The organism is Thauera carbonicopians, assembly GCF_025699485.1.
GTDB lineage: Bacteria > Pseudomonadota > Gammaproteobacteria > Burkholderiales > Rhodocyclaceae > Thauera.
Window position 1 is genome coordinate 1 of the sequence record NZ_JANUXN010000006.1, and the last position, 187448, is coordinate 187448.

At 66.4% G+C, this 187448-nt stretch carries 182 protein-coding genes; 102 read left to right on the top strand and 80 right to left on the bottom strand.

Annotated elements, in window-relative coordinates; translation table 11 throughout:
* Both NX068_RS09980 and NX068_RS09985 read right to left on the bottom strand, forming a co-directional pair.
* A partial coding sequence (locus NX068_RS09980) for a phage integrase N-terminal SAM-like domain-containing protein (RefSeq protein WP_263461126.1) occupies positions 1-183 on the bottom strand: 183 nt, incomplete at its 3' end.
* A gap of 734 nt (positions 184-917) precedes the next feature.
* Positions 918-3707 carry an AAA family ATPase gene (locus tag NX068_RS09985; RefSeq protein ID WP_263461127.1) on the bottom strand — a complete coding sequence of 930 codons (2790 nt, stop codon included), beginning with the start codon at positions 3705-3707 and terminating at the stop codon, positions 918-920.
* A gap of 221 nt (positions 3708-3928) precedes the next feature.
* On the opposite strand from NX068_RS09985, the gene NX068_RS09990 reads away from it, so the two are divergent.
* A complete protein-coding gene (locus tag NX068_RS09990) occupies positions 3929-4549 on the top strand; it encodes a hypothetical protein (RefSeq protein WP_263461128.1) in 621 nt (206 codons plus the stop codon).
* A gap of 20 nt (positions 4550-4569) precedes the next feature.
* Positions 4570-5271 carry a type 1 glutamine amidotransferase gene (locus NX068_RS09995; protein ID WP_263461129.1) on the top strand — a complete coding sequence of 234 codons (702 nt, stop codon included), beginning with the start codon at positions 4570-4572 and terminating at the stop codon, positions 5269-5271.
* Positions 5272-5311: 40 nt separating this feature from the next.
* Here the strand turns inward: NX068_RS09995 and NX068_RS10000 are convergent, their stop codons facing one another.
* From NX068_RS10000 to prfB, 3 genes are all read right to left on the bottom strand, one after another.
* Positions 5312-6013 (bottom strand): hypothetical protein, encoded by a 702-nt coding sequence (locus NX068_RS10000; RefSeq protein ID WP_263461130.1) that lies wholly within the window; start codon positions 6011-6013, stop codon positions 5312-5314.
* 11 nt (positions 6014-6024) lie between these two features.
* Positions 6025-7323 (bottom strand): hypothetical protein, encoded by a 1299-nt coding sequence (locus NX068_RS10005; RefSeq protein WP_263461131.1) that lies wholly within the window; start codon positions 7321-7323, stop codon positions 6025-6027.
* A 227-nt stretch (positions 7324-7550) separates the two neighbouring features.
* Positions 7551-8655 (bottom strand): peptide chain release factor 2 gene (prfB, locus tag NX068_RS10010; RefSeq protein WP_263461132.1). Its coding sequence is split into 2 segments (ribosomal slippage): positions 7551-8573 and positions 8575-8655, totalling 1104 coding nucleotides; the frame shifts between segments, so codons are not numbered across the junction.
* Positions 8656-8732: 77 nt separating this feature from the next.
* On the opposite strand from prfB, the gene NX068_RS10015 reads away from it, so the two are divergent.
* From NX068_RS10015 to NX068_RS10025, 3 genes are all read left to right on the top strand, one after another.
* On the top strand, positions 8733-10148 hold the full coding sequence (locus NX068_RS10015; RefSeq protein WP_263461133.1) for an aminotransferase-like domain-containing protein: 1416 nt from the start codon (positions 8733-8735) through the stop codon (positions 10146-10148).
* 91 nt (positions 10149-10239) lie between these two features.
* Entirely contained in the window at positions 10240-11646 is a 1407-nt protein-coding gene (gene ccoG, locus NX068_RS10020; RefSeq protein ID WP_263461134.1) for a cytochrome c oxidase accessory protein CcoG, read from the top strand.
* 111 nt (positions 11647-11757) lie between these two features.
* The gene (locus tag NX068_RS10025) at positions 11758-12666 is read left to right on the top strand and encodes a DMT family transporter (RefSeq protein ID WP_327084819.1); all 909 of its coding nucleotides are present in this window, start codon (positions 11758-11760) and stop codon (positions 12664-12666) included.
* 51 nt (positions 12667-12717) lie between these two features.
* Here the strand turns inward: NX068_RS10025 and NX068_RS10030 are convergent, their stop codons facing one another.
* From NX068_RS10030 to NX068_RS10045, 4 genes are all read right to left on the bottom strand, one after another.
* Positions 12718-13629 (bottom strand): LysR family transcriptional regulator, encoded by a 912-nt coding sequence (locus NX068_RS10030; protein ID WP_263461136.1) that lies wholly within the window; start codon positions 13627-13629, stop codon positions 12718-12720.
* 73 nt (positions 13630-13702) lie between these two features.
* Complete coding sequence (locus NX068_RS10035; protein WP_263461137.1) at positions 13703-14053, bottom strand: hypothetical protein; 351 nt, start codon at positions 14051-14053, stop codon at positions 13703-13705.
* 8 nt (positions 14054-14061) lie between these two features.
* Positions 14062-14835, bottom strand: coding sequence for an SDR family oxidoreductase (locus NX068_RS10040; RefSeq protein ID WP_263461138.1), 774 nt, complete (start codon positions 14833-14835; stop codon positions 14062-14064).
* Positions 14836-14877: 42 nt separating this feature from the next.
* Positions 14878-15123 carry a hypothetical protein gene (locus NX068_RS10045; protein ID WP_263461300.1) on the bottom strand — a complete coding sequence of 82 codons (246 nt, stop codon included), beginning with the start codon at positions 15121-15123 and terminating at the stop codon, positions 14878-14880.
* 13 nt (positions 15124-15136) lie between these two features.
* On the opposite strand from NX068_RS10045, the gene NX068_RS10050 reads away from it, so the two are divergent.
* From NX068_RS10050 to NX068_RS10090, 9 genes are all read left to right on the top strand, one after another.
* Positions 15137-15901 (top strand): DUF3348 family protein, encoded by a 765-nt coding sequence (locus NX068_RS10050; RefSeq protein WP_263461291.1) that lies wholly within the window; start codon positions 15137-15139, stop codon positions 15899-15901.
* Complete coding sequence (locus NX068_RS10055) at positions 15898-18144, top strand: DUF802 domain-containing protein (RefSeq protein ID WP_263461139.1); 2247 nt, start codon at positions 15898-15900, stop codon at positions 18142-18144. The genes NX068_RS10050 and NX068_RS10055 overlap by 4 nt, the downstream gene beginning before the upstream one ends.
* Before the next feature lie 2 nt (positions 18145-18146).
* Complete coding sequence (locus NX068_RS10060; RefSeq protein ID WP_263461140.1) at positions 18147-18800, top strand: OmpA family protein; 654 nt, start codon at positions 18147-18149, stop codon at positions 18798-18800.
* Positions 18793-19599, top strand: a complete 807-nt coding sequence (locus NX068_RS10065) for a DUF2894 domain-containing protein (protein WP_263461141.1) — start codon at positions 18793-18795, stop codon at positions 19597-19599. The genes NX068_RS10060 and NX068_RS10065 overlap by 8 nt, the downstream gene beginning before the upstream one ends.
* 275 nt (positions 19600-19874) lie before the next feature.
* A complete protein-coding gene (locus NX068_RS10070; protein ID WP_263461142.1) occupies positions 19875-20156 on the top strand; it encodes an energy transducer TonB in 282 nt (93 codons plus the stop codon).
* Between the two features lie 13 nt (positions 20157-20169).
* Positions 20170-20481: a hypothetical protein gene (locus NX068_RS10075; protein WP_263461143.1), complete on the top strand. Its 312-nt coding sequence runs from the start codon at positions 20170-20172 to the stop codon at positions 20479-20481.
* 65 nt (positions 20482-20546) lie between these two features.
* On the top strand, positions 20547-20813 hold the full coding sequence (locus NX068_RS10080) for a type II toxin-antitoxin system Phd/YefM family antitoxin (RefSeq protein ID WP_263461144.1): 267 nt from the start codon (positions 20547-20549) through the stop codon (positions 20811-20813).
* Complete coding sequence (locus NX068_RS10085) at positions 20810-21208, top strand: type II toxin-antitoxin system VapC family toxin (protein WP_263461145.1); 399 nt, start codon at positions 20810-20812, stop codon at positions 21206-21208. The genes NX068_RS10080 and NX068_RS10085 overlap by 4 nt, the downstream gene beginning before the upstream one ends.
* 23 nt (positions 21209-21231) lie before the next feature.
* Positions 21232-21666, top strand: coding sequence for an EamA family transporter (locus NX068_RS10090; RefSeq protein WP_268740129.1), 435 nt, complete (start codon positions 21232-21234; stop codon positions 21664-21666).
* A 21-nt stretch (positions 21667-21687) separates the two neighbouring features.
* Here the strand turns inward: NX068_RS10090 and NX068_RS10095 are convergent, their stop codons facing one another.
* The 4 genes from NX068_RS10095 to NX068_RS10110 all read right to left on the bottom strand — a co-directional run bounded on the left by NX068_RS10095 (position 21688) and on the right by NX068_RS10110 (position 25170).
* The gene (locus NX068_RS10095) at positions 21688-22113 is read right to left on the bottom strand and encodes a putative toxin-antitoxin system toxin component, PIN family (RefSeq protein ID WP_263461146.1); all 426 of its coding nucleotides are present in this window, start codon (positions 22111-22113) and stop codon (positions 21688-21690) included.
* Positions 22110-22334 carry an AbrB/MazE/SpoVT family DNA-binding domain-containing protein gene (locus NX068_RS10100; RefSeq protein ID WP_263461147.1) on the bottom strand — a complete coding sequence of 75 codons (225 nt, stop codon included), beginning with the start codon at positions 22332-22334 and terminating at the stop codon, positions 22110-22112. Before NX068_RS10100 ends, NX068_RS10095 begins: the two co-directional genes overlap by 4 nt.
* 62 nt (positions 22335-22396) lie before the next feature.
* Positions 22397-24097, bottom strand: coding sequence for a single-stranded-DNA-specific exonuclease RecJ (recJ, locus tag NX068_RS10105; RefSeq protein WP_263461148.1), 1701 nt, complete (start codon positions 24095-24097; stop codon positions 22397-22399).
* The gene (locus NX068_RS10110; protein ID WP_263461149.1) at positions 24094-25170 is read right to left on the bottom strand and encodes a hypothetical protein; all 1077 of its coding nucleotides are present in this window, start codon (positions 25168-25170) and stop codon (positions 24094-24096) included. The genes recJ and NX068_RS10110 overlap by 4 nt, the downstream gene beginning before the upstream one ends.
* 176 nt (positions 25171-25346) lie before the next feature.
* On the opposite strand from NX068_RS10110, the gene NX068_RS10115 reads away from it, so the two are divergent.
* From NX068_RS10115 to NX068_RS10125, 3 genes are all read left to right on the top strand, one after another.
* On the top strand, positions 25347-25829 hold the full coding sequence (locus tag NX068_RS10115) for an Xre family toxin-antitoxin system antitoxin (RefSeq protein ID WP_263461150.1): 483 nt from the start codon (positions 25347-25349) through the stop codon (positions 25827-25829).
* Positions 25829-26329 (top strand): RES family NAD+ phosphorylase, encoded by a 501-nt coding sequence (locus NX068_RS10120; RefSeq protein ID WP_263461151.1) that lies wholly within the window; start codon positions 25829-25831, stop codon positions 26327-26329. The genes NX068_RS10115 and NX068_RS10120 overlap by 1 nt, the downstream gene beginning before the upstream one ends.
* A 167-nt stretch (positions 26330-26496) precedes the next feature.
* Entirely contained in the window at positions 26497-28611 is a 2115-nt protein-coding gene (locus tag NX068_RS10125) for a YgiQ family radical SAM protein (protein WP_263461293.1), read from the top strand.
* 6 nt (positions 28612-28617) lie between these two features.
* Here the strand turns inward: NX068_RS10125 and NX068_RS10130 are convergent, their stop codons facing one another.
* On the bottom strand, positions 28618-29592 hold the full coding sequence (locus NX068_RS10130) for an SGNH/GDSL hydrolase family protein (protein WP_263461152.1): 975 nt from the start codon (positions 29590-29592) through the stop codon (positions 28618-28620).
* A gap of 268 nt (positions 29593-29860) precedes the next feature.
* On the opposite strand from NX068_RS10130, the gene NX068_RS10135 reads away from it, so the two are divergent.
* The 3 genes from NX068_RS10135 to NX068_RS10145 all read left to right on the top strand — a co-directional run bounded on the left by NX068_RS10135 (position 29861) and on the right by NX068_RS10145 (position 33966).
* Complete coding sequence (locus NX068_RS10135) at positions 29861-31117, top strand: lipoprotein-releasing ABC transporter permease subunit (protein ID WP_263461153.1); 1257 nt, start codon at positions 29861-29863, stop codon at positions 31115-31117.
* Positions 31110-31805: a lipoprotein-releasing ABC transporter ATP-binding protein LolD gene (gene lolD / locus NX068_RS10140; protein ID WP_263461154.1), complete on the top strand. Its 696-nt coding sequence runs from the start codon at positions 31110-31112 to the stop codon at positions 31803-31805. Before NX068_RS10135 ends, lolD begins: the two co-directional genes overlap by 8 nt.
* Before the next feature lie 136 nt (positions 31806-31941).
* Complete coding sequence (locus NX068_RS10145) at positions 31942-33966, top strand: methyl-accepting chemotaxis protein (protein ID WP_263461155.1); 2025 nt, start codon at positions 31942-31944, stop codon at positions 33964-33966.
* Between the two features lie 41 nt (positions 33967-34007).
* Here NX068_RS10145 and NX068_RS10150 read toward each other — a convergent pair whose 3' ends face one another.
* Positions 34008-34553, bottom strand: a complete 546-nt coding sequence (locus NX068_RS10150) for a DUF2062 domain-containing protein (protein ID WP_263461156.1) — start codon at positions 34551-34553, stop codon at positions 34008-34010.
* 135 nt (positions 34554-34688) lie between these two features.
* Here NX068_RS10150 and NX068_RS10155 point away from each other — a divergent pair, with 135 nt between their 5' ends.
* Positions 34689-37061 (top strand): DNA internalization-related competence protein ComEC/Rec2, encoded by a 2373-nt coding sequence (locus tag NX068_RS10155; RefSeq protein WP_263461157.1) that lies wholly within the window; start codon positions 34689-34691, stop codon positions 37059-37061.
* 230 nt (positions 37062-37291) lie between these two features.
* Complete coding sequence (locus NX068_RS10160) at positions 37292-38215, top strand: alpha/beta fold hydrolase (RefSeq protein WP_263461158.1); 924 nt, start codon at positions 37292-37294, stop codon at positions 38213-38215.
* A 43-nt stretch (positions 38216-38258) separates the two neighbouring features.
* Here the strand turns inward: NX068_RS10160 and rsgA are convergent, their stop codons facing one another.
* From rsgA to NX068_RS10175, 3 genes are read right to left on the bottom strand one after another with little or no spacing between them, the layout of a single operon-like run.
* Positions 38259-39221: a ribosome small subunit-dependent GTPase A gene (rsgA, locus tag NX068_RS10165; protein ID WP_263461159.1), complete on the bottom strand. Its 963-nt coding sequence runs from the start codon at positions 39219-39221 to the stop codon at positions 38259-38261.
* A complete protein-coding gene (locus NX068_RS10170; RefSeq protein WP_263461160.1) occupies positions 39218-39559 on the bottom strand; it encodes a c-type cytochrome in 342 nt (113 codons plus the stop codon). Before NX068_RS10170 ends, rsgA begins: the two co-directional genes overlap by 4 nt.
* 28 nt (positions 39560-39587) lie before the next feature.
* Positions 39588-40856, bottom strand: a complete 1269-nt coding sequence (locus tag NX068_RS10175) for a M48 family metallopeptidase (RefSeq protein ID WP_263461161.1) — start codon at positions 40854-40856, stop codon at positions 39588-39590.
* 112 nt (positions 40857-40968) lie between these two features.
* On the opposite strand from NX068_RS10175, the gene orn reads away from it, so the two are divergent.
* From orn to NX068_RS10195, 4 genes are all read left to right on the top strand, one after another.
* Entirely contained in the window at positions 40969-41517 is a 549-nt protein-coding gene (orn, locus tag NX068_RS10180) for an oligoribonuclease (protein WP_263461162.1), read from the top strand.
* Between the two features lie 62 nt (positions 41518-41579).
* Complete coding sequence (locus tag NX068_RS10185) at positions 41580-41723, top strand: hypothetical protein (protein WP_263461163.1); 144 nt, start codon at positions 41580-41582, stop codon at positions 41721-41723.
* Positions 41720-42241 carry an SRPBCC family protein gene (locus tag NX068_RS10190; protein ID WP_263461164.1) on the top strand — a complete coding sequence of 174 codons (522 nt, stop codon included), beginning with the start codon at positions 41720-41722 and terminating at the stop codon, positions 42239-42241. Before NX068_RS10185 ends, NX068_RS10190 begins: the two co-directional genes overlap by 4 nt.
* A gap of 84 nt (positions 42242-42325) precedes the next feature.
* Positions 42326-44467 (top strand): S9 family peptidase, encoded by a 2142-nt coding sequence (locus NX068_RS10195; protein ID WP_263461165.1) that lies wholly within the window; start codon positions 42326-42328, stop codon positions 44465-44467.
* Positions 44468-44473: 6 nt separating this feature from the next.
* On the opposite strand, the gene NX068_RS10200 is transcribed toward NX068_RS10195, so the two are convergent.
* The 4 genes from NX068_RS10200 to rpmE all read right to left on the bottom strand — a co-directional run bounded on the left by NX068_RS10200 (position 44474) and on the right by rpmE (position 50355).
* Positions 44474-45784, bottom strand: a complete 1311-nt coding sequence (locus NX068_RS10200; protein ID WP_263461166.1) for an MFS transporter — start codon at positions 45782-45784, stop codon at positions 44474-44476.
* A 28-nt stretch (positions 45785-45812) separates the two neighbouring features.
* Positions 45813-47897 (bottom strand): TonB-dependent siderophore receptor, encoded by a 2085-nt coding sequence (locus NX068_RS10205; protein WP_263461167.1) that lies wholly within the window; start codon positions 47895-47897, stop codon positions 45813-45815.
* A 409-nt stretch (positions 47898-48306) separates the two neighbouring features.
* Positions 48307-49962, bottom strand: coding sequence for an ArnT family glycosyltransferase (locus tag NX068_RS10210; RefSeq protein ID WP_263461168.1), 1656 nt, complete (start codon positions 49960-49962; stop codon positions 48307-48309).
* A 174-nt stretch (positions 49963-50136) separates the two neighbouring features.
* Complete coding sequence (rpmE, locus tag NX068_RS10215; RefSeq protein ID WP_263461169.1) at positions 50137-50355, bottom strand: 50S ribosomal protein L31; 219 nt, start codon at positions 50353-50355, stop codon at positions 50137-50139.
* Positions 50356-50537: 182 nt separating this feature from the next.
* On the opposite strand from rpmE, the gene NX068_RS10220 reads away from it, so the two are divergent.
* The 5 genes from NX068_RS10220 (at position 50538) to NX068_RS10240 (ending at position 53857) form a co-directional block, all read left to right on the top strand.
* Positions 50538-51530 (top strand): tRNA dihydrouridine synthase, encoded by a 993-nt coding sequence (locus NX068_RS10220; protein WP_263461170.1) that lies wholly within the window; start codon positions 50538-50540, stop codon positions 51528-51530.
* Entirely contained in the window at positions 51527-52207 is a 681-nt protein-coding gene (trmB, locus tag NX068_RS10225) for a tRNA (guanine(46)-N(7))-methyltransferase TrmB (RefSeq protein ID WP_263461171.1), read from the top strand. The genes NX068_RS10220 and trmB overlap by 4 nt, the downstream gene beginning before the upstream one ends.
* A 58-nt stretch (positions 52208-52265) precedes the next feature.
* Positions 52266-52997 carry a UPF0149 family protein gene (locus NX068_RS10230; protein ID WP_263461172.1) on the top strand — a complete coding sequence of 244 codons (732 nt, stop codon included), beginning with the start codon at positions 52266-52268 and terminating at the stop codon, positions 52995-52997.
* On the top strand, positions 52981-53322 hold the full coding sequence (locus NX068_RS10235) for a YkgJ family cysteine cluster protein (RefSeq protein ID WP_263461173.1): 342 nt from the start codon (positions 52981-52983) through the stop codon (positions 53320-53322). The genes NX068_RS10230 and NX068_RS10235 overlap by 17 nt, the downstream gene beginning before the upstream one ends.
* 145 nt (positions 53323-53467) lie before the next feature.
* The gene (locus NX068_RS10240; RefSeq protein ID WP_263461174.1) at positions 53468-53857 is read left to right on the top strand and encodes a YkgJ family cysteine cluster protein; all 390 of its coding nucleotides are present in this window, start codon (positions 53468-53470) and stop codon (positions 53855-53857) included.
* Here the strand turns inward: NX068_RS10240 and NX068_RS10245 are convergent, their stop codons facing one another.
* Positions 53858-54766: an ATP adenylyltransferase family protein gene (locus tag NX068_RS10245; protein ID WP_263461175.1), complete on the bottom strand. Its 909-nt coding sequence runs from the start codon at positions 54764-54766 to the stop codon at positions 53858-53860. It abuts the gene before it with no gap.
* 92 nt (positions 54767-54858) lie between these two features.
* On the opposite strand from NX068_RS10245, the gene NX068_RS10250 reads away from it, so the two are divergent.
* The gene (locus tag NX068_RS10250; protein ID WP_263461176.1) at positions 54859-55086 is read left to right on the top strand and encodes an RNA-binding S4 domain-containing protein; all 228 of its coding nucleotides are present in this window, start codon (positions 54859-54861) and stop codon (positions 55084-55086) included.
* A 29-nt stretch (positions 55087-55115) separates the two neighbouring features.
* Here NX068_RS10250 and NX068_RS10255 read toward each other — a convergent pair whose 3' ends face one another.
* From NX068_RS10255 to NX068_RS10265, 3 genes are read right to left on the bottom strand one after another with little or no spacing between them, the layout of a single operon-like run.
* Positions 55116-56861, bottom strand: coding sequence for a potassium channel family protein (locus NX068_RS10255; RefSeq protein WP_263461177.1), 1746 nt, complete (start codon positions 56859-56861; stop codon positions 55116-55118).
* Between the two features lie 9 nt (positions 56862-56870).
* The gene (locus NX068_RS10260) at positions 56871-57254 is read right to left on the bottom strand and encodes a DUF6394 family protein (RefSeq protein ID WP_263461178.1); all 384 of its coding nucleotides are present in this window, start codon (positions 57252-57254) and stop codon (positions 56871-56873) included.
* Complete coding sequence (locus NX068_RS10265; RefSeq protein ID WP_263461179.1) at positions 57251-57664, bottom strand: YchJ family protein; 414 nt, start codon at positions 57662-57664, stop codon at positions 57251-57253. The genes NX068_RS10260 and NX068_RS10265 overlap by 4 nt, the downstream gene beginning before the upstream one ends.
* A gap of 209 nt (positions 57665-57873) precedes the next feature.
* Here NX068_RS10265 and acnB point away from each other — a divergent pair, with 209 nt between their 5' ends.
* Positions 57874-60471 (top strand): bifunctional aconitate hydratase 2/2-methylisocitrate dehydratase, encoded by a 2598-nt coding sequence (acnB, locus tag NX068_RS10270; RefSeq protein ID WP_263461180.1) that lies wholly within the window; start codon positions 57874-57876, stop codon positions 60469-60471.
* A gap of 133 nt (positions 60472-60604) precedes the next feature.
* Here acnB and NX068_RS10275 read toward each other — a convergent pair whose 3' ends face one another.
* Together NX068_RS10275 and NX068_RS10280 are read right to left on the bottom strand one after the other, a co-directional pair.
* Positions 60605-61588, bottom strand: coding sequence for an MBL fold metallo-hydrolase (locus NX068_RS10275; protein WP_263461181.1), 984 nt, complete (start codon positions 61586-61588; stop codon positions 60605-60607).
* A 64-nt stretch (positions 61589-61652) separates the two neighbouring features.
* Complete coding sequence (locus NX068_RS10280) at positions 61653-62660, bottom strand: LLM class flavin-dependent oxidoreductase (RefSeq protein ID WP_263461182.1); 1008 nt, start codon at positions 62658-62660, stop codon at positions 61653-61655.
* Between the two features lie 46 nt (positions 62661-62706).
* On the opposite strand from NX068_RS10280, the gene NX068_RS10285 reads away from it, so the two are divergent.
* From NX068_RS10285 to NX068_RS10305, 5 genes are all read left to right on the top strand, one after another.
* Positions 62707-63609: an ATP-grasp domain-containing protein gene (locus NX068_RS10285; protein ID WP_263461183.1), complete on the top strand. Its 903-nt coding sequence runs from the start codon at positions 62707-62709 to the stop codon at positions 63607-63609.
* A 108-nt stretch (positions 63610-63717) separates the two neighbouring features.
* Complete coding sequence (locus NX068_RS10290) at positions 63718-64509, top strand: ABC transporter substrate-binding protein (protein WP_263461184.1); 792 nt, start codon at positions 63718-63720, stop codon at positions 64507-64509.
* Positions 64510-64637: 128 nt separating this feature from the next.
* A complete protein-coding gene (locus NX068_RS10295; RefSeq protein ID WP_263461185.1) occupies positions 64638-65324 on the top strand; it encodes an ABC transporter permease in 687 nt (228 codons plus the stop codon).
* Positions 65321-66046 carry an ABC transporter permease gene (locus NX068_RS10300; RefSeq protein ID WP_263461186.1) on the top strand — a complete coding sequence of 242 codons (726 nt, stop codon included), beginning with the start codon at positions 65321-65323 and terminating at the stop codon, positions 66044-66046. Before NX068_RS10295 ends, NX068_RS10300 begins: the two co-directional genes overlap by 4 nt.
* A gap of 24 nt (positions 66047-66070) precedes the next feature.
* Complete coding sequence (locus NX068_RS10305; RefSeq protein ID WP_263461187.1) at positions 66071-66835, top strand: ABC transporter ATP-binding protein; 765 nt, start codon at positions 66071-66073, stop codon at positions 66833-66835.
* Here NX068_RS10305 and NX068_RS10310 read toward each other — a convergent pair.
* The 3 genes from NX068_RS10310 to NX068_RS10320 form a co-directional block, all read right to left on the bottom strand.
* Positions 66828-67958: an MFS transporter gene (locus NX068_RS10310; RefSeq protein ID WP_263461294.1), complete on the bottom strand. Its 1131-nt coding sequence runs from the start codon at positions 67956-67958 to the stop codon at positions 66828-66830. The two genes, NX068_RS10305 and NX068_RS10310, sit on opposite strands and share 8 nt — an antisense overlap.
* A gap of 120 nt (positions 67959-68078) precedes the next feature.
* Complete coding sequence (locus NX068_RS10315; protein WP_263461188.1) at positions 68079-69068, bottom strand: HpcH/HpaI aldolase/citrate lyase family protein; 990 nt, start codon at positions 69066-69068, stop codon at positions 68079-68081.
* 96 nt (positions 69069-69164) lie between these two features.
* Entirely contained in the window at positions 69165-70154 is a 990-nt protein-coding gene (locus NX068_RS10320) for a malate dehydrogenase (protein WP_263461189.1), read from the bottom strand.
* Between the two features lie 233 nt (positions 70155-70387).
* Between NX068_RS10320 and NX068_RS10325 the strand changes: the two genes are divergently transcribed.
* From NX068_RS10325 to zapE, 11 genes are all read left to right on the top strand, one after another.
* On the top strand, positions 70388-71116 hold the full coding sequence (locus NX068_RS10325; protein ID WP_068636600.1) for a GntR family transcriptional regulator: 729 nt from the start codon (positions 70388-70390) through the stop codon (positions 71114-71116).
* A gap of 110 nt (positions 71117-71226) precedes the next feature.
* Positions 71227-71616 carry a succinate dehydrogenase, cytochrome b556 subunit gene (gene sdhC, locus NX068_RS10330; protein WP_263461190.1) on the top strand — a complete coding sequence of 130 codons (390 nt, stop codon included), beginning with the start codon at positions 71227-71229 and terminating at the stop codon, positions 71614-71616.
* Complete coding sequence (gene sdhD / locus NX068_RS10335; RefSeq protein ID WP_263461191.1) at positions 71610-71957, top strand: succinate dehydrogenase, hydrophobic membrane anchor protein; 348 nt, start codon at positions 71610-71612, stop codon at positions 71955-71957. The genes sdhC and sdhD overlap by 7 nt, the downstream gene beginning before the upstream one ends.
* Positions 71958-71959: 2 nt before the next feature.
* Positions 71960-73753 carry a succinate dehydrogenase flavoprotein subunit gene (sdhA, locus tag NX068_RS10340; protein WP_263461192.1) on the top strand — a complete coding sequence of 598 codons (1794 nt, stop codon included), beginning with the start codon at positions 71960-71962 and terminating at the stop codon, positions 73751-73753.
* Between the two features lie 19 nt (positions 73754-73772).
* The gene (locus tag NX068_RS10345) at positions 73773-74483 is read left to right on the top strand and encodes a succinate dehydrogenase iron-sulfur subunit (protein ID WP_263461193.1); all 711 of its coding nucleotides are present in this window, start codon (positions 73773-73775) and stop codon (positions 74481-74483) included.
* A gap of 15 nt (positions 74484-74498) precedes the next feature.
* Entirely contained in the window at positions 74499-74735 is a 237-nt protein-coding gene (locus tag NX068_RS10350) for an FAD assembly factor SdhE (protein WP_263461194.1), read from the top strand.
* A gap of 60 nt (positions 74736-74795) precedes the next feature.
* The gene (gene gltA / locus NX068_RS10355; protein WP_263461195.1) at positions 74796-76091 is read left to right on the top strand and encodes a citrate synthase; all 1296 of its coding nucleotides are present in this window, start codon (positions 74796-74798) and stop codon (positions 76089-76091) included.
* 162 nt (positions 76092-76253) lie between these two features.
* Positions 76254-79103, top strand: a complete 2850-nt coding sequence (locus NX068_RS10360) for a 2-oxoglutarate dehydrogenase E1 component (RefSeq protein ID WP_263461196.1) — start codon at positions 76254-76256, stop codon at positions 79101-79103.
* A 38-nt stretch (positions 79104-79141) separates the two neighbouring features.
* Positions 79142-80335, top strand: coding sequence for a 2-oxoglutarate dehydrogenase complex dihydrolipoyllysine-residue succinyltransferase (gene odhB, locus NX068_RS10365; protein WP_263461197.1), 1194 nt, complete (start codon positions 79142-79144; stop codon positions 80333-80335).
* 83 nt (positions 80336-80418) lie between these two features.
* Positions 80419-81843, top strand: coding sequence for a dihydrolipoyl dehydrogenase (gene lpdA / locus NX068_RS10370; RefSeq protein WP_263461198.1), 1425 nt, complete (start codon positions 80419-80421; stop codon positions 81841-81843).
* A gap of 84 nt (positions 81844-81927) precedes the next feature.
* Positions 81928-83040 (top strand): cell division protein ZapE, encoded by a 1113-nt coding sequence (zapE, locus tag NX068_RS10375; RefSeq protein WP_263461199.1) that lies wholly within the window; start codon positions 81928-81930, stop codon positions 83038-83040.
* A 194-nt stretch (positions 83041-83234) separates the two neighbouring features.
* Here the strand turns inward: zapE and NX068_RS10380 are convergent, their stop codons facing one another.
* The 13 genes from NX068_RS10380 to NX068_RS10440 form a co-directional block, all read right to left on the bottom strand.
* The gene (locus NX068_RS10380; protein ID WP_263461200.1) at positions 83235-85190 is read right to left on the bottom strand and encodes a PhoX family protein; all 1956 of its coding nucleotides are present in this window, start codon (positions 85188-85190) and stop codon (positions 83235-83237) included.
* Positions 85191-85296: 106 nt separating this feature from the next.
* Entirely contained in the window at positions 85297-86055 is a 759-nt protein-coding gene (gene gspN, locus NX068_RS10385) for a type II secretion system protein N (protein WP_263461201.1), read from the bottom strand.
* A complete protein-coding gene (locus tag NX068_RS10390) occupies positions 86055-86537 on the bottom strand; it encodes a type II secretion system protein GspM (RefSeq protein ID WP_263461202.1) in 483 nt (160 codons plus the stop codon). The genes gspN and NX068_RS10390 overlap by 1 nt, the downstream gene beginning before the upstream one ends.
* 159 nt (positions 86538-86696) lie before the next feature.
* Positions 86697-88034, bottom strand: a complete 1338-nt coding sequence (gene gspL / locus NX068_RS10395) for a type II secretion system protein GspL (protein ID WP_263461203.1) — start codon at positions 88032-88034, stop codon at positions 86697-86699.
* A complete protein-coding gene (gene gspK, locus NX068_RS10400; protein ID WP_263461204.1) occupies positions 88031-88963 on the bottom strand; it encodes a type II secretion system minor pseudopilin GspK in 933 nt (310 codons plus the stop codon). The genes gspL and gspK overlap by 4 nt, the downstream gene beginning before the upstream one ends.
* A complete protein-coding gene (locus tag NX068_RS10405) occupies positions 88950-89525 on the bottom strand; it encodes a type II secretion system protein GspJ (RefSeq protein WP_263461205.1) in 576 nt (191 codons plus the stop codon). Before NX068_RS10405 ends, gspK begins: the two co-directional genes overlap by 14 nt.
* Positions 89522-89899 (bottom strand): type II secretion system minor pseudopilin GspI, encoded by a 378-nt coding sequence (gene gspI, locus NX068_RS10410; protein ID WP_263461206.1) that lies wholly within the window; start codon positions 89897-89899, stop codon positions 89522-89524. The genes NX068_RS10405 and gspI overlap by 4 nt, the downstream gene beginning before the upstream one ends.
* Entirely contained in the window at positions 89896-90381 is a 486-nt protein-coding gene (locus NX068_RS10415; protein WP_263461207.1) for a pilus assembly FimT family protein, read from the bottom strand. Before NX068_RS10415 ends, gspI begins: the two co-directional genes overlap by 4 nt.
* 18 nt (positions 90382-90399) lie before the next feature.
* Complete coding sequence (gene gspG / locus NX068_RS10420; protein ID WP_263461208.1) at positions 90400-90888, bottom strand: type II secretion system major pseudopilin GspG; 489 nt, start codon at positions 90886-90888, stop codon at positions 90400-90402.
* A gap of 2 nt (positions 90889-90890) precedes the next feature.
* Positions 90891-92093, bottom strand: a complete 1203-nt coding sequence (gene gspF / locus NX068_RS10425) for a type II secretion system inner membrane protein GspF (RefSeq protein WP_263461209.1) — start codon at positions 92091-92093, stop codon at positions 90891-90893.
* Between the two features lie 13 nt (positions 92094-92106).
* Positions 92107-93561: a type II secretion system ATPase GspE gene (gene gspE, locus NX068_RS10430; RefSeq protein WP_263461210.1), complete on the bottom strand. Its 1455-nt coding sequence runs from the start codon at positions 93559-93561 to the stop codon at positions 92107-92109.
* Positions 93558-95660, bottom strand: coding sequence for a type II secretion system secretin GspD (gene gspD, locus NX068_RS10435; RefSeq protein WP_442806727.1), 2103 nt, complete (start codon positions 95658-95660; stop codon positions 93558-93560). The genes gspE and gspD overlap by 4 nt, the downstream gene beginning before the upstream one ends.
* 164 nt (positions 95661-95824) lie before the next feature.
* Positions 95825-96322 carry a type II secretion system protein N gene (locus tag NX068_RS10440; protein ID WP_263461212.1) on the bottom strand — a complete coding sequence of 166 codons (498 nt, stop codon included), beginning with the start codon at positions 96320-96322 and terminating at the stop codon, positions 95825-95827.
* A 202-nt stretch (positions 96323-96524) separates the two neighbouring features.
* On the opposite strand from NX068_RS10440, the gene yoaA reads away from it, so the two are divergent.
* The 5 genes from yoaA (at position 96525) to moaE (ending at position 101064) form a co-directional block, all read left to right on the top strand.
* The gene (gene yoaA, locus NX068_RS10445) at positions 96525-98486 is read left to right on the top strand and encodes a DNA repair helicase YoaA (RefSeq protein ID WP_263461213.1); all 1962 of its coding nucleotides are present in this window, start codon (positions 96525-96527) and stop codon (positions 98484-98486) included.
* Positions 98487-98615: 129 nt separating this feature from the next.
* Positions 98616-99125, top strand: a complete 510-nt coding sequence (mobB, locus tag NX068_RS10450; protein ID WP_263461295.1) for a molybdopterin-guanine dinucleotide biosynthesis protein B — start codon at positions 98616-98618, stop codon at positions 99123-99125.
* Positions 99122-100327: a molybdopterin molybdotransferase MoeA gene (locus tag NX068_RS10455; RefSeq protein ID WP_263461214.1), complete on the top strand. Its 1206-nt coding sequence runs from the start codon at positions 99122-99124 to the stop codon at positions 100325-100327. The genes mobB and NX068_RS10455 overlap by 4 nt, the downstream gene beginning before the upstream one ends.
* An 11-nt stretch (positions 100328-100338) precedes the next feature.
* Positions 100339-100587: a molybdopterin converting factor subunit 1 gene (moaD, locus tag NX068_RS10460; protein WP_263461215.1), complete on the top strand. Its 249-nt coding sequence runs from the start codon at positions 100339-100341 to the stop codon at positions 100585-100587.
* A 3-nt stretch (positions 100588-100590) separates the two neighbouring features.
* Complete coding sequence (moaE, locus tag NX068_RS10465; protein ID WP_263461216.1) at positions 100591-101064, top strand: molybdopterin synthase catalytic subunit MoaE; 474 nt, start codon at positions 100591-100593, stop codon at positions 101062-101064.
* A 102-nt stretch (positions 101065-101166) separates the two neighbouring features.
* On the opposite strand, the gene NX068_RS10470 is transcribed toward moaE, so the two are convergent.
* From NX068_RS10470 to NX068_RS10485, 4 genes are all read right to left on the bottom strand, one after another.
* A complete protein-coding gene (locus NX068_RS10470) occupies positions 101167-101670 on the bottom strand; it encodes a phasin family protein (RefSeq protein WP_263461217.1) in 504 nt (167 codons plus the stop codon).
* 251 nt (positions 101671-101921) lie between these two features.
* The gene (locus NX068_RS10475) at positions 101922-102458 is read right to left on the bottom strand and encodes a TPM domain-containing protein (RefSeq protein ID WP_263461218.1); all 537 of its coding nucleotides are present in this window, start codon (positions 102456-102458) and stop codon (positions 101922-101924) included.
* On the bottom strand, positions 102459-103394 hold the full coding sequence (locus NX068_RS10480) for a TPM domain-containing protein (RefSeq protein ID WP_263461219.1): 936 nt from the start codon (positions 103392-103394) through the stop codon (positions 102459-102461). It abuts the gene before it with no gap.
* 63 nt (positions 103395-103457) lie between these two features.
* Entirely contained in the window at positions 103458-104081 is a 624-nt protein-coding gene (locus tag NX068_RS10485) for a LemA family protein (protein ID WP_263461220.1), read from the bottom strand.
* Positions 104082-104309: 228 nt separating this feature from the next.
* Between NX068_RS10485 and NX068_RS10490 the strand changes: the two genes are divergently transcribed.
* Positions 104310-104633 carry a DUF2249 domain-containing protein gene (locus NX068_RS10490; protein WP_263461221.1) on the top strand — a complete coding sequence of 108 codons (324 nt, stop codon included), beginning with the start codon at positions 104310-104312 and terminating at the stop codon, positions 104631-104633.
* A 25-nt stretch (positions 104634-104658) separates the two neighbouring features.
* Here the strand turns inward: NX068_RS10490 and NX068_RS10495 are convergent, their stop codons facing one another.
* Together NX068_RS10495 and ppk2 are read right to left on the bottom strand one after the other, a co-directional pair.
* Complete coding sequence (locus tag NX068_RS10495; protein WP_263461296.1) at positions 104659-105240, bottom strand: glutathione peroxidase; 582 nt, start codon at positions 105238-105240, stop codon at positions 104659-104661.
* 146 nt (positions 105241-105386) lie between these two features.
* A complete protein-coding gene (ppk2, locus tag NX068_RS10500) occupies positions 105387-106631 on the bottom strand; it encodes a polyphosphate kinase 2 (RefSeq protein WP_442806724.1) in 1245 nt (414 codons plus the stop codon).
* A gap of 155 nt (positions 106632-106786) precedes the next feature.
* Here ppk2 and NX068_RS10505 point away from each other — a divergent pair, with 155 nt between their 5' ends.
* Positions 106787-107731: an alpha/beta hydrolase gene (locus tag NX068_RS10505; protein ID WP_263461222.1), complete on the top strand. Its 945-nt coding sequence runs from the start codon at positions 106787-106789 to the stop codon at positions 107729-107731.
* Positions 107732-107788: 57 nt separating this feature from the next.
* On the opposite strand, the gene NX068_RS10510 is transcribed toward NX068_RS10505, so the two are convergent.
* Complete coding sequence (locus tag NX068_RS10510) at positions 107789-108649, bottom strand: HDOD domain-containing protein (protein ID WP_263461223.1); 861 nt, start codon at positions 108647-108649, stop codon at positions 107789-107791.
* Positions 108650-108870: 221 nt separating this feature from the next.
* On the opposite strand from NX068_RS10510, the gene NX068_RS10515 reads away from it, so the two are divergent.
* On the top strand, positions 108871-110703 hold the full coding sequence (locus NX068_RS10515) for an SLC13 family permease (RefSeq protein WP_263461224.1): 1833 nt from the start codon (positions 108871-108873) through the stop codon (positions 110701-110703).
* An 11-nt stretch (positions 110704-110714) separates the two neighbouring features.
* Here the strand turns inward: NX068_RS10515 and NX068_RS10520 are convergent, their stop codons facing one another.
* Positions 110715-111518 carry a DODA-type extradiol aromatic ring-opening family dioxygenase gene (locus tag NX068_RS10520; protein WP_263461225.1) on the bottom strand — a complete coding sequence of 268 codons (804 nt, stop codon included), beginning with the start codon at positions 111516-111518 and terminating at the stop codon, positions 110715-110717.
* Positions 111519-111710: 192 nt separating this feature from the next.
* Here NX068_RS10520 and tadA point away from each other — a divergent pair, with 192 nt between their 5' ends.
* From tadA to NX068_RS10540, 4 genes are read left to right on the top strand one after another with little or no spacing between them, the layout of a single operon-like run.
* A complete protein-coding gene (gene tadA / locus NX068_RS10525) occupies positions 111711-112175 on the top strand; it encodes a tRNA adenosine(34) deaminase TadA (protein WP_263461226.1) in 465 nt (154 codons plus the stop codon).
* Positions 112176-112655, top strand: coding sequence for a L,D-transpeptidase (locus tag NX068_RS10530; protein WP_263461227.1), 480 nt, complete (start codon positions 112176-112178; stop codon positions 112653-112655).
* Positions 112652-113128 carry a GNAT family N-acetyltransferase gene (locus tag NX068_RS10535; RefSeq protein ID WP_263461228.1) on the top strand — a complete coding sequence of 159 codons (477 nt, stop codon included), beginning with the start codon at positions 112652-112654 and terminating at the stop codon, positions 113126-113128. Before NX068_RS10530 ends, NX068_RS10535 begins: the two co-directional genes overlap by 4 nt.
* Complete coding sequence (locus tag NX068_RS10540) at positions 113125-113898, top strand: spermine/spermidine synthase domain-containing protein (RefSeq protein ID WP_263461229.1); 774 nt, start codon at positions 113125-113127, stop codon at positions 113896-113898. The genes NX068_RS10535 and NX068_RS10540 overlap by 4 nt, the downstream gene beginning before the upstream one ends.
* 258 nt (positions 113899-114156) lie before the next feature.
* Here the strand turns inward: NX068_RS10540 and NX068_RS10545 are convergent, their stop codons facing one another.
* Entirely contained in the window at positions 114157-114303 is a 147-nt protein-coding gene (locus tag NX068_RS10545) for a hypothetical protein (RefSeq protein ID WP_263461230.1), read from the bottom strand.
* 328 nt (positions 114304-114631) lie between these two features.
* On the opposite strand from NX068_RS10545, the gene NX068_RS10550 reads away from it, so the two are divergent.
* Positions 114632-115843 carry an NAD(P)/FAD-dependent oxidoreductase gene (locus NX068_RS10550; protein ID WP_263461231.1) on the top strand — a complete coding sequence of 404 codons (1212 nt, stop codon included), beginning with the start codon at positions 114632-114634 and terminating at the stop codon, positions 115841-115843.
* 234 nt (positions 115844-116077) lie between these two features.
* On the opposite strand, the gene NX068_RS10555 is transcribed toward NX068_RS10550, so the two are convergent.
* The 5 genes from NX068_RS10555 to ygfZ form a co-directional block, all read right to left on the bottom strand.
* The gene (locus NX068_RS10555; RefSeq protein ID WP_263461232.1) at positions 116078-116635 is read right to left on the bottom strand and encodes an RrF2 family transcriptional regulator; all 558 of its coding nucleotides are present in this window, start codon (positions 116633-116635) and stop codon (positions 116078-116080) included.
* A gap of 2 nt (positions 116636-116637) precedes the next feature.
* Positions 116638-116913: a hypothetical protein gene (locus NX068_RS21260; RefSeq protein WP_442806725.1), complete on the bottom strand. Its 276-nt coding sequence runs from the start codon at positions 116911-116913 to the stop codon at positions 116638-116640.
* Positions 116914-116976: 63 nt separating this feature from the next.
* The gene (locus NX068_RS10565; RefSeq protein ID WP_263461233.1) at positions 116977-117753 is read right to left on the bottom strand and encodes an NRDE family protein; all 777 of its coding nucleotides are present in this window, start codon (positions 117751-117753) and stop codon (positions 116977-116979) included.
* 4 nt (positions 117754-117757) lie between these two features.
* Positions 117758-118105 (bottom strand): DUF4936 family protein, encoded by a 348-nt coding sequence (locus NX068_RS10570; protein WP_263461234.1) that lies wholly within the window; start codon positions 118103-118105, stop codon positions 117758-117760.
* A gap of 35 nt (positions 118106-118140) precedes the next feature.
* Complete coding sequence (gene ygfZ, locus NX068_RS10575; RefSeq protein WP_263461235.1) at positions 118141-119190, bottom strand: CAF17-like 4Fe-4S cluster assembly/insertion protein YgfZ; 1050 nt, start codon at positions 119188-119190, stop codon at positions 118141-118143.
* Between the two features lie 146 nt (positions 119191-119336).
* Between ygfZ and mltG the strand changes: the two genes are divergently transcribed.
* Genes mltG through NX068_RS10610 form a run of 7 tightly spaced genes read left to right on the top strand, consistent with a single transcriptional unit; the run spans position 119337 to position 124305 of the window.
* Complete coding sequence (mltG, locus tag NX068_RS10580; RefSeq protein WP_263461236.1) at positions 119337-120353, top strand: endolytic transglycosylase MltG; 1017 nt, start codon at positions 119337-119339, stop codon at positions 120351-120353.
* The gene (tmk, locus tag NX068_RS10585) at positions 120350-121003 is read left to right on the top strand and encodes a dTMP kinase (protein WP_263461237.1); all 654 of its coding nucleotides are present in this window, start codon (positions 120350-120352) and stop codon (positions 121001-121003) included. The genes mltG and tmk overlap by 4 nt, the downstream gene beginning before the upstream one ends.
* The gene (holB, locus tag NX068_RS10590) at positions 121000-122076 is read left to right on the top strand and encodes a DNA polymerase III subunit delta' (RefSeq protein ID WP_263461238.1); all 1077 of its coding nucleotides are present in this window, start codon (positions 121000-121002) and stop codon (positions 122074-122076) included. Before tmk ends, holB begins: the two co-directional genes overlap by 4 nt.
* Positions 122073-122438, top strand: a complete 366-nt coding sequence (locus tag NX068_RS10595) for a PilZ domain-containing protein (protein WP_263461239.1) — start codon at positions 122073-122075, stop codon at positions 122436-122438. Before holB ends, NX068_RS10595 begins: the two co-directional genes overlap by 4 nt.
* Before the next feature lie 37 nt (positions 122439-122475).
* A complete protein-coding gene (locus NX068_RS10600; protein WP_263461240.1) occupies positions 122476-123252 on the top strand; it encodes a TatD family hydrolase in 777 nt (258 codons plus the stop codon).
* Entirely contained in the window at positions 123233-123955 is a 723-nt protein-coding gene (locus NX068_RS10605) for an ankyrin repeat domain-containing protein (RefSeq protein ID WP_263461241.1), read from the top strand. Before NX068_RS10600 ends, NX068_RS10605 begins: the two co-directional genes overlap by 20 nt.
* 11 nt (positions 123956-123966) lie before the next feature.
* A complete protein-coding gene (locus tag NX068_RS10610; protein ID WP_068636552.1) occupies positions 123967-124305 on the top strand; it encodes a zinc ribbon domain-containing protein YjdM in 339 nt (112 codons plus the stop codon).
* A gap of 23 nt (positions 124306-124328) precedes the next feature.
* On the opposite strand, the gene NX068_RS10615 is transcribed toward NX068_RS10610, so the two are convergent.
* The 4 genes from NX068_RS10615 to murJ form a co-directional block, all read right to left on the bottom strand.
* Positions 124329-124886 carry a mechanosensitive ion channel family protein gene (locus NX068_RS10615; RefSeq protein ID WP_263461242.1) on the bottom strand — a complete coding sequence of 186 codons (558 nt, stop codon included), beginning with the start codon at positions 124884-124886 and terminating at the stop codon, positions 124329-124331.
* A 108-nt stretch (positions 124887-124994) separates the two neighbouring features.
* Complete coding sequence (locus NX068_RS10620) at positions 124995-125813, bottom strand: DUF429 domain-containing protein (protein WP_263461243.1); 819 nt, start codon at positions 125811-125813, stop codon at positions 124995-124997.
* Positions 125814-125838: 25 nt separating this feature from the next.
* Positions 125839-126759, bottom strand: a complete 921-nt coding sequence (locus NX068_RS10625; RefSeq protein WP_263461244.1) for a histone deacetylase family protein — start codon at positions 126757-126759, stop codon at positions 125839-125841.
* Between the two features lie 32 nt (positions 126760-126791).
* Complete coding sequence (gene murJ, locus NX068_RS10630) at positions 126792-128330, bottom strand: murein biosynthesis integral membrane protein MurJ (RefSeq protein ID WP_263461245.1); 1539 nt, start codon at positions 128328-128330, stop codon at positions 126792-126794.
* Between the two features lie 171 nt (positions 128331-128501).
* Between murJ and rpsT the strand changes: the two genes are divergently transcribed.
* Positions 128502-128768, top strand: a complete 267-nt coding sequence (gene rpsT, locus NX068_RS10635) for a 30S ribosomal protein S20 (RefSeq protein WP_068636544.1) — start codon at positions 128502-128504, stop codon at positions 128766-128768.
* Between the two features lie 88 nt (positions 128769-128856).
* Here the strand turns inward: rpsT and NX068_RS10640 are convergent, their stop codons facing one another.
* On the bottom strand, positions 128857-129147 hold the full coding sequence (locus tag NX068_RS10640; RefSeq protein ID WP_263461246.1) for a DUF3579 domain-containing protein: 291 nt from the start codon (positions 129145-129147) through the stop codon (positions 128857-128859).
* Between the two features lie 232 nt (positions 129148-129379).
* Here NX068_RS10640 and NX068_RS10645 point away from each other — a divergent pair, with 232 nt between their 5' ends.
* The 17 genes from NX068_RS10645 to NX068_RS10725 all read left to right on the top strand — a co-directional run bounded on the left by NX068_RS10645 (position 129380) and on the right by NX068_RS10725 (position 145427).
* Positions 129380-130555, top strand: a complete 1176-nt coding sequence (locus tag NX068_RS10645) for an aspartate aminotransferase family protein (RefSeq protein WP_263461247.1) — start codon at positions 129380-129382, stop codon at positions 130553-130555.
* Positions 130556-130564: 9 nt separating this feature from the next.
* Positions 130565-131491, top strand: a complete 927-nt coding sequence (argF, locus tag NX068_RS10650; protein ID WP_263461248.1) for an ornithine carbamoyltransferase — start codon at positions 130565-130567, stop codon at positions 131489-131491.
* Positions 131492-131560: 69 nt separating this feature from the next.
* Positions 131561-132793, top strand: coding sequence for an argininosuccinate synthase (locus NX068_RS10655; protein ID WP_263461249.1), 1233 nt, complete (start codon positions 131561-131563; stop codon positions 132791-132793).
* A 35-nt stretch (positions 132794-132828) separates the two neighbouring features.
* Positions 132829-133059, top strand: a complete 231-nt coding sequence (locus NX068_RS10660) for a DUF2788 domain-containing protein (protein ID WP_068636541.1) — start codon at positions 132829-132831, stop codon at positions 133057-133059.
* Positions 133060-133072: 13 nt separating this feature from the next.
* The gene (ppnP, locus tag NX068_RS10665) at positions 133073-133396 is read left to right on the top strand and encodes a pyrimidine/purine nucleoside phosphorylase (RefSeq protein WP_263461250.1); all 324 of its coding nucleotides are present in this window, start codon (positions 133073-133075) and stop codon (positions 133394-133396) included.
* A 31-nt stretch (positions 133397-133427) separates the two neighbouring features.
* Positions 133428-133913 carry a YajQ family cyclic di-GMP-binding protein gene (locus NX068_RS10670; RefSeq protein WP_263461251.1) on the top strand — a complete coding sequence of 162 codons (486 nt, stop codon included), beginning with the start codon at positions 133428-133430 and terminating at the stop codon, positions 133911-133913.
* A 122-nt stretch (positions 133914-134035) separates the two neighbouring features.
* A complete protein-coding gene (locus NX068_RS10675; protein ID WP_263461252.1) occupies positions 134036-134242 on the top strand; it encodes a putative motility protein in 207 nt (68 codons plus the stop codon).
* 239 nt (positions 134243-134481) lie between these two features.
* On the top strand, positions 134482-134934 hold the full coding sequence (locus tag NX068_RS10680; protein ID WP_263461253.1) for a type IV pilin protein: 453 nt from the start codon (positions 134482-134484) through the stop codon (positions 134932-134934).
* Complete coding sequence (locus NX068_RS10685) at positions 134928-135488, top strand: GspH/FimT family pseudopilin (RefSeq protein WP_263461254.1); 561 nt, start codon at positions 134928-134930, stop codon at positions 135486-135488. The genes NX068_RS10680 and NX068_RS10685 overlap by 7 nt, the downstream gene beginning before the upstream one ends.
* Positions 135489-135499: 11 nt before the next feature.
* On the top strand, positions 135500-135946 hold the full coding sequence (locus NX068_RS10690) for a type IV pilus modification PilV family protein (RefSeq protein WP_263461255.1): 447 nt from the start codon (positions 135500-135502) through the stop codon (positions 135944-135946).
* Positions 135943-137046 (top strand): PilW family protein, encoded by a 1104-nt coding sequence (locus NX068_RS10695; RefSeq protein WP_263461256.1) that lies wholly within the window; start codon positions 135943-135945, stop codon positions 137044-137046. Before NX068_RS10690 ends, NX068_RS10695 begins: the two co-directional genes overlap by 4 nt.
* The gene (locus NX068_RS10700; RefSeq protein ID WP_263461257.1) at positions 137046-137654 is read left to right on the top strand and encodes a pilus assembly PilX family protein; all 609 of its coding nucleotides are present in this window, start codon (positions 137046-137048) and stop codon (positions 137652-137654) included. Before NX068_RS10695 ends, NX068_RS10700 begins: the two co-directional genes overlap by 1 nt.
* Before the next feature lie 9 nt (positions 137655-137663).
* Positions 137664-141884 carry a pilus assembly protein gene (locus tag NX068_RS10705; protein WP_263461258.1) on the top strand — a complete coding sequence of 1407 codons (4221 nt, stop codon included), beginning with the start codon at positions 137664-137666 and terminating at the stop codon, positions 141882-141884.
* Positions 141881-142546 carry a TIGR02281 family clan AA aspartic protease gene (locus NX068_RS10710; RefSeq protein ID WP_263461259.1) on the top strand — a complete coding sequence of 222 codons (666 nt, stop codon included), beginning with the start codon at positions 141881-141883 and terminating at the stop codon, positions 142544-142546. The genes NX068_RS10705 and NX068_RS10710 overlap by 4 nt, the downstream gene beginning before the upstream one ends.
* Before the next feature lie 127 nt (positions 142547-142673).
* Positions 142674-143195 carry a CoA pyrophosphatase gene (locus NX068_RS10715; RefSeq protein ID WP_263461298.1) on the top strand — a complete coding sequence of 174 codons (522 nt, stop codon included), beginning with the start codon at positions 142674-142676 and terminating at the stop codon, positions 143193-143195.
* Positions 143196-143290: 95 nt separating this feature from the next.
* Entirely contained in the window at positions 143291-144217 is a 927-nt protein-coding gene (locus NX068_RS10720; RefSeq protein WP_263461260.1) for a CobD/CbiB family protein, read from the top strand.
* Between the two features lie 28 nt (positions 144218-144245).
* Complete coding sequence (locus NX068_RS10725; protein ID WP_263461261.1) at positions 144246-145427, top strand: acetyl-CoA C-acyltransferase family protein; 1182 nt, start codon at positions 144246-144248, stop codon at positions 145425-145427.
* Between the two features lie 170 nt (positions 145428-145597).
* Here the strand turns inward: NX068_RS10725 and msrB are convergent, their stop codons facing one another.
* The 3 genes from msrB to ppsR form a co-directional block, all read right to left on the bottom strand.
* Positions 145598-146008: a peptide-methionine (R)-S-oxide reductase MsrB gene (gene msrB / locus NX068_RS10730; RefSeq protein ID WP_263461262.1), complete on the bottom strand. Its 411-nt coding sequence runs from the start codon at positions 146006-146008 to the stop codon at positions 145598-145600.
* Between the two features lie 50 nt (positions 146009-146058).
* On the bottom strand, positions 146059-147228 hold the full coding sequence (locus NX068_RS10735; protein WP_263461263.1) for a DUF2863 family protein: 1170 nt from the start codon (positions 147226-147228) through the stop codon (positions 146059-146061).
* 109 nt (positions 147229-147337) lie between these two features.
* Positions 147338-148171, bottom strand: a complete 834-nt coding sequence (gene ppsR, locus NX068_RS10740) for a posphoenolpyruvate synthetase regulatory kinase/phosphorylase PpsR (protein WP_263461264.1) — start codon at positions 148169-148171, stop codon at positions 147338-147340.
* Between the two features lie 128 nt (positions 148172-148299).
* Here ppsR and ppsA point away from each other — a divergent pair, with 128 nt between their 5' ends.
* From ppsA to NX068_RS10765, 5 genes are all read left to right on the top strand, one after another.
* Positions 148300-150666, top strand: coding sequence for a phosphoenolpyruvate synthase (gene ppsA / locus NX068_RS10745; RefSeq protein ID WP_263461265.1), 2367 nt, complete (start codon positions 148300-148302; stop codon positions 150664-150666).
* A 224-nt stretch (positions 150667-150890) separates the two neighbouring features.
* Positions 150891-151733, top strand: a complete 843-nt coding sequence (locus NX068_RS10750) for an amino acid ABC transporter substrate-binding protein (RefSeq protein ID WP_263461266.1) — start codon at positions 150891-150893, stop codon at positions 151731-151733.
* Between the two features lie 126 nt (positions 151734-151859).
* A complete protein-coding gene (locus NX068_RS10755; RefSeq protein ID WP_263461267.1) occupies positions 151860-152615 on the top strand; it encodes an amino acid ABC transporter permease in 756 nt (251 codons plus the stop codon).
* 2 nt (positions 152616-152617) lie between these two features.
* Positions 152618-153289, top strand: coding sequence for an amino acid ABC transporter permease (locus NX068_RS10760; protein WP_263461268.1), 672 nt, complete (start codon positions 152618-152620; stop codon positions 153287-153289).
* 32 nt (positions 153290-153321) lie between these two features.
* Positions 153322-154059 (top strand): amino acid ABC transporter ATP-binding protein, encoded by a 738-nt coding sequence (locus NX068_RS10765; RefSeq protein ID WP_263461269.1) that lies wholly within the window; start codon positions 153322-153324, stop codon positions 154057-154059.
* A 62-nt stretch (positions 154060-154121) separates the two neighbouring features.
* Here the strand turns inward: NX068_RS10765 and NX068_RS10770 are convergent, their stop codons facing one another.
* The 5 genes from NX068_RS10770 to NX068_RS10790 form a co-directional block, all read right to left on the bottom strand.
* Complete coding sequence (locus NX068_RS10770) at positions 154122-154280, bottom strand: hypothetical protein (protein ID WP_263461270.1); 159 nt, start codon at positions 154278-154280, stop codon at positions 154122-154124.
* A gap of 43 nt (positions 154281-154323) precedes the next feature.
* Positions 154324-155280, bottom strand: coding sequence for an SDR family NAD(P)-dependent oxidoreductase (locus NX068_RS10775; RefSeq protein ID WP_263461271.1), 957 nt, complete (start codon positions 155278-155280; stop codon positions 154324-154326).
* 21 nt (positions 155281-155301) lie between these two features.
* A complete protein-coding gene (locus NX068_RS10780; protein WP_263461272.1) occupies positions 155302-155688 on the bottom strand; it encodes a VOC family protein in 387 nt (128 codons plus the stop codon).
* A gap of 74 nt (positions 155689-155762) precedes the next feature.
* The gene (locus NX068_RS10785; RefSeq protein WP_263461273.1) at positions 155763-156632 is read right to left on the bottom strand and encodes an oxidoreductase; all 870 of its coding nucleotides are present in this window, start codon (positions 156630-156632) and stop codon (positions 155763-155765) included.
* A gap of 29 nt (positions 156633-156661) precedes the next feature.
* Entirely contained in the window at positions 156662-157528 is an 867-nt protein-coding gene (locus NX068_RS10790; RefSeq protein WP_263461274.1) for an oxidoreductase, read from the bottom strand.
* A gap of 227 nt (positions 157529-157755) precedes the next feature.
* Here NX068_RS10790 and NX068_RS10795 point away from each other — a divergent pair, with 227 nt between their 5' ends.
* Positions 157756-157947, top strand: coding sequence for a hypothetical protein (locus NX068_RS10795; protein WP_263461275.1), 192 nt, complete (start codon positions 157756-157758; stop codon positions 157945-157947).
* 212 nt (positions 157948-158159) lie between these two features.
* Here NX068_RS10795 and NX068_RS10800 read toward each other — a convergent pair whose 3' ends face one another.
* From NX068_RS10800 to NX068_RS10810, 3 genes are all read right to left on the bottom strand, one after another.
* The gene (locus tag NX068_RS10800; protein WP_263461276.1) at positions 158160-159296 is read right to left on the bottom strand and encodes an MBL fold metallo-hydrolase; all 1137 of its coding nucleotides are present in this window, start codon (positions 159294-159296) and stop codon (positions 158160-158162) included.
* 77 nt (positions 159297-159373) lie between these two features.
* A complete protein-coding gene (locus tag NX068_RS10805) occupies positions 159374-160312 on the bottom strand; it encodes an alpha/beta hydrolase (RefSeq protein WP_263461277.1) in 939 nt (312 codons plus the stop codon).
* A gap of 25 nt (positions 160313-160337) precedes the next feature.
* Positions 160338-161252: an alpha/beta hydrolase gene (locus NX068_RS10810; protein WP_263461278.1), complete on the bottom strand. Its 915-nt coding sequence runs from the start codon at positions 161250-161252 to the stop codon at positions 160338-160340.
* 135 nt (positions 161253-161387) lie between these two features.
* Between NX068_RS10810 and NX068_RS10815 the strand changes: the two genes are divergently transcribed.
* Positions 161388-162350: an AraC family transcriptional regulator gene (locus tag NX068_RS10815; protein ID WP_263461279.1), complete on the top strand. Its 963-nt coding sequence runs from the start codon at positions 161388-161390 to the stop codon at positions 162348-162350.
* Positions 162351-162422: 72 nt separating this feature from the next.
* Here the strand turns inward: NX068_RS10815 and NX068_RS10820 are convergent, their stop codons facing one another.
* A complete protein-coding gene (locus NX068_RS10820; protein WP_263461280.1) occupies positions 162423-163955 on the bottom strand; it encodes a fumarate hydratase in 1533 nt (510 codons plus the stop codon).
* A 275-nt stretch (positions 163956-164230) separates the two neighbouring features.
* Between NX068_RS10820 and acs the strand changes: the two genes are divergently transcribed.
* The 7 genes from acs (at position 164231) to clpB (ending at position 176697) form a co-directional block, all read left to right on the top strand.
* Positions 164231-166195 carry an acetate--CoA ligase gene (acs, locus tag NX068_RS10825; protein WP_263461281.1) on the top strand — a complete coding sequence of 655 codons (1965 nt, stop codon included), beginning with the start codon at positions 164231-164233 and terminating at the stop codon, positions 166193-166195.
* A gap of 193 nt (positions 166196-166388) precedes the next feature.
* Complete coding sequence (locus NX068_RS10830; RefSeq protein WP_418648912.1) at positions 166389-166586, top strand: hypothetical protein; 198 nt, start codon at positions 166389-166391, stop codon at positions 166584-166586.
* A 10-nt stretch (positions 166587-166596) separates the two neighbouring features.
* Positions 166597-169338, top strand: a complete 2742-nt coding sequence (locus NX068_RS10835; RefSeq protein WP_263461282.1) for a sensor histidine kinase — start codon at positions 166597-166599, stop codon at positions 169336-169338.
* A gap of 31 nt (positions 169339-169369) precedes the next feature.
* The gene (locus NX068_RS10840; protein WP_068635476.1) at positions 169370-169738 is read left to right on the top strand and encodes a response regulator transcription factor; all 369 of its coding nucleotides are present in this window, start codon (positions 169370-169372) and stop codon (positions 169736-169738) included.
* A 6-nt stretch (positions 169739-169744) separates the two neighbouring features.
* Positions 169745-171940 (top strand): 3'-5' exonuclease, encoded by a 2196-nt coding sequence (locus NX068_RS10845; protein WP_263461299.1) that lies wholly within the window; start codon positions 169745-169747, stop codon positions 171938-171940.
* Between the two features lie 40 nt (positions 171941-171980).
* A complete protein-coding gene (locus tag NX068_RS10850; protein WP_263461283.1) occupies positions 171981-174026 on the top strand; it encodes a sodium:solute symporter family protein in 2046 nt (681 codons plus the stop codon).
* Positions 174027-174105: 79 nt separating this feature from the next.
* Positions 174106-176697, top strand: a complete 2592-nt coding sequence (gene clpB / locus NX068_RS10855) for an ATP-dependent chaperone ClpB (protein WP_263461284.1) — start codon at positions 174106-174108, stop codon at positions 176695-176697.
* Positions 176698-176752: 55 nt separating this feature from the next.
* Here clpB and NX068_RS10860 read toward each other — a convergent pair whose 3' ends face one another.
* On the bottom strand, positions 176753-180046 hold the full coding sequence (locus NX068_RS10860) for an EAL domain-containing protein (protein WP_263461285.1): 3294 nt from the start codon (positions 180044-180046) through the stop codon (positions 176753-176755).
* Positions 180047-180195: 149 nt separating this feature from the next.
* Here NX068_RS10860 and NX068_RS10865 point away from each other — a divergent pair, with 149 nt between their 5' ends.
* Positions 180196-182091 carry a SurA N-terminal domain-containing protein gene (locus tag NX068_RS10865; protein ID WP_263461286.1) on the top strand — a complete coding sequence of 632 codons (1896 nt, stop codon included), beginning with the start codon at positions 180196-180198 and terminating at the stop codon, positions 182089-182091.
* A gap of 156 nt (positions 182092-182247) precedes the next feature.
* Here the strand turns inward: NX068_RS10865 and NX068_RS10870 are convergent, their stop codons facing one another.
* The 4 genes from NX068_RS10870 to NX068_RS10885 form a co-directional block, all read right to left on the bottom strand.
* A complete protein-coding gene (locus NX068_RS10870) occupies positions 182248-184425 on the bottom strand; it encodes an ATP-binding protein (RefSeq protein ID WP_263461287.1) in 2178 nt (725 codons plus the stop codon).
* Positions 184422-185531, bottom strand: coding sequence for a TIR domain-containing protein (locus NX068_RS10875; protein WP_263461288.1), 1110 nt, complete (start codon positions 185529-185531; stop codon positions 184422-184424). The genes NX068_RS10870 and NX068_RS10875 overlap by 4 nt, the downstream gene beginning before the upstream one ends.
* A gap of 157 nt (positions 185532-185688) precedes the next feature.
* Positions 185689-186483 carry an enoyl-ACP reductase FabI gene (locus NX068_RS10880; protein WP_263461289.1) on the bottom strand — a complete coding sequence of 265 codons (795 nt, stop codon included), beginning with the start codon at positions 186481-186483 and terminating at the stop codon, positions 185689-185691.
* A 139-nt stretch (positions 186484-186622) separates the two neighbouring features.
* A complete protein-coding gene (locus NX068_RS10885; protein WP_263461290.1) occupies positions 186623-187369 on the bottom strand; it encodes a hypothetical protein in 747 nt (248 codons plus the stop codon).
* Positions 187370-187448 lie beyond the last annotated feature (79 nt).

Genomic DNA, 187448 nt, shown 5'->3' on the forward strand with positions numbered 1-187448 from the left:
GAGCTTCTTGTCGACAATCAGATGGAGCAGATAGGCCTGCAACTCGGCCATGCTCAGTTGATCGGGCCGGCGGCGGTAGTACTTGGCCAGCGAGCGCACGCAGAGCAGGTAGGCTTCACGGGTGCGCTCGGCGAATCCGCGCAGCACCATCGCGTCATCCATTCGTTGGCGAAGTGGCGACATGACGTTCTCCTCGTGACCGGGAACATTCCCGATAGCGAGGATGGCACTGCATGCCGGCGACTTCCCGGCGCCACGCCCGATCAGCGCCGCTGCCCAACCCAAATGGGCAACGCGGTGGAAGCTTGTGCCACCACCGCGTCAGCGGTTTAGTTCAACAGTGTAGTAGACGGAACGGGCTGGTGGAGGAGTAGACGGAATCCACATATTGCCCGCCCCAAATTATTTGTTTAGCATTTACGCCTACAACTTCCAACTGCATCGGCGATGACGTTAGTCCAGGCCCATGACCTTGTCAAACCACTCCGACACGGTAGCCCGCTTCTGGCATAAGTACCGGTTTTCACTCGCCGAATCCGGTGTGAAACCGGCGGCGCTGCAGTGGTACGCCCGCCACGCCGCGGCCTACGTCAAGGCCGCTGACGGCCAGCGGTTTGCCACTCACTCGGCAGCCACAGTGGAGCCCTGTCTGGGAGAGTTGGACTGAGTAGACAGAATGCTGGCGTGGCAGTTTGGACAGGCGGTGGATGCGGTGCGGCCTGGTGGACAAGGCCAGCGACGGCAAGCTGCTGTTTCCATACCAGGATGTGAAAGTGCAGTTCGAGTTGCATGCGAAGGCAGCGTGATGCTGCGCAATTCGCCGACCTGTCGTGACGTCAAAAGTGCTGGACTCCCACTTTTGCGGGAGTGACGAACGAAAACCGACTTGTTCAGAGCTTCTCTGGATGGCGGCGCATCTACACCGCCCGTTGCAACACTCCGATCGCCGGCGCCCAATCATCCCCCGGCTGCTTCTTGCGCGTCACCAGCGTCAGTTGCGCTGGCGCAAACACATTGGCGTTGTGCGTCACCGGCGTGGTGATCAGATATTGCGCCCGTGTGGCCCGCAGGAAGGTACCGACGCGGTCGATGTTGGCGATGTCGAGGTGGGCGAAAGGTTCGTCGATGAAAACGAAGCCGCCGGGGCGGGCTTCGTCCATCAGCAGGCCGATCAGCAGGATCAGCGATTTCATCACCTGCTGGCCGCCGGAGGCTTCGCCGTCGTTGAGGCCGACGGCTCCCTTGCGGTCGAAGTCGAAGCGCACTTCCAGGCCGGCCTGGGCCAGCGACAGGTCGTCGTTGTCAAGGTGTGGGGTGGGGCAGTCGACGCTGACGTTGGCGAGTTCGCCGAGTGCTTTCAGGTTCTTGGCGTACTGGCGCACGGTGGCGCGCAGCTTGGCGATGTAGGCGGCGCGGGCGTTGTCGGTGTGGCGGCGGGCGGTGGCGCAGTAGCCCTGGCGGTCGAGGTAGTCGCGTTCGCGCAGGGCGACGTCGGCGGCGAGGCGGTCGCGGACGACGAGCACGGCGGAGTCGGTGATCCAGTCGCCTTCGTCGAGGCGGCGGCGCAGGCGCTCGAGCTCGGCGCGGGCGCCGCGGGCGTCGCCGTAGCGCTCGGCGAGCAGGGCGAGTTCGCCGCTGTCGAGCCAGTGCGGCGGCATGCCGCGCCGGCGGCGGCGCAGGCTGAGGATGCGTTCGGCCTGGGCGTGGCGGCGCGGGCCGTGGTCGCGGGCGATGTCGGCCAGGCGCTGGTCGATGGCCTTGAGCGCACTTTGACGGTGGGAAAGCTCGATCTGAATGCCGTTGAGCTTTTCGTTCAGGGCGTCGAGCGTGCCGCGCATGTCGGCGCGTTCGGTGATCGCGGCGGTCAGTGTCTTGCGCGCCTGCGGCAGTTCGGTTTCGGCGGCGGCGTAGATTTCGGCCTTGGCGGCGAGCAGTTGCGCCGATTGCAGGCCGAGCATGCACTGGCGCAGCGCGGTGACGCGCTCGGTGGTTTCGTCCAGCTTGGGGCGCAGGGCGTGCAGTTGCTTGTCGAGCGCGGTGATTTCGTCCTGCAGCGCGGCAAGGCGCGACTGGCGGGCGAGTTCGCCGAAGTGGAATTCCTGCGGCCGGCCGAGGTGGCGGGCGCCGCGGCGTTCGCGGTGGTAGCCGTCGCGGGTGATCCATTCCTGTTCGCGCGGCAGGTCGCGGGCGGCGTCGGCGTCTTCGACGCGGCGGATGCGGTTGAGCAGGTCGCTGAGCCAGCGCGGCACCGGGGCGTCGAATTCGACCACTTCGGCCAGGCTCATCGACCGCGGCGGCGGTGCGGTTTCGCGCTCGGGGACGATGAAGTGGCGGAAGCGTTCGCGCTCGCCCAGCGCCCAGGCGGCGTGGCGGTCGGCTTCGCGTTCGAGCAGGATCAGGTGGCGGTAGGGCCGCAGGATGGCTTCGAGCGCGGCTTGCCAGGCCGGGTCGGTGACTTCGACCACTTCGGCCAGGCTGCGGTGGGCGATGCCTTCGGCGCTGAGGCGGACGCGGAAGCGGGAGACTTCGGCGTCGCCCGGCGGGCCGCCGCGGTTGCGCTCGTGGCGCAGGGTTTCGGTCTTTTCCTCGAAGGCGGCGACGAGTTCGCGTTCCCTGGTGCGCAGGCGGGTGCGGGCAGCGTCGGCTTCTTCGTGTTCCTTTTCCAGTGCGACTGCGTCGGCACCGTGTTCGCTGGCAAGCTGGGCGCGCAGGGTGTCGCGCTCGGCGAGCAGCTTTTCCAGGTCGCGCACGCGGTCGTGGGCGGCGAGGTAGGCTTGTTCGGTGCTCGTGTCGCTGTCCTTCAGTCGGGCGCGTTCGGCCTTGCCGGTCTCCTGTTCGGCCAGCACGGTTTCGAGCCGCAGGCGGGCGTCGCGCTGTTCGGCGAGCTTGTCGCTGCGTTCGAGATTGACGCGGCGCAGGGCTTCGTGCTCGGTGGCGATGTCGCGTGCGAGTTCGGCCACTTCCAGGCGCGGCACGATCTCGGCCTGCAGGGCCTGGGCTTCGTCGGCGAGCTGCTTCCATTCGAGGAAGCGGTTGGCTTCGGCCTTCTTTTCCTCGGCCTGGGTCTTCAGGCGGTCGAGGTCGATGCCGAGTTCGTCGAGCTCGCGTTCGGCGGATTTCTGCTCCTCGCGCGCGGCCTGGTAGTTGTCCAGCACTTCCTTGTCACCGAAGACGTCGAAGACGAGTTCCAGCAGCGCCTTGGGCGAGTATTCGCACAGCTTGTCGGTGTCGCCCTGTTCCAGCGCTAGCACCTTGGTGATCGCCGGCGTCAGGCCGCCCCAGGCGAGGCGGTGCTGGTAGTCGCGCAGGCCGATCCAGTCGTTGCTGGCTTCCAGCGCCTCGATGTCCTGGTTGCCGTCGATGATGGTGTAGTCGCGGATCCAGTCGCCGCCGGCCTTGCGGATGCGGCAGGCGAGGGTGACTTCGTCCGACAGGCAGGGGAAGAAGGGGCGCTTGCCGCTGCTGCCCGGCAGGTTGGCGACGATGGCGCGGATCCAGGCAAAGCTGCGATCGGCGCGGCGCACGTAGCGGCGGAAGTCGCGCTTGCCCGAGCAGCGCAGCGCGAACAGCGTGCGCAGGGCGTCGAGCAGCGTGGTCTTGCCCGAGCCGTTGGGGCCGACGATGGTGATGATCTGGGCGTCCAGCGGCAGCGAGAAGCGGCGCCAGAAGTCCCAGTGGACGAGTTCCAGGGTCTTGATGTGAAACATGTTGGATGTTCGGCCGAAAGGGTTTGCGGCCCGGCAGGGGATGGCGCGGGCAGGATGCGAGGCGGGGAGTGTAGCGGTGGCCTTGGGTGGCGGCAAATGCAGCGGCCATGCCGGAAGCTGCACTGAGATGGTGCGGGGCGCGAAATGAGCTGCATCAATGCCGTGCATGGCCGGCTCCGCAACACTGGGTGCCCGTGTATCGCTCCACAGAGGCAGATCCGATGAGCTTTCCCGAATTCTTCCAGCGCGTGCCGCGCATCCGTGTACATGACCCCCTGGCCGATTTCCTCGGTGCCGCCGAAGGTGGCGTGCTCGATTACGGCTACGAGGATGCCGTGAAACTGGCCGGGCATTCCTGCCCGACGGTGGCGTCGGCCTATGTGTTGGCCTGCCGTTCGATGAGCCTGCTTTACCCGGATGGCTTGTCCGAACGCGGCGGCGTCCGTGTCGATTTCGCCGAGCCGCTGGAGCAGGGCGTGACCGGCGTCATCGCCAGTGTGCTGACCTTGATCACCGGTGCCACGCAGCAGGGCGGTTTCAAGGGCATCGCCGGCCGTTTCGTACGCCGCGGGCTGCAGCGTTTCGAGGCCGACGCGCCGCTCGGTTTGCGGCTGACGCGCATCGATAGCGGTGCCTTCGTCGATGCCGCGTCGGATCTTTCGCAGGTGCCGGCCGAGGCCGAGACGTCGGCGCTGATGGGGAAGTGCCTGCATGGCGAGGCGACTGACGACGAGCGCCGCCGCTTCGGCCGGTTGTGGCAGCAACGGGTGGAACGCATTTTGCTGGACTGCTGGGATGACGACGCGGTGTTCCAGTTCCGCGTTTCCCCGACACCCGGATAAGAAGAGCGGACTTCCGACCCATGTACGCACACATCCTGCAGCACGTCGCTTTCGAGGGGCCGGGCAGCATCGGCCCCTGGTTGGAAAACGCCGGCTACGACATCGGCACTACCCATTTCTTCGAGCAGAGTGTGCTGCTGCCCGAACCCGAGTCGGTCGATCTGCTGATGGTGATGGGTGGGCCGATGAGCGTCAACGACGAGGCCGAGCTGCCGTGGCTGGTGGCGGAAAAGCGTTTCATTGCCGAAGTCATCCGTCTCGGCAGGCCGGTGCTGGGTGTGTGCCTGGGGGCTCAACTGATCGCTTGCGCGCTGGGTGGACAGGTGTTTGCCAACCGCGAGCGTGAGATCGGCTGGTTTCCGGTCGAGGCGGTGGTGCAGGACGACTTGATGCCGTTCCGCTTCCCGTCGGCAGTCGAGGTCTTCCACTGGCACGGCGAGACCTTCAGCCTGCCGGCCGGGGCTGCCCATCTCGCACGCAGCACGGCTTGCGACAATCAGGCTTTCCAGTTCGGCAAGGCAGTGATCGGGCTGCAGTTCCACCTGGAGACCACGCCCGAGTCGGCGCGGCAGATCGTCGAGCATTGCCGGGATGAGCTGCAGCCTGCAGCCTGGGTGCAATCCGAAGCCGGGATCCTGGCTGCGGATGAAAGCAAATACGCCGCGATCAACGGCCTGATGGCCGAGCTGCTTGCCTACCTGCATGCGGCCGGTGGCCGCTGAAGCGGAACAGGGAGAATAGGTTTGATCAGCCGTCCAGGTTTCAGCCGGCAGTGACGGCTTCGTCGTCGGCGGCTGTCTCGTCATCGTCGGCCGCCTCCGCGCCCGGCAGGTGGTGGCCGGTCGCGGCCAGCACTTCGCCCAGCGTGCCGTGGATGATGCGGTCGGCCATCACGCGGTAGTCGAGCGCGACGTCGAGCAGCGGCCCTTCGCCGATGATGCCGGCGCGGCGCTCGATGAAGCCCAGGCGGTTCAGCTTGCCGAGCGCGATCGCCATGCGCGTCTTGCCGCCGAGGCGGGGGCCGAAGTCGGCCAGCAGCGAGCTTTCGGCCAGGCTGCCGGAAACGGCCTCGCCGTGGGCGACCGGTTTGTCGCCGCCGAACATGTCGGCCTGGCCGTCGTCGACGAGTTCGCGCCGCGTGACCTGGCGCTCGCGCTTGGGCAGCACGATCAGCGACCAGATCACCACCAGCAGTGCGATCTCGTCGCGCGTCAGGCCCAGGTTGCTGGCGGCGTATTCGCGGCCGGCGCCGAACACCGGTTCGGCCATGTCGGCCTGCAGCGCGACGCCGACATGGGCGGCGTAGGGGTTGTCGAGCAGTTGCAGGCCGACGTCGGCCAGGCGGCGGTCGAGTTCGAGACGAAAGCTCTCATCGACCAGTGCTCGCCGCACCATGCGGTCACTGCGCGGCAGCCAGCGCTGGGCGAGCAGGCGGGCGGTGAGCGTCTTCAGTTCGTGTTCCATGGGCGCACCGTTCAGGAGTGGGCGAGTGGGGCTGCCGGGGCAGGGGCGTGCGGCAGGCGCGGGCTGACTTCGCCGCTGTTGATGGCGGCGATCTCGTCTTCGCCGACTGCGACCAGTTCGTCGCCGAAATGGACGTCCAGCGGCAGACGCATGAAGGCACCGACCGGCCCGTCGACCGGGCTGGCGTGTTCACCGTCGGCCAGCAGCGCGAGCAGCGACAGGCGGTAGCTGGCCGGCGCGAAGCCGCCGCCGGCGACGACCTGGTGCAGCGGCTGCGCGCCGGGCAGGGCGTCGAGGCGATGGGTGAAGTGCTCCAGCATCGCCAGGTCTTCGGTCTCGGGCGCGGCGTCGACCGGCGCGGCATCGGGCGGTGGCAGCGTGGCGTCTGCCGTGTTCTGCGCAGCCTCGCCGCCGAGCGCGCTTTCGGCGCGGTCCAGCAGTTCGTGTCCGCCAGCCAGCAGCGGCAGTTCGGGCACTGCAGCAATGCAGCCGCTGGCGAGCCCGGCCAGCGTGCTGCTGTCCAGCCGGCGCAGCCAGGCGGCGACGTCGGACGAGGAGATGCCGGAGCCGCCCAGCGTCACGCGCTGGGCTTCGATCTTGTTCAGCGCGCGCTGGAAGGATGCGTCCACGCGGGCGAGCCGCGACTGCGCCAGGCCGATGCGCTGGGCGACGCGGGCGAGTTCGAAATCGGCATCCGGCTCGGCTAGCAGCTTGTTGAGGATGTCGGTGCCGCGCTCCAGCCAGCGGCCGTTGGCCGACAGCCGGCGGCGGGCGTCGAGGATGCGGAACTCGGAGCCGGAGGCGATCGCTTCCTCGAAGTGCCAGGTGAGATCGGTGAGCTTGGACAGCAGGTGGCCGAGCGATTCGGCGGTGACGCCGCCGACAGCCTGCAGGCCGGCCAGTTGCGCGGTGAGAAAGCCCAGCTCGGCGTCTTCCTCGTCGCCGAAGCGCAGCAGCATGGCCAGTGCCGCCACCGCGTTGCGGCCGATGTCCGACAGCGCGTACTGGCCGTCCTCGCCGATGCTCAGCAGGGCGTTGTCGCGCAGGCGCTTCAGCACCGTCTCGAGCTTCACTGGGTCGAGATAGGCGAAGCGCGCGCGCAGCGCCTCGGGCGACCAGCGCGGCACTTCGGCTTCCTGGCCGATCTCGCGCAGCACCAGCAGGCGCATCAGCACTTCGGCTTCGGTGCCGCGGAACAGCGTGATGAAGGCGTCGAGCAGTGGCCGCGCCGAGGCCAGCGCCGCCAGTTCGGGCACTTCGCCGGCGTCGACGCCGGGAGCGAGGAAGTCGGATAGGAAGGGATCGGTCATTGTGGAGGTGTCAGACCGGGGCAGTGAGGGCAGACGAGAGGAGGGCGGCTGTTCGTGGAGCTGGCGAAGATTGTCCGGGCCCGCAGGATCGTGGGATGGGTCGGGTCGCGCAGGTAGAGCACGGCGAAACCCATCGATCGGAGTCGTGGGGCCGTCGCCGAAGTGATGGGTTTCGCCTTCGGCGCTACTCATCCTTCAGCCTGTCCGAGCCCGCGGCCGGTGAATGATCAGACGCCCTGCTTCAGGCTCGCCGCGATGAAGTCCGCGAGGTCGCCGTCCAGCACCGCCTGGGTGTTGCCCACTTCGTAGTTGGTGCGCAGATCCTTGATGCGCGACTGGTCGAGCACGTAGCTGCGGATCTGGTGGCCCCAGCCGATGTCGCTCTTGCTGTCTTCCAGCTTCTGCTGCTCGGACTGGCGCTTGCGCAGTTCGAGCTCGTACAGGCGCGCCTTCAGCATCGACATCGCCTCGGCCTTGTTCTTGTGCTGCGAGCGGTCGTTCTGGCACTGCACGACGATGCCGCTCGGCTCGTGCGTGATGCGCACTGCGGAGTCGGTCTTGTTGATGTGCTGGCCGCCGGCACCGGAGGCGCGGTAGGTGTCGATGCGCAGGTCGGCCGGGTTGATCTCGATCTCGATCGAATCGTCGACCTCCGGATACACGAACACCGAGGTGAAGCTGGTGTGGCGGCGCGCGTTGGAGTCGAACGGCGACTTGCGCACCAGGCGGTGGATGCCGGTCTCGGTGCGCAGGTAGCCGTAAGCGTATTCGCCGCTGACCTTGATCGTGCAGTTCTTGATGCCGGCGACTTCGCCTTCGGTCTCTTCCATCAGCTCGACGCTGAAGCCGTTCTTCTCGGCATAGCGCAGGTACATGCGCTCGAGCATGCCCGCCCAGTCCTGCGCCTCGGTGCCGCCGGCGCCGGCCTGGATTTCGATGAAGCAGTTGTTCGGGTCCATCGGGTTGCTGAACATGCGGCGGAATTCGAGCTTCTCGATTTCCGCTGCCAGCCCGCCGAGATCGGCTTCGACCGCCTCGAAGGTGTCGTCGTCGTCCTCGGCTTCGGCGAGCTCGTACAGATCCTTCAGGTCGCGCGACTGGGCGTCGATGTGCTGCAGCGTCAGCACCACGTCTTCGAGCGTGCGCTTTTCCTTGCCGAGTTCCTGCGCCCGTTCGGCGTTGTTCCAGACGGCCGGGTCTTCCAGCGCGCGATTGACTTCTTCGAGCTTCGATGCTTTCACATCGTAGTCAAAGATACCTCCGTAGTTCGCGACCCCGGGCGGCGAGGTCGGCGAGTTTCTCGGCGATGGCGTTCTGGCGTTCGGCTTCCATGCAAGGCTCCGGCGGAATCTGGAAAACCGCGCATTATACCGGCAGCCGGCGCGGCCGCGGCCTGCTAGCATCCGGGCATGACGCTTTATCAGGACATCGCGGACAGGACGGCGGCGCTGATCGCCGATGGCGTGCTGCGCGCTGGCGAGCGGCTGCCCTCGGTCCGGCAGGCCTGCCGGCGCCATGAGGTCAGTCCGGTCACGGTGATGCAGGCCTACCATCTGCTCGAAAGCAGGGGGCTGATCGAGGCGCGGCCGAAGTCCGGCTACTTCGTGCGTGCCCGGCTCGGCCGCAGCCTGCCCGAACCCGGCATGACGCAGCCGGCCGGCGGGGCGACGGCGCTGCAGGTCAGCGACTTCATCTTCCAGATCCTGGACAGCGTGCGCGACCCCGCGATCGTGCCGCTGGGATCCAGCTTTCCAGGCGCGGACCTGTATCCGCTGGACAAGCTGGGCCGCTTCCTTGCCGGCGCGGGGCGCAAGCTGGCGCCGCTGTCGACGGTGACCGACCTGCCGCCGGGCAACGAGGAACTGCGGCGGCAGATCGCCTTGCGCTATCTGGCCCAGGGGGCTGTGGTGTCGCCGCAGGAAATCATCGCCACTTCCGGCGCGCTGGAAGGCATCAACCTGTGCCTGCAGGCGCTGACCCGGCCGGGGGATCTGATCGCGGTGGAGTCGCCCACCTTCTATGCCGGGCTGCAGGCCAGCGAGCGGCTGGGGCTCAAGGTGGTGGAAATCCCGAGCCATCCGCGCGAAGGTGTGAGCCTGGACGCGCTGGCCGATGCGCTGCGCCGCCATCCGGTCAAGGCCTGCCTGTTCATGCTCAATTTCTCCAATCCCACCGGCAGCCGGGTATCGGACGGGAACAAGCGCGCGCTGGTCGAGCTGCTGCGCCGGCACCAGGTGCCGCTGATCGAGGACGACGTCTACGCCGAGCTGCATTTCGGCCGTGATGCGCCGGCTGCGACCAAGGCGATGGATGCGGACGGCCTGGTGCTGCACGTGTCCTCGTTCTCGAAGTGCCTCGCGCCCGGCTACCGGGTGGGCTGGGTGGCGGCCGGGCGCTACGCCAGGGAAGTGCAGCGGCAGAAGTTCTCCACCAGCCTGGCGACGGCGGTGCCGCTGCAGATCGCCTTGGCGGGCTACATGAAGCGCGGCGGTTTCGATGCGCACCTGCGCAACTTGCGCCGCCATCTGGCGGAGCAGGAGGCGGTGCTGGTGGCGGGCATCGAGCGGCACTTTCCGCCCGGGATCCGGCTGGCGCGCCCCGACGGCGGCTATTTCCTGTGGCTGGAATTGCCGCCGCAGGTCGACACCCTGCGTCTGCACCAGCAGGCGCTGGCCTGCGGCATCAGCATCGCCCCCGGGCCGATCTTTTCGGCGACGCGCGCGTTCCGCAACTACCTGCGGCTGAACTTCGGCCATCCGGCGGGCGCCCGGCAGGATCAGGCCTTGCGTACGCTCGGTACGCTGATCGGGCAACAGCTCGCCTGATCTGTTCCTATCGGAAATCGTATCGTCTGAATCTGTTCCGGTTGCCGGCCGGATGATGTACTGCGCTCATCGCAAGAACCGGAGTCCACCGATGAGCAAGGCCGTCAGCAAGGTGCGCGAAGCCAGACTTGAGCTTTACCGCAGCAAGGGCACGATCCATGCCAAGGCCGTCGAAGGGCGCTTCAACACCGCGCGCTGGGTCGTGGTGTGGCTGACCCAGATCATCTTCTATGGCGGCTGTTGGCTGCGCTGGGATACGGGCGAAGGGGTCAGGCAGGCGATCCTGTTCGACATCGTGCATGAAAAGCTCTATCTCTTCGGCCTGGTGCTGTGGCCGCAGGACGCGCTGCTGCTGGCCTTCATGCTGATCCTGGCGGCGACCGCGCTGTTTTTCGTCACCGCCCTGGCCGGGCGGCTGTTCTGCGGCTTCGCCTGTCCGCAGACGGTGTATACCTCGATCTTCGTCTGGATCGAGGCCAGGATCGAAGGCGACCACCTGGCGCGCCTGAAGCTGGACCGGAGCCCGATGTCGGCGCGCAAGCTGGCAATCAAGGCGCTCAAGCACGGCATCTGGGCGCTGGTGGCAAGCTGGACCGCGATCACCTTCGTCGGCTATTTCACGCCGATCCGCGAACTGCTGCCGTCGGTTGCGGCGCTGCAGACCGGTCCATGGGAAAGCTTCTGGCTGATCTTCTACGCGTCCTTCACCTATGTGCAGGCCGGGCTGGCGCGCGAGGCGGTGTGCCAGCACATGTGCCCGTATTCCCGCTTCCAGGGCGTGATGATCGATGGCGCGACGGCCAGTGTCGGCTACGATCATCGCCGCGGCGAGCCGCGCGGGGCGCTGCGGCACGCGGGCAGTACAGGCGACTGCATCGACTGCGGCATCTGCGTGCAGGTCTGCCCGACCGGCATCGACATCCGCGACGGCCTGCAATACCAGTGCATCAACTGCGGCCTGTGCGTCGATGGCTGCAACCAGGTGATGGACAAGCTCGGCGCGCCGCGCGGGCTGATCCGCTTCGCGTCGGAGCGCGAACTCGCCGGCGCGCCGACGCGGGGCGGCGAGGGGAGGGGGCGATGGGTGCCGGGGCCGCGGGTGCTCGTCTACGCCGGCTTGCTGCTGCTGTTCTCGGTGCTCAGCGTATCGACGCTGAGCCAGCGTTCGACGTTGCGGGTCGACGTGATCCGCGACCGCGGCCTGCTGTCGCGGGAAACCGCCGAAGGCCGTATCGAAAACGACTACACGCTGAAGCTGATCAACATGGAAGAGGCCGTGCGCACCTTCAGGGTCGAGGTCGTCGGCCTGCCGGGCCTGAAGATCGAAGGCGACAGCGAATTCACCATCGGGCCGGGCAGCATCCACACCGTGCCGCTCGTCGTGTCGTCTCCCGCCGAAGCGGCGCCCGCGGGGGCGAGGCCGATCGAATTCCATACCGCAGCGGTGCATGATGCCGGCACGGCGAGCCGGGAGAAGAGCCGCTTCATCCTGCCTTGAGTGCCGCCTTCGGTGCATCGGGGCGATGCGTGTCACACTGCCGGGCCGCTGCGCAGGGGCGGCCCAATAAAAAAACATGGAAATGAGGTTCAATTGAGCGGCAATCACCACATGGGGCTTTCCGATACGGCCAAGGGCTTGCTGGCCGCGCTGGTCGTGGTCATCTGCTGGTCCGGCTTCAACATCGTGTCGCGCTTCGGCAGCACCGCGACCTTCACCCCCTTCGATCTTGCGGCACTGCGCTACGGCGTGTCCGGGGTGCTGGCGCTGCCGTTCTTCGTCCGTCTGGTGCCGCCGCGCGAGTGGCCGCGCTACATGGCACTGGCGCTGTTCGGCGGCCTGGGCTACGGGATTCTGGTCTATTCGGGTTTCGCCTTCGCGCCGAGCGCGCACGCCGGCGTGTTCGTCAATGGCGGCATTCCGTTCTGGACCGTGGCCATCGTTGCCGTCGCGGCAGGCTTCCACATTGCGCGCCAGACCGTGCTGGCGCTGGTCCTGTCGACCGCCGGGCTGGTGCTGATCGGCTTCCAGAGCCTGTTCTCGCCGGCGGCTGCCGACGAGTGGGTCGGCGACCTGCTCTTTCTTGCTGCCGCGCTGTGCTGGGCCATTTTCGGGCTGCTGATGCGCCGCTGGCAGATCCGGCCGCAGCTCGGCATTCTCGGCATCGCGACTTTCTCGATGCTGTCCTATATGCCGGTGTATTTCCTCTGGCTGCCGGGCAACATCGCCCAGGCGGGCTGGGGCGAGATCGGCCTGCAGGCGGTCTATCAGGGCCTCATCGCCGCGATGCTGGCGGCCGGCATGTACAGTTACGCCAACCAGAAGATCGGCGCCTGCCAGGCTTCGATGATGCTGGCGCTGGTTCCGGCCTTCTCGGCGATCGGCGGCTTCCTGATCCTCGGCGAGGCGCTGGGCGTCACGACGATGGTCGGGATTCTCGTGGTGTCGCTGGGTGCGCTGATGGGGGCCTTGCCGCCCGGCGCCCTGAACAGGCTGCGTTTCTTCCGGTCGGGGGGCTGATTCGGGCGGAGCCTGCGCTGTGGCGCGATTGCGCCATGCGCGGCCTTGGCTTCACGAGCCGTCTTTATCCAGGTGCGGCGCCAGCAGGCTTTCCAACCAGTCGATGAACAGGCGCAGCCTGGGCGAGCGCTGGTGCCTGTGCGGATACAGCACGGCCACCTCCATCGGCGGCGCGGGCCAGTGCGGCAGTACTTCGACCAAGGCCCGCTTTTCCAGCAGTTCCTCCACGTCGAAGCGCGGCACCTGTATCAGTCCCAATCCTGCACGGCAGCACGCGATGTAGGTCTCGACGTTGTTTACCAGCACCGGGTGGTGCATGGCGACGGCATGCAGGCGACCGTTCTCGTCCAGGTAGTCCCACGTGGCCGCCTGTCCGGGGTTCGATGCATAACCGATGGCCTGGTGACGGTCCAGACTGTCCGGATGCTCGGGATGACCGTGCTGTCGCAGGTAATCGGGGCTGGCGCAGTTGACCATGCGCACACGTCCGAGAGGCCGTGCCGCCAGGCTGCTGCCCTGCACGCTGCCGACGCGCACGACGCAGTCCACGCCGTCCTGCGCCAGGTTGATGTTGCGGTCGCTGGCGCCCAGCGTAAGCACGAATCGAGGGTGCTGTGCCAGCAGCGCTGGCAATGCGGGTGCCAATAGCCGGCGCGCAATGCGGCTGGGCACGTCGACATGCAAGCCGCCAACGACCTGCCGTCGCCCGGAACTGAACAGTTGCTCGATCTCTTCCGCGTCGGCCAGCAAGGGCGTCAGGCGCTCCAGCAGGCGCTGGCCGTCGAGCGTCAGGCTGACCCGCCGCGTGGTTCGGTGCAGCAGGCATGTTTCCAGCGTACGTTCGAGACGCTGCACGGCCGCCGATACGCTGGAGCGTGGAATGCCCAGCGCATTGGCGGCCCGGATGAAGCTGCGCGCCTCGACCACCTGGATGAAGATTCGGTACTGCTCCAGACGATCCATGATCACACCGCCCGGCCTCGTCGGGCGGTGAGGGCGTTTTGCATGGCTGCCATCCCGGACGCGGCGGCCATGCTCATCCCTTCTTCAGCAGCACGAGAACCCAGAACGTGATCACGGGTACGCCGAAAAGCACGAGATGGATCGGCAATTCCTCCGCCAGGGTATAACCATGTGACAGGCCGGTGCGCAGGTTCAGCAAGGTGACCACCAGCCAGGCGATGGTGAACAGCAGGGCAGCAATCTTGCGTTGTGCCGATGGTGCGAGCCACAGCGTGATGGCGGTGGCTGCAAGGCCGAGCAGGATGATGATGACTGTGCGCATGGCTTTTCCCTTGCTTGAGGAGCGTGCAGCGATGTGCTGATTGCCGGTGACATGATACGCACCGCCGCACCCGGCCGCCGCCGATGAAGACGAAACGGCCATTGCCTCCGTTACTTGGTGGTGTAGCCGCCGTTTATCAGAATGGTCTGGCCGGTGATCCACCAGCCATCGGTCACCAGGTGGCGGATGAAGGGCACGACGTCCTCGATATGGGTCAGCCCGGTTGGACTGAAGGGTGACAGCGCCGCAGCAGTCTTGTGGTAGGCAACCGCGTCCGGGCCTTCGGCGGGATAGAAGAAGGGCGTGTCCATCGGGCCGGGGCCGACGGCGGTGACGGAAATGCCTCGTGCGCCGAACTCCTTGGCCGCCGCGCGGGTGTAATGCTCCACCGGCGCCTTGCCGCCCGCATAGGCGGCATAGAAGGGGGTGAATGCGCCCAGCAGTGAAGTCACCAGCGTCACCAGCTTACCGTTGTCGGCCAGCTGTCGGCCCGCTTCGCGGATGAACAGGAAGGCGCTTTTGTTGTTGACGGCGTTCAGATCGTCGAACTCCTCTTCGCTGATCTCGACGATGGGCTTCTTCAGCACCTTGCCCACGGTATTGACGGCCACGTCGATCTGGCCGAACTGCGCGCGGACATCGGCAAACAGTTTCTCGACGTTCGCCCCCTGGGTCAGGTCGCCCTGAAAAGCCGCGGCTTGCGCACCCAGTGCCTTGACGGCGGCCACGGTGGCGTCGGCTTCCGCCTTGCTGGATCCGCTGTTGTAATGCACGGCCACGGCCTTTGCGCCTTTCTCGGCGCAATCGCGCGCGATCAAACCCCCCAGGTTCTTGCCGCCGCCCGCGATCAGAACGACCTTGCCTTTCAGTGAATGGTCTGCCATTGGAAAGCCTCCTGTTTCGACACGCTTGTGAGGGATTGGAGTCTAGGCAGGCAGCGTCGCTGGATAAAGTGCTTGAATCTGGATGGACTGGTCAGTTTTGGCGACCAAACGCGGGTTCCGCTGCCCATCGGCCGCCACGTTCATCGTTCGCTGCAAGGCTTCGAGTAGCGCGATCGCCCTGATGCGCGCGCGCCATCGCCCCGCTTTTTTGGTGTAGCCTTCGGCCTTTTTCGCCCATCGGGCATCGGGTCGGGGGATGGCGCAGGGGCTGCCGAACACGCGTTTCAACAGTGCCGCGCTGGTGCGGGCCTTGGCAGAGCTGGCCGTGGCGGATGCCGTGGAGCCCCGGCAGTCCTTTGCCGAGCGCCTGGGTGCATGGCTGGGCTTCAAGGATGCGCTGGCGCTGTATCCGGCACTGAATTCGAGCACGGCGGCCGCCACGGCAGCACTTGCCGCGGCATCTCCGGCAGCGAACGCGGCAGCCTTGCGTGCGGAGCTGGCGCGCATGCGGAGCGGCCTGGCGGAGGGCATCGCCGCCGCCGATGCGGCGGAGCGGGGAGGCGGCGATCCGGCTGCGGCCTGGCCGGAAGCGCTGGCCGAAGCTGCCGCCCAGGCGTTTGCCGACCCTGCCAAACCGGATTTCTCGCCGCTCCACCGTCACTACCTGGCCCGGCAGCGCAGTCTGGCGGGCGGCATCGCGCCCTTGCGTGCGCGGGCGCGTGCGGAACTGGCCCGGCAGTCCGCCGCGCTGAAGCAGCTAGCCACGCTGGATGCGGTGATGGAACAGGCGCTGGCCGTGCGCGAAGCCAGCCTGCTTGCCCAGGTGCCGGTGCTGCTGGGCAAGCGCTTCGCCCGCCTGTTCGAGGCACATGGCGCGCAGCCGGCCGTGGAGCTGGCCGGAGCAGGGCAGGACGACGGCCCTGGCCGATGGATGTCGCCGGACGGCTGGCCGGTGCGCTTTTGCGCGGAGATGCAGCACGTGCTGTTGGCCGAACTGGACCTGCGGCTGATGCCGGTGGCGGGGCTGGTGGCGGCGCTGGATACGGAATCGACGGAACGGGAATGAACAGAAGCATGAGCGTGGCGGCCTTCCTGCTGGGCTTGGCCGTGGTGGTGTGGGTGGGCGCGGGTTATGTCGGACGCAGTCCGCTGGCCCTGGGAATGACGGTGCTGATCGGCCTGGTGTACCTGGCCGGTACGCTGGAACTGCTGCGCTTCGAGCGCGCAACGGCGGCGCTGCGGCAGGCGCTGGGCGCGATTCCGGCCACGCTTGCAATGGGAGGAGAAGGCGTCGGAGCGACGGAGAGCGGCGCAGCAGCGGCCGGATTCGAGCGCTGGCTGGGCGGCCTGCCGGTTTCGCTGCGCAACGCGGTGCGCCTGCGCGTCGAAGGCGAACGCATCGGCCTGCCCGGCCCGGCGTTGACGCCCTATCTGGTGGGCATGCTGGTGCTGCTGGGCATGCTCGGTACTTTCCTCGGCATGGTGATGACGTTGGACGGCGCGGTGATCGCGCTCGAGACCACCACCGACCTGCAGACCATCCGCTCGTCGCTGGCGGCGCCGGTGAAGGGGCTGGGCGTCGCCTTCGGCACTTCGGTGGCGGGGGTGGCGGCGTCGGCCATGCTGGGCCTGATGTCGGCGCTGTGCCGGCGCGAACGCCTGCGGGCCTCGCAACTGCTGGATGGCCGCATCGCCGGTGAACTGCGCGGTGCTTCGCTGGCGCAGCTGCGGCAGGAGGCCTTCGTCGCCATGAAGGAGCAGGCGCGGCTGCTGCCGACGCTGGTCGATACCCTGCGGACGATGATGGCGCAGATGGAGCGTCAGGGCGCCGAACTTCACGAGCGTCTCGCCACCGGGCAGCAGCGTTTCCACGACGAGGCGCGCGGCGCCTATGCGGCGCTGGCGGCATCGGTGGATGCCTCGTTGAAGGACAGCCTGACCGAAAGCGCCCGCCTGGCCGGACAGACCATCCAGCCGGTGGTGGCCGAGACCATGGCCGGCATCGCGCGCGAGACGGCTGCGCTGCAGCAGCAGGTCGCCGATGGCGTGCAGGCGCAGCTCGACGGCGTGTCGCAGCGGCTGGAGGCGGCCACGACCAGCGTGGCCGATACCTGGACTACCGCGCTTGCCCGCCATGAGGCCGGCAGCGAGGCGCTGGGGCGCAAGCTGGACGCATCGCTCGCCGGCTGGAACGAGGATTTCGAGCGTCGCGCGGCAAGCCTGCTGGCTTCGGTCGGCGACGCGCAGGCCGGCCTGCGCGGCGATTTCGCCGCGACCGCGGAAGGCATCGCGCGCCAGACCACCGAACTGCACACGCAGGTGGCCGGCGCGCTGGAAGCCCGTTTCGAAGGCCTGGCAGCACGTTTCGAAGCCAGTGCCGGCCAGGTGGCCGAAGCCTGGACCGATGCGCTGGCGAGCCATGCGCAGGGCAGCAGGACCGCGACGGATGAGCTTCAGCTTGCCCTGCGTGCCTTCGCCGACACTTTCGCGCAGCGTTCCGCCGCCCTGGTCGAGCAGGTGGAGACTCGGCTGTCCGCGCTGCAGGCCGACCTGGCCGCGCAGGACGCCGCCCGGCAGGCGGCGCAGGCACAGGCGCTGGAGGCAATGGCAAGCTCGCTGCGCGAGGCCTGGGGGCAGGCGGGCGAACAGGCCGGCCGCCGGCAGGAGGAAGTCCTCGCCCGCCTGGACGAAACCGCACGCAGCCTGGCCAGCGCCACCCACGAACAGGCCGCCCGCACCATCGAGCAGGTCGGCGGCCTGCTGCAGACCGCAGCCGAAGCGCCCCGCGCCGCGGCCGAAGTGATCGGCGAGCTGCGCCACGAGCTGTCGGCCAGCATCGCGCGCGACAACGCTTCGCTGGCCGAGCGCAGCCGCATCATGGAAACGCTGGGCGGTTTGCTGGATGCGATCAACCATGCATCGACCGAACAGCGGCAGGCGATCGATGCGCTGGTCGCCTCGTCGGCGTCGGCGCTGGAGCGTGCCAGCCTTGGCTTCACCGAGCGCATCGAAGCCGAATCCACGCGGCTCACCGACACCGCCGGCCAGCTTGCCGGCGGCGCGGTCGAGGTGGCGAGCCTGGCCGAGGCCTTCGGGCTGGCGGTGCAGCTGTTCAGCGAATCGAACGACAAGCTGATGGCGAGCCTGCAGCGCATCGAAGGCGCGCTGGAAAAATCGATGGCACGCAGCGATGAGCAACTCGCCTACTACGTGGCGCAGGCGCGCGAGATCATCGACCTCAGCCTGATGTCGCAGCAGCGCATGGTCGAGGGCCTGCAGCCTGGCCGCACCGCCGCCGGCGAGGTGTGAGCATGGAAGAGATCCACGGCGGCATCGAGGACTCCGCACCGGCCTGGGGCGTGTTCGGCGACCTGATGTCGGGGCTGCTGGGCGCTTTCGTGCTGATCCTGGTCGGCGTACTGGGTGTGCAGCTCGAGCTCGCCTCCACGCTGGAAGCCGAAGTGGAAAAGCGCCAGATCGAGGAACAGCGGCGTGAGGCGCTGGAACAGGCGCTGGCGGTACCGCTGGCCGCAGGGCGGGTGACGCTGGAAGGCGGGCGCATCGGCATCAGCGGCAGCGTGCTGTTCGCCCACAACTCGGCCGAACTGCAACCGGAAGGCCACCAACTGCTGCAAAGCCTGGCGGCGCCCTTGACGGCTTATCTCGGCACGCACGACGAAATGCTGATGGTCAGCGGCTTCACCGACGATCGGCCGGTGCTCGACAGCAACCGCCGCTTCGCCGACAACTGGGATCTGTCGGCGCAGCGCGCGCTGACGGTGACGCGGGTACTGATCGAGGCAGGCGTGCCGTCCGCATCGGTGTTCGCCGCGGCATTCGGCTCGGAGCAGCCGGTGGCGCCGAACGACGATGCCGAAGGCCGTTCGCGCAACCGGCGGGTGGAGATCGCGCCGGTGCCGAGATCGTCGCAGAAGCTGGCCGAAAAGGCGGCCGCGAATGGCTGAGCCTCCGTCCTCAGGAACTGCCTTGCCGGGCGCTGGTGGCGACGGATGGGCTGCCGAAGGGGAACCGTTTTCGCTATTTCGGGCTGAATCGCGGCTCGATGCCGCACCGGAAGACGACGACACGGCCGCGCTCATCGATGCCTTGCGCAGCCGTGGTGCGGCGAGTTTCGACCCGGTGGGTTTCCGTGTCATCGAGGCGATGTGGCGGCGGGGCGAAAACCTGCAAGGCGCGGCGCGTGCGGCGGTGGCACGCAAGCTGGCGCGCCGCTTGGCCGCGCTCCGCGAGCGCTTCGAGCATGCAGGTGCCGAGGTCGGGGCAAGCACCGAGAACAAGGCGGTGGCGCCGGGCCGCTCTGAGCCGCAGCAGTCCGCGCCGCGCCGGTATGCACCCCGCCCCAGCCCACTCGCCGAACTGCTTGCCCATGCCGCCCGCCAGAACACCGCCGCACCGCTTGCAGCGGCCACGCCCGGCGCATCCGGCGGCGAGCTGAAGTCGCTGCACTACTTCGGCAGCATCTGGTCGCGGCTCAGCCTGGAGCAGCAGTTGTCACAGGCGCTGGCGCAGGCGCCGGAAAATGCCGGGCCGCTCAATTCGCATTTCCTCGTGCTGCAGGCACTGATCCGCATGCGCGACATTGCGCCTCAATACCTGGAAAACTTCATGTCCTACGCGGATGCGCTGCTGTGGCTGGATCTGCTCGACACGGGGAAAGGGGCAGGGCAGAAGGCCGGTTCGCAGAAGGCAGCCACGCGAAAGCCGGCAACACGGAAAGCGGGGCAGAAGAAGACGCGTAGCTGACGGCGCGGGATGCGGGAGGCCGGCTGGCCCCGCGTGGTGCCGTTTTTGCATATGGTATATTCCTGCGGGTCTGACGCAGGGGGCGATTGCAATGAAAGATCAGCCCTGTCGTTGGACCATGGTGCATGTGCCATACGGCATGCCGGGCCATTCAAGCAATCCCGATATGAGGTTTTCAGGTGTCGTACCGGCTATGGGCAGCTCCAATATTTTTCGCACTCCTGGTGACAGCTTGTGCTTCGAGCCCGGATTTCACCGACAGTACGCGAGGCTATGTGTCCTTGCCCGATGGAACGAAGCTGAAAATCGTCAAGCTGGTTGGGGCTGAATACCCGGCCGCGCTTCGGCGCGCAGGTATCCAGGGCGAGGTCAGGGTGCGGTTTTTCATCAATCCGGACGGAACGACGTCGAACATAACGGTCCAGCAGTCGCCTCATCCATGGTTGGATGAGTTTGCGATCAAGGCAGTATCCCAATGGCAGTTCGAACCTTATGACGTAATGACCCGGCCTGTGGGTTTCCTGACGGCGCCGATCACGTTTTCAGTGAACAAATGAACAGGGGGCTTCGATGCGTTTCGTTTTGGGCCTGGCCTTTCTGAGCTTTGCGCCGCAGCTTGCGGCGCAGTCCTATCCGCGGGAAGAGATCGAGTTTCACCTGGGCAGCGAACTGCTGTCGTGGTGCCGCTCGGAAGCAGAAGCCCATTTCGCCGGCAAGGGCGTTGCGACCTGGCAGTGGAGCGGTCGTCACTACGAAAAGGGAAATGTCCTGGTCGTAGAAGGAAGCATCCGTGCCGGTGACAAGGATGTTGCCGTGAACTGCCGCGTGGCAAAAGGTGCGCGGGAGCGCCATGCGACTGTCGAGGTTTACGACAAACGATAAGCCAGTGGACTAAGCGCGTGCATGAACTAGACTAAGCCTTAGTTCATTCAGTCGGCAAGATCGTCATGCAAGTTGTGAACGTCCATGAGGCAAAGACCCACTTGTCGCGTCTGCTCGAACTTGTCGAGGGAGGCGAAGAGGTGATCATTGCGCGCGCCGGCCAGCCGGTGGCGACACTCGCTGCATATCGGCCCCCGAAGCGCCGGATTGCTCCGCCGGGGAGCCTGAGCGGCCGGGACTGGAAGATGGGGGATGATTTCGATGCACCCGTCGATGAGCTTTTTGCCGCATTCCAGAACGAAAGTGCAGGCCCTGGCGGAGAAGCTCGGTGAGGCTGCTGCTCGACACGCACTTCGCCTTCTGGTGGCAGACCGGTGACGATCGCGTCACGGACGAGGTCCAGCAATTCGTCGACGCTGCGGACGAAGTCAGGGTGAGTCAGGTGTCGTTGTGGGAGCTGACCGTCAAGGCAGGGCTGGGCAAGGTTCATGTCGACCTGTCCGTGTTTGCCGCTCAGGTCGAAAAGATGGGCTTTTCCTGGCTGCCGATCGGGAACGCCCACCTCCTCAAGCTGGCTGAATTGCCGGCCTTCGATGATCATCGCGAGCCTTTCGACCGCCTGCTCGTTGCTCAGTCGATCGTCGAGCCGCTGACCCTGCTCACCACGGACGGAAAACTGGCCCGGTATGGAAGTACCGTCCGGCACATCGAGCGGCCCCGGCCTTGATCATGCGAACGGTGTCCTGACCCATGTCCATTGCCTCGAACTGGTTCTTCTGGGCGGTGCTGTCGGCCTGCTTCGCCGCGCTCACGGCGATATTCGCCAAGGTGGGCGTTGCCGGCGTGGATTCCGATCTGGCGACGCTGGTGCGGACGGTGTTGATCCTCTTCGTGCTGGCCCCCTTCGTCTGGCTCGCCGGCAAGTGGAGCAACCCGCTGGAGCTGCCACTGAAAACCCTGCTGTTCCTGGCCTTGTCCGCACTCGCCACTGGCGCGTCCTGGGTCTGCTACTTTCGTGCGCTGCAACTGGGCGAGGCATCCAAGGTGGCGCCGGTCGACAAGTTCAGCCTTGTGCTGGTGGCGATCTTTGCCTTCCTGTTTCTCGGCGAGCGTCTCTCGTCCCGCGAGTGGTTCGGTATCGGCCTAGTGGCTTCGGGGGTGCTGGTGCTTGCCTTCAGGCGTTGAAACCATCGGGCGGGTATGCCCTCAATGCCGTTTCAACCAGTCGGCGAATTCGGCCACAGTAACGATGGGGATGTGAAACTGCGCTTTCACGGCGTGGATGTCCGCATCGCCGCTGACCAATGCGTCGGCTTTGGCCGTGACGGCCAGTATCAGGAAGATGATGTCGTCGGGATCCCGGATGTCCGGCAGACCTTCAGGTGTGTGTTCGATTTTGACCGTTTCGACATACGGAAGAAATTCAGCCAGCAGTATTTCCCGTGCATCGCGGTCCAGCTTGAATTTGGGGTAGTGCAATACTCTCAGGAGTTCACTGATGGTGTCGTGGCTGGCAAGCGCAATGAAACGCCTGGCCTGCCAGGCTTCACGCAGCCAGGCAAAGTTGCCGCGAGAGAAGATCAGGGCCGAGATCAGGCAGTTGGTGTCGAGAACGACGCGCGGGAGATTCACGCGTGCTTTCTCGCCCAGGCGACAGCGTCGTCCACGTCATCCTGCGTGATGCCCAATTCTTCCAACTTTGCCCGCACCGCGTCAGCCTGCTGAAGGCGAACCGGTGCCAGGACGATTTTTCCATCCTGAACGGTGACGTCGTAGTAATCGGCTTCGCCTACCGTCTGGACAATGGCCTTGGGCAGAGTGATCTGGTTCTTGCTCGTTCGTTTGGCCAGCATGCTAGCCTCCGAAAGTAATGAAGTAAGGAAACCTATTCTAACTCCGATCCTGCTCCCCGTTGTCAGGCCGCCTCGAAGTGCTCCAGCATCAACTGCACGCTCGACACGCCGTTGTATTCGTTGATGCCCAGCCGGTAGGCGGCATGGATCTGGCCAGCGGCACCGTCGGCGTGGTTGAAGCGGATGGCCTCGAAGCGGGTGGCGCCGCGCGACAGTTCGAGCTTGAGGTGCTTGTCTTTCAGCACGCGCTGGCGTTCGACGCGGAAGACGTCGTCGAAGAGCGGCGGCGGAAAGCCCTGGCCCCAGATTTCGTTTTCGAGCATGCGCACCGCGTCGAGGGCGAAATAGCCCGGTTCCAGGCTGCCGTCGGTATCGATGCGGTGTTCGAGCTGGGCGGGGTCCAGCAGTTCGCCGACGACTTCCTCGAAGGCTTCGTCGAAGCGGCGCAGGTCGGCTTCGCGGATGGTGAGGCCGGCGGCCATGGCGTGGCCGCCGAAGCGCGCGATCAGGTCGGGGTGGCGCTTGGTGACGAGGTCGAGCGCGTCGCGCAGGTGCAGGCCGGGGATCGAGCGGCCTGAGCCTTTCAGTTCGCCGTCGCTGCTGCGGGCGAAGGCGATGGTCGGGCGGTGCAGTCTTTCCTTGATGCGGCTGGCGACGAGGCCGATCACGCCCTGGTGCCAGTCGGGCTCGAACAGCGCGATGGTGGCGCGGCTGCCGGCGCTGATCTCGCCGTTGCCGGCGAGGCGGGCGAGCGCTTCTTCCTGCATGCCGGCTTCGATGCTGCGGCGCTCGCGGTTGAGCCGGTCGAGCTCCTGGGCGATGTGCATGGCGCGGCCGGCGTCGTCGGTGATCAGGCATTCGATGCCCAGGCTCATGTCCGACAGCCGGCCGGCAGCGTTCAGGCGCGGGCCGATCATGAAGCCGAGGTCGGTGGTGCTGGCGCGCGCCGGGTCGCGGCCGGCGAGCGAGAACAGCGCGCGGATGCCGGGCTGCAGGCGGCCGGCACGCATGCGGGCGAGGCCCTGGGCGACCAGGATGCGGTTGTTGCGGTCGAGCTTGACGACGTCGGCGACGGTGCCGAGGGCGACGAGGTCGAGCAGGTCGGCGAGGTTGGGTTCCTTGCTGCCGGCGAAGGCGCCGCGTTCGCGCAGTTCGGCGCGCAGCGCGAGCATGGTGTAGAACATGACGCCGACGCCGGCCAGCGCCTTGCTTGGGAAGTCGCAGCCGGGCTGGTTGGGATTGACGATGACGTCGGCGTCGGGCAGTTCGTCGCCCGGCAGGTGGTGGTCGGTGACGAGCGTCGCCATGCCGTGCGCACGCGCGGCGGCGATGCCTTCGACGCTGGCGATGCCGTTGTCGACGGTGATCAGCACGTCCGGTTCGAGCCGGGCGGCGATCTCGACCATTGCCGGGGTCAGGCCGTAGCCGAGGGTGACGCGGTCCGGCACCAGGTAATGTACGTCGGCGCCGAAGGCGCGCAGCGCGCGCATGCCGATGGCACAGGCGGTGGCGCCGTCGCAGTCGTAGTCGGCGACGATGACCATGCGCGCGCCGGCCTCGATGGCGTCGGCCAGCAGTTGCGCGGCTTCGCCGGTGCCGGTGAGGGCTTCGGGCGGCAGCAGGTGCTTGAGGCTGGTGTCGAGCTCGTCGGCGCGGCTGATGCCGCGGGCGGCGTAGAGGCGGGCGAGCAGCGGGTGCAGGCCGGCGTCGGCGAGGCGGTCGAGGGCTTGCGGCGAAACGGGGCGGGACTGGATGCGGGTCATCGGTCGGTGTCGGGATGCGTGGGCGGCGGCGCCGTGGGCAACTCGGCGGGCGCCGGTGCGATGGACTTCAGCAGGGCGTCGAAGGCATGGGGTTTGCGCCAGAACTTCCAGCGGTCGGTGCTGCGCACTTCGACTTCCAGCGTGCCGCGGTCGCTCGGCGCGCTGATGCGCAAGGTTTTCAGCTGCCCATTCTGCACGGCAGCGGCCAGCGGCGCGAACCAGCCGCGCTCGATGGCCTGCAAGCCGTTGCGCCAGGCGTCGAGATCGAGCTGCTGGGCAGGCTTGCGCAGCGCATCGAGCACGACCAGGGTGCCCTGGCGCAGGGCACCGGCGGGGTCGGGCGCGCTTGCCGGCACGCCGGCGGCGCGGGCGAAACCGAGGCTGAGCGGATCGGTGGCCTGTACGGCCTTGGCGGGGGCAACCAGGGCGGTTTCGATTTCACCCGCGCCCCACAGCCACAGGCTGTTGACCGCACGCAAGCCCGCGTTTTCGCGCGCGCGGCTGGCGGCATGGTTGTGCAGCACGATCTGGGCTTCGTTCATCGTGCGTTGCCACAGCCGGGCGTCTTCGCCTTCGGGCAGGAAATGCTTGACCGGCCGGCCGATGACGTCGTCCAGCGGATAGAGTGTGGCGCGGGTGGGCTTTGCCAGCCGCAGATACCAGCGTGTCGGCGTGCAGGCTTCGAAGCGGCCCAGATCCGCGAATACATCGTTGAGCGCGGCGACCAGCTCGCGCGCTTCGTCCATCGCGAGCTCGCCGTCGGCGAAGGCGTACAGCAGCAGGTGCTCGCGGGCGAAGGAGAGATTGACCGGATCGGCGCACAGCCAGTGGCTGCCGGGTGGCGGTGCTGCGGCATCCGTCTCGCCCAGGCGGCGCAGCATGCCGAGTGGCAGTCCCTCACCTTCGAGGCCGAACAGGCGGGCGAGCTGGCGGTCGTAGGGTTCGAATTCGCGGACGTGTCGCCGCCCGCGGCCGAGCAGCGTGGCCAGGCCGTCCAGTGCAAGCCCGGCAGCCGGGCCGAGCAGCGTGGCAGCGGGCCACAGCAGGCCGGGAATCAGGAGATGGATCTGCATCGGGAGCGAGCGGATGAAAGCGGCGCGAGTCTAGCATGCGGCTGCCGGCATACGTCGGCCCGGGCCCTGGAAGGCGGGGGGCGATGGCCGGCCGGCAGCGGGTATCGCTTGACAATCCAGGCTTGTCGGTGTTCACTTGATTCACGATAGGCAATCAAATGATTCAAGAGGACATCATGAGCAAATTGAAGGCAGTCCACGCCGCACGCGAGCCCGGTGCAGCCTATGCGTTTGCTCGCGGACATTCGGCTGCGGGCGCCAGCATCGAGCACTATCTGCATGCCAAGTCCGCGCTCGAGCGCGACCACATGGTGCGCGAAGGCTTCGAGGTCGGTTCGCTGGACAGCTTCGCCAACCGCTTCGGCCGCAGCGGGCGCAGTCTTGCGCAACTGCTCGGCGTGGCGCCTGCGACCTACGACCGCCGCGTACGCGAGGGCAAGCCGCTGTCGCAGGATGATTCCGACCGGGTTGCGCGGCTGATAGACGTCGAGCGCGCGGCCGCGCGGGTGTTCGGCGATGAAGAGGCCGCCCGGGAATGGCTTGCGGCGCCGGTGCCGGTTCTCGGCGGCGCGGTGCCGATCGAACTGCTCGCCACCACGCCCGGCCACCAGGCGGTCATCAACGCCCTGCGCCGCATCATGGCCGGGACCGCGGCCTGATGGCCATCCTGTGGCGGCTGGCACAGGACTGGATCGATTTCGACACCGGCATGGTGCTGTGCGCGGCGGAGGATTTCGGCTGCGCCGGCAATGGAGTGGCGACGGTGGGCGGACGCTGGAACAGCGTCGGCACGCCGGTGATCTATCTGGCCGACAGCCTGGCGCTGGCGCAACTCGAAAAGCGCGTCCATACGCCATATCAGCCGCCGCGCGGCATGATCGCAGTGGAGGTGAGCCTGCCTGCCGCCTCGCTGGCGGCGGCGCACGCCGTCGAGCCGCCGGAAGGCTGGGACGAGGCCAATGTGGATTGGTCGGTCGGCAGTACCGAAAGCCAGGCCTTGGGTGATGAGTGGGTAAAAGGGGGCGCGACGCTGCTGATGCGGGTACCGTCGGTAGTGGTGCCGGTGGGCTGGAACTACCTGCTGAATCCGGCTCACCCCAGCATGCGCAAGGTCCGTACCCGGCGCATCGCTCACAGGCCCGACCCCCGACTCTGGTAACACAAGCGGACAAGCAGGCTCGGGCAGGCGCCGATACAATGGCGCCCATCATGAATCAAAAGCCAGTTTACGAAGCCGGATCAACGGTTTCCTGTCCCCCGCCCAGTCCGGTTTCCTGTCTCTTCGACGGCGCCGTCCCCGGTTATCGTGCCGCCCCTTTCCTGCCGATGTCGCGCAAGGAGATGGACGCGCTCGGCTGGGATGCCTGCGACGTCATCCTCGTCACCGGCGACGCCTACATCGACCATCCCAGCTTCGGCATGGCGCTGGTCGGCCGCCTGCTCGAAGCGCACGGCTTTCGTGTCGGTATCATCAGCCAGCCGGACTGGCAGTCGGCCGAGCCTTTCCGCGCGCTGGGCAAGCCGAAGCTGTACTTCGGCATCACCGCCGGCAACATGGATTCGCTGGTCAACCGCTACACCTCCGACCGCAAGATCCGCTCCGAAGACGCCTACACGCCCAACGCCGAAGCCGGCAGGCGGCCCGATCGCGCAGTGACGGTGTATGCCCAGCGCGCCCGCGAGGCCTTCCCTGACGCCAACATCGTCATCGGCAGCATCGAGGCCAGCCTGCGCCGTATCGCGCATTACGACTACTGGTCGGACAAGGTGCGGCGTTCGGTGCTGCCCGACTCCAAGGCCGACATCCTGCTGTTCGGCAACGCCGAGCGTGCGCTGGTGGCGCTGACCCGGCGCTTGGCCGCAGGCGAGCCGATCGAGGCGATCCGCGATCTGCGCGGCACCGCCTTCATGGTCAAGCCGGGCTGGCGGCCGTCGGCGGCCTGGCACGAGACGGATTCGCTGGCGCTCGACCGGCCGGGCCGCATCGACGCCCACCCCGATCCATACGCAATGGAGCCAACTGCAGCCGCACCCAAGCCCGCTGCCGATGGCGCCCAGCCGGTGCGTATCGTGCCGGCGGCCGAGCGTGTCGCCGCCCGCCGCGCCGACCGCGCGCATACCGTGATCCGCCTGCCGTCCTTCGAGCAGGTCAAGGACGACGCGGTGATGTACGCCCACGCTTCGCGCGTGTTCCACCTCGAATCGAACCCCGGCAACGCCCGGGCGATGGTGCAGTGCCACGGCGAAGGCCCGGGTGCGCGCGACGTCTGGATCAACCCGCCGCCGCAGCCGCTGAGCACGCCCGAGATGGACTTCGTCTATGACCGGCCCTATGCCCGCGCCCCGCACCCGGCCTACGGCGGTGCGCGCATCCCGGCCTGGGACATGATCAAGTTCTCGATCAACATCATGCGCGGCTGTTTCGGCGGCTGTACCTTCTGCTCGATCACCGAGCACGAAGGCCGCATCATCCAGAGCCGCTCGCACGAATCGATCCTGCGCGAGATCGAGGACATCCGCGACCATTCGCCCGACTTCAAGGGCCACATCACCGACCTCGGCGGCCCCACCGCCAACATGTACCGCATGGCCTGCAAGAGCAAGGCGATCGAGGAAAACTGCCGCCGCCTGTCCTGTGTCTATCCGGGCATCTGCGAGAACCTGAACACCGATCACTCCTCGCTGGTCGAGCTGTACCGCAAGGCGAGGGCGCTGCCCGGCGTCAAGCGCATCACCATCGGCTCCGGGCTGCGCTACGACCTCGCCGTGCGCTCGCCCGAATACGTCAAGGAACTGGTCACCCACCACGTCAGCGGCCTGCTCAAGATCGCCCCCGAGCACACCGAGGAGAACACCCTCTCCAAGATGATGAAGCCGGGCATCGGCGCCTACGAGGAGTTCCGCCGCATGTTCGAGAAGTTCTCGGCGCAGGCGGGCAAGAAGCAGCATCTGGTGCCCTACTTCATTGCCGCCCACCCCGGCACCACCGACGAGGACATGCTGAACCTGGCGCTGTGGCTGAAGAAGCACAACTTCCGCCTCGACCAGGTACAGACCTTCATGCCCACGCCGATGGCGCTGGCGACGACGATGTACCACTCGCGCAAGAACCCGCTGAAGAAGGTGTCGGCCGACTCCGAAACGGTTGAAACCGCGCGCGCGGGCAAGATCCGCAAGCTGCACAAGGCCTTCCTGCGCTGGCACGACCCCGAGAACTGGCCGATCCTGCGCGAGGGCCTGATGCGGATGGGGCGCGCCGACCTGATCGGCAACGGGCCGAACTGCCTGGTACCGCGCCAGCAGCCCGTACAGCCGGTGGCGAAAGGTGGGCGGCCGCCTGTCGCAGGGCGTCCGCCGGGCGATGGCCGGATGCCCGGCGCGCTCATCGGGCGCAGGAACGGCAAGCCGGCGGCAAAGCGCGCGCCGCGGTCCGGCCGCTGATCCCGGCTAGGGACGGCGGCGCAGCAGCAGCGCGCCGGCAAGCGCCGCCAGCAGCAGCGTGCCCGTCGACGGCTCGGGGACGGCGAGGGCGGCGAGGAAACGGTCTGCGAGCAGGCGGTGGCCGGCGGTGGTGGGGTGGACGGCGTCGAAGAACAGAGCACCGTCGCAGCCCGCGGGTGACGTTGCGCAAGGCGTGACGACATCGGTGAAGCCGAAGCGGGCGGCGTCGGAGATCACTTCGTCGAGGAAAGCGGCGGTATCGAAGAACATCAAGCGCAGTCCGTCGGGAATGCCGGGGACGAGGCCGCTGCGGGCGAGATCGAGGGTGCCGGCGAGGGCGTCATTGAAGCCACGCGAGAGAGCATCGAGCGCAGCCTGCTGCTGCGGATCCAGGCTGAGTCCGAACGGGGTCCGTGACAGATTGGGCATGTTCGGCACGAGGATGTCCGTCGCTCCGGCGCCGGCGAGCAGCCCGACCGAGGTGATCAGATTCGAGACGGCGGTGCCGGCCGCGGCAAGAAGGTCGGTGCCCTGGCTGAGGGCGAGAAAGAAGTCGTTGGGCGCGGCCCACAGCATGAACAGCGAGCTTGCCGGATCGAAGGCCGGTGCGCTGCCGACGAAACCTGCAACCTGAGCCAGGGCTCCGCTCTGACCGAGTGCCGGTGGCAGCGCTGCGGGAGACGAAATCTCGTAGTTGTAGTTCTGCGTTCCGGTGGTGGCACCGCCGACGGCGAAGTTGGTGCCGCCGGCCACCGAGGGCCGTAGATCGATGCCGAGGCGGCCGGCGAGGTATTCGGCGGCGGTTGGGCCGTTGGAGAACTGTTCCGCGTAGGGCGGAGAGGCGGGCCAGATGCCGCCGCTGAGGGCGTAGGCGTTGCCGTTGTCGGACAGGCTGTCGCCGAACACGTACATCGAGGTGTAGACGGCGTGGGTCAGAGGTGCGAACAGCAGCGTTGCGGCGAGCAGCAGGATGCGGATCATGGTCGTTTTCCTCGGCATGGTGATCGGGATGCGATGGTCGGCGCTGTGCATCGTCCGGCCGGGTCTGAGGCAGGGGTACGGGCAGGACAGCTTCAGCGTAGAAGCATGTGGTGCGCCACGCCATCGTGATTTTCCCGTGTCCAGGGCGGAATGGCGTCGAGGCATGTGCCCGGCCTGCTTACAGTCGGACATCGATCGGGCTGGTCACGATCGCCCCTGCGCGGGCACAATGCCGGGCTTGCCGGACAGACCTGCCGAACCTTTTCCAATGCTCTACGAATTTCTCGTCGGATTGCGCTACACGCGCTCGCGCAAGCGGGCGCAGGGCCGCAACCGCTTCATTTCCTTCATTTCGCTGGTGTCGATGTTTGGCATTGCGCTCGGCGTCGCGGCGCTGATCGTGGTGCTGTCGGTGATGAACGGCTTCCAGGAGGAATTGCGCTCGCGCATCCTCGGCGTGGCTTCGCACGTCCAGGTGCAGAGCTTCGACGGCGGCCTGTACGACTGGCAGCGGGTGGCCGACGAGGCCATGCGCCACCCCGCGGTGAAGGCCGCCGCGCCCTACGTGCAGGAGCAGGGCATGCTGTCCTTCGACGAAGGCGTGCGCGGCACCGTCGTGCGCGGCGTCGTCCCGAGCGAAGAGGACAAGGTGGCGGACTTCGGCCAGTACATGAAGGCGGGCAGCTTCGATGCGCTGCAGCCCGGGCGCTTCGGCATCGTGCTCGGCCGCGACCTGGCCCAGGCGCTGCGCGTGCAGCTCGGCGACAAGATCACCCTGATCGCACCGCAAGGCTTGGTGACGCCGGCCGCGGTGCTGCCGCGGGTGAAGCAGTTCGAACTGGTCGGTGTGTTCGAGGCCGGCATGTACGAATACGACTCCGGCCTGGCGCTGGTGCATGTGGCCGACGCGCAGGCGCTGTACCGGCTGGGCGATGCGGTGAGCGGCGTGCGGCTGAAGCTCGACGATCTGTTCGCCGCGCCTCGCGTGGCCCGCGAGCTGGCGATGCAGATTTCCGTGCCCGGCCTGATGATCCATGACTGGACGCGCAGCCACGCGAACTTCTTCCGCGCCGTGGCGCTGGAGAAGACCATGATGACGCTGATCCTGTTCCTGATCGTCGCGGTGGCGGCCTTCAACATCGTGTCGACGCTGGTGATGGCGGTACAGGAAAAATACGCCGACATCGCCATCCTGCGCACGCTGGGCGCCAGCCCGGCCTCGATCATGGGTATCTTCGTGCTGCAGGGCTCGATCATCGGCCTGGTCGGGCTGCTGGCCGGTGTGGCGGGCGGGCTGGCGATCGCCGGCAACCTCGATGTCGTCATTCCGGCGCTGGAGACGCTGACTGGGGCGACGCTGTGGAACAAGGAAATCTACTACATCAAGGAACTGCCCTCGAAAGTGCTGCCGGCAGACGTGATCAGCATCGTCTCGGTGTCCTTCGTGCTGACCCTGCTGGCAGCGCTGTATCCGAGCTGGCGGGCGTCGCGGGTGAATCCGGCGGAGGCGCTGCGCTATGAATGAGACGGTGATGAAACCGGACGAGCCGGTATTGGCCTGCGACGGCCTGGCCAAGCATTTCCGCGAGGGCGTGGATGCGGTGGCGGTGCTCGACGGTGTGAGCCTGTCGGTGGGGCGCGGCGAGCGCGTGGCGATCGTCGGTGCCTCCGGCTCGGGCAAGAGCACGCTGCTGCATCTGCTGGGCGGCCTGGACGTGCCGAGCGCCGGTTCGGTGCGGCTGATGGGGCGCGACTTCTCCACCCTGTCCGAGCGCGAGCGCGGACGGCTGCGCAATGCGGCGCTGGGCTTCGTCTATCAGTTCCATCACCTGCTGCCGGAATTCTCCGCGCTGGAGAACGTCGCCATGCCGCTCTACATCCGCCGTGTCGGCAAGGCCGAGGCGGACGAACAGGCGGCCGCGATGCTGCGCGAAGTCGGACTCGGGCACCGGCTCGACCATGCGCCGGGCGAACTCTCCGGCGGAGAGCGCCAGCGCGCCGCGATCGCGCGCGCGCTGGTGTCGCAGCCCGCCTGCGTGCTGGCCGACGAGCCCACCGGCAACCTCGACCGGCGCACCGCCGAAGCGGTGTTCGAACTGATGCTGTCGCTCAACGAGCGTCTGGCGACCAGCTTCGTCATCGTGACCCATGACGAGACGCTGGCCGCCCGCGCACAACGCAGCCTGCGGCTCGACGACGGCCGGCTGAACTGAGACTTGCGTCACACTCATGGGCTGATTGGTGGAGGGTAGCGCAGCGGATTGACCGGGGTCATAAAGTTGCCCAGATTGGGGCCGATAGTATGGGGACTCGATCAATGGAGCCTGCGTCATCGCGGGTCGAACAAAAATGAAAACCCTCTTCGTCCCGGCCATCCGCCTGCTCGACCGCATGAACTATCCCTTCAAGTTCATGCTGATCATGTTCGTCTGCTTCGCCACCGCGCTGGCCCTGCTGGCCCAGGTCTACATCAGCCTGCGTCAGAACATGGACGTGGCCGAACGCGAGATTGCCGGCCTCACCCTGTTCGACGCCGGCTTCGACGTGGTTCTGCTGACCCAGCAGCATCGGGGGCTGAGCGCGGGTGTGCTGGGCGGCAGCACCGAAATGGTGCCCCAGCGGGAGGCGAAGGCGGGTGAACTGCAGGCCGCGCTGAGCAAGCTCGATGCCGCGATCGGGGCCGACCCGCTGTGGCGGCCGCTGCAGGCACCCTGGGCGCCGATCCGCAGCGAACTGGACCGCCTGGCACGGTCGGCGACCCAGCTCGGCGGGCCGGAAAGCTTCCGTGCCCATACCGAGGTGATCGCCCGGCTGCTGCACTGGCTCGGCGACGTCGGCGATGCGTCGGGCCTGGCGCTCGACCCCGATGCCGCGAGCGCGAACCTGATCACGCCGCTGCTGACCTCGCTGCCCGAACTGAGCGAACGCCTGGGCCAGCTTCGTGCTCGCGGTACCAACATCGTTGCCCGCCACGAGCTGACGCGCAGCGACGAGCATGGGGTGATCGCGCTGCTGGCGGAAATCGGCCGCAGCGAGGCCGATCTGCTCGAACGTCTGGGGCGAGCAGGCAAGGCGAATGCCGGGCTCGCGGGCGGGCTCGAACGCATGCGCAGCGAGATCACGACTGCAGTGAGTGGCGTGCGTACGGCGGTGATGCGCGACATCGTCGATCAGCAATTCACGCTTTCTGCCCCTGCCTATTTCGCCCTCGTCACCGAAGCGATCAACGTCGCGGTGCGCAATTTCAACGAAGTGCTGCGCCCTCAGACCGGCAAGCTGCTGCACGAACGGCTCGACCGCCTGGCGGGGCAATTGCAGCTGCAGATCGTGCTGTCGGTGGTGGCGATGCTGGTCGCGGGTTATCTCTTCATCGGCGTCTATCTCGCCATCCTGCGCTCGGTGCGCGAATTGTCGACCGGTGCCCAGCGCTTTGCCGCCGGCGACTACCGCGAACGCGTCGAGTTCTCGGCGCGGGATGAGCTGGCTGAAGTCGCTCAGCAGTTCAACAAGATGGCGGACGAAGTCGCCGTGCTGATCCGCGAGATCCAGCAGGGCGCTTCCCAGCTCGGCTCCTCGGCCAGCGAGCTCTCCGGATCGGCCCGGCGCGTCTCCGATGGATCGGAAGCCCAGAGCGAATCGGCGTCCGGTGTGGCTGTGGCGGTCGAGGAAATGACCGTCAGCGTGCAGGAGATTTCCCGCCACGCGGCGACTGCACAGGAAATGGCCGAAACCTCGGGGCGTCTGTCCGAAGAGGGCGGTGCGGTGATGCGCCGTTCGGTCGAGGAAATGGAGCGCATTGCCGACGCGGTCGACCGCTCGGGCGAGGCGATCAGCGAGCTGGGCGAGAAGTCCCGCCAGATCACCACGATCGTCGATTCGATCCGCGACATCGCCGACCAGACCAACCTGCTGGCGCTCAACGCGGCGATCGAAGCGGCGCGGGCCGGCGAAACCGGGCGCGGCTTCGCCGTGGTGGCCGACGAAGTACGCAAGCTCGCCGAACGCACTTCGCTCGCGACGCAGGAAATCGCCGGCATGGTGCAGGCCATCCAGCAGGGCACCGAGCGTGCGGTCGAGACCATGCAGCAGGGCGTGCAGCGCGTGCGCGACGGCGTGGCGCTGAGCAACCAGGCGGGCGAATCGATCGCGCAGATCCACGGCGGTGCGCAACAGGTGCTGGGGGCCGTACGCGAGATCACGGTGGCGCTCAACGAACAGAGCCTGGCGAGCAACGAGATCGCGCAGAACGTCGAGCGCATCGCGGCGATGGCGGGCGACAACAGCGTCGCCGCGCACCAGACCACGTCGACTGCCGAGGTGCTGGAGAACCTGGCCGTGACCCTGCGCCAGCAGGTGGGACGCTTCCAGGTCTGAGTGCAGGCCGAAGGGCACGCTGGCGGCTCCCGCCGTGCCCTTCAGCGCTTCCGGTTCCTTTCCTTGCGCCTGTGCCACTGGCGGATCAGCCAGATCCGCCAGCCCCAGCGGACTGCCAGATAGCCGCTGATCGACAGCGTGGCGGCGAGCAGCACCAGGCCGAGCGCCAGCGGCTTGCCGAGCCCGGCCATCCAGTCGATCAGGGCGGGAATCCAGGCCGAGAAGTGCATGCCCTCGAGTTCGGGCGGGGGAACGAAGTCCGTGCCGTTCAAGCCCATCACTAGGCTGCCGAAACCGTAGGCGAGCACGTACAGCGGCACGATCGTCAGAGGATTGGTGTAGAGCGTGGTCAGCAGCGCCAGCGGCAGATTGACCCGAAAGGCCACGCACATGATGGCCGCGCCGAGCATCTGCAGCGGGCCGGGAATCAAGCCGCAGAAAAGACCCACTGCCACGGCGCCGGCCGCGGAGTGGCGGTTGAGGTGCCACAGCCGCGGATGCAGCAGCGTGGACGAGAACGGCCTCAGCCAGCGGTTCTGGCGAATGCTTTCGTGGTCCGGCAGGAGGCTCTTGAGTCGTTTGCGCATGGTCGGTTCGAGGCGCGAAAGTTTAGCAGCGGAGCGCGGATGCCGCGCGGCACGCCGGGCGTCATTCGGTAAGCAGATGCGAGGTGCCGGGCCGTATTTGCCATTGTCATGAAAGCGATGGCAATATCGGGCGCCATGAGAGTGCTTGCCCTGTCCTTCGCTGCGGGTGTCGTGCTGCTGCAAGGGCAGGCGCAACTGCCCGATGCCACGATGGTCGGCCTGGCCGGGGCGGGCTTCATGCTGCTGTGGGCACTCGGCAATCATCGCACCGGCGGCCCGGCGGGCGAAGCGGGCAGAGTGCATGCGCTGCGGCGTCGCGGGCGCGGGCTGGTGGCGATCGGGCTCGCCTTCGTGCTGGGGTTCGGCTGGGCGGCGCTGCGTGCCGAGTGGCGGCTGGCGGACGAATTGCGCGGCGATCTCGAAGGCGTCGATATCGAACTGACGGGATACGTCGCCGATCTGCCGCAAGCACTGGATGAAGGCGTGCGCTTCCGCTTCGAGCCGGATGCGGCGGTCGAAGGCGTGCCCGGCAAGCTGCTGCTGTCGTGGTACAGGCCGCGCGGCAGCATCGAGGCGCCACCGGCGGTGAAGCCGGGAGAACGCTGGCGCTTCACCGTGCGGCTCAAGCGTCCCCACGGCTTTCACAATCCTGGTGACTACGAAGCCTGGCTGCTGGAGCGCGAACTGCGCGCGACCGGTTACGTGCGCAGTGGTGCCCGGCGCCTGGAGGCAGCAGACATCAGGCCGATGGATGCGGTGCACCGGCTGCGCGATGCCGTGCGCGAGCGATTCACCGCCGTGCTCGGCGATGCGCCCTATGGCGGCATCCTGGTGGCGCTGGTGATCGGCGACCAGCGCAGCATTCCCTCGGTGCAATGGGACAGCTTCCGCCGTACCGGCGTGGCACACCTGGTCGCCATCTCCGGCATGCACATAACATTGATCGCGACGGTCGCCGGCATGGTGTTTGGCGGCGTGTGGCGCAGGCTGCCGTGGCTGGTGCTGCGCTGCCCGGTGCGCAGGGTGCAGGCGCTGGCGGCGGTGCTGGCCGGCACCGCTTATGCCTTGCTGGCGGGAATGGGCATTCCGGTGCAGCGTGCGCTGATCATGCTGTTCGTGGTCGCCATTGCAGTGTACCGCGGCCGTTCCATCCTGCCTTCGCGGGTGCTGGCGCTGGCCTTGTTCGCGGTGCTGATCGCCGATCCCTGGGCCTGCCTGTCGGCGGGCTTCTGGCTGTCCTTCGGCGCGGTGGCGGCGATCGGCTTCGTGCTGGGCGGGCGGCCGCACGGCGCGATCGGCTGGCGTGCCGCGGTGCGTGTCCAGCTCGGCATCAGCCTCGCGCTGCTGCCCCTGCTGGTGCTGCTGTTCCAGTCGCTGCCGCTGCTGTCGCCGGTGGCGAATGCGCTGGCGATTCCGCTGGTGAACTTCATCGTCACGCCGCTCGCGCTGCTGGCGGCGCTGTTGCCGCTGGATTTCCTGCTGCACTGGGGCCACATGGCGACGGCGCTGTTGATGGTCTGGGTCGAATGGCTGGCGGCGTTCGAGCCCGGCTACTGGCGCCAGCCCGCGCCGCCGATGTGGCTCGGGATGCTGGCGATGCTTGCGGTGGCCGGGGCGATGCTGCCGCGCGGCACGCCGGGCAGGCTGGCGGCGCTGGCGGTCCTCGCCGCCTTGCTCGCCTGGCCGCCGCCACGTCCCGAGGCCGGCGGCTTCGTCGTGCGGGTGCTGGACGTGGGGCAGGGGCTGGCGGTGCATGTGCAGACCGCGAGCCATGATCTGCTGTTCGATACCGGTCCGCCTTATGGCGCGCATGCCGATGCCGGCAGCCGGGTCGTGCTGCCTTATCTGCAGGCCCTCGGCGTGAGAAGTCTCGACGGCGTGGTGCTGTCGCACGACGACAGCGACCACGTCGGCGGCGCGCGCAGGATCGCCGGGGCGCTGCATGTGGAGCGCTGGTGGTCGTCCGGGGAGGCAGCGGCGATTGCCGGTGATGCGGCAATGGTCACCCCATGTGTGTCGGGGATGCGCTGGAACTGGGACGGTGTGGAGTTCGCTTTCCTGCACCCGGACGGCGAGGCACCGCGGCCTGCCGGCAGGCGGCACGACAACGACCGTTCCTGCGTGCTGCGCGTGGCCAATCCGGCGGGCGTGCTGCTGTTGCTGGGCGATGTCGAATCTGCGGGCGAGCAGGCGATGCTGGCGCGCCACGGCGAGGCTGCGCTGGCGGCCGACGTGGTGGTCAGCGGGCATCACGGCAGCCGCTCGTCCTCGTCCGCCGCGCTGGTGGATGCCACGCTGCCGCAGGCGGTGATCCATTCGGTGGGGCATCGCAACACGTTCGGCCATCCGCACCCACAGGTATGGGCGCGCTGGGCGGCGGTCGGCGCGCGCAACTGGCGCACCGACAGCCAGGGGGCGGTGGAGGCGGTGTTCGCGGCCGACGCCGATGCGGGAGTGAGCCTGACGGCACAGCGTCTGCGCGAGCCGCGCTACTGGCACGGCCGGTGAGGTGTGGTCGGCGAGGGCGACCGGCGGGGGCGACCGGCCAGGGCAGCGGGCGAGGGCGGCCGGCCAGGATGGTGGATGAGTCCCTCTCCCGCAAGGGGTGAGAGGAGCATGCTGCAAGCGGAGGCAGCGACTCGTTCATGCGACTGCTCCATGCCGTCGTGCCGGAGAAAACGCATGACCGGGGCACGATGCTAGACTGCCCCCCGAAGCGACTATCCGAGGAGCCCATCATGTCCCTGTTCTCCGAACTCAGCCGCGCATTCGAACCGCCGACCCCGCCGCGCCGCCCGAAACATGGCGTGCGCGAGCGCCGCGTGCAGTGCATCGGCCCGCACGGGCTGCATCGCATGGCGTATACCGAATGGGGCGACACCGACAATCCGCGCGTGCTGGTCTGCGTCCATGGGCTGACGCGCAACGGGCGCGACTTCGACGATCTGGCGCAGGCGCTGGCGGACGATTTCCGCGTCGTCTGCCCCGACGTGGTCGGCCGCGGGCGCAGCGACTGGCTGGGGGTCAAGGAGGACTACGGCTTCCCGCTCTACGTGTCGGACATGATCGCGCTGATCGCACGCCTGAACGTCGAACAGGTCGATTGGGTCGGCACTTCGATGGGCGGCATCATCGGCATGCTGATCGCCAGCATGCCGCACTCGCCGATCCGGCGGCTGGTGCTGAACGACGTCGGCCCGGTGATCACCGCGGTGTCGCTGCAGCGCATCGGCCCTTATGTCGGCACGGCACCGCGCTTCGCGACGATGGAAGAGGCGGATGCCTACCTCCGGAAGGTCAACGCACCTTTCGGGCCGCTGACCGACGAGCAGTGGCGCCATCTGACCAATTACTCGGTGCGTCCGGTCGGCGGACCGGACGGCGGCTTCGTCATGATCTACGATCCGGCGATCGGCGAAGTCTTCCGCGCCACGCCGGCGACCGAGGACATCGACATGTGGCCGGTGTACGAGCGCATCGGCTGCCCGACGCTGGCCCTGCGTGGCGCCGAGTCCGACCTGCTGGAACGATCGACGCTGGAAGCGATGACGCAGCGTGGACCAAGCGCGAAAATCGTCGAGTTCGAAGGCGTGGGCCATGCGCCGATGCTGATGGACCCGGAACAGATCCGCGTCGTCGGCGGCTTCCTGAAATCGAGCTGACGGCGGCTTTGGGGCGCGCTCCGCCGCGCCCCAAAGCCGTGTCTCACCAGCCGGGGTTCAGGCGCTTCGCTTCGGCGATCTCGGCGCGGATCGTGCGATAGTGCTCGAAGCGGCGCGGCGCGATGCGGCCGTCGGCCAGCGCTGCGAGCAGGGTGCAACCCGGTTCGGCTTCGTGCCGGCAGTCGCGGAAGCGGCATTGGCCCAGCAGCGGCCGGAACTCGATGAAGCTCTCGGCCAGTTCGTCGGCACTCACGTGAGCGAGGCCGAACACCTGCAGGCCGGGGCTGTCGATGAGCCAGCCTGCGCCTTCTGCCGATTTTGCTTCGTCGATGGGCGGCTCGCTCAGGGGGTACAGACGGGCGAAAGTGGTGGTGTGCTTGCCCGAATCCAGCGCCTCGGATATTTCGCGGGTGGCAGCCTGGGCGTCCGGGATCAGTGCATTGGTCAGCGTCGATTTGCCCATGCCGGACTGGCCGACGAGGATGGACCGCAGGCCCGCCAGGCGCTCGCGCAAGCCGGCCGCGCCCTGCAGGGCGGAAATTTCGATCACTTCGTAGCCGAGGGCGCGGAAGGGCGCGAGCTGGGTGCGCGCCGCATCCAGCCTGTCGCCCAGGTCGGCCTTGTTGAGGACGATGATCGGCGTGATGTCCTGGCTTTCCGCGGCGACGATGCAGCGCGACACCAGCAGATCGGAAAAACCCGGCTCGGTGGCGACGACGATCAGGATGTGGCTGAGGTTGGCGGCGATCAGCTTCTCGCGGAAGGCGTCGGAACGCCACAGCAGGTTGCGGCGCGGAACCAGCGAATCGATGACGCCCTGGCCGTCGCCGCCCGGCGCAACGCGGACGCGGTCGCCGCAGGCGAAGCTGCTCTTCTTGCCGCGGGTGTAGCACTGCAGCCGGCCCTCGGCGGTGGCGACTTCGTAGTGCCGGCCGAAGGCGGCGACGATGAGGCCGTCGACCGTGCTGTCGCCGCCTTTCTTGCGCTGCTGTTTTCCGTGGCTCACTGAAACTTGTAGTAGTGCTGGTTGAGGTAGGCGGCGAGGTGCTGCTCGTCCTCGGGGAAGAGGTCGAGATTGAGCATCGTCGTACAGGTGGTGATCTGCTGGGCCAGCGCGCTGGCGGTGGTGACGCGGCGCTCGAAGCGGGTGTAGATTTCGGTGCCGTCCTCGCCGCCGAATTGCCTGGCGTGGCATTCGACGCAGTGTTTCGCGTGCATTGCCTTGCCTTCGGCGGGGTCGCCGTCGGGGAAGGGGTCTGCGTTTGCGGACAGCGCCGCGGCAGCCAGCAGGCCTGCCGCGGCAGCTCTCAGCGGGGCGGTGCGAAGCAGTGGTCGGGTATTCATTTTTTCGTCTCCTCCGGTCGGGGCTGGGCTACAGGGACTGCAGGCGGGCGATGCGCATCGCTGCGGGCGGATGCGAGTCGAAGAAGCGCGAATACAGCGGATCGGGCGTCAGCGTTGAGGCGTTGTCGCGATAGAGCTTCACCAGCGCGCTGACGAGGTCCGCAGCCTGCGTCTGCTGTGCGGCGTAGGCGTCGGCCTCGAACTCGTGCACCCGCGACCAGTGGCTCATCAGCGGCCCGAGCGGAAAGGTGAACACCGGCAGCGCCAGGAAGAACAGGGCCAGTGCGGTGGCACTGTCGGTCGATTGGGCGCCGAGGCCGGTGAAGAACCAGGGCTGCCCGGCCAGCCAGCCGAGCAGGGCGAGCAGGGCGAGGCTGGCGGGGGCGATGAGGGCGAAGCGCTTGACGATGTGGCGGTGGCGGAAATGCCCCAGTTCGTGTGCCAGCACCGCCTCGACTTCATCGGCGTTCAGCTTGTCGAGCAGGGTGTCGAAGAACACGATCCGCTTCGAGGCGCCGAAGCCGGTGAAATAGGCATTGCCGTGGGCCGAGCGGCGCGAGCCGTCCATGACGAACAAGCCCTGCGACTTGAAGCCGCAGCGCGCCAGCAGGCCCTCGACCCGTGCCTTCAGGGCCTCGTCGGCCAGCGGCGTGAAGCGGTTGAACAGCGGTGCGATGAAGGTCGGCCACACCAGCATCACGAGCAGGTTGAAGCCCATCCAGAAAACCCACACCCACAGCCACCACAGGCTGCCCATCGCCGACGCCAGCCACAGCAGCACCGCCAGCAGCGGCAGGCCGATGACTGCGGCCAGCACCGCCTCGCGCGCGGAATCAGCGGCGAACAGCGCCGGCGTCATGCGGTTGAAGCCGAAGCGCTTCTCGATGACGAAGGTGCGCAGCAGCACGAAGGGCAGGTCCACCAGCCAGCCCAGCACGCCCAGCGTGGCGAGCAGGGCGACGCCGTGGGCGATGCCGCCGGGTACGAACATGGCCGACCAGGCATCGTGGATCGCCTGCAGGCCGCCGCCCAGCGTCAGCAGCAGCACGAAGGCCGCGCCGACGGCGATCTCGGCCATCTTCAAGCGCGTGCGTGCGGCGGTGTAGTCGGCCGCGCGCTGGTGCGAGCTCAGCGGAATGGATTCGGCGAAGGCCGGCGGCACGCTGTCGCGGTGGGCCTGCACGTGGTGGATCTGGCGCCGCATCAGGCCCGTCCGGACGGCCAGGCTCAGCAGCAGCAAGGCGACGAAGAGGACGGCAAGGCCGTTGGCGAAGGAGGAAAGGGAATCGGCTTGCATGGGGCGGTCGTCGGTGTGTACGGAGGGCGAGGCGGCGGGGCGCAGGCCCGTTCTATGACACAATCGCGCCCTCTAATGTTTCGCATGAACACGACAGGAAGGCGCACGGATTATGGCACAGGACCCGAATACGCTGATATGGCTGGACATGGAGATGACCGGCCTCGAACCGGACCGCGATCGCATCATCGAGATCGCCATCGTCCTGACCAACGAAAAGCTCGAAACCATCGCCGAAGCGCCGGTGATCGCCGTGCATCAGCCCGATTCGGTGCTCGACGCGATGGACGACTGGAACAAGAACACCCACGGCAAGTCCGGCCTGATCGAGCGCGTGCGCGCCTCGACGGTGTCGGAAGCCGAGGCCGAAGCCCGGATGCTGGCTTTCCTGAAGGAGTGGGTGCCGGCGCGGACTTCGCCGATGTGCGGCAACTCGGTATGCCAGGACCGCCGCTTCCTCGCGCGCTGGATGCCGCAGTTCGAAGCCTGGTTCCATTACCGCAACCTCGACGTGTCGACGCTGAAGGAACTGGCCAAGCGCTGGCGGCCGGAAGTGTACGCCGGCGTCAAGAAGGCGGGCGCGCATACCGCGCTGGCCGACATCCAGGAATCGATCGCCGAGCTGCGTCACTACCGCGACACCTTCCTGCGCTTGGAATGAGGGTGCGGGGCGGCTGCCGCATGTGGAGCTCGTTCGGCCGGCAAAGGATCGAGCCGCGCAGCATGAAACAGCCCGCCTCCAGCGAATTTCTTGATTTTCCCGCCGCCGTCTTGACCCTGCCGTTCACCGCCGATCACCATGCCTGCGCTCGGCACGCGCCGCAGCGAACAACAAATAACAGCCCCGCTCAAGGAGACAAGGCATGAAACTGATTCACGGGCTCGCCCCCGTCATTCTGGGCGTATCGGCCGCCTCGGTTGCCGCCGATGCGCCGACCCTGCAGGTCGAGGAAGAGGTCGTCATCGCCGCACCGGCGGACAAGGTCTGGGACAAGGTCAGGAACTTCAACGACCTGGGCGCCTGGCATCCGGCAGCGCAAAGCACGGAAATCGTCGAAGGCAGCAACAACGTTGCCGGCGCGGTGAGGCTGATCACCTTGCCGGACGGCGGCACGATCAAGGAGAAGCTGCTTTCCTACGACGACGCCGGCAAGACCTTCAAGTACGTGATCCTGGAAGGCGTGCTGCCGGTCAGCAGCTACGAGTCCGTCGTTTCGGTGAAGGCGGACGGCGCGAACCAGACCAGGGTGGTCTGGCGCGGCGACTTCAAGCGCAAGGACACCAGCGCCAGGCCTGCTGCGGGGGCGACGGACGAAGATGCGACGACGACGATGACGGCTGTTTATCGTGGCGGCCTCGACAATCTGAAGAAGATCTCCGAGTAAGTTTTCCGGCAGACCGGCCAGTCGCGGGTCCGGCCGGTCTGCTGACGTCGGCAGCCTGCCGTATCTCTGGCCGCGCACTGTGGGATGATCGCGGTCTCGTTCTTCGACGGCTTCTTCATTTTGGTCACATCCACTGCCTCGCCGGCTTTGCCCGAATCTCCCTGGCCGGACCTTCCGCCGCCGCTTGCGCCGCGCGAGCAGCGGGAAATCCTGCAACTGGGGCGCAGTCGCATCGACGCCTATGCGTGGATGAAATTCATTCCGCAGTCGGGATCGCGCAGCCTGGACCTGCTGCCCTCACCATTGCGCGAGCACCTGAAAGCGGAAATGGACTACGCGCAGGGCATTCTGCGTCCGCTGGAGCCCGAGGCCGAGCGCTTCCATCGGCGCATGGTGGAGCGGGCGCCCGAGATCAACGAGCCCTTGCCCGCTTCGTCCACAGGCTGGCGCTACGACTTCAAGCTGCCGGCCGGCTGCTCGCACCGCATCTTCTGCCGCATGGGGCCGGACGGGGAAGAGCAGCTTCTGTTCGACGAGGCCGACCGCGCCAGCGGCCACGCCTACTATCGTGCCACCGGCCACCAGCACAGCCCGGACGACCGCTGGTTCGTCTGGGCGGAAGACGTGGTCGGCGCGGATCGCCACCGCATCTGCGTGCTCGACATGGTGTCGGGCATCATCCGCACCGTGGTGGAGGCCGATGCCTTCGGCTACGGCGGTTTCACCTTCTCGCCGTCGTCCCGCCACCTGTTCTGGATCTGGCGCGATGCGCACAGCCGGCCGACGCGCCTGTATCGCTCGCCGGTCGAGGGCGGCGAGGCGGTGCTGGTGCATGAAGAGCACGACCCGGCGATCTTCATGCAGGTGGCCCGCACCGCGGCGGATAGCTTCGTCGCCCTGACGCTCGGTGGTCCGGACGTCAGCGAGGTCCGTCTGATCGCTGCCGGTGCCGAAACCGAACCGCCGCGAATCCTGCGGCCTCGCCAGCGCGGCATCCGCTACGAGGTGAATGAGTGGGGCGATGCGCTGCTGATGCTGACGGATGCCGACGGCGCCATCGACCGCAAGCTGCTGTGCCTCGACCCGGTGAGCTTTGCCGTGCGGCGCGAGCTGGTGCCGCACCGGCCCGGCGTCCCGATCATTGCCGTGCTGCCCTTTGCCGATGCGCTCGTGCGGCTCGAGCGTGTCGAGGGTCTGCAGCGGCTGGTGCTGACCTACCCCGACGGCAAGGAGACGACGGTCGGCTTCGACGAGCCGGCCTATTGCCTCGAACTCACGCCCGCCCAGAGCTATGCAGCGCGGCAGGTGCGCATCGTCCATCAGACGCCGGCCAGTCCGCCGCGCTGGATCGACGTCGATTTCGCCAGCGGGGCGCGTTGCGTCGTCGGACAGGAGCGCCTGAAGGGTTTCGATCCTGCTGCGTACCGGGTCGAACGCCTGCACGCGCGGGCAGCGGATGGAGAATGCATCCACATCACCGTGCTGTCCCGCCGCGATGCGGCCGCCGAGACGCCGCTGCCCTTGCTGCTGACGGGTTATGGCGCCTACGGCATTGCCAGCGAAGCCCGCTTTTCCCTGCCTGCGACCGTGCTGGTGGACGCCGGCTTCCGCTATGCCATCGCCCATGTCCGCGGCGGATCGGAAAAAGGCGCGCGCTGGTATCGCGACGGCTGCCGCATGAACAAGCGCAACTCGATGACGGATTTCATCGCCTGCGCGCAGCACCTGCAGGGCATCGGCCATGCCGCGCCGGGCAAAATCGTGGCCCATGGCGTATCGGCGGGCGGGCTGCTGGTGTGCGGCGCGATGAACATCGATCCGCAATCGTGGGCCGGCGTGATTGCGCAGGTGCCTTTCGTCGACATGCTCAACACCATGAGCGACGCCGATCACCCGCTGGTGCCGCTGCTGCGCCCGGATTGGGGCGATCCGCTCGCCGACCCCGAGGCCTACGACTACATCGCTTCGATATCGCCCTACGAGAACGTGAAGCGGGCGGCCTATCCACCGCTTTTATGCACCGCCGGTCTGAAGGACGACCGCGTTCCTTATTGGGAGCCGGCAAAGCTGGTGGCGAACATCCGCCATCTGTCCACTGGCGGCAATCCGGCCGTGCTGCAGCTGGACCCCGACAGCGGCCACCAGCAGAGCGATGACCTCGACCGCGAATTTGCCCAGGCAGCGCTGTTCTGGGCCTTCGCGCAGCACTGCGTGGCCGTGGCCTGATTCGGTTCAGGCCGGCTGGCCGGCCGCTGCCATTGCCTGTTCACTGCGCGCCTGCATGAAGGAACGCATGGCGCAGAATGCCGACACCGCAAGTGCCGGAATTGCCGTGGCGCTGATCGCGTCCAGCATGTGGCCGTCGAACACTTGGTCTGACAGCGTGCCGGCCAGCAGCGGGCCGGCGGCGCTGAACACCGACACCACGAAGCTCCAGATTGCGAAGCTGCGCGCCCGAAGCGGGGCAGGGATCAGGTCCTGCAGCATGGTCGGCACCAGCGCATTGGCCGTGCAGGTGAGGAACAGGAAGATCCCGACAATGAAGAAGGCATGGTCGAGCGTCCGCGCCGAGGCCAGCAGCAGGATCGCCGGCACCGCCAGCATCACCGACACGCCCATGATCAGCGGGCGCACCGCGCGGCCAAAACGCCGCGCCATCATGCGGTCGAGCAAACCGGCGACGGGCAGGCAGCCGATGGTCGTCATCAGCACGATGACGCCCATCGCGTTGCCGATATCGGCGGGCGCCGCCTCGAACCGGCGTTCGAGCGCCAGCGCGATCAACTGGTTGAGCGCCTGCACGGCAACCAGCAGGCAGCCCGCGACGCCGGCGAACAGCGCAACCGCCCGCCAGCGCTGCCGCAGGAAAAGCCGCAGCGATGCGGCCGCGGCGAGATCGGCGGGCGCGGTGCGGCGTGGCGGATCGGCGGTCAGCAGCCCGAGCAGCAGCAAGGGAGCGCCGGCAAAGGACAGCAGCAGGAAACCCTTGCGCCAGGCTTCGATGCCCAGCGGAATCAGTGCATCGGCGGTGGCCAGAATGGCGCCGCCGAAATAGAAGCCGCCGCTGGCGCCGAGCGCCATCAAGGCCGCGAAGCTGAGGTTGGCCAGCACGCGGTGCCGCTCCGGTGCCAGGTCCGGAATCATCGAATAGACCAGGGGCACCATCGCGAACTCGGTGATGCCCGCCGCCGAGCGGCCGATGAAGAACAGCGGGAAACTGGGCGCGAGTGCGCTCAATACCATCATCGCGGTCGAAGCCAGGATCAGGCACAGCAGCACGCGCTTGCGCGAAAAACGATCGGCGAAGCGCGCCAGCGGAATCGCCAGCGCACTGCCGACCAGCACGCCTGCGAGCCCCTGCAAGGCGCCCAGCATGGCGTCGCTGATGCCGAAGCTCTTCTGAATGGCAGAGAGCGATATGGCCTGAAGGCCCATATCGCTCATCTGCACGCCGGCGGTGATGCCCAGGAAGGCGACTGTGAACAAGGCCTGGGGCGTCCACGCCGAAGGGGCGTGGACGCCGTGCTCATACGTTTTGTTCATCGGGTCGCCATTCGGCGCTGCGGAAGGATCAGTTCCACTGGTACTGCAACTGCACATCCACCGTCCGTTCGTTGCCGTAGTAGCAGTAGAAGTCGCAGCCGCTGACGTACTTCTTGTCGGTCAGGTTGCGGGCGTTGAGCTGCACCGCCCAGGCACGGTCGATCTGGTAGCGCGCCATGAAGTCGAGCAGGGTATAGCTGTCGATGCGCTCGCCCGGGTAGTAGCGCTCATCCTCGGTCGAGCCGTTGTAACGCGCGCCCGCCGCCAGCGTCAGACCCTGGCTGTTGGGCAGTTCGAGGCGATGGCTGAGCCATAGGCTGGCCTGGTGCTTGGGCAGCAGCGGCGTGCGGATGGTCTGGGTGTCGGTGACGTCCTGGCGCGAATGGTTGTGGGTGTAGGACAGCTTGAGCGCGGTATTGGGCGTCAGGTTGAAATCGCCTTCCAGTTCCACGCCCTTGTTGGTGCGCTTGCCGGTCTGCGTCTGGATGTTGGACGCATCCGAGACCAGCGCATTCTTTTCCTCGACGTCGAAGTAGGCCAGCGTGATGGTGCCGTCCAGCCAGCTCGGCTGCAGCTTGATACCCACTTCCGTCTGCTGGCCCTCATAAGGCCGGTAGGCCTTGCCGTAGCCGTCCACGCCGGCAACCGGCTTGAACGACTCGGAGTAGCTGATGTAAGGCGAGATGCCGTTGTCACCGATGTACATGGCACCGACGTTCACGCTGTTCTTGCTCTCGTCGTAACTGGAGTCGGCGCCGTTGACGAGGCCGTCGTTCTTGACGCGGTCGTGGCGGAGGCCGGCATTGAAGTTCCAGTTCGCCCCCAGCCGGAGCTGGGCGGAGGCATAGACGCCGACTTGCTTCGAATCGATGTCGTATGGCGTACCGGTCACCGCGAAGGGCTGGCCGTAAACCGGTGCGAACATGTCCAGGTTCGGCACGTAGCCGAAGCCGTTGTTCCGGCCGGAAGTGTCGGACTTCAGATAGTCGATGCCGACGGTGGGCAGGATCTCCACGCTGTCGCTCAGGCGCAGGCGGCCGCTGACGCGGTTGTCGATGTAGTGCGACTTGGTCCTGCCGTCGGTGAAGGAGTAGCCGCGCCACAGTTGGCGGTCTCCGTCCGAGTTCCAGGCGAAGACGTTGAGCTGATCGAGATCCAGGTGGGAGAACTTGTAGTTCTGCGTGAAGGTCCAGTCGTTGGCGAACTTGTGGCTGAACAGCCAGCCGGCGCTGATCTGGGTGCGCTCGAGCTTGTCGGCATCGGGCTCGCCGACGTGGGTACGCCGGTCGATGCGGCCGTAAGGCGTCTTGATGATGGTGCCGTAGGCCGGCAGGAAGCCGTTGGTCGGGTTGCCATCCTCGCGCTGGATGCTGCCCAGCAGCGTCAGCGTGGTACGGTCGCTGAAGTCGATGCTCAGGCTCGGGGCGAGGTAATGGCTCTTCATGTCGGTGCCGCGCTGCATGCCGTCTTCGTTGCGGGTCTGCGCGACGATGCGGTAATAGACCGAGCCGTCTTCGTTGGCCAGGCCGTTGTAATCGGCGCTGATGCCGCGGCGATCGCGCGTGCCGACTTCCGCGTTCAGTTGCAGCGATTCCTTCTTGTGCGGACGCTTGGTGATGAGGTTGACCACGCCACCCGCCTCGGAGGCGCCGAACACCAGGGAATTGGGCCCCTTCAGCACTTCGACCGACTCGACGCCGAAGATCTCCGGTTTCCAGACGAAGAAGCCGTTCGGCGTCGTCGGTGTGCCGTCCAGCATCGTGGAGGCGTCGAAGCCGCGGATCTTGAACCATTCCACCTTGTTGTCGCCGCCGAAAGGCTCGCTGAGGATGCCGGCCTGGTACTGCAGTGCCTGGTCGAGCTTGCGCGCGCCTTGCGCTTCGATGGCCTGCCGGTCGATCACCGCGCTGGAGTTCGGTGCGTAGAAATCCAGGCTTTGCAGCTCGTCGACCGAGCCGACCACGGTCACGGCCTGCAGCGTCTGCGCCGAATCACCGGCCGTTGCCTGGGCTGCCGCATCGAGCCCTTGCGCATGGATCGGCCCTGCCAGCCCCATGCCCCCCGTCGTTGCCAGAACCGCCCACATGATGGGTGTGTACGTCAGTTTCCTCATGATTTGTCTGCCTACAGTCGATCGAGAAGAGGGTAGGGGAAAGGCTGGCGCGTCCAGTCCTTGGGTTTGTTGCGACGCTGTTCCGCCCAGCCTGCGGATTTTATATGTAATCGAGAATTATTTACAAAATCATCAAAAAAATTGCAATGTGGACAAGAGGCAGCATCAGCCGGCGCAGCTTGAAGCCGATGAAGCACGGCTTCGGGTGCGCAGGCTGATTTGCTTTACAGAGAGAGCTGGTCGAGATCTGGAAGCCGAAAGGACACGCCGGCTTCGAGGAGGCTGATGCCGATCGAAGCCGAAGCGCGTCATTCACTCCAGCGGACAAGGCCGGCAGCAGCGGTTTTGGAATCCGGCATCCGGTGGCGCAAGCCTCGAGGCGGCAGAGGGTAGGTTCACGCTTTCCCGCTCAGGGCAGCTCCCGCCTCAACAGCACGAAATGCTCCGCCCGCCGCCCCGCGCCGCGCTGGAACTCCCACACGGCCTGCCACTCCGGTGCGAGCGGCGTCTGCTGCGGAGCATCGTCCATCACCAGCAGCAGCGGGCAGGGCGTGCTGTCGTCGATGATGCGTTCGGGGCGCAGGCCGGCGAAATAGTCGAGCGAGGTTTTCACGTGCGCCGGCAGACCGGTGGTGGCGATGCAGGCGTCGGGGCTGGTCTCGCGTTCGCCGGTGACGGCGATGTCGAGCGAGCGCACCATTTCGCGGTAGCTGCGGCTGTTGTCGAACCAGGGCATCAGCAGCACGACCGCCAGGCACCACAGCATGGTCAGGCCGATGGCCCAGTTGGCGGGGGCGCGCGAGCTGGAGCGTGGCAGCTTCCACAGCAGGGCGATCCAGATCAGGCTGATCACCGCGCCGAGCACGGCCTGGAAGACCGGGTCGGGCAGCACGAAGTCGGGGGCGTTGCGGGCGACGTGGCGGGCGAGGCCGGGCGGCCAGCCGGCGGACTGGGCGGACCAGGCGAGCCACACCAGGATGCCGAACACCGCCAGGCTCATCAGCGAGAACCAGTCGAAGGCATTGGCGGCGCCGCGCCGCAGGCTGGGCACGCCGCCGGCGGCGAGCAGGGCCATGGCGGGCAGGATGGGCAGTGCCGCGGCCTGGGAGAGGTCGCCGGCAGCGGCGAAGACCGCGATCGTCAGCAGGGCGCTGAGGCCCGGCAGCAGCCAGCGCAGGTCGCCCAGCGTGCGCCGGCCGCGCCACAGGCTCCACAGCGCGATGGGCCACAATGGCCAGGTGAACCAGCCGAACAGTTCGAGCCCGCGCATGATCTCGCCCGATGCCAGCGGATCACTGCCGAGGCGCGCCCATTCCGTGTGCAGCCACAGGTTCAGCAGTTCGGGCTGGTGGAGATGGACGGCCAGCGGCCACAGCGCCGATAGCGTGAGGGCGAGGCACAGCCCCAGCAGCAGGGCGCCGCTGGCGCGCGGGTTGCGGCAGTCGCTGCTGAACAGCATGATCAGCGGGAACAGCGGCGCGGTCAGCAGCAGCCCGCTGAGGCCGGTGGAGAGGAAGGCCAGGGCGCTGCCGAGGCCGGCGAGCAGGGCGCCGTCGAGGGGGGAGTGCGGCACGCGCGACAGGCCGCGCAGCGTCAGCGCGACCGTCGCCACGAGGGCGAGCAGGGGCTGGGTTTCGTGAGCGTGGAGGACGAGGCCGAGCGCGCCCAGCATCAGCAGCGCGCCGGGGGTGCGCGCCGGCCGGCCGTACAGCGCTTCCGCGCTGCGGGCGGAGAAATACACGCCCAGCGCGACGAAGAGTGCGCTCGCCAGGCGGGCGCCTTCGTGCAGCGCCAGAAAACCGCTGCTGGCCCAGGCCAGCAGGGCGCCGGTCCAGTAATACAGCGGCGGATAGTCGGGCAGGGCTTCGCCGGCCAGCATCGGGAACAGCCAACCCTCGCCCTGCAGCATGCTCAGGATCGGCCCGAAATGACGGGCGTCGTCGCCGCGCCAGGGATCGTGCCCGGCCAGGCCGACGAGCAGGTAGAGGCCGACCAGCAGCGTGATGCCGAGCGTGCCGTAGATACGGCGCTGCAACAGGGAGGGCGTTTCGGGTTCTCGAATCATGCGCGCATTGTGGGGCGGAGCGCTCCGGCAGGCAAAGGCGGCGGCTCGAAGCCGGGTTGGGCTTCGAGCTGAACAATGGTTTCGACGATAAAAAAGGCAGCCGCGGCTGCCTTTTTTGCGAAGTGCCGCGAGTCCGACTGAGCGGGGGGCACGAATCCGGCTGTGCAGCCGCGATCAGCTGGCGCGCTGGACGCTGCCGTACTTCTGGCGGAAGCGCTCGACGCGGCCGGCAGTGTCGACGATCTTCTGTTTGCCGGTGTAGAACGGGTGGCAGGCGGAGCAGACTTCGACGTGGTACTGGGGCTTGCCGACGGTGGAGCGGGTGGTGAAGGTGTTGCCGCAGGAGCAGGTCACGTTCACGTCGTCGTATTTCGGATGGATGTCCGCTTTCATGGTGTCTTCCTGATGCGCGCGGGCGGCGGTTGTGACCGCCCTGAGTGGTAAAGAGGCGGAATTATCCGCGACTGGGCAATGGCTGGCAAGTGGAAATCGGCTTGCGGCCGCGTCTGGATTAGAATTCCGCTCCCCGCGCGGCTTGCCGCGCCGCCGATGAACTTGTTTCGGGAAGTACCGGTTTGCGCCTGCTGCTTGCTCCGATGGAAGGCCTGCTCGATGACGTGCTGCGTGCCGCGCTGACCGCGTCGGGCGGCTACGACCACGTGGTGACCGAGTTCGCGCGCGTTTCCGGCACGCTGCTGCCCGAGCGCTTCTTCCGCCGCATTGCGCCGGAGCTGCGGCAGGGCAGCCATACCGCGGGCGGAACGCCGGTGCATGTGCAGTTGCTCGGCTCCGACCCGGCCTGCATGCACGACAACGCCGCGCGGCTGGCCGGCCTGGCACCGGCGGGCGTGGATCTCAACTTCGGCTGCCCGGCGCCGACGGTGAATCGCCATCGCGGCGGTGCGGCGCTGCTGAACGAGCCCGAGCTGCTGAACCGTATCGCCGTCGCCGTGCGCGCCGCCGTGCCGGCATCGATTCCGCTCAGCGCCAAGATGCGGCTGGGCATCGACGACGCGGGGCGGGCGATCGAATGCGCGCAGGCACTGAGCGAAGGCGGCGCCGGCACGCTGGTCGTGCATGCGCGCACCAAGGCCGACGGCTATCGCCCGCCGGCGCACTGGGAGTGGGTCGCCCGCATCGACGATGCCGTGGCGGTGCCGGTGGTGGCCAATGGCGAAGTCTGGAGCGCGGCCGACTGGCGGCGCTGCCGGGCGGTGTCCGGCGTCGACGACGTGATGCTGGGCCGCGGCGCGGTGGCGGATCCTTTCCTGGCCGCGCGCATCCGTGCCGGCAGGCTGGAACAGCCCGATGCCGAGGAGCGGGCGCAGGAATGGGCGGCGCTGCTGCCGCTGCTCGGCGCCTTCCGCGAGCGCGTCAGGCACAAGGTCGAGGCGAAGCACGCACCCGGGCGCATCAAGCAGTGGCTTCACCTGCTGGCGCGCAACTATCCGCAGGCGCAGCAGCTGTTCGCCGCCATCCGCAGCCTGCGCACGCTGGCCGAAGTCGACGGCGTGCTGCTGCGCCACGGCGTGCCGGCGCCGGCCATCAATCCATCCAGCATCGCATGAGCTACGCCAACTCCCGCATCCCGCAAAGCGCCCAGCACGGCATCCACGAGCGCCTCGACGCGCTGGTGCGCAAGCATCTCGCCGAGCCTTTCCGCAAGCCGATCACGCCTTACAACCGCGAGGCCTTCGAGCTCAGCCTCGGCGGCTGGGACGGCAAGGCGCCGCTGATCCTGGATGCGGGCTGCGGCGTCGGCCACAGCAGCATCCAGATTGCGCGCGCCCATCCCGGACACTGGGTGATCGGCGTCGACCAGTCGCAGGACCGGCTTGAGCGCAGGAAGCCTTATCCGGATGCGCTGATGCCGCGCAACCTGGTGTTCGTCCGCGCCGACCTGGTCGATTACTGGCGCTTGCTCGACGAGGCGGGTCTGCGGCTGGCGCGGCATTACATCCTGTATCCGAATCCCTGGCCCAAGATCGGGCATCTGGCCCGGCGCTGGCATGCGCACCCGGTGTTTCCCTTCATCCCGCGTCTCGGCGGCGTGCTGGAATGCCGCAGCAACTGGGATGTCTATATTCAGGAGATGGCGGCGGCGCTGTCGATCGCGCTCGGGCGGGAAATACGGTGGGAAAGCTTCCCCGCCGAAGTGCCGATCAGCCCTTTCGAGCGCAAGTACCGCGATTCCGGCCAGACGCTGTACCGGCTCGAAGTCGATCTGCGCGGCGAGCCCTGCTGATTCGCTTGCCGTCCGGCGCGGCTTCGGCCACCCTTGCAGCCATTTCCGGAGAATTGCCATGACCGAGCCCCACAACCCCTATCTGATGAGCGACGAGGATTTCGAGGCACTCGAAGAAGTGCTGACCTCCGACATCGTCCCCGAGGACTGCATGGACCTCGAGATGCTCGACGGCTTCCTCGCCGGCGTGCTGATCTCGCCGCGGCCGATTCCGGTGGAGCGCTGGCTGCCGGATGTCTGGTCCGCACATGGCGAGGAGGCGAGCTTCAGCGGCGGCCGCGGGCTGCAGCGGGCGATCCGCCTGGTGAAGGCCTATTACAACGAGATGGTGAGCACGCTCGGCCTCGACGACGATGACGAGATCTGCTGGGAGCCTTTCTGCTTCGCCATCGCCGAAGGCGACACGCTGAAAGTCGGCGAGGAATGGCTGGAAGGCTTCGCCCAAGGCCTGGATCTGTGGCCGCAGGGCTGGGAAGAAGGCCTGGACGAAGAGACCGTCACCGCCGTGCGGGACACGCTGGACGAAGTGCTGGCGCCGTGGGCGGAGGATTCCGCTGCCGAAGCCGGCGAGGAAACGCGCCTGGAATGGCTGGGGGCGATGGGCGAGGCGGTCAACGACATCTATGCGCATTGGCGGGATGCCGGCATTCCGGCGCCGGCACTGCTCGAAGCGGATGCGCCGCGCGAGCCTGCCGCCACCGGCCCCGGCCGCAACGACCCTTGCCCCTGCGGCAGCGGCAAGAAGTTCAAGAAGTGCTGCGGCGCGCTCGACGATGGCGGGGCAGCCTGACGACCACTGCACGCGTTGCGGCGCGTGCTGTGCCGCCTTCCGCGTCGATTTCCATCATTCCGAACTCGAAAGCGCCACGCCGGGTGGCGTTCCCGACGGCCTGACGGTGCCGGTCACGACCACGCTGGTGCGCATGCGCGGCACCGATGCCGCGCCGCCGCGCTGCGTGGCGCTGGCCGGCGAGATCGGCACGGCGGTGCGCTGTACGCTGTATGCCAGCCGGCCTTCACCGTGCCGGGACTTCGCGCCCTATGCGGCGCTGGGCATCGGCGAGGATGCCTGCGATCGTGCCCGTGCGCGCCATGGGCTGCTGCCGCTGGGCTGATTAAATTTCTGCAAATATTTTCGGCAAATAACTGATAAAAAAGAAGTTTCGGGTGATTTCCGGGCGCTTTCCGCAGCGTTAGAATGCGCGCCTGCCGGGAAACCGGCAGCCCCATGACCGCATCTCCACCGCCGAAAGCCCGAACATGGAAGAGCCGAACCCCTGCATCACCTGTGGCATCTGCTGTACCCATTTCCGCATTTCGTTCTATTGGGCGGAAGCCGATGATGCGCCGGGCGGCTTCGTGCCGGCGGGGATGACCGAAAGGCTGAACCACAGCATGCGCTGCATGAAGGGCAGCAACCAGGTGCCGCGGCGCTGCTCGGCCCTGTCGGGCACGGTGGGCGAGCAGGTCGCCTGTACGATCTACGAGAACCGGCCCACGCCTTGCCGCGAATTCCCGGTGTATTTCGACGACGGCCGGCCGAACCCGAAGTGCGACGAGCTGCGCGCAACGATCGGTTTGCCACCGCTGCCGCATGCACCGATGCCCAACGCGCCTTCGCCCCACACGCCCTTGCCGAACGCGGCCTGATCAGCGCGGAAAGCCCACCGCGGCCAGCACCGCGAGCGGACCTTCGGCGCGCAAGCGCTCGATCTGCGCGGGCGAGCGGACGAACAGCGAGCCGGCATAGCCGAGCGAGTTGATGGAGATGTCCTGCCACTTCTCCAGCCGGCGCGGCACCACCAGCAGCCAGTCGCGGCTCACGAGCAGGTTGTAGGGCGGCATCGGGTCGGCCACCGGCGGCAGGGAGACGGCCTGGCAGGCGGTGGCGAAGGCGTCCTGCAAGGTCCGGCCGGCCGCCGCCGGATCGCACCAGTCGATGCCGGCTAGACAAACGAAGGCGTGCTGCCAGGGCAGGGCGGCGTTGCGCTGGGCGATGCCGGGTGCGTCGATGCGCAGCGGTCGGCTGAAGGCGGCAAAGCCGTCGTCGGCGCGCAGGGCTGAGTCCGGCACCCATTGCAGATGCTTGTGCGCCTGGCTGGCGCCGGCGATGCGGCCGCCGTTGTAGAAGCCGAGCCCGCCCTGCGGGCCGAGAATCGTCGCCAGGGCGCGGAAATCGGCTGTGCTCAGCGGCGCCGTCTGGGCCTCGAAGGCACGGGTCACGATCAGCAGGTGATGGTCGATGACCGGAAACTTGTTCAGCACGACGATGTGTCCGTCACCGAGATGGGTGACGGTCAGCGCCGGCTCGGGCGGCAGGAAGGGGTTGAAGTCGGCGCGGCGCGCGCTGATGCTGGCGACGCGGGCCTGGTCCTTGAGCGCGAGCGAGGACACCCAGCGGACCGAGAAGCTCAATTCGCCTTCGCTGATCAGCGTGCTTTCGGTCCTGATCGGCTGCAGCGCGCCGGTCGCGAGCGCGTTGCGGATGGTCTGCCCGGACAGGTCGAGCAAGGCGTCGCTGCGGCAGTCGAGCGGTGCGGTGGCGTGAAAACTGGTCATGGGACGGCGGTACAGGCGACAATGCCGCATTCTGACATGAGCGGACGCAGGCCCGGGCGGGCCGGCGCTGTTCGGCCTTAGTGGAATTTTTCATGAGCATTTCCTTTGCCGTGCGCGGCGAGCACATCCAGCTCGATCAATTGCTGAAAGCCACCGCGCTGGTGGGCTCGGGCGGCGTTGCCCATGCGGTGGTCGAGGCCGGTGAAGTGAAGGTCGACGGCAAGGTGGAGAGCCGCAAGCGGGCCAAGCTGCGTCCCGGCCAGCGGGTGCAGTTCGGCGGCGAGGAAATCGTCCTGGTCGCCGGCGAGGACGTCAGCTGAACGGCGTCTGAATGGCGCCGGTGCAGGCTTCAGGGGAGCTGCGGTTTGGTCCGCTTCGCGCCCCGCCGTGACAGCTTGCGCCAGATCCAGCCGCCCGGCAGGTCTTCGCCGCTCAGCAGCCAGGCGAGCGTGTGCTCGTAGGCGATGTTGAGCGCAAAGGCATCGCGGGCGCGGCGCCTGCCGGCCAGCAGCAGCTCGTCTCCAGGCCTGAGCGCGGTGTCGGGTGGCGGCATCAGCAGATGGTCGTCGTCGTCGCGTTCGAGATAGAGCACTTCGCAGTCCAGCCGGGCGCCGGGTTCGGTCGCAGAGCGCAGCACCTGATCGAGTGTGATGGTTTCGCCGCGCATCAGGCGCTGCTGCAGGGCAGGGGCACGGCTCAGGTTGACGCGTTCGCTCCAGACTTCCGGCACTTTCCAGCCGAAGCGCCCGGTCAGGCGTTCTAGCTGTTCGGCACACCAGCCGTCGCCGTGGCCCTGGATGTCGCGCAGGAAAGGTTCGAGCAGCGGCGTGGCGAGAATGGCGAGGCATTCGTGGGCGATGATCTCGCTCGGCACCACGGTGATGTCCGATTCGAAGGTGTCGAACAGCACCTGGTTCTCCTGGAGGTTCTGGCGCAGGATCACGAACAGTTCGGGGTTCAGTTGCCGCGCGTTGACCGCGATCGCCAGGTTGTCGATATCCGAACTGGTGGCGACGACGATGCCGGTGGCCTGCTGCACGCCGGCTTCGAGCAGGGTTTCGGCGCCGGTGCCGTCGCCCTGTATCCAGCGATGCGCGCCATCCGGCGGTTCGCTGCGGTCGATGACCGTGACCGGCAGCGATTCGGCGTCCATCGCATCGACCATCCAGTGGCCGAAGCGGCCGTGCCCGCAGACGATCCAGGCGCCGCGCGGTGGGCTGCGATGGCGGTCGACGGTGGTGCCGGGCAGGCCGGTCAGCCAGGCCAGCAGTTGCGAGGTGGCCGGCGCGTGCAGTGCGGTGGACAGTGTTTCGGAAAAGCGCTCGAAGGGGTTGATGATGTGCCGCGTGCCGAAGGAGGCCATGTTGGCCGAGGTCGAGCGGTGTTCTGCGCGGCACAGCGCGGGCAGTTTCGGCGCCATCAGCCGGCTCGCGATGGCGATGGCGAGGTTGGAGGCGTCGTCGTTGGTCAGCGCGATGACGCCGGCGCAGTGCGGATGGGTGAGACCCGCGTCGCGCAGCACTTCGGGGTTGGAGGCGTCGGCGCAGAGCGCAGGCACGTCGGCCGAAAAGCTGCGCAGGCCGATTTCGCCGACCCGGGTCTCGTCGATTTCGACCACGACCGCGCGCAGCCTCATGCGGTCGAGCGCCTTGCAGATCAGGCGGCCGGTCTCGCCGTAGCCGCAGACGATGTAGAAGGGCTCGCGCAGGCGGCGCACTGCGCGCACGAAGCGCTGGGCGGCGATCGCCTGCTGCAGGCTGCGGTCCGACAGCACCGCGAACAGCGTGCCGAGCGTGTAGGCCCAGCCGATCACCGACATGTAGATGCAGGCCATCACCCACAGCCGCTGCTGCTCGGAGAAGCTGTGCGGGACTTCGCCGAAACCGATGGTGGTCGCGGTGTAGCTCATGAAGTACAGCGCGTGGAAGAAGCTCAGGTAGGTGGCCTGGCCGTCTTCGCCGACGCCAGGCATCAGCGTGAGGCCGAGCACCGACACCGCCATGATGACGATCAGCAGGATCAGCGGCGCACGCAGCCGCCGCAGGATCAGGAAGAAGATGCCGTGGTGCCGCGCCAGCGGCTGCACGTCTTTCATCGCACCGGATCAGCGCCGCTGCATGATCGTTTCGGCGATCAGGATCACCACCGAAACGAGGTTGGCGAGCAGCGCGCCGCCCGACAGCGACACCACGTTGGCGGTGGCTGCCGCGGTGAGGCCGGCGCCGGACACATGCACGGCATAGCCCCACACCATCGCCGCGGCGATCAACTGCAGGTCGGCCACCAGGCTGGTGGCGAGATGCACGGCGCCGATCTGGGTGCGGTCGCCGAACTTGAGCACCGTCGCGATCAGGCTCACCACCAGCGCGGCGAAGAGTTCATAGACGTCGTGATGCGCGGGGTTGTCGACTTCGCCGACGAAGAAGCCGAAGTTGAGCGTCGCGGCGAGCAGGATGAAGAAGCCGAAGATGACTTTCTCGAGGTTCATTGCCGTGCTTCTCCTTCGGCAGTGCCGCCGTCGATGTCGCCATCGACGTAGTACCAGAGGCCGTCTTCGCGGACGAAGCGGCTGTTTTCGTGCAGGCGCCGGGCGCGGCCACCGACGCGGTAGCGGGCGAGGAACTCGACCTGCGCGTTGTTGCCGTCGGGCTGGCTGCGGGACAGGATCTTCAGGCCGATCCATTTGGGGGGCGGATCTTCATCGAGGTCGAGCGTGACCGGGCGGGTGCTGCCGTGCCAGGTGCGCAGCAGATAGGCGGCATCGCGCCGGGTGAAGGCGGTGTAGCGCGAACGCATCAGGGCTTCGGCGCTGGTGGCGGCGCTTTCGCCGGCGAGCAGCGGGCCGCAGCAGCGTGCGAAAGGCTGGCCCGATTCACAGGGGCAGGGCGTCGTTTTCATCGGCTCGGGATGCTATACCTCATTCAAGGCCGCCATTCTGCTCCAAGGTGCCGGCAGGGAGTAGAATTGCGGCGCCTTTCATGCGGATACGATGTCTTTCTGTTGCGGTGCACCGCCAGTCTTATAAAAGACATATAATCCGTCCCGATCCGCGCGGGTGATCCTCGCGCGGGGCCCCGATCACCGCCACGAAAAGTGAGGAACTCACCGTGCTTGAAGCCTACCGTGCCCATGTCGCCGAACGCGCCGCTCTCGGTATCCCCCCGCTGCCGCTGAACAAGCAGCAGGTCACCGAACTGGTCGCCCTGCTCAAGAATCCCCCCGCCGGCGAGGAAGACTTCCTCGTCGAGCTGCTGACCTATCGTGTGCCGGCCGGCGTGGATGACGCCGCCAAGGTCAAGGCCGAGTTCCTGGCCAAGGTCGCCAAGGGCGAAGAGGCCTGTGGCCTGGTGTCGCGCGCCAAGGCCACGGAACTGCTCGGCACCATGCTGGGCGGCTTCAACATCAAGCCGATGATTGACCTGCTGGGCGACGCCGAAGTCGGCGCGGTCGCGGCCGAGGGCCTGAAGAAGACCCTGCTGATGTTCGACTACTTCCACGACGTCAAGGAACTGGCCGAGCAGGGCAACGCCAACGCCAAGGCCGTGATGCAGTCCTGGGCCGACGCCGAGTGGTTCACCAGCCGCCCGGAAGTCCCCGCCTCGCAGAAGCTGACGGTGTTCAAGGTCACCGGCGAAACCAACACCGACGACCTGTCGCCGGCACCGGACGCCTGGTCGCGCCCCGACATCCCGCTGCACGCGCTGGCGATGCTGAAGAACCCGCGCCCGGGCATCGAGCCGGAAGAAGCCGGCGTGCGCGGCCCGGTCAAGTTCCTCGAAGAGCTGAAGGCCAAGGGCAACCTGGTCGCCTACGTCGGCGACGTGGTCGGCACCGGCTCCTCGCGCAAATCCGCCACCAACTCGGTGCTGTGGTTCACCGGCGAGGACATCCCCTTTGTGCCGAACAAGCGCTTCGGCGGCGTCTGCCTCGGCTCCAAGATCGCGCCGATCTTCTTCAACACCATGGAAGACGCCGGTGCGCTGCCGATCGAGATCGACGCCGGCCAGATGGACATGGGCGACGAGATCGAGCTGAAGGTCGACCAGGCCAGCGGCAAGGTCACCGCGCTGAAGAACGGTGCCGTGATCGCCGAATCGCAGCTCAAGACCCTGGTGATCCTCGACGAAGTGCGCGCCGGCGGCCGCATTCCGCTGATCATCGGCCGCGGCCTGACCACCAAGGCGCGTGAAGCGCTGGGCCTGCCGCCGTCGACGCTGTTCCGCCTGCCGCAGGCGCCCGCCGACAGCGGCAAGGGCTTCTCGCTGGCGCAGAAGATGGTCGGCCGCGCCTGCGGCCTGCCGGAAGGCCAGGGCATCCGCCCGGGCACCTACTGCGAACCCAAGATGACCACCGTCGGCTCGCAGGACACCACCGGCCCGATGACCCGCGACGAACTGAAGGATCTCGCCTGCCTCGGCTTCTCCGCCGACCTGGTGATGCAGTCCTTCTGCCACACCGCCGCCTATCCGAAGCTGGTCGACGTCAAGATGCACCGCGAACTGCCGAGCTTCATCAGCACCCGCGGCGGCGTCAGCCTGCGTCCGGGCGACGGCGTGATCCACTCCTGGCTCAACCGCCTGCTGCTGCCCGACACCGTCGGTACCGGCGGCGACTCGCACACCCGCTTCCCGATCGGCATCTCCTTCCCGGCCGGCTCCGGCCTGGTGGCTTTCGCGGCCGCCACCGGCGTGATGCCGCTGGACATGCCCGAATCGGTGCTGGTGCGCTTCAAGGGCACGCTGCAGCCGGGCGTCACGCTGCGCGACTTGGTCAATGCGATTCCGCTGTACGCGATCCGCCAGGGCCTGCTGACGGTCGAGAAGAAGGGCAAGAAGAACATCTTCTCCGGCCGCATCCTCGAAATCGAAGGTCTGCCCGACCTGAAGGTGGAACAGGCTTTTGAGCTCACCGACGCCTCGGCCGAGCGTTCGGCCGCCGGCTGCACGGTGCATCTGAACAAGGCGCCGATCGTCGAGTACATGAACTCGAACATCACGCTGATGAAGTGGATGATCGCCAACGGCTACGAAGATGCCCGCACCCTGAAGCGCCGCATCAAGGCGATGGAAGACTGGATCGCCAACGGCGAACTGCTGGCGGGCGATGCCGATGCCGAGTACGCCGCGGTCATCGATATCGACCTGGCCGACATCAAGGAGCCGATCGTCGCCTGCCCGAACGACCCGGACGACGTCAAGTTCCTGTCCGAAGTCGCCGGCGACAAGATCGACGAAGTCTTCATCGGTTCGTGCATGACCAACATCGGCCACTTCCGCGCCGCCGGCAAGGTGCTGGACGGCAAGACCGACATCCCGACCCGCCTGTGGATCGCGCCGCCGACCAAGATGGACGCGATGATCCTCAACGAGGAAGGCTATTACGGCGTGCTCGGCAAGTCCGGCGCCCGCATGGAGATGCCGGGCTGCTCGCTGTGCATGGGCAACCAGGCGCAGATCCGCAAGGGCAGCACCGCGATGTCGACCTCGACGCGCAACTTCCCCAACCGCCTCGGTATCGACACCCGCGTCTATCTGGGGTCGGCCGAACTGGCTGCGGTGTGCGCGCTGATGGGCAAGATCCCGACCGTGCAGGAGTACACGGCGCAGGTCGAGATCGTCAATCAGAAGGCCGGCGACATCTACCGCTACATGAACTTCGACCAGATCGAAGAATTCCGCGCGGTGGCGGATACCGTCGAGGTGTAAGCAAGATGGGAAGGGCGGATCGTTGAATCATCGGTCTGCTCGCTCATATAGAAACGGCCCTGCCAGCGATGGCAGGGCCGTTTGTTTTCAGGGAGGCGAGTTGGCTGCTGCGTCTGCCCAGTTCCTTGCTCGTTTATTGGGGTGTGGCGTTGAACTCCAGCGGCACCCACTCATAAGCCTCCCCCTCGGCGCGCACATGGCCGATGCCGGGGAAGGGCAGGTGCATGCCGCCGACCAGCAGCTTTTCCTTCGCCGAGCGGGCGAAGATCTGCTTGCGTGTCGCCACTGCCGCTTCGCTGTCCACGTCGAATTCGATCGAGACTTCGGGCTGGGCGAACTGCACCGCGTGGTTATGCACGATGTCGCCCCAGATCAGCAGCTTGCGTTCGCCGCTGCCGACCAGGTAGCCGCTATGGCCCGGCGTATGGCCGGAGGCGGCGACGCTGGCGATGTCGGGCACGATGTCCCGGTCGGTGCTGAAAGTCTTCCACTGGCCGGCGGCGCGGTAGGGTGAGGAGGCATCGCGGGCCATCTTGAAGAAGGGCTGGACCTCCTGCGCTGCCTTGGCAGCGACTTCGTCGTTGAGCCAGAAGTCGTTGTCGGCCTGGGCCGACCAGATCTCGGCGTTGGCGAACACCGCCTTGCCGTCGGCGTCGATGAGGCCGTTCATGTGGTCGCCGTGCAGATGGGTCAGCAGCACGACATCGACCTGGGCGGGATCGTAGCCGGCGGCGCGCAGATTGCTGGCGACGTGGCCGAGCGAGGGGCCGAACAGGTGGGCGGCACCGGCATCGACCAGCACCAGCTTGTCGCCGGTGTTGATCAGGTAGGCGTTGACGGCGGTCTGCACTTTCGGCACCTGCAGGAAGTGGCGGGCGAGCAGGCGGTCACGGTCTTCGTCGCGCAGGTTCTTCAGCAGCCCGGTGTCGATCTCGATGGCACCGTCGTACAGCGCGGTGACTTCGATGTCGCCGAGCATCATCCGGTAGTAGCCGGGCACCTGGGTCTGGAGCTGCGGCGCGGCTGCGGTGGCGAAGCCGGCGCCGGCGGCGATCAGCACTGCGGCGGCGCAGTGCAGCAGCGGGCGCATCAGGCGGGATGGGGCGTTCTTCTGCATGGGATTCCTCGGTCGGGGTTCGAGCGCCGAGTATCCCATGAGCGTGCAAGCGCGCGGCGCCCGTTCAGGCGCTGGCCGGTTCCCAGGCCTCGGCGAGGATCTCGAAGGAGCGGCAGCGGGCGGCGTGATCGAAGATCTGCGCGGTGACGATCAACTCGTCGGCGCCGGTTTCGGCAATCAGTCGTTCCAGGCCGCGGCGCACGGTGTCGGCATTGCCGACGGCCGAGCAGGTGGTGGCCTCGTCGACGTATTGCCGTTCTGCCGGCGTCCAGCCCTGTTCCTCATCCAGCGCCGGTGGCTGCAGCAGGCCGCGATCGCCGCGGGCGATGCCGGCGAAGCGGTTGCGCAGCGAACTGAACAGCAGCCGGGCTTCGTCGTCGCTGTCGGCGGCGATGGCGTTGGCGCCGACCATGACATAGGGGCGTTCGAGTGCCGCCGAGGGCCGGAAGCGGCTGCGGTACAGGTCCACCGCGCGCAGCAGGAAGCGCGGCGCGAAGTGCGAGGCGAAGGCGAAGGGCAGGCCGAGGTGGGCGGCCAGTTCGGCGCTGAAGAGGCTGGAGCCGAGCAGCCAGATCGGTACCTCCAGGCCGGCGCCGGGTACGGCCTGCACTTTCTGGCCGGGCTGGGCCGGCTTGAAGTAGCCCTGCAGTTCCAGCACGTCCTGCGGGAAAGTCTCGTCGCTGTTGCCCAGGTTGCGGCGCAGTGCGCGTGCCGTCGTCTGGTCGGTGCCGGGCGCACGGCCGAGGCCGAGGTCGATCCGGCCCGGGAACAGGGATTCCAGGGTGCCGAACTGTTCGGCGATCACCAGCGGGGCGTGGTTCGGCAGCATGATGCCGCCGGCACCGACCCGGATGCGCCGGGTGTGCGCGGCGACGTGGCCGATGACCACCGCGGTGGCGGCGCTGGCGATGCCTGCCATGTTGTGGTGCTCGGCGAGCCAGTAGCGGTTGTAGCCGCTGCGGTCGGCGAGCTGGGCGAGTTCGCGCGTGTTGCGCAGTGCGTCGGCGGTGGTGCTGCCGGACGTCACGGGGGCGAGGTCGAGGACCGAGAGCGGGATGGGGGAGCGGGACATGGGGCTGCTGCTAGAATCGCGGCCTTTCATTACGCCACAGCCGCCGATGACTGCCAAGCCGATCGACGTCGTGATCCTGACCGAGGATCGTTACGTGCACCCCGACCCCGACGATTGGTACCAGGCACAGATTGCGCGCGAGGACGGCCTGGTGGCTGAAGCGCTGCAAGCGCAGGGCCTCAGCGTGGCGCGGCGTTCCTGGACCGATCCGGCGATGGACTGGCGCGTATGCGGCAGCCTGCTGTTCCGCACGACCTGGGATTATTTCGACCGCTTCGCCGAGTTCTCGCGCTGGCTGGACGCGGTGTCGGCGCAGACGCGCCTGTTCAACGACGCCGGCCTGATCCGCTGGAACGTCGACAAGCACTATCTGGCCGACCTGGCGGCGCGCGGCGTGGCGATCGCGCCGACGTGCTTCGTCGAGCGCGGCGAGGCGACCACGCTGGCGTCGATCATGGCGGCGCAGGGCTGGGACGAGATCGTCTTCAAGCCGGCGGTGTCGGGCGCGGCGCGGCTGACCTACCGTGTGGATCGGGCTTCGCTGGCCGGGCACGAACCGGTCTTCACCCGCTGTGTGGCGCAGGAGGCGATGCTGGTGCAGCGCTTCGAGCCGGCCATCCTCGCCGACGGCGAGCTGTCGCTGATCGTGATCGGTGGCCGCTGCACCCATGCCATCCGCAAGACCGCACGGGCGGGGGATTTCCGCGTGCAGGACGATCATGGCGGCACCGTGCATGCGCACCTGCCTTCCGCAGCCGAGCGCGCCTTTGCTGAAACCGCGGTCGCCGCCTGCCCGTCCCTGCCGCTGTATGCGCGGGTGGATTTCGTGCGCGATGGCGGCGGCTTCCGGCTGATGGAGCTCGAGATGATCGAACCCGAGCTGTTCTTCCGCTTCGATCCGCCGGCGGCAGAGGTACTGGCCGCGGCGCTGGCCGAAAAGCTGCGTTGAATCAAGGCGCTTTTTGCATCGCAGCATCATGATGCCCGGCGAAATCCGCATGCGACGGACAGCGCTGCGGTTAGAATTGCAACATTTATCAGATTCCGGGGACTCGTGATGATCCGACGCACGCTGCTGTTCGCTGCTCTGGCCTTGTCCATGCAGGGCGCAATGGCCAAGGACTGGGACAGCATCCGTTTTGCGACCGAGGGTGCTTATCCTCCGTTCAACACCGTGGACACCAGCGGTGCGGTGCAGGGTCTGGATGTGGATATCTCCAATGCGCTGTGCGAGGAGATGAAGGCGAGGTGTACCTGGGTGAAGCAGGAGTGGGACGGCATGATCCCGGCCCTGCTGAGCCGCAAGTTCGACGCCATCTCGGCCTCGATGTCGATCACCGAGGAGCGCAAGAAGCGCGTCGACTTCACCGACAAGTACTACGCCACGCCGCTCGCGCTGGTGGCGAAGAAGGGCAGCAGCCTGCTGCCCGAGCTGGACGTGCTGAAGGGCAAGCGCATCGGCGTGCAGCGCGGCACCGTGGCCGACACCTTCGCCACCCGTTTCTGGGCCGGGCAGGGCGTCAACGTGGTGCGCTACGCGCGCCAGGAAGAGGCTTATCTCGACCTTTCCTCCGGCCGCATCGATGCGGCCTGGGCGGACGCGCTGGTGGCCGACGGCGGCTTCCTGAAGCAGCCGGCGGGGGCCGACTACACCTTCGTCGGTGGTCTCTACCACGGCCGTACCGCCGAGGAAAAAGGCGTGATCGGCGAGGGCGTCGGCATCGCGATCCGCAAGCAGGACGCCGAGCTCAAGCACAAGCTCAACGCGGCGCTGGCGGCGATCCGTGCCAACGGCAAGTACGACGAGATCCGCAAGAAGTACTTCGACTACGACATCTACGGTGAGTGATTGCGGCGCGCGGGCGGGCGGCAAGGCCTGCGCGATCGTTCGTGTCCTGCGTCGGCGGCCCTGTGGTCGCCGACCCGTTTCTGAGCGCTGCGGTCGTCCCTGCCGGGGCTGAGCGCACGGCCTTTCCGATGCTTCACGGTTATCTACCTTCCCTTCTCGATGGTGCCTGGGTGACGCTGCGCGTGGCAGTGTTCTCGCTGCTGCTCGCGCTCGTGCTCGGCCTGCTCGGGGCCTCGTCGCGGCTGTCGCCCAATCGCCTGCTGCGCCTGCCGGCGACCGCCTACACCACCATCGTGCGCGGCATACCCGACCTGGTGATGATGCTGCTGATCTTCTACGGCGGGCAGGTGGGCATCAATCTGCTGACCGATGCGCTCGGGATGGACTACATCGACGTGAATCCCTTCGTCGCCGGTGTGCTGACGCTGGGCTTCATCTTCGGCGCCTATTTCACCGAGACCTTCCGCGGCGCCTTCATGGCGGTGCCGGCCGGCCAGCTCGAGGCCGGGCGCGCCTACGGCATGAGCAACTGGCAGGTCTTCAGCCGCATCCTGTTCCCGCAGATGCTGCGCCATGCGCTGCCGGGCCTGGGCAACAACTGGCAGGTGATGCAGAAGAGCACCGCGCTGGTGTCGATCATCGGCCTGTCGGACATCACCTGGCTGGCCGACCAGGCCGGCCGCAGCACGCGCGAGCCCTTCCTGTTCTATGCGGTGGTGTGCGTGTTTTATCTGGTGCTGACGGCGGTGTCGGGCCTGGTCTTCAACTGGCTCGAGCGGCGCTACTCGGTGGGTGTGCGGAGGGCGCAGACATGATCGAGTGGAGCCTGTTCGCCGAGAGCTGGCCATCGTATGCGTCCGGCCTGTGGCTGACGCTGCAACTGACCGTGCTGTCGCTGATCGCCGGCCTGCTGCTGGCGATTCCGCTTGCCGTGCTGCGTGTGTCCTCCAATCGCTGGCTGTCGGGGCCGGTGTGGGCCTACAGCTACTTCTTTCGCGGCACGCCGATGCTGGTGCAGTTGCTGCTGATGTACTACGGCCTCGGCCAGTTCGAGTGGGTTCAGGCGCAGTGGGATGCGGGCAGCCGCTTCTGGCTGCTGTTCCGCGACCCTTACGGCTGTGCGTTGATCACCTTCGCCCTCAACACCGGCGCCTACACCACCGAGATCATCGCCGGCGCGCTGCGGGCGATGCCGCATGGCGAGATCGAGGCCGCGCGCGCCTGCGGCATGAGCCGGTTCACGATGCTGCGGCGCATCCAGCTGCCCGGAGCGCTGCGGCGTGCGCTGCCGGCCTACAGCAACGAGATCATCTTCATGCTGCACGGTACGGCGATCGCCTCCACCGTGACCCTGGTGGATCTGACCGGCGCCGCGCGCAATGCCTATTCGCAGTTCTTCGCGCCCTTCGAGGCCTTCATCTTCGCCGGCCTGATCTATCTCGCCGTCACCTTCGCCCTCGTCGGCCTGTTCCGCATCGCCGAGCGGCGCTGGCTCGCCCACCTGCAGCCGCGCAAGCCGCTGGGCAAGGGCGCCTGAGCCCGTTTCAAGGATCCGTTTCTCATGACCCAGCTTACCGTCGAAGACCTGCACAAGCGCTACGGCGATCACGAGGTGCTGAAGGGCGTGTCGCTGTCGGCCGAGGCCGGCGACGTGATCACCATCATCGGCTCGTCAGGTTCGGGCAAGAGCACCTTCCTGCGCTGCATCAACTTCCTCGAGCAGCCCGATGCGGGGCGCATCAGCGTGGCCGGCGAGGAGATCCGCCTGGTGCCGGGCAGGGACGGGCATCTGAAGGTGGCGGACGCGAAACAGCTGCAGCGTCTGCGCACCCGGCTGGCGATGGTGTTCCAGCACTTCAACCTGTGGGCGCACATGACCGTGCTGGAGAACGTCGTCGAAGCGCCGGTGCATGTGCTCGGCGTGCCCAGGAAGCAGGCGCTCGAGCGCGCGATGGCCTATCTCGACAAGGTCGGCATCAGCCGCTTCAAGGACAGCTACCCGGCCCACCTGTCGGGCGGCCAGCAGCAGCGCGTGGCGATCGCGCGGGCGCTGGCGATGGAGCCGGCGGTGCTGCTGTTCGACGAGCCGACCTCGGCGCTCGACCCGGAGCTGGTCGGCGAGGTGCTGAAGGTCATGCGCGGGCTGGCGGAAGAGGGACGCACCATGGTGGTGGTGACCCACGAGATGGGCTTCGCGCGCGAGGTCTCCAGCCAGGTGATGTTCCTGCACCAGGGCCTGGCGGAAGAAAGCGGGCCGCCTGCACAGCTTTTCGGCCAGCCGAAGAGCGAGCGCCTGCGCCAGTTCCTGTCCGGCAACCTCAAGTAGGCAGGCGGCGCAGCCGGAGCGCGACCGCGCCGGTCCCGAGCACGCAGATCCCCAGCAGCGCGGCGAGGCCGGGCCAGTGTCCGGCCGTCCACGCGGTGCCGGCGAGGCTGCCGATGACGCTGGCGCCGAGGTAGTAGCTCGACAGGTAAAGCGCCGAGGCCAGCGCGCGCCGCTCGCCCGCGCGCCGTCCCACCCAGCCGCTGGCGAGCGCATGGGCGGCGAAGAAGCCGAAGGTGAATACGCCGACGCCGGCAATGATCATCCACAGCGGCTGGCCGAGCGTCAGCGCCAGTCCGGCGCCCATTACCGCGACCATGCGCCACATCGCCTTCTGCCGGCCGTGGCGCTCGGCCAGGCGCCCGCTCAGGGCCGAGGCCCCGGTGCCGACGAGGTAGAGCAGGAAAACCGCGCCGATCGCGCTCTGGCCGAGCAGGTAGGGCGGCTCCAGCAGGCGGAAGCCGAGGAAGTTGTACAGGCCGACGAAGGCGCCCATGGCGAGGAAGGCGACCAGGAACAGCCATGGCAGGCCGGGGTCGCGGTAGATGGCGAGGATGTCGCGCAGGATGCGCGCCGGTCTGGCGGAGCGCGGCTGGAAGTGGCGCGAATCCGGCAGCCGGCGCCAGAACACCAGCGCCGACAGCAGGCCGAAGACGCCGATCACGGCGAGCGCCGTGCGCCAGGAGCCGAGGTCGGCCAGCAATGCCGAGACGAAGCGTCCGCTCATGCCGCCCAGTGCATTGCCGGCGATGTACAGCCCCATTGCGCGCGCCTGGGCACTGGCGGCGACTTCCTCGCCGATGTAGGCCATCGCCGCCGCCGGCAGCCCGGCGATCACCGCGCCGAGCAGCGCGCGCAGCACCAGCAGCGAGAGGAAATCGGGCGCGAAGGCGCTTGCCAGCGCGAGCATCGCGGCGATCGCCAGCGCCCATTTCATGAGCTGCTGCCGCCCGAGCCGGTCGGCCAGCACGCTGCCCGGAATCAGCATCAGCGCGAGTCCGGCGGTGGTGGTCGATACCGTCAGGCTGGCGCTGGCGGCACTGACGCCGAATTCGCCGGCGAGCAGGGGCAGCAGCGACTGGGTGCTGTACACCAGCGCGAAGGTGGCGAAGCCGCCGACGAACATCGCCAGGTTGGCGCGGCGGTAGGCGGGCGTGCCCGCCTCGAGATGCGTGGAGCCGGCAGTGCCCGGACCCATGTTCGGCGGCTTCATGGAGCGGATCGGAACACGCTTGTTGCAGCGGACTCAGGCCGCGAAGAAACGATGCCGCGCCTCGCCGGGCAGCTCCATGCCGGTATTGCGCGCACGCTGCAGCAGTTCCCAGTAGTAGCGATAGGAGGCGCGGTCGTGCAGCCGGCCGCCATGCTGGATCGGTCCCCAGTCGGCATCCTGGGCGGCGATCAGGATCTGCGCGGCTTCCTCGACTTCGGAGAAGTCCGGCTGCATCGCGGCGACGATCGGCAGAATCTGGTTGGGATGGATGCTCCACATGCGCAGGTAGCCGAACTCGCGGCGGGCACGTTCGGCGTCGTGGCGGATGACGGCGACGTCCTGCAGCTCGGTGGTGACGTTGTGCGAAGGCACGACGCCGTTGGCGAGCGCGGCGGCGGAGATTTCGGTCTTGGCGCGGCTGACCAGCGGGTGTTCGAACTGGCCCGGGCTCTTCATCGCACTGCCGGGAATGGCGCCGTGGTGGCCGGAGACGAAATCCATCAGGCCGAAATCGAGCGATTCGACGCCGTCGAGCGCGGCGATCTCCCAGGCTTCGCGCAGCGCGCCGTGGGTCTCGATCAGCACATGCACCGGCAGCGCGCGCGTGTTGCCGCAGTCGGCCTCGATGTGGCGCAGCTCCGCGATCTGGGTCGCGGCATCGGCGGCCGAGCGGACCTTGGGCAGGGTGATGAAGGCCAGCCGCCGGCCGGCGCCGCGCACCAGGATGTCGAGATCCTGCATCCAGTGCGGATGGGTGATGTCGTGGATGCGCGCGCCGACGCGGCCGAAGTGGTTCTCGGCGCCGTTCACCACGCCCACCACCATCCGGGCGTGCTCGGCTTCGGCGCCTGCGCGGGCGCCGTCCTCGCAGTCGCAGGTGATGTCGAACACCGGGCCGAGCTCCTGCTGCAGCTTCAGTGCCTTGAGCATCAGCTTCTCGGCGCCGGCGTAATGGTCGACCGCGGGCAGGGCGGGAAAAGGCTTTTCGCCGGCGAACAGGACATCGGCAGGGTGCAGGCGCATGCGGGTTCTCCTCGAAGGCGGCACGGGAAACAAAAAGGGCCACGGATTCTACCCCGCGGCCCGGTGCAGACGCGGCCCGCAGGCCGCGTTGCGGTCTTACTTCAGCATGTCGGCAACGGCGGCACGCTCTTCTTCGAGTTCCTTCAGCGTGGCGTTGATCTTGCCCTGCGAGTACTCGTCGATTTCCAGGCCCTTGATGACCTTGAACTGGCCGTCCTTGCATTCGCACGGAACACCGAACACGATGCCTTCGGGGATGCCGTAGGCGCCGTCGGACGGCACGCCCATGGTGACCCAGTCGTCCGAGCCCAGCACCCAGTCGCGCACGTGGTCGATGGCGGCATTGGCGGCCGAGGCGGCCGAGGACAGGCCACGGGCTTCGATGATGGCGGCACCACGCTTGCCGACGGTGGGCAGGAAGACGTCGTTGTTCCAGGCGTGGTCGTTGATCAGCGCCTTGACGCTGTCGCCGTTCGATTCGCAGAAGCGGTAGTCGGCGTACATCGACGGCGAGTGGTTGCCCCACACGACCATCTTCTTCAGCGACGACACCGGACGGCCCGACTTGGCTGCCAGCTGCGACAGCGCGCGGTTGTGGTCCAGGCGCAGCATGCCGTGGTAGTTGTTCGGGTTGGTGCGGCCGACCTTGATCGCGGCGGCGCGGGCGATGTAGGCGTTGGTGTTGCAGGGGTTGCCGACGACCAGCACGCGCACGTCTTCCTTGGCGTTCTCGGCGATGGCCTTGCCCTGCACGGTGAAGATCGCGCCGTTGGCGGTCAGCAGGTCGGCACGTTCCATGCCGGGGCCGCGCGGACGGGCGCCGACCAGCAGGCAGACGTCGGCGTCCTTGAAGGCGACATTGGGGTCGTCGGTGGCGATCATGCCGGCCAGCAGCGGGAAGGCGCAGTCTTCCAGCTCCATCATCACACCCTTCACGGCCTTCTGGGCCTGGGGCAGGTCGAGCAATTGCAGGATCACGGGCTGGTCCTTGCCCAGCATTTCACCGCTGGCGATGCGGAACAGCAGGCTGTAGCCGATCTGGCCGGCGGCGCCGGTTACTGCAACGCGCATGGGGGCTTTGCTCATGTGAATACTCCCTCTATAAAGAAGACGGTCTGTGATGGCGGTATCGAGAATTCGCGCCTCTGCCGCACGGTGCGATGGATTCCGGCACATCATGCCGGACATTCGCGCCGCATGCATCAGGGGCGCGGAGATACTAAGAAGAAATGTCGAAGCTGTCAAATCATGACTTATATCTTATATAAGATATAAGACGAGGCATAGACGACTTGTTTTTTTTGTGCTCAAATGCGCGCATGTCACGGGAAGCTCCTACTTTCAGCCCGCTCTACCGCCAGATCAAGACCCTGATTCTTCAGGCTCTCGAATCCGGCGAGTGGCGGCCTGGCCAGGCGATTCCGAGCGAGCAGGAACTGGCGGCGCGCTTCAGCGTGTCGCAGGGTACCGTTCGCAAGGCGATCGATGAAATGGCTGCCGAGAACCTGCTCGTCCGCAAGCAGGGGAAGGGCACTTACGTCGCTTCGCACAATGATCCGAGGGCGTTGTTCCGTTTTCTGCGCCTGGTGCCGATGGATGGCGACCTGTCGCAGCCGCAGAGCGTACCGCTGGACTGCTGGCGCGCCAAGGCCGGCCAGGAAGCTTCGCGCATGCTGGGCATCGAGCCCGGGGCGCCGATCATCATCGTCCGCCGCCTGCTGAAGTTCTCGACCAAGCCGGTGGTGATCGACGAAATCTATCTGCCCGGGGAGATCTTCCAGGGGCTGACTTCGGAAGTGCTGCAGGACTGGAACGGTTCCCTGTACAGCCTGTTCGAGACCCGTTTCGGCCTGCGCATGATCCGCGCGCAGGAGCGCATCCGCGCCGTTGCCGCCGACCGCAATGCCAGCGAGGCGCTGAAGGTCGCCGAAGGCACGCCGCTGCTGTCGGTCGAGCGGGTCACCTACACCTACGGCGACAAGCCGGTCGAATGGCGGCGCGGCCTCTATTCGACGGCCGAGCACTTTTATCTGAATGAGTTGAATTGACGTAATGACGCACCGGGTGAGGGCGCTATAATTACTGATTACGTATAACGGTGTACGTATTTTCGAAGTCGACGGCGGATCTTTCGTCGTACATGTAGAGGGGAGTCTTCATGTCAGAAGTGACTGTACGCAAACCAAGGCCCAAGCACTTGGCCGTGAATCAGATCCGGCTGCCGCTGCCGGGTATCGTCTCGATCCTTCACCGGGTCAGCGGCGCGGGCCTGTTCCTGCTGCTGCCTTTCCTGCTGTATCTGCTCGATCGCAGCCTCGGTTCGCCCGAGACCTTCGATACCTTCAGCGCGGTGGTGGGGCATCCGCTGGCCAAGCTGCTGCTGCTGGGCCTGCTGTGGGCCTACATGCACCACTTCTGTGCCGGCATCCGTTTCCTGCTGCTCGACCTGCACAAGGGAACGGAACTTCAGGCCGCGCGCAATTCGTCGCGCATCGTTCTGATCGTGAGCATCGCGCTCACCGTGATCATCGGGGTGAAACTATGGTGAAGCGTCAACCTGTCGGTGCGCACTACGGCCTGAAGGACTGGATTGCGCAGCGTGCCACTGCGGTCTTCATGGCCATCTACACGATCATCTTCGCGGTCTGTACGCTGACTCTGTCCGAGTTCAGCTATGAGGCCTGGAGCGGCCTGTTCTCCAGCGGCCCCTTCCGCTTCCTGAGCTTCCTGTTCTTCCTGTCGCTGTTCTATCACGCCTGGATCGGCGTGCGCGACATCTGGATGGACTACGTCAAGCCGGACGGCCTGCGCCTGTCGCTGCATCTTGTCACTCTCTTCTTGCTCGTCGGCTATGCCGGCTGGGCGGCCCAGATCCTTTGGAGGCTGTAAGCGTGAACGTCGCCAAGCGTACCTTTGATGCAGTCATCGTCGGCGCGGGTGGTGCAGGCCTGCGCGCTGCCCTGCAACTCTCCGAAGCCGGCCTGAAGACGGCCGTCCTGACCAAGGTCTTCCCGACGCGTTCGCACACGGTTGCAGCGCAGGGCGGTGTGGCCGCCTCGCTGGGCAACACCACCGAGGACAACTGGCACTGGCACATGTACGACACCGTGAAGGGCTCGGACTGGCTGGGCGACCAGGATGCCATCGAGTTCATGGTCAAGAAGGCCAACGAGGTCGTCGTCGAACTCGAACACTACGGCATGCCCTTCGACCGTACCGACAACGGCAAGATCTACCAGCGCCCGTTCGGCGGCCACTCGATGAACTACGGCCAGGCGCCGGTGATGCGCTCCTGTGCAGCCGCCGACCGTACCGGCCACGCCATGCTGCACGCGCTGTACCAGCGCAACGTGCGCGCCAACACCCAGTTCTTCGTCGAGTGGAACGCGCTCGACCTGATCCGCAACAGCGAAGGCGACGTGCTCGGCGTCACCGCGATCGAAATGGAAACCGGCGAGGTCTCCATCTTCCACGCCAAGGCGACGATCTTCGCCACCGGCGGCGCGGGCCGCATCTACTACAGCTCCACCAACGCCTTCATCAACACCGGTGACGGCCTGGGCATGGCGGCGCGTGCCGGCATCCCGCTGGAGGACATGGAGTTCTGGCAATTCCACCCCACCGGCGTGGCCGGCGCGGGCGTGCTGATCACCGAGGGCGTGCGTGGCGAGGGCGGCATCCTGCGCAACAGTAGCGGCGAGCGCTTCATGGAGCGCTATGCGCCCAACCTGAAGGATCTGGCCTCGCGCGACGTGGTCTCGCGCTCGATGGTGACCGAGATCAACGAAGGCCGCGGCTGCGGTCCTGACAAGGACCACGTGCTGCTCGACATCACCCACCTGGCGCCCGAGAACATCATGAAGCGCCTGCCGGGCATTCGCGAGATCTCGATCCAGTTCGCCGGAATCGACCCGATCAAGGCGCCGATCCCGGTCGTGCCGACCTGCCACTACCAGATGGGCGGCATCCCGACCAACTACAAGGGCCAGGTCATCGTGCCGAAGGACGGCAACCCGAACACCCCGGTGGTCGGGTTCTACGCCGCCGGCGAGTGCGCCTGCGCCTCGGTGCACGGCGCCAACCGCCTGGGCACGAACTCGCTGCTCGACCTGCTGGTGTTCGGCAAGTCGGCCGGCGAGAGCGTGGTCGAGGACTTCCAGTCCGGCAACCTGTCGCTGAAGCCGCTGCCGGCCGATGCCGCCGACCTGTCGCTGGCGCGCATCGCCCGCCTGGAAAACCAGAAGAACGGTACCGACGTGCATGAAGTGCGTCTGGCCATGCAGCGCACGATGCAGAAGCACGCCGGCGTGTTCCGCTTCAACGAACTGCTGACCGAAGGCGTCGCCCGCATCCTCGAAGTGGCCGAGCAGTCGTTGCATACCGAGATCGGCGACAAGTCGAAGGTGTGGAACACCGCCCGCACCGAGGCGCTGGAACTGGACAACCTGATCGAAGTCGCCAAGGCGACCATGATCTCGGCCGAGGCGCGCAAGGAATCGCGCGGCGCCCACGTCCGCGACGACGCGCCGGATACGGCAGAGAATCCCAACGGCCGCGACGACAAGAACTGGCTCAAGCACACGCTGTGGTACCGCGACGGCAACCGCCTCGACTACAAGCCGGTGAACCTGAAGCCGCTGTCCGACGACGTGGAACCCATCGCGCTCGCCAAGCGCACCTACTGAGCGCGGGAGAACAAACAACATGAGCAAGCGTACCGTTCATTTCAAGATCTATCGCTACGATCCGGACAAGGACGAGAAGCCCTACATGCAGGACATCTCGGTCGAGCTGGAAGCTTCCGACAAGAAGCTGCTCGACGCCATCGTCCGCCTCAAGACCAAGGACGACACCCTGTCGTTCCGCCGTTCCTGCCGCGAAGGCGTGTGCGGCTCGGACGCGATGAACATCAACGGCAAGAACGGCCTGGCCTGCCTGACCGACGTCGACAGCCTGCCGCAGCCGATCACGCTGCGTCCGCTGCCCGGCCTGCCGGTCATCCGCGACCTGATCGTCGACATGACGCAGTTCTTCAAGCAGTACCACTCGATCAAGCCCTACCTGGTCAACAACGACCCGCCGCCCGAGCGCGAGCGCCTGCAGTCGCCGGACGACCGCGAGGAGCTCAACGGTTTGTACGAGTGCATCCTGTGCGCCTGCTGCTCGACCTCGTGCCCGTCGTTCTGGTGGAACCCGGACAAGTTCGTCGGCCCGGCCGGCCTGCTGGCCGCCTACCGCTTCCTGGCCGACACCCGCGACCAGGACACCAATGCGCGTCTCGACAACCTCGAAGACCCGTACCGCCTGTTCCGCTGCCACTCCATCATGAACTGTGTCGACGTCTGTCCGAAGGGTCTGAATCCGACCCGCGCGATCGGCAAGATCAAGGATATGATGGTCCGCCGTGCGGTCTGAGGACGAGGTCGGCACATGAGCATCAACAGGGGGCGTGTCCGCTGGCAGTGTCGTCGGGCCTTGCTCGAACTCGATCTCGTGTTCGAGCGCTTCCTGGAGCGGCACTTCGATCGTCTCAGCGACGATCAGATAGCGGATCTGGACGACCTGCTGCGTTGCGAGGACCACGACCTGTGGGGCATGGTCAATGGCAGCAAGGCATGTGAGACGGACCGCTGGAAGGAGATGATCGGCCTGCTGCGTCAGCCCTGACGCAGCAGATATGATCACGATACGACAAGCAGTTAAACCGGCTAGTAGAAGGGACGATCTATGAGCACTGAACGCACTGCAACGCTGACCGTCGATGGCAAGACCGTCGAATTTCCGGTGATGACCGGCACGCATGGCAACGATGTCATCGACATCCGCACCCTGGGCGCCAAAACCGGTCTGTTCACCTACGATTCTGGCTTCCTGTCGACTGCGAGTTGCAAGTCGAACATCACCTTCATCGATGGTGACAAGGGCGAACTGCTGTATCGCGGCTATCCGATCGAGCAACTGGCCGACAACTGCAACTTCCTCGAGGTCGCCTACCTGCTGAAGAACGGCGAACTGCCGAATGCCACGCAGAAGTCCGATTTCGAGAACACGATCAAGCGGCACACCATGCTGCACGATCAGATGACCAAGTTCTACTCGGGCTTCCGCCGCGACGCGCACCCGATGGCGGTCATGGTCGGCGTCGTCGGCGCGCTGTCGGCCTTCTACCACGAGGCGCTGGACTTCTCCGACGCCGAGCACCGCAGCATCTCGATCAACCGCCTGATCGCCAAGCTGCCGACGATCGTCGCGATGGCCTACAAGTACAACAAGGGCGAGCCCTTCATGTACCCGCGCAACGACCTCGACTACACCGCCAACTTCATGCACATGATGTTCGGCACGCCGTGCGAGAAGTACGAGCCGAACCCGGTGCTGGTGCGTGCGCTCGACGTCATCTTCACGCTGCATGCCGACCACGAGCAGAACGCCTCCACCTCCACGGTGCGTCTGGCCGGCTCTTCCGGTGCCAATCCCTTCGCCTGCATCTCGGCCGGCATCGCCTGCCTGTGGGGTCCGGCGCATGGCGGCGCCAACGAAGCTTGCCTGAACATGCTGGAAGAAATCGGCGACGTCTCGCGCGTCGGCGAATACATCGAGCGTGCCAAGGACAAGAACGACAGCTTCAAGCTGATGGGCTTCGGCCACCGCGTCTACAAGAACTTCGACCCGCGCGCCAAGCTGATGGGCAAGGTCTGCGCCGAGGTGCTGGCTGAGCTGGGCCTGGAGAACGACCGCCTGTTCAAGCTCGCCAAGGAGCTTGAGAAGATCGCGCTGGAAGACGAGTACTTCGTCGAGAAGAAGCTCTACCCGAACGTCGACTTCTACTCGGGCATCGTGCAGAAGGCGCTGGGCATCCCGACCTCCATGTTCACCTGCATCTTCGCCCTGGCGCGGACGGTGGGCTGGATCACCCAGTGGGAAGAAATGATCACCGATCCGGAATACAAGATCGGCCGCCCGCGCCAGCTCTATACCGGCACGGCGCGACGCAACGTTCCGGCGATCGAACAGCGTCCGTAAGAGACGATGGAGAGGGGAGGGAGACATCGCCGAACCTGACGACCAGCGGGGTGAACGCGTGCGCGCGTTCATCCCGTTTTTCCATCGGAGTTCGCTCGACGGTTTCTCCGATCACCGCATTACCTGCAAGCAGCGCAACAGACAATACAGGTGGCTTTCATCATGATGAAGCAACTCGAACAGACCTCGCATTTGTTCGGCTCGAACGCGCCGTTCATCGAAGAGCAATACGAGAATTACCTCGCCGATCCGAGCTCCGTTTCGGACGAATGGCGCAACTATTTCGACCAGCTGCAGAGCCAGCCCAGCGTCGTCGCGCGTGACGTCGCGCACGGCCCGGTGATCGCCGCTTTCGAGCAGATGGCCAAGCGCGGCCCGGTCCGCACCGTGGTCGCCGGCGACGGCGAGGACAAGCAGCAGGTTTCGGTACTGCAGCTGATCAACGCCTATCGCTTCCTGGGCAACCGCTGGGCCAATCTCGATCCGCTCAAGCGCACCGAGCGCCCGCAGATCCCCGAACTCGAACCGTCCTACTACGGCTTCACCGAAGCCGACCTGTCGAAGAGCTTCAACGTCGGCTCCTTCCACGGCTTCTCGACCGAACGCGCCAGCCTGCGCGAGATCCTCGAAGCGCTGCGCCAGACCTACTGCAGCTCGATCGGCTCGGAGTACATGTACATCTCTGACATCACGCAGAAGCGTTGGATCCAGAGCCGGCTGGAAAGCGTGCGCGGCACGCCGAAGTTCTCCGTCGAGGTGAAGAAGCGCATCCTGGAACGCACCACGGCCGCGGAAACGCTCGAGCGCTACCTGCACACCCGCTACGTCGGCCAGAAGCGCTTCTCGCTCGAAGGCGGCGAGAGCGCCATCGTCGCGATGGACGAGATCGTCCGCGTCGGCGGTAGCCTGGGCGTGGCCGAAACCGTGATCGGCATGGCCCACCGCGGCCGCCTCAACGTGCTGGTCAACACCCTGGGCAAGTCGCCGTCGATGCTGTTCTCGGAATTCGAGGGCAAGGCCGCCGCCGACCTGACCGCGGGCGACGTGAAGTACCACATGGGCTTCTCCAGCGACGTCATGACGCCGGGCGGCCCGATGCACCTGACGCTGGCCTTCAACCCGTCCCACTTGGAAATCATCAACCCGGTGGTCGCCGGTTCGGTCTATGCGCGCCAGATCCGCCGCGGCGATGCCGACAAGGGCCAGGTGCTGCCGGTGCTGATCCACGGCGACGCCGCCGTCGCCGGCCAGGGCGTCAACCAGGAAATGCTGAACTTCTCCCAGACCCGCGGCTACGGCACGGGCGGGACGGTTCACCTGGTCATCAACAACCAGATCGGCTTCACCACCTCCGATCCGCGCGACTACCGCTCCTCGCTGTACTGCACCGACATCTTCAAGATGGTCGAGGCGCCGATCTTCCACGTCAATGGCGACGATCCCGAAGCGGTGGCCTTCGTCACCGCGCTGGCAGTCGAATTCCGCCAGGAGTTCAAGAAGGACGTGGTCGTCGACATCGTCTGCTTCCGCAAGCTCGGCCACAACGAGCAGGACGAGCCGATGGTCACCCAGCCGCTGATGTACCGCAACATCCAGAAGCACGCGGGCACGCGCAAGCTCTACGCCGACCGCCTGGTGGCCGAAGGCAGCATCGGCGCCGACGACCCGGAGAAGATGATCGCCGAATACCGCGAGCATCTCGACCGCGGCGAGCTGCTGTACAACCCGGTGCTGTCGGGCCACAACCGCCAGTTCTCGGTGGACTGGACGCCCTTCCTGAAGCAGCCCTATACCGACGCGGCCGAGACCGCCATTCCGGTGCAGGAAATCAAGCGTCTCGGCGAGCGCCTGAGCACCGTACCCGAAGGTTTCGCGCTGCATTCGCGGGTCAAGAAGATCATCGACGACCGCGCCGCGATGGCGCGCGGCGAACTGCCGCTCGACTGGGGCATGGGCGAGAACCTGGCCTATGCCAGCCTGCTCGCGCAGGGCTATGGCGTGCGCGTCTCGGGTGAGGACGTCAATCGCGGCACCTTCTTCCACCGCCATGCCGCGCTGCACGACCAGCGCCGCGAGCGCTGGGACGAAGGCACCTGGAAGCCGCTGGATCACATCCAGGATGGGCAGGCCCGCTTCCAGTGCTACGACTCGGTGCTGTCCGAGGAAGCGCTGCTGGCGTTTGAATACGGCTACTCCACCACCGAACCCAACGAGCTCGTCGTCTGGGAAGCCCAGTTCGGCGACTTCGTCAACGGTGCCCAGGTCGTCATCGACCAGTTCATCAGCTCGGGCGAAGCCAAATGGGGCCGCCTGTCGGGCCTGGTGATGATGCTGCCGCACGGCTACGAAGGGCAGGGGCCGGAGCACTCGTCGGCCCGTCCCGAGCGCTTCATCAGCCTCGCCGCCGAGAACAACTGGCAGATCGCGGTGCCGACGACGCCGGCCCAGGTCTTCCACCTGCTGCGCCGCCAGATGGTCCGCCGCCTGCGCAAGCCGCTGATCATCATCACGCCGAAGTCGCTGCTGCGCCACAAGGAAGCGATCTCGTCGATCGACGAACTGGCCAACGGCCACTTCCAGACGGTGATTCCGGAGGTCGAGAACCTCGACCCGAAGAAGGTCAAGCGCGTGGTGCTGTGCCAGGGCAAGATCTATTACGAGCTGCTGGCCCACCGCCGCGACAACAACATCACCGATACCGCGCTGGTGCGTGTCGAACAGCTCTATCCCTTCCCGGCCGAAGCTTTCGCCAAGGCGATCGAGCAGTTCCCGAACGCCAAGGAAGTCGTCTGGTGCCAGGAAGAGCCGCGCAACCAGGGTGCCTGGTACTGGCTCGCTTCGCGCCAGCATCTGGTCAACGTGCTCGGCAAGCGCAAGCTGCTGCTGGTCAGCCGGCCGGCCTCGGCGTCGCCGGCGGTGGGCTACTACGCCAAGCACAACGAGCAGCAGAAGGCCGTCATCGAGAACGCCTTCGGCCCGATCCGCGACACCACGCCGCAGTCGCCGAACTGATGTCCCAGAACCGATAGAAAGAACAGGGAGAGAACTCCATGCTGATCGAAGTGAAAGTACCGCAGCTTTCCGAATCCGTTTCCGAAGCCACCCTCGTGTCCTGGCACAAGAAGGCGGGTGACGCCGTCTCGCGCGACGAGAACCTGATCGACATTGAGACCGACAAGGTCGTGCTCGAGACGCCGGCGCCGGCCGACGGCGTGCTGGTCGAAATCATCAAGAACGACGGCGACACCGTGACCTCGGGCGAGCTGATCGCCCGCATCGACACCGAGGCCAAGGCCGCCGCCGGTGCGGCGCCCGCCGCCGAGCCGGTGCCGGCGGTGACCGCGCCGCCGGCTGCCGCCGCCTCGTCGGCCGCCGGTGCCGCGAGCCCGGCCGCGCGCAAGATCCTCGACGAGAAGGGCATCGCCGCCGCCGACGTTGCCGGTAGCGGCCGTGGTGGCCGCGTCACCAAGGGCGACGCCGCTGCCGCCCAGCCGAAGGCGGCCGCCGCCGCGCCGGCGCCCGCGGTGCTCACCGCTGTCGGCGACCGTCCGGAAGAGCGCGTGCCGATGACCCGCCTGCGCGCCCGCATCGCCGAGCGCCTGATCCAGTCGAAGAACGAAAACGCCATCCTGACCACGTTCAACGAAGTGAACATGGCGCCGGTGATGGCGCTGCGCAAGCAGTACGGCGACAAGTTCGAGAAGGCGCACGGCGTGCGTCTGGGCTTCATGGGCTTCTTCGTCAAGGCTGCCGTGGCCGCGCTGAAGAAGTACCCGATCCTGAACGCCTCGGTCGATGGCAACGACATCGTCTACCACGGCTACATCGACATCGGCATCGCGGTCGGCTCGCCGCGCGGCCTGGTGGTGCCGATCCTGCGCAACGCCGAATCGATGTCGATCGCCGACATCGAGCTGAAGATCGCCGAGTTCGGCCAGAAGGCCAAGGACGGCAAGCTGTCGCTGGAAGATCTGTCCGGCGGCACCTTCTCGATCTCCAACGGCGGCGTGTTCGGCTCGATGATGTCGACCCCGATCATCAACCCGCCGCAGTCGGCGATCCTCGGTATCCATGCCACCAAGGACCGCCCGGTGGCCGAGAACGGCCAGGTCGTGATTCGTCCGATCAACTACCTGGCGATGTCCTACGACCACCGCATCATCGACGGCCGTGAAGCCGTGCTGGGCCTGGTGACGATGAAGGAGGCGCTGGAAGATCCGGCCCGCCTGATCCTCGACGTCTAAACTACACGAACAGGGGCGCGTTCCACCGCAGGGTTCCGGCTCGTGCGGCGGGGCAGCGCCCCGTTTTTCTGCAGGAGAGATGAATGTCCCAAGAATTCGACGTCCTCGTCATCGGCGGCGGCCCCGGCGGCTATGTCGCGGCCATCCGTGCAGCCCAGCTCGGTTTCAAGACCGCATGCTGCGAATCCAATCCCTATGCCGACCCCAAGGGTGAGCCCCGCCTCGGCGGCACCTGCCTGAACGTCGGCTGCATTCCGTCCAAGGCGCTGCTGCACACCTCGCACCTGTTCGAGGAAGCCGGCCACGGCTTCGAGAGCCAGGGCATCAGCGTCGGCACGCCCAAGATCGACGTCGCCAAGATGATCGCGCGCAAGAGCGGCATCGTCGACCAGCTCACCGGCGGCATCAAGGGTCTGTTCAAGAAGAACAAGGTCACGCTGCTGAACGGCCACGGCGCCTTCGCCGGCAAGGGCGACGCCGGCTGGCACGTCAAGGTCGGCGAGGAGCTGATCGTCGCCAAGCAGGTCATCGTCGCCACCGGTTCGGCGCCGCGCCACCTGCCGGGCATCCCGGTCGACAACAAGATCGTCTGCGACAACGTCGGCGCGCTCGACATCGACGCCGTGCCGAAGAAGCTCGCGGTGATCGGCGCCGGCGTGATCGGCCTCGAGATGGGTTCGGTGTGGCGCCGCGTGGGTGCGGACGTCACCGTGCTCGAAGCCATGCCCGACTTCCTCGCCGCCGCCGACCAGGACGTCGCCAAGGAAGCGCTGAAGGTCTTCACCAAGCAAGGCCTCAAGATCAAGCTCGGCGTGCAGATCGGCGAAGTCAAGGTCGGCAAGAAGGGCGTCACGATCAACTACAAGGACAAGGATGGCGCCGACCAGAAGCTCGAAGCCGAGCGCCTGATCGTGTCGGTCGGCCGCGTGCCGAACACCGACGGCCTGAACCCGGAAGCCGTCGGCCTGAAGATCACCGAGCGTGGCATGATCGAAGTCGACGACCATTGCCGCACCAACCTGCCCGGCGTGTGGGCGGTGGGCGACGTGGTGCGCGGCCCGATGCTGGCGCACAAGGCGATGGAAGAGGCGGTGATGGTCGCCGAGCTGATGGCGGGCCAGGCCGGCCACTGCAATTTCGACACCGTGCCGTGGGTCATCTACACCAGCCCCGAGATCGCCTGGGTCGGCAAGACCGAGCAGCAGCTCAAGGCCGCGGGTGTCGCCTACAAGGTCGGCAAGATTCCCTTCCTCGCCAATGGCCGCGCGCTCGGCATGGGTGACCCGACCGGCTTCGTCAAGATGCTGGCCGACGCCAACACCGACCGCATCCTCGGCGTGCACATCATCGGCGCCAATGCCTCGGAGCTGATCTCCGAAGCCGTGGTGGCGATGGAGTTTGCCGGCTGCAGCGAAGACCTGGCGCGCATCTGCCACGCCCACCCGACGCTGTCGGAAGTGGTGCATGAAGCGGCGCTGGCCTGCGACAAGCGCCCGCTGCACTTCTGATCGACCTGCAGCACCAGGAGGGGTGAGACGCGGGGGTTGCCTCGCACTCACCCCTTTTCCCGTCAAGCTCCTCCGCTTTCACCCATGCCCCATCGCACCCTCAACGTCCCCGAGCGCGGGATGATCGACGCCTACGAGGCCCAGCTCGCGGCGCGCGGCTTCAAGTCCGACCCCGCCCAGCGCGGCGCGGTGCAGCGCCTGCAAGCGCTCTACACCGAACTGGTGGGCTTCAAGGCGGCTCGCCGCGGCACGCTGCGCAAGCTGTTCGCGCGGCCGAAGATGCCGCGCAGCGTGTATTTCTGGGGCGGCGTGGGGCGCGGCAAGAGCTTCCTGATGGACTGCTTCTTCGACTGCGTGCCCTACCAGCGCAAGCGCCGCGTGCATTTCCACGCCTTCATGCAGGAAGTGCAGAACGACCTGAAGCGCTTCAACAACGAAGCCGATCCGCTGCAGAAGGTCGCCGACCGCATCGCGGCGCAGACCCGGCTGCTGTGCTTCGACGAATTCCACGTCTCCGACATCGCCGACGCGATGATCCTCGGCCGCCTGCTGGAAGCACTGTTCGCGCGCGGCGTCATCTTCGTGATGACCACCAACTACCCGCCCGACGGCCTGTATCCGAACGGCCTGATGCGGGTCAATTTCCTGCCGACGATCGAGTTCATCAAGAAGAACTTCGACGTCATCGAAGTCGATGACGGCACCGACTACCGCTTGCGCACGCTGGAGACGCTGGAGATCTTCCTGGTGCCGCACGATGCCACTGCCGAGCGCAAGCTCGAAGAGGACTTCGTCCGCCTCGCCGGCGGCACCGGCGAAACCGGCGAAGTCGAGATCCTCGAGCGCAAGCTGAAGGTGGTGCGCAAGGCCCCAGGGGTGATCTGGTTCGACTTCGATGCCCTGTGCCGCGGCGCGCGCTCGCAGAACGACTACCTCGAGATCGCGCGCGAGTACCACACGCTGCTGCTGTCCCGGGTGCCGAAGATGTCGCCGTCGGACGCCTCCGAGGCTCGGCGCCTGACCTGGCTGATCGACGTGCTCTACGACCACCGCGTCAAGCTCATCGTCAGCGCCGAGGCGCCGGCCTACGAGCTGTATACCGAAGGCCAGAACGCGCACGAGTTCGTGCGCACCGTCAGCCGCTTGATCGAGATGCGCACGCGCGACTACCTGGCCGAGGCGCATCGGGTCGAGTAGGACTGGCTTGCCCTCGAAGCGTCCAAGGGCCATGCTCGACCTCGCGGAGCACTTCCCCTCGGGGCTTTGAAGATGTCATCGATACAGAAACGCCCGGTACCGCATGGTCCGGGCGTTTTCGTGACGAGGTGCCGATCCTGCGACCGGATCGCCGGCCGCTGGAGCATCGGCAGCCGGGCCGGCCCTCTTCGGCCTCAGCTGCCGATCACACCGCCGTCATCCTTGGTGATGATGATGGTCGCCGAGCGCGGCACCGAGCTGCCGCCGTCCGGCCAGTGGCTGTCGCCGTCCTCGCCGGGGTGCTGGATGTTGATGAACATCGTCTTGCCGTCCGGGGTGAAGGTCTGGCCGGTCACCTCGCACTCCTTCGGGCCGACGAAGAAGCGGCGGATTTCCTTGCTGACCGGATCGGCGCACAGCATCTGGTTGTTGCCCTGGCCTTCGTATTCGCCGGCGTTGCTGTAGTTGCCGTCGGTCTGGATCCACAGCCGGCCGTCCGGGTCGAAGCCGAGGCCGTCGGGGCTGTTGAAGGTGTTGTCGGCGGTGACGTTGTCCGAGCCGGACTTCAGTTCGTTGCGGTCGGTGTATTTCACCGGATTGCCGGCGAGCACGAAGATGTCCCATTCGAAAGTGGTCGCCTTCGGATCGTTGCCGGCCTCGCGCCAGCGCACGATCTGGCCGTAGCGGTTCTGCGCGCGCGGGTTGGCTTCGTCGGTGACGCTGCGGCCCGAGTTGTTCGTCAGCGTGACATAGACTTCGCCGCTGTCCGGATGCACCGCGACCCATTCGGGGCGGTCCATCTTGGTCGCGCCGACCGCATCGCCGGCGAGGCGGGCATGAATCAGCACCTCGGCCTGGTTGGCGAAACCGGCCAGTTCCGGCGTGGTGCCGTGGTCGAGCAGCACCCATTCGCCATCGCCCATGAAGTCGCCGCTGACCGCGCCATCCTTGAATTTGGCGACGTAGAGCTTGCCCGAGTCGAGCAGGTTGGCGTTGTTGCGCTGGTCGCCGGCCACGTACTTGCCGTCGGAGACGAACTTGTAGATGTAGTCGTTCGCCTGGTCGTCGCCCATGTAGACCACCACGGTGCCGTCCGCGGCGATGCGGTAGGCGGCATTCTCGTGCTTGATGCGGCCCAGCGCGGTGCGCTTCTTCGGCGTCGATTCGGCATCGAAGGGGTCGATCTCGACGATCCAGCCGAAGCGGTTGGATTCGTTCGGCTCCTTCTTGTAGTCGAAGCGGTCGTGGAACAGTTCCCAGCCGTAGGCGGTGGCGCCGGAGGACAGGCCGTAGCGCTTCTGCGCGGCGCTGCGGCCGTCACCGGCGATGGTGGTGCCGAAGTAGGTGTTGAAGTTCTCCTCGCAGGCGAGGTAAGTGCCCCACGGCGTCCAGCCGTTGCCGCAGTTGTTGAAAGTGCCCAGCGCGAGGGTGCCGGTGGGGTCGGCGCTGGTCTGCAGCAGCGCATCGCCGGCCGCCGGGCCGGTCAGGCGCATCGGCGTGGCGGCGGTGATGCGGCGGTTGTAGCGCGAGCCGAGCTTGATCTCCCACTTGCCCGCGGCGTTTTTTGCGATGTGGATCACCGACACGCCGTGCGCGTTGATCGCCTTGTTGGCCTGGTCGAGCGTGGTGATCGTGGTGTCCTGGGTGCCGAACAGCCAGGTGTAGGTCGCGGCACCGCTGGTGGTGACGTATTCGTGGTTCATCACCAGCAGGCCTTCGTCGCTGTTGCCTTCGGTCAGCGGGAAGAAGTGCATGCCGTCGTGGTTGTCGCCGACCTGGCGGGCCTGGGCGGCGGCATCGTCGCGGCCGTTCTGCCACGCCGGGTCGCCGGCGAACAGCGGCGTGCCCCAGGGCGCGAACACGGTGGCGGTGTAGCCGGCGGCGATGCGCACGTCGTCGCCGGTGAAGATCGGGATCGCCTGGAAGCCGAGCAGCGAAGCCGGTTCCTGCGGGGTTTCGGCGACGTCGTCATCGTCGTCGTCATCGCTGTTACAGGCCGACAGCGAGCCGGCCAGGAAAACGGCGGCCGACAGCCCCAGCCCGCTTTTCAGGAAGCCGCGGCGGCTGACGGCGCGTTCGACGACGGCCTGGAAGTGCTCGTTGTCGGAAGTGTTGCTCGGCAGGTCTTCGAGCATTTCAAGCTTGTTCATTGGCTTCATTTCTCCAGGTTGGGATCCAGCGAGCGAGGATTCTCGTCATGCCGCGTTACGACACGGTGAAGCTTTCCTTACCGCTGTGTGCTGCGGGTGCGGCAACTCACCAGGAGAAGCGCAGTGCACCGTCCGCTGCCGGGCGCGCGAGGTCGGCAGTCAGCGCGCCGATCTGGCGCAGCAGCTCGCGCTCGCCAGCCAGGGTGATCTCGCCCTTGCTGCGTCCGTCCGGTTTCACGTCGACCTTGCCGGCGGCCGTCAGCCGGTTGCGTTCGTCGCCGGCGAGGGCGAGCCTCAGGCCACCGGCGCCGGCATCGGCGTCGAGTGTGTAGCTTCCCAAGCGCGCATCCGGCAGCACGTCCAGCGACAAGGCGGCCACCGTGAGCTGCAGCCGGCCATCGCAGGCGAGCGCCCAGTTGCAGCGTTCCAGCCTGCCGTTGGCATGCAGTTCGCCGTTCCAGCCGAGGCGGGCGGCCGGATGGGGCAGGGTCCGTAGCAGTGGCGCCAGCGGCAGGCCGGTGCCGGGCAGCTCGAGGTCGAAACCGCGTGGCGAGACGAGCAGCCTGGCGGGAGGCTGCTCGTCGACGGCAAGCGCAAGCGCGATGCGGCCTCGCCATAGCTCGCCGAAGTCGAAGCGCCAGGCGATCTCGGCCCAGGGGCGGAAATTGCCCGCCTCGCGCTCGACCAGCAGCCCGCTGCCGCGCCACAGCGTGCCCTGGCCGGCGCTCAGCCGGATACGGCCTTCGCTCACGCGCTCCAGGCCGCGATCCAGCAGCGAGGCCGGTGCGCAGGCGATGGCGAAGCCCAGCACCAGGCCCGTCAGACACAGTGCGCGCAAGGCCGGGGAAGTCGCCAGGGTCCGCATCAGCGCGTCATGCCGTCGCGGTCGAGCACGGCGGTGTAGCGGCCGCCCGCAGCGCCGTCGAACTGCATTTCCGCGACCCGCAGGCCGTATTCGGCGTGGATTTCTCCCAGCCAGGGCAGCAGGAGGGGGAGAGCAGCGTGGCCGGCGATGTGGAAAGCCTGGCCGCCGCCGGCTTCGATGTCGACTTCGAGGCCGTGCGACGCGGCGCTGGCGCCCAGCAGCGCGGCATCGGCCACGGCGAGCGTGCGCGGCGCCTGGCGCAGCCGGGCGAGTTCGGCTGCGTCGCGCTCCATGCGCACGAGGCTTTCGGCGAGCAGCGGAAGCTGGCGATCCAGGCGTGCCCGCTCGGCAAGCAGGCTTTCTGTACCGAGCAGCAGGACCACGGCCAGCACGACGGCGAGGGCGGTGCGCAGGGTGCGCCGTTCGCGTGGAGACAGGCGCTGCACGATCATGCGGCAGCGTTCGGCGGGAGCGAAAGTCATCAGGGTTTTCATGTGGGCTCAGGCGATATCGGGATCGGGTGGAATGTTGCCGGAGCGGCGATCACGGGCTGGACGGCAAGGAACTGCATCGATGCAGTGGGCCGGGAGCGGCGCCGAGTGATGGACACCGGGGAGGGGCGGGCCGGAAAAGACATGGAATCAAGGGGTCGGAGACAGCCTCAGCCGCCGGCCGTCGCCTTCCGCTGCCACCGTGAAGCCGCGCCGGACGAGGCGGGTGCCGAGTGCCGGGTTCGACGGGGAAGCGGTGCTGGGCGTGGCCGGCAGGTCGACGCTCAGGCCTCGATCGCGGTAGCTGAAGGCGGTGGGCAGGGTGCCGCTTGCGTCGACGACGGCGCCGAGCATGGACAGCATGTCGTCTTCGGCCAGTTCGCCCTGCATGCGGCGCGCATCGCGCAAGGCGCGCTGAAGCTGGCGCGCCGGAGCGACGGCGGGCATGCCGGGCAGGGCGCCGGCAAACACCCGTGCCTGGCGCTGCTCCAGCCGGGCGAGCTCGGTCCGGTCGGCGAACAGGCTGGCAATCGTGGCGATGCCGGCCAGTGCCAAGGCGCCAGCGGCGGTGAGGGCAGGCCAGCGCAGCCGGGCCCACAAGCCGGCGCCGGGGCCGGCCTTGGGTGCGAAGCCGCCGTGCAGCAGCGTATGCGCCCGTGCGCTGCGTGCCCATACCGCAGCGAAATCGATGGACTGCATGCCGACGCCGGTGCGTCGGGCAAGGGTGTCGCAACAGGCCGGCGGCAGCGGCGGCACGAAAGCGAGCTCGATACGCTGCGGCATGCGGCTGCCCGGGTCGGCAAGGGCGAGGGCCAGCAAATCGGCGATCGCCGCCGTCCGCCCGTCGCCGCTGCCGCCGTTCTTTTCATCCTCGCTGCTTCCAGGCTCTCCATCCTCGTCAGCGGAGTCAAGGCCGGGAGGCGGCAGATCGATGGCGATCGCGTCGCCGCCGCCGGTGCGCAGCGCCATGCTGCAGCCGTCGCCGCTTGCCAGTTGCCAGCATTCGGCGCTGGCCGCGAGGCAGTCGAAAATGCTCACCGCGCGCAACAAGGGGCGTTCGAGGGCGTCGAACTGGGCGCAGATCCGGCGCAGGCGGGCGGCATCGACCACCAGCAGCTCGAGCCGCCGTGCGGCCGGATTGCTGCTGTCGTTCGTCGCATCGTCTGTATTTTCGCTGTTCGCGGTGCCGCTGCCGGAGGATTCGGCGATGACGGTGACGTGCTCGTGGTCGACGTCGCGCGCAAGCCGGGCTTCGAGCGCGTAGGCGATCAGCGCCGGGCGGTCCTTGCGCTTGCCCGGCGGCACGGTGATGCTCAGCAGCCGGGTCTGGGCGCCGTCGAGGATGGCGACGTGTTCGTCCGCCGGCGGCCAGTGCCGGGGGGCGCTGCGGCCGTGCTGGCTGCCGCCGTCGCGCGTGCTAAGGCGCCACTCGCATTCGGGTATGCGCGGCCAGTGTTCGGGGATCAGCAGCGTGAGGCGGGATTTCATTCGTAGCGGTACCAGAGAAGAGTCGGCCAGTTCCGTTCGCGGTCGAGCAGCGCATGCAGGCGGGTAATGGCCTGACCGTAGGCGGCATGGATGTCGACGCGGAAGTAGCGGCTGCGCACGTCGAGCACCTCCCGGCCGGGCGCTATGGCGCCTTCGCCGAGACGGGCGTGGAAATCGCCGGGATTGCGGTACCAGATGCGTTCGCGCTCGGCGGCGAGCAGGCGGGCCTGGTCGAGAGGCAGCCCTTCGACGACTGCTGCGAGCACTTCCGGCGTGGCGGTGTTGGCGTTGATCGGCGCGCCGGCAGGCAGTGCGGCGAGGTGCGGCGCCAGCGTGGCGAGAATGTCGGCATCGAAGCCCGGCAGGCGCAGCAGCTCGTCGACCGAAGTCAGTAGCGAGCCGTAGCGGGCTGCCGGGCTGCCATTTGCCGATGTGCCTGTTTCGGTTGACGAAGGCGGTGTGCGCAGATGGACATCGAGCGCATGCACCAGCCGTGTTGCGGTCCCCGCATCGCCGAGTACGAAGGCGAACAGCCGTTCGCAATGTGTCCGTGCAGTGCCGTGCAGGCGCCGCGAGGGGTGCAGCGCATTGAGGTCGAAGCGCCCCGACAGCTCGCTGATGTGGCCGCCGATGATGCCTGCGGCGGGGTCGCCGTCGATCGGCGTCGGCGGAATCCGGATCGCCCAGGCTTCGCCCGGATGGTCGCTGCTGCTGTTGCGTCCGTCCTGCGCCAGCACGCTGCGCGCCCAGTCCACTGCGCCGAGGGCGAGCTGGCGCGACTGGGCCTGCTCGTGGCGGCCGGCGTGGATGTCGTAGGCGTGGCCGAAATCGGCGAGCGCAGCCGCCGCCAGCATCGCCGCCAGGCTGGTTGCCAGCAGCGCGAGGATGATGGCGGCGCCACGCTGGCGCGAGCGTTCAGCGCAGCGCATAGGTCCGCTGCAGCGTGCCGGCATCGGGCAGATCCAGTTCCAGCGTGACCGCGGCGGGCAGCAGCGGCGCGGCGGCCTCGTCCTGCAGCGGCCAGTTGTCGTACCAGCGGCCTTCGTGCAGGAAGCGCCAGCGCACGGCATCGACTTCGTCCAGCAGCGTCAGACGCTCAGGCGCGGCGGTGGGGTTACTGCCGTCCCACAGCCACCATTCGAGCCTGCGCCCGATCAGCAGGAAGCGGGCGCGAGCGGGCAGGCCGTCCTGTCCTGCCGGCATGGTGAAATCCAGCACGCCGGTCATGCCGGAGGTGCTGCCTGAGGTGCCGTCGGTGTCCAGCCGCAGGGCACCGGCTGCCGGCACGATCTGCTGCAGTTCGTTGCCGATGCGGTGCGCAGCGCTGGAAATCGCGCGCCAGCGTTCGAATTCGGCGCCGACGTGCTGGCGCGCATCGGCAAGCTGGCTGGTGGCCTTCCAGGTCAGCATGCCCAGCACCGCGAACACGGCCAGCGCGACCATCACTTCGATCAGGGTCAGGCCGCGTTGTGCGGCGGTCGTGGTCTTCATCGCGGCGGCCTCACGGCGAAGCCGGTCATGTTCGCCAGCGGCCTGCCATCGGCCGCGTGAACCTCGACTTTCACGCGTTGGAACAGCGGATTCGGCGTGCCGCTGACCGTTTCGGTCCAGCGGTAGCGCTGCCCGCCCATCGGGCTCTCGCCGCGGCGCTGGCCGACGGACGGCCAGGCCTGGCCGGCGCGCAGTTCGGCGAGGCGGTTTTCCGCCACCCAGGACGCCAGCGTGTGTTCGCGCAGGCTGGCGGCAGCCGCGACGGTGCCGCCCATTGCGCGTGTCGCAGCGGTCAGCGCGAGCGCGACGATGGCGAGCGCGACCAGGGTTTCGAGCAGCGTGAAGCCGGCGGCGGGATGTCTCGTCGCTTTCATGCCGGCGGCCGTGCGGTGCCGTGCCGCACGCGGCCGGTGATGTCGCAGTCGAGTATGTGCAGCGTGTTGCCGTGACGCAGTTGCAGGCGGTAGCTTGGCGGCCGGCTGCCGAAGACGATGCGGTGGTGCAGCGGCGAGGCGAGGGCGCGCTGGCCGCCGATGTACAGGCCTGCCCAGTCGAGGCCTTCGGGCAACTGCCTCGGCGCCAGCAGCGTATCGGTCTCCAGCGCGCGCCATTCGCCGTGGCGGTCGAGCTCGGCGAAGCGGTAGCCGTCGGCAGCGAATTCGAGCGCCAGCCGATGGCCGCGGATCTCGGCGCGCGCGGCGGCGGTTTCCAGCGCGCGGCGCAGGTGCTCGACGGCCGCCTGCGGATCGTGCGCGCGCACGCTGTCGACCATCAGGCCGATGCCGCTGGCCGCGATGCCGAGCACCAGCAGCGTCACCATCAGTTCGACCAGCGTGAAGCCGTGCTGCCTGGACATGGTTCGGGGCTGGCGTGCTCAGGGCTGCCAGGAGCCGATGTCGGCATCGAAGCCTTCGCCGCCGCTGCGGCCGTCCGCGCCCAGGCTCATGACGTCGACTTCGCCGTTGATGCCGGGGTTGAGGTACTGGTAGGGGTTGCCCCAGGGGTCGGCCGGCAGGCGTTCGACGTAGGGTTTCCAGTTGTCGGGCAACGGCGCGATGGTCGGCCGCAGGACCAGCGCGTTCAGCCCTTGTTCGGTGCTCGGGTAGCGGCGGTTGTCGAGCTTGTAGAGCTTCAGCGCCTGCATCAGCGAGGCGATGTCCTGGCGGGCGGCGACGACGCGCGCTTCGTCCGGCCGGCTCATGACCCGCGGCACCACCAGCGCGGCGAGCACGCCGAGGATGACGATCACGATCATGACTTCGATCAGCGTAAAGCCGCGCAGCAAGTGCGGACGACGGAAACTCAGGGCCGAAGGACGATGTGGGGCCGAATCGACGACGAGATTTGGGGTGGCGGTGGACATGTTTACCTCATCAAGGTGTTAATTTCGATGATCGGCTGCATCACCGCGAGCACGATCAGCAGCACGACCGCGCCCATCAGCAGCAGCAGCGCGGGTTCGATCAGGCTGGTCAGCGTCGCGGTGCGGGCTTCGAGTTCCTGCTGCTGCAGGCGGGCGGCCTTGTCGAGCAGCGGCGCGATCTGGCCGGTGGCTTCGCCGTTGGCGATCATGTGCAGCAGCAGCGGCGGGAAGGCGCGGGTCGCGGCCAGCGCGCGCGACAGGCCGACGCCTTCGCGCACCCTGCCGGCGGCGCTGGCGATCGCCTGGCGCAGCGGGATGCGCTGCACCACGCGGCCGCCGGCTTCGAGCGCGGCCAGCAGCGGCACGCCGCTGCCGACGAGGATGGACAGGGTGCTGGCGAAGCGGGCGGCGTCGAGCGTGCGCAGGTGGCGGCCGATCAGCGGCAGGCGCAGCAGCAGGCGGTCGACGCGCAGGCGGAAGGCCGGCTTGCGCAGCGCGGCGGCGAAGGCCAGGCCGAGGCCGCCCACGGCGGCGGCGAGCAGCGCGCCGTAATGCTGGATGAAGGCGGACAGCGCGATCATGATCCGCGTCAGCGGCGGCAGGCTCTGGCGGCTCTGCTCGAACACGCCGACCACCTGCGGCACCACCCAGACCATCAGCGCGATGACGATCGCCAGCGCGACGATGGCGACCAGCACCGGGTAGATCAGCGCCTGCAGCGTCCTGCGCCGCAGCGCCTCGCTTTGTTCGAGATGGTCGGCCAGCTGCATCATCACCCGCGGCAACTCGCCGGAGCGCTCGCCGGCGGCGACCGAGGCGCGGTACAGCGGCGGAAAGGCCTTGGGGAAGCGTTCGAGCGCGGCGCTGAGGCTGTGGCCGGCGACGATCTCGCTGCGCACGCCGGCCAGGATCCGCCGTGCCGCTTCCTGCTCGGCCTGCTCGATCAGCGCCGCCAGCGCATGTTCGGCGGTGAGACCGGATGCCAGCAGCGTGGCCCATTGGCGCGACAGCAGCGTCAGTTCGGCGGCCGGCAGGCGGGCGCCCCTGGCGCTGCTGCTCGTGCCGCTGCCGACCGGGTCGGCTTGCAGCGGCGCGAGGCCGCGTTCGCGCAGCGCGGCGCGCGCGGCGCGCGGGCTCTCGGCCTCGATCACGCCGCGCTGCTCGCGGCCTGAGCCGTCGAGGGCGCGGTACTGGAATGCGGCCATGCCTGAGGTCCTCTCAGTCGCGCATCACGCGCTGCAGTTCGTCGAGCGAGGTCGTGCCGGCGTGCACGTGGCGCATGCCGTCGTCCACCAGCGAGCGAGCGCCGGCAGCGCGGGCGGCGCGGCGCAGTTCGGCTTCCTGGCGGCCGTCGTGGATCAGCGCCTCGAGTTGACCGTCGACCCGCATCAGTTCGTAGATGCCGATGCGGCCGCGGTAGCCGCCGTTGCCGCAGTGGCTGCAGCCTTGTGCGCGCCAGTGTGTTGGTGTGCCACCGGCCTCGGTGGCGGCGAGCGTGTCCGGCGTCCTGCACGCCGGGCACAGCTTGCGCACCAAGCGCTGGGCCAGCACGCCGCGCAGCGTGGAGGCGAGCAGGAAAGGCTCGACGCCCATGTCGATCAGGCGTGTCACTGCCGACGGGGCGTCGTTGGTGTGCAGCGTCGCCAGCACCAGGTGGCCGGTCAGGCTGGCCTGCACCGCGATGCGCGCGGTCTCCAGGTCGCGGATCTCGCCGATCATGATCACGTCCGGGTCCTGGCGCAGGATGGCGCGCAGCGCGCGGGCGAAATCGAGTTCGATGCGCGGGTTGACCTGGATCTGGCCGACGCCCGGCAGGTCGAATTCGACCGGATCCTCGACGGTGACGATGTTCAGGCGGCTGGCGTCGAGCGTGCGCAGCGCGGCGTACAGCGTGGTGCTCTTGCCCGAGCCGGTGGGGCCGGTGACCAGCAGGATGCCGTGCGGCTGGGCGAGCAGGTCCTGGAAGGCAGCTTCGGTGTCGCCATCCATGCCGAGGGCGTCGAGGCCGAGTTGGCCGGTCGACTTGTCCAGCAGGCGCAGCACCAGGCGTTCGCCGTGGGTGGTCGGCAGCGTCGATACCCGGACGTCGATCTGCCTGCCGGCCAGGCGCAGGCCGATGCGGCCGTCCTGCGGCAGGCGTTTTTCGGCGATGTCGAGATTGGCCATGATCTTGATGCGCGAGGCCATCGCCGCATGCAGGCCGCGGTGCGGGTGGGCGATGTCCTGCAGCACGCCGTCGCGGCGCAGCCGCACCACCGAAGCCTGCTCGTAGGGTTCGATGTGCACGTCCGAGGCGCGGTCGCGCACCGCCTGCGCCAGCAGCGCGTTGATCATGCGGATGATGGGGGCGTCATCCTGGCTGTCGAGCAGGTCTTCGACCGCCGGCATCTCGGTCATCAATTGCTCGAGATCGACTTCTTGGCCGACGTCGGCGACGACTTCGGCGGCGTTGCGTTCGCCGTTGCCGTAGGCCTCGGCAAGCTGGGCGTCGAACTGGGCGCGGGCGAGGGTGTGGAACTTCAGCGGCAGCGCCAGCACGCGCCGCGCTTCGGCCAGTGCGCCGAGGCCGGCATCCTCGCGCAGCGCGACTTCGGCATGGTCGGCATGCAGGGCGCGGACCAGGATGCCGTGGCTGCGGGCGAAGCCGTAAGGCAGCGGGGCGGCGCTGCTCATCGTCGCTCGTCCGCGCTGACGCTGCCGGTCGGCGCGGGGCGGATCAGCAGTTCGGCCACCGGAGTGATCCGTGCCTCGACGATCGGCGGCAGTTCGGGCGGCGCCGGCTCGCCGCGCATCAGATCGTCGGCCGAAGCGCTCGCGCGCTGCTGGCCGATCACGTAGTCGTAGCGCGACTGGCTCAGCGCGGCATAACTGTCGCGGTCGCGCAGGATCACCGGGCGCAGGAACACCACCAGGTTCGTCTTGCTGCGCTTGCGCGTGTTGTAGCGGAACAGGCTGCCGGCGACGGGCAGGTCGCCGAGCACCGGCACCTTTTCCTCGCCGCCGGAATAGCTGTCCTCGACCAGGCCGCCGAGGGCGATGATCGAACCGTCATCGACCAGTACCATCGATTCGATCGAGCGCTTGGTGGTGACCGGGCCGTTGGCGGCTTCGGCGCTGCCGAGCAGGGCCGAGGCTTCCTGGTAGATCTGCAGCCGGATCGAGCCGCCTTCGGAGATTTGCGGCCGCACCTGCAAGGTGAGGCCGACGTCGCGGCGCTCGATGGTCTGGAAGGGGTTGGCCGGCGTCGTGCCGCCGCCGGTGTTGGTGTATTGGCCGGTGACGAAGGGCAGGTTGCGGCCGACGACGATCTTGGCTTCCTCGTTGTCCAGCGTGACGATGTTCGGCGTGGACAGGATGTTAGCGCTGACCTCGTTCTCGAGGAAGCGTGCCAGCACGCCGAGGCTGAACACTTCGCCGATGCCGGGGATGTTGACCCGGCCGCCGCCGATGGCGATGTTGAGGCCGTTGCCGGGCAGGCTGGGTGTGCCGCCACTGGCGCTGCTGCCGATCAGCTGCAGCAGGTTGTTGCCGCCGCTGCCGAAGGCGGTGCCGCCGATGATGCCGACGGCGTTGCTGCCACTGCCGGACGAGCCGGCGCCGATCCATTGCAGGCCGAATTCGGCGGCGCGTTCGGTCGAGATCTCGGCGATCAGGGCTTCGATATAGACCTGGGCGCGGCGGCGGTCGAGCTGGTCGATGACCTGGCGCAGGTTGCGGTAGATCGCGTCCGGTGCATTGATGATCAGCGCGTTGTTGATCGGATCGGCCTGCACCGCGCCGGAACTTTCGCCCTGGAGCGGGGTGCTGCGCTGGCCGGCGGCCGTGACCATGCTTGCGCCGGTGGTGAGGCCGCCATCCGCTTCGGTGGATGTGCTGCGCGTCAGTGGCGTGGTGCCGCTTGCGCCGTCCGTGCCGCTGCGCGCCTCGCCGGCGAGCGCGGCGTTCAGGGTCGCGGCGACCTGGCGGGCGTCGGCATTGCGCAGATAGACGACGTGGATGTTGGCGCCGGCACCGGGGCGGTCGAGCGAGGCGATCAACTGGCGGATCGAACTGAGGCGGCTGGGGTTGTCCACCCGCACCAGCAGCGCGTTGCTGCGCGGCTCGGCCATGATGCGCGGTGCGTCGGGCCCGCCTTGCTGGCCGCCGCCAGCCTGTTCGCCCAGCAGCCGGGTCAGGATGGGGGCGAGATCGATCGCCACGGCATGCTGCAGCTCGAACACCGCGACGTCGCTCTGGCTGATGTCGATGGAGGAGATCACCGCGGCGATCTGCTCGATGTTCGATGCGTAGTCGGTGACGACCAGGGTGTTGTTCGAGGCAAAGGCGGTGACGGTGTTGTTGGGCGACACCAGCGGCCGCACGACACCGACCATTTGCGCGGCGGATTCGAACTTGAGCGGGAAGACCTGGGTCACCAGGCGGTCGCCGCGGGCGCCCTGGCTGCCGCGGCGGGCGGCGGACACCGGCGCGGCGTGCTGCTTGGCATCGGCTTCGGGCACGATCTTGATCACGCCTTCGCCTTCCACTGCGGTGAAGCCCTGCAGGCGCAGCGCCGACAGCAGGATCGGATAGCTGAGTTCGCGCGCGATCGGGGTGTTGGTGACGATGTTGAGCTTGCCCTTGACGCGCGGATCGATCAGGAAATTGCGTCCCGTCAGGCGCCCGACCGCATGGATGACGTCGTCGATGTCGGCGTTCTGGAAATTGAGCGAGACCGGTTCGCCTCCGGCCTGCGGCAAGGCCGAGGCGGCATACAGCGACAGTACGCACAGACAGCATGCCCGGAGCCAGCGCCCAATCGTCGAGCCAAAGATACGTGGTCGTAGGATGGGAAGAGCGAAGCGAATCCCATCGATCGGCGTTGAGAGGGGCTTCGGAGGACAGGAAAGCATTGTTGTTGGGGGAGAAGTTTTCAAGGCTTGTAGGTCTTCGGAAGTCATCGACCGGATGGGGGCTCATCGGCAGCATCTGTGCCACGCGCTTCGGCAAGGGCCAGCTCGACAGCCCGGCCATCGCGTTCGAGCACGACGCGATCCGGGCGGATGCCGATCAGCGCCCAGCCATCCGCCATGTTTTCGCCGGCAAGTACCGTGCGGCGCTGGCCGTCGGCCATTTGAAACAGGGCGAAGCCGCGCTCGCTGCCGAAGCCGGTCGCCAGGCCGACCAGCGTGAATGGCGGTGCGGCGGCCTGTGTTGCAGCGGCCACGGATGCGGATGGCGCGCCGTCGGCATGGCGCATGATCTTCGCCGCCACCGAGCGTGGGTCGGCGTCGTGATGGGGCAGGGCGATGAGCGGCGGTGTGCCCTGCCAGGCCCAGAATGCGCCGGCCGCGAGCCAGGCGACCAGACTCAGCGCCAGCAGCCAGGCCAGCGCGGGCAGCCAGGCCGATTCCACCACTGCAGTCCATCCGCGGTGGTTGCCAAGCCACTGCATGCCGTCTCCCGAGTCATTGTTGCAAGCACGTTTCTGTCACATTTCCAGACGGCTGGATCGTACAGAGCGGATATGAAGGAAATGTGATGATGCCCAGGAGGCATCGGCGCAGGCGTTATGTTGCTGTCTGGATGTACAGCATGTTGTGCGCGACCGGACGCCAGGCCTGTCATACAATTCCCTCTTTTTCCTCGCGACACTCATGACCGACATCGCCGCGGTGTTTGCCGAATCGGGGCCGCTCGCGGCTGCGATTCCCGGTTTCCGCGCCCGCCCGCAACAGATCGAGATGGCGCAGCAGATCGCCGAGGCGATCCGTGCCCATCGTGTGCTGGTGGCGGAAGCCGGCACCGGCACCGGCAAGACTTTCGCCTATCTCGCGCCGGCGCTGCTGGCGGGCGGCAAGGTCATCGTCTCCACCGGCACCAAGACGCTGCAGGACCAGTTGTTCAACCGTGACCTGCCGACCGTGCGGGCGGCGCTGAAGGTGCCGGTGTCGATCGCGCTGCTGAAGGGCAGGGCGAACTACGTCTGCCACTACCATCTGGACCGCAATGCCCGCGACGGCCGCTTCCTGACCCCGCAGGACGCCGCCGACCTGCGCGCCATCGCGCGTTTCGCCCAGATCACGCAGAGCGGCGACAAGGCCGAATGTACCGACGTGCGCGAGGATTCGATGGCCTGGCTGGCGGCGACTTCGACCCGCGACAACTGCCTGGGCCAGGACTGTCCGAACAAGGAAGAGTGCTTCGTCATGCAGGCGCGGCGCAATGCGATGGAAGCGGACGTCGTCGTCGTCAACCATCACCTGTTCTTCGCCGACGTGATGCTGCGCGACGAAGGCATGGGCGAGCTGCTGCCGGCCTGCAATGCGGTGATCTTCGACGAGGCCCACCAGTTGCCCGAAACCGCCAGCCTGTTCTTCGGCGAGAGCGTATCGACCGCCCAGGTGCTGGAGCTGGCGCGCGACACCCGCTCCGAGACGGTGGCCGCGGCGCGCGACTGCGTGGCGATGATCGACCAGACCCGCAACCTGGAAAAGGCTGCGCGCGACCTGCGGCTGGTGTTCGGCAACGACAGCGCGCGTCTGTCCGCGATCCAGGCCGCAGAGCGCGAGGGCTTCGACGCCCAGGTCGAGGCGCTGGAGAAGGCCCTCGGCGAATTCCATGCCGTGCTCGAGACCCAGGCCGAACGTTCCGAAGGCCTGGCCAACTGCCTGCGCCGCAGCGAGGAAATGATGGAGCGCCTCGCCCGCTGGCGGAACCCGGAAGACAAGGAGCTGATCCGCTGGGTCGAGGTCTTCAGCCAGTCGCTGGCGCTCAACGGCACGCCGCTGCACGTGTCGGACGTGTTCAAGCGCCAGCTCGAAGGCCATCCGCGCGCGTGGATCTTCACCTCGGCCACTCTGGCGGTCGGCAAGGCGGATTTCGGCCACTACTGCCGCGAACTCGGCCTGGCCTGGATGGACCCGCCGCCGATGACGTCGGTGTGGGGCAGCCCCTTCGACTACGGCGAGCAGGCGCTGCTGTACGCGCCGGCCGGCATGCCCGATCCGAATTCGCCCGACTATACCGAGCGCGTCGCCCGTGTCGCCCTGCCGCTGATCCGTGCCGCGCAAGGGCGAGCCTTCGTGCTGTGCACCTCGTTGCGTGCGATGCGCCGCATCCACGAACTGATCGTCGACGGCCTGCAGCAGAGCGGCGACGACCTGCCGGTGCTGCTGCAGGGCGAAGGTTCGCGCACCGAGCTGCTGGAGCGCTTCCGCCGCCTCGGCAATGCGGTGCTGGTCGCCAGCCAGAGCTTCTGGGAAGGCGTCGACGTGCCGGGCGACGCGCTGTCGCTGGTGGTCATCGACAAGCTGCCCTTCGCCTCGCCGGACGATCCGGTGCTGGCCGCGCGCGTCGAGCACATGCAGAAGCAGGGCCTCAGCCCTTTCATCCACCACCAGTTGCCGCGCACCGTCATCAACATGAAGCAGGGCGCCGGCCGCCTGATCCGCAGTGAGCGCGACCGCGGCGTGCTGTGCGTGTGCGATCCGCGCATGATCGACAAGTCCTACGGCAAGGTCGTCTGGCGCAGCCTGCCGCCGATGCGCCGCACCCGCGTCGAGGACGAGGCGGTGGCTTTCCTGCACACGCTGCCGCCGCCGAAAGCGGGGGATTGAGCCCGCCGCCGTTGCCGGCTTCGCCTTTCCGATTTGCCACGCGGCAAATGGTCGGGCAGGGCAAGGGGAGGGCCTTTGTTTGGTATCCTTCCCCTTTGCCAAACCCGTCAGGCGGGCTTTTTGTCCTCGATGAAAGTATTCGGCTTTGCCGGCTGGTCCGGCTCGGGAAAGACTACGCTGGTCGAACGCTTGATCCCGGAGTTCACCGCGCGCGGCTTGCGCGTGTCGGTGATCAAGCATGCCCATCACGGCTTCGATCTCGACAAGCCCGGCAAGGATTCGTGGCGCCACCGCGAAGCCGGCGCGACCCAGGTGCTGATGCTGTCCAACGACCGCTGGGTGTTGATGCACGAGCTGCGCGGCGCGCCGGAACCGACGCTGGACGAGCAGCTCCGCCTGCTGGCGCCCTGCGATCTGGTGCTGATCGAGGGCTACAAGGCCGCAGCGGTGCCCAAGCTGGAAATCCATCGCCCGGCGCACGGCAAGCCGCCGCTGTGGCCGGAGAACCCGCACGTGGTGGCGGTGGCCAGCGACGTGCCGGCCGCGGAAATCGGCATCGACTGCCCGCTGCCGCTGCTTCCGCTCAATGAGCCGGCCGTCATTGCCGGTTTCATCCTTGATCATCTGGATTTGCAATGAACGGCAACATCCTCTCCTTCGAAGAAGCACAGGAAAAACTGCTTGGCTTCGTCCGCCCGGTACGCGAGGTCGAGACCGTCGACACCATGATCGCCTGCGGCCGGGTACTGGCGGCGACGCTGCATTCGACCATCGACCAGCCGCCGATGGACAACTCCGCAATGGATGGCTACGCAGTGCGCGCTGCCGACGTGCCTGCAGCGGGTAGCCGCCTGCCGGTGAGCCAGCGCATTCCGGCAGGCAGCGTCGGCCATGCGCTGCAGCCCGGTACCGCTGCACGCATCTTCACCGGCGCGCCCTTGCCCGAAGGCGCCGATGCGGTGGTGATGCAGGAGCTGTGTCAACACGAAGGCGAAGATGTCGTCATCAACACCGTGCCGGCCGTCGGCGAATTCGTGCGCCGCCGGGGCCACGACGTCGCCGTCGGCGCCGAAGTGCTGCCGGCGGGCTTGCGCCTGACGCCCCAGGCGCTGGCGCTGGCCGCATCGGTCGGCGCGGCGCAACTGCCGGTGTATCGGCGCCTGAAAGTCGCGCTGTTCTCCACCGGCAGCGAACTGGTGATGCCGGGCGAGCCGCTGCCGCCGGGCGCGATCTACAACTCGAACCGTTTCATGCTGCGCAATCTGCTCACCGGCCTGGGCTGCGAGGTCGAGGATTTCGGCATCATCCCGGACAGCCTCGACGCCACCCGCGCAGTGCTGCGGCGGGCTGCCGAGGGCCACGACCTGATCCTGAGCAGCGGCGGCGTGTCGGTGGGCGAGGAGGATCACGTCAAGCCTGCGGTCGAAGCCGAAGGCAGCCTGGACCTGTGGAAGATCGCGATGAAGCCGGGCAAGCCGCTGGCGTTTGGCCGGGTGCATGGCGCCGCCTTCATCGGCTTGCCGGGCAACCCGGTGTCGAGCTTCGTCACCTTCCTGATGATGGTTCGCCCTTTCCTGCTGGCCAGCCAGGGCGCAGGCGAAGTGTTGCCGCAGTCGCTGATGCTGCGAGCCGATTTCGACTGGCCGAAACCCGACCGGCGGCGCGAGTTCCTGCGCGCGCGCATGAATGCGCAGGGCGGGGTGGAGCTGTTCCGGAACCAGGACTCGTCGGCGCTCAACTCGACGGTATGGGCCAACGGCCTGGTGGATATTCCGGCCGGTACGGTCGTGGCCAGAGGGGAAGCCGTCCGCTTCCTGCCCTATGCCGATCTGCTGCATTGAGGATCAAAACGATGAAAGTGCTGTATTTCGCCAGCCTGCGTGAAGCCGTGGGCCGTACGGACGAAGAGCTCGAGTTGCCGGCAGGTGTGACAACGGTGGGCGATCTGCGCGTCCACCTTGCCGCTCGCGGCGAGGGCTGGCAGGCGCTGGCCGAAGGGCGCAACGTGCGCGCGGCGCTCAACCAGCGCATGGTGGGGGCCGATGCGCTGGTGGCGGCGGGCGACGAAGTCGCGTTCTTCCCGCCGGTGACGGGAGGCTGAATCGTGCTCGCCAGCATCAGCGTACAGGAAGCGGATTTCGATCCGGGCACCGAACTCGCGGCCTTGAGCGCCGGTCGCCGGGATGTCGGCGCGCTGGCGAATTTCGTCGGCCTGGTGCGGGATGCCAATGACGGCAGCGGCGTCTCGGCGATGACGCTCGAGCACTATCCGGGCATGACCGAGAAGGCGCTGGGCGAGATCGTCGAGCAGGCCGGGCAGCGCTGGACGCTGCTGGGCGTGCGTGTCATCCACCGCGTCGGCCGGCTGGAGCCGGGCGATCGCATCGTCTTCGTCGGCGTCGCCAGCGCTCACCGCGGCGACGCCTTCGCCGCCTGCGAATTCATCATGGACTATCTGAAGACTCGTGCGCCGTTCTGGAAACGCGAGGAAACGCCGGCAGGCGCGCGCTGGGTCGAGGCGCGCGACAGCGACGATTCAGCGGCGGCGCGCTGGAGCGAGGCGGGCAAGCAGGGCTGATCCCCGGAAACGGGGGCCGGGCGAGAAGGAGATCGGTAAACGAGAAACGGCGCCTCGTCGGCGCCGTTTTCGTCGTTGCAGGCGTTTGCCTGTCGAGCGATGTTACTTGCGGCCCTTGGGCTGCTGCGTGAAAGCCTGGAAGGCTTCGGTCGAGGCACGCGTCATCTGCTCGAAAGCAGCGCGGGTGGTGTCCATCGCGGTCTGCATGGCGCCCAGGGCGTTCTGGTCGGAGATCGGCATGCCCTTGAACATCTTCTGCATGGCTTCGAACATGTCCTGGCTGCCGCTGGTCAGTTGCTCGCCGACCAGCTTGCCGAAGGCGGCCTGGGTGGTGGCGGTGATCTCGGCGATTTCGCGCGCACAAGCCAGCATCTTCTCGGTGGTGTTCTGCGCGTACTGGGTACGCAGATCCATCAGTGCCTTCGGATCCTTGGCAGAGGACTGAGCCTTGGCATTTTCCACGCCTTCCTCGAACAGGGTCTTGGCGGTGGTGACCTGGATTTCCATGATGCGCTGCGAGTTCTCGATGGAGAGCTGAGCAAGGCGCATCGCGGCCTCGAGATTCTTCTTTTGGAGCTCGTTGAATTGATCTTGCTTGCTGGCCATAAATTTTCTCCACTCGCGATATGGTTGTCTGAGGTTTCGCGAGGCGTCTCGTCGCCCTCCCGGAGCAATCAGAGTCCGGACCGTGCTGCTGTCCAGCTTCCCCCGCCTCGATGAGGACAATAGCACAGGCGATGCCTCGAAACCTCGCAATTCTTGAGCTGGAAATGCAAAACTCCTGAAAATGTTGCACTGCAACAACAGAGGCAAAACGATGCCCGGCGCGGAACCGGGCAGCGAAGCGGGGCGGAGGTTCAGCGCAGAACCGGGTGATCGGGCAGCGAGTTCTCCCTGGCGGCACGATCGTCGCCTGCCGCGGGAAAGTGTTGCGCGAGCCGGGTGTGGACGCCTTCCAATGCGCGGCTGAGCCCTTCTTCCAGGCGCCCGGCGCGCAGGCTTGCGCTGCATTCCTGGACGACGGCCTGCCAGTCGGCGTTCGGGACATGGCGCGCAAGTCCGCGGTCGGCAAGGATCTCGAGGTGGTGTTCGGCAAGCGACAGGTAGATCAGCACGCCGTTGTTGTGCTCGGTGTCCCAGACTCGCTGCTTGCCGAACGTGGTCAGCGCGCGGTCGCGCAGCACTTCGCCGATCGGTTCGCCGTGCCGGATCGTCCGCCACAGGTAGCGCAGCGGCAGGCTGGCTTCGATGCATAGGCAGATCTGTCCGGTATGTGCGGCTTCGCTTTCGGTGATGCGGGCCTCGAGGCGAGTCAGCGCATCGCTGCCGATGGCGCGCTGGGCGTCGTCGGCGTCCAGCCACAGGTGGCGGAGAAGTCGTGCGAGCCTGTTCATTCACCACCTCCCCGAAGCGCCGCCGCCGCCGAAGCTGCCGCCGCCGCCCGAGCCGAAGCCGCCGCCGAAACCGCCGCCACGGCCACGGCCGCCCCCCCAGATGATCGGCCCGCCGCCGCGGTGGAAGCCGCCACGGCCGCCGCCACCCCGACCACCACCGCCGATGCCGAGCATGATCACGAACACCAGCGCCGCAATGCCGCCGAGGATGCCTATTGCCAGGCTGCCGGTCAGCAGTTTGATGACGAAGCCGGTCACGCCGCCGGTCGCCACCGCGCCGAGCTTGCGGCCGAACATGCCGGTCAGGAACGAGCCTGCCACCGGCACGGCGATGAACAGCAGGGCGGCGAGATCTTCCAGTGCCGGCGCATCGTTGCCGGGCCCGGCGGGAGCGGGGAGGGGCAGGTCTTCGCCGCGAATCCGCGCCATCAGCCCGTCGAGGCCGGCATCGATGCCGCCGGCGAAATCGCCCTGGCGGAAGGCGGGGGTGATCAGCCGGTCGATGATCTGATGGGCGGCGAGATCCGGCACCGCGCCTTCGAGCGCGCGCGCGACTTCGATCCGCACGCGGCGGTCGTTCCTGGCCACCACCAGCAGGATGCCGTCGCCGATTTCGCGGCGCCCGATCTTCCAGTTGTCGGCGACGCGCCAGGCGTAGGCGGCGATGTCCTCCGGCGCCGTGGTGGGCACGAGCAGGACGACGATCTGGCTGCCGCGCTCGGCCTCGAAGCGGGCGAGCTTCTGTTCCAGCGCCTGTTGCTGCGTGCTGTCGAGCGTTCCGCTGCGGTCGATGACACGGGCGGTGAGTTCCGGCACCGGCTGCAGTTGCTGCGCCTGAACGGCGCCAGGCCAGGCCAGGATCAGCGGAACAAGAAGAAGCAGGTGGACAAGAAACCGCCAGCCGGGCGTGGCGGGCCGCGCTGCCGGGAGGCGCATGGGCGGGCCGGGCTGCCGGGCGCCTGTCGTCATTGTTGCCTCGTCATGGTCGCCATCCGGCCGTCACTTGCTGCCCTGGCTGGAGCTGCCGAAGTCGACCGTCGGCGGGCTGGAGATCTCGGCTTCGTTGGCGACGCTGAAGCTGGCCTTGGGCGAGTAGCTGAAGATCATCGCCGTCAGGTTGGTCGGGAAGCTGCGCGCCAGCACGTTGTACTGCTGCACTGCGTCGATGTACTTGTTGCGCGCGACGGTGACGCGATTTTCCGTGCCTTCGAGCTGCACGCGCAAGTCCTGGAAGCCCTGGTTGGCCTTCAGGTTGGGGTAGTTCTCCGATACCGCGAGCAAGCGCGACAGGGCGCTGCCGAGCTGGCCCTGGGCCTGCTGGAAGCGCTCCATTGCCTGCGGGTCGTTCATCATCTCGGGCGTGACCTGGATCGCGGTGGCGCGCGAACGCGCCTCGATGACGCGGCTCAGGGTCTCCTGCTCGAAGTTGGCTTCGCCCTTGACCGTCTCGACCAGGTTGGGAATCAGGTCGGCGCGGCGCTGGTACTGGTTCAGGACTTCGGCCCAGGCCGACTTGGTCTGTTCGTCCAGGCGCTGGAAATCGTTGTAGCCGCAGCCGCCCAGGGCGAGGCTGGCACTGAGGATCAGGATGGCGGGAGCGCGGCGGGTGAATCGAGCGAGCATGGCAGGATCTCCTGGGACGGGGTGGTCCGCTTCGGGTTTGTTTGATTTGTCCGATGAAACTTTAGCAGGTCTGCCGCGAGGGAGTTGCGGTGGCCATGGCGCATGCAGGCCGATTTCTTGTTCTGCCTCAAGGTTTCCGGCCGGAGCTGTCCCTTAGCATTCGCGTCACTGCGTGACCGGCCGCAAGCGAAGCCAAAGTCCGGAATCCGAATCGAGGGAATCTCTGCCATGTTCGACAATGCCGTCCATCCTTTCGACGCCCGTGGCGTCGCCAAACGCTTTCGCCATGCCGCCATCTTCGGTGCTCTCGAGTCGCTGGAGGACGGTGAGACGATGCGCTTCGTGAACGATCACGACCCGCTGCCGCTGCTCAACCAGATCCAGCAGCGCTACGGCAACCAGGTGGCGATCGACTATGTCGCCCGCGAACCGGGCAACATCGTGATCGATTTCCGCATCCAGCTCGGCGCCGGCGCCGAAGCCGCGCCGGCCGCTGTGGCGGGCGCGGGAAGCTGCGGCGGCGGCAACGGCTGCGGATGCTCCGGCGGCTGAAACGGTGGGGCGGTCGGGAAGGTGCTCAGAGCACCTTCTCGATCGCCTTGCGCAGCTCGGGCGCGTCGGGTGTGACGCGGCTGGGGAAGGCCGCGACGACCTTGCCGTTGCGGTCGATGAGGTATTTGTGGAAGTTCCAGCGTGGAGCTTCGGACTGGCGCGCGATTTCGCGGAACAGCGGGTGGGCGTTCGGCCCGCGGACGTGGATCGGCGCGAACATGTCGAAGCTGACGCCGAAATTCACGAAGCAGACTTCCGCCGCCTCGGCTTCGTCCTTGGCTTCCTGCTTGAAGTCGTCGGACGAAAAGCCGGCAAGCTTCAGGCCCTTGTCCTTGTACTGCTGGTGGAGCGCCTCCAGCCCCTCGAACTGGCCGGTGAAGCCGCAATGGCTCGCGGTATTCACGACCAGCACCGGCTGACCGCCGAAGCGTTGCGCCAGGTCTACCGTCTCTTCGGAATGCAGGCGGCGAAGCTGGTGGTCGAACAAGGGCGCCTGCGAGGGTGTCTGCTGAACGGCGGCGGGCGCCTGTGCAAGGGCGGGGGCATGCGCTGCGAGTGCGGCGACGGCCAGCGATGCGAGGACTGAGGCTCTGCGGCGAGCGGGCATCATTGCTTCTCCTGAGGAATGTGCGGTCGACAGCGGCTTGTCGTCGAGGTTCGCCACCGGGTTCGGCAGGGGCGGAACCCGGCGGAGACGCAAATCCGGCCGGCGATTGCCGCGAATCCACTTCGCCGCCCGCCTGCGCGGACGATTCAGAGCAGCGGCACGCCTTCCTTCTCGCCGCGCTCGTACACCACGTTGGCGCGGCCGACCAGCAGCGGGTCGAGCGGCTTGATGAGGCTGATGTCCTTGTTGGCGTAAGGCATCTTGTGCAGCACGTAGCGCAGTGCGTTGAGGCGCGCGCGCTTCTTGCAGTCGGATTTCACCACCGTCCACGGCGCATCGGCGGTGTCGGTGTAGAAGAACATCGCTTCCTTGGCCTTGGTGTAGTCGTCCCACTTGTCGAGCGAGGCGAGGTCGATCGGCGACAGTTTCCACTGCTTCAGCGGATGGTTTTCACGCTCCCTGAAGCGGCGGCGCTGCTCCTCGCGGCTGACCGAGAACCAGAACTTGATCAGGTGGATGCCGCTGCGCACGAGATTGCGCTCGAACTCCGGCACCTGGCGCATGAATTCGTTGTACTCGTCGGCCGAACAGAAGCCCATCACGCGCTCGACGCCTGCGCGGTTGTACCACGAGCGGTCGAACAGCACGATTTCGCCCGCCGTGGGCAGGTGCTGGATGTAGCGCTGGAAGTACCACTGGCCCTGTTCGGATTCGCTCGGTTTTTCCAGTGCGACGACACGCGCACCGCGAGGATTCAGGTGTTCCATGAAGCGCTTGATGGTGCCGCCCTTGCCGGCGGCGTCGCGGCCCTCGAACAAGATCACGACGCGCTGGCCGGTTTCCTTGACCCAGGCCTGCAGCTTCAGCAACTCCACCTGCAGGCGGTACTTCTGCTTCTCGTAGGCCTTGCGCGACATCAGGTTGCGGTAGGGATAGCCGCCGCTGCGCCAGTCCTCGGCAAGTTCGTCGTCGGGGTGCAGATCGTCATTGCCGAGCTTCGCGTCGGCCTTCATCAGCGCGCGGCGCAGCATATGGACATCGTCGGGCGAGGCGCCGGCGAGGATCGCTTCGAGTGCCTCCGCGGCCTTGGCGGGAGCGGCGCCGGTTTCACGCTGTAGGATGTCGGTGAGCGCGACCAGCTTGGAGTCCTGCGCGCCGGCCGTGGCCTGGTCGACTTCGAAGTTCTCGATGCCTTCCGGACTCAGATCCGGGGCGATGTCTCCACTGCGGGTGCTGCGTTTCGCCCGGGAACTGGATGCCGCCCTGGGCTGCGGAGCGGATTTCGACTGCGGCTTCGATTTCATCCTGGGTTCGGCTGCGGGCAGAGACTGGCCGCCGTCCGAACCGGAGTCGCGGGCAGGGAGGGCTGCGTTGTTGTGGTCTTTCGTCATGCGGCGATCTCCATTGAATAACGATTCATTTTACGCCTCGTCCAGGCAATGCGTGGCGTGCGGTAATGCGCGCATGCGCCGCTGAACGGCGCGAGCGGCTAGAATTGCGGCCCCGAATCCGCTGACGGCGCATGTACGGCGCCATGTAGAACATCATGCCCCTGAGCCCCGAGGCCCGTTCCCTGCTCGACATGGCCTATCGTGTCGGTGCGCCGAAATTCCACGAGCTGTCGCCGGCCCAGGCCAGGCATTCCTTCCAGAAGCTGCAGTTCGCTTTCCGGCCGGAAGCGCCGGCGGTGGCGTCGACCACCGAAGTGCCGATGGCGCGCGCCGACGGCAGCGCCTTGCTGTCGCGGCTGTATCGTCCGCTGTCCAGTGCGCCGCAGGACGTGCTGCCGCTGCTGATCTATTTCCACGGCGGCGGCTGGTGTGTCGGCGACGTCGCGAGTTATGACGTGCTGTGCCGCCAGCTTGCGAATGCGTCGGGCTGCGCGGTGCTGTCGGTGGAATACCGGCTGGCGCCCGAGCATCCCTTTCCGGCCGCGCTCGACGATGCCGCGCTGGCTTTCGACTGGGCGGTGCAGCAGGCCGATCTGCTGGGCATCGATGCCGGGCGCATCGCCCTGGGGGGCGACAGCGCGGGCGGCAACCTCTCGATCGTCACCGCGCTGTCATTGCGCGGCGCCGGGATCGGACCGCGCTTCCTGCTGCTGATCTACCCGTCCACCGAAATCCTCAGCGAGCGGCCTTCGCGGCAGCGCTACGGCGAAGGCTACTTTCTCGATTTCGGCACCCTGCAGTGGTTCTTCGAGCGCTATCTGCCTGATGGGAATACCGAGGATTGGCGTGCGTCGCCGATGCGCGCCGCCTCACTCGCCGGCCTGCCGCCGGCGATGCTGATCTCGGCGGAGTTCGATCCGCTGGTCGATGACTGCGCCGCTTTCGCCCATCGCCTGCGCGAGGAAGGCTGCGAGGTGGACTACCTGCAGGTGGACGGCATGGTCCATGGCTTCATCACGCTGGGAAAACTCTTTCCGCATGCGAACGACGCGGTCCGGGCCGCGGCCGGCGCAGTCGCCGCTGCACTGCGGGCCGGGTGAGGGCGTCCACCGGCGCGGAGGGCGGCGCCAGCCGGGCCCGGTGGTGCCGGTCTGGCGTCAGCCGCTGACCGCGGCGAGCATTTCCTTGCGCGTCGCGTTTGCCGCTTCCATCATCGAATCGAGTTCACGCCGGCCGTCGTCGCCCAGGCTGGCGTCGAGCAGTTCCGGCCGGTGCCGGATGCCGAGCAGGTCGGCGAAGGGATCGGGTGTCTTCGCCGCCAGCGTGGAGAGGAAAACGACGTCGTCCAGCGTGCGTGGCGGCCACTCGATCGCACCCTCGGCATTCAGGTCGACCGCCTGGACGATGTCATCGGGGAGCTCGAAGGTTTCGAGCACTGCGCGCTTGATCGGCTCGTCCCACAGCATGACGAATTCGGCGAAGCGTGCGGTGTCGTTTTCGAGCGCGGGGTAGTCCGACGCCTTGGCGAGCAGGTAGAACTGGCCGATATTGACCATCAGCCCGGCCAGCAGCGCGGTGTCGGCGTTGCCCTGCGACTGGTGGCGCGAGAAGGCGTAGGCCCACGAGGCGACGTCGATCGAATGCACCCACAGGCCCGACGCGATCAGGCGCATCCGCGGCGAGCGATGGTCGCGCGCCAACTGGTCGGCGGCGACCGCGTAGGCAAGGCAGCGCAGCGTAGACAGGCCGATGCGCGCGATTGCGCTGGCGACGCTGGTGATTTCCTTCTGATAGGGGTTCAGCAGCAGGGAGTTGGCCATGCGCAGGACTTTCGCGCTGAGCAGGGGTTCGGCACGCACCAGCTCGGCGATGCTGTCGAGCGAGGAGTTCGGATCGTCGGCGATCTTCTTGATGCGCAGGGAAAGGTCGAACACCGTGGGAAAGCTGAGGTTGCCAGCCTTCAATTCGTGGTCCATGTCGGCGGCAAAGGCCCTGATCTGTCGTTCGAACGCTTCCATCGCGTGAATACCTGTTTCTGTTTGATGTGTGATAGCGGGTCCGAGGTCTCGCCCGATGTTCCTGGAGGCTTTGCGGCGGGCATGAACCTGTGTCGGGTCCGATTCTAGCCTGCATGGTGGGTTGGTGCGCGGCCCGTCGTGGTTCTCGCTTATGCTTCACGCCCGCGGAAGAGGGCTGCCACGCCGTACCGTCCGCCGTTTCTGCCATTCGATCGATGACCATGAATCCTGAAATGCTGTGGGTGTTCGGGCTGCTCGCCCTGTGTGTCGGCTGCTTCGTCGTCAACCGGCCGCGCATGGACGTGGTGGCGGTCTGCGCCATGCTCGCCCTGGTGTTGAGTGGAACCCTGAGCGTGGGCGAGGCGCTGGCCGGCTTCAGCGAGCCGAGCGTGATCCTCATCGCGGCCTTCTTCGTCATCGGCGAGGGCCTGGTCCGCACCGGCGTGGCCTTCCGCGTCGGCGACTGGCTGGTCGAGCGCGCCGGCAGCAACGAGACCCGCCTGCTGGTGTTGCTGATGCTGGCGGTGGCGCTGCTCGGCTCGGTGATGAGTTCGACCGGGGTGGTGGCGATCTTCATCCCGGTCACGCTGAGCATCGCTGCGCGCATCGGCGCCGAGCCGCGGCGGCTGATGATGCCGCTGGCCTTCGCCGCGCTGATGAGCGGCATGCTGACGCTGGTCGGCACGCCACCCAACCTGGTGGTGAATGCGGAACTGAACCGCATCGGCGAGGCGGGCTTCGGCTTCTTCGACTTCACGCCGATGGGCCTCGCGGTGCTCGGTTTGGGCGTGGTCTACATGCTCCTGGTCCGCAACTGGCTGGCCGGCCCGGCATCGCCGCAGGCCCAGGTGCGGAGCCGCCGCCGTCGCTTGCGCGAACTGGCGGAGGACTATCGGTTGATCGACCGCGCCCGCCGCATGATGGTGACGAACGGTTCGCCGATGATCGGCCGCACGCTCGGGGAATTGCAACTGCGCTCGCGCTACGGCGCCAACATCATCGCCATCGAGCGCAGCCGCCAGTTCGGCCGCGTGATGCTGACCACCGCTGCCAATCGCGAGATCCTACCGGGCGACATCATCCTGGTCGATTGCGGCCGTGGCGAGGAAGGGACCGCACGCTTCATCGACAACATGAAACTGCTGCAGCGTGCCTTCCGCGATGACTACTTCACCGAGCTGTCGCGCGAACTGGGGCTCGCCGAAGTGCTGATTCCGCCCGGTTCGAGCCTGACCGGCAAGTCCATTCTCGAATTGCGCATGCGCACCCAGCGCGGCGTGAACGTCATGGGCCTGCGGCGCAACGGCCAATCGCTGGCCGACAATCTGCTCGACGAAAAACTGAAGATGGGCGACACCCTGCTGATCGCCGGTACCTGGAAATCGATCCGTCTGCTGCATACCCAGGCGCACGACTTCCTCGTGTTGACGCTGCCGGCGGAGATCGACGAGGCCGCACCCGCGGCGCGCAAGGCGCCCCATGCGCTGCTCTGCCTGGCGATCACGGTGGCCCTGATGATCAGCGGCATGGTACCCAACGTCATCGCCGCGCTGATCGGCTGCGTGCTGATGGGCGCGCTGCGCTGCATCGACATGGACAGCGCCTACCGCAGCATCCACTGGCAGAGCCTGATCCTGATCGTCGGCATGCTGCCCTTCGCCACCGCGCTGCAGAAGACCGGCGGCATCGACCTGCTGGTCGGCGGCATGCTGTCGCTGACCGGCGAGGGCTCGCCGCGGATGGTGATGGCGGCGCTGTTCGGCCTGACCGCGGTGGTCGGGCTGTTCGTGTCGAACACGGCAACGGCAGTGCTGATGGCGCCGATCGGCATCGGCCTGGCCGCCCAGCTCGGCGTGTCGCCTTATCCGTTCGCGATGACGGTCGCGCTGGCGGCTTCGGCGGCCTTCATGACCCCGGTATCCTCGCCGGTGAATACGCTCGTGCTGGGGCCGGGCAATTACCGCTTCGGCGACTTCCTGCGCGTCGGCGTGCCGTTCACGGTGCTGGTGATGCTGGTCGTCATCGGCCTGCTGCCGCTGCTGTTCCCCTTCTAACGCGGTGTCGATCAGGCTGGATCGTCGAACACGTAAGCGTCCATTGCCAGTGTCCCGTAGCGCACGTCGTCAGCGGCGATGCGCCGGGCCTGCCAGGCTTCGCCTGCCGCGCCCAGCGCGAACAGCAGTGGCAGCAGGTGCTCGTCCGTGGGATGGGCATGTTCGGCGTGCGGGGCGCGGCTGCGATAGTCCAGCAACGCGCCGGTATCGCCGGCTGCCAGCGTGGCGGCGATCCAGCCAGCGAAGGCCCGCACGTAGTCGTGCACAGGGCCGGGTTCGCGGCGCAATTCGTAGAGATTGTGCGTCAGGCTCCCTGAACCGATGATCAGCACCCCCTGCTCGCGCAGCGGTGCCAGCGCGCGGCCGAGTTGCAGATGGTGTGCGGGCCCGAATCGGGGGTGCAGCGAAAGCTGGACGACCGGTATGTCGGCATCCGGGTACATGTGCATCAGCGGAACCCAGGCGCCGTGGTCCAATCCGCGCTGCGGATCGGCCTGGGCGGCGATGCCGGCGCCGCCGAGTGCCTCCAGCACGCGTTGCGCCCAGGTGGGCGAGCCCGGCGCGGGATAGCGCAGTTCGTACAAGGGCTTCGGAAAGCCGCCGAAGTCGTGGATGGTCTCCGGGTGCTCGGCCGAAGTCACCGAGAGCCGCGCATCCATCCAATGGGGCGAGGCAATGACGATGGCTTCGGGGCGTGGCAGCTTCTCGGCCAGCGAACGCAGTTCGCTTCCGGCAATGCCGGGTTCGATGGCGAACATTGGCGAGCCGTGCGAGACGAAGAGGCTGGGAAGCCTGGGTGTGGACGATCTGGACATATGGTGTTCCTGTGCAGTGCGAATGGCAGGAGGACTGCCTCGATGGCACCGATCAGCTTAAGCGGAGCGCGCTGCGGGATAAACAGCTTGGCAGATGCTTAACTGTTCCATTCTTGTAATCAATCAATGGGCAGGCACGTCGTGCCCGGGCCCGTCCGCTAGAATCCGTGGCATCGGAAAATGGACACGCAGATGAACGACGAAGACTACATGCGCGCGGCGATGGAAGAAGCCCGCCGGGCCGGCGCCTGCGATGAAGTGCCGGTCGGCGCGATCGTGGTGCTGGACGGCGAGATCGTCGGCCGCGGCTTCAACCAGCCGATCGGCCGTCACGACCCCACCGCCCACGCCGAGATCATGGCCTTGCGCGACGCCGCCGCGCGGCTGGGCAACTACCGCCTGCCGGGCTGCGAGCTGTTCGTGACCCTGGAGCCCTGCGCGATGTGCTCGGGCGCGATCATGCACGCCCGCATCGCGCGCGTGGTGTTCGGCGCGCGCGACCCCAAGACCGGCGTTGCCGGCAGCGTGCTCGACCTGTTCGCCGAGACGCGCCTCAATCACCATGCCACGATCGAAGGCGGCGTGCTCGGCGAGGATTGCGGGCGCATGCTGTCGGACTTCTTCGCCGCCCGCCGCAACAAGACCATGGTGGCCTGAATGCAGATCCGCGTCGACATCGGCCGCCAATGCCTGGAACTGTTCGGCGGCGACGGCGCCTGCCTTCGCCGCTATCCGGTATCGACCGCGCGCAACGGAGCCGGCGAGGAGAACGGCAGCCTGCGCACGCCGCGCGGCCGCCACCGCATCCGCGCCCGCATCGGCGCCGGCGCGCCCTGTGGCGCGGTGTTCCGCGGCCGCCGGCCGACCGGCGAATGCTGGACACTTGAATTCGCCGCCGCGCACCCGGGACGCGACTGGGTGCTGAGCCGCATCCTGTGGCTGTGCGGCGAGGAGCCGGGGCGCAACCGTCTCGGCAGCGTCGATTCGATGCGGCGCTACATCTACATCCACGGCACCGGCGACGACCAGCCGATGGGCGTGCCGCTGTCGCATGGCTGCGTGCGCATGCGCAACCGCGACGTCATCGAATTGTTCGATTTGGTGCAGGCCGGAACGCCGGTGGAGATCTGCGAATGAAGCACGTGGACGACAAGGGCAGGGCCGGCGAAGTCCGTATCGACATCGTCGATTGGCCGGCCGCGCAGGCGCGGGTGATGCCGCTGCGCATGCGGGTGTTCGTCGTCGAGCAGGGCGTACCGGCCGACATCGAGCTCGACGAGTTCGACCCGCAGAGCCGCCATGCCGTCGCCACCGATGCTGGCGGCAGCGTGATCGCCACCGGCCGCTTGCTGCCGGACGGCCACATCGGCCGCATGGCGGTGGATGCCGCCTGGCGCGGACGCGGCGTCGGCGGGGCGGTGCTCGAAGCGCTGGTGATAGAAGCCGGCGCGCGCGGCATGGCGCAGGTGCTGCTCAATGCCCAGCTACAGGCGCTGGATTTCTATCGCCGGCATGATTTCGAGGAATACGGCGAAGTCTTCGTCGAAGCCGGCATCCCGCACCGGGCGATGCGGCGGATGCTCGCAGAGCGGCGGGACAGCACGGGATGAGCGGTCAGCAGCACGACAGCCCCTGCGTGTCCGACTTCGGCGACCTGCGCTCGCTGCAGTTCGACGGCCTGACGGTGCAGAGCATGATGTCGATCACCTGGCCGCATCTGCTGGCGCTGGACTACACGCGGGCGATGATGGGCTTCCTGCTGTTCAGGCCGCAGCCGCGCCACATCCTGATGATCGGCCTCGGCGGCGGTTCGCTGGCCAAGTACTGCCTGCATGCGATGCCGGAAGTCCGCTTCACCGCGGTGGAAATCAATCCCGAGGTGATCGCGCTGCGCGAGCGTTTCGGCATCCCGCCGGATGACGAGCGCTTCCGCGTGATCTGCGCCGACGGCGCCGAGCATGTGCGCGACTGCGGTGACGGCGACGACGCACCCGACGTGCTGCTGATCGATGGCTTCAATGCCGCCGGGCTGCCCGAAGGGCTGGGCAGCCCGGCCTTTTATGCCGACTGCCGCCGGGCCTTGGCGCCCGGCGGCGTGCTGGCCATCAACCACTGGGCGGGAGATCCCCGCTACCCGATCTACGCCTCGAGGCTGCGCGAGGCCTTCGACGGCCGCGTGCTGTCGATTCCGGCGGAAGAGGGCGACAACCGCATCAGTTTCGCGGCCGCCGATACCGCCTTCCCGCCGTCGCGCGGCCAGATCCTGGCACGCAGCACGGCGCTGGACGGGATGCACAGCTTCGACATCGGCAACATCGCCCAGCGCGTGCTGGCGCGGCTCGATCGGATGCCGATGCATCGGTCCGGCAGTACGGGATAGGGACACGCTGAACAAGTGATGCTTCACCGGACGTTGGAACGTTCTGAAGCTTGAGCAGGTAAACCCGCTTCGGTTTGTTCGACTTGCAGTTTCCAACGACTGGCAAACCTCCCATGGCTTCCATGGGAACGGTTTACCTGTGCAAAGCGTGTCTCCAGTCGATCCCGGGATGCACGTGTCTCCGCCCCTGGCCGCCGCAGCCACCTTCCGGCAGAGACCGACCACGTCGCGGAGGCCGGAGCTGAATCCCTGTCCAGCTCACGGCGGCGTGACGTGCGCAGTGCCGCCGATCAGCGCCACCCTGCCGTTCGCGAAGCACCCGGCCACGCGGGAGCCGTGCGTGTAGGGGCGGATGCGCACGATCTCGAGGCGGTCCACGGCGCCACCGATATGCCGGCGTTTCAACTGGCGGATGTTCGATCAGCGCGATGTCGTGCTGCTTCCCGGCGAAGGCCATCCTGATCCAGCGCCTGCCGCGCGCGGTCTCGTGCATGCCGAGGACACCGGCATGGCAGAGCGCCGCGGCTTACGGATCGATCGCGAACAAGGCCAGATGGATAGCCGAATCTGGGTCGGTAGAAATGCTCAATTGGCCCTTGTGTCGCTTAACTAAGACTAATATAGTCGTAGTTATAGGCATGAGGCTGCTCGTGCCGCTTAGTTGGCCGGAGCGCTTCATCCCAGGTGCCGGTCCGGTCGGGTGACACCAAAATTTGATCCAGGAGCATGACGCATGTCGAAACGCATTCTTGTCATTGGAGCCGGTTTTTCCGGCATGTGGAGCGCGCTGTCCGCTTCCCGCCTGCTTGATCAGGTCGGGCGCGACGATGTAGAGGTTGCACTCATTGCGCCGAAGCCGGAACTGCACGTCCGGCCTCGCCTCTACGAGCAGAACCCGGCGGGCATGAAGGCTCCGCTGGAGAACATTTTCAAGACCGCCGGCATCAGGTTCATCCCGGGCCTGGTGGAAAAAATCGATACGCAAAAGCAGGAAGTGGGCGTCGCTGGGCTGGGCGAAGACGCTTCGTGCCAAACCATCGCTTACGATCGCCTGGTCATCGCTGCCGGCAGCCGCCTGAATTGCCCCCCCATCCCCGGCTTGGGCGAACATGCCTTTAACGTTGACCAGATCGCCGACGCTGCAAAACTGGAAGCACATATCCACGGTCTGGCGAGCCGGCCCAAGAGCGCCGGGCGCAATACTGTGGTCGTTGTGGGTGCAGGCTTCACCGGCATCGAGACGGCAGCGGAAATGCCGGCCCGTCTGCGCGAAACCTTGGGCGCCGATGCAGACGTGAAGGTGATCATGGTCGAACGCAGTGCCGACGTGGGGCCGGACCTGGGACCTAGCCCGCGGCCGGTGATCATACAGGCACTGACCGACCTGGGCGTGGTCTGGAAGCTCGGTTCCGGCGTGGCCTCTGTCGATGCGAAGGGTGTGGCGCTCGAAAACGGCGAACGCATCGAAGCGGGTACGGTCATCTGGACCGGAGGGGCCCGTGCCAGCGGGCTCACGGCGCAAATCCCGGCCGAGCGCGATTCCTTTGGCCGGCTGTACGTGGATCGCAACCTGAAGGTCAAGGGCCTCGACACGGTGCTTGCAACGGGCGATTGCGCTTATGCGGCGACCGATCATGAAGGAAATTACGCGATGATGTCCTGCCAGCATGCAATGAACCTCGGCCGTTCGGCTGGCCATAACGCGGCAGCGGACCTGCTTGGTGAAAGCCTGATCCCGTATAGCCAGCCGAAGTACGTGACCTGCTTGGACCTGGGGCCTTGGGGAGCCGTCTATACGGAAGGCTGGGATCGCCAGGTGAAGATGGCCGGCGCTGAGGCCAAGGCGCTTAAGACGAAGATCAATACTGAATGGATCTACCCCCCGAGCGGAGATCGCGCGGAGCTCTTCGCCTTGGCTGACCCTCGCCGTATCGTCGTAGCTTGATTAAGCCGCCCTGAAAAAGCGGGGTGGCCTTTCTTGGTCGCCCCGCTTTTTCTGCGATGCGCTCGGCACGGGTGCGATCTTGGAGGTGTGAGTTTTCCCATGAGCTGGCCACGGCGAATGCAGCGAAGCGCAACTGCGGGCCGATGGACAAGAACCGGATCTGAGCAGGGCGAGCGGGCAGCCGGGTGGTATGGGAGGGGAGCGGTGAGATTACCTGGCTGCCCCTATCCCGATTCAAGCGCTTTTGCGCGCCCGTCCTCGCGCTGGTTCCGGCCTCTCGCGGCGCCGATTCATCGCGCGATCCGACAGCCATTCGACAACATGCATTTCGTACGCGGCGGGGGCCTTGTCGGCAACGCGCTGAGCCAGATCGTCCAGGGTGTGTCGTTTAAGTTCGTCGCGCATCGCCTTTTCCGCTGCCTGCATGACCGCATGAACGGAACAGGTACCTCGTGTTGCCCAAGCTGGCACACTGTCGTCGAATATCGCGCAACGGCTACGAATTTCACGGCACTCGAACAAGGGCTTGTCACCGTCGATAGCGACAACTACGTCATGCACGGTAATGCGATTGGCGGGCCGTGCAAGTCTGAAACCGCCTTTGATCCCCTCCGTGGCTACAACGAGTTCGGCCTTGGCCAGCTTGGTGAACAACTTGGCCAGGAACTCGCTCGGAATGCCTTGAAGTTCGGCCAGATCCCGAACACTGGCTTCCGCTACGGCGCCATCAGAACGGATCAGGAACAGCAGGCAGTGCAAGCCGTATTCAACCCCTGTGCTGATGTGAGACATTCTCAACTAAGACAGTAAACATCGTAGTTGAAAGCGTATCCAACTTTGACCTGGGCCGCAAGAAAGGCGTCTTGATTTTTGGTGAAGCGGGCATGCGCCAAAACTGAAATTATAGAATTCGCAATTTGGCGTGCTTTTTTGCGCAAACTCAATAGCGGGGTCTCAATTAAACCAATCCGGGAAATCCCCCGGTTCGCTGGGTCGTCGAGCGTAACTTGGGATGGCTGTACAGCTTTCGGTGATTGCGCATCCGCTTCGAGCGGCTCGCCATGATTCATGAAGCCCTTCTCGAGATCGCCTGCTGCATCATTTGCTGGCGGCACCTGCGCAAGGCGTAGAAGTCATTCTGTTAGTACTTCTAGCGCAGTGAAACGATGGATTACTTCGCCATACAGCTCGCCGTGCGCGTCCCAGCTCCATTCGCGCAGGCGGGTGCCGCCCTGGCGGTCGACCATCAGCAGGCTCGAACAGCGCGTGCCGTAGCCCGGTGCGCGGATGAAGGCGGATGACAGCCAGCGCTCCCACTCCAGGCTGATGCCGGTCTCCGGCAGATGGGGGTCGGGGGCCGGCGTGCTGTCGCGCAGCAGGGCCAGCGCGGCCTCGTCGTCCGGCAGCCGCGGCAGCAGCGCGGTCAGGCCTTCGCGCGCCTTCAGCAGCTTCGGCCAGGGCGTGTCGAGCAGATGGTTCGACAGGCCGTAGATGCCGGGTGCCAGCATCCTGACCGCACCGGTGGCGCTTTCCAGCACGCCGAGGCTGCGGCCGTCGCCGACCAGCAGGTTGAAGGCGGCGTAGGCCGTGCTCTCGCCGGCGAGGCGTTTCAGCGTGGTCTCGGCATCGTCGGTCGATTCGAGTGCGTTGCGGACCAGCGCGCCGCGCGACGGCGCCCCTTCGATGTGGCGGCTGGGGTCGCGGTAATTGGTCAGTGCGGCGAAGCGGCCGCTGCGGCTCAGGCCCATCCAGCTGCCGCCGGCTTCCAGGTCGCGGCCGGCGAGCAAGTCGGGCGCGTCGGGCCACCAGTGCGCGGGAGCGGCCGGGCGGGCGAGGTATTCGTCGCGGTTGGCGGCGACGACCAGCGGATAGTCGGGGTGGCTCTGCCAGGCGAAGACGATCAGGCACATGGGTTCAGCGCTCGCGAATGGATTCGGTGAAGCACTCGGCGTGGCGGGTGCCGCCGTCCGCCAGCAGCCCGGTCAGCCGGTGCTCCAGTACGGCGGCGTCCAGCGCCTGCATGAAGGCGGCGCGGTCGCTGACGCCTTCGTAGATTTCCATCCAGGTCAGCGGGTCGTCGGTGCGCCGCATCAGCCGGCCCTCGATGCCGCTGCGCCGTGCCAGCCCGGCCTGCATCGCGCGGACCTGCGCGGCCGCAGCGGAAGTGTCCGCATCGGGCCGCAAGCGGTAATACAGGTAGAGGTGCACGACCTCGGGCACCGCCTCGGCGGCGGCGCGCGGCGCAGCGTCGGGCGTGCTCATCGCTTCGGCATGGAGAGGAGTGGTTCGAGCAAGGCTCAGCCCAGCGAGTAGGGCAGGTCGTGCAGCGCCAGGCTCGATCCATCGACGCTGCCGAGGTGGAGTTCGCCCGCTTCGGCGCTGCTGGTCTGCAGCACCGCGAGCGCCTCGAAGCCGCCGTCGGCCGTCGGCGCGGCATTGACGATCTTGCCGGCGGACTGCTCGCCGAAGGCCGGTGCGTAGACGTCGGTGCCGGCCGCCGGCAGCGGCGTGCCGGACGGACCGGCGACGCGATACATGCGCTTCTTCAGCTTGCCGAGGTATTGCGTGCGGGCGACGATCTCCTGGCCGGGGTAACAGCCTTTCTTGAAGTTCACGCCGCCGATCAGATCGTAGTTCAGCATCTGGGCAACGAACTCTTCCTGCGTCGGCTGGCTGATGAGCGGGATGCCGGCACGGATCATTGCCAACTGCCAGGCGCCGGTGCCGGCCTTGACCGCGCCGGCCGCCTGCAGCGCGTCGAACAGCGCCGGTGCGGCATCGGCTGCCACTGCGACGATGAAGTTGCGCTCGTCCAGGCGGATGCAGCGTGGGCCGCTGGTGCCGCCGGTCTCGTCGCCGCCGGTCTGCTTCATCGCCGCGTCCGGTACCGCGAGGCCGGCGCCGGCGAGCACCGCGCCGGCGTCGTTGCCGCCGACCCCGAGCAGCACCAGTGTTTCGCTGGCATCGGACAGCTTCACCTTGCTGCGCAGCACGTACATCGAGAACTTCTTCAGGAAGGCCGGCAGGACGTCGGCCGACAGCACCATCGAATGGCCGTCACTCTCCGGCCAGATCAGGAAGCTGGCGATCATGCGGCCCTTGGGCGAGTTGAAGCTGTTCCAGGCCGCGCTGTCGGCCGCCATCTTCTGCACCTCGTTGGAGACCAGGTTGTGGATGAAGGCGGCGGAATCCGGGCCGACCGAGCGCACCGTGCCGAGATGCAGCAGCGGCACGACGATGGTGGATTCGGCCACGGCGCGGGCTTCGGCGGCGGGGTCGGCGAAATGAAGATGGTGGTCTGCCAGCTCGGCGCCCTGCTGGGCAAGAAAATCGGTCCAGGCGGTCATGTTCTTGGTTGTGTGGTCCAGCGGATTGGGGTGGGGAAACGGTGGTGCCGGGGCGCCGCCGGGCGGGCCGGCGGCGCGATGCAGTATTATAGGCGCCCGCCAAACGGTGGTCGCCCCTGCGCCCGCCATGGTCTTGTCGATCGACGATGATACGTTTCCTGCTTCGTTCCGTATTGCTGCTCGTGCTGCTGGCCGCCCTCGCGGCGGGCATCGGCACATGGTTCGCCCATCGCCCGCTGGCGCTGAAGAGCGAAGTGGTGGATTTCACCGTGCAGCGCGGCCTGGGCATGCGCCAGGCCGCCAAGGTCATCGCCGAGGCAGGCGTGGACGTCGACCCGGCGTGGCTGAGCTGGCTCGCCCGCATCGGCGGCCGTGCCAATTCCATCAAGGCGGGCAGCTATGAGGTCCATGCCGGCATCACGCCCTGGCAACTGGTGCTGAAGCTGTCGGACGGTGACGTGTCGCAGGCGGACGTGCTGCTGGTGGAGGGCTGGACTTTCAGCCAGGTGCGCAAGGTGCTGGAAAGCCACCCCGAGCTGGAGCCGGATACCGCGGGCCTCAGCGACGCGGAAATCCTCGCCCGCATCGGTGCCGCCGAATCGCATCCGGAAGGCCTGTTCTTTCCGGACACCTATCTGTTCGACAAGCGTTCGGACGCGTCAGGCGTGCTGCGCCGCGCCTATCATGCGATGCAGCAGCGGCTCGACCAGGCCTGGGCTGCGCGCGATCCGGCGCTGCCGCTGAAGACACCCTACGAGGCCTTGATCCTCGCTTCCATCGTCGAGAAGGAAACCGGCCGCGCCGAGGATCGCGGCCTGGTCGCCTCGGTCTTCGCCAACCGTCTGCGCATCGGCATGCCGCTGCAGACCGACCCGACGGTGATCTACGGTCTCGGCGCCGATTTCGACGGCCGGCTGCGGCGCAAGCATCTCGAAACCGACCATCCCTGGAACACCTATACGCGTGGCGGGCTGCCGCCGACGCCGATCGCGATGCCGGGCCCCGACGCGCTGCTGGCGGCAGTGAACCCGCAGCAGAGCGAATTCCTCTATTTCGTCTCGCGGGGCGACGGCAGCAGCCAGTTCTCGCGCACGCTGGCCGAGCACAACCAGGCGGTGAACCGCTTCATCCGCAACGCCGGCAGACCCGGGAGCAAGCCTTGAACGAGAAGCCCTTCAACCCTGGCGAACAGCCGCCGCGCGGGCGCTTCATCACCTTCGAAGGCATCGACGGCGCGGGCAAGAGCAGCCAGATCGCCGCCACCGTCGAACTGCTGCGCGCGCGCGGCATCGAGGTCGACCAGACGCGCGAGCCCGGCGGCACGCCGCTCGGCGAACGTCTGCGCGAGCTGCTGCTGCACGAGCCGATGCATCTGGAAACCGAGGCCATGCTGATGTTCGCCGCGCGCCGCGAGCATCTCGCCGCCCGCATCGAGCCGGCGCTGGCGGCCGGGCGCTGGGTGGTGTGCGACCGCTTCTCGGATGCCAGCTTCGCCTACCAGGTCGGCGGCCGCGGGCTGGCGCGCGACAAGTTCGATGCGCTCGAAGCCTGGGTCCATCCCCGGCTGCAGCCCGACCTGACGCTGCTGTTCGACCTGCCGCCGGAAACCGCTGCCGCCCGCGTCGCGTCGACCGGTGTCGATCCCGACCGCTTCGAGCGTGAGCAGCGCGACTTCTTCGAACGCGTGCGCGAGGCCTATCTCGAACGCGCACGCCAGGCGCCGCAGCGCATCCGCGTGGTCGATGCCGACCGCGCGCCCGAGCTGATCCGTGCCGACATCGAGCGCATCGTGCGCGAGAGCCTGCCGACATGATCCACCCCTGGATGCAGCCGGCGTGGACGCGCCTCGTCGAGCTCGACGGGCGCCTGCCGCACGCGCTGCTGTTCGTCGGCCCGCCCGGCCTCGGCAAGCGCGAACTGGCCGAGGCGCTGGCGGCGCGGCTGCTGTGCGACAGCCCCGCTGCCGACGGCCACGCCTGCGACCGCTGCGAGCCCTGCCAGTGGCGGCTGGCGGGCAACCACCCCGACCTGCATCGCGTGGTACCTGCGGCGGATGCTGCGGCAGCCGGTGCTGCGGCGGCCGACGGCGCCGAAGGCGAGGGTGGGGAAGCGGCGCCGGCCAAGGAAGGCAAGGCCAAGTCCGAGCAGATCCTCATCGAGCAGATCCGCGAGCTGCAGTCGGCGCTGAGCGTCACCGGCCACCATAGCGCGCGGCGGGTGGTAGTGCTCGACCCGGCCGAGGCGATGAACGTGTTCACCGCCAACGCCTTGCTGAAATTGCTGGAAGAGCCGCCCGCAGGCTGCGTGTTCCTGCTGGTGTCGTCGGCGCCGCGCCGCCTGTTGCCGACGATCCGCAGCCGCTGCCAGCAGTGGCCGTTCTCGCGCCCGGACGATGCGGCGCTGGCGCAGTGGAAGGCAGGTGCGGCGCCTTCGATGCAGGCTTTGCTGGCGATCGGCGGCGGCATGCCGCTGGCGGCCGAGCGTATGGCCCAGCGTGGTGCCGATGCCTTGCTCGATCGCTTCGTGCGCGACATCTCCAATCTGCAGGCAGCGGATGCGCTGCGTATCGCCGGCCAGTGGGAAGCCTGGCTGAAGTCGAAGGAAGCACTGGCGGCCGGCTTCGGCTTGCCCGAACTCACCGACTGGATGCAGCGCTGGGTCAGCGACCTGGCGGCCTTGCGGCTGGGCGGCCGAGTCCGCTTCTTTCCGGCCCAGGAAGGCTTGCTGTCGGCGCTCGCCAGCCGCGCCAGCGTGGCCGCGGTGAGCGGCTGCTACAATGAGATTGCGCAGATCCGCAAGGTGTCGCGCCACCCCCTGAGCCTGCGCCTGGTTCTCGAAGACATGTTGCTGCGCTATGCGCGCAGCTTCCCCGGAGCAAGAGGATGAGCAGCCACGCCAAACCGCAGACGGCGCGCCCCAGCGTGCTGTCGCTGAACATCAACTCGAAATCCGCGCTGTATGCGGCCTACATGCCTTTCCTGAACAACGGCGGCCTGTTCGTGCCCACGCCGAAGAGCTACAACCTCGGCGACGAAGTCTTCATGCTGCTGCAACTGATGGACGACCCGACGCGCCACCCGGTGGCAGGGCGGGTGGCCTGGCTGACGCCGCAGGGCGCACAGGGCGGCAAGACGCAGGGCGTCGGCGTGCAGTTTTCCGACGACGATGCCAGCAAGGTGCTGCGCGGCCGCATCGAGCAGATCCTCGCCGGCCACCTCAGCTCCAGCCGGCCGACGCACACGATCTGAGCGTTGCCGACCTGATCCATTCTTTCCGGTTTTCCCGATGTTCGTCGATTCCCACTGCCATCTCGATTTTCCCGACTTGATCGCCCGCGAGGACGAAGTGCTCGCCAACATGGCGGCCAACGACGTCGGCACCGCACTGTGCATCAGCGTCAAGCTCGAGGATTTTCCGCAGGTGCGCGGGCTGGCCGAGCGGCACCCGCAGCTGTGGGCTTCGGTGGGCGTGCATCCCGACAATGCCGACTGCGACGAACCCGACGTCGACCGCCTGGTCGCGCTGGCCGACCACCCCAAGGTGGTCGCCATCGGCGAGACCGGCCTGGACTACTACTGGCAGAAGGACGCGCCCGAATGGCAGCGCGAACGTTTCCGCACCCACATCCGCGCCGCGCGCGAAACCGGCAAGCCGCTCGTCATCCACACCCGCAGTGCGGCAGAAGATACGCTGCGGCTGATGCGCGAGGAAAAGGCCGGTGAAGCCGGCGGCGTCATGCACTGCTTCACCGAAAGCCAGGACGTGGCCGACGCCGCGCTCGAGCTGGGCTTCTACATCTCCTTCTCCGGCATCGTCACCTTCCGCAATGCCAAGGAGCTGAAGGAGGTCGCCCGCCGCGTGCCGCTCGACCGCCTGCTGATCGAGACCGACGCCCCCTATCTGGCGCCGGTGCCGCATCGTGGCAGGACCAACGAACCCGCCTGGGTCGTGCATGTCGCCGAGGAGATCGCCCGCCTGCGCGACGAACCGCTGGCCCGCATCGAACAGGCCTGTACCGACAACTTCTTCCGACTCTTCCATCATGCACAAAGACCTGCCTGAAACCTCCCTGCGCCAGAATCGCAAGCATCCGCTCCGCCGCCTGCTCGCCGCGGCCGCCATTGCCACCCTCAGCCTAAGCGTACATGCGGCCGGCACCTTCGACGATGCGCGCAACGCCGCCGTGCTGGGCGATGCGAAAGGCCTGACCAGGCTGATCGACGGCGGCATCGATCCGAACAGCGTCGATGCCAGCGGCAACTCCCTGCTGATCCTCGCTGCGCGCGAAGGCCAGGCTGCTACGGTCGAAGCCTTGCTGCAGCGCGGCGTGTCGATCGACCAGCAAAGTCCCAGCGGCGATTCGGCGCTGATGCTGGCGGTGCTGGGCGGCTACGACGACGTCGTCCGCGTGCTGCTGAAGGCCGGTGCCAAAGTGAATCACGACGGCTGGGCGCCGCTGCACTACGCCGCCTTCGAAGGCCGCGAATCCATGCTCGATGCGCTGTTCGCCGCCGGCGCGGACGTCAATGCCCGGGCACCGAACCTCGCCACACCGCTGATGCTCGCCGCCCGCAACGGCCATATCAAGGTGGTGCGCCGCCTGCTCGCAGTGCCGGAGACCGACCTGAATGCGCTGAACGACGCCGGCCTGTCCGCCGACGCGTGGGCGCTGCAGAACCGCAACACCGACATCGCCAGGCTGATCGAGGCCGAGCGCAAGCGCCGGGGCCTGCCGGCGCCGTCGATGCGGATCACGATCGAATAAAGGAAGGAAGCATGAGCAGTCTGCCCAAGTGCCCCGAATGCAGCTCCGAATACACCTACGAGGACGGCATCAACTACGTCTGCCCCGAATGCGCGCACGAGTGGCCGCAAGCCGCCGAGGAAGCGGGTGAAGCCGAAAAGGTGTTCAAGGACGCCAACGGCAACGTGCTGCAGGACGGCGACAGCGTCACCGTGATCAAGGACCTGAAGGTGAAGGGTTCGTCGCTGGTGGTGAAGGTCGGCACCAAGGTCAAGAACATCCGCCTGATCGACGGTGACCACGACATCGACTGCAAGATCGACGGCATCGGCGCGATGAAGCTGAAGTCGGAGTTCGTGCGCAAGGCCTGATCACGTCCGCCGGACAGCCTGGCTCAAAGCGGCGGCAGGCTGCGCCAGCGGCGGATCGCGCGCTGGAAGAACAGGCTGTTGGGGACGTGCAGCATGGTGTCGCTGCCGTCGGGCAGGCGTTCGTGCAGCGTGGTGAAGATCAGGTTGATGTCGGTCACCTGGCCCTTCAGGCCGGGTTTTTCGCCGTTCTCGATCACCTCGATGTGGTCGTGGAGGCGGAAGGGCCGGGTGGTGAAGATCAGCAGCGTGCAGAAGATGTTGGACAGCACGCTCCAGGCGGCGAAGAAGGCCACGGCCGCGACTGCGGCAAAGCCGGTGAAGGCGGTCCACAGCACCGTGCCGGACACGCCGAAGCGGTCCAGGATCGTCAGTAGCGCGCCGGCATAGATGATGAAGGCGATGCTGCGGCGAACGATGAGAGTCAGCTCGGGCGGCAGGTTGTAGCGCTCGCCCAGGCGGCGGACGATGCGCCGGACCAGCATGTTCAGCACCCAGGCGGCGAGCAGGACCAGCATGAGCTGCAGGCCGAGCGTGATGAATTCGAGCCAGGGGTGGAGCCATTCGGGAAGCAGGGGTTTCATCGAGAGCCGTTTGGTGAAAGGAAGAAGCTGGTTGGCAAGTTTAGCCCGGCCGGCCTTCGGGCGCAGGTGCTGAGGCCGATGTGCACCGGGTCGTTCGCGGATGCGGGATCAGACGCCGGCAATCCAGCCTTCCAGCGGATCGATCTGTGCCGGCAGGCCGTAATCGGGCGTGCTGGCCCGTGCGCAGGCTGCTGCCTGCATCAGTGCAAGCGCGGCATCGAGGCGGTCGCCGCTGGCATCGTCGATCAGGCTGCCGGCCTGCGATGGGGAAAGCTGAAGTTGCAGGCCGCCCGCCAGGTGGCCTCTGCCAAGAGCGGCGACGATGCACTTGCGGGCATTGCGGCGTTCGGGCGTCTGCTTGCGTTTTTCGTCGCTCTTGTAGGAGTCGCCGGTGATGCTGCGCGCGAGCAGGCCGGGATAGGCTTCCACGGCGATCCGTTGCGGGTCGCCGGCGTGCAGGCCGGGCAGCGTGGCGCCGGCGGCGAGCAGGCGTGGGGCGCCTTCGAGGAACATCAGCCCGACCGGCGGATTCACCAGCTTCAGCGGGCTGTGCGAGCGTGCCGGCAGGTCGGTGGCGCGGTGGGCGTAGCGTCGGCCAATAGGGCGCGATTCACGGTAGGCGTCGAGTGCGGCGCGGAAGCCGGCCTTGCCGAGGGCGGTACAGTGGCGGACGAGCTCGGGCCAGCTTTGCGGCCAGCCGAGATCGACGACCGCTTCGCGCGGCAGGCCGAAGGGGAAATCGAAGGCGCCGAGCCAGGGACCGGGGCGGGCGAGTAGGGCTTCGAAAGCGGGCCAGTCGTCGAAGGCTTCCAGGCCGGTCAGTTCGACCCTCGGTTCGGTCACCTCGCCCGCGAGGTGGCCGAAAGCGGCAGTGATCGGCTTGGCCCGGCGTGGCGCAGAGGTGAAATCGACGCCGATCAGCAGCATCCCGCTTGCCTGCGGAGGCTGCCGTTCAGCGGCCATCGCGCAGCAGGCGGGCGGCGGTGGTCACGGTGTTGAAGTGGATGCTGACGGTGTCGTCGATCGGCTCGGCGTAGCCGCCGGCCATCGCGACCGCCACCGGCACGCCGGCATCGCGGCAGGCGCCGAGCACGCGTTCGTCGCGCATCCGCAGGCCGTCGAGGCTCAGGGCCAGGCGGCCGAGGCGGTCGCCGGCATAGGGGTCGGCGCCGGCGAGGTAGATCACGAGTTCGGGGCGGGCGCGGGCGAAGGTCGTTGCCAGTGCCTGGTCCAGTACCGCCAGGTAGGTGGCGTCGCCGGTGTCGTCGGGCAGTTCGACGTCGAGGTCGCTGGTCTGCTTGCGGAAGGGGAAATTCTTCGCGCCGTGCAGGCTGCAGGTGAAGACTTCCGGCTCGCCGGCGAGGATGGCGGCGGTGCCGTCGCCCTGATGCACGTCGCAGTCGATGATCGCCACGCGCCGCACCCGGCCTTCGGCGCGCATCGCCAGCGCGGCGATCGCGGCGTCGTTGAAAACGCAGAAGCCGGAGCCGAAGTCGCGGTGGGCGTGGTGCGTGCCGCCCGCCAGGTTGGCGGCGCAGGCGCTGCCGCTATCGCCCGCTAGGGCGCTGCGGCAGGCGGCGAGCGTGGCGCCGGCCGAGCGGCGAGAACGCTCGACCATCGCCGCCGTCCACGGAAAGCCGATGCGGCGGACTTCTGCCGCATCCAGCGTGCCGGCGACGACGCGCGCCAGATAGCCGGCGTCGTGCGCACGCAGGATTTCCTCGTCGCTGGCGGCGGCGGGCACGACGAAATCGGCCTCGTCGAACTCGTCGCAGGCCAGCAGGCGGGCGCGCAGGCGCGAATACTTCTCCATCGGAAAGCGGTGGCCTTCCGGCAGCGGCAGCACGAAGTGGTCGGCGTAGTAGAGCTTCATGGCATGCCTCGTCGTTCGCTGTTGCGCATTTCTCAGGCGGCGCCGCGGCGGCGGAAGTCGCGCAGGCGGAAGCCGAGTACGAACAGCGTGGCGAAATAGGCCGCGGCGCCGGCAAGCACCACGGCTGCCAGGCGCAGGCCGCGTTCCAGCCCGCCGATCTCGACCCACAGCGTTTCCGCGCCCATGCCGAACCACAGCACCGCGCCCATCACCGCCAGCGCGGCCAGCAGCTTCAGCGCGAACAGGCCCCAGCCGGCTTGCGGTACATAGACGCCGCGCTTGCGCAGGCCGTGGTAGAGCAGGCCGGCGTTGAGGCAGGACGCCAGCCCGATCGACAGCGCTAGCCCGGCATGGCGCAGCGGCACGATGAAGGCGAGGTTCATCAGCTGGGTGGCGATCAGCGTGACGATGGCGATCTTGACCGGCGTGCGGATGTCCTGGCGGGCGTAGAAGCCGGGCGCCAGCACTTTCACCAGGATCAGGCCGGTGAGGCCGACGCTGTAGGCCACCAGCGCGCTGCGCGTCTGCATCACGTCGCCGGCGCCGAACGCGCCATAGTTGAACAGCGTCGCCACCAGCGGCACCGCCAGCAGCGCCAGGCCCAGGGCGGCGGGCAGGGTCAGCATCAGGGTCAGGCGCAGCCCCCAGTCGAGCAGCGACGAGAACTCGCCCGCCTTCTCGTCGGCGTGCAGCTTGGACAGGCTGGGCAGCAGGATCGTCCCCAGCGCCACGCCCAGCAGGCCGGCGGGGAACTCCATCAGGCGGTCGGCGTAGTACAGCCAGGACACGCTGCCGCTTTCGAGGAAGGAGGCGAAGATGGTGTTGATCAGCAGCGAGATCTGGCTGACCGAGACGCCGAGGATGGCCGGCGCCATCAGCTTCAGGACGCGGCGCACGCCGGGGTCCGACAGGTCGAGGTCGAAGCGCGGCAGCATGCCGATCTTGCGCAGCGGCCGGATCTGCAGCGCGAGCTGCAGCAGGCCGCCGATGAATACCGCCCAGGCCAGCGCCAGCACCGGCGGGTCGAAATAGGGCACGGCGAACAGCGCCATGCCGATGAAGGCGAGGTTCAGCAGCACCGGCGTGAAGGCCGGAATCGCGAAACGGCTCCAGGTGTTGAGCACGCCGCCGGCCAGCGCCACCAGCGACATGAAGAAGATGTAGGGGAAGGTGATGCGGGTGAGTTCGACCGTCAATTCGAACTTGCCGGGGTCGCCCGAGAAGCCGGGCGCCGAGATATAGATGATCAAGGGTGCGGCCAGCGCGCCCAGGGCGGCGACGAGGGCGACCACGAGGCCGAGTATGGTGGCGACCCGGCTGACCAGGGTATGCGTGGCCTCCGGGCCTTGCCGGTTCTTGTATTCGGCCAGGATGGGCACGAAAGCCTGCGAGAATGCGCCTTCGGCGAACATGCGCCGCAACAGGTTGGGCAGGCGGAAGGCGACGAAGAATGCGTCGGTGGCCATGCCGGCACCGAAGGCGCGGGCGATGACGAGGTCGCGCACGAAGCCGAGGATGCGGGACAGCAGCGTCATGCCGCTGATGGTGGCGAGGGCGCGAAGCAGATTCATTTATGGCGGGAAAACGGATTCATGGCGGGGCGAGGCCCGCATGATAGCCGGGTGCCCTGGCAACTGTAAGCCGGAACAGTGGTGCCGGCTTGTCGACCATGCTTGCGTTGCGTTTGATTGGCGGATAGAATCGCGGGCTTTCCAGAACCATTCATCAACGGAATCAAATTTATGGCCAACTCGGCACAAGCTCGCAAGCGCGCCCGCCAGGCAGTCAAGTCTCGCGCCCACAACGCCAGCCTTCGTTCCCGCCTGCGTACCGCGATCAAGGCCGTGCGCAAGGCCATCGTGGGTGGCGACAAGTCGGCGGCTCAGTCGGTCTTTCGCACCTCGATGAGCACCATCGACAGCATCGCCGACAAGAAGATCATCCACAAGAACAAGGCCGCTCGCCACAAGAGCCGCCTGTCCGCCGCCATCAAGTCGATGGCCGCCTGACCGGTGCATGATCTTTGCTGCGGCCAAGGCCGCAGCAGGCAAAAGGCGACCCGCGGGTCGCCTTTTTGTTTTCAGTGCGGCACAGCCTTCAAAGCGGCGTGTCGCCGACCCAGTCGATCTGCAGGTCGTTGTCCTTGGCGAAATTGATCATGAAGTTGTACGCCATCGGTTCGACGTCGTAGAGGCCGGCATCGACCAGTACGGTCTTGTCGCCCTTCAGCGTGCAGCCGGGGCGGACATAGGGCGAGTAGGTCATGCGGTTGTCGGCGCCGAAGGCCGACATGACGCCGCACAGGCGATCGGCCCAGTCGCTCGGGCGGAATTTCTTCCCGTCATTGGTGATGCCGACGATGATGAAATTTTCGATCTTGTGAGTCATGTATGCGCCCTGGCGGCAGAGATGGTGCGCCCGGTACGCCGTCCTGCGGGCGGCGCCCAAAGCGCGGCGCATTCTAGCAGAATGTCGCCATCGGCGGCGTACCGCGTGATATCGGCCGCCGTCGGCGGCGCCTGTACAGGGCCGGCGGTTTTGGCTTAAGATTCCGCTTCATTTCTGCACGGCGGCACCTGCCGCCGTGCGCGTTTTCAGCTTCGTTCCGATCGAGGTTCCGATGTCCCATGTCATGAACACCTACGCCAGGCTGCCCGTCGCATTCACGCACGGGGAAGGCGCCTGGATGTATGACGAGACTGGCAAGCGCTATCTCGATGCCTTGTCCGGCATTGCCGTCAATACGCTGGGCCACAACCATCCGCGCCTGGTCGAGGCGATTGCCGAGCAGGCCGGCAGGCTGATCCATACTTCCAACCTGTACGGCATTCCGCTGCAGGAGCAGCTCGCCGACCGCATCGCCGAGACCTCGGGCATGGACGAGGTGTTCTTCTGCAACTCGGGCTGTGAGGCCAACGAGGCGGCGATCAAGCTGGCGCGCATGTACGGCAACAAGAAGGGCGTCGCGCTGCCGCACATCATCGTGATGGAAAACGCCTTCCACGGCCGCACCATGGCCACGCTGTCGGCCACCGGCAACCGCAAGACGCAGGCCGGCTTCGAGCCGCTGGTGCAGGGCTTCATCCGCGTGCCCTACAAGGACATCGAGGCCATCCGCAAGATCGCCGCGCACGACAACAACGTCGTTGCCGTGATGCTGGAGATGATCCAGGGCGAAGGCGGCGTCAATGTCGCCGACGAGACTTTCCAGCGCGAGCTGCGTGCCCTGTGCGACGACAAGGGCTGGCTGATGATCTGCGACGAAGTGCAGTGCGGCATGGGGCGCACCGGCAAGTGGTACGGCTGGCAGCATGCCGGTACCAAGCCCGACGTGATGACCCTGGCCAAGGGGCTGGCCTCCGGCGTGCCGATCGGCGCCTGCGTGACCTCCGGCCGTGCCAAGGGGCTGTTCGGCCCGGGCAACCACGGCTCGACCTTCGGCGGCAATCCGCTGGCCTGCGCAGCCGGTCTCGCCACCTTCGACACCATCGTCGATGATGGCCTGATGGAACAGGCCGTCGCCATCGGCGACCAGATCCGCAAGGGCCTGGCCGAAGCACTGGACGGTGCCGCCGGCGTGGTCGACATCCGCGGCCGCGGCCTGATGATCGGCATCGAACTCGACCGCCCCTGCGGTCCGCTGATGGCGCGTGCGGCCGAACAAGGCCTGCTGCTCAGCGTCACTGCCGAGCGCGTGGTGCGCCTGCTGCCGGCGCTGACCTTCAGCGCCGAGGATGCCAGGGCCCTGGTGTCGATGCTGGCGCCGATGATTCGCGATTTCCTCGCGAACGGCTGAGGAATGCCGATGAGTTCGATCAAGCACTACCTTCAGTTCAAGGACTTCACCCGCGAGGAGTACGACTACCTCTTCGAGCGGGCGAAGTGGATCAAGGACAAGTTCAAGCGCTACGAACCCTACCACCCGATGTTCGACCGCACGCTGGTGATGATCTTCGAGAAGGCCAGCACCCGCACCCGCCTGTCCTTCGAGGCCGGCGTGCAGCAGCTCGGCGGCTCGGCGATCTACCTGAACACGCGCGACTCGCAGCTCGGCCGCGGCGAACCGGTGGAGGACGCGGCCCAGGTCATCTCGCGCATGAGCGACCTGGTGATGATCCGCACCTTCGAGCAGGAGATGGTCGAGCGCTTCGCCGCCAACTCGCGCGTGCCGGTCATCAACGGGCTGACCAACGAATACCATCCCTGCCAGATCCTGGCCGACATCTTCACCTACATCGAGCATCGCGGCTCGATCGAGGGCAAGACCGTGGCCTGGATCGGCGACAGCAACAACATGTGCAACACCTGGCTGCAGGCCGCCGAGATCCTGGGCTTCAACGTCCATGTGTCGACGCCGCCGGGCTACGAAGTCGAGCCCGAGCGGGCAGGGCTGTACGGCACCGACAATTTCGAGCAGTTCGCCGACCCGGTGGACGCCTGCCGCGGTGCGCACCTGGTCACCACCGACGTGTGGACCTCGATGGGCTTCGAGGCAGAGAACGAAGCGCGCATGAAGGCTTTCGCCGACTGGTGCGTCGATGCCGAGATGATGTCGGTCGCTGCCAAGGACGCCCTCTTCATGCACTGCCTGCCGGCCCATCGCGGCGAGGAAGTCACCGCCGAAGTCATCGACGGGCCGCAGTCGGTGGTCTGGGACGAGGCCGAAAACCGCCTGCATGCGCAGAAGGCGCTGATGGAATACCTGATGCTCGGCCGCGTGGAGCCCAGGTAAACCGCAAAAAAACAACGAGGCTCGCACGGGCGTGCGCGCCGGCAACACAGCAGGAAACAGGAAAACAGCATGAGCGACGTCAAGAAAGCAGTGCTCGCCTACTCGGGCGGGCTGGACACTTCGGTCATCCTGAAGTGGCTGCAGGACACCTACCAGTGCGAAGTGGTCACCTTCACCGCCGACCTCGGCCAGGGCGAGGAGCTCGAGCCCGCGCGTACCAAGGCGCTGCAGTTCGGCATCAAGCCCGAGAACATCTTCATCGACGACCTGCGCGAAGAGTTCGTGCGCGACTTCGTCTTCCCGATGTTCCGCGCCAACACCGTCTATGAAGGCGAATACCTGCTCGGCACCTCGATCGCCCGCCCGCTGATCTCCAAGCGCCAGATCGAGATCGCCCGCGAGACCGGCGCCGACGCGGTGTCGCACGGTGCCACCGGCAAGGGCAACGACCAGGTCCGCTTCGAACTGGGTTATTACGCGCTGATGCCGAACGTGAAGGTCATCGCGCCGTGGCGCGAATGGGACCTGCTGTCGCGCGAGAAGCTGCTGGCCTACGCCGAGAAGAACGGCATCCCGATCGAGATGAAGCACAAGCAGGGCGGTTCGCCGTACTCGATGGACGCCAACCTGCTGCACATCTCCTACGAGGGCCGCCACCTCGAAGACCCGGCGGCCGAAGCCGAGGAATCGATGTGGCGCTGGACGGTGTCGCCCGAAGCGGCTCCGGACGCCGCTGAATATCTCGACCTGGAGTTCGAGAAGGGCGACCTGGTCGCCATCAACGGCACCCGCATGAAGCCGCACGAACTGCTCGCCAAGCTCAACGAGCTGGGCGGCAAGCACGGCATCGGCCGCCTCGACCTGGTGGAGAACCGCTACGTCGGCATGAAGAGCCGCGGCTGCTACGAAACCCCGGGCGGCACCATCCTGCTGAAGGCCCACCGTGCCATCGAGTCGATCACGCTCGACCGCGAAGTCGCCCACCTCAAGGACGACCTGATGCCGCGCTACGCCAGTGTGATCTACAACGGCTACTGGTGGAGCCCCGAGCGCCAGGCCATGCAGGCGCTGATCGACCAGACCCAGCAGACCGTCAATGGCTGGGTGCGGGTCAAGCTGTACAAGGGCAACGTCATCGTCACCGGCCGCGACTCGAAGACCGATTCGTTGTTCGATCCGACCATCGCCACCTTCGAGGACGACCAGGGCGCCTACAACCAGAAGGACGCGCACGGCTTCATCCGCCTCAACGCGCTGCGCATGCGCATCGCGGCGAACGCGAAGACCAGACGGCAGGGCTGAGCCCGGTTTTCGGAGCGCGCTGATTCGGGAGACGGATGATGGACGACATACTGATCTTCGGCCTGACCATGGCCGAGTTCGAGGATTGGTCACTCAAGCTCGGCCTTGGGGCGCTGATCCTGTACATGATGTTCATCATCTGGAACCTGGGCAAGGAATCGAAAGCCGGCAAGTACGGCATGATGTGGATGTTCATCGGCCTCGGCGTCGGCTTCGTCGGCTTCGTCGCCAAGGGCATCATCCAGAAGCTGCTCGGCATCGAATGAGGAAAGCATTTCCATGAGCATCACCGAAAAGATCGACGGCGTCGCCGTCACCACCAAGGCCAACGTCTATTTCGACGGCAAGTGCGTCAGCCACGGCATCCAGTTCGCCGACGGCACCAGGAAGTCGGTCGGCGTCGTCCTGCCGGCCACGCTGACCTTCGGCACCGGCGCGCCCGAAGTCATGGAATGCGTGGGCGGCAGCTGCCGCGTGCGCCTGAAGGGCAGCGAGGAGTGGAAGACCTACGGCGCGGGCGAATCCTTCGACGTGCCGGCCGATTCCAGCTTCGACATCGAAGTGTCGGGCGAGCCCTTCCACTACATCTGCCACTACGGTTGAGCGCAGGGCCGTTCCGGCAGGAGAAAAGACAATGCCTTCATTCGACATCATGTCCGAAGTCGACCAGCCCTCGCTGCGCAATGCCGTCGAGCAGGCCAACCGCAAGATCGCCGGCCGCCACGACTTCAAGGGCACCAGCGCAAATATCGAGCAGGCCGACAAGCTGCTGACCCTCTACGGCGACAGTGATTTCCAGCTCGACCAGATCAAGACCATCCTGCTGCCCGAGATGACGAAGAAGAACGTCGACGTGCGCTGCCTGGACTACGGCGACGTGCAGAAGATTTCCGGCAACAAGGTCAAGCAGGAAGTGAAGGTCCGCGTCGGCGTCGATCAGGATCTGGCCAAGAAGCTCGTCAAGCTGCTGAAGGACAGCAAGCTGAAGGTGCAGGCCGCGATCCAGGGCGATGCGGTGCGCGTGTCCGGTGCCAAACGCGACGTGCTGCAGGAAGCGATCGCGCTGGTCAAGAAGCAGATCACGGATTTCCCGCTGCAGTACGGCAACTTCCGCGACTAATCTCCGGTGGAGCGGGAGCAGCCCGCAAACTACCCTCAAGCGGCCGCATTTGCGGCCGTTATCGCTTGAAGCGCGCCATGCCGCATCCCGGCCGGCACCACAAATGTTTTGGAGTACAGATCATGGACGTCTCTTCCATCGCCGCCGCGGCCAGCGCCAATGCTGCCGCCAGAGTCCAGGCCGAAGCTTCGGTCAAGGTGCTGAAGATGGCGCTGGACATGCAGGCGGAGAGCGCCTTGCAGTTGCTGCAGGCGGTTCCGGCGCCGGCACAGCCACCGGCATCGGCGGTGGGCAGTGCGGCGGGCGGGGTGGTGGATACCTGGGCTTGAGGCCTTCATATCTGCGGTCGGATCACCAGCTCGCGTGTCCTTTCCACTGATCGGCCTGCCAAGGCTGCGAGGCGATTCTGAATCAAGGGCCGGACTTTGCCATTGCGCGGTCCGGCCCTTCCTTTTCTGGAAGCACACACCAAATGCCACTGATCCCGTTTTCCGCTCCGTTCGTCTTCCAGTCCGGGCAGGGAGGGGCGGAAGGGAATACTGTAATGCTAGGTAGAAGGGACAACATCATGGGAAAGAACCAGGGTTTCACGTTGATCGAGATGATGATCGTGGTCGTCATCGTCGGCATCCTGGCGGCGGTGGCGATACCGCAATACAGCACCTACGTCCTTAAGGGCAAGCTCGCCGAGCCACGTGCCAATCTGTCGGAAATGCGTGTGCACATGGAGCGCTATTTTCAGGACAACCGACGCTACAACGGTGCTGCCGGCGTATGCGGGGTGGCGCCGGCCAGGCTTGCCGCAATCGGCGATCAGCGCTTCTTCGATTACGCCTGCGACCCGGGCAACGACGCATGGTCGCAGACCTACACCATAACCGCCACGGGGAAAGCCGGCCAGGGGACCGGAGGCTTCGTATTCACCATCGATCAGAACAACAGGAAGCGCACGACTGCCGTTCCTTCCGGTTGGACAGCGAACGCAAACTGCTGGGTCACCGGATCGGGGGGCGGATGCTGAACCTGCGCCGCGACGCCAGAGGCGTCACCCTCATCGAATTGATGATCGGCATCGCGATTCTCTCCGTGCTGCTGGGGATTGCCGTACCGAGCTTTCGTACGTGGATACAGAACGGCAAGGTCCGCACGGCGGCCGAGTCGATCCAGAACGGCCTGCAGATCGCGCGTGTCGAGGCGATCCAGCGCAACCGTCCGATCCAGTTCGACTTGCGCGATGCGGGGGCGGGTGGAGCCTGGGCAGTGTGCATCCAGCCCGACCCCGCTGATGCCTGCCCGAACCCTGACGATGCGAACACGATCCAGAGCCGCAGCGGTGCTGAAGGCTCGTCCGCCGCAGTGACGGTCGAGATCGAAGAGGGCGCTGTGCCTGTGGTATTCAACGCCGCGGGCCGGGTGCGGGAGCCGGCCGGAAACATCGAGCTTCTGGTCGATACTTCCGCGCTCGATGCCGCTGAAAGCCGGGAATTGCGCATCATCGTGACTCCAAGCGGAAGCATCCGGATTTGCGAAGCCAGCTTCCCGGCGGGCTCGACCGATCTGCGGGCTTGCCCATGAAGGAGCGGAATATGGCACGTGCTCGTTTTCGCCGCCGGGTATCGCGCAAGCTGCAGGATGGAATGGCGCTGCTCGAAGCCCTGATCTCCCTGCTGATCTTCTCGATCGCGGTGCTCGGCCTGATCGGCATCCAGGCCAACATGGTCACGAACACGACCGAGGCTCAGTTCCGCAGCACGGCCACCTACATCGCCCAGCAGAAGATCGGCAGATTCTGGGCGAATCCGTCCGGCGTCGTGAGAATCGATCTGGTCGAGGAAGAAACGTCGCAGGAAATAGACCCGAATCTTCTTCCCTCGGGATATTCGACGGTGTCATCGCTGGCAGGGACCGGCACGCTCAGGGTGACCGTGACCTGGGGCGTGAGTGAGGAGGAGCATCTCAAACAGGTTTCAGGCGAGATCCCGCGATTCAACAACGTGACGATCGATGCGCGGGTCATGGAGTGGGATGAATGATCATGAATCGTCCGATGTGGAAAACAAGGCATTCCCACCACGGCTTCACGTTGGTGGAGATCATGGTCGGCATGGTCGTGGGGCTGCTGGCCTTGCTGGTCGTCATGCAGGTGTTCGGCAGCTTCGAAGGGCAGAAGCGCATCACTACCGGCACGGCCGATACCCAGACGAACGGCGCCCTGGCGCTGCAGGCCGTGCTGCGGGAAACACAGTTGGCGGGCTACGGATTCGCGCTCTTTCACCGGGGGGCCAATTTGCTCAATTGCACGACTTCGCTCAACGGCAGCGCGACGACCGGCGGTTTCAGCACGGTGCCGGTCGTGATCGCGAACGGGGATGGTGCTGCAAACGATACGATCACGGTGCGCTATGGCGGGTCGATGTCCGGTGGCATCGCCACCCAGATCACCCGGCGCGATGGCGACGTGCTTTCGGTCAGTAGCAATCTCGGCTGCCGGGTGGGCGACACCCTGATCATGTCGAACGGCGGCGATACCTGCTATCTGCTTTCAGTCGAGGATTTGCCGGCTCCTGAGACCAACACCACGGAGATCACCCTCGATGCGGATGGCTACAGCGATCTCGAACCGCCGTTGCCTTCCGGCAGCCTGCCCGCGCCGGGTGATTCGCCGTGGTTTGCGTCGTGTCTTGGCCAATATCGTGAAGTGACATTCGACGTTGTCGATGGTCGCCTCCGGCGCAATGAACAGGAGATTGCCACCGGCATCGTCAGTATGCAGGCCCAGTACGGGATTTCGGATTCCGCTGGGGATTCTGCAATCCAGCAGTGGGTCGACGCGACCGGAGACTGGGCCAATCTGGGCAACACCGATCGGCGAAAGCGGATCAAGGCCGTGCGGGTGGCGATCGTCGCGCGAAGCCCCTTGCGCGATCCAGAGCCGGTTTCGCAAGCCTGCAACCAGGCGGTCGATCCACCGACCGGGGTGTGCGCCTGGCAGGATGAAAGCCTGGGCGGCTTCGACTCGCCCGCTCCGGCCATCGACCTCTCCGGCACTGCCGACTGGGATCATTATCGCTACAGGGTTTTCGAGACGATCGTTCCCCTGCGCAACGTGGTCTGGGCGAAAGGGGCGATGTGATGCCGAAGAGAGAATTGCATCCGGCCCACCCTGGGCCATACCGGCAGCGGGGCGTTGTCCTGCTGATCACCCTGATTGCGCTCGTCACCCTGGCGCTTGCGGCGCTGGCGCTGGTGCGTTCGGTCGACACCAACATCATCGTCGCGGGCAATGTCTCCCTGAAACAGGCTGCGACCCTCGCAGCGGACAACGGCGTGGAAACGGCGATCGAATGGATGAATTCCGTCGCGCCGGATATCTTTGACGCCAACAGTGTGCCTAATGCCTATTACGCGACATCCGGCGGGTTCGATCCACTGCTTGGCGAAACTTGGGCAGCAGGAGGCGTGACGACGCGTGTTGCCACTGGAACGGGCATCACCAACGGCGTCGACCTGTCAGGCAACCGTATCCGCTATGTCATCCAGCGCATGTGCTCCGAGCCAGGGGTGCCGACCGTCGATATCTGCCTGCTGATCGAAGGCGCGGCGGAAGGCTACAGCCAGAGCGTCAGCCCCGATCGCTCCGACCTGGGAAACGATGGCCTTGCCAGTCCGGTGTATCGCATCACGGCCCGGGTCGATGGGCCGCGCAATACGGTCAGCTATGTTCAAGCTTTTGTTTATTGAGAGCACATCATGAGAAACATGACTCTGCGTGCGTTCACATTCCTGGCAGGCATCGCTGCCGGCTTGATCATGCCTCAAATGGCAAAGGCGGATGTCGTCGACCTGGCGAGGACGCCGCTGACGAATGCGGCCACGACCGAAGTAAAGCCCAATCTGATGTTCATCCTCGACGATTCGGGCAGTATGGATTGGGAGTTCATGCCTGACCTGGTGACGGATGGCACATACTGCAAGGGAACGAATTCGACCGGCACCAATTATCGCTGCTGCCGGGAGGCGACCGGGACCCAGGGCGGCACTGCGAGAGGAGATAGCGGGGCCTGCCAACCGACATCCTTGACCGTCCATAGAGGCATGCCGCCTTTTTATGCCTCTGGTTTCAACAAGAACTATTACGACCCGACAGTCACTTATCGGCCGCCTCAGAAAGACGACGGCGACGAGGCCACGGACTATGCGGGCACCGGTTCGGTGCCGCTGGATGGCTACGGCATCCAGCGAACGGACACACTGAGTCTGACCAGCAACTATCCGGATGTCGAGTGGTGCACGGATTCCAGCTATGGCGATTGCCTCCGCAATGGTGATTATGTCTTGCCCGGCGTGGTCGGCGGAAAATCATATACCTGGCTGAGAGCGGTGAGAGCCACTGGCGGTACAGCACGATTTGCAGTCGGGCCCGTCGATTCGCCGAGTGTCGAAGAACGGCCGACAGGGCCTTTCTATTACGTGATGCTGCCTGCCGAATATTGTTCGGACAACAGCCTTGTCGATTGCGTGGAGGCCGATGCTCCGACTGCGACGCATCGTGTGCCGGCAAAGTTGCGCTGGTGCCGGAATGCGAACCTGACGGATTGCCGTGCGACGCAGAATGCTACCTACAATTACCCGAGATACCCTACCGTCGTGACGAGTTCGGCCGTTTCGGCCGTGCCGAGCAGTACGGGAGTTTTCGGCGTGAGTGGCGTTGCGAGAAGCAATGCGACAGGTACTGGAAGCGTCTGCGACGGAAAAACAAATGTCGTCACGGTCAGCAGTATTCGCGTTGGCGGCATCGAACTGCTGAGCGAATCACTGAAGTACTGCAACGCGAGCAATGATACCAGCACCCGGAACCGCGGCCTTGCGGATGCAATCGCGGACCGGATTTCCAATGGATTTTCGGCGGCGCGCAGCGGCACTGCGAACATGGCTGTCACGGCGCCCGATGGGTCGTATAACGGGCAAAGCCTTGTAGCTTCCATGCTTGGCGCCTCCTGGGCGAATTCAGCGCGCATGAGCTTCAGCGGCGGGGTCACCGCCAGCGCAATGGCATTCGTCCCCGGCACGTTCACGCGCATCGACATCGTGCCGGGCATGAGCTACGGCAATATCGTCAACGCCGAAGGCGTCATCCTGCTGGATCGCGGCCAGCGCAGCGACTGCGCGGCGGCGCCGAGTTGCACTTATGCGGAAGAGTTGCGCAATTTCGCCAACTGGTTCGCCTGGTACAGGACACGGATGCAGGCGATGAAGACCTCGGTCAGCCGGACCTTCGTCACGATCGACAGCACCTACCGCGTGGGATTTCGCTCGCTGAACAACAACAACAGCGTCAACCTCAAGATCGCCAACTTTACAGGCGACCATAAGGCAGGCTGGTATGGCAAGTTGTTCGATGCCAGGCCCAGCGGCGGCACGCCCTTGCGTCGGGCTTTGTCGGATGTCGGACGGATATACGCGGGCAAGGGGAGCGGTACCACAGGCGCCGATCCAGTCCAGTATTCCTGCCAGCAGAATTTTGCCTTGCTGACTTCGGACGGCTACTGGAACGGGAACGGAGGGGTGGATCTGGCGGGTTCGGCCATCGGCAACGAAGATGGCTCCGGAACGCCTCGCCCGTATTACGAAGGGCCGACGGCAAGTTCGGGAAGCCTGGCCGATGTGGCGAAATACTACTATGAGACGGATTTGAGGACGTCTGCGCTGGGCAATTGTACGGGGGCGCTTTCTGGCGAAAACGTCTGCACGAACAACGTCTTCACCAGCGGCGAGGACAATAATTCGAAGCAGCACATGACCACCTTCACGCTCGGCCTGGGTGTGGATGGAGAACTGCGCTATCAGAGCGACTACAAGACCGCCGAATCCGGCGATTACTATAACATCCTGAAGGGTTTGGGCACGCCGCAAGCAAACTGGCCGGTTCCGCAGGCAGATAAACCCAGCGCGGTCGATGACATGTGGCACGCCGCGGTGAATGGCCGGGGCACTTACTTCAGTGCGGGGAACCCGGCGGAGCTCGCAAGCGGCCTGCGTGATGCGCTCAGGGAGATCAGGGTCAAGGTCGGTGCGGGTGCGGCAGCGGCAACGAGCACGCTTTCGCCGGTGGCGGGAAACAATTTTGCCTATGTCGCCAGTTTCACGACCGAAAAGTGGACGGGCAATCTCGAAGCGCGTGAGATCGATCTCACCACGGGGGAGGTCGGGCGCGAGCCATTGCATTGTGCCGAGAGCGTGACGTCGGAATTCGGTTCCTGCGCGGGCACGATGGCAAGCAAGGTGGATGCGGAGGCGGATACCCGGATCATTTACACGAGCGGGAGCGATGGCTTGGTGAGTTTCACCTATGACAACCTCACGCCCTCTCAGCAGGCGTATTTCAGCGCATCGGCGTTGAGCCAATGGGGCGAGTTGACGACGGCGCAACGGGCGCAGGCGACTGGTCCCAACCTGGTGAATTATCTCCGGGGTCAGCACGGTTTCGAGATGCGCAGCAGCAATGTGGTGGAGCGGCAAGTGTTCCGCGCGCGCGATGCGGTACTGGGCGATCTCGTCGAATCCACGCCGATTTATGTGCAGAAGCCGAATTTCAACTACGCCGACCCTGGCTTTACTGCCTTCAAGGCTGCGCAGGAGTCGCGGGGCGGCACGGTCTACGTCGGCTCGAACGACGGGATGCTGCACGCTTTCAATGCGGAGAATCTCAGCGAGCGTTGGGCCTTCGTGCCCAGCACGGTCATCCCGAACATGTGGCTGCTGGCCGACCAGAACTATAGTGCCTTGCATCGCTACTACGTGAACGGTGCGCCCACGGTATGGGACATCTGCACGAGCAACTGCACGAATGCAGGCTCAGCGGTCTGGAAGACGGTCCTGATCGGCGGCCTCAACGGCGGCGGGCGAGGCTACTATGCTCTGGACGTCACAAACCCGAATTCGCCAGCCTTGTTGTGGGAGTTCACGACCGAGGACGACAACGACCTCGGCTACAGCTTTGGCGAGCCGATCGTGACCAAGCTCGCGGATGGCCAGTGGGTTGCGGTGCTGACGTCGGGCTACAACAACATCGATGGTTCCAACCCCGGCAAGGGTTTCATGTACGTGCTCGATGCGTGGACCGGTGCGGTGGTGCGCAAGATCGGCACGGGGGTGGGAAGCGCATCGACCCCCAGCGGTCTTGCCCGGATTGCCGTGTGGACGGACGACCAGAATCGCAACAATACCGCGGGCTATGCCTATGGCGGCGATCTGCTCGGCAATGTCTGGCGTTTCGACCTGAACAGGGGGCAGGTCAGCGGGGAGAATCCGTTCAGATTCGCACGGCTTTACGGGGATGAGGCGGCGACCGAACCCCAGCCCGTCACCACGCGTCCGACCCTGGGCAAGGTCAATGGCAAGCGCATGATCTTCATCGGCACGGGCAAGTATCTGGAGGTGAGCGATCTCAGCAATCGTCAGCTTCAATCCCTGTATGGCATCAAGGATGACGATGCGAGCGCGACACTGGTCAACCCGCGCAATTCGCTTGTGGAGCAGGTATTGACCGAGACACCCGATGCGCAGCGAACAGGTACCAATAATCCGGTGCCGACCAGTGCTCGAGGATGGTACGTCGATCTGCCGGACTCCGGAGAGCGACAGAACGTTGCCTCCATGCTGGTGCGCGGCGTGCTCATCGTACCGACGACGGTGCCGAGCACGACGGCCTGCGAGCCGGGTGGGTACAGTTGGCTGAACTTCATCAACTACCGGACCGGGGCGCAGTTGCCGTCCCTTGGCTGGGTGTCGACACGTTTCAGTTCGCCGATCGTGGGTATCAATGTCGTCTATGTAGACGGTGAGCCGGTCGTCTCGATCGTGAAAGGGGATAATCCGACACCCGAGCGTGCGCCTCAGCCGCCTTGGGAGAGCACCGAGGAGGGCTTCCAGGGCAAGCGCGCGGTATGGCGTGAAGCGATCGACGAATGAACCTTGCCTCGTTTGAAGTAGCGCGCCTGATGGCACCGGTGCTGGCGTTTGGAGTTTGCCTGGCTTCGAATGCCGCCCAGGCCGCCGGCGTCGGCCTGTCCGGCGTGTTCGGCAGCCGGGCCGTGATCGTCACCGACGATGACCGCCTGCACACGCTGCGTGTTGGGCAGGCGACGGCCGATGGCATGCGGCTCGTTTCGGTCGGGACGGATTCGGCGGTGGTGGAAATCGGCGGCGTGCGCCAGACGCTGCGGCTGGGCGAGCGGGTGGTCAGCGCGGCGTCGGAGGGCACGGCCCAGCGGGTGATGATCGAGGGCGACAGCCAGGGGCATTTCCTTGCGCAGGGCAGCGTCAATGGTGCGTCGATGCGGTTTTTGGTCGATACTGGTGCGACTGCGGTGTCCATGGGGGCAGCCGATGCCAGGCGGGCGGGGATCGATTTCCGCCAGGGGCGGCAAGCCTACAGCCAGACGGCCAATGGCGTGGCGCCGATATGGATCGTCAAGCTGAACTCGGTACGTCTCGGTGGCATCGAACTGGCGGGCGTGGATGCGGCCATCCACGAGGGTGACATGCCGGTGGTCCTGCTGGGCATGAGCTTCCTGAACCGCATGCAGATGAGCCGGGAAGGGAACCGCCTGATACTGGAACGGCGTTATTGATCGATGGGAGGATGAGGTGAGTCTGGGGCAACACGCGGCGCCCGAAATCTGGCCCGCGCCGCTGGATCGTCTGCGCACGATTCTGCAGCAGGCGCCGGGACGGCCGGGAGGGGATTGGCCCGAGACGATGGATGGCCAGCGTCATCGCCCCGCGGCGGTACTGGTCCCGGTGGTTGCCGGGCAGTCTGCGCCCGCGCTGCTCCTCACCAGGCGCACCGACCACCTTCACCACCACCCGGGCCAGATCAGCTTTCCGGGCGGGCGGGTCGAAGCACAGGACGCTTCGCCGGTCGAGACGGCGCTGCGCGAAACGGAAGAGGAGATCGGCCTGGACCGCAGCCATGTCGAGCTGCTCGGCGCCTTGCCCGATTACTACACAGGCACGGGTTTCCGCGTGACGCCGGTGGTGGGGGTGGTGCACCCTCCCTTCGAACTGCAACTGGATACCTTCGAGGTGGCCGAGGCTTTCGAAGTGCCGCTGGCGCATTTTCTCGACCCGGCCAATCATCTGCGCCACAGCTTGATGCACGAAGGGCGGGAGCGCCAGTTCCACGCCATGCCCTACAAGGATTACTACATCTGGGGCGCGACGGCGGGCATCATCATGTCCCTGTACCGCCTGCTGTCCGGGAAGGGCGGCCGGGTCTGAACCTGCATGATGTACCGGTGAAGGCGCCATCGTGGCGCCTTCGGGCCCTGTGGTATCTTGGCGATATTCTGATTGCGTTTCCACAGTAGCCCGGCATGACTCTTTTCGCCCTGATCATTGCGCTGCTCATCGAGCAGATTCGTCCGATTCCTGTCGACCGCTGGGTAATCCAGCCCTTGCGCTCCCTGTCCGGGAGCCTGCTCGAGCGTTTCGGCGATGGCCAGGGCGGGCATCGCCGCCTGGTCTGGGTGGGCGTCGTGGTGCTGGGTACGCTGCTGACGGCGGTGCTGCACTATCTGCTGTGGGAACTGCATCCGGTGTTCGCGTTTGCGTTCAATGTCGTCGTGCTGCTGCTGGCGATGGGCTTTCGCCACGAGAACCGTTTCTTTTCCGAAATCCATCTGGCCTTGCGCATGGGCGAGCTCGATCGTGCGCGGGCCTTGCTGGCCGATTGGCGGGGGCGTGACTGTGGCGGGGCGGATGCCAGCGAGGTGGCCCGGCTCGCCATCGAGCAGGCGCTGGTGAGCACGCATCGCAGCTTGTTCGGCGTCGCCTTCTGGTTCGTGATCCTGCCGGGGCCGAGCGGTGCGGTGATGTACAGGCTGGCGAGGTTCTTTGTCGATGAGTGGGCGCGCGGCGCGCAGGCGGCGTCCGATGATTCCGGCCGGTTCGCACGGCGCGGCTTCGAGCTGATCGACTGGCTGCCGGCGCGGCTGACGGCGGCGTCGTTTTCGGTCGTGGGTGATTTCGAGGGCGCCATCTATTGCTGGCGCACTCAGGCAGTGCTGTGGCCGGACAAGTCGTCGGCTATACTGCTTGCAAGTGGTGCGGGTGCGCTGGGCGTCAGACTCGGCATGCCTGTCCATGAGTCCGGCGGCATCGTCGATCGGCCCGAACTGGGGCAGGGCGACGAGGCGAGTGCCGATTACATGCAAAGTACGGTGGGCCTGATCTGGCGGGCACTACTGGTATGCTTGTTTCTGCTTGTCCTGGTCGGTTTGGCCGGCTGGGTGGGTGGATAATTTTTCGAACCCATAGGAGGGAGTGTGCATGGCAAATCGTGAAGTCGTTGTTCTGAGCGCTGTTCGTTCCGCTGTCGGCGGTTTTGGTGGCTCGCTGAAGGACATGGAGCCGTCCGATCTCGGCGCAGTGGTGATCAAGGAAGCGATCGCGCGTGCCGGTGTGGACCCGAAGGCGGTTTCGTTCGCTTCCGTCGGCCATGTCATTCCGACCGATGCCCGCTATGCTTACGTGTCGCGCGTCGCCACCGTCAATGCCGGCATGTCGATGGATTCGGTCGCGTTCCAGGTGAGCCGTCTGTGTGGTTCGGCCCAGCAGGCAATCGTCAACTCGGCCCAGGCGATCATGCTGGGTGATGCCGACTACGCCATCGGTGGCGGTGTCGAAGTGATGTCGCGCGGCGCTTACCTGCTGCCGGCCCTGCGCAGCGGTGCGCGCATGGGTGATACCAAGGCGATCGACGCCATGGTCGCGGTGCTGACCGACCCCTTCGGTGTCGGCCACATGGGTGTCACTGCCGAAAACCTGTGCACCAAGCACGGCATCAGCCGCGAGGACCAGGACGCCTTTGCGCTGGAATCGCAGAAGCGTGCTGCCGCGGCCATCGCCGAAGGCCGTTTCAAGAGCCAGATCGTCCCGATCACCTTCGAAACCCGCAAGGGCACCGTGGTGTTCGATACCGACGAGCATCCGCGCATGACCACCATGGAAGCGCTGGCCAAGATGAAGCCGGCTTTCAAGAAGGACGGTTCGGTGACGGCCGGCAACGCGTCGGGCATCAACGACGCTGCCGCCTTCCTGGTGCTGGCCGACGCTGCCAAGGCGGCATCCGCCGGTCACAAGCCGATCGCCCGCCTGGTGTCCTACGCCATCGCCGGTGTGCCGAACGAAGTGATGGGCGAAGGTCCGATCCCCGCCACCAAGCTCGCGCTGCAGCGCGCCGGCCTGACGCTGGACCAGATCGACGTGATCGAATCCAACGAAGCCTTCGCGGCGCAGTCGATCACGGTCAACCGTGGTCTGGGCCTGGATACCAGCAAGGTCAACCCGAACGGCGGCGCCATCTCGCTGGGCCACCCGGTGGGCGCGACCGGCTCGGTGATCATCACCAAGCTGCTGCACGAGCTGATCCGCGTCAATGGCCGCTATGGCGTGGCCACGATGTGCATCGGCGGCGGCCAGGGCATCACCACGGTGTGGGAACGCGTGTAAGCGTTGCTTCCACCCACAAAAAACCCGCGCTTGCCTCAGGGCAGCGCGGGTTTTTTATGTTCTTGAATTCGGCTTCTCGCAGGCGCGGCCTTAGCCGAGATGGGGCGCAACAGCGGAAGCACAGGCCCTCGTCCTGCATTCGCAGCCAGGCGCCCCGGCTAAAGCCGCTCCTATGAGGAGGGTGTTTCCGCGTCCTTCTTCAGCTCGATCGACGCCGAGTTGATGCAGTAGCGTAGCCCGGTCGGCTGCGGGCCGTCGTCGAAGACGTGGCCGAGATGGGCGCCGCACTGGCTGCAGAGCACTTCGGTGCGCACCATGTAGTGGCTGTGATCGGCCGCGGTGGCGACGTTGTCGGGTTCTGCCGCGGTCCAGAAGCTGGGCCAGCCGCAGCCTGCGTCGAACTTGTGCTCCGAGCGGAACAGCGGGGCGCCACAGCACACACAGTTGTAGGCGCCCTTGTCCCAGGCATCCCAGTACTGCCCGGTGAATGCGCGCTCGGTTCCCTTGCGGCGCGTCACCCGGTACTGCTCGTCGGTAAGCTGGGCGCGCCATTCGGCGTCGCTCTTGTCGATCTTGCTCATGCTTTCCGATCTCTCTGTCAGTGACTGGGATAGGGTAGTTGGGATGACGTTTAGTGCAGATGGCGGGGCATTTGTTCCATCTGCTCTTCCGGCATTTCGGCATGCACGGCTTCGCCTTCGGCGGAGGGGTACATCGGCGCCCCGCAGTCGTCGCAGTATTCGAGCGGGAACTGGTGGTCGAGGTGGATGATGTCGGTGAGGCCGCATTCGCGCAGCACTGCTTCGATCTGGCTGGGAATGTCGGTGCTGTCGTCTTCGGCGCCGAGCAGGGGCCAGACCACCCCATGCACGACCTGCTCGCTGCCGCGCACGCTGAAGCCGATGCGGTATTCCTCGAGGTCACGGTCCCAGAACGGCGCGATGACGGCACGCAGGTTGGAGGCGGGGACTTCGAGCGCCGTTCCCAGGTAGGCGACCGAGGCGCGCACCGAGTACGGGCGGCTGTCCTTGTCGGCGGCGCGGCTGGCGGCGAAATAAGGTTCGGGCAGCACGAGGTCGACCGCACAGCCCGGCAGCAGGGGGGCCAGACAGGCGCCGCCCTGGATGCGCCATTGTTCGCGCGCCCCGTCGCGGCTGCCGTCCCTTTCCTGCCAGCGGAAAACCGGCTTGCCGCGGGGCACCGCAGCGGCGGCGAGCAGGTAGCGGGTGTCGGACAGGAACTGCGCGGTGTCCGGCATGCCTTCGGTGTCGATGCGAAGGTCCGAATTGTTCATCGCCGCGGAGCCGAGCATCTTGGCGAATTCCGCCGTGGCGCAATAGCCCTGGGGCAGTTGGTCGGGGCTGAACAGGAAGTTGGCGACGGCGAGGCGGGCGTCCTGGGCAAGGACGTGGGCTTGGAAATGGACGCGCAGGTTGGCGAGCACGGCCGAAGGCACGGCGACCGCCGGGATGCGGTAGCGCGACCAGGCAAGAACGGGGGCGGCGATGAGCACGACGTCCTGGTCGGCGAAAGCGCCGGTGGCGCATTCGGCGCGCGATTCGATGAAATCGGCCAGTTCGTCGTAGGCGCGCGCTTCGGTGCTGTAGAGGTGGTCCAGGGCGATGTTGAGCGCTTCTTCTTCGTTGTTCTCGAGGTGCTCGTCCAGCGCGGCACTCAACTGCTGCTCCCAGTAGCTGTCCTCGATACGGCTGCTCGATTCGGCAAGGCCGTTTGCGAGCCACGTCAGTTGTTCAGCGATGCGTCCGAGGCCGCCGCGGCGCTTGATGCGCGTTCTTTTCATTGTGCAGTCCTGTTGCTTCTTGCGATGGCGCCCGTTTCGGGTGGCAGGCGCGAGGACCACATTCTAACCGAATAAGCGGAGGCCGCCGCCGGCGGCTCGATACTGCGCTTCAGAACACTGGGCGTTCGACGCGCACGGTCTGCAGGATGGTGGCCGAGATCTCTTCGATCGACTTGGTGGTCGAGTCTAGCCAGCGGATGTTTTCGCGGCGCATCAGCTTCTGTGCGGCGTCGATCTCGTAGCGGCAGTTCTCCAGCGAGGCATAGCGGCTGTTGGGGCGGCGCTCCTGGCGGATCTGCGACAGGCGTTCGGCGGCGATGGTGAGGCCGAAGAGCTTGCGGCGGTACTTGTGCAGTTCGCCGGGCAGCTTGTTGCGCTCGAAGTCTTCGGGAATCAGCGGGTAGTTGGCGGCCTTGACGCCGAACTGCATGGCCAGGTAGAGGCTGGTCGGCGTCTTGCCGGAGCGGGAAACGCCGACCAGGATCACGTCGGCTTCTTCCAGTTCGCCGTTGTTCGAGACGCCGTCGTCGTGGGCCATGGCGAAGTTGATCGCCTCGATGCGGTGCTTGTAGTTGATGCTGTCGGCGATGCCGTGGAAACGCCCGACCGCGTGCGTCGAGCGCTGGCCGAGTTCGGTTTCGAGCGGGCCGATGAAGCGGTCGAACAGATCAAGAAATAGCGCATCGGCGTTGTGCAACGCAGCAACCGTGTCTTCGTTCACCAGCGTGCTGAACACGATCGGACGTACGCCGTCGCTCGCCGCGGCTTCACGGATCTGGGCTGCGCAGTCGATGGCCTTGTCGATGTCGTCGACGAAAGGTGCGCGCACCTGCCGGAAGCGGCCCTCCGGAAACTGCGCAAGCAGGCTGTGGCCAAGGGTTTCGGCCGTGATGCCGGTGCCGTCGGAGACGAAGAAGACGGTGCGGGTGGGGATGTCAGTCATGATCGCTGCCTGTATTTGCTCGGAGTGGGACGGGGTTGGCATTGGGGCAAACCCTGTCGTGCGGCAGAGCACAATAAAACGTTAAAATCGGATTTTGCTTTCTATCTCTCTTTTGCGGAAGGTCATCCATGACGCGCTACGTGATTCCTTTCAACGAACTTCGCATGACCGACGTCGAAAAGGTCGGCGGCAAGAACGCCTCGCTCGGCGAGATGATCAGCCAGCTGCCTTCGAGCGTCCGCGTTCCGGGCGGTTTTGCGACCACTGCGGAAGCCTACCGCGAATTCCTGGCGCACGATGGCCTGGCCGACCGCATCAACGCCGCGCTCGACGCGCTCGACGTCGATGACGTCGATGCCCTGGCGAAGACCGGCGCCCAGATCCGCCAGTGGATCATCGATATTCCGTTCCCGGCCAAGCTCGAAGCCGAGATCAAGGCCGCCTACGACAAGATTACCGCAGAAGGCGAGGGCAGTTTCGCCGTGCGTTCATCGGCCACCGCCGAAGACCTGCCGGACGCCTCCTTCGCCGGCCAGCAGGAAACCTTCCTGAACATCCACGGCTACGAGAACATCCTGCACGCGATGAAGGAAGTGTTCGCCTCGCTGTACAACGACCGCGCCATCGCCTACCGCGTGCACAAGAACTTCGCCCACGCCGACGTCGCGCTGTCGGCCGGCGTGCAGCGCATGGTGCGCTCGGATTCGGGCGCCTCGGGCGTGATGTTCTCGATCGACACCGAGTCGGGCTTCGACCAGGTGGTGTTCATCACCGCTTCGTACGGCCTGGGCGAAACCGTCGTGCAGGGCGCGGTGAACCCCGACGAGTTCTACGTGCACAAGCCCACGCTGGCGCAGGGCAAGCCGGCGATCATCCGCCGCAACCTGGGCTCCAAGCTGATCAAGATGGTGTTCACCGACAAGGCCGTCGCCGGCAAGTCGGTGCGCACGGTCGATGTGCCCGAGGCCGACCGCAACCGCTTCTCGCTGACCAACGAGGACGTGCTGGAGCTGGCGCGCTACGCGGTCGTCATCGAGAAGCACTACGGCCGCCCGATGGACATCGAATGGGGCAAGGACGGCCAGGACGGCAAGCTCTACATCCTGCAGGCCCGCCCCGAGACGGTGAAGAGCCAGGATTCCGGCCTGGTGATGGAAAAGTACCGCCTGAAGCAGTACGGCAAGGCGCTGACCCACGGCCGCGCGATCGGCCAGAAGATCGGTGCCGGCGTGGTCCGCGTGGTGGGCGACGCCTCCGAGATGAACCGCGTGCAGCCGGGCGACGTGCTCGTCACCGACATGACCGACCCGAACTGGGAGCCGGTGATGAAGCGCGCCAGCGCCATCGTCACCAACCGTGGTGGCCGCACCTGCCACGCCGCGATCATCGCGCGTGAGCTGGGCATTCCCGCCATCGTCGGCTGCGGCAATGCCACCGACGTGCTGGACGAAGGCGAGTCCGTCACCGTCTCCTGCGCCGAAGGCGACACCGGCTACGTCTATCGCGGCAAGCTGGAGTTCGAGGTCATCACCACCGACATGGGCAACCTGCCGGAAATCCCGGTGAAGATCATGATGAACGTGGGCAACCCCGAACTGGCCTTCGAGTTCGCCCAGATCCCCAACGGCGGCGTCGGCCTGGCACGGCTGGAGTTCGTCATCAACAACATGATCGGCATCCACCCGAAGGCGATCCTCGACATCGGCCAGGTGCCGGCCAGCCTGCGCGACGAGATCAACCGCCGCTCGCGCGGCTACGCGACGCCGAAGCAGTTCTTCATCGAGAAGCTGGTCGAAGGCGTGGCGACGATCGCCGCCGCCTTCTACCCGAAGCCCGTCATCGTGCGCATGTCCGACTTCAAGTCGAACGAATACCGCAAGCTGCTGGGCGGCGAGATTTACGAGCCGGAAGAGGAAAACCCGATGCTCGGCTTCCGCGGCGCCTCGCGCTACATCGCCCATTCCTTCCGCGACTGCTTCGAGATGGAAGTGGCGGCGATGAAGAAGGTGCGCAACGAGCTCGGCCTGACCAACGTGCAGATCATGATTCCGTTCGTGCGCAATCTCGAAGAGGCCGAAGGCGTGGTCGATCTGCTGGCCGAGCACGGCCTGAAGCGCGGCGTGAATGATCTCAAGCTCATCATGATGTGCGAGATCCCGTCCAACGCCATCCTGGCCGAGCAGTTCCTGGAACACTTCGACGGCTTCTCGATCGGCTCCAACGACCTCACCCAGCTCACGCTGGGCCTGGACCGCGACTCCGGCCTGGTTGCGCACGCCTTCGACGAACGCGATCCGGCGGTCAAGCAGTTGCTGTCGATGGCGATCCGCGCCGCCAACAAGCTCGACAAGTACGTCGGCATCTGCGGCCAGGGGCCGTCCGACCACGCCGACTTCGCCGAGTGGCTGATGGACGAAGGCATCCAGACCATTTCGCTGAACCCGGACACGGTGGTCGATACCTGGCTGAAGCTGGCCGCGCATCGCGCCGGCTGATTCGAAAGTCCGGCCGCCTGATATAGGGGCATTCGCCGATAGGCGAATGCCCCTTTTTCGTGCGTGCTTTGCACCAGGATCGAGCAGTTCTGCTGAATTTAAGTAGATACGTCAAAATGAAAAAGTTGCTCTAGAATGGCTTCTCCTGAACAAGCATCGAAGGGGACACAATGAAGAAGCATCTGCTCGCAATTGCCATCACTGCACTGGCTGCAACTTCAACCATGGCGCAGACGGGTGACACCCTTGCGAAAATCAAATCTTCGGGCAGCATCACGCTGGGCGTGCGTGAATCCTCCGGCCTGGCCTATACCCTGGGCAACGGCAAGTATGTCGGCTTCCACACCGAAATGGCGGAGAACATCGTTCAGGATCTGCAGAAGGAACTGGGCCTGTCGAAGCTGAATGTCAAATATCAGCCCGTCACCTCGCAGAACCGCATTCCGCTGGTGGTCAATGGCACAGTCGATCTCGAATGCGGCTCCACCACCAACGACCTGAACCGCCAGAAGGAAGTCGACTTCGCCAACACCACCTACGTGGAGCAGGTGCGCATCGCGGTTAAGGCGGATTCCGACATCAACGACGTCAAGGATCTGGACGGCAAGACGGTGGCGACCACCACCGGTACCACCTCGGTCCAGTTGCTGCGCCAGAACAAGCGCGCCGCGGGCATCAAGTTCAAGGACATCAACGGCAAGGACCACGCCGACAGCTTCCTGCTGCTGGAAACCGGCCGTGCCGATGCCTTCGTGATGGATGCTTCGATCCTGGCCGGCAACATCTCCAAATCCAAGAACCCGAAGGACTTCAAGATCGTCGGCGAGCCGCTGTCCACCGAACCCATCGCCTGCATGCTGCGCAAGAACGATCCGGCCTTCATGAAGGCGGTGAACGATTCCATCGCTCGCCAGGTCCAGGACGGCACGCTCGAGAAGCTGTGGGACAAGTGGTTCCTGCAGCCGATCCCGCCGACCAACACCTCTGTAGGTCTGCCGCTGTCCGATGCCACCCGCGAGGCCTGGAACAACCCCAACAACAAGCCCAAGGAAGCCTACAACGAGTAAGCTTCGATCATGAAAACACCCTTTCCCGGTTGAATTGCTGACGGGAAAGGGTGTTTCAGCGGGCGGCTGCGCATGCCGCAGGCTGCCCTGTGCGGGCCACCGTTTCTGCACCTGAAAGGAAATCCTATGGCTTGGGATTGGCAGATGTTTTGCGAGGACACCCTGGACCGCACGGTCCGTGAGGGCTGTTTTGGCACCGACGGGGACATCACCTACCTCGACTGGATGCTGTCCGCATGGGGCTGGACGGTGTCCGTCTCCCTGCTGGCATTGGTGCTGGCGCTGGCGGCGGGGGTGGTGATCGGCACCATACGCACCTTGCCCGACAGCAAATGGGCGGTGCGTTTCGGCAACGCCTGGGTGGAAGTCTTCCGCAACATTCCGCTGCTGGTGCAGATCTTTCTCTGGTACCACGTCGTCCCGGCCATCTTTCCGGCGATGAAGTCCGTATCGGGTTTCGTCCTGGTGGTGCTGGCGCTGGGCTTCTTCACCTCGGCGCGGATCGCCGAGCAGGTGCGCTCTGGCATCCAGGCGCTGCCGCGCGGCCAGCGTTACGCCGGCATGGCGGTGGGCTTCACCACCTGGCAGACCTACCGCCATGTGCTGCTGCCCAACGCCTTCCGCATCATCATCCCGCCGCTGACCAGCGAGACGATGAACATCTTCAAGAACTCGTCCGTCGCCTTTGCGGTATCCGTGACCGAGCTGACGATGTTCGCGATGCAGGCCCAGGAAGAGACGGGGCGCGGCATCGAGATCTATCTGGCGGTGACCGGCCTGTACATCGTCTCGGCCTTCGCCATCAACCGCATCATGACCTTCATCGAGAAGCGTGTGCGGGTTCCGGGCCTGACGGCGCCCAGTGCGGCGGGAGGGCATTGAACATGAATCTCGCGTTCGATTTTTCCTTCTACAGCTGGGATCTGGTCTCCAACTTCATTCTGAAGGGCTTGTATTTCAGCGTGATGTTGACGCTGGTGGCGACGCTGGGCGGCATCTTCTTCGGCACCCTGCTGGCGATGATGCGGCTGTCCGGCCGCAAGTGGCTGATCGTGCCGGCCACCATCTACGTCGATGGCATGCGCAGCATTCCGCTGGTGATGGTGATCCTGTGGTTCTTCCTGCTGGTGCCGCTGTTCCTCGGCGCGCCGATCGGGGCGGAGGCCTCGGCCACCGTCACCTTCATCGCCTTCGAGGCGGCGTACTTCTCCGAGATCATGCGCGCCGGCATCCAGTCCATCCCGCGCGGACAGGTGTTCGCCGGGCAGGCGCTGGGCATGACCTACGGCCAGAACATGCGCCTGATCGTGCTGCCGCAGGCGTTCCGCAACATGCTGCCGGTATTGCTGACGCAGACCATCATCCTGTTCCAGGATACCTCGCTGGTCTACGCCATCGGTGCCTACGACATGCTCAAGGGCTTCGAGGTGGCGGGCAAGAACTACGGCCGTCCGATCGAGGCCTTCATCGCCGCCGCCGTCGTCTATTTCGTGATCTGCTACAGCCTGTCGTGGCTGGTGAAGCGGATGCACAAGAAGATCGCCATCATTCATTGACCGGCGGTTCCCGTCCGGAAGAGGGTTTGTCCATGATTGAAATGAAGAACGTTTCCAAGTGGTATGGCAGCTTCCAGGTGCTCGACGACTGCTCCACCAGCATCGAGAAGGGCGAGGTCGTCGTCGTGTGCGGGCCGTCCGGTTCGGGCAAGTCCACGCTGATCAAGACCATCAACGCGCTGGAGCCGATCCAGAAAGGCGAGATCTGGGTCAATGGCACGCCGGTGCATGACCCCAAGACCAACCTGCCCAAGCTGCGCAGCAAGGTCGGCATGGTGTTCCAGCATTTCGAGCTGTTCCCCCACCTGACGGTGACGCAGAACCTGACCATCGCCCAGGTCAAGGTGCTCGGGCGCAGCCAGGACGAGGCCAGGAAGCGCGGCCTGAAGATGCTCGACCGCGTCGGCCTGATGGCGCACAAGGACAAGTTCCCGGGGCAGCTTTCGGGCGGCCAGCAGCAGCGGGTGGCGATCGCCCGTGCGCTGTCGATGGACCCGATCGTGATGCTGTTCGACGAACCGACCTCCGCGCTCGACCCCGAGATGGTCGGCGAGGTGCTGGACGTGATGGTCAGCCTCGCCAACGAAGGCATGACCATGATGTGCGTGACCCACGAGATGGGCTTCGCCCGCAAGGTGGCCAGCCGCGTCATCTTCATGGACGTCGGCGGCAAGATCCTGGAGGATTGCACGAAGGACGATTTCTTCGGCAACCCGGATGCTCGCCAGCCGCGTACCAAAGACTTCCTGGGCAAGATCCTGCAGCACTGATCGGCTGCAGCAGGATGTTTCTCGGCATGGGCGGCCGCGCTTCACGGCCGTCCATGCCGTTTTCAGCGCAGCGGCGCGGTGTGTGACAGGTCCACGCCCTCGGGCACGCGCAGGACGAAGTCGTCCTTGACCACGATGTGCTTGGAGTAGCCGCCGTAGGTGGTTTCGCCGCTGCGGCGGTCCTTGCCGTTGTAGGTCTCGGTGGGGATTTCGCGGCACATGTGCTCGTTGCCGCGGTGGCACTGGTCTCCTTGAGGGTGGATTTCAGGCGAATGCGTCGATGCCGGTCAGTTCGGCCGACAGCTGCCACAGACGCTCGACCTGTGCAGGATCGATGGCGTAGTCGCGCACGCCGGTTTCGGTCGGCTCGGGGGTGTTGTCGCGCACGGCCACGTCGCAGTTCTCGCAGTACAGGCCGCCTTTGCCGTCGAGCAACGGCGAGGTGGCGGCCCACACCGAGGTTGCTGCACCCTGCGGCGGGGTCTTGAAGTTCGGATCGATCACCTCGCCCTTGTCGTCGAGCCAGCCCAGCGAGGTCAGCTCCGCCATGCTCATGTGGCGTTGCAGCGGGGTGTAGATCGAACCCGGATGTACCGAGAACGCGCGCACGCCCTTGGCCCGGCCCAGCGTGTCGAGCTGTTTGGCGAACAGCGCGATCGCAGTCTTGGATTGGCCATAGGCCAGCCACTTGTCGTAGCCGGCATTGAACTGCACGTCGTCCCAGCGCATCGGCGAAAAGTGGTGGCCTCTCGACGACAGCGAGACGACGCGCGCGCCGCTCGCGATGGCCGGCCACAGCAGGTTGACCAGTGCGTAGTGGCCCAGGTGGTTGGTGCCGAACTGCGACTCCCAGCCGTCGCCGATGCGGGTTTCGGGGCTGGCCATCACCGCGGCGTTGCAGATGACGATGTCGGCCTTGCGGCCGCTGGCGACGAAGTGCTCGGCGCAGGCGCGCACGCTGCCCTGGTCGGCCAGGTCGAGCCGATCGACCTCGACGTTCTGCACGCCGTCCAGCGCCTGGCGGGCGGCTTCGGGCTTGCGCGCCAGCACCAGCACGCGGGCGCCGGCGCCGGTCAGCGCCTTGGTGGTTTCCAGTCCCAGGCCCGAATGGCCACCGGTGACGATGGCGAGCTTGCCGGACAAGTCGATGCCGGCCAGCACCTCGGTGGCGGTGCTATGAAAGCCGAAGCCGGAATTCAGCGGAGTTTGTTGGTCATGCATGGCAGTTCCCGGTTCGGTGGCTCAGGTCAGATTGTGGAAGGCGCAGAGCTTGTTGCCGTCCGGGTCGCGGACATAGGCCAGGTAGAGCGAACCGGCCGGCGTCCTGCGTTCGCCCGGCGGGTCTTCGCAGGTGGTGCCGCCATTGGCCACGGCGGCGGCGTGGAAGGCCTCGACCTGCTCGGGGCTGTCCATCAGGAAACCGGTCGTGCCGCCGTTGGCGGGTGTGGCCGGCCTGCCGTCCAGCGGTGTCGTGATGACCAGCAGACAGCCCTTGTGCCGGTACAGGATGCGCGGCGAATTGAAGTTCAACTCGAGGCCGGATCTGGCGCCGATGACGGCCAGCACGGCATCGTAGAAGCGCCTGGAGCGGGCGAGGTCATTGCTCCCGAGATTGACGTGGCTGAACATCGTTCATTGCTCCTCTGAGCGGTGGAAATCTTCATGGCTGCGCCTGGCATGGCGGAGCCGCATGTCAGTTTCGATCACAGCTTGATTTCCTCGAACTTGGCATCGTCGAAGGCGGTGTCTTCGCCGCGCGCGCGCCAGCTGTTGATGTCCTCGATGCGCTTGGCGATGGTGGCATCCCAGATCGAGTGCGCATCGCGGCCCAGCATCAGGCGCACGGGCGGCGCATCGCTGGCGACCACTTCGAGCATGCGCTGGGCGGCCTTGGCCGGGTCGCCCGCCTGCTTGCCGGCGGAGCCTTCGAGGTAGGTCTCGAACGGCTCGACCATGGGGCGGTAGGCCGGGATGCTCTGTACCGGGCGCATGTTCACGTCGCCGGCGAATTCGGTGCGGAACGCGCCGGGCTCGACCAGCGTGACGTGGATGCCCAGCGGCCTGGCCTCGATGGCCAGCGACTCGGTCCAGCCCTCGATGGCGAACTTGGCCGCGCAATAAGGGCCGGCGGCATTCATTGCCACCAGGCCGGCGATGCTGCTGACGGTGAGGATGTTGCCCGAGCCCTGCTTGCGCATCTGCGGCAGTACGGCGCGGCTCATCTCGGCGGCGGCGAAGAAGTTCAGCTCCATCTGCTCGCGCAGCTGCGCCAGGCTGAATTCCTCGCAGGCGCCGACCACGCCGCGGCCGGCGACGTTGGCCAGCACGTCGATGCGGCCGAAGCGCGCCAGGGTGTCGGCCGCGGCCTTGTCGCGGGCGGCGGCGTCGGTGACGTCCACCGCCAGCGGCAGTACGCGGTCTTCATGGCCCTGGGCAATGGCCTGCAGGCGATCCAGGCGGCGGGCAGTGACGACGGCGATGTCGCCGTTGGCGATGACGGCCTCGGCCAGGGACTTGCCGAAGCCGGACGATGCGCCGGTGATCAGCCAGACTTTTCGGGAGGGCTTGCTCATGATGTTCATTCCTTGAGAGGTCAGGGGTTTCAGCCGCCGATGGGCTTGATTTCAACGCCGTCGAACGAGGTGTTCAGGCCGCGCTCGCGCCAGCTGTCGATGTCCTCGATGCGCTTGGCGATGGTCTGGTCCCACAGCCCGTAGGCATCGGGGCCCAGCATCAGGCGCATGGGCGGGGCATCGCTTTGCGCGGCGGTGATGATGACTTCCGCCGCCTTGGCGGGGTCGCCGATTTCCTTGCCGGCGGAGGTTTCCAGATAGTTCTCCATCGGGCCGGTCACGTGACGGTAGGCTTCGAGGCGCTGGACGGGGCGCACGTTGACGTCGCCCGCGAAGCCTGTGCGGAACGAGCCCGGCTCGATGAGGGTGACGCGAATGCCCAGCGGCGCCACTTCCGCCGCCAGGGCTACGGTCCAGCATTCGATCGCGAACTTGCTGGCGCTGTACGGCCCGCAGCCGGGAATGGCCGCGAGACCGCCGACGCTGCTGACGGTGAGGATGCGGCCCGAGCCCTGCTTGCGCATCTGCGGCAGCACGGCCCGGGTCATCTCGGCGGTGGCGAAGAAGTTCAGCTCGAACTGCGCGCGCAGCTCGGCTTCGGAGAACTCCTCGGCCGCGCCCATCGAGCCGCTGCCGGCGATGTTGGCCAGCACGTCGATACGGCCGAAGCGCGCCAGGGTGTCGGCTACGGCCTTGCCGCGTATTGCGGCATCGGTCATGTCCACCGCCAGCGGCAGCACGCGGTCTTCATGGCCTTGGGCCAGGGCCTGCAGACGGTCGAGGCGGCGGGCGGTGACGGCCACATGGTCGCCATGGGCGATGACGGCCTCGGCCAGCGCCTTGCCGAAACCCGACGAGGCGCCCGTGATCAGCCAGACTTTGGGGGTGGCGTTCATGGTGATTTCTCCTGTACTTGTGTTCCCCGAAATGCCGGGGTTTGAGTCCGTCGGCCCTTGTGCTGCCGACATCGCAACCGATGGCCTAAGATAAGTCGGGGTGGTCGTACGAACCATGCCTAACCGTGCGAATTTCTATTGTGATCGTACGGAGTTGCTGGGTTGGCCTTGTCGGCGGCCCGACGAGCCGGCCTCGTTCGGCGATGGTCAGCGAAGGAGGCAGAGCGGTGAAGGCATCAGGGAAAGGCAATTCTTCCCCCGAACGCCAGGACATCCTGAAGGCGCTGCAAGAGGCGATTGCAGATGAACTGGGCGTGAAAAGACGGCTGGGGGAGTGCATGGTCGGCCCGCGGGACGGCCGGCCGGAGCAAGACGATGGCTCGACTATTGAAGAAGCAAGGCCCGTCGGGAAATCCTGAAACGGCGTTTTTCAACGGCCTCGGGTGCACCGGCCGAGGTGGGGCAAGGCCTCCCTCTTTCCCGGGGCTCGATGCCATATCCGCCGGAATGCGTCGGAGATGGAGTGTCGAGCTGAGCGTGCAGTGATGGGGCTCCATACCCGTGGGGAGAAGGGGGTGCGCCGTGCAGTGGCGCCTGCCCGGACGATGCGGGCAGGCGCAGCGGCGAACGCTTAGGGCCTGGCCTGCCCGGCGATGGCAGCGGGAAACGCCGAACTGCTTGTCACCGCTTCCTCCCGCCACCAGAGGCGGCCCGCGTGGGGGGCGTCCATGTCGATGCGCTCGCCCATCATCGGCGTGGCGACCTGCACGTCGCGCTCGGCGGCGAAGTGCAGGATCTGGTCGAAGGGGTCTTCCCAGACGTGCATGCCGAGGTCGAAAGTGCCGTTGTGGATGGGCAGCAGCCAGCGGCCGCGCAAGTCCTGGTGAGCCTGGACGGTCTCCGACGGCAGCATGTGCACATAGGGCCATTGCTCGTTGTAGGCGCCGGTTTCCATCAGCGTCAGGTCGAAGGGGCCGAAGCGTTCGCCGATCTCGGCGAAGCCCTTGAAGTAGCCGCTGTCGCCACTGAAGAACAGGCGGTAATCGTCGTCCTGGATGACCCAGGAAGCCCACAGCGTGCGGTTGCCGTCGCTGAAGCTGCGCCCGGAGAAATGCTGCGCGGGTGTGACCGTCAGGCGCAGGCCGTCCACTTTGATGCCTTGCCACCAGTCGAATTGCCGGATCTTGTCCGGCGCGATGCCCCAGTCGGCCAGCCGGTCGCCGACGCCGAGCGGCATCAGGAACACTTCTGCTTTTTCGCCCAGCGCCTTGATGGCGGCGCGGTCGAGGTGGTCGTAGTGGTCGTGCGACAGGATCACGGCGCGGATCGGCGGCAGTTCGTCGATCGAGATCGGCGGCGCGTGGAAGCGCTTGGGGCCGAAGAACTGCACCGGGGCGGCGCGTTCGGAGAACACCGGATCGGTCAGCCACCATTGGCCGCGGAGCTTCATCAGCACCGTGGAGTGGCCCAGGCGGTACAGGCTGCGGTCGGGCGCGGCGTCGAGTTCGGCGCGGCTCAGGCGGTGGATGGGGACCGGTGACGAGGGCACCGTGCCGGCGGGCTTGTTGAAGAGGAAGTTCCACCATACGCGCAGCGTGGATTCGGGCATGTCGCCGGGGCCGAGCGGGCGTGGGTTGTGGAAACGTCCATCACGCGATTGGGGCGAGGATGCGTAGTCGCCGATCTTGGGCTGCATCATGATGTAGGCGCTCCAGGCGATGAGTGCAATGAGGGTGGTGATGCCCGCACAGCGGAAAACGAAGGACATGGGGTGGGGGCGGGGGGAACGCGAGTTCTTGGGGACTTGCGCGGCGCCGACAGGGGCGCCGCGCGGAGTGGGCGTCTTCAGGCGCCGAGGTGCTTCTTGTAGAAGGGCACGAGTTGCTCCAGCGCCTTGCCGGTGGGCTCGGGCTTGTCGTACAGGTCGTAGTGGCTCACGCCTTGGACGATCTGGATGCTCTTCTGGCTCGAACGCGCACGGCCATAGAGTTCCAGACCGTCGCGATAGGAGCCGAAGCCGCCCGGTATGCTGCCGATGACGATGTGCAGCGGCTGGGTCAGCAGCACTTCGGCAAAGTGGAAGGCATCCCAGCCCACGGCCGCGCCGGTGCTGGTCAGGCGCAGCTTGTTGGGCGAGCCGGGCTGCTGGCCGCGCGGGGTGGTGTAGTAATCGACGGCCTCGACGATGTCGATGTTGTCCAGGCCGGCTTGCGCGCGTTCTGCTTCGGAGCCGGGGATGTAGCCCACGATCAGCGGTTCGCCACCGCGCGCCTCGGCGGTGCGTTGCCTGGCGATGGCGTCCAGGGTCTTGATCGCGGCGTCGGGAGTCATGTCGCCTTCGCGCATCAGGCGGCCATAGTTGGCGGCGACGACGGTGCCGACGGCCTTGAAGCGGCGGTCGGTCATCGCTGCGCTGACGGCATAGCCGCCGCCGCCGCACACGCCCAGCACGCCGATCTTTTCTTCATCCACGTAGGGCAGCGTGACCAGGTAGTCGACGGCGCAGCGGAAATCCTCGACGCGGGTGGCGGGGTCTTCGAGGAAGCGCGGCTCGCCGCCACTGGCACCCTGGGTGGAAGCATCGAAGGCCAGCGTGATGAAGCCGGCCTTGGTCAGCGCCTCGCCATAGATGGCGCCGGAAGTCTGCTCCTTGCAGCTACTGATCGGGTGGGCGCAGACGATGGCAGCGTACTTCTTGCCGGCATCGAAACCTTCGGGCAGGCGCAGCGTGGCGGCGACGTCCCAGGTTCGGTTCTTGAAGCTGACGGATTGAATCTGGCTCATGGAACGCTCCTCGTGCAGGGGGGGATTACAGATGGGTCTTGAAGAACGGCGCGAACCTGGCCATGGCGGCTCCGACCATGTCGGGCTGGTCGTACATGGCGATGTGCGTGCCGCCTTCGACGATCAGCAGATCCTTGTCCTTGCTGGCGGCGCGGCGGAACAGCTCCTCGCTCATCCAGCGAGTGCCGGCCTCGCTGCCGGCAACGATCTGTAGCGGCTGGGTCAGGAACAGCTCGACGTTGCTGAAGGCGTCGTAGGTGACCAGTTGCGCCAGGCTGCGCGTGGTCATTTTGCTGGGGGCGTTGCAGTGCTGTGCGCGGGCGCTGCGATAGTAATCGTAGGCTTCGGCGAAGTCGGCATGAAGCCCGGCGGCAGCGTCGCGGTCGTCGGGCACGGTAGGCAGGTACCGGGTGGGCTCGCCGTTGGCCTCGGCGGTGCGCGCAGCCATCGCCATGTCGCGCAGCGCCAGGCAATCCTGCGCGTTGGCGCTCTTGTCCCAACCCTCGCGGTACATCTGGCCGTAGTTCACCGCGCTGACGGCGCCCAGTGCCTTGATACGGGTGTCGATCACGGCGGCGTTGACGGCATAGCCGCCGCCTGCGCAGACGCCCAGAACGCCGATCCGTGCGTTGTCCACATAGGGCAGGGTCGTCAGGTGATCGATGGCGGCGCTGACATCCTCGACACGGAGATGCGGATTTTCCAGATGGCGTGGCTCGCCGCTGCTTTCGCCCTGGTAGCCGGCATCGAAGGCCAGGGCCACGAAGCCCTGTTCAGCGAGCTTGCCGGCGTACAGGCCGGCAGTCTGTTCCTTCACACCGCCCGAGGGATGTACGCAGACGATGGCCGCGTATTGGTGCTTCGGGTCGAAATCGGCAGGCAGATGCAGGACGCCGGCCAGGGTCTGGGAATAACTCTTGAAGGTCACGGATTCGGTCATGGCGAAAGGCTCCAGAATGTTGGTGAGGGCAGCGAATGTGCAGTTGGCATCCGATGGGGACTACGATACCGGTTGAGAATTGGACGAACCATGCTTTAAAGTACATTATTCTTTTTCGAAAGTACGGATTCGATCATGGACCCTCTTTCCGACGTGCTATCGTTACTCAAGCCACGCAGCCAGTTCTATGCGGGCCTCGATGCTGCCGGAGACTGGTCCTTCGACTTTCCGCCGCATGAAGGCATCAAGTTCACCGCGGTGATGCGGGGCACGTGTTGGGGCTATACGGATGATCAGGAGAGCCCGCTGCGCTTCGACGAGGGTGACTGCTTCCTGCTCAATAGCGGGCGCCGCTTCGTTCTTTCGTCTGATCCGGCGCTGCCGCCGCAGGATTCCGGGCATATCCTCGACGCTGCTTGCCGCGACGGGATCGCCGTGCATAACGGAGGCGGCGACGTGTTCCTGATCAGCGGGCGCTTCGATTTCACCGGCAACCATGCCGCCGTGCTGTTCGAGGCGCTGCCCGCCATCGTCAATATCCCCAAGGCCTCGAGCCAGGCCGAAATCCTGCGCTGGTCGCTCGATCAACTCGTCTCCGAGCTGCACAGCCCGCAGCCGGGTGGCGCACTGCTGTCGACGCATCTGGTGCATCTGATGCTGGTGCAGGTGTTGCGGCTGTTCCTGGCGTCCTGCAGCGAAATGCCGAAGGGATGGTTCCTGGCGCTTACCGATCGCCAGATCAGTCCGGCGATCAGTGCGATCCACGCCGAGCCGGCCCGCCACTGGACGCTGGAGGAACTGGCGCGGGTCGCGGGCGTCTCGCGCACCGTGTTCGCGCAGCGCTTCAAGGCGCTGGTGGGCAGCACGGCGATGGACTATCTCGCGCGCTGGCGCATGCTGATGGCGGCGGATCGGCTGCGTGCCGGCAGCGAGAGTGTTTCCAGCATTGCCTTCTCGCTCGGCTACGAGTCCGAAAGCGCCTTCAGCACTGCCTTCAAGCGCATCATGTCCTGCTCGCCGACGCAGTACCGGCGTCAGGCCAATGGTTTCGGCCTGCGGCGCGAGTTGTCGGCGCCACAGGAGATAGTTGCAGCGTAATCCCGCAACGAAAAAGCCCGGCGCTCGCGAGAGGCCGGGCTTTGCATCGCCTGGGCAGGGCGTTCAGGTGAATCAGGCAACAGCGACCGGGATCTTGCCGATCCTGGCCTGCCACTCCTTCGGGCCGGTGTTATGCACGCTGGTGCCGTTGGCGTCCACCGCGACCGTCACCGGCATGTCCTGCACGGTGAACTCGTAGATTGCTTCCATGCCGAGATCGGCGAAGCCGACGACCTTGGCTTCCTTGATCGCCTTCGACACCAGGTAGGCTGAACCGCCGACCGCCATCAGGTAGGCGGACTTGTTGTCCTTGATCGCCTCGATCGCGACCGGGCCGCGCTCGGACTTGCCGATCATCGAGATGAGGCCGGTCTTTTCCAGCATCATGCGGGTGAACTTGTCCATGCGGGTGGCGGTGGTGGGGCCGGCGGGGCCGACGACTTCGTCGCGCACCGGGTCGACCGGGCCGACGTAGTAGATGACGCGGTTGGTGAAATCGACCGGCAGCTTCTCGCCCTTTTCGAGCATGTCGGCGATGCGCTTGTGCGCGGCGTCGCGGCCGGTGAGCATCTTGCCGTTGAGCAGCAGGATCTGGCCCGGCTTCCAGGAGGCGACTTCTTCCTTGGTCAGGGTGTCGAGATTGACGCGGGTGGCGACGTTGGTGTCGGCGGTCCAGGTGACCTGCGGCCAGTCTTCCAGCTTCGGCGTCTCCAGCTTTGCCGGGCCGGAGCCGTCGAGGTGGAAGTGGACGTGGCGGGTCGCCGCACAGTTCGGGATCATCGCCACCGGCAGCGAGGCGGCGTGCGTCGGATAGTCCATGATCTTGACGTCGAGCACGGTGGTCAGGCCGCCCAGGCCCTGGGCGCCGATGCCCAGCGCGTTGACCTTGTCCATCAGCTCGAGGCGCAGTTCCTCGACGCGGCTGAGCTGGGCGCCGGAAGCGGCTTTTTCGCGCAGTTCGTGGATGTTGACCGGCTCCATCAGCGATTCCTTGGCCAGCAGCATCGCCTTTTCCGGCGTGCCGCCGATGCCGATGCCGAGGATGCCCGGCGGACACCAGCCGGCGCCCATGGTCGGCACGGTCTTGATCACCCAGTCGACGATCGAGTCGGACGGGTTCAGCATCACCATCTTCGACTTGTTCTCCGAGCCGCCGCCCTTGGCCGCACAGATGATCTCGACGTGGTCGCCGGGGACGATCTCGTAATGCACCACCGCCGGCGTGTTGTCCTTGCTGTTCTGGCGCTTGCCGGCGGGGTCGAGCAGCACCGAGGCGCGCAGTTTGTTGTCGGGGTGGTTGTAGGCGCGGCGCACGCCTTCGTTGATCATTTCCTGCACGCTCGACTTGGAATCCCATTGCACGTTCATGCCCACTTTCATGAACACGACGGCGATGCCGGTATCCTGGCAGATCGGGCGGTGGCCTTCGGCGCACATGCGCGAGTTGGTCAGGATCTGCGCGATGGCGTCCTTCGCCGCCGGGCTTTCCTCGCGTTCGTAGGCTTCGCCAAGCGCCTTGATGTAGTCGAGCGGGTGGTAGTAGCTGATGTACTGGAACGCATCCGCAACCGACTGAATGAGGTCTTCTTCGCGAATAATCGTCATGGCGCTTGGTCTCCGGGATGACATAGGGGCAGAATGCCGAAGTTGGATCGGAATTCGATCAACCGCGAAATTTTAGCATCGTCGCGTTCCGGTCATGTCGTCGAAGCGGATTGGGGGCTTGTGTAAGTCCTCTGTAAGATACATATTCTCAAATGTGCCGAATTCGGTGGCAGCCGGATGCGTGGCTGCCACAACCATTTCAAGGCCGGAACCAACCGGTCGACGACCCGCAAGGGGTCAGCTTCAACCATTTGATCAGTTGAGGAGAGGTGAGCATGTCCAATGAGCAGCAAGTCCGCATTTACTACCCGTCGGAAGAGATGGTGAAGAACGCCGCGGTGTCCGGCATGGACGGATACCAGGCGCTGTGCAAGGAAGCAGAAGACGACTACGAAGGTTTCTGGGCTCGTTACGCCAGGGAACTGCTCGACTGGAAAGTCCCCTTCACCCAGGTGCTCGACGAAAGTGACGCCCCCTTCTTCAAGTGGTTCGCCGACGGCAAGCTGAACGTTTCCTACAACTGTCTCGACCGCAACGTCGAAAACGGCCTGGGCGACAAGGTCGCGCTGATCTTCGAAGCCGACAACGGCGACGTCACCAAGGTCACCTACAAGGATCTGCTGGCCCGTGTCGGCAAGTTCGCCAACGCGCTGCGCGGCATGGGCGTCAAGAAGGGCGACCGTGTCGTCATCTACATGCCGATGTCGATCGAAGGCGTCGTCGCGATGCAGGCCTGCGCCCGCATCGGCGCCACCCATTCGATCGTCTTCGGCGGTTTCTCGGCCCAGGCTCTGCGTGACCGCATCGAGGATGCCGGCGCCGTGGCGCTGATCACCTCCGACGGCCAGCACCGCGGCGGCAAGGCGCTGCCGCTGAAGCCGATCGCCGACGAGGCACTGTCGCTGGGCGGCTGCGACACGATCAAGAACGTCATCGTGGTCAAGCGTACCGGTGGTGATTGCAACATCGTCGCGGGTCGCGACACCTGGTTCCACGATGCCTGCGAAGGCCAGTCCGAAGTCTGCGAACCGGAATGGGTCGAAGCCGAGCATCCGCTGTTCATCCTCTACACCTCGGGTTCCACCGGCAAGCCGAAGGGCGTGCAGCATTCGACCGGCGGCTACCTGCTGCAGGCCGTGCTGTCGATGAAGTTCAGCTTCGACATCAAGCCGGAAGACGTCTTCTGGTGCACCGCCGACATCGGCTGGGTCACTGGCCACACCTACATCGCCTACGGCCCGCTGGCATGCGGTGCCACCGAGATCGTGTTCGAAGGCGTGCCGACCTATCCGGATGCCGGCCGCTTCTGGAAGATGATCCAGGACCACAAGGTCACCATCTTCTACACCGCGCCGACCGCGATCCGCTCGCTGATCAAGGCGGCCGACAACAACCCGACCGTGCATCCGACCAAGTACGATCTGTCCAGCCTGCGTCTGCTCGGCTCGGTCGGCGAGCCGATCAACCCGGCGGCCTGGCAGTGGTACTACGACAATGTCGGCGGCGGCCGCTGCCCGATCGTCGATACCTTCTGGCAGACCGAAACCGGTGCGCACGTGATCACGCCGATGCCGGGTGCGACGCCGATGGTGCCGGGTTCGTGCACCCTGCCCTTCCCGGGCATCCAGGCTGCGGTGGTCGATGAGACCGGCACCGAAGTGCCGTGGGGCCAGGGCGGCATCCTGGTGATCAAGCGTCCGTGGCCGTCGATGATCCGTACCATCTGGGGCGATCCGGAGCGCTTCAAGAAGTCCTACTACCCGGACGACTTCAAGGGCAAGCTCTACCTGGCCGGCGACGGCGCCATCCGTGACGCCGAGACGGGCTACTTCACCATCACCGGTCGTATCGACGACGTGTTGAACGTCTCGGGCCACCGCATGGGCACGATGGAAATCGAATCGGCGCTGGTCGCGCACGAGAAGGTTGCCGAAGCGGCCGTGGTCGGCCGCCCGGACGACGTCACCGGCGAGGCGATCGTGGCCTTCGTGGTGCTGAAGGGGCCGCGCCCGACCGGCGAGGAAGCCGCCGCGGTGGTCAAGGAACTGCAGACCTGGGTGGGCCACGAGATCGGGCCGATCGCCAAGCCGAAGGACATCCGTTTCGGCGAGAACCTGCCGAAGACGCGTTCGGGCAAGATCATGCGCCGCCTGCTGCGCCAACTGGCCAAGGGCGAGGACGTCACCCAGGACACCTCGACGCTCGAGAACCCGCAGATCCTCGAACAGCTCAAGGGCTGAGGCAGTTCGTCCGAGCCGGGCCGCAAGAGCCCGGCCGGCACAGGAATAAGGGAAGGTCCGGCCACGAAGCCGGGCAGGGGAGAGGGGGCGGCGTGCGTGATGCCGCCGCCCGTACGTGCGATGCGCCCAACCTGCCGCAAGAGCGGGGGGCGCATTCGTTTTTTGCCGGAGCGGTCATCATGGGAGGGGCATGATGCGCAAGGGACTTGCCGGGCAACGGCTGGTCGCGATGTTCATCGCGGGCGTCCTGCTGCTCAATTTTCCGTTGCTGTCGCTGTTCGACCGGCCCGTGACCTTGTTCGGGCTGCCGCTGCTGCATGTGTACCTGTTCACGGTCTGGGGCGGGCTGATCGCCGCCGTGGGCTGGATCGTCGAGCGCGGCGCGCGCTGAGGGCAGGCGGATGCTTCCGGGCTGGCTCATCATCGGCGCTTCGTTCGCCTATCTGCTGACGCTTTTCGCGGTGGCCTATTTCGGCGACCGCCGCGCCGACCAGGGGCGCTCGGTCATCGACAACGCCTGGACTTACGGCCTGTCGCTGGCCGTCTACTGTACCGCCTGGACCTATTTCGGCAGCGTCGGCCGCGCCGCTTCGGGCGGCATCTGGTTCCTGCCGACCTATCTCGGCCCCACGCTGGGCATGGCGCTCGGCTGGCTGGTGGTGCTGAAGATGATCCGCATCTCGCGCAGCCACCGGATCACCTCGATCGCCGACTTCATCGCTTCGCGCTACGGCAAGAGCCACATGCTGGGCGGGCTCGTCACCATCATCGCCGTGGTCGGCATCCTTCCCTACGTGGCGCTGCAGCTCAAGGCCATTTCCAGCGCCTATGCCTTGCTGGTGGAGGATGCCGGCAGCCCGCTGCCGCTCGGCGCGAACACCGACTGGTGGCTGGACAGCACGCTCTACATCGCGCTGACGCTGGCAGCCTTCACCGTGCTGTTCGGTACCCGCCATCTCGATGCCACCGAGCGGCACGAAGGCATGGTCGCCGCGATCGCCTTCGAGTCGGTGATCAAGCTGCTCGCCTTCGTCGCCGTTGGTGTCTATGTCACCTACTGGTTGTACGACGGCTTCACCGACCTGTACGCGCGGGCGCGCGAGCACTCCGGGCTCGCCAGCCTGCTGATCTTCGACAGCACCGGCAAGATCGGCTACGGCGGCTGGTTCGCGCACGTGCTGCTGGCGATGCTGGCGGGCATCTTCCTGCCGCGCCAGTTCCAGATCGCGGTGGTGGAGAACGTCAATGAGCAGCACCTGCGGCGCGCGACCTGGCTGTTTCCGGCCTATCTGCTGGCGATCAACATCTTCGTGATCCCGATCGCGCTCGGCGGCCTGCTGCATTTCGGCCAGGGCACGGTCGATCCGGACACTTTCGTGCTGACGCTGCCGCTGGCGCACGACAATGCCGCGCTGGCGCTGTTCGTGTTCATCGGCGGCCTGTCGGCGGCCACCGGCATGGTCATCGTCGAAGCCATCGCGCTGTCGACGATGGTGTGCAACGACCTGGTGATGCCGATCCTGCTGCGCAGCCGCCGGCTGGGGCTGTCGGCGCAGCGCGACCTGACCCGGCTGCTGCTGGGCATCCGCCGCGGCGCGATCGTCGGCGTGCTGCTGCTCGGCTACCTGTACTTCCGCCTCGCCGGCGAAGCCTATGCGCTGGTCAGCATCGGCCTGATCAGCTTCGCCGCCGTCGCCCAGTTCGCGCCGGCGATGCTGGGCGGCATGTACTGGCGCAACGGCACGCGCGACGGCGCATTCGCCGGCCTGCTCGCCGGTTTCCTGGTGTGGGCCTACACCTTGCTGCTGCCGTCCTTCGCCAAGTCCGGCTGGCTCGATCCGGCCTTTCTGGACAACGGGCTGTTCGGCCTGGCCTGGCTGCGGCCGGAACAGCTGTTCGGCCTTGCCGGGCTCGACAACATCAGCCATGCGCTGTTCTGGAGCCTGTTCGCCAACATCGGCTGCTACGTGTTCGTGTCGCTGCTGCGCGTCCCGACCACGGCCGAAGCCGGGCAGGGCGCCTTGTTCGTCAATGTCTTCCGCCGCGGCGACAGCCCGCCGGCGGGCTTCTGGCGTGGCCGCGCGGAAGTCGCCGACCTGATTCCGCTGGTCGCCCGCTTCCTGGGGCAGCGCCGCACCGAGGAGGCTTTCCGTACCTACGCCCGCAGCCGCGGCGTGGACGGCATAGACAAGCTGAAGGCCGATCCCGACCTGGTCCATTTCGCCGAGTCGCTGCTTGCCGGCGCGATCGGCAGCGCCTCGGCCCGCGTCATGGTGTCGACGGTGGTGCAGGAGGAGCCGCTCGGCCTGGGCGAGGTCATGGACATCCTCGACGAAGCTTCGCAGGTGAGGGCCTACTCGCACCAGCTCGAGGAAAAGTCGCGCGAGCTCGAAGCGGCCACGGCCGAGCTGCGCGCGGCCAACGACAAGATGAAGGAGCTCGACCGGCTGAAGGACGACTTCATGTCTTCGGTCACGCACGAGCTGCGCACACCGCTGACCTCGATCCGGGCGCTGTCCGAGATGATGCTCGACGATCCGGACATCGATGTCGACGACCGCCAGCGCTTCCTCGGCATCATCGTGTCCGAGACGGTGCGCCTGACGCGTCTGGTCAACCAGGTGCTCGATCTGGCCAAGATCGAAGCCGGCCATGCGGAGTGGTGCAACACCGACATCGACATGCGCGAGCTGGTGACGCATGCGATCGAGGCGACGCGGCAGCTGTTCCGCGATCGCGATGCCGAGATCGGGCTCGAGTTGCCCGACGCGGTGCCGATGCTGCGCGCCGATCACGACCGCCTGCTGCAGGTGATGCTCAACCTGCTGTCGAATGCGGCCAAGTTCGTGCCGGCGGAGGGTGGGCGCGTCGATGTGCGGCTGACCGCCGACGAGGGCCGGATCAGGGTCGATGTGCGCGACAACGGGCCGGGCATTGCGCCCGAACTCGAAGCGGTGATCTTCCAGAAGTTCAGGCAGGGCGGGGACGAGCACTCGCGCCCGCAGGGCACCGGGCTGGGCTTGCCGATCAGTCGCCAGATCGTCGAGCATTTCGGTGGCCGCTTGTGGCTGGAGTCGGTACCCGGAGACGGTGCGACTTTCTCGTTCGAGCTTCCCTTGCCGCCTGCCGCGGACAGCGAATGACATAGAATGGCGCAGGAGGGAGGAGAAGAGCATGACCAAGAAGATCCTGATCGCAGACGACGAACAGAATATCGTCATATCCCTGGAATTCCTCATGAAGCGTGAGGGTTTCGAGGTGCTGGTGGCGAACGACGGCGAAGAGGCGGCACGGCGGATCCGCAGCGATCATCCCGACCTCGTCCTGCTCGACGTGATGATGCCTAAGAAGAGCGGCTTCGAGGTCTGTCAGGAAATCAAGGCCGATCCGGCCATGGCGGCGGTCCGCATCCTGATGCTGACCGCCAAGGGGCGCGACACCGAGGTGGCGAAAGGGCTGGCGCTCGGCGCCGATGCCTACATGACCAAGCCGTTCTCGACCAAGGAGCTGGTGGAGAAGGTCCGCAGCCTGCTGGGAGGCTGAACGATGATGTCGGCCCGCACGCGCTTTGCCCTCGCGGTCGTCGTTCTGGGCCTGTTGATGACCGGCCCGTTCGTTCTCACTGCCCTGATCGTCTGGCTCGAGACGCATGACGAAGGCCGGCAGCAGTTGACCGAGGTCCTGCTGCCCCACCTCGGTGTCGGCACGATGCTGACCATCGTCGGTTTTGCCGCCGGCGTCGGCGTGCTGCGCATCCTGTTTCGCCAGTACGTGCAAGGCCTGCTGCGGATGGCGGAGAACCTGCGCCTGATGCTCGGCGCCAACCGCGGTTTCCGCGTCCAGCCCGAAGGACCGCCCGAAGTGCGGATGCTGGCGAGCGCGGCGAACGAACTGGCAAGCCAGCGCGACGAGATCCTTGCCGACGTCGAGGCGCAGATCGCCCGCGCCAAGGATTCGGTCGAGCAGGAGAAGAACCGCCTTGCCGCGCTGATGTCCGAACTGACCCAGAGCGTGGTGGTGTGCAACCTGGACGGCCGGATCCTGCTCTACAACAACCGCGCGCGCATGCAGTTCCGTGCCTTGTCCGACGCGCCGGGGGTGGCCGGCGGCGGCGAACTGATCGGCCTCGGCCGTTCGATCTACGCGGTGTTCGAGCGCAACCTGATCGCCCATGCGCTCGAGACCATCCAGCAGCGCCTCAGGCGCGGTGCCGCCCAACCGCAGGCCAACTTCGTCACCACCACACGAGCCGGGCAGTTGCTGCGGGTGCAGATGGCGCCGGTGCTGTCGGTGGCGAAGCCGCAAGGGGAAGGTGAAGGCGCTGCCGGGGAGGAGGCCGAGCGCACGCAGACCGGCTTCATCCTGATGCTCGACAACATCACCCGCAACTTCGAGACCGAGTCGCGCCGCGACCAGATGCTGCACAACCTGACCGAAGGCAACCGCGCCGCGCTGGCGAACGTGCGGGCGGCGGCGGAAATGCTCGAGTACGGCGACCTGCCCGACGACATGCGCGACCGCTTTCGCCGCGTGATCCGCGACGAGGTGCAGGGCATGAGCCAGCGTCTCAACGAGACCGCCGAAGCCTTCGCCGATTCGCTGAAGGCGCGCTGGCCGCTGGAGGAAATGCTCGGCGCCGACCTGGTCGCGGCCGTGCAGCGCCGCATCGAGCAGCGCATCGAGTTGCGCACCAAGCTCGAGGAGATCGATGAAAACCTGTGGGTGAAGGTCGACAGCTTCTCGCTGATCCAGGCCCTGACCTATCTGGCGAGCCGCCTGTCCGACGAGTTCGAGGTACGCGAAGTGCGCTTCCGCCTCACCGCGGCCGGGCGCCTGGTGCACCTCGACCTGATCTGGTCGGGCCAGGCGATGAGCAACGAGACGGTGATGAGCTGGGAACTCGAGCCGATGCGGATCGAGGACGAGAGCAGCCCGCTGACGGTGCGCGACGTCATCGATCGCCACGACGGCGAAATGTGGCTGGAGCGCGAGAAAGTCCGCCACCGCGCCTTCTTCCGCGTGCTGCTGCCGGCTGCGGTGCCGCAGGAGCAGGCCGAGGCCGAGCTGTTCCTGCGCGGCGAGAGCCGGCCGGAATACTACGATTTCGACCTTTTCGCCTGGTCGGAAAAATCGCACGGGATCGAGGACCGTCCGCTGACCGAGCTGGTGTTCACGGTGTTCGATACCGAAACCACCGGGCTCAACCCTTCGCAGGGCGACGAGATCATCCAGATCGGCGCCACCCGAATCCTCAACGGCAAGCTGCTGCGCAACGAATCCTTCGAGCAACTGATCGATCCGCGCCGGCCGCTTGCGGCGGCATCGGCGGAGATCCACGGCATCACCGAGGAGATGCTGAAAGGCCAGCCCGCGATCGACACGGTGCTGCCGGCTTTCCACGCCTTTGCCGCCGATACCGTGCTGATCGCCCACAACGCCGCTTTCGACATGCGCTTCCTGCAGCTCAAGGAGGAAGCGACCGGCTTGCGCTTCGACCAGCCGGTGCTCGATACTTTGCTGCTGTCGGCAGTGGTGCACCCGAACCAGGAGTCGCACCGCCTGGAGGCGATCGCCGAACGGCTCGGCCTGACGATCGTCGGCCGGCATACCGCGCTCGGCGACGCCATCGTCACCGCCGAGGTGTTCCTGAAACTCGTTCCGCTGCTGGCGGACAAGGGCATCCGGACCCTGCGTCAGGCGCGCGAAGCCGCGGAGCAGACCTACTACGCACGGATCAAGTATTGATGCATCGCACCCCAGCCGGCGCCTTCGGGCGGGATAGACCGTGAGCGCCCAATCCGCCTTCACCAGCCGGCTCAAGCGTTACTACGCCTGGTACACAGGCATTTTCCTGCTGTTCGTCGTCGGGCTCGCCATCGGCGAATACCTGGGCCTGCCGCAAGGCGTGATCGGCCACACTTTCCTGTTCGTCACCATCGCGATCTACGCCGGCATCGGCGTCATGAGCCGGACCTCGAACGTGTCGGAGTACTACGTCGCCGGCCGGCGCGTTCCCGCGCTGTTCAACGGCATGGCCACCGCGGCCGACTGGATGAGCGCGGCATCCTTCATCGGCCTGGCGGGCACGCTGTACTTCTCGGGCTTCGAGGGGCTCGCCTTCGTCACCGGCTGGACCGGCGGCTTCGTGCTGGTGGCGCTGCTGATCGCGCCCTATCTGCGCAAGTTCGGCCAATACACCATTCCGGACTTTCTCGGCGAGCGCTATCAGGGCAACGTCGCCCGCGTGGTCGGGCTGGTGGCGACCGTGCTCGCCAGCTTCGTGTACCTGGTGGCGCAGATCTACGGCGTGGGCCTGGTGACCAGCCGCTTCATCAGCATCGAGTTCGAGATCGGCCTGTTCATCGGCCTCGCCGGCATTCTGCTGTGCTCCTTCTTGGGCGGCATGCGGGCGGTGACCTGGACCCAAGTCGCGCAGTACGTGATCCTGGTCATCGCCTACCTGGTGCCGGTGGTGATCCTGTCGTACAAGCTCACCGACGTGCCGATTCCGCAGGCGGTCTATGGCGCGGTGCTGCAGCAGATCAGCGCGCGCGAGGAAGTCCTGTTCGACGCTCCCGACGAAGTCGAGGTGCGCGAGCTGTACCGCCAGCGCGCCGAAAGCTATGCCGACCGGATAGCACGGCTGCCGGAGTCGCTCGAGCTCGAGCGCCGCGCCATGATCGAACGGCTCAATGCGCTGCGCCTGGGCAATGCCTCGGCGCGCGAGATCGCGCTGGCCGAACGTGCATTGCGCGATCTGCCGCGCACGCCCGGCGACGCGAAACTGGTGTGGGAGAAGGCGCGCACCGAAGCACTCGAACGAGCCCGGCCGCCGCCGCGCCATGCCGAGGCCCACCCCGGCGCGACGCCGGAGGAATCCCGCATCGCGCGCAACAACTTCCTGGCGCTGATGTTCGTGCTGATGCTCGGCACCGCGGGCCTGCCCCACATCCTGATGCGCTACTACACCACGCCGGGCGTGGTCGATGCGCGCAAGTCGGTGCTGTGGTCGATGTTCTTCATCTTCCTGCTCTACGTCACCGCGCCGGCCTACGCGGTGTTCGCCAAGTGGGAGGTCTATCACAACCTCGTCGGCTCCAGCCTCGACATCCTGCCCGACTGGGTGATGTCGTGGGGCAAGGTCGGGCTGGTGAAGATTGAGGACCTGAACGGCGACGGCATCCTGCAGCTTGCCGAACTGAGCCTGAACACCGACGTCATCGTGCTCGCCACGCCGGAGATCGCCGGCTTGCCCTACGTGGTGTCCGGCCTGGTGGCGGCGGGCGGCCTGGCGGCGGCGCTGTCCACCGCCGACGGACTGCTGCTGACGATTTCCAACGCCTTCTCGCACGACCTCTACTACAAGGTGCTGCGGCCGACGGCTTCGGCCCATCGGCGCCTGGTGATCTCCAAGTCGCAGTTGCTGGTGGTTGCGGTGGTGGCGGCCTGGGTCGCTTCGCTGCGCCCGGACAACATCCTGTTCACGGTCGGGTTGGCGTTCTCGATCGGCGCTTCGGCGCTGTTCCCGGCGCTGGTGCTGGGCATCTTCTGGAAGCGGGCCAACCGGCCCGGCGCGGTCGCCGGCATGCTGGTCGGGCTGACGGTCACGGTGTTCTACATGGTGCGCACGCACGGCTTCTTCGGCGGCTCGATGGACAATGCCTGGTTTGGCATCAGTTCGATTTCGGCCGGGGTGTTCGGCGTGCCGCTCGGCTTCCTGACCATCGTCGTCGTCAGCCTGCTGACCAGGCCGCCGCCGCAGGAAATCCAGGATCTGGTGGACTATGTGCGCTATCCGCAATTGCCGTCGGACGCGCAAAGGCTGAATTGAGCCGGGAGCATCCCCACTTGAAGCGCGGGCAATGCGCCCCACATAGGGTTCAGTTCAACGAATCCCGAGGATGGCTTCCATGCGCTTCGACAAGCTCACGACCAAGTTCCAGCAGGCCCTCGCCGATGCGCAGAGCATCGCGGTGGGCAACGACCAGCAATTCATCGAGCCGCTGCACGTGCTGCAGGCGCTGCTTGAACAGGACGACGGCGGCAGCGTGTCGCTGCTGCAGCGCGCCGGCGTCAACGTGCCGCCGCTGAAGACGGCGCTCGGCAAGGCCATCGGCCGCCTGCCCAAGGTGGAGGGCCACGGCGGCGAAGTCAGCATCGGCCGCGACCTCAACAACCTGCTCAACGTCACCGATCGCGAAGCGCAGAAGCGCGGCGACCAGTTCATCGCCAGCGAGATGTTCCTGCTCGCGCTCGCCGACGACAAGGGCGAAGCCGGCCGCCTGCTGAAGGAGCACGGCCTCACGCGCAAGGCGCTGGAAGCCGCGATCGAGGCGGTGCGCGGCGGCGCGAGCGTCGGCAGCCAGGATGCCGAAGGCCAGCGCGAGTCGCTGAACAAGTACTGCCTGGACCTCACCGAGCGCGCCCGCAGCGGCAAGCTCGACCCGGTGATCGGCCGCGACGACGAGATCCGCCGGGCGATCCAGATCCTGCAGCGCCGCACCAAGAACAACCCGGTGCTGATCGGCGAGCCCGGCGTCGGCAAGACCGCCATCGTCGAAGGCTTGGCGCAGCGCATCGTCAATGACGAAGTGCCGGAGACGCTGAAAGGCAAGCGCGTGCTGTCGCTCGACATGGCGGCGCTGCTGGCCGGCGCCAAGTACCGCGGCGAGTTCGAGGAACGCCTGAAGGCGGTGCTGAAGGAGATCGCCCAGGAAGAAGGGCAGATCATCCTGTTCATCGACGAGATCCACACCATGGTCGGCGCCGGCAAGGCCGAAGGCGCGATGGACGCCGGCAACATGCTGAAGCCGGCGCTGGCGCGCGGCGAACTGCACTGCATCGGCGCCACCACGCTGGACGAATACCGCAAGTACATCGAGAAGGATGCTGCGCTCGAGCGCCGCTTCCAGAAGGTGCTGGTCGAGGAACCGACGGTGGAAGCCACCATCGCGATCCTGCGCGGCCTGCAGGAGAAGTACGAGATCCACCACGGCGTCGACATCACCGACCCGGCGATCGTCGCCGCCGCCGAGCTGAGCCATCGCTACATCACCGACCGCTTCCTGCCGGACAAGGCGATCGACTTGATCGACGAGGCTGCGGCGCGGATCAAGATGGAGATCGACTCCAAGCCCGAGGTCATGGACAAGCTCGACCGCCGCATGATCCAGCTCAAGATCGAGCGCGAGGCGGTGAAGAAGGAGAAGGACGAAGCCTCGCAGAAGCGCCTGCAACTGATCGAGGAAGAACTCGAGAAGCTGCAGCGCGAGTACAACGACCTCGAGGAAATCTGGAAGGCGGAAAAGGCCAAGGTCGCCGGCTCGGCCCACATCAAGGAAGAGATCGATACGCTGCGTGCGCAGATGGCGGAATTCCAGCGCAAGGGCCAGCTCGACAAGGTCGCGGAGCTGCAGTACGGCAAGCTGCCCCAGCTCGAAGCGCAGTTGAAGGTGGCGGAGCAGGCCGCTCAGGGGGCAGCAGCGGGAGGCACGCCGAACAAGCTGCTGCGCACCCAGGTCGGCACCGAGGAAATCGCCGAGGTGGTGTCGCGCGCCACCGGCATCCCGGTCAGCAAGATGATGCAGGGCGAGCGCGAGAAGCTGCTGCACATGGAAGACAAGCTGCACGAGCGCGTGGTCGGCCAGGACGAGGCGGTGCGCCTGGTGGCGGACGCCATCCGCCGCTCGCGCGCCGGCCTGTCGGACGAGAACCGCCCGTATGGCTCCTTCCTGTTCCTCGGCCCCACCGGCGTCGGCAAGACCGAGCTGTGCAAGACGCTGGCGAGCTTCCTGTTCGATTCCGAGGAGCACCTGATCCGCATCGACATGAGCGAGTTCATGGAGAAGCATTCGGTCGCCCGCCTGATCGGCGCGCCGCCGGGCTACGTCGGCTACGAGGAAGGCGGCTACCTGACCGAGCAGGTACGGCGCAAGCCCTACAGCGTGATCCTGTTCGACGAGGTCGAGAAGGCCCACCCGGACGTGTTCAACGTGCTGCTGCAGGTGCTCGACGACGGCCGCATGACCGATGGCCAGGGCCGCACGGTGGACTTCAAGAACACCGTGATCGTGATGACCTCGAACCTCGGTAGCCAGATGATCCAGGCCATGGCCGGCGACGACTACGGCGTGATCAAGCTTGCGGTGATGGCCGAGGTCAAGACTTATTTCCGCCCCGAGTTCATCAACCGGATCGACGAAGTCGTGGTGTTCCATGCGCTCGACGAGAAGCACATCGCCGGTATCGCGAAAATCCAGCTGCAGTACCTGCAGCGGCGCCTGGCGCGGCTGGACATGGCGCTGGAGGTCACAGACGCGGCGCTGGCCGAACTGGCGGAAGCAGGCTTCGACCCGGTGTTCGGCGCACGGCCGCTGAAGCGGGCGATCCAGGAGCGCATCGAGAACCCGCTGGCGAAGGCGATTCTCGAAGGAGGCTTCGCCGCCAAGGACCGTATCAAGGTCGATGCCAGGGACGGCAAGCTGCTGTTCGAAAAGGCCTGATTCCGCCGCTATACCCTGGCCTGGCGTCCCACCCAGGCCTGACACCCTCGGGTGCTCAGGCCTGGGCCATGATCCGGACCCATTCCTCGAACGCGGCGGCATCCAGCGGCCGCGAGAACAGGTAGCCCTGCATCCGGGTGCATTCCCGCTCGGTGAGGAAGGCGCGTTGTGCGGCAGTCTCCACCCCTTCGGCGACGACGTCCATGCCGAGCGCGCGGGCCAGCGACAGCGCCGCCGTCGCGACTGCCGCATCTTCGGCATCGCCCGGCAGGTCGGCGATGAAGGAGCGGTCGATCTTCAACTGCTTCAGCGGCAGGCGCTTGAGGTAGGCGAGGCTGGAGTAGCCGGTGCCGAAGTCGTCGAGCGCAAGCGTCAGCCCCATATCCACCAGCTTTTCGAGACGCTCGGAGAGGGCCGATCCCGGATCCATCAGCGCGCTTTCGGTGATCTCGAGTTCGATGGCGAGCGGATTGGCGCCGGTCTCGGCGAGAATCGCCTCGACGGTGGCGACGAAGTTGCTGCGCTGGAATTGCAGCGCGGAGATGTTGATCGCGACCGTCAGTGCGCCCAGACCTTGCCGGCCCCATTCCGCCTGCTGCCGGCAGGCTTCGCGCAGCACCCATTCGCCGATCGGCACGATCATCCCCGAATCTTCGGCAACCGGAATGAAGACCGCGGGCGGCACCATGCCGCGCTCGGGATGGCGCCAGCGCAGCAGCGCCTCGCAGCCGACCACACAGCCGCTGGCGGTGTCGATCTGGGGCTGGTAGTGCAGCGCCAGTTCGCCGTTGCCGATCGCGCGGCGCAGGGCGTTTTCCAGTTGCAGGCGCTCGATCGCCTGCCGGTTCATTTCCGGCACGAAGAACTGGTAATTGTTGCGGCCGGCGGCCTTGGCGCCGTACATGGCGGTGTCCGCATGTCTCAGCAGCATGTCGATGGAGTCGCCGTCCTCGGGATAGATGGCGATGCCGATGCTCATCGACGGCCGCAACTCGTACTCGTTGATGGCGATGGCTTCGCCCAGTACCTCGAGGATCTTCCGTGCCACGGCTGCGGCGTCCTCGACATGGTCCAGCCTGGGCAGCAGCGCGACGAATTCGTCGCCGCCCAGGCGGGCGAGCCGGTCTTCACTGCGCATGCAACTGCCCAGCCTGCTCGAGAGCGTGGCGAGCAGGCTGTCGCCGATGGTGTGGCCGAGCGAATCGTTGATCGTCTTGAAGTTGTCGAGATCGAGAAACAGCACCGCCATGCGGTCATCGTGGCGCTCGGCCGAGGCCAGGGCCTCCTGCGCATGGGCGACCCAGGCGCTGCGGTTGGGCAGGCCGGTCAGCGGGTCGTAGTGGGCGAGGAAATGGATGTGGGCGTCGGCTTCGCGTGCTGCGGTGACGTCCTGCACGGTGCCGCGCAGGCGCGCCAGCATGCCCCCGCGCCATTCGCTTTCGATGCGGAACTGCAGGATCGAAGGCGGTGCCGTGGCGGTCCGGCACTCCAGGGTCGCTTCGCCGGGGGCATTGATGACCTGCGCGAAGCGGGTTTCGAGCAGAGGGCGATCTTCGGGGTGGAGTGCGGCCAGAATGTCGTCCAGCGAGTCGAGCGTGCCCTGGCTGCAGCCGAGCAGGGAATGGAGTTCGTGCGAGCAGCGCAGCCCTTCGCGTCCGCTGCGGGTTTCCCAACTGCCCATGTGGGCGATGCGCATGGCTTCGGCGAGCGCGGCCTGCTTGTCGTAGAGCGACGCCGTGGTGGCCTCGAGTTCCCGGGTACGGCTCTCGACTAGCGAGGCGATCCGGCGCGTGTTGCCGGTGGTGAGCAGCAGGAAGATGCCGAGCAGGCCCAGGCTGAAGAGACCGGTGGCGACCGTGCCCCATGCGACCCAGCTGCGCTGGGCCTTCAGATAGGCGTCGCCGATGCGCAGACGCAATTCCCACGGCCGGCCAGCGAAGGGCAATGGAATCGCCCGCGCGAGATCTCCCGCTATCCACTCGTCGGTGTCGCAAGCCAGCGGGCCGCTGAGCCTGGTGGGCGGGCCGCCCGTACCGTGATCCACCAGGCACAGCTCGATGCCGATCTCGCGGGCATTGCTGCGCACGCTGACCAGGGCATCGTCCATGCGGAATGCGGCGGAAATCATCCCTGCCGGACTGCCCGCCTGGCCGGCGGGGGCGTACTTGGCCTGCTCGCTGGCGAGATAGATCACGACGCCGTTCTGCTTCTCGGTTTCCCGCATCAGGCTGAACGCTCCGCTCACCACCGGCAGCCCGGTTTGCCGTGCTTCGTGGACCGCCCAGGCGGTCGGCGGCAGCGACAGGGCATTGAGGCCGAGCGTACTCTGGTTCTGCTCGAAGGGCTCGACGTAGATGATCGGGAAATACTCGTCCGCTGGTGGCGCGATGAAGCTGCGGCCGTCGGCATCCCGGTCGAGAATGCGGAAGACGGGCTGTTCCGGGCCGCCGGCGGCGCGCTCGAAGGCCGCCCGCTCCGTGTCCAGGACCAGGGGGTTCCAAGTGAAGTTGTGCGTGCCCGGATAACGCATCAGCCAGGGTGAGACGAAGTTGCGGAAGGTCTCGCGGCTCAGCGTCTCTTTTGCACCCACCAGGCCCTTGAGCGCGAGCAGCATGTCGAGCTGCGCGTCGAGCCGCTTGCTGAGCTGGCTGGCGAGGTGCGAGGTGTCGCGTTCGAACTGGGCTTCCAGGCGCATGCTTTCCCAGGCCATGACGTAGCGGAATGCCAGGCCGAGGATCAGCAGCGCGACCGCGAACGGCACGGCGACGCCGGCCCGGCGGCCATGCCAGTCGCTTGCCGGCCGCCCGAAAAAGACGAACATCAGCGGTGCGGCGACGATGATGCCGATGGTGTCGCCGAGCCACCAGCTCCACCAGCTGAAGAACTCGTCCGATACCGGAAACTGTCCGCTGCCATGAAGCAGCGGCAAGGCGAGCGTCGGTGCCAGCAAGGCGCTGAATGGGGCGACGATGACGATGAAGCGCACGATCGGCCGTGGTGAATCGAGGCGGTTCGGGAAGCCGATCGTTTTCTGCGCCAGCCAGGCGCCTGCGAGCGCCTGCAGCGTCACGGTGGCTGCCAGCAGGCACTGCAGGACGGGGGAGATGTCCATGCCACCATCGAGCAGTATCTGCTCGGTCATCAGCTCGACCGCGAACGCGCCGGCGAAGACCGCAGGCCAGACGCCGAAACCGTAGATGAGCAGGGCGGACAGGGCGATGCCCGCAGGCGGAAACACCGGTGAGGCGATGTCGGGCGGGACGGCAAGCTTCAGCGATAGCCAGCCTGCCACGGCATAACCGAGTGCGATCATGGCCAGCAGGCCCGGACGGCGGAAAAGCGTGCGCATTTGCATGCCGCAAGTGTAGTGGTTCCCGTCCATTCATTTCGAGTAGTTCGACACGCTCGTGCGGTTCGGGAAGCCGATTCCTCGCGGGATGCGATAAACTGCCGGCTTCCCGTTTCTTCACATCCCCAGGCATTCCAACGGAAATCGAGATGTTCGAGGCTGTACGCAACAACAAGCGCATTGCGCAAATCATTCTGGCCGTCCTCATCGTGCCGTTCGCATTCTTCGGCATGGATGCCTATTTCAGCGATGCGCCGGGCGGAAACGAAGTCGCGGTCGTGGCGGGCACGCCGATCGGCGCGCTCGAATTCGAGCAGGCGCTGCGCGACCAGCAGGATCGCCTGCGTGCCGCTGCCGGCGGCGAAGTCGATCGCGCCCTGCTCGAATCGGAGGCGCTGCGCCGCTCGGTGCTGGACAACGTCATCAACCGCCGCGTGCTCGCCCTCTACGCCGCCGACAACCGCTTCAGCGTCACGCCGCAGGAATTGCAGGAAACCATCGCCGCCGTGCCTTCTTTCCAGGAAGACGGCCGCTTTTCCCTCGAACGCTACGAAATGCTGCTGCGCGCCCAAGGCATGACGCCGGCGATGTTCGAATCCCGCCTGGCGCAGGACGTCCGCATCCAGCACGTTTCGCTGGCCGTGGGCGATGCCGGCTTCGCGCCGCTGTCGTCGGCCCGCCGTTTCCTCGAAGCGCAGCTCGAAGAGCGCACCGTCAGCGAGCTGCGCCTGTCGGGCGCCGGCCTGGCGGCCGACCTCCAGGTCGGCGACGACGAGATCGGCACCTGGTATGCCGCCAACGCCGCTCGCTTCCAGCGCCCGGCGCGCCTGCAGGCGGAATACGTGGTGTTCGACCGTGAAGCCGTGGAGAAGCAGGTCAGCGTCGGTGAAGACGAGATCAAGGCTTTCTACGACGGCAACCCCGGCCGTTTCGGTGTCGCCGAGGAGCGCCAGGCACGCCATATCCTGCTCGAGCTTGCGGCCGATGCCGATGCCGCCGAAGTCGAGCGGGTGATGGGCGAGGCACGGGCGATCGCCGAGCAACTGCGCAAGGATCCGTCGGCTTTCGCCGAAGTCGCGAAGGAAAAGTCGAAGGACAGCGGTTCCGCCTCGCGCGGCGGCGATCTGGGCTTCTTCGGCCGTGGAGCGATGGTCGCTTCATTCGAGGATGCAGCGTTCTCGCAGCAGAAGGATGAGATCGGCGAACCGGTGCGCAGCGACTTCGGCGTCCATGTCATCCAGGTCACTGCCATCAAGCCGGCGTCCACCCGTCCGTTCGACGAAGTGCGCGGCGAAATCGAAACCGAGCTGCGCAGCCAGGCTGCGAGCAGGCTGTTTGCCGAACAGGCCGAGCAGTTCGCCAACATGGTCTACGAGCAGTCGGACAGCCTGGCGCCGGTCGCCGAGGCGCTGAAGCTCGAGGTCCGCAGCACCGACTGGGTGTCGCGCAATGGCGGCAACGTCGGCGGCTACAGCAGCGAGCGTCTGCTCGATACGCTGTTCGCCGACGATGCGGTGACGAGTGCCCGCAACACCGAGGCGATCGAAGTGGCGCCGAACACGTTGGTCGCTGCGCGGGTGAAGGCCTTCGAAGCCGCAGTGCAGCCACCGCTCGACGAAGTGCGCGACGAGGTTGTGGCCGAACTGCGCCGCGAGGCAGGTGCAAAACGCGCCCAGGAGCAGGGCAGCGCGATGCTGGCTGCGCTCGACAAGGGCGAAGCGGTCGAAGGCAATTTCGGCGCCGTGCGCAAGTTGCAGCGAGCCGCACCCGGCCTGCCCGGCGAAGCGATGCAGGCGGTGTTCTCGGCACCGACGGCCAAGCTGCCGGCCCATGTCGGCCTGGCCCTGCCGGACGGCGACTACGTGATCTACCGCATTGAAGCGGTCGACCGTCCGCAGATCACCGACGGCGACGAGCGGGTCAGGGCGGTGGCCGAGCAATACGGCCAGGTGCTGGCCGAGCGCGATTTCGCCGCTTTCATCGCCGAACTGCGCAAGCGTTACGAAGTCCAGGTCAAGCTGACATCGCAACAGGCGCAGCAGTGATTCATGTCGCAGGCCGCGTGAACCCGGCCTGCGACGTACTGCCCCCAAGCTTGAGATCGCCGTTGCCGATGCCCGCCGAGCTGCCGCAGCTAATCCTGCCGCCGCGCCGAAGTGCGCGCGCTACACGCCAAACGCCTTGGATGGCCGGCCTGTCCTTCAGCGCGGGCTGATCTTGCCGGTGGCGAACCACACTTCGAAGTGGCGCGGGCGGATGTTGGTGGCGTTTTCATAGCGCCCGCTGAGATCTTCCAGCACCAGCGTCGGGCTGATCAGCAAGGAGTTCGCGGTCTTGAGCAGCCGCTCGCCGTCGCTGCGGCATTCCTCGGCCTTGAAGCAACGCAGCACGCTGCGCGCCGGTGGGCGCGCGACCAGTTCCACGCCTGGCACCTGGAGCCTTTCACCGCCGGCCCCGAGCTTGGTCAGCAATGTCGCGAACTGGTGCGCCGCGGCACGCTGGCCGTCCTCGGCGATATGGACGTAGATCCTCATCGGCACGGCCAGATTCTTCAGATTGCCGACTTGCGTGTTTATCGTTTCCTCTGCCTGCTGGAAGGTTTTCGCCAACTGGTCGTTGTTCGCGTAGGTTGCTTGCGCCTGGCGGAGGTTCTCCTGGACCGTGCGCAGCGCGGCAATGGTATCCCGCGCCTCGGCAAGCAAGGCCTCGGTGCGCGCGTGCTGTTCCGCCTCGCTCGCCCGCGCCGCCGCTTCGCTTGCCTGTGCCGCCTTGGCCGCCCTGGATTCGTTCCAGGCGAACACGACCGCCGTCGAGATCACCGTGACCAGCAGCACGAGTGCGGCGATTCCCCATGAAAGCGCACGCACCCGCTGTTCGCGCTTGCGTGCGGCCGCCTGTGCGGCCTGTTCGCGATCACGTGCTTCGGCGCTGGCTGCGAGCAGCCGCTTCACTCGCGGCCAGCCGCCGCCGTAGCGCTCGGCCCAGGCCGGGTTGCGGCGCTTGATCCACGCCAGGCGTTCGCCGGTGGTGGTGGGGCCCAGCACGTTGGACGGATCGCGTTCGAAGCTGTCGGCCTGGACCAGCAGCGCGCGCCACACCAGTCCGTTGCGAAATTCCCGCACCAGCCAGCCATTGCCGGGGTCGGCCAGCCGCTCCCAACAGCGGATCAATGCCTCGTGGCTGATGTCGACCCGTTCGTCGGCCGCGATCGGCGCCTCTCCGTAGGGACGCAGCAGCGACGCGCCGTCGACCCGGAACGGCTTCAGCACATGCTGCAGCTCCGCTTCGCCGCAGCCCGCGATCGCGGCCAGATCCGCGAAGCTCCGGGGACGACGGATCGCCTGCCCCTCGGTGTTGATTTCGGTCAGCGCGCGGAACACGTCTTCGACCACGCGCACCTCGCCGGCACGCTCGCCGAAGAACGCCTGTGCCTTGTCCATGACATCGTCGGCATGCCTGGACAGCAGGCCGGCCAGGCCGCTCGAACCGTCGTAGGCATCGCTGTCCAGCAGCCACCCCGCGGCATCATCGGCATGTCCGCCATGCTCGCTCCGGGGTAGCTCGACGTGGTCGCGATGGAGGAGCATGAGCCCGTGCTGGATGAGCGGCAACTGGTCCTGCCGGCCTCCCGCGTCATGGACCAGGCGCTCGGCGAGCGCCATGCTCACCTCGCCGCCGAACAGTTGCGCCGGCTCGCGGATCGCCCGCAGCAGATCGTCGTGCGTCATGCGCGGCAGCAGGTACTGGGCCCGGTTGACGGCTTCGGCAAAACCCTCGAAGCGCGCACATGCGCCGAGAAATTCGGAGCGCATCGTCAGCACCGCGTACAGGCCCGCGGGCGGTGTCTCGAACAGGCCGACCAGGAAGTCGGCGAGCAATTGCGCTTCCTCCGGGCCGTGCCGGCGGGCGAAGTCGAACAATTCCTCGAACTGGTCGATCAGTATGCACAGGTGATCGGTGGAGTCGCGGCGCAGCAGCGTCGCGATGGTCTCGGGCGCATCGCGGCCGAAGTTGAGCGCGCGGCGGATCTCGAGCGCGCGCTCTTCGTTGCCGCCGTCCAGTTCGGCCAGCGCGAGCGCGAGATTCCATAACGGGGCTTCGCCCGGCGTCATCGCGCAGGTGCGCCAGCTCAGGCCGCCGCGCGCACTTTCCTGCTCGAGGCGCGGCAGCACCGCGGCGCGCACAAGGGAACTCTTGCCACAGCCGGAGTCGCCATGGACCACCAGCAGCCGCCTGTCGATCAACTGCGCGACCACCGCGTCGGCCATCCGCTCGCGCCCGAAGAAAATCGGCCACTCGTGCTTTTCGAACGGCCTCAGCCCGGGGTAGGGCCGGCACGGCAGGACGACGTCGAAGACGTCCGCGGGTGGGCTGCTCACGGCGAACCCCCGGCCGCACGCGCCTTCGCGCCCAGCCAGTGCCGCACCTCGGCGGTCCACTGCGTGCGGGTGCCGTCGAGCCAGTCGGTCTGCATGATGCGCGCGGTCGCCTTGCGCACCGGCGTCGCGACGGCGTCGCCTGCGGTGTCGAGTAGGCCGCATGGCAGCAGGCGATTGGAGCGTGCGCGCGCCGACTGGCGGTCGTGCTTGCCGACCACCACCAGATCGGCGTCGAGGGCGCGTCCGTCGTCGGTGCCCAGCAGCAGCAATGCGTCGCAGCCGCACAAGGCCTCGACTCGCCGCTCGCGCACCTCCTGCAGTTTTTCCGGATCGTGCTCGATCGCATCCGGTTCGCCGGGTACGATCGCGAAGCCGCAGTCGATCAGCGCCATGCCTGCGGCTTCCCAGGCCTTGGCATGCTCGGCCCGGCCATGCAGGTAGATCGTCTGCCCCCCGTCGCTGGCAAGGCGTGCGCGCTCGGCCTCGGCCCTGACCCGGTTCGCGAGCGTACTCTTCAGCGCGTCGAGGCGCGGGTAGAGCCTGCCCACGATCGCCAGCAAAGCCTTGCGGAAAGCCACCGGGAAGGGGCCGGGCAACTCGAACCAGCCCAGCGGGCGATGTGAATCGCTGCCCTCGACCGGTTCGGAGAAGGCGAAGCCGACCAGGGGATGGCCGCGTGCGTCGGTGAGCGCAGCTGGCCAGGGCTCCGCGCCGGTCGGCCAGATCCTTATCACCGCGATCCGGTCGTCTGCCGGCAGGCCCAGTTCGGCCTGGCGTGCGCACCACCAGTCGCGCTCCTCGGCGCACCACTGCGACGCGAGGTAGTCGGGTGACATCAGTATTAGCAGGATCGCGCTCGCGCCGATCTCGGCGCGCAACTGGTCGGTGAGCGGCGCCATCGGATCCACGCCCTGGCCCGGCCGGTGCTTGTCGTCGAGAAAAATCCGCAAATCCTGGCGGAAGCGCCGGTCCGAGCGCAACTCGCGCTCGAGTTCATGCGCAAAAGCAACCGACCAGGGCTGGAGGAAACTCTGCCCGTTGCCATCGTCGCCGTGGCTGTAGCTTACGAAGATATCGTGCGCAAACGGCTCTCCGACGTAGGCCATGGCATGCTCCAGTCAAGGCGCTCAAGCACGCCGACGGCATGCTTGCCGATTTCACTATTGCACTCGATCGGCCGACAATCAAGGTCGAACCCTGGCCGGCGCGCTCGCCGGCCGGTTTCGGTTCAGCTTCGGGAGCTGCTGCAGCGTCGGCGCCTGCTCAGGCCATGGGTTCCGGGTTGCCCAGCGCGGTGATGTTGAAGCCGCCGTCCACGTACATGATCTCGCCAGTGATGCCGCTGGCGAGATCCGAACAGAGGAAGGCGGCGGCGTTGCCGACTTCGTCGATGCTGATGCTGCGGCGCAGCGGGGCGTTGTGTTCGTTGAAGGCGAGCAGCTTGCCGAAGCTGCCGATGCCCGACGCCGCCAGCGTCTTGATCGGGCCGGCGGATACGGCATTGACCCGGGTGCCTTCCGGGCCGAGGGTGACGGCGAGGTAGCGCACCGAGGCTTCGAGGCTGGCCTTGGCCAGGCCCATGATGTTGTAGTTGGGCATGGTGCGCTCGGCGCCGAGATAGGACAGCGTCAGCAGCGCGCCGTTGCGGCCCTTCATCAGCGGCCGGGCGGCCTTGGCCAGCGCCGGGAAGCTGTAGGCGCTGACCTCCTGGGAAAGCCGGAAGGCCTCGCGCGACAGGCCGTCGAGGAAATCGCCTTCGAGACTGTCGCTGGGAGCGTAGGCGATCGAATGCACCAAGCCATCGAGACCGTCCCAGTGCTGGCCGAGTTGTTCGAACAGGCCGGTGATCTGGGTGTCGTCCTGGACGTCGAGCGGGAACAGCAGGCTGCTGCCGAACTCGGCCGCCATCTTGGCCGCGCGTTCCTGGAAACGCTCATTCTGGTAGGTAAACGCGAGTTCTGCTCCTTCGCGGTGCATCGCCTTGGCGATGCCGTAGGCAATCGAACGGTTGCTGAGCAGACCGGTGATCAGGATTCGTTTGCCGGCAAGGAAAGCCATTGACCCTACTCCGAATGACAGGCGTTCGATTATAGCGAAAACCCTGATGGCGACAGAGGTCTTCGGTTCTGCTGTCAGCGGGATCGGCTGTTGCTTCGGGGACACCTCCGGGGGACGGAGCATGGTGCGCGGGGCACTCTCAGGAACGGCGGCGGATGATCGTGGGCAGGTTCGCTGCGATCAGAATCCAAAGAATGAACTGTATCACCGAGATGATCATGGCAAATCCATGCGGAGAAACCCAGCCGAGGAGCGGGAGCGGTTTGCATGCCGCTGGCGCAGGATCATGCTGTCCGGGAGGCGGCGAGGCATCATACGGTGCGCAAAGGGTGCCGTTCAGCCGTGCTCGCACGACTTCGGGTCGGGCACCGCCATAGAACGGAATCGCGTAGCTGGCCGCAAGGCCGAACGCCTTGCCCTTGCCCCAATCGAGCGCCAGGTCATAGGGTCGTCCGTTCGAGACTGGAGTGCCCGCCGAACCGCCTTCCCGGCTTTCGGTGAGCACGAATTCGACATTCCGGTGGTCCGAGAACACGTAGAGCACCGGCAGCACTGAAACCAGTAGCAACACGGCCATCCGGAGCGGTTTTGTTCCGTGCCCCGAAAACACGTTGTCGCACCAGTGCCAGCACCGCTTCAAGCCTGCCAACGATTTTTCCTGCCTGTCCTTCATGTCGCAATAGATGTCGTTGGCCAACGACTTCTTGCCGATGCGCGCGAGCCGCTGCTCGACATCGATGTAATTGCCGGCATCGAAGGGCTCGGATTTCCCGAGCAGTGCACGCACCTGCCTATCGTCCTCGAAACGCCAGTCACCGACCTGGATCGCGAGCAGATTGATGCAATGGCCGAACTGGAAGGATTCGCCGGCAGATTCGAATCCCAAGACTCTTGTATCTTTAAACCAGACCCGCGCGGTAGAGTTTGACTGCCGTATAGGCAGTCAAACCGGCCGGTGCAGCTTG

Excerpts from the sequence above, each read along its gene's own strand:
- NX068_RS10610 (WP_068636552.1), top strand. The coding sequence starts at position 123,967 with ATGAGCAGTCTGCCCAAGTGCCCCGAATGCAGCTCCGAATACACCTAC.
- NX068_RS10475 (WP_263461218.1), bottom strand. The coding sequence starts at position 102,458 with ATGAACAGGCTCGCACGACTTCTCCGCCACCTGTGGCTGGACGCCGAC.
- NX068_RS10845 (WP_263461299.1), top strand. The coding sequence starts at position 169,745 with ATGTCGGCCCGCACGCGCTTTGCCCTCGCGGTCGTCGTTCTGGGCCTG.
- NX068_RS10680 (WP_263461253.1), top strand. The coding sequence starts at position 134,482 with ATGGGAAAGAACCAGGGTTTCACGTTGATCGAGATGATGATCGTGGTC.
- gspK (WP_263461204.1), bottom strand. The coding sequence starts at position 88,963 with ATGCGCTGCGCTGAACGCTCGCGCCAGCGTGGCGCCGCCATCATCCTC.
- NX068_RS10115 (WP_263461150.1), top strand. The coding sequence starts at position 25,347 with ATGAGCAAATTGAAGGCAGTCCACGCCGCACGCGAGCCCGGTGCAGCC.
- gspF (WP_263461209.1), bottom strand. The coding sequence starts at position 92,093 with ATGGCCGCATTCCAGTACCGCGCCCTCGACGGCTCAGGCCGCGAGCAG.
- NX068_RS10685 (WP_263461254.1), top strand. The coding sequence starts at position 134,928 with ATGCTGAACCTGCGCCGCGACGCCAGAGGCGTCACCCTCATCGAATTG.
- NX068_RS10570 (WP_263461234.1), bottom strand. The coding sequence starts at position 118,105 with ATGAGCACGCCCGACGCTGCGCCGCGCGCCGCCGCCGAGGCGGTGCCC.
- ppnP (WP_263461250.1), top strand. The coding sequence starts at position 133,073 with ATGAGCATCACCGAAAAGATCGACGGCGTCGCCGTCACCACCAAGGCC.
- NX068_RS10690 (WP_263461255.1), top strand. The coding sequence starts at position 135,500 with ATGGCACGTGCTCGTTTTCGCCGCCGGGTATCGCGCAAGCTGCAGGAT.
- NX068_RS10625 (WP_263461244.1), bottom strand. The coding sequence starts at position 126,759 with ATGAAGCTCTACTACGCCGACCACTTCGTGCTGCCGCTGCCGGAAGGC.
- NX068_RS10075 (WP_263461143.1), top strand. The coding sequence starts at position 20,170 with ATGCGTTTCGTTTTGGGCCTGGCCTTTCTGAGCTTTGCGCCGCAGCTT.
- NX068_RS10530 (WP_263461227.1), top strand. The coding sequence starts at position 112,176 with ATGCAGATCCGCGTCGACATCGGCCGCCAATGCCTGGAACTGTTCGGC.
- NX068_RS10055 (WP_263461139.1), top strand. The coding sequence starts at position 15,898 with ATGAACAGAAGCATGAGCGTGGCGGCCTTCCTGCTGGGCTTGGCCGTG.
- NX068_RS10770 (WP_263461270.1), bottom strand. The coding sequence starts at position 154,280 with ATGTGCCGCGAAATCCCCACCGAGACCTACAACGGCAAGGACCGCCGC.
- NX068_RS10840 (WP_068635476.1), top strand. The coding sequence starts at position 169,370 with ATGACCAAGAAGATCCTGATCGCAGACGACGAACAGAATATCGTCATA.
- NX068_RS10030 (WP_263461136.1), bottom strand. The coding sequence starts at position 13,629 with ATGGATCGTCTGGAGCAGTACCGAATCTTCATCCAGGTGGTCGAGGCG.
- NX068_RS10765 (WP_263461269.1), top strand. The coding sequence starts at position 153,322 with ATGATTGAAATGAAGAACGTTTCCAAGTGGTATGGCAGCTTCCAGGTG.
- NX068_RS10015 (WP_263461133.1), top strand. The coding sequence starts at position 8,733 with ATGACGCTTTATCAGGACATCGCGGACAGGACGGCGGCGCTGATCGCC.
- NX068_RS10345 (WP_263461193.1), top strand. The coding sequence starts at position 73,773 with ATGAGCAAGCGTACCGTTCATTTCAAGATCTATCGCTACGATCCGGAC.
- NX068_RS10540 (WP_263461229.1), top strand. The coding sequence starts at position 113,125 with ATGAGCGGTCAGCAGCACGACAGCCCCTGCGTGTCCGACTTCGGCGAC.
- NX068_RS10615 (WP_263461242.1), bottom strand. The coding sequence starts at position 124,886 with ATGAAACCCCTGCTTCCCGAATGGCTCCACCCCTGGCTCGAATTCATC.
- NX068_RS10000 (WP_263461130.1), bottom strand. The coding sequence starts at position 6,013 with ATGGAACACGAACTGAAGACGCTCACCGCCCGCCTGCTCGCCCAGCGC.
- gspG (WP_263461208.1), bottom strand. The coding sequence starts at position 90,888 with ATGTCCACCGCCACCCCAAATCTCGTCGTCGATTCGGCCCCACATCGT.
- mltG (WP_263461236.1), top strand. The coding sequence starts at position 119,337 with ATGATACGTTTCCTGCTTCGTTCCGTATTGCTGCTCGTGCTGCTGGCC.
- NX068_RS10150 (WP_263461156.1), bottom strand. The coding sequence starts at position 34,553 with ATGCGCAAACGACTCAAGAGCCTCCTGCCGGACCACGAAAGCATTCGC.
- NX068_RS10555 (WP_263461232.1), bottom strand. The coding sequence starts at position 116,635 with ATGTCTCACATCAGCACAGGGGTTGAATACGGCTTGCACTGCCTGCTG.
- NX068_RS10090 (WP_268740129.1), top strand. The coding sequence starts at position 21,232 with ATGTCCATTGCCTCGAACTGGTTCTTCTGGGCGGTGCTGTCGGCCTGC.
- NX068_RS10160 (WP_263461158.1), top strand. The coding sequence starts at position 37,292 with ATGTCCCTGTTCTCCGAACTCAGCCGCGCATTCGAACCGCCGACCCCG.
- NX068_RS10800 (WP_263461276.1), bottom strand. The coding sequence starts at position 159,296 with ATGTCCTTCGTTTTCCGCTGTGCGGGCATCACCACCCTCATTGCACTC.
- recJ (WP_263461148.1), bottom strand. The coding sequence starts at position 24,097 with ATGACCCGCATCCAGTCCCGCCCCGTTTCGCCGCAAGCCCTCGACCGC.
- zapE (WP_263461199.1), top strand. The coding sequence starts at position 81,928 with ATGCCCCATCGCACCCTCAACGTCCCCGAGCGCGGGATGATCGACGCC.
- NX068_RS10720 (WP_263461260.1), top strand. The coding sequence starts at position 143,291 with ATGACTCTTTTCGCCCTGATCATTGCGCTGCTCATCGAGCAGATTCGT.
- NX068_RS10505 (WP_263461222.1), top strand. The coding sequence starts at position 106,787 with ATGCCCCTGAGCCCCGAGGCCCGTTCCCTGCTCGACATGGCCTATCGT.
- NX068_RS10325 (WP_068636600.1), top strand. The coding sequence starts at position 70,388 with ATGTCACGGGAAGCTCCTACTTTCAGCCCGCTCTACCGCCAGATCAAG.
- NX068_RS10175 (WP_263461161.1), bottom strand. The coding sequence starts at position 40,856 with ATGCAAGCCGATTCCCTTTCCTCCTTCGCCAACGGCCTTGCCGTCCTC.
- NX068_RS10285 (WP_263461183.1), top strand. The coding sequence starts at position 62,707 with ATGACTGCCAAGCCGATCGACGTCGTGATCCTGACCGAGGATCGTTAC.
- NX068_RS10490 (WP_263461221.1), top strand. The coding sequence starts at position 104,310 with ATGTTCGACAATGCCGTCCATCCTTTCGACGCCCGTGGCGTCGCCAAA.
- NX068_RS10735 (WP_263461263.1), bottom strand. The coding sequence starts at position 147,228 with ATGAAAAGAACGCGCATCAAGCGCCGCGGCGGCCTCGGACGCATCGCT.
- NX068_RS10705 (WP_263461258.1), top strand. The coding sequence starts at position 137,664 with ATGAGAAACATGACTCTGCGTGCGTTCACATTCCTGGCAGGCATCGCT.
- murJ (WP_263461245.1), bottom strand. The coding sequence starts at position 128,330 with ATGAATCTGCTTCGCGCCCTCGCCACCATCAGCGGCATGACGCTGCTG.
- NX068_RS10710 (WP_263461259.1), top strand. The coding sequence starts at position 141,881 with ATGAACCTTGCCTCGTTTGAAGTAGCGCGCCTGATGGCACCGGTGCTG.
- NX068_RS21260 (WP_442806725.1), bottom strand. The coding sequence starts at position 116,913 with ATGAATCATGGCGAGCCGCTCGAAGCGGATGCGCAATCACCGAAAGCT.
- NX068_RS09990 (WP_263461128.1), top strand. The coding sequence starts at position 3,929 with ATGAGCTTTCCCGAATTCTTCCAGCGCGTGCCGCGCATCCGTGTACAT.
- NX068_RS10455 (WP_263461214.1), top strand. The coding sequence starts at position 99,122 with ATGAACGGCAACATCCTCTCCTTCGAAGAAGCACAGGAAAAACTGCTT.
- NX068_RS10190 (WP_263461164.1), top strand. The coding sequence starts at position 41,720 with ATGAAACTGATTCACGGGCTCGCCCCCGTCATTCTGGGCGTATCGGCC.
- acs (WP_263461281.1), top strand. The coding sequence starts at position 164,231 with ATGTCCAATGAGCAGCAAGTCCGCATTTACTACCCGTCGGAAGAGATG.
- NX068_RS10265 (WP_263461179.1), bottom strand. The coding sequence starts at position 57,664 with ATGAAAACGACGCCCTGCCCCTGTGAATCGGGCCAGCCTTTCGCACGC.
- NX068_RS10210 (WP_263461168.1), bottom strand. The coding sequence starts at position 49,962 with ATGATTCGAGAACCCGAAACGCCCTCCCTGTTGCAGCGCCGTATCTAC.
- NX068_RS10280 (WP_263461182.1), bottom strand. The coding sequence starts at position 62,660 with ATGTCCCGCTCCCCCATCCCGCTCTCGGTCCTCGACCTCGCCCCCGTG.
- NX068_RS10155 (WP_263461157.1), top strand. The coding sequence starts at position 34,689 with ATGAGAGTGCTTGCCCTGTCCTTCGCTGCGGGTGTCGTGCTGCTGCAA.
- NX068_RS10080 (WP_263461144.1), top strand. The coding sequence starts at position 20,547 with ATGCAAGTTGTGAACGTCCATGAGGCAAAGACCCACTTGTCGCGTCTG.
- gspI (WP_263461206.1), bottom strand. The coding sequence starts at position 89,899 with ATGAAAGCGACGAGACATCCCGCCGCCGGCTTCACGCTGCTCGAAACC.
- mobB (WP_263461295.1), top strand. The coding sequence starts at position 98,616 with ATGAAAGTATTCGGCTTTGCCGGCTGGTCCGGCTCGGGAAAGACTACG.
- NX068_RS10805 (WP_263461277.1), bottom strand. The coding sequence starts at position 160,312 with ATGAGCCAGATTCAATCCGTCAGCTTCAAGAACCGAACCTGGGACGTC.
- NX068_RS10320 (WP_263461189.1), bottom strand. The coding sequence starts at position 70,154 with ATGAGCAAAGCCCCCATGCGCGTTGCAGTAACCGGCGCCGCCGGCCAG.
- NX068_RS10235 (WP_263461173.1), top strand. The coding sequence starts at position 52,981 with ATGGCGGGGCAGCCTGACGACCACTGCACGCGTTGCGGCGCGTGCTGT.
- NX068_RS10275 (WP_263461181.1), bottom strand. The coding sequence starts at position 61,588 with ATGCAGAAGAACGCCCCATCCCGCCTGATGCGCCCGCTGCTGCACTGC.
- NX068_RS10065 (WP_263461141.1), top strand. The coding sequence starts at position 18,793 with ATGGCTGAGCCTCCGTCCTCAGGAACTGCCTTGCCGGGCGCTGGTGGC.
- clpB (WP_263461284.1), top strand. The coding sequence starts at position 174,106 with ATGCGCTTCGACAAGCTCACGACCAAGTTCCAGCAGGCCCTCGCCGAT.
- NX068_RS10760 (WP_263461268.1), top strand. The coding sequence starts at position 152,618 with ATGAATCTCGCGTTCGATTTTTCCTTCTACAGCTGGGATCTGGTCTCC.
- NX068_RS10515 (WP_263461224.1), top strand. The coding sequence starts at position 108,871 with ATGAATCCTGAAATGCTGTGGGTGTTCGGGCTGCTCGCCCTGTGTGTC.
- NX068_RS10145 (WP_263461155.1), top strand. The coding sequence starts at position 31,942 with ATGAAAACCCTCTTCGTCCCGGCCATCCGCCTGCTCGACCGCATGAAC.
- NX068_RS10250 (WP_263461176.1), top strand. The coding sequence starts at position 54,859 with ATGAGCATTTCCTTTGCCGTGCGCGGCGAGCACATCCAGCTCGATCAA.
- odhB (WP_263461197.1), top strand. The coding sequence starts at position 79,142 with ATGCTGATCGAAGTGAAAGTACCGCAGCTTTCCGAATCCGTTTCCGAA.
- NX068_RS10040 (WP_263461138.1), bottom strand. The coding sequence starts at position 14,835 with ATGGCAGACCATTCACTGAAAGGCAAGGTCGTTCTGATCGCGGGCGGC.
- NX068_RS10405 (WP_263461205.1), bottom strand. The coding sequence starts at position 89,525 with ATGAAGACCACGACCGCCGCACAACGCGGCCTGACCCTGATCGAAGTG.
- NX068_RS10550 (WP_263461231.1), top strand. The coding sequence starts at position 114,632 with ATGTCGAAACGCATTCTTGTCATTGGAGCCGGTTTTTCCGGCATGTGG.
- ppsA (WP_263461265.1), top strand. The coding sequence starts at position 148,300 with ATGACGCGCTACGTGATTCCTTTCAACGAACTTCGCATGACCGACGTC.
- moaD (WP_263461215.1), top strand. The coding sequence starts at position 100,339 with ATGAAAGTGCTGTATTTCGCCAGCCTGCGTGAAGCCGTGGGCCGTACG.
- NX068_RS10880 (WP_263461289.1), bottom strand. The coding sequence starts at position 186,483 with ATGGCTTTCCTTGCCGGCAAACGAATCCTGATCACCGGTCTGCTCAGC.
- NX068_RS10100 (WP_263461147.1), bottom strand. The coding sequence starts at position 22,334 with ATGCTGGCCAAACGAACGAGCAAGAACCAGATCACTCTGCCCAAGGCC.
- lpdA (WP_263461198.1), top strand. The coding sequence starts at position 80,419 with ATGTCCCAAGAATTCGACGTCCTCGTCATCGGCGGCGGCCCCGGCGGC.
- ccoG (WP_263461134.1), top strand. The coding sequence starts at position 10,240 with ATGAGCAAGGCCGTCAGCAAGGTGCGCGAAGCCAGACTTGAGCTTTAC.
- NX068_RS09985 (WP_263461127.1), bottom strand. The coding sequence starts at position 3,707 with ATGTTTCACATCAAGACCCTGGAACTCGTCCACTGGGACTTCTGGCGC.
- lolD (WP_263461154.1), top strand. The coding sequence starts at position 31,110 with ATGAATGAGACGGTGATGAAACCGGACGAGCCGGTATTGGCCTGCGAC.
- NX068_RS10820 (WP_263461280.1), bottom strand. The coding sequence starts at position 163,955 with ATGACGATTATTCGCGAAGAAGACCTCATTCAGTCGGTTGCGGATGCG.
- NX068_RS10255 (WP_263461177.1), bottom strand. The coding sequence starts at position 56,861 with ATGAAAGACGTGCAGCCGCTGGCGCGGCACCACGGCATCTTCTTCCTG.
- NX068_RS10780 (WP_263461272.1), bottom strand. The coding sequence starts at position 155,688 with ATGTTCAGCCACGTCAATCTCGGGAGCAATGACCTCGCCCGCTCCAGG.
- NX068_RS10565 (WP_263461233.1), bottom strand. The coding sequence starts at position 117,753 with ATGTGCCTGATCGTCTTCGCCTGGCAGAGCCACCCCGACTATCCGCTG.
- NX068_RS10700 (WP_263461257.1), top strand. The coding sequence starts at position 137,046 with ATGCCGAAGAGAGAATTGCATCCGGCCCACCCTGGGCCATACCGGCAG.
- NX068_RS10440 (WP_263461212.1), bottom strand. The coding sequence starts at position 96,322 with ATGCAGTGGCTTGGCAACCACCGCGGATGGACTGCAGTGGTGGAATCG.
- NX068_RS10875 (WP_263461288.1), bottom strand. The coding sequence starts at position 185,531 with ATGGCCTACGTCGGAGAGCCGTTTGCGCACGATATCTTCGTAAGCTAC.
- NX068_RS10415 (WP_263461207.1), bottom strand. The coding sequence starts at position 90,381 with ATGTCCAGGCAGCACGGCTTCACGCTGGTCGAACTGATGGTGACGCTG.
- NX068_RS10120 (WP_263461151.1), top strand. The coding sequence starts at position 25,829 with ATGGCCATCCTGTGGCGGCTGGCACAGGACTGGATCGATTTCGACACC.
- NX068_RS10595 (WP_263461239.1), top strand. The coding sequence starts at position 122,073 with ATGAGCAGCCACGCCAAACCGCAGACGGCGCGCCCCAGCGTGCTGTCG.
- sdhC (WP_263461190.1), top strand. The coding sequence starts at position 71,227 with ATGTCAGAAGTGACTGTACGCAAACCAAGGCCCAAGCACTTGGCCGTG.
- NX068_RS10620 (WP_263461243.1), bottom strand. The coding sequence starts at position 125,813 with ATGCTGCTGATCGGCGTCGATTTCACCTCTGCGCCACGCCGGGCCAAG.
- NX068_RS10185 (WP_263461163.1), top strand. The coding sequence starts at position 41,580 with ATGAAACAGCCCGCCTCCAGCGAATTTCTTGATTTTCCCGCCGCCGTC.
- NX068_RS10865 (WP_263461286.1), top strand. The coding sequence starts at position 180,196 with ATGTTCGAGGCTGTACGCAACAACAAGCGCATTGCGCAAATCATTCTG.
- yoaA (WP_263461213.1), top strand. The coding sequence starts at position 96,525 with ATGACCGACATCGCCGCGGTGTTTGCCGAATCGGGGCCGCTCGCGGCT.
- NX068_RS10290 (WP_263461184.1), top strand. The coding sequence starts at position 63,718 with ATGATCCGACGCACGCTGCTGTTCGCTGCTCTGGCCTTGTCCATGCAG.
- NX068_RS10060 (WP_263461140.1), top strand. The coding sequence starts at position 18,147 with ATGGAAGAGATCCACGGCGGCATCGAGGACTCCGCACCGGCCTGGGGC.
- NX068_RS10645 (WP_263461247.1), top strand. The coding sequence starts at position 129,380 with ATGTCCCATGTCATGAACACCTACGCCAGGCTGCCCGTCGCATTCACG.
- NX068_RS10785 (WP_263461273.1), bottom strand. The coding sequence starts at position 156,632 with ATGAGCAAGCCCTCCCGAAAAGTCTGGCTGATCACCGGCGCATCGTCC.
- NX068_RS10535 (WP_263461228.1), top strand. The coding sequence starts at position 112,652 with ATGAAGCACGTGGACGACAAGGGCAGGGCCGGCGAAGTCCGTATCGAC.
- NX068_RS10315 (WP_263461188.1), bottom strand. The coding sequence starts at position 69,068 with ATGCGCCTGCACCCTGCCGATGTCCTGTTCGCCGGCGAAAAGCCTTTT.
- NX068_RS10660 (WP_068636541.1), top strand. The coding sequence starts at position 132,829 with ATGATGGACGACATACTGATCTTCGGCCTGACCATGGCCGAGTTCGAG.
- msrB (WP_263461262.1), bottom strand. The coding sequence starts at position 146,008 with ATGAGCAAGATCGACAAGAGCGACGCCGAATGGCGCGCCCAGCTTACC.
- NX068_RS10130 (WP_263461152.1), bottom strand. The coding sequence starts at position 29,592 with ATGATCCGCATCCTGCTGCTCGCCGCAACGCTGCTGTTCGCACCTCTG.
- NX068_RS10485 (WP_263461220.1), bottom strand. The coding sequence starts at position 104,081 with ATGCTCGCTCGATTCACCCGCCGCGCTCCCGCCATCCTGATCCTCAGT.
- NX068_RS10600 (WP_263461240.1), top strand. The coding sequence starts at position 122,476 with ATGTTCGTCGATTCCCACTGCCATCTCGATTTTCCCGACTTGATCGCC.
- NX068_RS10205 (WP_263461167.1), bottom strand. The coding sequence starts at position 47,897 with ATGAGGAAACTGACGTACACACCCATCATGTGGGCGGTTCTGGCAACG.
- NX068_RS10260 (WP_263461178.1), bottom strand. The coding sequence starts at position 57,254 with ATGAACCTCGAGAAAGTCATCTTCGGCTTCTTCATCCTGCTCGCCGCG.
- NX068_RS10815 (WP_263461279.1), top strand. The coding sequence starts at position 161,388 with ATGGACCCTCTTTCCGACGTGCTATCGTTACTCAAGCCACGCAGCCAG.
- NX068_RS10470 (WP_263461217.1), bottom strand. The coding sequence starts at position 101,670 with ATGGCCAGCAAGCAAGATCAATTCAACGAGCTCCAAAAGAAGAATCTC.
- NX068_RS10810 (WP_263461278.1), bottom strand. The coding sequence starts at position 161,252 with ATGACCGAATCCGTGACCTTCAAGAGTTATTCCCAGACCCTGGCCGGC.
- NX068_RS10170 (WP_263461160.1), bottom strand. The coding sequence starts at position 39,559 with ATGAATACCCGACCACTGCTTCGCACCGCCCCGCTGAGAGCTGCCGCG.
- gspL (WP_263461203.1), bottom strand. The coding sequence starts at position 88,034 with ATGAAATCCCGCCTCACGCTGCTGATCCCCGAACACTGGCCGCGCATA.
- NX068_RS10790 (WP_263461274.1), bottom strand. The coding sequence starts at position 157,528 with ATGAACGCCACCCCCAAAGTCTGGCTGATCACGGGCGCCTCGTCGGGT.
- ppsR (WP_263461264.1), bottom strand. The coding sequence starts at position 148,171 with ATGACTGACATCCCCACCCGCACCGTCTTCTTCGTCTCCGACGGCACC.
- NX068_RS10200 (WP_263461166.1), bottom strand. The coding sequence starts at position 45,784 with ATGAACAAAACGTATGAGCACGGCGTCCACGCCCCTTCGGCGTGGACG.
- NX068_RS10305 (WP_263461187.1), top strand. The coding sequence starts at position 66,071 with ATGACCCAGCTTACCGTCGAAGACCTGCACAAGCGCTACGGCGATCAC.
- NX068_RS10750 (WP_263461266.1), top strand. The coding sequence starts at position 150,891 with ATGGCGCAGACGGGTGACACCCTTGCGAAAATCAAATCTTCGGGCAGC.
- NX068_RS10520 (WP_263461225.1), bottom strand. The coding sequence starts at position 111,518 with ATGTCCAGATCGTCCACACCCAGGCTTCCCAGCCTCTTCGTCTCGCAC.
- NX068_RS10025 (WP_327084819.1), top strand. The coding sequence starts at position 11,758 with ATGGGGCTTTCCGATACGGCCAAGGGCTTGCTGGCCGCGCTGGTCGTG.
- NX068_RS10835 (WP_263461282.1), top strand. The coding sequence starts at position 166,597 with ATGCTTCCGGGCTGGCTCATCATCGGCGCTTCGTTCGCCTATCTGCTG.
- NX068_RS10230 (WP_263461172.1), top strand. The coding sequence starts at position 52,266 with ATGACCGAGCCCCACAACCCCTATCTGATGAGCGACGAGGATTTCGAG.
- NX068_RS10755 (WP_263461267.1), top strand. The coding sequence starts at position 151,860 with ATGGCTTGGGATTGGCAGATGTTTTGCGAGGACACCCTGGACCGCACG.
- NX068_RS10195 (WP_263461165.1), top strand. The coding sequence starts at position 42,326 with ATGATCGCGGTCTCGTTCTTCGACGGCTTCTTCATTTTGGTCACATCC.
- NX068_RS10350 (WP_263461194.1), top strand. The coding sequence starts at position 74,499 with ATGAGCATCAACAGGGGGCGTGTCCGCTGGCAGTGTCGTCGGGCCTTG.
- NX068_RS10860 (WP_263461285.1), bottom strand. The coding sequence starts at position 180,046 with ATGCGCACGCTTTTCCGCCGTCCGGGCCTGCTGGCCATGATCGCACTC.
- NX068_RS10035 (WP_263461137.1), bottom strand. The coding sequence starts at position 14,053 with ATGGCCGTTTCGTCTTCATCGGCGGCGGCCGGGTGCGGCGGTGCGTAT.
- argF (WP_263461248.1), top strand. The coding sequence starts at position 130,565 with ATGAGTTCGATCAAGCACTACCTTCAGTTCAAGGACTTCACCCGCGAG.
- sdhD (WP_263461191.1), top strand. The coding sequence starts at position 71,610 with ATGGTGAAGCGTCAACCTGTCGGTGCGCACTACGGCCTGAAGGACTGG.
- ygfZ (WP_263461235.1), bottom strand. The coding sequence starts at position 119,190 with ATGACCGCCTGGACCGATTTTCTTGCCCAGCAGGGCGCCGAGCTGGCA.
- NX068_RS10245 (WP_263461175.1), bottom strand. The coding sequence starts at position 54,766 with ATGACCAGTTTTCACGCCACCGCACCGCTCGACTGCCGCAGCGACGCC.
- NX068_RS10380 (WP_263461200.1), bottom strand. The coding sequence starts at position 85,190 with ATGAACAAGCTTGAAATGCTCGAAGACCTGCCGAGCAACACTTCCGAC.
- NX068_RS10510 (WP_263461223.1), bottom strand. The coding sequence starts at position 108,649 with ATGGAAGCGTTCGAACGACAGATCAGGGCCTTTGCCGCCGACATGGAC.
- NX068_RS10310 (WP_263461294.1), bottom strand. The coding sequence starts at position 67,958 with ATGTTCGTCGGCGGCTTCGCCACCTTCGCGCTGGTGTACAGCACCCAG.
- gspE (WP_263461210.1), bottom strand. The coding sequence starts at position 93,561 with ATGAGCAGCGCCGCCCCGCTGCCTTACGGCTTCGCCCGCAGCCACGGC.
- holB (WP_263461238.1), top strand. The coding sequence starts at position 121,000 with ATGATCCACCCCTGGATGCAGCCGGCGTGGACGCGCCTCGTCGAGCTC.
- NX068_RS09995 (WP_263461129.1), top strand. The coding sequence starts at position 4,570 with ATGTACGCACACATCCTGCAGCACGTCGCTTTCGAGGGGCCGGGCAGC.
- NX068_RS10695 (WP_263461256.1), top strand. The coding sequence starts at position 135,943 with ATGATCATGAATCGTCCGATGTGGAAAACAAGGCATTCCCACCACGGC.
- NX068_RS10360 (WP_263461196.1), top strand. The coding sequence starts at position 76,254 with ATGATGAAGCAACTCGAACAGACCTCGCATTTGTTCGGCTCGAACGCG.
- NX068_RS10655 (WP_263461249.1), top strand. The coding sequence starts at position 131,561 with ATGAGCGACGTCAAGAAAGCAGTGCTCGCCTACTCGGGCGGGCTGGAC.
- NX068_RS10300 (WP_263461186.1), top strand. The coding sequence starts at position 65,321 with ATGATCGAGTGGAGCCTGTTCGCCGAGAGCTGGCCATCGTATGCGTCC.
- ppk2 (WP_442806724.1), bottom strand. The coding sequence starts at position 106,631 with ATGACGAAAGACCACAACAACGCAGCCCTCCCTGCCCGCGACTCCGGT.
- NX068_RS10675 (WP_263461252.1), top strand. The coding sequence starts at position 134,036 with ATGGACGTCTCTTCCATCGCCGCCGCGGCCAGCGCCAATGCTGCCGCC.
- NX068_RS10125 (WP_263461293.1), top strand. The coding sequence starts at position 26,497 with ATGTCGCGCAAGGAGATGGACGCGCTCGGCTGGGATGCCTGCGACGTC.
- trmB (WP_263461171.1), top strand. The coding sequence starts at position 51,527 with ATGAGCTACGCCAACTCCCGCATCCCGCAAAGCGCCCAGCACGGCATC.
- NX068_RS10240 (WP_263461174.1), top strand. The coding sequence starts at position 53,468 with ATGGAAGAGCCGAACCCCTGCATCACCTGTGGCATCTGCTGTACCCAT.
- NX068_RS10390 (WP_263461202.1), bottom strand. The coding sequence starts at position 86,537 with ATGACTTTCGCTCCCGCCGAACGCTGCCGCATGATCGTGCAGCGCCTG.
- NX068_RS10295 (WP_263461185.1), top strand. The coding sequence starts at position 64,638 with ATGCTTCACGGTTATCTACCTTCCCTTCTCGATGGTGCCTGGGTGACG.
- rpmE (WP_263461169.1), bottom strand. The coding sequence starts at position 50,355 with ATGAAAGCGGACATCCATCCGAAATACGACGACGTGAACGTGACCTGC.
- NX068_RS10110 (WP_263461149.1), bottom strand. The coding sequence starts at position 25,170 with ATGCAGATCCATCTCCTGATTCCCGGCCTGCTGTGGCCCGCTGCCACG.
- orn (WP_263461162.1), top strand. The coding sequence starts at position 40,969 with ATGGCACAGGACCCGAATACGCTGATATGGCTGGACATGGAGATGACC.
- gltA (WP_263461195.1), top strand. The coding sequence starts at position 74,796 with ATGAGCACTGAACGCACTGCAACGCTGACCGTCGATGGCAAGACCGTC.
- gspN (WP_263461201.1), bottom strand. The coding sequence starts at position 86,055 with ATGCGGACCCTGGCGACTTCCCCGGCCTTGCGCGCACTGTGTCTGACG.
- NX068_RS10640 (WP_263461246.1), bottom strand. The coding sequence starts at position 129,147 with ATGACTCACAAGATCGAAAATTTCATCATCGTCGGCATCACCAATGAC.
- NX068_RS10670 (WP_263461251.1), top strand. The coding sequence starts at position 133,428 with ATGCCTTCATTCGACATCATGTCCGAAGTCGACCAGCCCTCGCTGCGC.
- NX068_RS10715 (WP_263461298.1), top strand. The coding sequence starts at position 142,674 with ATGGATGGCCAGCGTCATCGCCCCGCGGCGGTACTGGTCCCGGTGGTT.
- tadA (WP_263461226.1), top strand. The coding sequence starts at position 111,711 with ATGAACGACGAAGACTACATGCGCGCGGCGATGGAAGAAGCCCGCCGG.
- NX068_RS10605 (WP_263461241.1), top strand. The coding sequence starts at position 123,233 with ATGCACAAAGACCTGCCTGAAACCTCCCTGCGCCAGAATCGCAAGCAT.
- NX068_RS10725 (WP_263461261.1), top strand. The coding sequence starts at position 144,246 with ATGGCAAATCGTGAAGTCGTTGTTCTGAGCGCTGTTCGTTCCGCTGTC.
- NX068_RS10775 (WP_263461271.1), bottom strand. The coding sequence starts at position 155,280 with ATGCATGACCAACAAACTCCGCTGAATTCCGGCTTCGGCTTTCATAGC.
- NX068_RS10495 (WP_263461296.1), bottom strand. The coding sequence starts at position 105,240 with ATGCCCGCTCGCCGCAGAGCCTCAGTCCTCGCATCGCTGGCCGTCGCC.
- NX068_RS10830 (WP_418648912.1), top strand. The coding sequence starts at position 166,389 with ATGCGCAAGGGACTTGCCGGGCAACGGCTGGTCGCGATGTTCATCGCG.
- NX068_RS10005 (WP_263461131.1), bottom strand. The coding sequence starts at position 7,323 with ATGACCGATCCCTTCCTATCCGACTTCCTCGCTCCCGGCGTCGACGCC.
- NX068_RS10480 (WP_263461219.1), bottom strand. The coding sequence starts at position 103,394 with ATGCGCCTCCCGGCAGCGCGGCCCGCCACGCCCGGCTGGCGGTTTCTT.
- NX068_RS10135 (WP_263461153.1), top strand. The coding sequence starts at position 29,861 with ATGCTCTACGAATTTCTCGTCGGATTGCGCTACACGCGCTCGCGCAAG.
- rpsT (WP_068636544.1), top strand. The coding sequence starts at position 128,502 with ATGGCCAACTCGGCACAAGCTCGCAAGCGCGCCCGCCAGGCAGTCAAG.